The sequence below is a fragment of the Mesorhizobium sp. C120A genome, assembly GCF_030323105.1.
Taxonomy (GTDB): Bacteria; Pseudomonadota; Alphaproteobacteria; order Rhizobiales; family Rhizobiaceae; genus Mesorhizobium.
The window spans coordinates 1763315-1991259 of sequence record NZ_CP100476.1; the positions used below are offsets into that span (position 1 = coordinate 1763315).

General features: G+C 63.3%; 219 protein-coding genes, 3 tRNA genes and 3 pseudogenes (2 of these 225 running past the window's edge). 102 read left to right on the forward strand and 123 right to left on the reverse strand.

Features of this window, described 5'->3' with window-relative positions:
- Positions 1–54, reverse strand: partial view of an ABC transporter substrate-binding protein gene (locus NL532_RS08675; protein WP_023825524.1) — the beginning only. 1239 nt of this gene lie to the left of the window's left edge; the window shows 54 of its 1293 coding nt (coding positions 1–54); it begins with the start codon at positions 52–54; its stop codon lies beyond the left edge, outside the window.
- Positions 55–370: 316 nt separating this feature from the next.
- Here NL532_RS08675 and NL532_RS08680 point away from each other — a divergent pair, with 316 nt between their 5' ends.
- Genes NL532_RS08680 through NL532_RS08710 form a run of 7 tightly spaced genes read left to right on the forward strand, consistent with a single transcriptional unit; the run spans position 371 to position 6685 of the window.
- Positions 371–1645 carry an extracellular solute-binding protein gene (locus tag NL532_RS08680; protein ID WP_023733561.1) on the forward strand — a complete coding sequence of 425 codons (1275 nt, stop codon included), beginning with the start codon at positions 371–373 and terminating at the stop codon, positions 1643–1645.
- 48 nt (positions 1646–1693) lie between these two features.
- On the forward strand, positions 1694–2626 hold the full coding sequence (locus tag NL532_RS08685; RefSeq protein ID WP_027049764.1) for a carbohydrate ABC transporter permease: 933 nt from the start codon (positions 1694–1696) through the stop codon (positions 2624–2626).
- On the forward strand, positions 2623–3480 hold the full coding sequence (locus NL532_RS08690) for a carbohydrate ABC transporter permease (protein WP_023828351.1): 858 nt from the start codon (positions 2623–2625) through the stop codon (positions 3478–3480). Before NL532_RS08685 ends, NL532_RS08690 begins: the two co-directional genes overlap by 4 nt.
- Positions 3477–4217 carry a PIG-L deacetylase family protein gene (locus NL532_RS08695; protein ID WP_050590922.1) on the forward strand — a complete coding sequence of 247 codons (741 nt, stop codon included), beginning with the start codon at positions 3477–3479 and terminating at the stop codon, positions 4215–4217. Before NL532_RS08690 ends, NL532_RS08695 begins: the two co-directional genes overlap by 4 nt.
- Positions 4214–5089, forward strand: coding sequence for an ROK family protein (locus tag NL532_RS08700; RefSeq protein WP_023828352.1), 876 nt, complete (start codon positions 4214–4216; stop codon positions 5087–5089). Before NL532_RS08695 ends, NL532_RS08700 begins: the two co-directional genes overlap by 4 nt.
- Positions 5086–5856 carry a GntR family transcriptional regulator gene (locus NL532_RS08705; RefSeq protein ID WP_023683130.1) on the forward strand — a complete coding sequence of 257 codons (771 nt, stop codon included), beginning with the start codon at positions 5086–5088 and terminating at the stop codon, positions 5854–5856. Before NL532_RS08700 ends, NL532_RS08705 begins: the two co-directional genes overlap by 4 nt.
- 37 nt (positions 5857–5893) lie before the next feature.
- On the forward strand, positions 5894–6685 hold the full coding sequence (locus NL532_RS08710; RefSeq protein WP_023828353.1) for a sugar isomerase domain-containing protein: 792 nt from the start codon (positions 5894–5896) through the stop codon (positions 6683–6685).
- A gap of 60 nt (positions 6686–6745) precedes the next feature.
- Here the strand turns inward: NL532_RS08710 and rsgA are convergent, their stop codons facing one another.
- On the reverse strand, positions 6746–7759 hold the full coding sequence (gene rsgA / locus NL532_RS08715) for a ribosome small subunit-dependent GTPase A (protein WP_245260180.1): 1014 nt from the start codon (positions 7757–7759) through the stop codon (positions 6746–6748).
- 269 nt (positions 7760–8028) lie between these two features.
- Between rsgA and NL532_RS08720 the strand changes: the two genes are divergently transcribed.
- The gene (locus tag NL532_RS08720; protein WP_031202724.1) at positions 8029–8340 is read left to right on the forward strand and encodes an endonuclease/exonuclease/phosphatase family protein; all 312 of its coding nucleotides are present in this window, start codon (positions 8029–8031) and stop codon (positions 8338–8340) included.
- Between the two features lie 316 nt (positions 8341–8656).
- On the opposite strand, the gene NL532_RS08725 is transcribed toward NL532_RS08720, so the two are convergent.
- Positions 8657–10240, reverse strand: coding sequence for a GMC family oxidoreductase (locus tag NL532_RS08725; protein ID WP_023828356.1), 1584 nt, complete (start codon positions 10238–10240; stop codon positions 8657–8659).
- 304 nt (positions 10241–10544) lie between these two features.
- Between NL532_RS08725 and NL532_RS08730 the strand changes: the two genes are divergently transcribed.
- The 4 genes from NL532_RS08730 to NL532_RS08745 all read left to right on the forward strand — a co-directional run bounded on the left by NL532_RS08730 (position 10545) and on the right by NL532_RS08745 (position 15239).
- On the forward strand, positions 10545–11615 hold the full coding sequence (locus tag NL532_RS08730; protein ID WP_023828357.1) for a sugar ABC transporter substrate-binding protein: 1071 nt from the start codon (positions 10545–10547) through the stop codon (positions 11613–11615).
- A gap of 159 nt (positions 11616–11774) precedes the next feature.
- Positions 11775–12758 (forward strand): ABC transporter permease, encoded by a 984-nt coding sequence (locus NL532_RS08735; protein ID WP_023828358.1) that lies wholly within the window; start codon positions 11775–11777, stop codon positions 12756–12758.
- A gap of 5 nt (positions 12759–12763) precedes the next feature.
- Complete coding sequence (locus NL532_RS08740; protein ID WP_023671076.1) at positions 12764–14266, forward strand: sugar ABC transporter ATP-binding protein; 1503 nt, start codon at positions 12764–12766, stop codon at positions 14264–14266.
- A gap of 4 nt (positions 14267–14270) precedes the next feature.
- Positions 14271–15239 carry an ABC transporter permease gene (locus NL532_RS08745; RefSeq protein ID WP_023828359.1) on the forward strand — a complete coding sequence of 323 codons (969 nt, stop codon included), beginning with the start codon at positions 14271–14273 and terminating at the stop codon, positions 15237–15239.
- 74 nt (positions 15240–15313) lie between these two features.
- Here the strand turns inward: NL532_RS08745 and gloA are convergent, their stop codons facing one another.
- On the reverse strand, positions 15314–15724 hold the full coding sequence (gene gloA / locus NL532_RS08750) for a lactoylglutathione lyase (RefSeq protein ID WP_023691899.1): 411 nt from the start codon (positions 15722–15724) through the stop codon (positions 15314–15316).
- A 161-nt stretch (positions 15725–15885) separates the two neighbouring features.
- Here gloA and NL532_RS08755 point away from each other — a divergent pair, with 161 nt between their 5' ends.
- Both NL532_RS08755 and NL532_RS08760 read left to right on the forward strand, forming a co-directional pair.
- On the forward strand, positions 15886–17328 hold the full coding sequence (locus NL532_RS08755) for an FAD-binding oxidoreductase (protein WP_023828360.1): 1443 nt from the start codon (positions 15886–15888) through the stop codon (positions 17326–17328).
- A 3-nt stretch (positions 17329–17331) separates the two neighbouring features.
- The gene (locus tag NL532_RS08760; protein WP_023750112.1) at positions 17332–18126 is read left to right on the forward strand and encodes a FadR/GntR family transcriptional regulator; all 795 of its coding nucleotides are present in this window, start codon (positions 17332–17334) and stop codon (positions 18124–18126) included.
- A 321-nt stretch (positions 18127–18447) separates the two neighbouring features.
- Here NL532_RS08760 and NL532_RS08765 read toward each other — a convergent pair.
- A pseudogene (locus NL532_RS08765) lies at positions 18448–19334 on the reverse strand (AraC family transcriptional regulator).
- Between the two features lie 823 nt (positions 19335–20157).
- Between NL532_RS08765 and NL532_RS08770 the strand changes: the two are divergent.
- Positions 20158–20715, forward strand: a complete 558-nt coding sequence (locus NL532_RS08770) for an SOS response-associated peptidase family protein (protein ID WP_245270167.1) — start codon at positions 20158–20160, stop codon at positions 20713–20715.
- A gap of 12 nt (positions 20716–20727) precedes the next feature.
- On the opposite strand, the gene NL532_RS08775 is transcribed toward NL532_RS08770, so the two are convergent.
- Together NL532_RS08775 and NL532_RS08780 are read right to left on the reverse strand one after the other, a co-directional pair.
- Positions 20728–21282, reverse strand: coding sequence for a hypothetical protein (locus NL532_RS08775; RefSeq protein ID WP_023828278.1), 555 nt, complete (start codon positions 21280–21282; stop codon positions 20728–20730).
- Positions 21275–21838, reverse strand: a complete 564-nt coding sequence (locus tag NL532_RS08780) for a hypothetical protein (protein ID WP_023828277.1) — start codon at positions 21836–21838, stop codon at positions 21275–21277. Before NL532_RS08780 ends, NL532_RS08775 begins: the two co-directional genes overlap by 8 nt.
- Positions 21839–22336: 498 nt before the next feature.
- On the opposite strand from NL532_RS08780, the gene NL532_RS08785 reads away from it, so the two are divergent.
- Together NL532_RS08785 and NL532_RS08790 are read left to right on the forward strand one after the other, a co-directional pair.
- Complete coding sequence (locus NL532_RS08785) at positions 22337–22516, forward strand: hypothetical protein (protein WP_027042769.1); 180 nt, start codon at positions 22337–22339, stop codon at positions 22514–22516.
- A gap of 10 nt (positions 22517–22526) precedes the next feature.
- Positions 22527–22736, forward strand: coding sequence for a hypothetical protein (locus tag NL532_RS08790; RefSeq protein ID WP_023828275.1), 210 nt, complete (start codon positions 22527–22529; stop codon positions 22734–22736).
- A 35-nt stretch (positions 22737–22771) separates the two neighbouring features.
- Here the strand turns inward: NL532_RS08790 and NL532_RS08795 are convergent, their stop codons facing one another.
- Positions 22772–23740 carry an NAD(P)-dependent oxidoreductase gene (locus NL532_RS08795; protein WP_280799706.1) on the reverse strand — a complete coding sequence of 323 codons (969 nt, stop codon included), beginning with the start codon at positions 23738–23740 and terminating at the stop codon, positions 22772–22774.
- Between the two features lie 38 nt (positions 23741–23778).
- Between NL532_RS08795 and NL532_RS08800 the strand changes: the two genes are divergently transcribed.
- From NL532_RS08800 to NL532_RS08810, 3 genes are all read left to right on the forward strand, one after another.
- Complete coding sequence (locus tag NL532_RS08800; RefSeq protein WP_023828273.1) at positions 23779–24519, forward strand: FadR/GntR family transcriptional regulator; 741 nt, start codon at positions 23779–23781, stop codon at positions 24517–24519.
- A gap of 226 nt (positions 24520–24745) precedes the next feature.
- Positions 24746–25732 (forward strand): aldo/keto reductase, encoded by a 987-nt coding sequence (locus tag NL532_RS08805; protein WP_023828272.1) that lies wholly within the window; start codon positions 24746–24748, stop codon positions 25730–25732.
- A 208-nt stretch (positions 25733–25940) separates the two neighbouring features.
- A complete protein-coding gene (locus NL532_RS08810) occupies positions 25941–27089 on the forward strand; it encodes an extracellular catalytic domain type 1 short-chain-length polyhydroxyalkanoate depolymerase (protein WP_023828271.1) in 1149 nt (382 codons plus the stop codon).
- 53 nt (positions 27090–27142) lie between these two features.
- Here NL532_RS08810 and NL532_RS08815 read toward each other — a convergent pair whose 3' ends face one another.
- The 4 genes from NL532_RS08815 to NL532_RS08830 all read right to left on the reverse strand — a co-directional run bounded on the left by NL532_RS08815 (position 27143) and on the right by NL532_RS08830 (position 29783).
- The gene (locus NL532_RS08815) at positions 27143–27763 is read right to left on the reverse strand and encodes a hypothetical protein (RefSeq protein WP_023733544.1); all 621 of its coding nucleotides are present in this window, start codon (positions 27761–27763) and stop codon (positions 27143–27145) included.
- A 181-nt stretch (positions 27764–27944) separates the two neighbouring features.
- Positions 27945–28550, reverse strand: coding sequence for a general stress protein (locus NL532_RS08820; protein ID WP_023828269.1), 606 nt, complete (start codon positions 28548–28550; stop codon positions 27945–27947).
- Positions 28551–28581: 31 nt separating this feature from the next.
- Positions 28582–29334 carry a DUF4142 domain-containing protein gene (locus NL532_RS08825; protein ID WP_023671088.1) on the reverse strand — a complete coding sequence of 251 codons (753 nt, stop codon included), beginning with the start codon at positions 29332–29334 and terminating at the stop codon, positions 28582–28584.
- 260 nt (positions 29335–29594) lie between these two features.
- Complete coding sequence (locus NL532_RS08830; RefSeq protein ID WP_023671089.1) at positions 29595–29783, reverse strand: hypothetical protein; 189 nt, start codon at positions 29781–29783, stop codon at positions 29595–29597.
- A gap of 130 nt (positions 29784–29913) precedes the next feature.
- On the opposite strand from NL532_RS08830, the gene NL532_RS08835 reads away from it, so the two are divergent.
- The 7 genes from NL532_RS08835 (at position 29914) to NL532_RS08865 (ending at position 34219) form a co-directional block, all read left to right on the forward strand.
- On the forward strand, positions 29914–30288 hold the full coding sequence (locus tag NL532_RS08835; protein WP_023824589.1) for a hypothetical protein: 375 nt from the start codon (positions 29914–29916) through the stop codon (positions 30286–30288).
- Between the two features lie 144 nt (positions 30289–30432).
- Positions 30433–31020: a TetR/AcrR family transcriptional regulator gene (locus NL532_RS08840; protein WP_023828268.1), complete on the forward strand. Its 588-nt coding sequence runs from the start codon at positions 30433–30435 to the stop codon at positions 31018–31020.
- 104 nt (positions 31021–31124) lie between these two features.
- A complete protein-coding gene (locus NL532_RS08845) occupies positions 31125–31700 on the forward strand; it encodes a DUF308 domain-containing protein (protein WP_023700951.1) in 576 nt (191 codons plus the stop codon).
- A gap of 118 nt (positions 31701–31818) precedes the next feature.
- The gene (locus tag NL532_RS08850; RefSeq protein WP_023671091.1) at positions 31819–32028 is read left to right on the forward strand and encodes a hypothetical protein; all 210 of its coding nucleotides are present in this window, start codon (positions 31819–31821) and stop codon (positions 32026–32028) included.
- A gap of 59 nt (positions 32029–32087) precedes the next feature.
- Positions 32088–32357: a PilZ domain-containing protein gene (locus tag NL532_RS08855; protein WP_023726509.1), complete on the forward strand. Its 270-nt coding sequence runs from the start codon at positions 32088–32090 to the stop codon at positions 32355–32357.
- A 157-nt stretch (positions 32358–32514) separates the two neighbouring features.
- Positions 32515–33090 (forward strand): dihydrofolate reductase family protein, encoded by a 576-nt coding sequence (locus NL532_RS08860; protein WP_280799697.1) that lies wholly within the window; start codon positions 32515–32517, stop codon positions 33088–33090.
- A 694-nt stretch (positions 33091–33784) separates the two neighbouring features.
- Positions 33785–34219, forward strand: a complete 435-nt coding sequence (locus NL532_RS08865; protein ID WP_023671095.1) for a hypothetical protein — start codon at positions 33785–33787, stop codon at positions 34217–34219.
- Positions 34220–34577: 358 nt separating this feature from the next.
- Here the strand turns inward: NL532_RS08865 and NL532_RS08870 are convergent, their stop codons facing one another.
- The 7 genes from NL532_RS08870 to NL532_RS08900 form a co-directional block, all read right to left on the reverse strand.
- A complete protein-coding gene (locus NL532_RS08870) occupies positions 34578–35390 on the reverse strand; it encodes an SDR family NAD(P)-dependent oxidoreductase (RefSeq protein WP_023828266.1) in 813 nt (270 codons plus the stop codon).
- Positions 35390–36412, reverse strand: coding sequence for a sugar phosphate isomerase/epimerase family protein (locus tag NL532_RS08875; protein WP_245270166.1), 1023 nt, complete (start codon positions 36410–36412; stop codon positions 35390–35392). The genes NL532_RS08870 and NL532_RS08875 overlap by 1 nt, the downstream gene beginning before the upstream one ends.
- Positions 36409–37176: an SDR family NAD(P)-dependent oxidoreductase gene (locus NL532_RS08880; RefSeq protein WP_023828264.1), complete on the reverse strand. Its 768-nt coding sequence runs from the start codon at positions 37174–37176 to the stop codon at positions 36409–36411. The genes NL532_RS08875 and NL532_RS08880 overlap by 4 nt, the downstream gene beginning before the upstream one ends.
- Before the next feature lie 44 nt (positions 37177–37220).
- Positions 37221–38327: an ABC transporter ATP-binding protein gene (locus tag NL532_RS08885; RefSeq protein ID WP_023828263.1), complete on the reverse strand. Its 1107-nt coding sequence runs from the start codon at positions 38325–38327 to the stop codon at positions 37221–37223.
- 25 nt (positions 38328–38352) lie between these two features.
- Positions 38353–39258: a carbohydrate ABC transporter permease gene (locus NL532_RS08890; protein WP_023671100.1), complete on the reverse strand. Its 906-nt coding sequence runs from the start codon at positions 39256–39258 to the stop codon at positions 38353–38355.
- On the reverse strand, positions 39251–40186 hold the full coding sequence (locus tag NL532_RS08895) for a carbohydrate ABC transporter permease (protein ID WP_023828262.1): 936 nt from the start codon (positions 40184–40186) through the stop codon (positions 39251–39253). The genes NL532_RS08890 and NL532_RS08895 overlap by 8 nt, the downstream gene beginning before the upstream one ends.
- Before the next feature lie 93 nt (positions 40187–40279).
- Positions 40280–41545: an ABC transporter substrate-binding protein gene (locus tag NL532_RS08900; protein WP_023751364.1), complete on the reverse strand. Its 1266-nt coding sequence runs from the start codon at positions 41543–41545 to the stop codon at positions 40280–40282.
- A 145-nt stretch (positions 41546–41690) separates the two neighbouring features.
- Here NL532_RS08900 and NL532_RS08905 point away from each other — a divergent pair, with 145 nt between their 5' ends.
- Positions 41691–42896 (forward strand): ROK family transcriptional regulator, encoded by a 1206-nt coding sequence (locus tag NL532_RS08905; protein ID WP_023751363.1) that lies wholly within the window; start codon positions 41691–41693, stop codon positions 42894–42896.
- A gap of 29 nt (positions 42897–42925) precedes the next feature.
- Here NL532_RS08905 and NL532_RS08910 read toward each other — a convergent pair whose 3' ends face one another.
- Positions 42926–43966 carry an aminopeptidase gene (locus NL532_RS08910; protein ID WP_031202672.1) on the reverse strand — a complete coding sequence of 347 codons (1041 nt, stop codon included), beginning with the start codon at positions 43964–43966 and terminating at the stop codon, positions 42926–42928.
- Between the two features lie 238 nt (positions 43967–44204).
- A complete protein-coding gene (locus NL532_RS08915) occupies positions 44205–44438 on the reverse strand; it encodes a hypothetical protein (RefSeq protein WP_023686482.1) in 234 nt (77 codons plus the stop codon).
- Positions 44439–44623: 185 nt separating this feature from the next.
- Between NL532_RS08915 and NL532_RS08920 the strand changes: the two genes are divergently transcribed.
- Positions 44624–46624 (forward strand): AI-2E family transporter, encoded by a 2001-nt coding sequence (locus tag NL532_RS08920; RefSeq protein WP_023691875.1) that lies wholly within the window; start codon positions 44624–44626, stop codon positions 46622–46624.
- 130 nt (positions 46625–46754) lie between these two features.
- Positions 46755–46913 carry a hypothetical protein gene (locus NL532_RS08925; protein WP_023726519.1) on the forward strand — a complete coding sequence of 53 codons (159 nt, stop codon included), beginning with the start codon at positions 46755–46757 and terminating at the stop codon, positions 46911–46913.
- 428 nt (positions 46914–47341) lie between these two features.
- On the opposite strand, the gene NL532_RS08930 is transcribed toward NL532_RS08925, so the two are convergent.
- Positions 47342–47710 (reverse strand): response regulator, encoded by a 369-nt coding sequence (locus NL532_RS08930; protein WP_023828260.1) that lies wholly within the window; start codon positions 47708–47710, stop codon positions 47342–47344.
- A gap of 155 nt (positions 47711–47865) precedes the next feature.
- Here NL532_RS08930 and NL532_RS08935 point away from each other — a divergent pair, with 155 nt between their 5' ends.
- The 3 genes from NL532_RS08935 to NL532_RS08945 all read left to right on the forward strand — a co-directional run bounded on the left by NL532_RS08935 (position 47866) and on the right by NL532_RS08945 (position 55512).
- Positions 47866–49659 carry a PAS domain S-box protein gene (locus NL532_RS08935; protein ID WP_023828259.1) on the forward strand — a complete coding sequence of 598 codons (1794 nt, stop codon included), beginning with the start codon at positions 47866–47868 and terminating at the stop codon, positions 49657–49659.
- 192 nt (positions 49660–49851) lie between these two features.
- Positions 49852–50145, forward strand: a complete 294-nt coding sequence (locus NL532_RS08940) for a hypothetical protein (RefSeq protein ID WP_023704064.1) — start codon at positions 49852–49854, stop codon at positions 50143–50145.
- Between the two features lie 408 nt (positions 50146–50553).
- The gene (locus NL532_RS08945) at positions 50554–55512 is read left to right on the forward strand and encodes an autotransporter outer membrane beta-barrel domain-containing protein (RefSeq protein WP_196813818.1); all 4959 of its coding nucleotides are present in this window, start codon (positions 50554–50556) and stop codon (positions 55510–55512) included.
- A gap of 169 nt (positions 55513–55681) precedes the next feature.
- Here the strand turns inward: NL532_RS08945 and NL532_RS08950 are convergent, their stop codons facing one another.
- The 6 genes from NL532_RS08950 to NL532_RS08975 form a co-directional block, all read right to left on the reverse strand.
- On the reverse strand, positions 55682–56914 hold the full coding sequence (locus NL532_RS08950; protein ID WP_050586810.1) for a MalY/PatB family protein: 1233 nt from the start codon (positions 56912–56914) through the stop codon (positions 55682–55684).
- A gap of 49 nt (positions 56915–56963) precedes the next feature.
- On the reverse strand, positions 56964–58088 hold the full coding sequence (locus NL532_RS08955) for an amino acid ABC transporter permease (protein ID WP_031202666.1): 1125 nt from the start codon (positions 58086–58088) through the stop codon (positions 56964–56966).
- Positions 58089–58106: 18 nt separating this feature from the next.
- Complete coding sequence (locus NL532_RS08960; protein WP_023733528.1) at positions 58107–59294, reverse strand: amino acid ABC transporter permease; 1188 nt, start codon at positions 59292–59294, stop codon at positions 58107–58109.
- Positions 59295–59464: 170 nt separating this feature from the next.
- Complete coding sequence (locus NL532_RS08965; RefSeq protein WP_023686475.1) at positions 59465–60478, reverse strand: amino acid ABC transporter substrate-binding protein; 1014 nt, start codon at positions 60476–60478, stop codon at positions 59465–59467.
- A 152-nt stretch (positions 60479–60630) separates the two neighbouring features.
- Complete coding sequence (locus NL532_RS08970; RefSeq protein WP_023686474.1) at positions 60631–61590, reverse strand: LysR family transcriptional regulator; 960 nt, start codon at positions 61588–61590, stop codon at positions 60631–60633.
- Positions 61591–61871: 281 nt separating this feature from the next.
- Positions 61872–61961 (reverse strand) — tRNA-Ser (locus tag NL532_RS08975).
- Positions 61962–62320: 359 nt separating this feature from the next.
- Between NL532_RS08975 and NL532_RS08980 the strand changes: the two genes are divergently transcribed.
- The 4 genes from NL532_RS08980 to NL532_RS08995 all read left to right on the forward strand — a co-directional run bounded on the left by NL532_RS08980 (position 62321) and on the right by NL532_RS08995 (position 65323).
- A complete protein-coding gene (locus NL532_RS08980) occupies positions 62321–63067 on the forward strand; it encodes a hypothetical protein (protein WP_023751358.1) in 747 nt (248 codons plus the stop codon).
- A gap of 117 nt (positions 63068–63184) precedes the next feature.
- Positions 63185–63508, forward strand: a complete 324-nt coding sequence (locus NL532_RS08985; protein WP_023744152.1) for a hypothetical protein — start codon at positions 63185–63187, stop codon at positions 63506–63508.
- A gap of 252 nt (positions 63509–63760) precedes the next feature.
- Positions 63761–64750, forward strand: a complete 990-nt coding sequence (locus NL532_RS08990) for a BMP family lipoprotein (protein WP_023683177.1) — start codon at positions 63761–63763, stop codon at positions 64748–64750.
- A gap of 117 nt (positions 64751–64867) precedes the next feature.
- A complete protein-coding gene (locus tag NL532_RS08995) occupies positions 64868–65323 on the forward strand; it encodes a GNAT family N-acetyltransferase (RefSeq protein WP_023733525.1) in 456 nt (151 codons plus the stop codon).
- Here the strand turns inward: NL532_RS08995 and NL532_RS09000 are convergent.
- Together NL532_RS09000 and NL532_RS09005 are read right to left on the reverse strand one after the other, a co-directional pair.
- Entirely contained in the window at positions 65318–65707 is a 390-nt protein-coding gene (locus NL532_RS09000) for a hypothetical protein (RefSeq protein ID WP_023733524.1), read from the reverse strand. The two genes, NL532_RS08995 and NL532_RS09000, sit on opposite strands and share 6 nt — an antisense overlap.
- A 13-nt stretch (positions 65708–65720) precedes the next feature.
- Complete coding sequence (locus tag NL532_RS09005) at positions 65721–65927, reverse strand: SlyX family protein (RefSeq protein WP_196813821.1); 207 nt, start codon at positions 65925–65927, stop codon at positions 65721–65723.
- A 218-nt stretch (positions 65928–66145) separates the two neighbouring features.
- Between NL532_RS09005 and NL532_RS09010 the strand changes: the two genes are divergently transcribed.
- The 6 genes from NL532_RS09010 to deoA all read left to right on the forward strand — a co-directional run bounded on the left by NL532_RS09010 (position 66146) and on the right by deoA (position 72439).
- Positions 66146–67678, forward strand: coding sequence for an ABC transporter ATP-binding protein (locus NL532_RS09010; protein ID WP_023714064.1), 1533 nt, complete (start codon positions 66146–66148; stop codon positions 67676–67678).
- Positions 67675–68814: an ABC transporter permease gene (locus NL532_RS09015; protein ID WP_023686470.1), complete on the forward strand. Its 1140-nt coding sequence runs from the start codon at positions 67675–67677 to the stop codon at positions 68812–68814. Before NL532_RS09010 ends, NL532_RS09015 begins: the two co-directional genes overlap by 4 nt.
- A 1-nt stretch (position 68815) precedes the next feature.
- Entirely contained in the window at positions 68816–69787 is a 972-nt protein-coding gene (locus tag NL532_RS09020) for an ABC transporter permease (protein WP_023828256.1), read from the forward strand.
- 109 nt (positions 69788–69896) lie between these two features.
- Positions 69897–70289 carry a cytidine deaminase gene (cdd, locus tag NL532_RS09025; protein ID WP_023714063.1) on the forward strand — a complete coding sequence of 131 codons (393 nt, stop codon included), beginning with the start codon at positions 69897–69899 and terminating at the stop codon, positions 70287–70289.
- Between the two features lie 12 nt (positions 70290–70301).
- Positions 70302–71120 carry a purine-nucleoside phosphorylase gene (locus tag NL532_RS09030; RefSeq protein WP_023686468.1) on the forward strand — a complete coding sequence of 273 codons (819 nt, stop codon included), beginning with the start codon at positions 70302–70304 and terminating at the stop codon, positions 71118–71120.
- Positions 71120–72439, forward strand: coding sequence for a thymidine phosphorylase (gene deoA, locus NL532_RS09035; RefSeq protein ID WP_023740922.1), 1320 nt, complete (start codon positions 71120–71122; stop codon positions 72437–72439). The genes NL532_RS09030 and deoA overlap by 1 nt, the downstream gene beginning before the upstream one ends.
- A gap of 9 nt (positions 72440–72448) precedes the next feature.
- On the opposite strand, the gene NL532_RS09040 is transcribed toward deoA, so the two are convergent.
- The 3 genes from NL532_RS09040 to NL532_RS09050 all read right to left on the reverse strand — a co-directional run bounded on the left by NL532_RS09040 (position 72449) and on the right by NL532_RS09050 (position 74872).
- Positions 72449–73006: a TIGR02281 family clan AA aspartic protease gene (locus NL532_RS09040; RefSeq protein WP_023740923.1), complete on the reverse strand. Its 558-nt coding sequence runs from the start codon at positions 73004–73006 to the stop codon at positions 72449–72451.
- Between the two features lie 129 nt (positions 73007–73135).
- A complete protein-coding gene (gene upp, locus NL532_RS09045; protein ID WP_023671129.1) occupies positions 73136–73765 on the reverse strand; it encodes a uracil phosphoribosyltransferase in 630 nt (209 codons plus the stop codon).
- A gap of 135 nt (positions 73766–73900) precedes the next feature.
- On the reverse strand, positions 73901–74872 hold the full coding sequence (locus NL532_RS09050; protein ID WP_023740924.1) for an adenosine deaminase: 972 nt from the start codon (positions 74870–74872) through the stop codon (positions 73901–73903).
- Positions 74873–75006: 134 nt separating this feature from the next.
- Here NL532_RS09050 and ubiE point away from each other — a divergent pair, with 134 nt between their 5' ends.
- The 3 genes from ubiE to coaBC all read left to right on the forward strand — a co-directional run bounded on the left by ubiE (position 75007) and on the right by coaBC (position 78923).
- A complete protein-coding gene (gene ubiE / locus NL532_RS09055; RefSeq protein ID WP_023740925.1) occupies positions 75007–75783 on the forward strand; it encodes a bifunctional demethylmenaquinone methyltransferase/2-methoxy-6-polyprenyl-1,4-benzoquinol methylase UbiE in 777 nt (258 codons plus the stop codon).
- 31 nt (positions 75784–75814) lie between these two features.
- On the forward strand, positions 75815–77389 hold the full coding sequence (gene ubiB, locus NL532_RS09060) for a 2-polyprenylphenol 6-hydroxylase (RefSeq protein WP_023671132.1): 1575 nt from the start codon (positions 75815–75817) through the stop codon (positions 77387–77389).
- 67 nt (positions 77390–77456) lie between these two features.
- Complete coding sequence (gene coaBC / locus NL532_RS09065; RefSeq protein ID WP_023825478.1) at positions 77457–78923, forward strand: bifunctional phosphopantothenoylcysteine decarboxylase/phosphopantothenate--cysteine ligase CoaBC; 1467 nt, start codon at positions 77457–77459, stop codon at positions 78921–78923.
- 120 nt (positions 78924–79043) lie between these two features.
- Here coaBC and NL532_RS09070 read toward each other — a convergent pair whose 3' ends face one another.
- The 8 genes from NL532_RS09070 to NL532_RS09105 all read right to left on the reverse strand — a co-directional run bounded on the left by NL532_RS09070 (position 79044) and on the right by NL532_RS09105 (position 85240).
- Positions 79044–80480: an MFS transporter gene (locus NL532_RS09070; protein ID WP_023828255.1), complete on the reverse strand. Its 1437-nt coding sequence runs from the start codon at positions 80478–80480 to the stop codon at positions 79044–79046.
- 193 nt (positions 80481–80673) lie between these two features.
- Positions 80674–81153, reverse strand: coding sequence for a DUF992 domain-containing protein (locus NL532_RS09075; protein ID WP_023683192.1), 480 nt, complete (start codon positions 81151–81153; stop codon positions 80674–80676).
- A gap of 89 nt (positions 81154–81242) precedes the next feature.
- Positions 81243–81716, reverse strand: coding sequence for a DUF992 domain-containing protein (locus NL532_RS09080; RefSeq protein WP_023671136.1), 474 nt, complete (start codon positions 81714–81716; stop codon positions 81243–81245).
- A gap of 258 nt (positions 81717–81974) precedes the next feature.
- Positions 81975–82829 carry a tetratricopeptide repeat protein gene (locus NL532_RS09085; RefSeq protein WP_023825476.1) on the reverse strand — a complete coding sequence of 285 codons (855 nt, stop codon included), beginning with the start codon at positions 82827–82829 and terminating at the stop codon, positions 81975–81977.
- A 202-nt stretch (positions 82830–83031) separates the two neighbouring features.
- Positions 83032–83310, reverse strand: coding sequence for a 30S ribosomal protein S21 (gene rpsU / locus NL532_RS09090; RefSeq protein ID WP_023671138.1), 279 nt, complete (start codon positions 83308–83310; stop codon positions 83032–83034).
- A 176-nt stretch (positions 83311–83486) separates the two neighbouring features.
- On the reverse strand, positions 83487–83873 hold the full coding sequence (locus tag NL532_RS09095) for an SET domain-containing protein (protein ID WP_023671139.1): 387 nt from the start codon (positions 83871–83873) through the stop codon (positions 83487–83489).
- A gap of 105 nt (positions 83874–83978) precedes the next feature.
- Positions 83979–84737 carry an SDR family oxidoreductase gene (locus NL532_RS09100; RefSeq protein WP_023756309.1) on the reverse strand — a complete coding sequence of 253 codons (759 nt, stop codon included), beginning with the start codon at positions 84735–84737 and terminating at the stop codon, positions 83979–83981.
- Positions 84738–84871: 134 nt separating this feature from the next.
- Positions 84872–85240, reverse strand: a complete 369-nt coding sequence (locus NL532_RS09105) for a YrdB family protein (protein WP_023671141.1) — start codon at positions 85238–85240, stop codon at positions 84872–84874.
- Between the two features lie 202 nt (positions 85241–85442).
- Between NL532_RS09105 and NL532_RS09110 the strand changes: the two genes are divergently transcribed.
- The 6 genes from NL532_RS09110 to NL532_RS09135 are packed head-to-tail and all read left to right on the forward strand — an operon-like array spanning position 85443 to position 91289.
- Positions 85443–86696, forward strand: a complete 1254-nt coding sequence (locus NL532_RS09110; RefSeq protein ID WP_023683196.1) for a sarcosine oxidase subunit beta — start codon at positions 85443–85445, stop codon at positions 86694–86696.
- Entirely contained in the window at positions 86696–87118 is a 423-nt protein-coding gene (locus NL532_RS09115) for a hypothetical protein (RefSeq protein ID WP_023710913.1), read from the forward strand. Before NL532_RS09110 ends, NL532_RS09115 begins: the two co-directional genes overlap by 1 nt.
- A gap of 12 nt (positions 87119–87130) precedes the next feature.
- Positions 87131–87442, forward strand: a complete 312-nt coding sequence (locus tag NL532_RS09120; RefSeq protein ID WP_023671144.1) for a sarcosine oxidase subunit delta — start codon at positions 87131–87133, stop codon at positions 87440–87442.
- Complete coding sequence (locus NL532_RS09125) at positions 87439–90432, forward strand: sarcosine oxidase subunit alpha (RefSeq protein WP_023828254.1); 2994 nt, start codon at positions 87439–87441, stop codon at positions 90430–90432. The genes NL532_RS09120 and NL532_RS09125 overlap by 4 nt, the downstream gene beginning before the upstream one ends.
- A complete protein-coding gene (locus tag NL532_RS09130) occupies positions 90425–91009 on the forward strand; it encodes a sarcosine oxidase subunit gamma (protein WP_023683198.1) in 585 nt (194 codons plus the stop codon). The genes NL532_RS09125 and NL532_RS09130 overlap by 8 nt, the downstream gene beginning before the upstream one ends.
- Before the next feature lie 52 nt (positions 91010–91061).
- Positions 91062–91289: a hypothetical protein gene (locus NL532_RS09135; protein WP_023671147.1), complete on the forward strand. Its 228-nt coding sequence runs from the start codon at positions 91062–91064 to the stop codon at positions 91287–91289.
- A gap of 123 nt (positions 91290–91412) precedes the next feature.
- Here NL532_RS09135 and NL532_RS09140 read toward each other — a convergent pair whose 3' ends face one another.
- The gene (locus tag NL532_RS09140) at positions 91413–91646 is read right to left on the reverse strand and encodes a DUF680 domain-containing protein (protein WP_023671148.1); all 234 of its coding nucleotides are present in this window, start codon (positions 91644–91646) and stop codon (positions 91413–91415) included.
- A gap of 182 nt (positions 91647–91828) precedes the next feature.
- Complete coding sequence (locus NL532_RS09145; protein ID WP_023671149.1) at positions 91829–92473, reverse strand: TetR/AcrR family transcriptional regulator; 645 nt, start codon at positions 92471–92473, stop codon at positions 91829–91831.
- A gap of 153 nt (positions 92474–92626) precedes the next feature.
- On the opposite strand from NL532_RS09145, the gene NL532_RS09150 reads away from it, so the two are divergent.
- Complete coding sequence (locus tag NL532_RS09150) at positions 92627–93421, forward strand: hypothetical protein (RefSeq protein ID WP_155923735.1); 795 nt, start codon at positions 92627–92629, stop codon at positions 93419–93421.
- 248 nt (positions 93422–93669) lie between these two features.
- Here the strand turns inward: NL532_RS09150 and NL532_RS09155 are convergent, their stop codons facing one another.
- Genes NL532_RS09155 through NL532_RS09165 form a run of 3 tightly spaced genes read right to left on the reverse strand, consistent with a single transcriptional unit; the run spans position 93670 to position 96025 of the window.
- On the reverse strand, positions 93670–94701 hold the full coding sequence (locus NL532_RS09155) for a phosphotransferase (RefSeq protein ID WP_023828253.1): 1032 nt from the start codon (positions 94699–94701) through the stop codon (positions 93670–93672).
- Positions 94698–95213 carry a MaoC family dehydratase gene (locus tag NL532_RS09160; RefSeq protein WP_280799695.1) on the reverse strand — a complete coding sequence of 172 codons (516 nt, stop codon included), beginning with the start codon at positions 95211–95213 and terminating at the stop codon, positions 94698–94700. Before NL532_RS09160 ends, NL532_RS09155 begins: the two co-directional genes overlap by 4 nt.
- A complete protein-coding gene (locus NL532_RS09165; RefSeq protein ID WP_023828251.1) occupies positions 95210–96025 on the reverse strand; it encodes an SDR family oxidoreductase in 816 nt (271 codons plus the stop codon). Before NL532_RS09165 ends, NL532_RS09160 begins: the two co-directional genes overlap by 4 nt.
- A gap of 127 nt (positions 96026–96152) precedes the next feature.
- On the opposite strand from NL532_RS09165, the gene NL532_RS09170 reads away from it, so the two are divergent.
- The 3 genes from NL532_RS09170 to NL532_RS09180 are packed head-to-tail and all read left to right on the forward strand — an operon-like array spanning position 96153 to position 98648.
- The gene (locus tag NL532_RS09170) at positions 96153–97394 is read left to right on the forward strand and encodes an acyl-CoA dehydrogenase family protein (RefSeq protein WP_023828250.1); all 1242 of its coding nucleotides are present in this window, start codon (positions 96153–96155) and stop codon (positions 97392–97394) included.
- Positions 97297–97599, forward strand: a complete 303-nt coding sequence (locus NL532_RS09175) for a zinc-binding dehydrogenase (protein WP_081730910.1) — start codon at positions 97297–97299, stop codon at positions 97597–97599. Before NL532_RS09170 ends, NL532_RS09175 begins: the two co-directional genes overlap by 98 nt.
- 11 nt (positions 97600–97610) lie before the next feature.
- Positions 97611–98648, forward strand: a complete 1038-nt coding sequence (locus NL532_RS09180; RefSeq protein WP_023691846.1) for a zinc-binding dehydrogenase — start codon at positions 97611–97613, stop codon at positions 98646–98648.
- A 181-nt stretch (positions 98649–98829) separates the two neighbouring features.
- Here NL532_RS09180 and NL532_RS09185 read toward each other — a convergent pair whose 3' ends face one another.
- The 3 genes from NL532_RS09185 to NL532_RS09195 form a co-directional block, all read right to left on the reverse strand.
- Positions 98830–101961: an efflux RND transporter permease subunit gene (locus NL532_RS09185; RefSeq protein ID WP_023828249.1), complete on the reverse strand. Its 3132-nt coding sequence runs from the start codon at positions 101959–101961 to the stop codon at positions 98830–98832.
- The gene (locus NL532_RS09190; protein WP_023828248.1) at positions 101958–103121 is read right to left on the reverse strand and encodes an efflux RND transporter periplasmic adaptor subunit; all 1164 of its coding nucleotides are present in this window, start codon (positions 103119–103121) and stop codon (positions 101958–101960) included. Before NL532_RS09190 ends, NL532_RS09185 begins: the two co-directional genes overlap by 4 nt.
- Positions 103122–103292: 171 nt before the next feature.
- Positions 103293–104120: a MurR/RpiR family transcriptional regulator gene (locus NL532_RS09195; protein WP_023828247.1), complete on the reverse strand. Its 828-nt coding sequence runs from the start codon at positions 104118–104120 to the stop codon at positions 103293–103295.
- Between the two features lie 147 nt (positions 104121–104267).
- On the opposite strand from NL532_RS09195, the gene NL532_RS09200 reads away from it, so the two are divergent.
- The 15 genes from NL532_RS09200 to NL532_RS09270 all read left to right on the forward strand — a co-directional run bounded on the left by NL532_RS09200 (position 104268) and on the right by NL532_RS09270 (position 121040).
- Positions 104268–105086, forward strand: coding sequence for an N-formylglutamate amidohydrolase (locus NL532_RS09200; RefSeq protein WP_023828246.1), 819 nt, complete (start codon positions 104268–104270; stop codon positions 105084–105086).
- Between the two features lie 17 nt (positions 105087–105103).
- Positions 105104–106648 (forward strand): amino acid permease, encoded by a 1545-nt coding sequence (locus NL532_RS09205; RefSeq protein WP_023686444.1) that lies wholly within the window; start codon positions 105104–105106, stop codon positions 106646–106648.
- Between the two features lie 77 nt (positions 106649–106725).
- Positions 106726–108282 (forward strand): amino acid permease, encoded by a 1557-nt coding sequence (locus tag NL532_RS09210; protein WP_023671163.1) that lies wholly within the window; start codon positions 106726–106728, stop codon positions 108280–108282.
- A 79-nt stretch (positions 108283–108361) separates the two neighbouring features.
- A complete protein-coding gene (locus NL532_RS09215) occupies positions 108362–109732 on the forward strand; it encodes a glutamine synthetase family protein (RefSeq protein WP_023740939.1) in 1371 nt (456 codons plus the stop codon).
- Positions 109733–109821: 89 nt separating this feature from the next.
- On the forward strand, positions 109822–110277 hold the full coding sequence (locus NL532_RS09220; protein WP_023828245.1) for a DUF7662 domain-containing protein: 456 nt from the start codon (positions 109822–109824) through the stop codon (positions 110275–110277).
- Complete coding sequence (locus NL532_RS09225; RefSeq protein ID WP_023804693.1) at positions 110274–110693, forward strand: type II toxin-antitoxin system VapC family toxin; 420 nt, start codon at positions 110274–110276, stop codon at positions 110691–110693. The genes NL532_RS09220 and NL532_RS09225 overlap by 4 nt, the downstream gene beginning before the upstream one ends.
- Before the next feature lie 13 nt (positions 110694–110706).
- The gene (locus tag NL532_RS09230) at positions 110707–112089 is read left to right on the forward strand and encodes an aldehyde dehydrogenase family protein (protein WP_023828244.1); all 1383 of its coding nucleotides are present in this window, start codon (positions 110707–110709) and stop codon (positions 112087–112089) included.
- A gap of 18 nt (positions 112090–112107) precedes the next feature.
- A complete protein-coding gene (locus tag NL532_RS09235; protein WP_023828243.1) occupies positions 112108–113280 on the forward strand; it encodes an iron-containing alcohol dehydrogenase in 1173 nt (390 codons plus the stop codon).
- Positions 113281–113519: 239 nt separating this feature from the next.
- A complete protein-coding gene (locus NL532_RS09240; protein ID WP_023828242.1) occupies positions 113520–114626 on the forward strand; it encodes an ABC transporter substrate-binding protein in 1107 nt (368 codons plus the stop codon).
- 63 nt (positions 114627–114689) lie between these two features.
- Positions 114690–115604: an ABC transporter permease gene (locus tag NL532_RS09245; protein ID WP_023671170.1), complete on the forward strand. Its 915-nt coding sequence runs from the start codon at positions 114690–114692 to the stop codon at positions 115602–115604.
- Positions 115601–116392, forward strand: coding sequence for an ABC transporter permease (locus NL532_RS09250; RefSeq protein ID WP_023671171.1), 792 nt, complete (start codon positions 115601–115603; stop codon positions 116390–116392). The genes NL532_RS09245 and NL532_RS09250 overlap by 4 nt, the downstream gene beginning before the upstream one ends.
- Before the next feature lie 30 nt (positions 116393–116422).
- The gene (locus tag NL532_RS09255) at positions 116423–117487 is read left to right on the forward strand and encodes an ABC transporter ATP-binding protein (RefSeq protein ID WP_023686439.1); all 1065 of its coding nucleotides are present in this window, start codon (positions 116423–116425) and stop codon (positions 117485–117487) included.
- A 149-nt stretch (positions 117488–117636) separates the two neighbouring features.
- Complete coding sequence (locus tag NL532_RS09260) at positions 117637–119190, forward strand: cation:proton antiporter (RefSeq protein ID WP_023695635.1); 1554 nt, start codon at positions 117637–117639, stop codon at positions 119188–119190.
- Between the two features lie 88 nt (positions 119191–119278).
- On the forward strand, positions 119279–120187 hold the full coding sequence (locus tag NL532_RS09265) for an endonuclease/exonuclease/phosphatase family protein (RefSeq protein ID WP_023710922.1): 909 nt from the start codon (positions 119279–119281) through the stop codon (positions 120185–120187).
- Between the two features lie 7 nt (positions 120188–120194).
- Complete coding sequence (locus tag NL532_RS09270) at positions 120195–121040, forward strand: EamA family transporter (protein WP_023828241.1); 846 nt, start codon at positions 120195–120197, stop codon at positions 121038–121040.
- 12 nt (positions 121041–121052) lie between these two features.
- Here the strand turns inward: NL532_RS09270 and NL532_RS09275 are convergent, their stop codons facing one another.
- From NL532_RS09275 to NL532_RS09340, 14 genes are all read right to left on the reverse strand, one after another.
- Positions 121053–122270: an MFS transporter gene (locus NL532_RS09275; protein ID WP_023828240.1), complete on the reverse strand. Its 1218-nt coding sequence runs from the start codon at positions 122268–122270 to the stop codon at positions 121053–121055.
- 89 nt (positions 122271–122359) lie between these two features.
- A complete protein-coding gene (locus NL532_RS09280) occupies positions 122360–122677 on the reverse strand; it encodes a Dabb family protein (RefSeq protein WP_023683219.1) in 318 nt (105 codons plus the stop codon).
- A gap of 20 nt (positions 122678–122697) precedes the next feature.
- Positions 122698–124326 carry a GMC family oxidoreductase gene (locus NL532_RS09285; protein WP_023828239.1) on the reverse strand — a complete coding sequence of 543 codons (1629 nt, stop codon included), beginning with the start codon at positions 124324–124326 and terminating at the stop codon, positions 122698–122700.
- Between the two features lie 12 nt (positions 124327–124338).
- Entirely contained in the window at positions 124339–125100 is a 762-nt protein-coding gene (locus NL532_RS09290) for a 3-ketoacyl-ACP reductase (protein ID WP_023671178.1), read from the reverse strand.
- The gene (locus NL532_RS09295; protein WP_023828238.1) at positions 125097–126599 is read right to left on the reverse strand and encodes a GMC oxidoreductase; all 1503 of its coding nucleotides are present in this window, start codon (positions 126597–126599) and stop codon (positions 125097–125099) included. The genes NL532_RS09290 and NL532_RS09295 overlap by 4 nt, the downstream gene beginning before the upstream one ends.
- Before the next feature lie 5 nt (positions 126600–126604).
- Positions 126605–127720, reverse strand: coding sequence for an ABC transporter ATP-binding protein (locus NL532_RS09300; RefSeq protein WP_023671180.1), 1116 nt, complete (start codon positions 127718–127720; stop codon positions 126605–126607).
- 20 nt (positions 127721–127740) lie between these two features.
- Positions 127741–128700 carry a carbohydrate ABC transporter permease gene (locus NL532_RS09305; RefSeq protein ID WP_023671181.1) on the reverse strand — a complete coding sequence of 320 codons (960 nt, stop codon included), beginning with the start codon at positions 128698–128700 and terminating at the stop codon, positions 127741–127743.
- Complete coding sequence (locus NL532_RS09310) at positions 128697–129647, reverse strand: carbohydrate ABC transporter permease (RefSeq protein WP_023671182.1); 951 nt, start codon at positions 129645–129647, stop codon at positions 128697–128699. Before NL532_RS09310 ends, NL532_RS09305 begins: the two co-directional genes overlap by 4 nt.
- Positions 129648–129902: 255 nt before the next feature.
- The gene (locus tag NL532_RS09315) at positions 129903–131156 is read right to left on the reverse strand and encodes an ABC transporter substrate-binding protein (protein ID WP_032888198.1); all 1254 of its coding nucleotides are present in this window, start codon (positions 131154–131156) and stop codon (positions 129903–129905) included.
- 58 nt (positions 131157–131214) lie between these two features.
- The gene (locus NL532_RS09320) at positions 131215–132726 is read right to left on the reverse strand and encodes an aldehyde dehydrogenase family protein (RefSeq protein ID WP_023701022.1); all 1512 of its coding nucleotides are present in this window, start codon (positions 132724–132726) and stop codon (positions 131215–131217) included.
- A gap of 10 nt (positions 132727–132736) precedes the next feature.
- The gene (locus NL532_RS09325; RefSeq protein ID WP_023828237.1) at positions 132737–133513 is read right to left on the reverse strand and encodes an enoyl-CoA hydratase/isomerase family protein; all 777 of its coding nucleotides are present in this window, start codon (positions 133511–133513) and stop codon (positions 132737–132739) included.
- A complete protein-coding gene (locus NL532_RS09330) occupies positions 133506–135107 on the reverse strand; it encodes an acyl CoA:acetate/3-ketoacid CoA transferase (protein WP_023828236.1) in 1602 nt (533 codons plus the stop codon). The genes NL532_RS09325 and NL532_RS09330 overlap by 8 nt, the downstream gene beginning before the upstream one ends.
- On the reverse strand, positions 135104–136114 hold the full coding sequence (locus NL532_RS09335) for a Gfo/Idh/MocA family protein (protein WP_023828235.1): 1011 nt from the start codon (positions 136112–136114) through the stop codon (positions 135104–135106). The genes NL532_RS09330 and NL532_RS09335 overlap by 4 nt, the downstream gene beginning before the upstream one ends.
- Positions 136111–137169 carry a LacI family DNA-binding transcriptional regulator gene (locus tag NL532_RS09340; protein WP_023695643.1) on the reverse strand — a complete coding sequence of 353 codons (1059 nt, stop codon included), beginning with the start codon at positions 137167–137169 and terminating at the stop codon, positions 136111–136113. Before NL532_RS09340 ends, NL532_RS09335 begins: the two co-directional genes overlap by 4 nt.
- Before the next feature lie 229 nt (positions 137170–137398).
- Between NL532_RS09340 and NL532_RS09345 the strand changes: the two genes are divergently transcribed.
- The 7 genes from NL532_RS09345 (at position 137399) to NL532_RS09375 (ending at position 142751) form a co-directional block, all read left to right on the forward strand.
- The gene (locus NL532_RS09345; protein WP_023755031.1) at positions 137399–138553 is read left to right on the forward strand and encodes a dihydrodipicolinate synthase family protein; all 1155 of its coding nucleotides are present in this window, start codon (positions 137399–137401) and stop codon (positions 138551–138553) included.
- 104 nt (positions 138554–138657) lie between these two features.
- Positions 138658–139728 (forward strand): GDP-mannose 4,6-dehydratase, encoded by a 1071-nt coding sequence (gene gmd, locus NL532_RS09350; RefSeq protein WP_023755030.1) that lies wholly within the window; start codon positions 138658–138660, stop codon positions 139726–139728.
- A 9-nt stretch (positions 139729–139737) separates the two neighbouring features.
- Positions 139738–140706 (forward strand): GDP-L-fucose synthase, encoded by a 969-nt coding sequence (fcl, locus tag NL532_RS09355; protein ID WP_023755029.1) that lies wholly within the window; start codon positions 139738–139740, stop codon positions 140704–140706.
- Between the two features lie 81 nt (positions 140707–140787).
- Positions 140788–140994 (forward strand): hypothetical protein, encoded by a 207-nt coding sequence (locus NL532_RS09360; protein ID WP_023710933.1) that lies wholly within the window; start codon positions 140788–140790, stop codon positions 140992–140994.
- A 403-nt stretch (positions 140995–141397) separates the two neighbouring features.
- A complete protein-coding gene (locus NL532_RS09365; protein ID WP_023671192.1) occupies positions 141398–141862 on the forward strand; it encodes an Hsp20 family protein in 465 nt (154 codons plus the stop codon).
- 184 nt (positions 141863–142046) lie between these two features.
- Positions 142047–142349 carry a DUF982 domain-containing protein gene (locus NL532_RS09370; protein ID WP_023683230.1) on the forward strand — a complete coding sequence of 101 codons (303 nt, stop codon included), beginning with the start codon at positions 142047–142049 and terminating at the stop codon, positions 142347–142349.
- Between the two features lie 114 nt (positions 142350–142463).
- On the forward strand, positions 142464–142751 hold the full coding sequence (locus NL532_RS09375; RefSeq protein WP_031197745.1) for a DUF982 domain-containing protein: 288 nt from the start codon (positions 142464–142466) through the stop codon (positions 142749–142751).
- 207 nt (positions 142752–142958) lie between these two features.
- Here the strand turns inward: NL532_RS09375 and NL532_RS09380 are convergent.
- Together NL532_RS09380 and cpdR are read right to left on the reverse strand one after the other, a co-directional pair.
- Positions 142959–143033, reverse strand: a tRNA-Val gene (locus tag NL532_RS09380).
- 114 nt (positions 143034–143147) lie between these two features.
- Positions 143148–143510 carry a cell cycle two-component system response regulator CpdR gene (gene cpdR / locus NL532_RS09385; RefSeq protein ID WP_023671195.1) on the reverse strand — a complete coding sequence of 121 codons (363 nt, stop codon included), beginning with the start codon at positions 143508–143510 and terminating at the stop codon, positions 143148–143150.
- 164 nt (positions 143511–143674) lie between these two features.
- Here cpdR and NL532_RS09390 point away from each other — a divergent pair, with 164 nt between their 5' ends.
- Together NL532_RS09390 and hisN are read left to right on the forward strand one after the other, a co-directional pair.
- On the forward strand, positions 143675–144616 hold the full coding sequence (locus tag NL532_RS09390; RefSeq protein WP_023733490.1) for an N-formylglutamate amidohydrolase: 942 nt from the start codon (positions 143675–143677) through the stop codon (positions 144614–144616).
- 334 nt (positions 144617–144950) lie between these two features.
- Positions 144951–145724 carry a histidinol-phosphatase gene (hisN, locus tag NL532_RS09395; RefSeq protein WP_023733489.1) on the forward strand — a complete coding sequence of 258 codons (774 nt, stop codon included), beginning with the start codon at positions 144951–144953 and terminating at the stop codon, positions 145722–145724.
- Positions 145725–145736: 12 nt separating this feature from the next.
- Here hisN and NL532_RS09400 read toward each other — a convergent pair.
- The 4 genes and pseudogenes from NL532_RS09400 to NL532_RS09415 form a co-directional block, all read right to left on the reverse strand.
- Positions 145737–145934: pseudogene (locus NL532_RS09400) on the reverse strand (helix-turn-helix domain-containing protein); the annotation flags it as partial.
- A 182-nt stretch (positions 145935–146116) separates the two neighbouring features.
- Entirely contained in the window at positions 146117–146356 is a 240-nt protein-coding gene (locus tag NL532_RS09405; protein WP_023828233.1) for a DUF1127 domain-containing protein, read from the reverse strand.
- Between the two features lie 3 nt (positions 146357–146359).
- Complete coding sequence (locus tag NL532_RS09410; RefSeq protein WP_023683236.1) at positions 146360–146530, reverse strand: hypothetical protein; 171 nt, start codon at positions 146528–146530, stop codon at positions 146360–146362.
- Positions 146531–146692: 162 nt separating this feature from the next.
- A complete protein-coding gene (locus NL532_RS09415; RefSeq protein WP_023828232.1) occupies positions 146693–147652 on the reverse strand; it encodes an alpha/beta fold hydrolase in 960 nt (319 codons plus the stop codon).
- A gap of 459 nt (positions 147653–148111) precedes the next feature.
- Between NL532_RS09415 and NL532_RS09420 the strand changes: the two genes are divergently transcribed.
- Both NL532_RS09420 and NL532_RS09425 read left to right on the forward strand, forming a co-directional pair.
- Positions 148112–148579, forward strand: coding sequence for an Hsp20 family protein (locus NL532_RS09420; protein ID WP_023671202.1), 468 nt, complete (start codon positions 148112–148114; stop codon positions 148577–148579).
- A 156-nt stretch (positions 148580–148735) separates the two neighbouring features.
- Positions 148736–149500 (forward strand): sulfite exporter TauE/SafE family protein, encoded by a 765-nt coding sequence (locus NL532_RS09425; protein WP_023686418.1) that lies wholly within the window; start codon positions 148736–148738, stop codon positions 149498–149500.
- On the opposite strand, the gene NL532_RS09430 is transcribed toward NL532_RS09425, so the two are convergent.
- The gene (locus NL532_RS09430) at positions 149497–150393 is read right to left on the reverse strand and encodes an MBL fold metallo-hydrolase (RefSeq protein WP_023828231.1); all 897 of its coding nucleotides are present in this window, start codon (positions 150391–150393) and stop codon (positions 149497–149499) included. The two genes, NL532_RS09425 and NL532_RS09430, sit on opposite strands and share 4 nt — an antisense overlap.
- 18 nt (positions 150394–150411) lie before the next feature.
- Entirely contained in the window at positions 150412–151461 is a 1050-nt protein-coding gene (locus NL532_RS09435; protein WP_023686416.1) for a threonine aldolase family protein, read from the reverse strand.
- Between the two features lie 509 nt (positions 151462–151970).
- Between NL532_RS09435 and gltB the strand changes: the two genes are divergently transcribed.
- Both gltB and NL532_RS09445 read left to right on the forward strand, forming a co-directional pair.
- Positions 151971–156722, forward strand: coding sequence for a glutamate synthase large subunit (gene gltB, locus NL532_RS09440; RefSeq protein WP_023828230.1), 4752 nt, complete (start codon positions 151971–151973; stop codon positions 156720–156722).
- A 140-nt stretch (positions 156723–156862) separates the two neighbouring features.
- Positions 156863–158317 carry a glutamate synthase subunit beta gene (locus tag NL532_RS09445; protein ID WP_023671207.1) on the forward strand — a complete coding sequence of 485 codons (1455 nt, stop codon included), beginning with the start codon at positions 156863–156865 and terminating at the stop codon, positions 158315–158317.
- Here NL532_RS09445 and NL532_RS09450 read toward each other — a convergent pair.
- Positions 158314–159519 carry an SGNH/GDSL hydrolase family protein gene (locus tag NL532_RS09450; RefSeq protein WP_023828229.1) on the reverse strand — a complete coding sequence of 402 codons (1206 nt, stop codon included), beginning with the start codon at positions 159517–159519 and terminating at the stop codon, positions 158314–158316. The genes NL532_RS09445 and NL532_RS09450 overlap by 4 nt on opposite strands.
- A gap of 104 nt (positions 159520–159623) precedes the next feature.
- Positions 159624–160847: a lytic murein transglycosylase gene (locus tag NL532_RS09455; protein WP_023828228.1), complete on the reverse strand. Its 1224-nt coding sequence runs from the start codon at positions 160845–160847 to the stop codon at positions 159624–159626.
- A gap of 207 nt (positions 160848–161054) precedes the next feature.
- Here NL532_RS09455 and galU point away from each other — a divergent pair, with 207 nt between their 5' ends.
- Complete coding sequence (gene galU, locus NL532_RS09460; RefSeq protein WP_023828227.1) at positions 161055–161960, forward strand: UTP--glucose-1-phosphate uridylyltransferase GalU; 906 nt, start codon at positions 161055–161057, stop codon at positions 161958–161960.
- Here galU and NL532_RS09465 read toward each other — a convergent pair whose 3' ends face one another.
- Entirely contained in the window at positions 161961–163745 is a 1785-nt protein-coding gene (locus NL532_RS09465; RefSeq protein ID WP_031202662.1) for an outer membrane beta-barrel protein, read from the reverse strand.
- A gap of 150 nt (positions 163746–163895) precedes the next feature.
- Here NL532_RS09465 and NL532_RS09470 point away from each other — a divergent pair, with 150 nt between their 5' ends.
- Positions 163896–164891: a KpsF/GutQ family sugar-phosphate isomerase gene (locus tag NL532_RS09470; RefSeq protein WP_023828225.1), complete on the forward strand. Its 996-nt coding sequence runs from the start codon at positions 163896–163898 to the stop codon at positions 164889–164891.
- Positions 164892–164973: 82 nt separating this feature from the next.
- Here the strand turns inward: NL532_RS09470 and NL532_RS09475 are convergent, their stop codons facing one another.
- From NL532_RS09475 to NL532_RS09530, 12 genes and pseudogenes are all read right to left on the reverse strand, one after another.
- The gene (locus NL532_RS09475; RefSeq protein WP_023686409.1) at positions 164974–165438 is read right to left on the reverse strand and encodes an NfeD family protein; all 465 of its coding nucleotides are present in this window, start codon (positions 165436–165438) and stop codon (positions 164974–164976) included.
- Positions 165439–165534: 96 nt separating this feature from the next.
- Positions 165535–166485 carry an SPFH domain-containing protein gene (locus NL532_RS09480; protein WP_023686408.1) on the reverse strand — a complete coding sequence of 317 codons (951 nt, stop codon included), beginning with the start codon at positions 166483–166485 and terminating at the stop codon, positions 165535–165537.
- Between the two features lie 158 nt (positions 166486–166643).
- Positions 166644–167708 carry a ferrochelatase gene (gene hemH / locus NL532_RS09485; RefSeq protein ID WP_023828224.1) on the reverse strand — a complete coding sequence of 355 codons (1065 nt, stop codon included), beginning with the start codon at positions 167706–167708 and terminating at the stop codon, positions 166644–166646.
- A gap of 156 nt (positions 167709–167864) precedes the next feature.
- The gene (locus tag NL532_RS09490) at positions 167865–169892 is read right to left on the reverse strand and encodes a bifunctional metallophosphatase/5'-nucleotidase (protein ID WP_023828223.1); all 2028 of its coding nucleotides are present in this window, start codon (positions 169890–169892) and stop codon (positions 167865–167867) included.
- A 196-nt stretch (positions 169893–170088) separates the two neighbouring features.
- Positions 170089–170466: an Omp10 family outer membrane lipoprotein gene (locus NL532_RS09495; RefSeq protein WP_023683250.1), complete on the reverse strand. Its 378-nt coding sequence runs from the start codon at positions 170464–170466 to the stop codon at positions 170089–170091.
- Positions 170467–170654: 188 nt separating this feature from the next.
- A complete protein-coding gene (locus tag NL532_RS09500; protein WP_023828222.1) occupies positions 170655–172100 on the reverse strand; it encodes a homospermidine synthase in 1446 nt (481 codons plus the stop codon).
- A 127-nt stretch (positions 172101–172227) separates the two neighbouring features.
- A complete protein-coding gene (locus NL532_RS09505; RefSeq protein ID WP_023686403.1) occupies positions 172228–173466 on the reverse strand; it encodes a hypothetical protein in 1239 nt (412 codons plus the stop codon).
- 2 nt (positions 173467–173468) lie between these two features.
- Positions 173469–174392, reverse strand: a complete 924-nt coding sequence (locus tag NL532_RS09510) for a heme-dependent oxidative N-demethylase family protein (RefSeq protein WP_023686402.1) — start codon at positions 174390–174392, stop codon at positions 173469–173471.
- 52 nt (positions 174393–174444) lie between these two features.
- Complete coding sequence (locus NL532_RS09515) at positions 174445–175107, reverse strand: aminotransferase class IV family protein (protein WP_032899993.1); 663 nt, start codon at positions 175105–175107, stop codon at positions 174445–174447.
- Positions 175056–176201, reverse strand: coding sequence for an aminodeoxychorismate synthase component I (locus tag NL532_RS09520; RefSeq protein WP_023686400.1), 1146 nt, complete (start codon positions 176199–176201; stop codon positions 175056–175058). The genes NL532_RS09515 and NL532_RS09520 overlap by 52 nt, the downstream gene beginning before the upstream one ends.
- 163 nt (positions 176202–176364) lie before the next feature.
- Positions 176365–177080 (reverse strand): annotated as a pseudogene (locus tag NL532_RS09525) (helix-hairpin-helix domain-containing protein).
- A 413-nt stretch (positions 177081–177493) separates the two neighbouring features.
- Positions 177494–179332: a M3 family oligoendopeptidase gene (locus NL532_RS09530; protein ID WP_023828220.1), complete on the reverse strand. Its 1839-nt coding sequence runs from the start codon at positions 179330–179332 to the stop codon at positions 177494–177496.
- 145 nt (positions 179333–179477) lie between these two features.
- Between NL532_RS09530 and NL532_RS09535 the strand changes: the two genes are divergently transcribed.
- The 3 genes from NL532_RS09535 to NL532_RS09545 all read left to right on the forward strand — a co-directional run bounded on the left by NL532_RS09535 (position 179478) and on the right by NL532_RS09545 (position 183421).
- Positions 179478–181016: a sigma-54-dependent transcriptional regulator gene (locus tag NL532_RS09535; RefSeq protein WP_023686396.1), complete on the forward strand. Its 1539-nt coding sequence runs from the start codon at positions 179478–179480 to the stop codon at positions 181014–181016.
- A 389-nt stretch (positions 181017–181405) separates the two neighbouring features.
- Complete coding sequence (gene mepK / locus NL532_RS09540; RefSeq protein ID WP_023828219.1) at positions 181406–183232, forward strand: peptidoglycan L,D-endopeptidase MepK; 1827 nt, start codon at positions 181406–181408, stop codon at positions 183230–183232.
- 115 nt (positions 183233–183347) lie between these two features.
- A tRNA-Gln gene (locus tag NL532_RS09545) sits at positions 183348–183421 on the forward strand.
- 139 nt (positions 183422–183560) lie between these two features.
- Here the strand turns inward: NL532_RS09545 and NL532_RS09550 are convergent.
- Positions 183561–184199 (reverse strand): 2-dehydro-3-deoxy-phosphogluconate aldolase, encoded by a 639-nt coding sequence (locus NL532_RS09550; protein ID WP_023828218.1) that lies wholly within the window; start codon positions 184197–184199, stop codon positions 183561–183563.
- 174 nt (positions 184200–184373) lie between these two features.
- Here NL532_RS09550 and trhO point away from each other — a divergent pair, with 174 nt between their 5' ends.
- Positions 184374–185300 carry an oxygen-dependent tRNA uridine(34) hydroxylase TrhO gene (trhO, locus tag NL532_RS09555; protein WP_023828217.1) on the forward strand — a complete coding sequence of 309 codons (927 nt, stop codon included), beginning with the start codon at positions 184374–184376 and terminating at the stop codon, positions 185298–185300.
- 23 nt (positions 185301–185323) lie between these two features.
- Here trhO and NL532_RS09560 read toward each other — a convergent pair whose 3' ends face one another.
- The gene (locus NL532_RS09560; RefSeq protein WP_023701047.1) at positions 185324–185686 is read right to left on the reverse strand and encodes a YybH family protein; all 363 of its coding nucleotides are present in this window, start codon (positions 185684–185686) and stop codon (positions 185324–185326) included.
- 205 nt (positions 185687–185891) lie between these two features.
- Here NL532_RS09560 and NL532_RS09565 point away from each other — a divergent pair, with 205 nt between their 5' ends.
- On the forward strand, positions 185892–186629 hold the full coding sequence (locus NL532_RS09565; protein ID WP_023828216.1) for a tellurite resistance TerB family protein: 738 nt from the start codon (positions 185892–185894) through the stop codon (positions 186627–186629).
- 88 nt (positions 186630–186717) lie between these two features.
- Here NL532_RS09565 and NL532_RS09570 read toward each other — a convergent pair whose 3' ends face one another.
- Complete coding sequence (locus NL532_RS09570) at positions 186718–186840, reverse strand: hypothetical protein (protein WP_023710951.1); 123 nt, start codon at positions 186838–186840, stop codon at positions 186718–186720.
- 144 nt (positions 186841–186984) lie between these two features.
- On the opposite strand from NL532_RS09570, the gene NL532_RS09575 reads away from it, so the two are divergent.
- Positions 186985–187746 carry an SDR family oxidoreductase gene (locus NL532_RS09575; protein WP_023828215.1) on the forward strand — a complete coding sequence of 254 codons (762 nt, stop codon included), beginning with the start codon at positions 186985–186987 and terminating at the stop codon, positions 187744–187746.
- Positions 187747–187758: 12 nt separating this feature from the next.
- On the opposite strand, the gene NL532_RS09580 is transcribed toward NL532_RS09575, so the two are convergent.
- Complete coding sequence (locus NL532_RS09580; protein WP_023710953.1) at positions 187759–188943, reverse strand: pyridoxal phosphate-dependent aminotransferase; 1185 nt, start codon at positions 188941–188943, stop codon at positions 187759–187761.
- An 83-nt stretch (positions 188944–189026) separates the two neighbouring features.
- Between NL532_RS09580 and NL532_RS09585 the strand changes: the two genes are divergently transcribed.
- From NL532_RS09585 to denD, 4 genes are read left to right on the forward strand one after another with little or no spacing between them, the layout of a single operon-like run.
- On the forward strand, positions 189027–189713 hold the full coding sequence (locus NL532_RS09585) for a GNAT family N-acetyltransferase (protein ID WP_023710954.1): 687 nt from the start codon (positions 189027–189029) through the stop codon (positions 189711–189713).
- 15 nt (positions 189714–189728) lie between these two features.
- A complete protein-coding gene (locus NL532_RS09590; protein ID WP_023828214.1) occupies positions 189729–190700 on the forward strand; it encodes a cation diffusion facilitator family transporter in 972 nt (323 codons plus the stop codon).
- Between the two features lie 58 nt (positions 190701–190758).
- Positions 190759–190965, forward strand: a complete 207-nt coding sequence (locus NL532_RS09595; protein ID WP_023686390.1) for a hypothetical protein — start codon at positions 190759–190761, stop codon at positions 190963–190965.
- Between the two features lie 11 nt (positions 190966–190976).
- Positions 190977–191960, forward strand: coding sequence for a D-erythronate dehydrogenase (denD, locus tag NL532_RS09600; RefSeq protein WP_023828213.1), 984 nt, complete (start codon positions 190977–190979; stop codon positions 191958–191960).
- 10 nt (positions 191961–191970) lie between these two features.
- On the opposite strand, the gene NL532_RS09605 is transcribed toward denD, so the two are convergent.
- From NL532_RS09605 to NL532_RS09620, 4 genes are all read right to left on the reverse strand, one after another.
- Complete coding sequence (locus NL532_RS09605; protein ID WP_502882004.1) at positions 191971–193128, reverse strand: nickel/cobalt transporter; 1158 nt, start codon at positions 193126–193128, stop codon at positions 191971–191973.
- A gap of 8 nt (positions 193129–193136) precedes the next feature.
- On the reverse strand, positions 193137–193805 hold the full coding sequence (locus NL532_RS09610; RefSeq protein ID WP_023671926.1) for a DUF1007 family protein: 669 nt from the start codon (positions 193803–193805) through the stop codon (positions 193137–193139).
- Positions 193806–193894: 89 nt separating this feature from the next.
- Complete coding sequence (locus NL532_RS09615) at positions 193895–194794, reverse strand: LysR family transcriptional regulator (RefSeq protein ID WP_023671925.1); 900 nt, start codon at positions 194792–194794, stop codon at positions 193895–193897.
- 2 nt (positions 194795–194796) lie between these two features.
- The gene (locus NL532_RS09620) at positions 194797–195996 is read right to left on the reverse strand and encodes an amidase (protein ID WP_023820666.1); all 1200 of its coding nucleotides are present in this window, start codon (positions 195994–195996) and stop codon (positions 194797–194799) included.
- Between the two features lie 539 nt (positions 195997–196535).
- On the opposite strand from NL532_RS09620, the gene odc2 reads away from it, so the two are divergent.
- Positions 196536–197669 (forward strand): ornithine/lysine decarboxylase, encoded by a 1134-nt coding sequence (gene odc2 / locus NL532_RS09625; protein ID WP_023671923.1) that lies wholly within the window; start codon positions 196536–196538, stop codon positions 197667–197669.
- A gap of 144 nt (positions 197670–197813) precedes the next feature.
- Positions 197814–198356, forward strand: a complete 543-nt coding sequence (locus tag NL532_RS09630; protein ID WP_023804728.1) for a GNAT family N-acetyltransferase — start codon at positions 197814–197816, stop codon at positions 198354–198356.
- 72 nt (positions 198357–198428) lie between these two features.
- On the opposite strand, the gene NL532_RS09635 is transcribed toward NL532_RS09630, so the two are convergent.
- The 8 genes from NL532_RS09635 to flhA form a co-directional block, all read right to left on the reverse strand.
- Entirely contained in the window at positions 198429–198713 is a 285-nt protein-coding gene (locus NL532_RS09635) for an SCP2 sterol-binding domain-containing protein (protein WP_023825415.1), read from the reverse strand.
- A 195-nt stretch (positions 198714–198908) separates the two neighbouring features.
- Positions 198909–199457 carry a hypothetical protein gene (locus tag NL532_RS09640; protein ID WP_023683275.1) on the reverse strand — a complete coding sequence of 183 codons (549 nt, stop codon included), beginning with the start codon at positions 199455–199457 and terminating at the stop codon, positions 198909–198911.
- Positions 199458–199485: 28 nt separating this feature from the next.
- Positions 199486–199902: a hypothetical protein gene (locus NL532_RS09645; RefSeq protein WP_023671919.1), complete on the reverse strand. Its 417-nt coding sequence runs from the start codon at positions 199900–199902 to the stop codon at positions 199486–199488.
- Between the two features lie 13 nt (positions 199903–199915).
- Complete coding sequence (locus NL532_RS09650; protein WP_023671918.1) at positions 199916–200488, reverse strand: rod-binding protein; 573 nt, start codon at positions 200486–200488, stop codon at positions 199916–199918.
- Between the two features lie 89 nt (positions 200489–200577).
- Positions 200578–200712 carry a hypothetical protein gene (locus NL532_RS09655; protein WP_023691742.1) on the reverse strand — a complete coding sequence of 45 codons (135 nt, stop codon included), beginning with the start codon at positions 200710–200712 and terminating at the stop codon, positions 200578–200580.
- 67 nt (positions 200713–200779) lie between these two features.
- On the reverse strand, positions 200780–201163 hold the full coding sequence (locus NL532_RS09660) for a hypothetical protein (RefSeq protein ID WP_023755016.1): 384 nt from the start codon (positions 201161–201163) through the stop codon (positions 200780–200782).
- Between the two features lies 1 nt (position 201164).
- Positions 201165–201917 (reverse strand): flagellar biosynthetic protein FliR, encoded by a 753-nt coding sequence (fliR, locus tag NL532_RS09665; protein ID WP_023828211.1) that lies wholly within the window; start codon positions 201915–201917, stop codon positions 201165–201167.
- Positions 201914–204001, reverse strand: coding sequence for a flagellar biosynthesis protein FlhA (gene flhA / locus NL532_RS09670; RefSeq protein WP_023671908.1), 2088 nt, complete (start codon positions 203999–204001; stop codon positions 201914–201916). The genes fliR and flhA overlap by 4 nt, the downstream gene beginning before the upstream one ends.
- A gap of 123 nt (positions 204002–204124) precedes the next feature.
- Here flhA and NL532_RS09675 point away from each other — a divergent pair, with 123 nt between their 5' ends.
- Positions 204125–204424, forward strand: a complete 300-nt coding sequence (locus NL532_RS09675; RefSeq protein ID WP_023755015.1) for a putative quinol monooxygenase — start codon at positions 204125–204127, stop codon at positions 204422–204424.
- A 39-nt stretch (positions 204425–204463) separates the two neighbouring features.
- Here the strand turns inward: NL532_RS09675 and NL532_RS09680 are convergent, their stop codons facing one another.
- Positions 204464–204775, reverse strand: coding sequence for a hypothetical protein (locus NL532_RS09680; RefSeq protein WP_155922379.1), 312 nt, complete (start codon positions 204773–204775; stop codon positions 204464–204466).
- A gap of 162 nt (positions 204776–204937) precedes the next feature.
- Between NL532_RS09680 and NL532_RS09685 the strand changes: the two genes are divergently transcribed.
- The 3 genes from NL532_RS09685 to NL532_RS09695 all read left to right on the forward strand — a co-directional run bounded on the left by NL532_RS09685 (position 204938) and on the right by NL532_RS09695 (position 207191).
- The gene (locus tag NL532_RS09685) at positions 204938–205207 is read left to right on the forward strand and encodes a hypothetical protein (RefSeq protein WP_023755014.1); all 270 of its coding nucleotides are present in this window, start codon (positions 204938–204940) and stop codon (positions 205205–205207) included.
- 171 nt (positions 205208–205378) lie between these two features.
- On the forward strand, positions 205379–206764 hold the full coding sequence (locus NL532_RS09690) for an NAD(P)/FAD-dependent oxidoreductase (RefSeq protein WP_023755013.1): 1386 nt from the start codon (positions 205379–205381) through the stop codon (positions 206762–206764).
- Between the two features lie 58 nt (positions 206765–206822).
- Positions 206823–207191, forward strand: coding sequence for a cupin domain-containing protein (locus NL532_RS09695; RefSeq protein WP_081730900.1), 369 nt, complete (start codon positions 206823–206825; stop codon positions 207189–207191).
- A 23-nt stretch (positions 207192–207214) separates the two neighbouring features.
- On the opposite strand, the gene NL532_RS09700 is transcribed toward NL532_RS09695, so the two are convergent.
- From NL532_RS09700 to NL532_RS09795, 20 genes are all read right to left on the reverse strand, one after another.
- Positions 207215–208858 carry an MFS transporter gene (locus NL532_RS09700; RefSeq protein ID WP_023671898.1) on the reverse strand — a complete coding sequence of 548 codons (1644 nt, stop codon included), beginning with the start codon at positions 208856–208858 and terminating at the stop codon, positions 207215–207217.
- 223 nt (positions 208859–209081) lie between these two features.
- Positions 209082–210950, reverse strand: coding sequence for an asparagine synthase (glutamine-hydrolyzing) (asnB, locus tag NL532_RS09705; RefSeq protein ID WP_023828210.1), 1869 nt, complete (start codon positions 210948–210950; stop codon positions 209082–209084).
- A gap of 71 nt (positions 210951–211021) precedes the next feature.
- Complete coding sequence (gene fliQ / locus NL532_RS09710; protein ID WP_023671896.1) at positions 211022–211288, reverse strand: flagellar biosynthesis protein FliQ; 267 nt, start codon at positions 211286–211288, stop codon at positions 211022–211024.
- Between the two features lie 24 nt (positions 211289–211312).
- A complete protein-coding gene (gene flgD, locus NL532_RS09715; RefSeq protein ID WP_023671895.1) occupies positions 211313–211720 on the reverse strand; it encodes a flagellar hook assembly protein FlgD in 408 nt (135 codons plus the stop codon).
- On the reverse strand, positions 211720–212163 hold the full coding sequence (gene flbT, locus NL532_RS09720; RefSeq protein ID WP_023683290.1) for a flagellar biosynthesis repressor FlbT: 444 nt from the start codon (positions 212161–212163) through the stop codon (positions 211720–211722). The genes flgD and flbT overlap by 1 nt, the downstream gene beginning before the upstream one ends.
- Positions 212160–212507 carry a flagellar biosynthesis regulator FlaF gene (flaF, locus tag NL532_RS09725; protein ID WP_023671893.1) on the reverse strand — a complete coding sequence of 116 codons (348 nt, stop codon included), beginning with the start codon at positions 212505–212507 and terminating at the stop codon, positions 212160–212162. Before flaF ends, flbT begins: the two co-directional genes overlap by 4 nt.
- Positions 212508–212537: 30 nt before the next feature.
- On the reverse strand, positions 212538–213581 hold the full coding sequence (locus tag NL532_RS09730; protein WP_023828209.1) for a flagellar hook-associated family protein: 1044 nt from the start codon (positions 213579–213581) through the stop codon (positions 212538–212540).
- A 3-nt stretch (positions 213582–213584) separates the two neighbouring features.
- Positions 213585–215039, reverse strand: a complete 1455-nt coding sequence (gene flgK, locus NL532_RS09735) for a flagellar hook-associated protein FlgK (RefSeq protein ID WP_023828208.1) — start codon at positions 215037–215039, stop codon at positions 213585–213587.
- 176 nt (positions 215040–215215) lie between these two features.
- Entirely contained in the window at positions 215216–216469 is a 1254-nt protein-coding gene (locus NL532_RS09740) for a flagellar hook protein FlgE (protein ID WP_023671890.1), read from the reverse strand.
- 91 nt (positions 216470–216560) lie between these two features.
- Positions 216561–217229, reverse strand: a complete 669-nt coding sequence (locus NL532_RS09745) for a response regulator transcription factor (RefSeq protein WP_023683295.1) — start codon at positions 217227–217229, stop codon at positions 216561–216563.
- A 220-nt stretch (positions 217230–217449) separates the two neighbouring features.
- A complete protein-coding gene (locus tag NL532_RS09750) occupies positions 217450–218037 on the reverse strand; it encodes a transglycosylase SLT domain-containing protein (RefSeq protein WP_023817293.1) in 588 nt (195 codons plus the stop codon).
- Positions 217970–219355: a flagellar hook-length control protein FliK gene (fliK, locus tag NL532_RS09755; RefSeq protein WP_023828207.1), complete on the reverse strand. Its 1386-nt coding sequence runs from the start codon at positions 219353–219355 to the stop codon at positions 217970–217972. Before fliK ends, NL532_RS09750 begins: the two co-directional genes overlap by 68 nt.
- A complete protein-coding gene (locus NL532_RS09760; protein ID WP_023828206.1) occupies positions 219352–220782 on the reverse strand; it encodes a MotC family chemotaxis protein in 1431 nt (476 codons plus the stop codon). The genes fliK and NL532_RS09760 overlap by 4 nt, the downstream gene beginning before the upstream one ends.
- Positions 220779–222134 (reverse strand): MotB family protein, encoded by a 1356-nt coding sequence (locus NL532_RS09765; protein WP_023828205.1) that lies wholly within the window; start codon positions 222132–222134, stop codon positions 220779–220781. The genes NL532_RS09760 and NL532_RS09765 overlap by 4 nt, the downstream gene beginning before the upstream one ends.
- Positions 222135–222147: 13 nt before the next feature.
- Positions 222148–222774, reverse strand: a complete 627-nt coding sequence (locus NL532_RS09770) for a hypothetical protein (RefSeq protein WP_023828204.1) — start codon at positions 222772–222774, stop codon at positions 222148–222150.
- A gap of 3 nt (positions 222775–222777) precedes the next feature.
- Complete coding sequence (gene fliF / locus NL532_RS09775) at positions 222778–224418, reverse strand: flagellar basal-body MS-ring/collar protein FliF (RefSeq protein WP_023828203.1); 1641 nt, start codon at positions 224416–224418, stop codon at positions 222778–222780.
- Between the two features lie 133 nt (positions 224419–224551).
- Positions 224552–225436, reverse strand: a complete 885-nt coding sequence (locus NL532_RS09780; protein WP_023828202.1) for a flagellin N-terminal helical domain-containing protein — start codon at positions 225434–225436, stop codon at positions 224552–224554.
- Between the two features lie 281 nt (positions 225437–225717).
- Positions 225718–226602 (reverse strand): flagellin N-terminal helical domain-containing protein, encoded by an 885-nt coding sequence (locus NL532_RS09785; RefSeq protein ID WP_023828201.1) that lies wholly within the window; start codon positions 226600–226602, stop codon positions 225718–225720.
- A 214-nt stretch (positions 226603–226816) separates the two neighbouring features.
- Positions 226817–227548 carry a flagellar type III secretion system pore protein FliP gene (gene fliP, locus NL532_RS09790; RefSeq protein WP_023828200.1) on the reverse strand — a complete coding sequence of 244 codons (732 nt, stop codon included), beginning with the start codon at positions 227546–227548 and terminating at the stop codon, positions 226817–226819.
- Positions 227545–227945 carry the 3' portion of a flagellar basal body-associated FliL family protein gene (locus tag NL532_RS09795; protein WP_023686347.1) on the reverse strand. It continues 100 nt past the right edge of the window, so 401 of the gene's 501 nt are visible here — the last part of the coding sequence; the start codon falls outside the window, past its right edge; it ends in the stop codon at positions 227545–227547. The genes fliP and NL532_RS09795 overlap by 4 nt, the downstream gene beginning before the upstream one ends.

The following is a 227945-nucleotide window of genomic DNA, read 5'->3' on the forward strand; positions in this document are numbered from 1 at the left end:
CAGGATGGCGAGGCCTGCGGCCAGTGCCAGTTTCGACGTCCAGGCAAACGACATTCCTCATCCTCCTATCGGTTCACAATGACGTTATGACAAGTTAGCGCGGCGACGCAAGGGCTTGCTGGCGAAAAAGTCTCACATGGCACGGTCACAGATTTCTTTGCAGCGCTGGAATGTGGATATTTATCGTTAGATAACAAACGGATGCGGGTACTGCAATGTCGTGAGGCGGCCAACGCCGCCATTCCTGAGGCGCAGCAGACCTCTTGCGAATGCCGCTATGTCATTATAATGACTTTTCCCGAGCCAATGACTCTCTCACGGCAGGAAATGCCGCGGGACGCCAAGGACAGAGAACAATGGGAGACTGGCAATGAGCATGCTTTCACTTGACCGGCGCGCAGCACTTGGCCTGATCGGCGGCCTTGCCGCCGCCTGCGCCGGCGTCTTCGCCTCATTGCCGGCGCGAGCCGCCGACAGCACGGTGACGCTGTGGAGCTGGCGCACCGAGGACGAGGCAGCGATGCGCCGCATCTTCGATGCCTTCGAGGCGAAGAACCCCGGCATCAAGGTCGCCATCCAGTTCACGCCCGATGCCGACTACCAGAACCGGCTGAGCACGGCGCTGCGCGGCGGGCGCGGGCCCGACATCGCCCAGCTCAAGGCCTATGGCGAATTGCAGCCCTTCGTCGAGGCCGGCTATCTCGACGCGCTGGACGACAGCGTGCCGGAGCTGAAGAACATGGAGGACGCGGCGCTTGGCGGCGCGCGCGGCCGCAGCGACGGCAAGCTCTATGGCGTGCCCTATTCGGTGCCGATGATGGGCGTCTTCTACAACCAGGATATCTTCGCCGCCCAGGGCATCGAGATACCGAAGACCTACAAGGATTTCACCGCCGTCTGCGAGAAGCTGAAGGCGGCCGGCATCACGCCGATCGCCACCGGCGGCGCCAACGGCTCGGCCTGGGAACTGGAGATCGCCGTCGGCGTCGTCGGCCCGACCGTCTATGGTCCTGAATTCTACGACGAGATGATGAGCGGCAAGGCGACCTTCGAGGATCCGCGCTATGTCGCGGCGCTGAAGCGCTTCGCCGAGCTGAAGCCGTATTTCCCCGACGGCTTCGCCGGCATCGACTACACCACCGCCACGCAGCAGTTCATCGGCGGCAAGGCGGCGATGTTCCTCGGCGGTTCGTTCGAGAACGGCAGCTTCAAGGCGCAGAACCCGAAGCTGAAATTCTCGATCTTCCCGTTCCCCGCCGACGATGCCGGGGCAAAACTCTACACCTCGGCCTTCTCCGACGGCTCCTATGGCCTGGTCTCCGAGAGCCAGAACAAGGAAGCCGCGACCAAGGTGCTGGGCTTCATGGCTTCGGCAGAGTTCGCGCAGATGTTCGCCGACGAGCTCGGCTGGCCGCCGGCCCGCACGGATGTGACGGTGAAGGATCCAGTGCTGGCCTCGATGATGGAGATGGCGAAGAATTCGACGCCCTATCTGACGCTGGTCGGCTTCCGCTGGCAGTCGCCGACGGCGTCTTCGGTGCTGCAGTCGGAGATCATCGACATGGTCGAAGGCAACATCGCGCCGGAGAAGCTGGCGGCCGACATGCAGGCCGCAGTCGCCACCTGGTTCAAGCCGAAGCAGTAGGCGCGGACGGTCGCAAAGCGGCCGGCCTCTCACGGACCAGAAAAGCGCATGAGCACCCTTCGCCGCACCAGCAGCCTTCGCCGCACGCAGCAGCGCATGGCCGTGCTGTTCACCCTGCCGGCGCTGGCGGTCTATGCGCTGTTCGTCCTCTATCCCCTGGGGATGTCGCTCTGGGGCAGCTTCTTCGTCTGGAAGGGGCTGCGCATGGTCGAGTTCGCCGGCCTGTCGAATTTCTCAAGGCTGTTCGTTTTCCCCAGCGGCGCGCGGCTCTACGGCGCGCTGTGGCACAACACCGCCTGGTTCTTCGGCATCATGCTGTTCCAGAACGGAATCGGGCTTTTGTTCGCCTGGCTGCTGTTCCTGCGCGACAGGGGTGCTGCGTTCTTCCAGTCGGTGTTCTTCTTTCCGGCGGTGCTGAGCCCGGTCATCGTCGGCGCGCTGTGGCGGTTGCTTTTGGCACCGGGCGGCGTCGTCGAATGGGCGCTGAACGGGCTTGGCCTGCACCAGGGCAGCCTGACCGTGCTCGGCAACAGCCACACCGCGCTCGCCATGCTGATCGCCGTCGATGCGTGGAACTGGATGGGCCTGCCGGTGCTGATCTACACGGCAGGTCTGCGGCAGATTTCCGGCCAGATTTTCGAGGCGGCAAAACTTGACGGCGCCGGCAATGCGCGCATGCTGTTCTCGATCGCGCTGCCGCTGCTGATGCCGGCGCTGGGCACGCTGACGACGCTGTCGTTCATCAACACCTTCAACCAGTTCGACATCGTCTATGTCATGCAGGGCGTGCAGGGCAATCCGAGCTATTCGACCGACACGCTGGTGACCTACTTCTACCGGCTGGCCTTCGGCGCGGAAGGTGCTGTCGGGATCACCGATATCGGTCTGGCTTTGGCGCTCGGCACCGTGCTGTTCTTGATCCTCAGCATCGGCACGCTCATGATGCTGCGCTTCTTCGACCGCCGCACGGTGCAGCTATGAGCGCGCTGGCGATTTCGCAAAGACCGGCCATCTCTCGGCAGCTGGCGCGGCTGCCCGGCTGGACGGTGCTGATCGTATGGACGGCGGCTGTGCTGTTGCCGCTCTACATCCTCATCGTCTCCTGTTTCAAGACCACGGCCGAGATCTACGACAACAGGCTCGGCCTGCCGCAAAGCTTTGCCTTCGATAATTTCGTCAACGCCTGGACGCGCGCCGATCTCGGCCAGAATTTCATCAACAGCCTGATCGTCACGGGCGGCGCCGTCATCCTCACCATCGTCGTCTCGGCGATGGCCGCCTATCCGCTCAGCCGCTACAAGCTTGGCTGGAATGCCATCATGCTCGGCCTGTTCCTGTCCGGCATCATGCTGCCCATCCGGTTGGCCTCGGTCGAACTGTTCACGCTGATGCGCAATCTCGGCCTGCTGGATTCGCTGACCGGGCTGATCCTGGTCTATTCGGCGATCCGCATTCCCTTCGCCGTCTTCATCTTCGCCAATTTCATGCGCGTCTTGCCCTCCGAGTTGGACGAGGCGGCGCGCATGGACGGCGCCGGCGAGGTCCGCATCCTGTTCCAGATCATCCTGCCGATGGTCAAGCCGGCGGTGTCGATCGTGGCAATCTTCACCGCGATCGCGGTGTGGAACGATTTCTTCTTCCCGCTGATCTTCATCTTCGACGACCGCTACAAGACGGTGCCGCTGGCGATCAGCGTCTTCGTCGGCCAGTTCCGCACCGACTGGGGCCTGGTGTTCGCCTCGCTGGCGATATCCATGGCGCCCATCCTGATCATGTATTGTCTGCTGGCGCGGCAGATTCGCGAAGGCGTCGGCACCGGAGGGGGCATGAAATGATCGAAGACAGGATTTCTGCGGCGAAATCCATCCTGGTGGTCGGCGCACACGCCTTCGATGCCGAGGTGATGGCCGGGCCGCTGGCGGCCGCTGCCGTCAAGCGCGGCGCCACGGTGACCTTCCTGCATCTGACCATGGGTGAGCAGGGCCATCCGTACCTGGTTCCCGCGCATTATTGCGTGCAGAAGGAAGAGGAAGCGGGCAGCGCGGCGGAGCGGCTCGGCGTCGCCATGCGTAGCTTTGGCCTGCGCGACGGCTTCCTGCCCACAGACGATCAGACGGCGCTCGAAGTGGGCGACATCATTCGCGAGCTGAAACCCGAGATCGTCATCACCCATTGGCATGGCAGCTGGCACAAGGACCATCGCGCCGCCGCGCATTTGACGAAGACCGGTATCTTCTTCGCCGGACTGCCGACCGTTGCCAGCGACCATCCGGCGCACACGCCGCAACTGCTGCTGTTCGGCGAGAACTGGGAGGACGATGACGGCTTCCGGCCCGAGCATCTCGTCGATGTCAGCGACGGGTTCGAGGCCTGGCGCGACGCGGTCATGGAGTATGAGCTGGCGCGCGGCCTGAGCAGCTTCCCCTATGTCGACTATTACAGTTCGCTCTACCGGCTGCGCGGCTGCCTGCGTGGCACGCGCCATGCGCAGGCCTTCGCGGCGGCGTCGCATTCGTGGAATGCCGGCAGCGGCCTGTTCTCGCTCCCCTTCGGCAAAGGGTCCGGTCGATGAGGCGGGTACTCGCCATCGATCTCGGCGGCACCAATCTGCGCGCCGCCGTATCTACGGGCGATGTCGGTGCGTTGGAGGCGCTGGGCAGCGAGCCGGCGCCGGCAACCCTTGGTGCCTTCATTGCGCGCATCGACGCGCTGTGCGCTGAGGCCGGGTCGGTCTCAGCGCTTGGCATCGCGGTGCCGGGTCTGGTCGAGGGCTCAATCTGCCGCTGGATCCCCAACTTGCCGTTCCTCGACGGCGTCGATATCCAGCCGCTGTTTCCCAAACTGCGCGTAGCGCTCGGCAATGACGCGCAGATTGCGCTGCTGGCGGAGGCTGTCGAAGGCAGTGCGAAAAACATGTCGGATGCGATCCTGCTCGCCATCGGCACCGGCATCGGTTCGGCGGTGCTGGCCAATGGCCGCATCGTTGCCGGCGCGCATGGCGGCGCCTGCTCGTTCGGCTGGGCCTGCGCCGACGTGAGGGATCATGGTGAAGAGCGCAGCGGCTGGCTGGAGCGCGTCGCGTCGGGCCGGGCGCTTGATGCCCTTGCCGGACAGATCGGCCTTGCCGACGGCCGCCAGCTGATCGCCGCTGCCCAGGCCGGCGAACTGGCCGCACTCACCTTGCTTGAACTGCCGGCGCGACAGCTCGGCACCGCGCTTGCAGGCGCTGTCGCGCTGCTCGATCCGCAAGCGGTTCTGATTTCGGGTGGTTTGGCGGAGGCGCTGGATGTGATCCGGCCGCCGCTGCTTGCAGCGCTGCGACGCCAACTGCCGCCGCATCTGCGCGGCATCGACGTCAAGCCCGGAAAATTCGGTCCCCGCGCCGGCCTCGTCGGCGCGGCGCTGGCCGGCGCCGTTGGGCAAGGGTGGAGGCATGTGCGATGAGCGAAGCAAGCTTTCAGCAGCCGGACCGCAGACGGCCGGAGCCGCTCTGGTATCAGGTCGAAGAGGCGATCCGCGCCATCGTCAAGAGCGGCGAATGGGCAACGGGCGACCAGATCCCGGCGGAGGACAGGCTGTGCGCCCTGTTCGGCGTCAGCCGCATCACGCTGCGCCACGCCTTGCGCAACCTCGAGGAGGCAGGACTGCTCAGGCGCGAACATGGCCGCGGCACGTTCGTGCGCTCGACCACGCTGGTCGCCGGCACGCGCGAGCTGACCAGCTTCACCCAGGAGATGGGCAATATGGGCGTGGTCGCGGGCTCGCGCCTGCTCGACTGCAGCCTGACCACCGCCAATGCGGCGGCTGCCGGCGCGCTGGAGATCGAGGAGGGCGATCCGGTGGTGCGCATTCGCAGGCTGCGGCTCGGCAACAACGAGCCGATCGGCATCCAGACGGCGCAGCTGTCGGCGGTGCGCGTGCCGGGCTTCCTCGATGCCGGCCTGCTGCAGGGCTCGCTCTACGAGGCGCTGGAGCGCCATTACGGCATCGTGCCGGTGGCCGCGCGGGAGAACTACCGGGTCGGCGCGGTCGGCGCGGCGGACGCCGAACTGCTCGACCTCGCTGTCGGCAGCCCGGCCTTCGTCGTCGAACGCATCACCACCGACGAGCGCGGCCCGTTCGAATTCACCGTCTCGATCATGCGCGGCGACCGCTACGAAATCCGCTCGACGCTGCGCGCCGGACGCGTGCCGCTGAACCCGAGAAGCTGATCCATTCCAGACCGACACATCAAACAGGAGTACCCACGTGTCCGATCTCTACATCCACCGTCTCGCCGCCCTCATTGACCAGGCTGCGAAAGCCAATGAAGAGGCCTTTGACCAGGCCGCCAGCCACTTTGCCGACTCCCTCGAGGGCGGCGGGCTGGTGCATCTCTATGGCTCCGGCCATTCGGTGCTGCCGGTGCAGGAAGTGTTTCCGCGCTATGGCAGCTATGTCGGCTTCAACCCCCTGACCGACCCGCGCGTGATGTGGCACAATGTGCTCGGCGCCGGCGGCGTGCGCGAGCTTTTGTGGCTGGAGCGTACGGAGAAATACGCCGAAAAATTCCTCGACCACCAGCCGCTCAACAAGGGCGATTCCATCATCATCTTCGGCCATAGCGGCCGCAACTCGTCGGGCATCGACACCGCGCTCTACGCCAGGAAGCGCGGCATCTTCGTCGTCGCGGTCACCAGCAAGAACAATCTGGACAAGCCGGCGACGCACTCCTCCGGCAAGCGGCTGGCCGATGCCGCCGACCTCGTCATCGACACCTGTTCGCCGATCGAGGACGCCATCGTGCCGGTCGAGGGCTGGAGCCGGCCGGTGTCGGGCTCATCGACGGTGCTTGCCATGATCCTGGCGCATGAGCTGATCGCGCGCACCGCCGAGCAGCTCGCCAAGCGGGGCATCGAACTGCCGGTCTTCGCCTCGCCGACCATTGCCGGCGTGACGTTGCACGACACCGACGTCATCTATGGCGTCTACCGCGAGCGCATGCTTGACGCGCAGAAGAAGCACCTGCCGACCTTCCAGGCAACGATGCGCGGAGAGTGAAAAAAGGGAGGCCCGGCACATGCCGGGCCTCCGACGTCTCGTTCCGCAATTCCTATCCTCTCAACGCCGCTTCGGGCGCCCGGCAGGCGATTTGTTGCCGCGCGGCCCGCTCTGAACCGGCGTGTTGCCCTGGTTTTCCTCCGACAGCTTGCGCCAGCGGGCAAGGCGCTCGGGGTCGAGCGTACCCGCCTTCAACGCAGCCTGCACCGCGCAGCCCGGTTCGTGGACATGGGTGCAGTCGCGGAACTTGCACAGCGGTGCGAGCTCGGTGATTTCGGCAAACAGCGTGTCGATGCCGGAGGCGACGTCGCTGACATGCAGCGTGCGCATGCCCGGCGTGTCGATCACCCAGCCGCCGCCGGCAATGGCGTGCAGCGATCTGGCTGTGGTAGTGTGGCGACCCTTGGCATCGTGCTCGCGAATGCCCGCGGTCTGTTGCGGCGATTGCTGCGCCGATCCGGCCAGCGTGTTGACCAGCGTCGATTTGCCGACGCCGGAGGAGCCGACCAGCGCCACCGTCTGCCCTGCGCCACACCAGGGAGCAAGCGCCGCTGCGGCATCGGCGACGCGCGGGTTCAGCATCACCACGGCCAGTCCACGCTGCAGGGCGGCGGCCTGGCGTTGGTAAGCCTCGGCATCGTCAGCGGTGTCGGCCTTGGTCAGCAGGATCACCGGCGTCGTTCCGGCCTCGTTGGCCAGCGCGAGATAGCGCTCGAGCCGGGCGATGTTGAAATCGGCATTGCAGGACGTCACGATGAACAGCGTGTCGACATTGGCCGCGGCCAGCTGCGGCACCCTGCCTCCCTGTGTGCGGCGCTCCAGCACCGTCTTGCGGGTCAGGCGGCGGCGCAGCAGATGCGTATGCGGCTCGACCAGCACCCAGTCGCCGACGGCATAGTCGCCGGTGTTGGTATTGGCCGGCAGCGTCAGATCCACTGGCCCTGACAGAGACAGACCGGCCAGGCGGTCGCGGTGCACCGAGGCGATGCGCGTCGGCACTAGGTTTGCCTCATCGGCTTCAAGCTGGTCGCCGAAGAAATCCGTCCAGCCCAGGCTTGCGAGGGAAGCCGTCACGGTTTTGACCACGGGGACGGCGTCACAGACATCGGAGAGTATCCTTTGGCAAAATGGGCGCGGACCCTCGGGGCGGTTGTTCAAGCCGTGTATGGGCGGCATGGCGGCATTTGGCAAGCCGAACCGCGCCGATGGCCGAGCCGTTTCGCGCACCACGTTGGAACGCATCGAGGCGGCGGGTCGCTGAACGTCACCAGACACGGAACCCTATCGTGGCACCTATCCGCATCACGCGCGTTGAGGTCATTCAATCATCGAGGAAAAATCTCATGCGCGTGCGCGTCGTCACTATCAATGTCTGGAACACGGAAGGGGAGCCGGAACGTCTGACCGCCATCAACCGGGAGCTGAGGCGGCTCGACCCGGATCTGGTCGCCTTTCAGGAGGTCGTCCAGACAGCCGATGTGAAATTCCTCGATACGCTGCCCGATGGTTTGGATTTGCATGCAACGCATCAAGCCTCTTCGTCGACCTCGAAGTTGGCAGCGACGGCTGAGGATGGCAGGTCGAGAAGCCTGCCAAAAGGGGGAGGGGGATGGCCGGTACCGCAGGGGGCGGGGGGTTGGGATGGGGTTGCCTGAAGCACCGGCCAAAGCGGGACAAGTCCCACGCCCACAAGCTAGCAGAGCTTGGATCGGTTCATATGGTGTGATCGCGGAACTGGCGCAAAAGCGCTTTCACATCCCCGCGCAGGCGTCGGCAACGAGCCCGCAACCGGGGGTTTCCGGTCGGTTGGTGGGTTGCGCAAGCGTCGGTTGAAGGCGCTGCGGGAGGCTGTCGTTTTTAGTGCGGTTCGAGTGCTATGCGCTCAGCGACAGGTGCTCAAGGCAGGGCAATCGCGTGGCGCCACCACATGCGATTGTCCTGCTTACGCCACCGGCAGCCTTCGCCCCGCAATCAGATCCGCCCCGCAATCAGATCCGCCGCCTTCTCGGCGATCATGACCACTGCCGCATTGGTGTTGGACGACACGATGCTCGGCATGACCGAGCTGTCGCAGACACGCAGGCCTTGCAGACCGCGCACGCGCAGCTCGGGATCGACGACGCTGCCGGCATCGCCGCCCATTCGGCAGGTGCCGACTGGGTGATAGGCGCTGCGGCCATGTTCTCGGGCGAAGGCTTCGAGTGCTGAGCGCCCCTGCATCGCCTTGCCGGGCAGATGCTCGCGGCTGATGTATTTGGCGAAGGCTGGCTGCGACAGGATTTCGCGGCTGATCTCGATGCCGTCGATGGCGCGTTCGAGATCATAGCGCTCGGCGAACGGGTTGGGGTCGATGATGGGCGCATCGCGCAGGTCCGCGGACTTGAGCGTGACGCTGCCGCGCGAACGCGGGCGCACATGGTAGGAGTTCAGCGTGCAGCCATTGCCGCCGGGAACCGAGCCGATGCCTTCCTCAACGCCGGCGCCGGGCAGGAAATGGAACTGGATGTCCGGCGTCTTCTCCGCGCGGTCGCCCCACCAGAAGCCGCCGGACTCTACAATGTTGGAGGCCACCGGCCCCTTGCCGAACAGCGCATATTCAAGACCGGCGACCGCTTGCCAGCGCTTCTTCTTGTAACGGTCGATGCCGTGCGGTCCGTTGAGCTCGGCGACGACATCGACGTCCATGTGATCGTGCAGATTCTGGCCGACGTTTTTGGAATCGTGGACCACCTTGATGCCGTGCTGGCCGAGATGCACGGCCGGGCCGATGCCGGACAGCATCAGCAATTTCGGCGAGCCGATGGCGCCGGCGGCGACGATGACTTCGCGCTCGGCGCGGAGCAGTTCGGTGCGGCCATTGACGATGATCTCTACACCGATGGCGCGGCCGTTCTCGACCACGATGCGGCTGACCGAGGCGTCGGTGCGTAGCGTCAGATTCTTGCGGCCGAGCGCCGGCTTCAGATAGGCGACCGCCGTGCTCGAGCGTTTCCCCCGACGCGTCGTCGTCTGGTAGAAGCCGGCGCCCGCCTGCTCACCGGCGTTGAAGTCGGCGCGGAAAGGAAGGCCCGCCTGCTGCGCCGCCTTGACGAAGATGCGGGTCAGCGGATGCGGCGCGCCGCTGGAGACGCCGAGCGGGCCGTCAGTGCCGTGCTGCGCATCGGCAAAAGTGTCGTTGCCCTCGGAGCGGACGAAGTAGGGCAGCACGTCGGCATAGCTCCAGCCGGCACAGCCATCGTCGGTCGCCCAGCCATCGTAGTCCTGCGGGCAACCACGGGTGAACACCTGGGCGTTGATCGAGGAGCCGCCGCCGAGCACACGCGCCTGCGGATAGACCATGGTGCGGCCGTCGATCTCCTTGCCGGGCGCGGTGTCATAGCCCCAGATCAGAGGCCCCGACGTCATCTTGAAGAAGCCGACCGGCAAATGGATGTAGCGGTCGGTGTCGGGCGGACCGGCCTCGAGCAGCATGACGGACACGTCCGGGTCCTCGCTCAGCCGGGCGGCCAGAATGCAGCCAGCCGAACCGCCGCCGACAATGATGTAATCCGTCATTTCCACTCCCGGGTTCTCTTTGTTGGAGCATGATCTCCGGACAAAACGGTTTCTCGATTTGTCCGAGAAAACCGGTTCCCACTTCTAGGGATCATGCTCCGGCGGGCGATGAAATCACCGCCCCTTCCTCTTGCGCGCGACGATCTCAAGTCGCTTGTGCCACGTCAAGAGAAAGGATATGGTTATCGTGTTGAAGGGTTGTCGTACAAGTGGAGGAGCTTGACGATCCTCACCAGGAGGTCCCGGCCGCGCTCCCTGCGCAAGATGCCGGGCGGAACAGAATTCAATCGGGAGGTTTCGAGGTATGAACGACACGAAGAATTTTGCAGTCAACCGGCGCACGCTGATGATGGGCGCCACCGCCGGCGTGGCGGCACTCGCCATGCCGAGCGTGCTGCGCGCGCAGGACAAGCCGACGCTGGTGACATCGATCCGCTCGCTGTCCAACCCCTATCACGCGGTGTGGAAGACCGGCGCCGAAGCGTATGCCAAATGGGCCGGGCTGGAGCACGTCACGCTGGTTTCGGAAGGCAACAGCGAGAAGGGCATTGCCGACATCAAGGCGATGCTGGCCAAGACCGGCGGCAATATGGTGCTGAATTCCGATCCCAACGACACGCCCGATGCGCGCCCGATCGTCGAGGCCTGCGCCAAGGCCGGCGCCTATGTGGTGACGCAGTGGAACAAGCCTGGGGATCTGCACCCGAAGGATTTCAACCCGAACTATGTCTCGCATATCGAGTTCGACGGCATCGACAGCGGCAAGACCATCGCCGAGATCCTGTTCAAGACCATTGGCGGCAAGGGCGGCATCGTAGCGCTCGGCGGCCTGATCTCGACCACGGCGGCGATCGAACGCAAGAAGGGCCTCGACGCAGCGCTTGCCAACAACCCGGACATCAAGCTGCTCGATTTCCAGGTCGCCAACTGGAAGTCGACCGAAGCCTTCGACCTGATGGGCAATCTGCTCACCCGCTTCGGCGACGACATCAAGGGCATCTGGGCGGCCAATGACGATATGGGCTCGGGCGCTCTGGAAGCGCTGCGCGCCGAAAACCTCGCCGGCAAAGTGCCGATCGTCGGCGTCGACGGCATCAAGACGGCGGTCGATGCGGTGCGCACCGGCGAATTCGCCTGCACGGTCACTTCGGATCCGTTCTGGCAGGGCGGCATGGGTCTCGCCATCGGCTACAACGCCAAGATCGGCAAGTTCGACCCGACCAAGGAGCCGCCGGAGCACCGTGAGTTCTACGGCAAGGCGGTGCTGATCTCGCACGACAATGTCGAGGAGTATTACAAGACCAATGTCGATGCGAAGCCCGAGATCGACTGGAACGATCTGTGGGCCCGGGTCACCGGAGCAATCCGTACCTGATCCATCGGAGTGGGCTGCACCTCCCTGGCGGCCCGCTTCCTCCCGCAGCCGTCGCGATCCCCTTGTCGCGACGGCTGTCACCAGCAGACGGGAAGCGGTTTCTTGACAATCCATACAGAACCCCTGAAGTCCGTTTCGGACATCGAGCGGACGACGCCCATGACACCGTTCCCCGGCCGGATCGCGACATTCCTGGGCGGCAGGCGCTGGCGCAGCCTGGCGCCGCTGGCGGTGCTGATTGTACTCTGCGTACTCATCGCCATTGCCAACCCCAATTTCATCGAGCTGCGCAATCTGGTGCGGCTTGCGAATTCCGCCGCCGTGCCGCTGACGCTGGCGATGGGGCTGACCTTCATCATCCTGATGGGCAGCATCGACCTCGCAGTCGAAGGCACGCTTTCGGTGGCGGCGATGGTGCTTGTGCTGCTCGCCGCCAATGACGGCAACAGCAACGACTATGGCTGGTGGGCGGTGCTCGCTGCCATCGCCGCCGGCACCGCCATGGGCTTCGTCAGCGGTCTCGTCCAGGCCATGCTGCGCATCCCGTCCTTCATGGGCACGCTCGGCATGTGGTTCATCGGCCTCGGCCTGTCGGTCTATATGCTGGGCGGCACGGCGATCAAGCTGAACGACGCCTCGATCCGCGACCTGGCCTTGCACCGTTTCCTCGGCCTGCCGGTGGCGGTCTGGGTTGCGTTCGGCGCGTTCCTGCTCGCCACCGTCATCCAGTATCACACCAAGCTCGGCCGCCACATATTGGCGATCGGCGGCGACGAGGATGTCGCCAAGCTCTCGGGCGTCAATGTCGTGCGCGTGCGCATCACCGCTTTTGCGCTGGCCGGTTTCTTCTTCGGCATTGCCGGTGTGCTTGCCGCCGCACAGCTCGGCCAGTCGCACGCCGTCATCGGCGACGGCAGGCTGTTTGCAGCGGTCACCGCAGTGGTCGTCGGCGGCACCGCTTTGACCGGCGGCGAGGGCGGCGTCGTCAACACGCTGATCGGTGTGCTGATCGTCACCGTGCTTGCCAATGGCATGATCCTGCTCGGCATCTCGCCCTACATCCAGCAGACGGTGCAGGGTCTGATGATCATCGCCGCGGTGGCGCTGTCGCTCGACCGTGTCCGCCTGAAAATCGTCAAGTGAACGCCATGCTGCAGGCGTCCAACATCATCAAGAATTTCCCCGGCGTCCAGGCGCTGCGCGACGTCTCCATCGAGGTGCGGCCCAATGAAGTTGTCGGGCTGATCGGCGAGAACGGCGCCGGCAAGTCGACGCTGATGCGGGTGCTGGCCGGCGGCTACCGGCCGGATGGCGGCTCGCTCACGCTGGATGGCGAACAGCTGCGCATGCGCAACGCCCGTGATGCGGCCAGGCATGGCATCGGCATGGTGTTCCAGGAGCAGTCGCTGGTGCTGAACCTGACGGTTGCCGAAAACATCTATCTCGGCGAAGAGGACCGCTTCACCCGCTTCGGCCTCGTCAATTGGCGCGCCATGAACGCGGCGGCGCGGCGGCAACTGGCCAAGATCGGCATCGACATCGACGTCACCGCGCGCACCTCCGAACTCACCTTCGCCGCACGCCAGATGGTCGAGCTCGCCAAGGCGCTGACCTTGGAGGAAGTGGTCGAGCGGCAGTTGCTCATCCTGCTCGACGAGCCGACCTCGGTGCTCAACGCCGCTGATATCGAGGTGCTGTTCGCGCGGGTGCGCTCGCTTAAATCCCGCGCCAGTTTTGTGTTCGTCTCGCACCGCCTCGACGAGGTGCTCAACATCTCCGACCGTGTCTACACGATGAAGGACGGCGCGGTCGTCGCCGAGCACCGCGCAGCTGAAGTCACCGCGCCGGAGCTGCACGAGATCATGGTCGGGCGCGGCCTGCAGGCCGAATATTACCGCGAGGCCCGCCAGCTCGCGCCGCGCGATATCGTGATGGTCGAGGCCAAGGGGCTTGGCGCCAACGGTTACTATCACGGCGTCGATCTCTCGATCCGGGCCGGCGAGATTGTCGGCATTGCCGGCGTCGTCGGCTCCGGCCGCGAGGAGGTGACGCGCACCGTTGGCGGCTTCGTCCAGCATGATGCCGGCGAGATGAAAATCGCCGGCGATGCCGTGCGCTTCTCCTCGCCGGAGCCGGCTGTGCGCAAGGGCATCGGCTATGTCCCGCGCGAGCGCCGGCTCGAAGGGCTGGTGATGTTCCTGTCGATCGCGGAGAACATTTCGCTGGCCGATCTCTCCAGCGTCATGCGCCATGGCGCCATCGACTATGGCAAGGAGCGCCGGCTTGCCGCCGACTGGATCAAGCGGCTGCGCATCAAGGCGCCCGGTCCCGATGCCGCCTGCCGCAAGCTCAGCGGCGGCAACCAGCAGAAGGTGGTGCTGGCGCGCTGGATGACGGCGGGCTCGCGCATCCTGGTGCTCGACCATCCCACACGCGGCCTCGATGTCGGCGCCAAGGAGGAGGTCTACGAATTGGTGCGCGACCTCTCCGCGCAAGGCGTGGCGATCCTTTTGATTTCCGACACGCTGGAGGAAACGATCGGCCTGTCGCACCAGGTGCTGGTGATGCGCGATGGTGCAATCACCGCGCGCTTCGATGCCAGTCCGGGCAACAAGCCGAACCAGGTCGATCTTCTCAGGGCAATGGTGTGAGCCGATGAATGAAGCGTTCTCCATCAGGCGGGTTTTCGGAGGCAAGTGGACGCAAGGCGCTATTCCGCTGGTGCTGCTTGTCGGCCTGCTTTTGATCATCGAGATCGCCGCGCCCGGCTTCCTGACCGGCGAGACCGTGGCGCTTTTGTTTGCCAACACCGCCGTGCTGTTCATCCTGGCGACCGGCGTCACCTTCGCCATCCTACTTGGCGGCATCGATTTGTCGATCCAGGCGGTGGCATCGCTGGCCAGCGTCATCCTGGCGCAATTGCTGCCTTCGCTCGGCCTTGCCGCCTTTCCGGTGGCGATCCTGTCGGGGCTCGCCTTCGGCGTGTTGAGCGGCGTCGTTCACGTCAAGCTGCGCGTGCCGTCCTTCGTCGCGACGCTCGCCACCGGCGGCGTGGTCACCGGCCTGGCGCTGTGGGTCTCCAATGGCCGCGCCATCACCATCGAGGAGGCTGGTCGCGAAAACACCGCCTGGATCAACGCCACTGTCGCCGGCATTCCCGTGGTGGTGCTGATTTCGACGGTGATCGGCATCGCCGCCTTTCTGGCGCTGCGCTACACGCGCTTCGGCCGCCAGGCGATTGCGGTCGGCGCCGGCGAACCGGCGGCGTGGGCGGCGGGCATCAATGTCGACCGCACCAAGATCATCGCCTTTGCCGCGTCGGGTATGCTCGCGGCCATCGCCGGCATCGTGCTGGCAGCCAGGCTGTCGAGCGGTTCGCCGGTGCTGGCCAACCAGCTGCTGCTGCCGGCCATCGCCGCCGTCATCGTCGGCGGCACGGCGATCACCGGCGGGCTCGGCGGCGTTGCCCGCACGGCGGTCGGCGCGCTGATCATCTCGATCGTGCGCATCGGCATGACCTTTGTCGGCGTCAACATTTTCCTGGAAAACATGGTGTTCGGCGCGGTGCTGATCGCTGCCGTCGCCATTACCATCGACCGCAGCAAGATCGCGGTCATCAAGTGATCCCGCCTCCCAGGCAAGCGCGGACAGGACGGGACCGCATCGGCGCGAGGCCGATGCGGTCCGGCCCCATCGGATCACATTGTGTCGAGGCCGATCAGCTCGATCTTGTAGCCGTCGGGGTCTTCGACGAAAGCGATGTGGGTGGTGCCGTGCTGCATCGGGCCGGGCTTGCGCGGGATCTTGGCGCCGCGCTTTTCCAGTTCGGCGCAGACGGCGTAGATGTCGTTGACGCCGAGCGCCAGATGGCCGAAGCCGGTGCCGATCTCGTAGGGTTCGTCGCGGCCCCAGTTCAGCGTCAGCTCGACGACGGCTTCCTTGTCCTCGGGGCCATAGCCGACAAAGGCGTTGGTGAACTTGCCGCCGGGGTAGTCGTCGCGACGCAGCAGGGTCATGCCGAGCACCTCGGTGTAGAAGGCGATCGACTTGTCGAGGTCGAGCACCCTGATCATGGTGTGCATATAGCGAAAGCCCGGGGCGTCGCTCATTGGGGAAGTCCTCCGAATTCTGTGATTTGCGAGTCTGATCATCCACATCGAACGCTTGGCGGCAAGATGGCCTCGCTTGATGTTCTCAATCAGGGTTGTATGATAACACGACAACGCCGGTATTTGTCCAGTCGTTTTGCCGAGGGGCCCAGAGCCAATCCATGAATGCCGTGCCGCCAACCTCCGCATCGCAGATCGCAGCCCTGGCCGGCCTGCTGCCGAATGGCGGGCTGCTGACCGACGAAGAGGATCTGGCGCGCTACAGCCGCGATTGGTCGGGCGATCATTTCGGCCGGCCGCTGGCCGTGGCGCGGCCCTCTTCGGTGGAGGAAATGTCGGCGCTGATGCGGTTCTGCCATGCCGAGCGCATTCCGGTCGTGCCGCAAGGCGGGTTGACCGGGCTCGTCGGCGCCGCAGTGGCGGCGGATGGCGGCGAGATCGTCATCTCGCTGGAGCGCATGAACAAGATTCGCTCGATCAGCCCGACCGACTTCGCCATGGTGGTCGAGGCCGGCTGCATTCTCGAGGACGCCAAGCGCGCCGCCGAAGCGAGCGACTGCCTGCTGCCGATCACTTTCGGCGCGCAGGGCAGCTGCCGCATCGGCGGCAATGTCGCCACAAATGCCGGCGGCTTCAACGTGCTGCGCTACGGCATGACGCGCGACCTGGTGCTTGGCCTCGAAGTGGTGCTGGCCGACGGCCGCATCTGGAACGGGCTGAAAGTGCTGCGCAAGGACAATCGCGGCTATGATCTGAAGCAGATCTTCATCGGCTCGGAGGGCACGCTCGGCATCGTCACCGCGGCGGCGCTGAAACTATTCCCCAAGCCGACGCAGATCGAAACCGCGCTGGTTGGCCTGCGCTCCGTCGAGGACGCGATGGCACTCTATGCAAGGGCGCGGCGCGATTGCAGCGATTTGCTCACCGCCTTCGAACTGATCCTGCGCGGCGGCATCGAGATCACCATGCGCGAAGGCCAGGATTTTCCCGATCCGCTCAGCCAGCCCTATCCCGTCTATGTGCTGATCGAGGTGTCGTCGGGCGGGCTGATCGACCTCTCCGATATGCTGCTGGGGTTTCTCGGCAGCGTCGAGGACATCGTCGAGGACGGCGTCATCGCTTCGACCAGGGCTCAAGGTGAGCGGTTGTGGCTCTACCGCGAGATCATGGTCGAGCGGCAAGGCAGGGGCGGGCGCTACCTGCGCACCGATGTGTCGGTGCCGATCTCCAGGCTTGCCGATTTCGTCACCGATGCGCTGGCCGCCTTGGAGAAAGCCCGGCCCGACGCCCTGGCTGTCACCTACGGCCATGTCGGCGACGGCAACATCCACCTCAACGTCGTGCCGCCGGAAGGCATGGGCACCGAGGCGATGGAACATCTGTTCGAGCAGGCGGAAGCCGAGATCTTCACCGTCGTCGATCGCTATGGCGGCTCGATCAGCGCCGAGCACGGCATCGGCCGGGTCAAGCAGAAGGCGTTCCTCGAACGCATCGATCCGGTGACGCTCGACCTCGCCGCCGGCATCAAGGACGCATTCGACCCGCGCCACATTCTCAGCAACGGCCGCATTCTGGCGTCCGCACCCGCCGTCGACTATAGGTGAGCGATGACGCTGAAACTCGACAAGGTCAATCGCGGCCCACACCTCTCCACTCTGGTGGCCAGTTCCATCTCGCGCGAGATCGCGCAAGGCCGGCTGAAGCCGGGTGACCAACTGCCGACCGAACAGGCGCTGGCGACCACATTCGGCGTCAGCCGCAACGTCGTGCGCGAGGCGATCGCGCGGCTGCGCTCGGAAGGCCGCATCTGGTCGCAGCAGGGGCGCGGCGCCTTCGTGGTCGAGACCACCAACCCGACGGTGCTGACCATCGACCATGAGACGCTGCAGCGCGCCGATTCCTTCCGCAACCTGTTCGAACTGCGCGGCATCCTCGAAGTGCAGGCCGCAGCCCTTGCCGCGAAGCGGCGCAGCGACGCCGATCTCAAAGCCATGGGCGATGCGCTATCCGGCATGCGCGCCGCACCCTATGGCAGCGTCGCCTGGCTGCGCAGCGACCTCGAATTCCACCGCACCGTCGCCGAGGCGACGCGCAATTCCTACATGGGCCAGTTCCTGGTCTTCGTTTCCGAGCGCGTCCGCGAAAGCATTCTCGCCGCCGGCAACCAGCAGAAGTCGGACGACATGGCCCGCATTACGCTGGGCGAACACGAGCGCATCCTGAGAGCGATCCGTGCCGGCGACGCCGAAGGGGCGCAAGCCGCGATGCGCGACCATCTGGCGGGCGCGGCGCTGCGGGTGGGGTTGCATGAGGGGGAAGCTGCGGAGATAGCGCCGGGGCCCGAGGCAGCGTCTCCGGTACGGCATTCGCGGTTGCGGAAGGCTGTGCGCGGGCAGGCTTAGGGATAGCCTTGCCTTGTCCGCGCGCTGGGCCAATCGCCTATGGCGGCGCTGACCCCACTCCGTCTCGGCTTCGCCGAGCCACCTTGCCGGGGCGAGCCACGGGTCTCGCCCGTCCTTCGGACCCCCCATTTCATGGGGGATGAGGAAATGCCAATCTCCGAGATCGCAGCCCTTCAAAAGCTTGGGTTTCCTCTCCCCCACGAATGTGGGGGTAGAGGTGGCTCGGCGAAGCCGAGACGGAGTGGGGGAGCGCCATATCAGATTTCACTCGGTCGTCGGCTCACCAGCTCAGGGCCGGAGATAGGCCGCCACCCCAACGCGCTATTTCAGCGGCAAAAACAGCTCAAGCACCACCTCGCGCACCGGTCCGTTCGACGAAAAGTGTCGCTGGCAATAGATCGGAAAGTCGCGCGCCTCCTCGCCGCTGGCCGGAAGCCATTCGCGGTAGAGGTAGAGCGCTGCCGGCTCGAGATTGTTGGTGTTGCCGGGATATCGCAGCACCGCGCTGCGTCCGCCGGGGATCACGCCGGCCTTCATCTGCGCGTCCTCGATCGGCCCGCCTTCTACCGGCAGGTCGGTTCCGGCACAGATATCCATGCTGTAATCGGCCGGGTTCGCCGGCTCCCTTTCGGAACGGAAGATGTTGAAGGTCGGGCTTGTCTCGGGCGAGAGGCCGGCCGCCTTGCGCCAGGCGATGAAGCGTTGGATGGTGTCCTGGAGCGTCGCCCGGTCGCCGCGATGCTCCATGATCGCCACCGGCGTCGGCGGCACCTCGCGGATCATGACGTCGGCGGGTTCGAAGATTATCTGCATGAGCGTGGTCCTTGCTTTGTCGAGCGGCCCGAAGGCCATGAGCCATGCCCCCCAGTCGGGAGACTTCCGGACGACGAAGGCGATTGTCCGAACCGTTGCCGAAAGGCGCGGGCGAAGGCATCCGGTGCGTCGTAACCGGCATCCATCGCTATGTCGGTCACGCTTTGGGCGTCGCTTTCGGCAAGCCGGTACGAAGCGCGCTTCAGGCGGGCGAGTTGGACATAGCGATGCACGGACAACCCGAAGGTAGACGTGAACTGCCGGTGGAAATGGAATTTCGAAAACGCCGCGACGCCGCTCAACGCTTCCAGGCCCAGATCGCCGTCCAGATGCTGGTCGATGTGGTCCAGCACCCGCTGCATCCGGGCATGGTAGTTTTCAAGTGCCGTCTTCATCGTCTCGTCCTGCGTGGCGACACCAGATAGGCGCTCTTGGAGATGTCGCGCTCGACCGATCTTGCGGTTTGGCATGGATGGAGGGGTGCGGCCAGCGGTGGCGAGAGGCGCGCCCGATCTGCCGAGGGGGCCGGCGCCGCCGGTGCCATGAAGGAGTCGGTGTACGGTCTCATTGAGCCGTTTCGTCGGAATCCTTGGCCGGTTTTCCACCGATCAGGCCCGTTATCCCCAGAAAGCCTTGAAACGAATCGGTTTTTCGGCCGGGACTCTTGTCACCGAGTCATGAAATCAGGATCAATTGACATTCCAGCGCGATGGAGGGGTGAGTCGGCCCGCAAAAGCGCTCACACCCCGCCCCACCGGGCGTCGCTGGATGGCGCACCCCTGCTACGGGTGCCTTCTTCCCCGAGCCATCCGGGGAAGTCGTATCAAAGCGGAAGAATCCGCTCAGCCACTATGAATATGCGCAAACGCATAATTTTCCAGCGCCAAATAGGCGTTTTCGCATTTTTCCACTTCCATTGAGAAAACTAGCCTGCTGGCGCGTCAGACTATCGCATCTCACGCATGGGCGCCTCCGCCAGCGACACCCCGTTCAACTCGCGGCAAAAACCGAAAACGCCAGCACAATTTCTCCGCTAGTCGCCGGCATGCTCTCACGGCAGAGTGTGGCCATGTGCAATCTCACAATCTCACCACGTCTCAAGAGCCATCCGCCAGTGGACGCGGACGTTCGGGACATTCTGGGCAACCTTGAGCCATCAGTTGATATCCCAACATGCCTGGGCCCGTGGTCCGCAGTGCCTCGGACGGGCAGCGCGAGATGGCGAAGTTGCTCTGGGGTATGCCGACGCCGGCCGAGCGGGTGAACGGCAAGGCGGACTATGGCACCACCAACATCCGCAACCCGCAATATGGCCATTGGCAGCAGTATGTCGGTGTCGAGAACCGCTGCGTGGTGCCGGTTACGACCTTCGCAGAACCCAGCCCAACGCCCGGCGACAAAGACCCCGAGACAGGCGTCCAGCGGAACTATTGGTTCGCGCTCAATGAGGAGCGCCCGCTGTTCTTCTTCGCTGGCCTCTGGACGGCGTGGCATGGGGTGCGAAAGGTCAAGGACGGCCCCAGCGACTTCGAGCTCTACGGATTCATGACCACCGAGCCCAATGCTCTCATCAAGCCGATCCACGAAAAGGCGATGCCGGTGATCCTGAGGACGCAAGAGGAGACGGAGACGTGGCTGACCGCGCCATGGTCCGAGGCCAAGCGGCTGCAGCGCACTGCGCCGGACGATGCCCTTGTGATTGTCGAGAAGCCTGCCACGCAGATCAAGTTTCCCACTCAAGCGCCGCCGGCGCCGGCTCAAGGCTCGCTGTTTTAGGCCTAAGCGGGATCAGGACCGAAAGCCAAATTGGCGCAGGGTGTCGTCCGAACAGGGTTTCACCGCGTCAACCGAATCTGCGATGGTGTTCGTCCCTGTAAAGTGGCGTGCCTTCGCGCCGTCACACATGAAATTGGTGCCGCCCGGTAAGGCGCAAATGGCATCGCTCTTTCGCACCATAATCAAGCCGCCACTCTCCTTTCCCCGCCAGACTAGGCATCCCGGGAAGCGTCTCGACAGTTCGTACGGTAGGTTAGGGCGGACGGTCTGGAGAGAGTCGACATCGCAGATCGTGAGCATGTCAGCGCCGTTGGTAAGCGGTGTGTTGGGGTCTGCGAACATCTTGCGGAGGTCAACCATCCTGCCTTGTGAGCAGGCGCGGGTGGCATTGAAGTCTATTTTGACTTCCTGCGATGGCGGGAAAAAGAAGTTGCGTCCCAGTTCTTTAAGGTAGTTTCCAAACTCCCCCAGGGGGCCGCCTGCAATCCCGAGGACGATAGCCGCCAAGATCCCTGTCCCTGCAATCCACGTAATCCACGAGCGAGGCTTCTTCGATGAATCAGCCATGTGGAGCGATCATAAAGACGAATTGGACCTCGCCTACCATGTACGAAAGCCGCAACCAGCCAGTCTCCTTCCCAACGCGGCAGGCAAAGGCGCCATCGACAATCTCGGTGCGCTCCTCTTTGTTTTCTGAGGGTTTAAGGAACCCATCGATACAGGTTGCCGTCAGTTTGTCGAAGCTCTTGATGACAGCGGGGAGTTCTGCTTTCGCTTTGGCAACTTCGCTTTGGTCCGCGTCTGGCGTTGTCGAGCTCGCCGCCAAATTCTGAAGGACGGCCACTAAGCTTTCCGGATCGCCGGCCCGAATAAATTCCCTGATGATGGCGTCGTGCTTCAGATCGCCCTCTAGTGCCTGCACTGTAATTTGGCACCACTGTCGTTGCACATCTACAGTAGACCAGCAGGCGGTGGCATTGTTCACCACGGCTCCATGTTCTTGGACGGGACCACGTTCGAGATCACAGGTGCATTTCTCTCGGGACGCATCTTCCCCGTGGGCCGACAAAGTCCAGCCCGCTAGAGCCAACGCGAAAGCGGCAGCCACAATAGCTTTCAACATTGAGCCCCTTCCTCAAAATCATCCTGAAGTAATCACGCTGTGTCCAAAAACACAAAGCGAAAGTAGAACGGCCTTGGGGTCCATCACGTCTCGTCACGCCAAATCACTCTGCGCACCATTCGGATTTCAACAAGCCGTCTCACGCGTATTTTCATGCTCTCCGACGCGCTGGGCAGCAGGATGTCGACGTCAAGCTCGCGGCGTTTGCACCGCTCGCAACGCATGTGCCGGTCAACGTCCCAAAACGGAATGTCTCCAACCAGCTTGGCAAGGTCGCCAGGCAGATAGTGGCGCGTGATGTTGCAGTTGAAGCAGCGGACACGGATCAGCTGCCCAACCTCATGTGCTTTGCTCAGGGTCTGCACAAGGCGGCGGGGTTTTCTGGGCTGCTCGGGCATATTAGAAAATAGGAATGAGTTCCTCGCCGAGTCAATTCGTCCTTGACATTTATGTTCTCTTTTTGTTCACTGTGACCATGCATCGCTTGGAGTAATCGCTATGGACCGCATCGTGACACTAAACAGTCGGCAGGAAGCCGCTCTCCAAGCTCACGCCGAAGATTTCATTGCCGTCCACAAGGGCGATGTGATGAAGGCACTGAAGGAAATGATCGTGCTCAATGGGCATCTTCAGGAACGGCTTGATGCGCTTACCGCACCACGTCGCGCGGCACGATAGGAGGACGGCAATGGGTATGATGCACTTTGACGAGGAAGCGAAAGCCGAGTTGCACTCAGAAGCCGTGAAGTTGATTGCCCGCTATGACAGCCCGCTTGAGACCGTAAAGGCGCTGATGGCCTATAACTGCGAGCTTGAGACCCAGATACTCGCCATAGCCCACCGGCATCCGGGGATCGTTTCAATCGGCTACGATCCTACTCCGCCTGTGCTGGGGTGACCGCTTGTGATTGGCGGCGATAATCGAGCCGCTCTTCACTCCGCCGGCTCCACCAGCGACACCCCATTCAACCCCGCCACAATATCCGACAGCGCCGGCACGAACTTCTCGCCGTGGCCTGTCGTGACGGCAGTGGCAAAGCCATTGCGCACCGCCGCGCCGATGGGATTGGCGATGCCGGCTGCTTGCGCGAAGGAGGCGAGGTAGGTCATGTCCTTCAGCGCGTTGGCGATGGCGAAGCGCTGGGCGTTTTCGTTGCGGTTGAGGACGAAATCGAAGAAGGCCTGGTAGAAGCCGCAATCCATGCGGCTGCCGGAGATGACGCTGTTGAAGACCTGCGGCGTCAGCCCGGCTTTGGTGCCGAGGCTCAGCGCTTCCGAGTAGATCGCGGAATAGCCCATCGAGACGAAATTGTTGAGCAGCTTCATGGTGTGGCCGCTGCCGGTCGGGCCGGTGTGGACGATTCGCGCGGCGAAGGCTTCGAGCACCGGTCGCGCGCGGGCGACGATTTCGGCCGGGCCGCCGACCATGACGTCGAGCTTGCCCTCGGTGGCTTCCTTGGGCGTGCGCGCCAGCGGCGAGTCGATCAGCGTTATGTCTTGCTGGGCGAGGTCGGCGGCAAGCGCTGTCGTCGATGACGGGTTGGAGGTCGAGCAGTCGATGATCAGCAGCGGCGTCTTGGCCGCAGCAAGCCCGTCCGCGCCCTTGACCAGCGCTTCGACCTCGCGCGAACCGGTGACGCACAGGATCACGATGTCGCAGGCGGCGGCGAGTTCGCGCGGGCTTGGCGCTTCGGTGGCGCCGGCGGCGATCAGCCGGTCTGCGGCGGTGCGGCTGCGGTGGACATGGACCGTCAGCGGCCAGCCCTTGCGCAACAGATTGTCGGCCATGCCGGCGCCCATGCTGCCCAGGCCGATGAAGCCGATGCGTTCTTTCATGCAATCCTCCCATGGCTCGTGCCAGCGGGCCGAACTTTCGTCACCTTGCGGCGGGCACCCGTCGATGCAATCCTTTGAACAAGAATCGAACCGGAGTCGCGCTGATGGCGGAGCCCATGACTTTCGACGCCATACCGCAGGCGCCCAACCTGCGGACGGGTCTGGTCAACACGCTGATTGCGCAGATCGAATCCGGTGACCTTGCGCCGGGGCAGCGGCTGCCGACCGAGCAGGAGATTGTTGCTGCCACAGGCGTCAGCCGCACCGTGGTGCGCGAGGCGCTGGCGGCGCTGCGCGCGCGCGGGCTGATTACCACGCGCCAGGGGCTCGGCGCCTTCGTCGCCAAGGATCCGCCGCCGAAGACGTTTTCCGTGCTGCCCGACGATCTCGAATCGATCGACGAGGTGCTGCGCGTGCTCGAACTGCGCATGGGCATCGAGGTGGAGGCGACCGGCCTCGCTGCCCAACGGCGCAGCGAGGCGGCGCTTCAACAGATGAGCGCTCGGCTCGACGCGCTGGAGGCGGCGGTGCGTGCCGGCGGCTCCGGCTCGGAAGAGGATTTCGGCTTCCACCGCGCCATTCTCGCCGCGACGCAGAACCCGAATTTCACCCGGCTGTTCGACACGTTCGGCAGCGCCATGGTCCCGCGCCATTGGACGCGGCTCGACCGGATGACGGAGGCCGAGCGGGAAAAATATCTCGACCGCATGCAGCGCGAGCACCGCGCCATTCTCGGGGCCATCGAAGCCAGGGACGTCAACGCCGCGCGCCGCGCCATGCGCAGCCATCTGACCAAAAGTTATGCCAGGTTCGAGGATCTGCGCGACAAAGCTGTTCACGATTAGGGGGCTAACCACGGTTGACGGACTGCTCATCCGGCGACCCGCCGAGATAGAGTTCGCGCATCAGCGACATGTTCCTCCCGGCTCCCACTGTTGCAGTCTTACCCCGTTGTCATACAACCCTGTAATCTGGTAAATCCTAGGAAGAGGGATGTCAATCGCGTTGCCATGCGGTATGAGGCTCCCGAAATCAGAACCGTCATCCCAAAGCCGCAAGTCAGGAAGCAAAATGCAGTCACGGAAATTTGGCCGTACCGGCAGATCAGTCAGCGAGATCGGCTTCGGCGCCTGGGCGATCGGCGCCGCCTGGGGCGAGGTCAATGACGACGATGCGGTCGCCGCCCTGCATGCCGCGCTCGATGCCGGCGTCAGCTTCCTCGACACCGCCGACGTCTATGGCGACGGCCGTTCGGAAAAGCTGATCGCACGGGTGATGAAGGAACGCGGTGGCGCGCGCCCGTTCATCGCCACCAAGGCCGGACGGCGGCTGCCGAAGCAGACGGTCGAGGGCTACAGCGTCGAGAACCTCACCGGCTGGATCGACCGCAGCCTGAAATACCTCCAGACCGACACGCTCGACCTGGTGCAGCTGCATTGCCCGCCGACCGATCTCTACTATCATCCGGAGGTGTTCGAGCGTCTCGACAAGCTCACCGAGCAGGGCAAGATCCGCAATTACGGCGTCAGCGTCGAGCGTGTCGAAGAGGCGCTGAAGGCGATGCAATATCCCGGCGTCGTCAGCGTGCAGATCATCTTCAACGCCTTCCGCCAGCGCCCGGCCGAGCTGTTCTTCGACCAGGCGAAAAAGAACGATGTCGCCGTCATCGCCCGCGTGCCGCTGGCCAGCGGCCTGTTGTCCGGCAAGTTCAGGGCGGACACCAAGTTCGAGACCACCGACCATCGCCTGTTCAACAGGAAAGGCGAAGCCTTCGATGTCGGCGAGACGTTTTCGGGCGTGCCCTATGAGGTCGGCCTAGCGGCGGTCGAGAAGGTGCGGCCGCTGGTGTCAGGCGACACCACGATGGCGAAATTCGCTCTGCGCTGGATCCTGATGTTCGACGCTGTGACGGTTGTCATTCCCGGCGCCCGCAATCCGGCGCAGGCGGTTTCCAATGCGGAAGCGGCGGAGCTTGCGCCGTTGTCCTCCGAGTCGATGGCCAAGGTGAAGGCGGTCTACGACGAGAACATCAAGCCCTACGTGCATCAGCGCTGGTAACCCGGCGCCTGCCGGCCTCGATCGGCTGACTGACCAGAGGTCAGCCGGGCCAAATTGCGTTCGTCCGTCACAAGCCGTGCAGCGGATTCTATGATCCATCGGTCATTTAATCGGCCGCGCCGCTTGTTATTGTGCAGTGCAGCAACGATATTGCTGCGTGTGCGTTGTGTGCACGAGTCTGCCCATTCCGGCGCGCAAGGATACCGATTTGCGAGACATATCCGATACGATCGCCCGGCTGAGCGCGATGCGCGGCCGGCCAGCCGGTGCAGGACAGAGCAAGGACGATCACCTGTCCGAGATGACAGGGTTCGGGTCCAATCCCGGCGCCTTGCGCGCGCGGTTTTATCTCCCTGAAAACCTGCCGAAGCAGGCAGCGCTGGTCGTGGTGCTGCATGGCTGTACCCAGAATGCAGCCGCTTACGATCATGGTTCCGGCTGGACCGAACTTGCTGCCGAGCAGGGTTTTGCCGTGCTTCTCCCCGAGCAGCAGCGCGCCAACAACGCCAATCTTTGCTTCAACTGGTTCGTGCCGGGCGATGTAAGCCGCGACAGCGGCGAGGCACTGTCCATCCGCCAGATGATCGAGGCGGCGGTGGTCACCCACGGTCTCGACCGCAAGCGGATATTCGTCACCGGTCTTTCCGCCGGCGGCGCCATGGCGGCGGTGATGCTGGCGACCTACCCGGACGTGTTTGCCGGTGGCGCGATCATTGCCGGGCTTGCCTATGGCAGCGCCTCGACCATCCCCGAAGCCTTCGACCGCATGCGTGGCCATGGCGGACCGTCCAGAAGCGACCTGCAGCGTCTGTTGCGGGAAGCTTCGCCGCACAAGGGGCCGTGGCCGAGGATTTCGGTCTGGCAGGGCTCGGCCGATACGACCGTGGTGCCTTCCAATGCCGACGCGGTGCTGGCGCAATGGCAGGGCGTGCACGGCCTCGCTCAAGCGCCGACACGCACGGAAAAGGTCGACGGTCAGGGCCGAAAAGTCTGGTGCGATGGCAAAGGCCGCGACGTGGTCGAGGCATACAGCATTGCCGGCATGGGCCATGGCACGCCATTGCAGGCGAGCGGCGACAATGCTCTCGGCAAAGCAGGGCCGTTCATGCTGGATGTCGGGATTTCCTCGACGCGCCACATCGCCCGTTTCTGGGGGCTGACGAAGCCAGACGTACGACGCGCGGCGAAAGCCGAGGCCGCTTCAGGCACTGCATTGCAGCCTTTCTCGCCGAAGGAAAAACCGCGAGCTGTCCGTGTCGATCCGGCCCCGGAGCCTGTCAATCCGCCAGGCGGTCCGGCGGGCGGGATTACCAAGGTCATCGAGGACGCGCTCAGGGCAGCGGGATTGATGCGCTGAGGCTGAGGCTCGCCCCGCACACGCCCAAAATACAAGGGCAAGCGCCAGCATCATTATCGCAGCAGGCCTTCGTCCTCGAACGCATCCCAGCCCTTCAATCCGGGCGCCGGGCCGTCCGTGTTCCGGGCCTTCCTCGCAGTGCGAGCCCGGCCGGTGCCCTTTCCCGCGCGCGTCAGCGCGGCCTTGCCCGCACCGCGCCGCCTGTTCTCGGCGACCGCCTGGACATCCTGCTCTCTCCAGACGGTTGCCAGATCGCGGTCCAGGACGTCCTCGATGTGGCGCGGGTCGAAAACGTGGAAGGTGACAGACTTTGATCGCCCACGCATCTTGACGGTGCGTGTGCCGGTGCTTTGCAGCCGACCGTCCTTGAGCCATTTGTGGCGCTCGCGCGAAGAGATCGTAAGGATATCCTCGACCTCGCGCGGAAGCACAGGCAGCGCTTCCACTCCCTCCAGTGTTTTGGAGATATTGGCAGAGGCGGCCTTGAACGCTTCCGCTTCGGATCTCGACATTCGCAATGCGATGCGGCCCGTCTCGGCCTTGACGTGCTTCCTGACTGCCCATGGCAGCCGGGCTCTGACTTCACGTTCGATCCCCTTGGAGCGCACGGCGGACCCGAGTGTCGCTGACGGCGACAACGGCCATTCGGCAATCAGTTGCGGGGACGGGCACATGCTTTCCTGGGCTGGTTTCGTTGGTTCGATGCTAACACGGCAAGAGCCGGTCAAGCCAAGGCAACAGCGAAAAGGGGCAGGTCCGAATAGAACCCGCCCCTTATGGCCGAATCTGAACGCCGCTTGCAGTGCGCCGACAGCACCTTCGGCCCCGCCGCCGTACGGCGACGGGGCTCGATGATCAGAGTGGGCTGGCGTCGCGCGTTCTGTCGCGCTCGGCCTCGATGTCGGTGTAGGGGTCGGCATTGGCATCGAAGCCGGTCCAGCCACCGGCTTCATAGGCGCGTCGGCGGTCTTGCAGATCGACCGAGTTGGACTCGCCAAGAATACGCTCGGCCTCGTCGGCGAGTTCGTCACTGACCCTGGCGGTCACCATCGTGCCACCGCGGCGAACGCCCTCCGCATAGACATGCGCATCCCTTTCGGGGACGCCTGACTCGGTCAGCGCCCCGACGATGCCGCCGGCAGCGCCCCCGACGACCGCGCCGCCAACGGCGCCGACCGCGGTGGCGGCCAGCCATCCTGCGGCCACGACCGGACCGACGCCCGGAATGGCCATGATGCCGAGCCCTGTCAGAAGCCCGCCGGCGCCGCCAATGACGGCTCCGAGACCGGCGCCGCCGGCTGCATCCTCGGCGGCGTTGGAGGTGTCGCCATCGTCGTACCAGTCGTCCGAATTGTTGGCGACGATGCTGATGTCGGCCTGCGGCACGCCGATTGCCTCCAGTTCGCCGACGGCATCGGAGGCATCATCGTAGTTGTCGAAAAGTCCGGTTACGGTTTTCATGGTCTTGATCTCCTCGATCTGGTTCAGAGGTTCAGTTGGCGCCGGCAACGACGTTGCCCTGATAATCGAGCGCCACGGTCGTGGTCTTGCCATCCTTGGTGGCCTGACCGCGCCAGATGCCCTGGTCGTCTTTGGTCAGCTTGGACACGCCGGAGAAGCCGGCATCCTGAATGCGGCTCTTCGCCTGATCCTCGGTGAAGCTGTTGGCACCCGGGACCGGGGCGGCCGGATTGGTGGTGTCGGTCGTGCTCACGGCCGGGGTGGTGGAGCTGGTGGTCGAGGATGCATTGTCGGCGGAAGCGATCTTCTCGACCATTTCCTGATGCATTTTGAGCGTCGGCAAGGTCTCGGAGGCGAAGGTCTTCAACTGCGCGTTGTCGCCGTCCTTGGCATAGCTCTCGAACAGCGTGACCGCCTCCGAATGCGCATCGCGCTGCATCTGGACATAGGGCTTGTCGACGGCATCGTTGGCATTCTGCAGAGCCTCCAGATCGGCCTTGTGCTTGGCGTCCAGCTCCGTCGGCACTTTCAGCTTCTGTTCGCCGGCGATGGTCGCAAGCTTGGCGTTGGCGGCGCCGTGATCGTCGATCATCTTCTTGGCGAAATCCTTGACGCCTTGATCCTGGGCCTTGCCCTCGGCGATCTTGCTGGAATCCACTTCGAACAGGCCGCCGATGGCGGCCTTGTCGACAAAGTCCTGAGCGCTGTCGGCGGCGAAGGCGGGCAGGGCGAAGACCATGGCTGTGGCGGTGGCCAGCGAAGCTAGAAGAACACGTGTTTTCATGGACAGAGATCCTCGTTGGGGCACACATCGTGCTGTGAGCCTAACCAGTGCGGCCAAGCTTTGTTCCGCCGCCCAAGCGTTATAGCCGGGAGGGTCGATGCCGCGATGATGGCCCCTCATCCTCGGATTTTGCGCCTTTGCGATGTCGACGCGTGGCTCGGACGGCGACCCGCTCGATGGGCGCCTTGCAAGTCCATCGCAAAGGGAAACGAGGCCTTCGCCGCCCGCAATGAATAGCGCCCGCGGTGGCCTATCGAGGTTCAGCGATCGTTGCGTTCGAGGCGGCGCGCAACCTCTGTCTGGGCGACCTGCAGCAGCGTGTCTATTTCGAACATCGCCGCCGCATGGCCGCCGTCGCGAATGACACGGCGGGCGCGGTGTAGCAGATCGGAGACCGTCCGCAGCGTTTCAGCATGGCTCGATCGATTCGACAAATGCGTGCCCTCCATCAGCCACAACCGTTGGATCGGGAGAGTGTTCCCAAAGTTGGCGGCCGGCCGGGTGAATGACTGTGAGCGCAGGCAGCGGAACCATCCTTGTCCGTTGGCCGTTCCCCCTGCCTCAACGAAAGGAACAGCCATGGCCGAGAACGACACCCCGAAGGACACCGCGAAGGACACCCCCAAGGACACCCCGAAGATTTCCGCCCGAGAGGCCCAGGAGGCCCTGGAGAAGCAGGTCGCATCGCTGAGGCGCGAGATCAGCAAGATCAACCGGACGCTTGCCGAGCGCGCAGAAGATGCCGTCGGCGAAGCCGGCGGCTGGTACGGCAGCGCGACCGAGCGCGCGGCACGGGCAACGCAGCAGCTGAGATCGCAGGCGCAGACGGTGTCCGAAGCCGTCCAGCAAAATCCCGGCACCATCAGCAGCGCTTTCGTGCTTGGCGGCATTGCCGGGTTGTTGATCGGCATGCTGCTCGGGCAAAGCCAGGAACGCGACCGAAGCTGGTTCTAGTGGCGTATCTTATGACCTATGGCGCCCGCCGGTTTTGCCGGCGGGCCTTGTATTTATGGACGCCAGATCAGTATCGTTTGAGTGAAAAACTCCCCGCTCGGGTATTCGGTTGACAGCTGTCCTACTAGTAGGTAGGCAGATTCCATGAGCAACCTTGTGATGACCTCCGATCAGATTCTGGCGTCCGCGCGAAACTTCATCGTGGCCGGCGGCTACAACGGATTCAGCTATGCCGATATCGCCGGCGAGGTGGGGATCCGCAAGGCGAGCATCCACCATCATTTCCCCAGCAAGGTCGACCTTGTCCGCACGCTTGTGGCGCGCCATCGCGAGCGTACCGAGGCCGGCATGGCAGATCTGGAAAGTAAACTCTCGGACCCGCTTGCACTGCTTCAAACCTATGCCGACTACTGGGCAAAATGCATTGAAGATGCGAGCGTCCCGTTTTGCGTCTGCGCGCTGCTTGCCAGCGAACTCCCTGCGCTCCCGGCTGAAATTGCCGTCGAAGTGCGGGCTTACTTCAGGTTTCTGTCGTCCTGGTTGACCAGGGTCATGGAGCACGGCGCCGAGCAGGGGATTCTCGGATTTGCAGGCTCGGCGGAGCTGGAGGCCGAGACCTTCATGGCGACCGTTCATGGCGCCATGCTGTCCGCGCGCGCCTATGGCAACCCCGCCATGTTCGGCACCATTCTGACGCCAACCGTGCAGCGTCTGTCTCGGAAGGTTCACTAACAGGAATTTGCGCGACAGGGGCGGCGAGCCCCTTCACCGAATTCCCTCGACGCGTCCATCATGCCTACCTTCTAGTAGGTAAACACAAAAAGGGAAATCCGAAAATGCTTGCCAAGACGAATGAAGCCAACCAATCCTCATGGCTCAAGAGCTACTATTTCATACGCTTTGCCGTGGCGGCCGCCTGGGTGCTGCTGGCCTTTACCGTCGCCAGCACAATGCCGTCCCTGGCAGCCATCATGCTGGTCGCCTATCCCGCCTGGGATGCGCTGGCCAATTTCGTCGACGCCCAGCGCAGCGGTGGGCTAAGCCGCAACAAAACGCAGCTGCTGAACTTCGTCATCAGCATCATCACCACGGCGGCGGTCGCCATTGCTCTGGGCAAAAGCATGAATGCGGTGCTCGCGGTGTTCGGCGTCTGGGCGGTCCTGTCGGGCCTCTTTCAGCTGGCAACCGCGGTCCGGCGCTGGAAGTCCGGCGCGCAGTGGGCAATGGTGCTGAGCGGCGCCCAGTCGGCGCTCGCCGGCATCTTTTTCGTGAAGATGGCGGGCAGCGATGCGACGGTCGGGATCACCGATGTCGCGCCCTATGCCGCGTTCGGCGCCTTCTACTTCCTGGTCTCGGCAGTCTGGCTGACGGTCAGCGACGCGCGGCGCAAGGCGGCTGAGGCCGCCGGCTGAGGGCGTCGCGTTTCGAAAACGGGATTTGTGGTCGCCGCCGCCTGCGCGGCGCCCTCGACAGGTGAGTTGAGTTTCCCTGCCGCGGTCGTATGTTGTTGACCGTAGTGGAGGATCACAAATGCCCATTCGACGCAAAGCCACCGAGGCCGGCGTTTTGCAGCCATCCGAACTCGAGCTGTTGGGCCGTGTATTCGAGCAGCTTAAGCGCGACGGTCAGTCGCCCGAAGCACGCGACGCCATCGCATCCCGGATTATCGCGAACTATATGGCCGGCGTGGTCGACGAAGCCGAGCTCGTCAGTCTTTCGAGGCAACCGCTGGGCCGGTAGTGCGCTTTCCATTCCGGGTTCAGAAGAGTTTCAGGTCGTCAAATCAGAGGGATAAGGCAATGCCGGCTGACCCACCGATAGAGCGACGGTCGCATATCCGTGATCTTGTTCTGAAGGAAGCGACAATCCGCGTTGGCGACGCCAGTATCAATTGTCTGGTTTGCAACCAGCACGCTCACGGTGCGGAGCTGCGGGTGAAGGCCGATATCGCAATCCCCGACCGTTTCGTCCTTCACGTGCCTGTCGATCATACCAGCTATCGCGCCGTGGTGCGGTGGAGACGGAACGAGCGACTTGGGGTGCAGCTTGATTCGGGAAGGCAGGCGTAGAGGGCGGTAGCCGGGACGGATCACCCAGCTGTTCAAGTGCAGGGTTGATGGGACAAGGCAGGGCTCGTTTGCGGCACGAACGCTTCCTTCCATGCTGCTTGCGATTTGCAATCAGTTGCGATAGCCTCTGACCGCTTGCATTACAAGCGGTTGGTCCGTGGACCCACTAGGTGAAGGCGCTGCTTATGCCAAACTTATCTTGGGAATGAACGTTTCCATCGATGGCTATGTCGATGACCTTGCCGGAAATCTGGTCATGAGCGCACCAAGCCAGAAGCACTTCGAGTATTGGATCGAGACGATTCGCAACCATGCCGGCGCTGTGTATGGCCGCCGGATGTACGAGGTCATGCGCTATTGGGACGATGATCGCGCGGAATGGGATGCTTCGCTTCGCCAGTTCGCGACACTCTGGCGCAAGCTGCCCAAATGGGTCGTTTCGCGCACACTTTCACGGGTCGGCCCCAACGCCACCCTCATCTCCGGCGATATTGAAACGCAGATTCGCGAGATCGCGGCCCGCACGGAGGGTATCCTGAGCGTTTCCGGTCCGGAACTGGCCGGTCTTATGACCGGGCTGGGCCTGATCGAGGAATATCACCTGCACGTGAGGCCGTTCGTGCTCGGCAAGGGCAAGCCTTTCTTCCACGAGGCAAGGCCTCCGCTGCAACTGGTGTCGAGCACATTGATCGATGACGATACGGTTCATATGATCTATGTGCCGCGAGGCTGAACGATAAGGCGCTTCAGCGCCAACATGCGAACCAACACGTACGTTCGCAGTGGGCCTGGTCCCGGCCTTCGCACCGAGGTCTCACATGTCAGCTTGCGTGCTGGGTACCCAAGCAGCAGAGGGTCTGCTGTCGGCCGAAAATCTGCCGGTCAGCAATGCGCCCCATGCCGGTCCAAAGAGGCCTTGCCGCCGTTCCTCCATAAGCAGACATTGCAGACCTACAAGGACATCGCTTTTACGCCCGAAGCGCCGCTTCGGTTGGTCCTTCAGTGACCTGGCGGCCCAAGGGCGTCGTCCTCCACCGCCCGCCCTCGTCCGCAACTCACCGTTGCCAGCGGCTCTGCTCCTGGCCTTCCCGCGATGACCGAGCGGGTAGTGAAACATCATGGTCAAGCCTGAAAAGCAAGGTCCAACCTAGCCGCCTTTCCAGGCCTGCGTCATCATCGTCCAGCAGTTCAGGATCCTGCGTGCGCCAGCCGGGTCCGTCGGGTCGGCCGGCCGCACAGTTTTTTTCATCCCGCTGGAACATTGGCGAAGGAATGCAGTTGGGGTCGCTGCAGATGCCGCCGCGTGGTGCCTGTGGGCGATTGGTGGCAACACCTGATCGGCCGCCGGTCCTTTACGAGGCGGCTTAGCGTGTGAGCCAATCCTGCAGCAAAGGCCTTGGGATTGGAACGACCAACAGGAGGCAGTCATGAAGCACCAGACACTCGATCAACTCCAGTCAGTCGCGGACATCAGTCCACTATCGCCGGCTCTGCTGGCTACAAGGACGCAACGGATAGAGCGGTGGGCGGAACTGCTCTATCGAAATCCGACGCGCTCCCTTGTGGCTCTCACCGGGACTGAGCATCTGCATCCCTCTGTCCGCGGAGAAGCGCGCGCGGTCGGATCGGCGATCAGTGTCGCCTTTGACGATCCACTGCTGCGTGCATCGGGCATGCAATCGGATACCTACGGGGAAGCCAGACGCTTCTTCGAACTCTCCGATTGGCAGTTGCATGAGATCGTCTGCAGTTGCCACACCGGCGCCACCATGCAGGCTGGCTGGGCCGCCGGACGTGTCCGCAGGGTCCTCAATGGGAGCAAGATATTGGCTTGGCTGAGAAAAGGATTCATGCCGCACTGAGACACAGCGCTTGCGCCTGAAGAAGCATGCAGGCTCCAGCAGAGATTGCGTCGGCTCCGCGAAGGCATGGCTGACCTCAATGGAGTAGGGCGGCCGAGTTGCTTGCGACTTCAGAAATGACGTTCACCATTGCTTAGTGGACCTCGTCAGGGTGATCGGCAATTTCGTGAATAGCGAGTACGAGCGCAAGTTTCGACCAACCGGTCGGCAGCGCCCTCGTGACCGGTGCGTCACATGTGCGCCACAGCCGTTTTGACGCTGCGAAAAGCTCGAGGCGTGAGGGGCAATTTAACCCAGGAATCCCGAAAACGGCACTTCCGCTTTCGGCCCCGAAATTGAAATCCGAGGCACCCCGCCATCACCCCGGAAAGATCGTAAACCCGCCATCGACGCGGAGCACCTGCCCATTGATAAATCGTGCGCGGGGGCCGGCTAGAAAGGCCACCGCCTCGGCGATCTCCTCCGGCTCGGCATAGCGGTTCAGCGACTTCTTGCTCGAATCCATGCGCTCCGGATCGACCGTGCGGGTCGCCTGGAAGCGTGCCGTCTTCGTGGCGCCTGGGCTGACCGCGTTGATGCGCACGCCGTCGTCGATCAGTTCCTTGGCGAGACAGCGCGTGTAATGCACGACCGCGGCCTTCAAGGTGGAGTAAACGACCTCGGGCGAGCAGCCGAGATGTGCCGCCGCGGAGGCGATGTTGATGACGGAGCCGCCGCCGCGCTGCTTCATCGGCGGCACGAAGGCCTGGCAGACCAGCATCGTGCCGATCAGATTGTTCTCGGTGAGCACGCGGATGTCGTCCAGTTCGATGTCGAGGGCGTTGTTCGGGTTCGGCTTGCCGCCCTTGGCGCCGATGTCGCCGCCGGCACAATTGACCAGCACATGCACGTCACCGAGATCGGCCTCGATCCTGCGCTTCATCTCGGCCACCGCCTTCTGGTCGCCAATGTTGCCGGTCACCGACGTGACCTTCGTCCCATGCCGCTTCAGGCGCTCGACCACTTCGCCGAGATTGGCGAACTCGCCATATTTGGCCGGCGCTTCCTCGTTCATGTCGTGGATTGCGACATTGGCGCCGAGTTCGGCCAGGCGCTCGGCCATCACGCGGCCGAGGCCGCGGCCGGAGCCGGTGACGAAGGCGGTCAATCCATCGAGTTCACGTGCCGTCATCAGATCTTCTCCATCAAACCAAATTTGCGCATGTTGGCGGCGCTGCGCCGGATCATGTCGAGCTCATAGGAAACCAGTGAGACGTCGGCTTCGCGCTCCCAAGGCGTGCGGTAGTCGGCATCGTCGGGCAGCCGGTTGCGCTGCGCGGCCGCCAGGCAGGCGGCAAATTCGCGTGCCGTCTTCTGCGGATAGCCGCGCCACCAGTCGTCGCTGAGATAGCGGACATGCCGGGCCTCCAAGGCGCCCGGTTCGAGAACGGCGGTCATGCGATCGTGGTGCTGGCCAAGAATGGCGAACAGCTTGGCAAACGGCACCGCACCGTCGCCGATGGCGCAGCGGATCAGCCGGTAACCTTCGGTCGTGAACTGCACGCGGTAATCCTTGAGGTGGACATGGCGGACATAGGGGGCGATCACCTTCGTAAAATCGAGCGGCGCTTCGCCGACCGGGAACGTGTTGCCGGTGTCGAAGGTGACGCCCACACTGTCACCACCGAGGGCGCAGAAATCGACGAGTTCCCGGCTGGTGAAGTCCTGGTGGTTTTCGATCGCAAGGACATACCCTTCGGTATTCGCGCGGGGACCCCATTCCACCAATCGCCCCCGAATGATGCCGGCGTACTCGCTCCATTTTGCGCCGGCGGCGTTGCGGTCGCCGCAGAGAACCGGCGTCAGCGCCGTCCGGATGATTTTGGCCTTGAGCAGGCGCGCGGCCCGAAACGCATCGTCGAGCGGTTCGCCCACCAGCAGGCCGCCGCTGACGACCGGCGCGATGCGAAGGCCGGCGAGCCGTTCGCGCAGCGCGATCACCGCGTCGTCGGAAAGCTCGGTCAGCCATGGCACCCAGATCTCCAGCACGCGCGCGCCGAGATCGGTCGCGAGCGCGATGAAACCTTCGAGCCCCGCCGGCTGCGGATTGGCGCGTGGCGTGCCGCGGCCCTGGAGGCCGAGATGATAGGTCAGGCCGTAGGGGTTCAGGCCGACCTCGAGCATGAAGCGATCCTTTGAGTCAGGTGTGGTCATCTCAGGCCGGCATCCACGGTGATCGACTGCTTGGTGATCATGCGGCTGTCGTCGGCGGCGAGGAACAGCACCGTGCGCGCGATCTCCTCGCCGAGCAGAACCTTGCGGATCACCTGGCGCTGCACGACCTGGTCGACCGAACCTTGGGTCTTGTACCAAAGCTCCCGCTGCCGGTCGGTGATGACGGCGCCCGGCTCGATGGCGTTGACGCGGATGTTGTCGGGGCCAAACGCCCGCGCCAGCGCGAAGGTCAGCCCGACCACCGCAGCCTTGGCCGCCGCATAGGGCGCCATCTCTGAGGCGCCGAAACGCCAGGCGATCGAGGAAAAATTGACGATCGAACCAAAGCCCACTTCCTTCATGTGCGGATGCACGGCCTGGGCGGCAAAGAAGTGGTGCCTGAGGTTCACATCCTGGGCATGGTCCCATGTCGCCTGGGTCACGTCGGCGACCGGCTGGCGATTGTCATCGGCGGCGTTGTTGACCAGCACTGCGACAGGCCCGAGGCGGTCGCGCACCGTGCCGATCGCGGACTGGAGGGCGGGGATATCGGTCACATCGCAGCGCAGGAACAGGGGCGCGTGCGCTGCCGCGGCGGCGAGTTCCCGCGCGAGCGCCTCGCCGGCCTCCTGCTGCAGATCAAGAAACGCCACTCGTGCGCCATTGGCGGCGAAGGCGCGGACCGTGTCGGCGCCGATGCCCGACGCACCGCCGGTGATCAGCACGACACGCTCGGACAGGCTCGGATAGGTGGCGAAGGACAAGGCGGAACTCTTTTCAGATCAAGCTTCGGTCAGATCGGGTCAGATCAGATCAGGCGTTGGGTCGTCGGGTCGAACAGGCAGGCACGCGCCATGTCGATGCCGAGCGTCACCGTCTCGCCCATAAGCGGCGTGCCGTCGGGGTCGAAACGGCCGGTGATCTCCTTGCCGCCCAGGCGCAGGACGGCCATGGTCTCCGCGCCTGTCGGCTCGACCAGTTCGACCACTGCATTGATCTGCGCGATGCCCGGCTTGCGGCGCGCAAGGTCGGGATCGAAGCGGTAGATGTGCTCGGGACGGATGCCGAGCACGAGCTGTCGCGGCGTGTCGGATGGGAGCGCCTGGACCATCGGCAGGCTGGCCGTCTTGCCGTCGGCGGTCTGCAACACAACAGTGGCGCGACCGCCTTCCTGGCTCAGTTCGGCTGGCAGAAAATTCATCGCCGGCGACCCCATGAAGCCGGCGACGAACATGTTGGCCGGACGGTTGTAGATCGTGGCGGGATCGTCGAATTGCTGGACCTCGCCCTGGTGCATCACGGCGATGCGCGATGCCAGCGTCATCGCCTCGACCTGGTCGTGGGTGACGTAGACCGTGGTCTTGCCGACGCGGTGATGCAGCTTCTTGATTTCGGTGCGCATGTCGACGCGCAGCTTGGCATCGAGATTGGAGAGCGGCTCGTCGAACAGGAACAGTTTGGGATCGCGCACCAGCGCCCGGCCCATGGCGACGCGCTGGCGCTGGCCGCCCGAAAGCTGTCCGGGCTTGCGCCCTAGCAGCGGTTCGATCTGCAGGAAGGCGGCAACCCGCTTGACGGCCTCGTCCTGCTGCGGCTTCGGGACGCGGCGGCTTTCCATGCCGAAGGTGATGTTCTCGCGCACCGTCATCGTCGGGTACAGGGCATAGGACTGGAACACCATGGCGATGTCGCGGTCCTTCGGCGCCACCGAATTGACCAGCCGCCCGTCGATGCGGATCTCGCCGGAGGTAACGGATTCGAGCCCGGCGATCATCGCCAGCAGAGTGGACTTGCCGCAGCCGGACGGTCCGACCAGCGCGATGAACTCGCCGTTCCGCGCTTCGAGATCGATGCCCTTCAGCACCTCGACCGCGCCGAAGTTCTTGCGCAGCGATCGGATGATCAATGTCGACATGCAATGCCCTTCACTTGATCGCGCCTCATTTGATGGCACCTTGCGTCAGGCCGCGAACAAAATACTTGCCGCCGAAGAGATAGATCAGCAGCGGCGGCAGCGCGCCGATCAGCACGGCGGCGCTCATGACATCGTAGGCGCGCACATTGGTGCCGCTTGCCGTCAGCGCGACGAGCGCTGCCGTGATCGGCTGTTGCTGCCCGGAGGTGAAGACGACGCCGAACAGATATTCGTTCCAGATGCCGGTGAACTGCCAGATCACCGTGACGATCAGGATCGGTGAGGAGAGCGGCAGAATGATCTTGCGGAAGATGCGCCAGAAGCCGGCGCCGTCGATGCGCGCCGCCTTGATCAGGTCGTCGGGGATGCTGACGTAGTAGTTGCGGCAAAACAAAGTGGTGAACGAAATGCCCTGGATGACGTGGATGAGGACGAGCCCGTAGACCGAATTGCTGAGGCCGAGATTGCCGAGGATGAACGCCCACGGCATCAACGAAATCTGGCCCGGAATGAAGACGCCGAGCAGCATGCAGGTGAACAAAGCTTCCGAACCTCTGAAGCGCCATTTCGACAGGATGTAACCGTTCATCGCGCCGACCGCCGTCGAGATGATCGTGGCCGGGATCGTCATCTTCAGGGAGTTGTAGAAGTTGCGCTGCATGCCCTCGCAGGTGCCGCCGATGCAATAGGTGCTCCAGGCCTGGCCCCAGGCATCGAGGCGGAAGCTGCGCGGCAGCGAGATCAACCCGTTGCGCGCGATCTCCTGCTGGTCGCGGAATGAATTCAGCACCACCACCAGCAACGGGACCAGGTAGATCGCCGCGAAGACGACCAGCAGCCCATAGATGGCGAAGCGGGTGAGAAAATGCCGGCGCGACGCGACTGCGGCAGCGCGACGGTCGAGCGACTGGTCCAGGGAGACGTCAGCCATGGCCGGCTTCCTTGCGCCGGCGCCAGACCACCCAGAATGAATAGGGCACCAGCACCACGGCAACAGCGGCAAGCATCATGATGGCGGCGGCCGCACCTTCGCCGATCTGGCCGCGTTGGAACATCAGGTCATAGACGTAGATGGCGGGGAAGGTGGTCGAGATCCCCGGGCCGCCTTTGGTCAGGGCCGCCACGAGGTCGAAGGTCTTGATGGCGAACTGGATCTGGATGACGGCGACCGCCAGGAAGATCGGCGCAATGGTTGGCAGAAGCACCTTGCGATAGATGCGGAACGTCGATGCGCCGTCGATCTGCGCGGCCTTGACGAGGTCCTGATCCACCGAGCGCAGGCCGGCCAGGAACAGCGCCATGGCAAAGCCCGAGGCCTGCCAGACGCCGGTGATGATCACCGCGTAGATCGCATAGTGCCGGTCGCTGGCCAGTGCGAAACTGAAGCTCGTCCAGCCGAGACCGCGCACCATGGCCTGGATGCCGTCGCTCGGATTGTAGAGCCAGCTCCAGACCGTGCCGGTGACGATGAAGGAGACGGCCAGCGGATACAGGAAGATCGTGCGCCATGCCGCTTCGCCGCGCACGCGCTGGTCGATCAGGATCGCCAGCAGCAGTCCCACGGCCATCGAGCCGACGATGTAGAAAGCGCTGAAGAAAAACAGGTTGTTGTAGGCGATGTTCCAGCGCCGGTTCGCCCACAGCGACGCGTAGTTGTCCAGGCCGACGAAGCCGTAGGTCGGCAGCAGCGAGGAGTTGGACAGCGAGATATAGAGCGTCCAGCCGGTGAACACGAAGACGTAGACGAAGCTCGCCACGAGAGAGGGGCCGAGCACGAGCAAGGGCATCGCGGAGCCCAGCCGCTCGCGCCAGGGGCGGGCAGGCGTCGGTACCGACAGGATCAGGTCGTGATTTGACATTCAGAGCACGGAGATTGGCAGAGCACAGGACTGGCGGAGCGCGGGACCGGGATGGCGGACGGCCGGGTGCGGATGGCGCCCGGCCATTCCCGTCTATTTCTGTGCTTCCGCCGCGTCGGCCATCGCATTGGCGCCATCCTCGGGCGACATGTCCGGCGTCGCCACGAACTCGGTAATGGAGTCCATGATCGCGCCGCGCATCTTCTGCGGGATGGTCATGTTGTGCGCCATCGAGCGGACCAGCGTGCCCTCCTTGATCGAAGCCTGCAGATCCTTCTGCGAGAGCTGCTGGCACGGATTGAAGCCCTTCGACAGATCGATATCCAGGCGTGCGGGGATCGAGCCCTTGGCCTGGTTGAAGACCGTCTGGAAGTCGGGCGACAGGATCAGGCTGGCCAGCAGCTTCTGGCCGTCGATGTAATCCTGGTCCTTCTGCTTGAAGAACACGACCGAGTCCGAGTTGAGGATGAAGCCGGGTTTGCCCCAATCGGTCGGCGCCTGGGCGCAGACATAGTCGGTGCCTTCCTTGAAGCCGGCGGCGGTCAAAAGGCCGATCGTCCAGTCGCCCATGATGTGGAACGCCGCGTCGCCCTTGCCGACCAGCGCCGACATCGAATCCCAGTCGCGGCCGACCATGCCCGGATCCATGTATTTGCTCGTCATCAGGCGCATCTGCGTGAAGGCCTTGACCATCCCCGGGCTGCGCATGGACTCGACATCGCCTTCGACGAAGGCCTTGCGGTAGAGATCGATGTCCTGGCCGTAGAGCACGACCTCGAACACCGTCGAATCCGTCCAGTCGGCGGTCGAATGCGAGATGCAGATCTTGCCTGTGGCGACGATCTTGTCGCAGGCCGCATTGAACTCGGCCCAGGTCTTCGGCATTTCCGCCACGCCGGCCGCCTGCATGACCTTGGGCGAGGCCCAGAGCCAGTTGATGCGGTGGATGTTCATGGGCGCGGCGACCCATTTGCCGGTCGGCTTCATCACCGGAAGCAATTCCGGCGCCACCACTTTCTCCCACCCTTCCGAGGCCGCCAACTCGTCGAGATCGGCGGTCATGCCGGTCTCGTTCCATTCGGCGATCTCAGGGCCCTTGAGCTGCACGGCAGGCGGGGCATTGCCGGCGATCACGTCGGCGCGCAGCTTGGCCAGCGTATTGGCGGTGTGGCCGGCGATCGAGGTCTGTTCCCATTTGCCGCCCTTGGCGGTGAACATCTCGCCGAGCTTGGCGATCGCCTGGGCGTCCGATCCGGTCGCCCATTGGTGCAAAAGGTTGGTCTTGGGCTCGGCGAAGGCTGTTCCGGCGAAAAATGTGCACGCAGCAGCGGCCGCAAGCGCGGTCATGACGGACTTCATCGTTTCACTCCCATATCGTGTTGCACGGTTCGTCTCGACCGCTTATGGCCGCGGTTTGAAGCCGCCGCCAGCGAGATGCGTCAATCTCGAGTTCTTTCCAAGATGACATATTGGAGCTATCAGTCAACGATGTTTATGTTGAGCCATGACAAAACCTTCGCTTAGAACCTGGCTGATCGACAGACCCTCCGCGTCGCCGGAGAGCATGATCGTGCGCTGCCTGAGCGAGCGCGGCGCACTCTCCGCGTTGCAGATCGCACGCGCCACCGGTCTGGCGCGCTCGACGGTGTCAACCGCGCTTAACGGCTTGAAAAAGTCTGGAATGGTGATCGAAGCCCCGACCAGCCGCGACGGCATCAGAGGCATCGGCAGGCCAGCCGCGGCGGTGACGCTCAATCCGACAGCGGGCACCTGCGTCGGCATTCACCTGGCTCTTCAGCAGATACGGCTCATCGTCGCCGATGTCTCGCATTCCGTCATTGCCGAACAAAATATTCCAATGGCGCTGGACTACCAGCCGCAACAGGCGGCCCAGGCGGTCAAATCGGCAATTGCCCAATCTTACAGGGAAAACGGTCTGCCGGTGGCGGGGCTCCTGGGGGTTGGTGTCTCCGTCTCCGGTCCTGTCAGCCGCGATGGAGTGGTGCTGCGCGCCAGCATGGTTCCAACATGGGCCGGCGTCAACATACGAGATGTGTTCGGCCCCGTTCTGGAACAGCCGATCTTCGCCGACAACGAGAGCAACTGCGCGGCCATTGCCGAGCTGATGTGGGGTGCGGCCGTCGGCCAGGACGATTTCGTGCTGTTCAAGATCGATCTGGGTGTCGGCGGGGCCATTGTCCAGCATGGCCGGCTGGTGACGGGCGTCGCCGGCGGCGCCGGCGAATTCGGGCACATCAGCATCGATCCCGGCGGCGACCTTTGCCGCTGCGGCAATCGCGGCTGCCTGGAGCTCTACGCGAGTTTTACCCGGCCGCTGGAACAGATTTCGCGTGTCGTTGGGCGGCAAGTCACCATGGACGATGTCATCGCCATGGCCGAGCAGGGCGACGTCAGGGCGTTGCGGATGATCGAGGATACCGCCGAGATCGCCGGTCGGGGTCTCGGCCTCATCGGCTCAGTGCTCAACCCGCCGCTTATCATCATCGGCGGCCACATGGCCCTGGCAGGCGACATTCTGCTGACGCCGCTGATCGCGTCCTATGAACGCCACACGCTGATCAAGTCCCGGGATGTCGCTCCCGCGCTGCGCACGCGCATCATCGTTGGCAGGCACACCGAGAACGATGCCTTGCTGGGCGCGGTCGGCCTCGTTTTGAGACACCAGACGAAGGAACTGTCGCTGGGGTGATCGTCAGGACCTGCCTGTGCTTGTTCAAGTCAATTGCACGTGTCGGCAGCCTTGAGCGCTTCGGCGCGGGACGATTTGGGCAAATCCGCGATCCGCCGGACAGAAGCGTAAAACCTCGGATAGTCGCCGGAACACAGGTCGAACAAGCGAAGAAAGGCCGGAACCTGTTCACCGTAGACAGAAGTTGCGGCGAGCTTGGCGTTGTTGATCGGGGCAGCGAACCAGGCGTCGTATCCCCGGTATCCCGCCCAGTGCCTGTCGCGCATCCGCCGATAGCGCATCCGCAACCGGTCGATGGTTGCTGCCTTGGCGGCCGCCATCTTTTCCGGGGTGCGGGGACTACCATAGACCTGCCTTAACTCGTCGCGCGTCTTCGCCACCAGTCCAAGAAAATCGGCGCTGCGCTTGCGATCGGCTTCGTAGCGGCGCAATCCGGCCCGGTCGCCGGCGGCGCGGAGCCATTTCCTGACGCCGCTGGTTTCGACGGCAACGGCGAACGCCTCGTTGAATGCGGAATCGCCATCCACATAGAGGCGCTGATGCGCCAGCTCATGAAAAACAAGGCTGGCGAGATAGGTGTCGTCCTGACGCAGCATGGTGCTCAGTAGCGGGTCACTCGACCAGCCAAGCGTGGAATAGGCGGTGACGTCCGAGACATAGACGTCCAGCCCCTGTCTTTGAAGTTCGACTGCGTTCTCAGTCGCGGATTTCCGGGAGAAATAACCCCTGTATGGAACGCAGCCGAAGACCGGAAAGCACCATGTTCGTGGCGCAAGCGAGAATTGCGGCGCGGCAAAAACGGCCCAGGTCACGGCGTCGCGATGGATGTCGACATAGCTGCGATAGCTGTTGTTTTCGGGCAGTGCCAGTTCATCCGTCGCAAACCGTCTTATGGCGCTGGCCGACGTCAATTTGGCGCGCAATGCCTCAGGCGTCGAAGGATCACGGATGAGTTTTCCAATATTTTTGCGGGCGGCCATGATCTGCGCGTGACCCTGCAACGACTGCGCGTAGTAGGAAATGCTCGTGCAGCCGGTCGCCCCGGACGCGATGATCGCCGCGGCAAGCATCTGAAGAACGCGCTTCACTGTTTGCCCACCTTGCCCATCTCCCCATGCAGCAAACGTCCTGGTCCCCCCTCAAACAGGAGGCACCGGTTTCCGTCAAGAGCTGCAGGGGCAGGGGGCGACACCGACCTGGGCAGGGCAATGCGGGCATTCGCCTAGGATTGACGAAAGTCCACCGCAGGGCGGAGCGGGCGAGATACGGACCGTCCGTTGGGACGCCGTTCCCACAAGCTGCCGCGCGCTACTGGTCCGAAAACTTCACGCTCACGCCGCGCTGGCGAAAATAAGCCTGCATCAACTTACGGCCCGAGCGGTTGTTCTGGGCCAATTTGGCCGGATCGAACACCGCCTGTTTTGCGCCCTCTCGTGTCAGCGCAGCCTTGAGCGTCGCGATATGGGCGTCGATGTCGGCATTGTCCGCCCGCAGCGAGGCATAGATACTTTCGGTCGCTTCAGCCACAGTCGGTTCGCTCACAGATGTCGTCCTTTGGTTGGTTGGGCGGCGGCTTTACCACAGATTTGCGGCTCCGACGATATCGACTGAACCGTCAGAGCACAGCGCCCAGGGCGCAAAACCGCAAAACGTATGTATTCGGCCCTGCTAAACATTGCCCGGCAGGCGAATGGGTCTAACTATCGCTAGGAAACGGGGGGAATCACGTGGCTGCCAATCGTCGAAACGACATCTCATCGTCCGAGCGAGGGCTAGGACGGATTCTTGCGGCAGGCAATGCCCATCCGCGCACAGCTCTGCCTACCGTGGCAACCATCGTCACGACAGTAGCTGCGCTGTATTTCGGTCGTGAGGTGTTCCTTCCCATTGCCATCGCGCTGCTTTTGACCTTTGCGCTGGTGCCGATGGTCTCCGCACTGAAGCGTGTCGGCTTGCCTCGGCTGCCCGCAGTGCTTCTGAGCGTGATTGGCGCGTTCGCGGCCCTGGGCCTGTTCAGCTTCATTGTTGCGACCCAGGTAAGCGAGCTTGCTCAGAACATTTCCGTCTACCAGACAAACATTCTGACCAAGGTGCGTTCCCTCAAGGAGACGGGCGTTGGTGGCGGCATAATTGCCAGGCTGAGCGGGGTGATCGAGCGCGTCGGTCAGGAGATCGACAAGCAGGATGTGGCGCCGCCTGCGGCCGACAAGCCCCGGCGCGAGCCTGTTCCCGTCGAGATCGTCGCCCGCGAGAGACCTCTGGAGGTATTGCAGAACATCATCGGACCGTTGATCAGCCCGCTGGCATCAGCTGGCCTGATCATCATCGTCGTCATCTTCATGCTGCTTGAGCGCGAGGATCTGCGCGACCGGTTTATCCGCCTCGTCGGCTATGGCGACCTCCATCGCACAACGCAGGCATTGCAGGATGCCGGCAAACGGGTTGGCCGCTATCTGATCATGCAATTGGTGGTCAACATCGTCTACGCGATACCAATCGCGATTGGCCTTTGGGTGCTCGGCATTCCCAACGCGCTGCTGTGGGGGTTGCTGGCACTGGCGCTGCGCTTCGTTCCCTATATCGGCCCTGTTATCGGCATGCTGCTGCCCTTGTTTCTGGCCTTGGCGGTTGCGCCCGGCTGGTCGCTGGTGCTGTGGACCGCCGCACTGTTTGTCGTCATGGAATTGGTAACCGGCAACGTCATCGAACCGTGGCTCTATGGCTCGCGCACGGGACTTTCTCCTTTGGCAATCATCGTTGCGGCAATTTTCTGGACATGGTTGTGGGGGCCGCTCGGCCTGGTCCTTTCGACGCCGCTGACAGTTTGCCTCGTCGTCCTCGGGCGACATGTTCCGCAGTTCGAATTTCTCGACGTCCTGTTTGGCAACGAGCCCGTCCTTGAAGCTCACGCCCGGCTCTATCAACGGCTCCTGGCCGGCGATCCCGACGAGGCAACTGACCATGCCGAGGAGATCCTCGAGGAGAAGTACCTGATCGATTTCTACGACACTGTCGCCATTCCTGCTCTCCTGTTGGGCGAGCAGGACCGCATGCGTGGCGTGATGGGCGATCAACAGCGAAGGCAGGTGGCGGCGAGCGCCCAAATTCTTGTGGCAAATCTTGCCGACGATGCACAGGAAGAGGCAAGCGAGGAAGATGCGCCGACAACCACCGCGGAAGGGAGCGCGAGCAAGGAAACAGATGGCATCGAAGAGGAAGAGATCGAACTGCCCGACGGCAAGGACATGTCGGTGCTTTGTGCCGGCGGTCGCGGCGAACTCGACGACGCCGCTGCCGCCATGCTCGCTCAGGTGCTGGAGGTGCAAGGTGCTACGGTGGCGAAGGCCAGTTTTGTCGATATGGAGCCGGCAGGTATTCGTCGTCTCGAACTAGAGGCGATCGACACCGTCGTGGTCGGTTTCCTGAACCGGGATTCGCTCAAGCATGCCCGCTTTCTGGTCCGGAGACTGAAGCGCGCCAAGGCAGGTTTGAGAATTGGGATTGTGTTCTGGTCAGACGCGGAGCAGGGCGATGTCGGGCAAGAAAGGCAAGCTTTGGCCGCCGACATCAGCGCCGATTTCGTAGCGCACGGCATGGTCAACGCTGTGCTTGGCGCACTTTCTCCAGCGCCGGCCGTTCCCCTCAAAGTCGTTTCGAAACGCCGCGATCGACGCCGTCCGGCCCCTCGAAAACGGATCCCGGCCCAGGCAACGGCCGCAACAGCCTAGCCGCACCGCCATGTCACAGATTGCCGCGCCGGCGCTGGAATGCCTGGTGAGACGGCAAGATCGTCCCCCACTCGCAAGCCATGGAACAATCTCGCGGCCTTGCGGTTCCTAACGTCGAAGGAGACCCCCCATGCTTAGATTCCTTATCCGCCTTGGCGCGATCTATGCAGCGTTCCAGATCGGCAGAGAGTTCGGCCGCAAGGAGACCGAAGTCGTGCTCCTGCCGCCGCCCGTTGACTATGAGCGGCACCCGACGTCAAGAAACGAAACCGAGTTCGGAGAGACATAGGACTGCTCAATCTGCCTGGTCGATCTGGCCCATGCTGGCGCCGTCCCTGCGCGGGGCGCATTATCGTGCGAACGGACCGGCCTCTTGGCTGTGCCAGGATGGATCCGGGTAATGCAAATTGAGCCGCTATCTCCGCCGCTCAAACGCGGCACAAAGAGGTTGACCGTGCGTCGAGGAATGAGTCTCTCGCAGATCTTGGCGTTGAGCCGATGGAGAAGGCATGCCAGCACGGGCAAGGCACGACCCTAAGAAAGTGGAAGGGAAGAAGCACTGGTGCTGTCAATTGCCAGGGAGACCGGCATCACCGAGGATCACGGGCGCGACCTTGTTCGCCTGATCGGCACCGGCCGCAATTCGCTGCTCCGTGAGGCGCGGCAGCTGCTCCGGCAGCGCCTGGCTAATTTAGACCAAAGGTGCTCAGAGCACGGCTATCCCGTCGCCTTATGCTGCCCGGCGGTCATCGCTTTGAGAGCCCGGACCACCTCTGCAGGTCCGGCTGGTTTCATCACTCTTACGCCAGACGAGAACGCTTCGGGGGTTTCCTCGATCCCCAGGCCGGAATAGACGATGAAAGGAACCGCCCGCCCTGCCAAGGTTTTTGCCGCGTCAACAGCCTCGCCGTCCGACAGCCTGACGTCCAGGATCGCTGCGGCGGGGGTATGGTCCGCAAGAAAACGTTTCGCCTGGGAACATGTCGCCGCCAATACCACGGCAAAGCCCGCCTCCGAAAGAGTGGACTCCATATCCAGTGCTATCAAGGCTTCGTCGTCAACGACAAGGACCAAGGGTTTGCCCATGCGCGGATCATCGCACGTTTGTAGATGGAAGACGAGTCGAGGCTACGCCCCTTTTAGGATCGAGTTCCCGTACGCAGCGGGTCGAGATCGCGAGCAATGGGAACCAACTGATCCAAGCCGCATTATATTTGGTTGGACTGGACAAGGTGTTTGGGATGCATGAAGCAACACAGGCGACTGTTCTCGCCTTCGAAAACCCGGGAGTGTCCAGCAATGACGGTCTGGATTTCGATTACAAGGATTTCTTCGAAAACGGCGCCGTTGCCCTGCATCTGGTGAACGCAGACGGCTTGATCGTGCATGCCAATCAGGCTGAGCTCGACCTTCTCGGCTATCCTGCGGAGGACTACCTCGGTTGCCACATCGCCGAGTTCTATCCCGACCGGGACGTCATAGAGGACATTTTGGTTCGCCTTGCCAATGGCGAGAAGATCGTAAGATATCCGGCGCGATTGAGGGCCAGCGATGGATCGATCAAGCACGTCGAAGTCACGTCAAGCGGACATTTCCGGGACGGCAAGCTGATCAACACCCGGTGCTTCACGGTCGATGTAACCGACTTGGTACACACCCGCTCGGAGCTCAGGCAGCATGACAGTACCTATCACCAGATACTCGACGGCCTACCCGTCGCCATCTACACGACCGATCAGGATGGGACGATCACCTACTACAACCGCGCCGCGGCCGATCTGGCAGGCAGGGAGCCTGAAATCGGCAAGGATAAATGGTGTGTGACGTTCAAGCTGTTCACTGCCGACGGCAAGGAATTGCCGCACGATGAATGCCCGATGGCCATCGCGCTCAAGGAGAACAGGCCGGTCCGCAATCAGCAAGCTGTTGCGCAGCGTCCCGATGGATCGTTTTTTCCGTTCCTGCCCTACCCGACACCGCTGCGGGACGAGCACGGCGCTCTGATTGGCGCCGTCAACATGCTGCTGGACCTGACGGACCGCCAGCGTGCCGAAGAAACCAGGCAGCACCTGTCAGCGATCGTGGAATCCTCATTTGACGCTATCGTCAGCAAGGATCTCAACACCATCATAAAAAGCTGGAACCACGGCGCCGAACGGCTTTTCGGCTATACCGCCGACGAAGCGATTGGCCGGTCGGTGACCATGCTGATCCCCGAAGACCATCAGGACGAGGAACCCCGCATCCTCCAACGCATTCGCCGCGGCGAGCGCGTCGAACCATTCGAAACGACCCGCCTGCGCAAGGATGGCAGCCTGGTTCCGGTTTCGCTGACGATATCGCCCGTGCGTAACGCAACCGGGCAGATCACCGGCGCATCGAAGATAGCGCGAGACATCACGTCGGCGAAGGAGAATGAATACCGCATCCGCATGCTGATGCGCGAGGTCAACCACCGGGTGAAAAACCAGTATTCGGTCATCCTGTCGATGATCCGGGAGACCAACAAGCGATCGGAGACGCCAAAACACTTTGAAACCCAGGTGCGCGAGCGCATCATGGCGTTGTCGCGATCTCACGACCTGCTTGTTTCGGCGGATTGGAAGGGTGCCACGATCAGCGACCTCTTGGCGGCCCAGGTCGAGCCTTTCCCGCGGGGGGATGTGATCGAAATGTCGGGCCCATCATTGGTGCTCAGTCCCAACGCAGTTCAGTATCTCGGGATTGCCTTCCACGAACTGGCGACCAACTCGGCCAAATACGGCGTGCTCTCAGGGGACAAGGGCCGGATTTCGGTCACATGGGGCATCACCGGTTCCGGTGCTTCGAGGCTCTTTCACCTCACCTGGGCCGAATCCGATGGTCCGCAGGTCCAGACTGTCGGACAAGGTGGCTTTGGAACCGTTGTGCTGAAGCGGGTTGCGCCCGCAGCGGTCAGTGGGCAGGGAATTCTCGAACACGGTCCGCATGGCATAACATGGAGCCTGGAAGCGCCTTTGGTTTCCGTGGCAGCTTCTGCCGACCATGAAGCTTAGAAGCAGGAAGCAGCCCTGCAACGAGCATTCGTCAATTGGAAGCCCTTGATGCGGCCTTTGCCGAGCGAAAACCCCGTTTCCGCTAAAGATCGCCAGAGCCATTGCTAAAGTCGGCAGAGCAAATCACCGGCAGAGGGCGCATTTCGTTGCACGGAACGGGACAGGACCGGCGTAGCCAGAGGCGAGGTAACTATGGACATCGACGAGTTCCGTGCGACCCTTCAGGGTGTAGAGCCCCCGGCGAATCTTGGGATGGCGCTCCACGCTCTATGGTGGGATAGACAGGGCGATTGGGAGCGGGCGCATGAGTGTGTGCAGGCCAACGAATCTGATCCGGCCTCTGTATGGGTTCATGCCTATCTGCACCGCAAAGAAGGCGACCTTTCTAATGCAGCCTACTGGTACCGCCGCGCCGGGCAGCCTGTGGCAACTGGCAAGCTAGACGCAGAGTGGGAGTCGATTACAGAATCACTTCTTGCAGGATAGTGAGGGTCGCCCAAGGGGCAGCCTAGCGCCTCATCGCCCCGTAGAGGCGAAACTCACCTCCGCCCGATGGGATCGGCTGGGCCCAGGAGGTCCGAACGTTTCCGCATAAATTCATGCAGCGAGATTGTTCTCGCGATTCCGTAAGGTCTCTGTTTAATAAGCTATATCTAATATTGACTATTTTCTGTCGCTCAAAAGTCGCAGACTTCATTTTACTGATCACCGTTAGCTTCTTGGTAGCTCTCACGACTATAAACTTCTTGCGGGCGAATAGCTTTCATGCTGCCTTCGCGCACTCAGGAATCAGGGAGCTGAGGCATGGCGGAGCGGATTGCGCGTGATGGGTTTTGGGTTTTGCATCTCGCGCGCTTGCCGCAAGTCGTGTCGCTTCGCTCCGGCACTTCCGCCTTGACGATCCTAACTGTTGCCCTTGCGCTGAGCGCCGCGCCGGCTCGGGCCGATGGCGGCAATGGTAGCAGCGCAGGCGCTGGACAAGGTGGCGTTGACGGCGCGCTCGCGAGTGCCACGGGTCAGAATGCCGCCAATGGCGCGACCGCTGGTGGCGGTGGTGGCGGCATTGACCTCACGACGGGTGACGGGGCGCCAGGAGGATCGGGAGCGGTAAGTGGGACAGCCAACAACCCAAATGGCGTTGCCGGTGCCACTGGTGCTACGGGTCTGGTCATCTCGACAGACGGGACCATTGCAACCAGCATCAGCGGCGGGGCCGGCGCTTTGGGCTCCCCTGGCACGAATGGCGTCGTCAGGAGCGGCGGCGGTGGCGGTGGCGGTGTGGGCGTCAGTGCCACGGCCGACGTTACAGTCACTGGCACAGGATCGGTGAGTGGTGGCACTGGCGGCCGAGGTGGGACCAATGGCAACAGCGGCAGCGGTGGTGGCGGCGTCGGCATATTCTCGTCCGCAAACGTGTTTGTAGAGGCGGGCGGCAGCGTTACCGGCGGCACGAGTCTTTCCACAATTGGGGTCCAAGCAGGTGGTGGCGGCGGCGCAGCTGCCATCGTCCTGATGGGCGGCGGGACAATCCAGAACAGCGGGAATCTGCTCGGGGGTGCCGGTGGAAGAACAGTTCTCGGCGGCGGTGGGGACGGTGGCGCCGCTGTTCTGCTGCTTTCAGGTGGAACCGTCATCAACAAGCTAGGTGCGACGATCGTTGGCGGCAGTGGCGGTCAGGGCTCCTTGGCAGGCGGCGATGGCGCCGCAGGGATCAAGGGCGCCAACATCGCGGTCATCAATGCGGGTACGATCAGCGGCGGTGCCGTCGGCACCGGTGGCGGAACGCCGGCAGCCGGCAAAGCCATCCAGCTCACCGGCGGCGTCAATTCGCTGGAGATTCAGGCCGGCTCCACCATCATAGGCAATGTGGTCGCTTTCAGCGCCGCGGATACATTCAAGCTGGGTGGCGATATCAGCGCCAGTTTCGGTGTGTCGCAGATCGGCGCTGGCGCCAAATATGACGGGTTTGGGTTCTACGAGAAAACCGGAAACAGCACCTGGACCCTAACGGGGACGACAACTGCCGTCACGCCTTGGACCTTGTCCGGCGGGACCCTGCAAATTTCGAGTGACAACAATCTGGGCGCCCTCTCGGGCGGCTTGACCTTCGACGGCGGCACGTTGCGCACGACCACCAGCTTCGCCACCAATCGCAATGTCCTGATCAATTCGACCGGCGGGTTCGACACGGTGGCAGGCACGCAGTTGGACGTGTCAGGCCAGGTGACCGGCACCGGCACACTGGTCAAGAGCGGCGCCGGCACGCTCAACGTCACCAATTTGTCCAACAGCTATACGGGTGGCAACATCGTCAATGCAGGAACGCTTGCCGGCAACACCGTGGCGATCCGTGGCGACATCCTGGACAACGGCGCTGTCTCGTTTCTCGACCTCGGCCCCCACACCTTAGGCGGAAATATCTCCGGCTCGGGCAGCGTCGACATCGAAGGCTTCGGCACGCTGACGCTGACCGGTGCCAACACCCACAGCGGCGGCACCAAGGTCGGGACCGGCAAAAGCATCTCGGTCGCGTCGGACCAGAATCTGGGTGCCGCTACGGGCCTGCTGACACTCGACGGCGGCGAACTCGGCACGACAGCAAGCTTCGCCATGAGCCGCGATGTCAAGCTCACTTCCGCCTATGGCTACTTCCGCGCGGCGGCGGGTACGACGCTGACCGCGAATGGCGAGCTGACCGGCGTGGGCGGCGTCTACAAGGAGGGCGCCGGCACCCTGGTGCTCAAGGGCGACAGTACCTATTCCGGCCGCACCACCGTCGACAGCGGCAAGCTTATCGTCGAGGGCTCGCTCGGCAGCACCGAAACGACGGTCAACAGCGGCGGCACGCTGGGCGGCTCCGGCTCGATCGGCGGCGCGGTGATCGTCGCCGATGGCGGTGTGCTGGCGCCGGGGTCCAGCCCTGGCACGCTTACGGTCGGATCGCTCAGCCTGAGCTCCGGTTCTATGCTCGACTACGAGCTCGGCCAGGCGGGCATTGTCGGCGGCGGTGTCAACGACCTGATCGAGGTGACCGGCGCGCTGACGCTGGACGGCAGCCTCAACATCACCGATGTCGGCGGCTTCGGGCCTGGCGTCTACCGGCTAATCAATTATGGCGGCGCACTCACCGACAATGGTCTCGAGCTCGGCAATCTGCCGGCCGGTGTCACGGCCGCCGACCTGACGGTGCAGACCTCCGTCGCCAACCAGGTCAATCTCGTCAGCAGCGTCGGCACCGACTTGCTCTTCTGGGATGGTGACGCGGCCGGCAATGCCAACAATGATCTGGTCGACGGCGGCAACGGCACGTGGACGGCGACAAGCCTGAACTGGACGACGAGCACCGGCCTGGTAACTGGCGCGATGAAGCCGCAGCCCGGCTTCGCCATCTTCCAGACGCTCGGCGGCACCGTCATCGCCGACGGCAGCGCCGGCGCGCTTGCGATTACGGGCATGCAATTCGCCGCCGATGGCTACCGCATCGAAGGCGACGCCATCACGCTTGATGGCGCTGGCGGCGAGAGCATCATTCGGGTCGGCGACGGCACGGTGGCCGGAGCAGGTTACACCGCCACCATCGCCTCCGTGCTAACCGGGACCAGCAGCCTGACCAAGACCGATGCGGGCACGCTGGTGCTGTCCGGCGCCAACACCTACACGGGCGGCACCACCGTCCTGGGCGGCGTGCTATCTGTTTCAGCCGACAACAATCTCGGCGTTGCCGCTGGCGGCCTGACGCTCTCCGGCGGGACGCTGCGCAACACAGCGGCGTTCAGCTCGGCGCGCGACGTCACGCTTTCGTCGGCCGGCGGCACCTTCGACACTGTGGCCGACCTGACCTTGTCCGGTGCGATCTCTGGCGCTGGCAGCCTTGCCAAGACCGGCGCCGGCACGCTGACGCTTACGGGAACGAACAGCTATGGCGGCAACACGTTGGTCAGCGCTGGCACGCTGGTCGGCGATGCAACCTCGATTCGTGGCGACATCGGCAATTCCGGCACTGTCGTGTTCGACCAGGCGGCGGACGCCAGCTTCGCCGGCGATATCTCCGGCACCGGCGCAATGATGAAGGATGGCGCCGGCGTGCTGACGCTGTCAGGCACGTCGCTGCTGGACTGGACCGTCAATCAAGGCGGCCTCGTCTCGGCAGCCGAGCGCTTCGGTGGCGATGTCGCGATCGGCGCCGGCGCCTCCTTCACATTCGACCAAGTCGCCTCCGCCAGCTATGCCGGCGTGCTCTCGGGCGCCGGTACGTTCATCAAGGACGGCCAAGGCACGCTGCTGCTTGCGTTGGACAACTCAGGCTTTACCGGCGCCACTACGGTCAGCGGCGGCACGCTTGCCGCGGGCGCTGCGAACGCGTTCAGTTCCTCCTCGCAGTTTTCCGTCGCCTCGGGCGCCACGCTCGATCTTGCCGGCACGTCCCAGACGATTGCGGGGCTGAGCAACGCCGGAACGGTGCGCATCGCGGGTGGCGTCCCAGGCGACACACTTACCGTAAGCGGCGACTATGTCGGCAATAGCGGCGCCGTCGTTCTCAACGCTGCGCTCGGTGGTGACGGTTCGCCGACAGACATGCTGGTGATCGCCGGCAACACGTCAGGGACGGGTACCCTTCAGGTCGTCAATTTCGGCGGGTCGGGCGCCCAAACGGTCGGAGGCATCAAGATCGTCGACGTCGGCGGCGTCTCAAACGGCAGCTTCTCGCTCGACGGCAATTATACCTTCGAAGACGATGCAGCGGTCGTCGCGGGCGCCTACGCATACAGGCTCTACAAGAACGGCGTCAGCACACCGGCCGATGGCGATTGGTATCTGCGCTCGGCCCTGGTCAACGGCGATCCCGATCCGCAGCCGCTCTATTCGCCCGGCGTGCCTCTGTACGAGGCCTATGAAGGGGTGCTGCAGGCCTTCAATGAACTGGGCACCATGCAGCAACGCATTGGCAATCGGTCGTGGGGCGAGGGTGCTACGCCGCAAGGTGCGGACCTGCCAGGCCAGGGCTCGGTCGACGGCAAGGCGATATGGGCGCGCATCGAAGCTGCCCATGCCGAGATCAAGCCGGAGACGTCGACCTCCGGCACGAACTATGACGTGACCACCTGGAAGCTGCAGGCCGGCGTCGATGGCCTGCTGCACGAAAGCGACGCCGGTACCCTGATCGGAGGGATTACGGCCCACTACGGAACCGCGTCGTCGGACGTCTCCTCGATCTTCGGGGCAGGGTCGATCGCTGCCACCGGCTACGGCGTCGGCAGCACGCTCACCTGGTTCGGCAGCGGTGGCTTCTACGTCGACGCGCAGGCTGAGGCGACATGGTATGACAGTGACATCCGGTCGGCCACGCTAAGCACCACGCTTGCGGACGGCAACAACGGTTTCGGCTACGGGCTGAGCGTGGAGGCCGGACAGAAGATCGCCCTCAACGGCAACTGGTCGCTGACGCCGCAGGCCCAGCTTGCCTATTCCTCGGTCGACTTCGACGCGTTCACCGACCCGTTTGGCGCCGTCGTGTCGCCCGGCAGCAGCAACAGTCTCGTCGGCCGCCTCGGCCTCTCCGCGGACTATGAAGACCAGTGGGTGGACGATGCGGGGCAAGTCAGCCGCACGCACATTTACGGGCTCGGCAACCTTTACTACGACTTCCTCGACGGAAATGATGTCGATGTGTCTGGCACGAAACTGGTCAGCGAAAATCAGGCGCTGTGGGGCGGTGTCGGCCTTGGTGGCTCGCTGAGCTGGGCGGACGGTCGCTACGCCGTCTTCGGAGAAGGGACAGCGCGGACAAGCCTCAAGGATTTTGGCGACAGCCATGCCCTGGGCGCCAAACTCGGGTTCGCTGTGAAATGGTAGCGGCGATCGAGATGGACATGTCGACCTTGGCTTGAGGGTCGGGCCGGCAAGGCTGCCGAGGTCTATGGAATCCGGACTTGCGGTCATCCGGCTCGTCGGCCCTGGACGTTTCCTTACCGGCTGCCGGCATCAAGTACCAGGCTCGCATCCGAAGCACCCTGGCGGTCGATCACAGGGATGCCAGCGCGCTGGACATGCGCTCCAGTCCTTGGCGCAACAGAGGACGCGGGCAGCCGACATTCAGGCGAATGAAGCCTTCGCCGCCAGGCCCATAGACGCGGCCGTCATAGAGATTAACCCCGGCCCGATCGACAAAGAATTTCTGAATTCCACCCACTCGGCGATCGAGCGCGCACGCATCCAACCACACCAGAAACGATGCGTCGGGCCGCATGGGCGTGATGCCTGGAAGGTGTTCACCGGCGAACTCGCAAACCAGATCGATGTTGCCGGCGATGTAGCGCGTGAGTTGGTCGAGCCACGGCGCGCCGCTGCTGTAAGCAACCTCCAGGGCCAGGCGGCCGAAAAAGTTCGCATTCACCATGAATGACGCCTGCATTGCGGCAAGAAGCGCCTCGCGGCGCTTTTTGCTGGCTACCGAAATCGTTGCCGAAGGAACCCCGGCAAGATTGAAAGTCTTCGTTGGAGCGGTGCAGATGAACGATTTCTCCGCAGCATCTTCCGAGATGGAGGAGAAGACGATGTGAGGACGATCCGACAACCTTATGTCGCAGTGAATGTCGTCGGATATCACCAGGATTCCATGACGCTCGCAGATGTCGTTGAGCGCCGCCAATTCTTCGCGTGTCCAGGCCATTCCGGCAGGGTTGTGAGGATTGCACAGCAGGAATGCCTTGGCGCCGCCGGCCGCCAGTTTCTCGAAATCCTCGAGATCGAGCTCATATCTGTTGTTCTGCAGCCTCAGCCGGTTCGTAAGGAGAACGCGGCCGTTTCCCTGAACCACTTCGAAATAGGGCGAGTACACGGGCGACTGCACAATGACGCAGTCACCGGGCTTGGTGAAGGTTCGCAGTATCGCAGCCACGGACGGCATGATCGCCGGCGCGGGAAGCAAGTTCTCCAGTTTCGGCGACCAGTTGTGCCGGTGCGCGAACCACGATTGCACGATCTCATAGTGGCGCGGATCGCGGCGTGTGTAGCCGTAAATGCCATGCTCCGCGGCCTCGCGCAGTCGCGCGATGACGGTTTCCGGAGCGCGGAAGTCCATATCCGCCGTCCACAGCGACAGCAGGTCCTGGCCCTCGACCTGGGGAGAGAACTCGTCCCACTGGTTGGCCCATTTGACGGATCCGAACTGCTGACGGTCGTGGATCTGGTCGAAATCTATTCCCGCGATATGTCGTTGCCCAAGCGCCGATGCGGGCGTGTCTGCACAAGCCATTTGATAGTCACCTTGCCGCGGGCATTGCTTGCGGCATCATCAGCGCCTCCTAGGATTTGTGGCCACGCGCCAATTGGCGCTCCATAGATTGCGAGTAACGCGACATGCCGAAGCAAAAGCTCCAGTAGACCAGCCCCGCAAAGAGGTAGCCGGTTGATGAGATCGTCGGGCCTGCCCAGTTCGGATCGACGCGCGCCGTTTCGACGGCCTTCAGAAAATCCGCGATGCCGACGACGGCGACCAGAGTCGTGTCTTTGAACAGACCGATGAAGGTCGAGACGATACTCGGTATGACGATCGTCAACGCCTGAGGGAGGACGATCAGGCGCATCATGTCGAAGTAGCCGATCCCGAGCGCCTTGGCCGCTTCGTGTTGGCCCTTCGGGATCGCCTGAAGGCCGGCTCTCACGACCTCGGCCATATAGGCGGACGAGAACAACGCTATCGGGATGAGCGGGCGCAACAGACGATCAGGTGTCAGATAATCCGGGACGAAGAGCGGCATCATGAAGTTCGCCATGAACAACACTGTGATAAACGGCACGCCGCGGACGACTTCGATGAACGTGACGCAAACCGTCTTGACGAAAGGGAGTTCCGACCTGCGCCCAAGCGCCAGGATAACCCCGATCGGTAGCGAGAAGACGATACCCACGATCGACATCAGCAACGTGATCAAGAGACCGCCCCAGAGCGTCGTATCGATGACAGGCAAATGAAGCCAGGCAACGCCGCGCACGAGAACGAACGCGGCCACGGGGTAGACGAGGAAGAACAGCAACGCCGCCACTTTGCGCCGCGGAGCCTTCGTCCACAGGAGCCAAACGATGAGGATGGCGCCGATCGCCTGCGCAAGGTCCACGCGCCACCGCTCGGAAACCGGATACGCGCCGTATCGCAGGTAGTCGAACTTCTCGGCGATGAAAGGCCAGCAAGCCCCCTGGCTGTTCGCACGGCAAGCTTCATGGCCGCCGCTCCAGACCGCGTTGAAGATCGCAAAGCTCAGGAAGTGATGCAGCAGCCACGCGGCTAGGAGGACAAAGCATATTGTCAGCGCGCCTGAAGACGGCGTCGAAAACAGGTTCTTTTTCATCCAGCTCACTGGACCCGGTCGAACGTCCGCGGGAGGCGCCATGGCTGGTATGAGCGCGCTGACGTCAACTGGCGAACGCATGGACTGATCGCTCATCCGTCACCTTTCAACGATTGCAAAATGTCGGTTACACGCGTTCATGGCCAATGACGTGGCAAGGGAGATAACGAGATAGACCGACAGGGTAATCGCCATGACCTGGACGGCGGCTCCGGTCTGGTTGAGCACCGTGCCTGCAAAGATCTGAACGAGGTCGGGATAGCCGATGAACACGGCAAGCGACGAGTTCTTGATGAGATTGAGATACTGGCTTGTCAAAGGGGGAATGATGATGCGCAGCGCCTGGGGAACGACGACCAGACGAAGCGTCTTGCCCGGCGCCAGCCCCAGCGCATGCGCAGCCTCGGTCTGGCCCTTTGGCACTGCCTGGATTCCACCTCGCACGATCTCGGCGATGTATGAACCGGTGTAGACCGACAGACCGATCAGGAGAGCGGCAAACTCCGGATAGAGCTGATGCCCGCCTTGAAAATTGAAACCCCGTAGCTGCGGGGCGACGAACGAGACCGGCTCGCCAGCCGCCAGGAAAAGGACCAACGGAAATCCTATCAAGGTCGCCAGACTGACCAGAAGCACCGGCAGCTGCCTGCCCGTCCGTCTCTGGACGCTCCTGGCGCGAAACCAGAATGCAACGCAGCAGGAAATGGCCGCAACGAATGCCAAGCCCACCAGCCCCGCTCCCGGATGCAGATGAATCTCCGGAACGATGAGGCCGCGATTGTTGAGGTAGATGCCGCCGGGAATGGCGATGGACGCCTTCGGCGAGGGCAACGGCTTGAGGACGGCGTTGTACCAGAACAGCAGCTGCAGCAATAACGGAACATTGCGCACAAGCTCGACATAGGCGGTCGCCACCTTCGAAACGATCCAGTTCGGCGACAGGCGGGCAACGCCGATGACGAAGCCAAGCAAGGTCGCAAACAGGATTGCGAGGAGACTGACGTAGAGGGTGTTGGCCACTCCCACCCAGAACGCCTGACCGTAGCTGGACAATGCATCGTACGGTATCAGGGTTTGATTGATGTCGAAGCCGGCAGACTCATTCCAAAAGTCGAATGAGAGCGGAATCCCCCGGACCCGCATATTCGATGCAGTCTGCATGCCGATGCCCAGGGCCAAGGCCAGCAGGCAGCCGGCGAGCAAGAGCTGGTAGAAGATGCCCCGCACCTTCGTATCGTGCAGCGACAACCTCCTGCGCGACGGCGCGGGAAGCGACAAATGGGACATGGGCTGTTCCTATCGGGTCCGTGCAAGGCGCTGACGGTAACACGCCAGCGCCTTGCAACCATGCCTTTGCCTAAAGCGCGTCGCCATTGAACGGACTCAGGCGACGCGCTTTAGGGTCTTCGTTATGCATGTCGTGTCTCAAAACCGGGGCCATTTTTGAGCGACATGCGTTAGCGGATCGGCGGAGCGTATTGAACGCCGCCTTGGTTCCAGAGCGCGTTCATGCCGCGCTCCATTTTCAGCGGCGAATCCTTGCCGACATTGCGATCAAACACTTCGCCGTAATTGCCGACCTGCTTGATCACCTCGACCGGCCAGTTATCGCCGAGCCCGATGTCCTTGCCTATGCTGCCGTCCACGCCAAGCAAGCGGCGGATGCTGGGGTTGTCCGACGATTTCATGGCATCGACGTTCTTGGAGGTGACCCCGTATTCCTCCGCGGCCACCATGACGTAGAGCGTCCACTTCGCCACATTGAGCCACTGGTCGTCACCCTGCCGCACGGCCGGGCCAAGCGGCTCCTTGGAGATCAGCTCGGGAAGAACAATGCTGTCGTCCGGCTTGGCCATGCGAAGCCGCGACGCGTTCAAGGTGGAGGTGTCTGCGGACAAGACGTCGCAACGTCCCTCCTCATAAGCCTTCACTACAGCTTCCTCGTCTGCGAAACCAACCGTCGTGTACTTGATCGACTGCGAGCGAAAATAGTCGGCAAGGTTCAACTCGGTCGTGGTGCCCTGGGTGACGCATATCGATGCGCCGTCAAGTCCCTTGGCTGACGTGATATTGTCCGCCTTGCGCACCATGAACCCCTGGCCGTCATAGAAATACGTGCCGGCAAACAGTATGCCTAGCGACGTATCGCGGGACGATGTCCAGGTTGCGTTGTGGGCGAGAATGTCGATCTCTCCCGACTGCAAGGCGGTGAAGCGATCCTTTGGCGTCAATGGGATGAACTTGACCTTTTGCGCGTCCCCGAGCACGGCAGCGGCCACGGCGCGACAATAATCGACGACAAATCCGGTCCATTTGCCTTCATTGTCGGGAAGGCTGAAGCCAGCCGTGGCCGAATTCGTGCCACAGGTCAGCACGCCATTTTTCTTGACATTATCGAGGGTTGCGGACCACGCCGAGGAGGCGGTGCACGCGATGGCGAGGGCAAGTAGGCCCTTGAACGTTGATCTCATTTCGGCATTCCCCTGTTATTGTTGAAGGGAATGTGCTCTCCAGCCCAAGTATTCGTCAAATCGATTGTTCTCATGGTGAAAATGAGCGCTGCTCATAGTTGCGAAGCACTCCCAGCTGAAAAGCGGTTGAGTGGTGAAGCAGCGCGCGCGACCTATTTTACGGCCGACCCCGGTGCTCCGACGGTGCCTTGGTGTCTCTTGCTCCGCGATTCGTTGTAGATTCCCACGATGATTTCCCGGAGCCACCTGGTTCCCGGGTCATTCGCCATCTGGCGGTGAACAATAAGCCAGGCATTCACATTCGCTATCGGAAGGGGTGGCGGGACCAACGTCACCTCACTCCTCTCATCCAGCATTTGCAGGATGGCATCACCGCAATGGGTAATCAGTTCAGTGCCGCGAAGCGCCCAGGGCAGCACCGGATAGTTCGAGATGGTCGCAACGACATTGCGGCGAAGACCCATCTGTTTGAGGGCGGCATCCGCGAGGCCTTCCGCCAGGCCATCTGCGGAAATCTGGAGGTGGGAACTGGCCAGATAGGTTTCCAGCGTCATTGCGCTTCTGGCGATCTTGCTTCCGCTCCACACTGCGCAAAACAATCGGTCCTGGCCAAGCTCCACCTTCAAGAGACCTGGGTCGTCGCGTATCGCTGCTCCCGTCAGCGCGCAGTCAACTTGTCTCAGATAGACCGATGAACCGATTTCGGGTCCGTTTGCGGGAATGACGTTCAGCGTCGCGCCAGGAGCTTGCCTGGAAAATTCTCGAATGAGGCCCGGGATGAAAACCATGGCATGATAATCTGTAAGTCCAACGCGAAAGTTGCGCCGCGTCGTTGCTGGATTGAAGATCTGATGCCGGTCGATCGATGCGCGGATCGTTGCGAGTGCGGCGGAAATATTCGACAGCAGCTCAACTGCCCGGGGAGTCGGCCGCATCTCGCCGCCATCTCTGGTGAACAATTCATCCTGCAATAGATACCGAAGCTTCGACAGGGAGTGGCTTACAGCGGATTGTGTTCTGCCTAATTCGGTAGCCGCCCGCGTGACGCTCCTTTCCCGCATCATCACGTCAAAGACCCGCAATAGATTGAGGTCGATATCGTTATAATTCATGGAATTACCTCATCTGCGACCTGAGATCGCACCAGGCGGCACTACCGCGTTGGTTGCGACGGTGACAGATGGGGCACGAAGAGTGAAGACAGAGGTTCGGCGCTACGCCTTTGAAACTCTGGCGGACCAGGTGACGACGACCGCCGCATGGCTCCGCGGCATTTCTGCGCCTGGCTTCGCGAGCAAGCCGCAATCCGCCATGAACCCAGGGCGAGCATGTGAAATAAAGTCAGCCGCACCCGCTGGGTGGGAAATCGCAGGCGGTTTCATTGGCTTGATAATGGCGGAGAGAGCGGGATTCGAACCCGCGTTACGGTCTCCCGTAAACACACTTTCCAGGCGTGCGCCTTCAACCACTCGGCCACCTCTCCGTCCTTGCATTCGCGCCGGCCGGTTTTGCCACGCGGGTTGGGGAGATGCATCCCTTTGGGATTTGCGGGAAGACCCGCTTGATGGACACCGCCAACCAGCGGATGCCCTTCCCGGCGCCCGTCAATCAAACAGGCGCGGGGCTCATCTAGTCGATCCGGCGCCGAATGCCAAGCCATAACGGCAGTCTATTCGCTTTGCCGGCCATGCATCGTTTCGCGGGGCGTTGAACGGCTCCGCTTCTAAGGCGCTTCGGTTCTGAATGGTGTGCACGGGCAAGGCGGCAGGGCCGGCCGCGCTTGACTTCGCCCCTCGCCACCTGTCGAGTGCGGCGGAGGCTTTGCGGGGGGCATCGTCCGACATGACATCGAGCAATGAACAGCCGGCCAGCGGAACGCCGGCCGGAGGCATGCCAGGCGGGCTGACGCCCGCAGGGCGTCCGGACAGCGGGCTGTCCTTCGTGCCCGTGGTCTGGCTCCTCTTCGTGATGGCATGGTCGGTCTACTGGCTGGTCTCGGCGCGGTGGCTGTTCGAGAGTTCCGGCCTACCGGACAGGGTCTTCTATTTCGTGCTTGGCGGACTGGCCTTCGACATCGTCACCATCGTGTGGGGGCTTTATCTGCTCGGCCTCGCCTTAAGCCGTTCCGCGCGCTTTCCGCGTCATTTCACCATCTGGCAGATCACCACCATCGCCTGGCGGCTGGCCGAGCAGGTCTATGCGCTGACCGTGCCCGATTTCACCGTCTCCGCCAGGGAGCTTGCGATCGCCGCCACCGAAATCGTCATCGGCCTGTTTTGCATTTACCTGCTGCGCCGCCGCGACGAGGCCAAGGCCTTTTATGCAAGGCCGGAAGCGCAGGCACCGTCAGCCTTTAGTTCGATCGTCGCCGCGCTGGCCGGCATCACCCTCGGCGCCGTCGTCGGCGCCGTCGCCGGCTTCGCGCTCGGCGCGGGGATCGCCGAAGCCACCGACATCAGCTGTTTCGAAGGCGGCTGCGGCTACTTCGCGGTGTTCATCGGCCTTGCCGGGCTGGTGGTCGGGGCCATTGGCGGCGGCGTCCTTGGCGTCTGGCTCGTCCATCGGCGGAGCCGAAAGGTGGCCATATAGGCGGGCGATAGGCTTCAAATTCGTGTATGGTGATTGCACGCCGGGCGTGCGCATTCTATTCCTCGCCTTGACCGGAAGGTCCTCGGGAGGAACTTGAGGATCGGGGAAGATTTTTCGATGTTGCGTTTTTTGTTTCGCCTCGCGGCCATGATCGCACTCTCGGTCGCCGTCATCATGGCCGTGCTCGACGCGACGCGCTCGGTGGCGGCTTCCGCATTGGTCATGACGCCGCTGAATTCGAGCTGGCTGGCGGTTTCGCCCGACACCCGCGCGGCCTTCGAGACCTTCGTGCGCGCCAAGGTCAATCCGGTGATATGGGATGGCGGCATCGCCTGGGTGCTTGCCCAGCCGGGGTTTGCCGTGTTCGCGGTGCTTGCCTTCATCCTCTATGCGATCGGCTACCGGCGCCGGCGGCGCGGCGGAGAATTCGCGCCGGGCTGATGGGTTGTGCCGGCGGACTTGCGACGACAACGCGGCAATCGTCCACAGCTGTCACCGCATTGGGCATGTTTTTCCAACGGGGGGCATGCTTTTCCAAAAGGTCAAAATTCCGCGTGAATTTTGTTTCGGGCCGTGCCAGATTGCCTAGAGCGGGAGGGGAGTACACTCCTGGCTGATGCCGCATGCCTGCCGGAGAACCGGGCAGGCGGACGGCGCGTAACGGAAAAAAATAACCGACAGGGTGTGGATCACATGAAACGTATCGTTCTCGGCCTCCTGGCCGCAACCGCAATGGTTCTTCCGGCTTTCGCCGCGGATGTCCAGCCGGCCATCCTCTACGATCTCGGCGGCAAGTTCGACAAATCCTTCAACGAGGCTGCCTATCACGGCGCCGAAAAGTTCAAGACCGAGACCGGCACCGCCTATGTCGAGTTCGAAGTGTCGAACGCCTCGCAACGCGAGCAGGCGCTGCGCCGCTTCGCCGAGGACGGCCGCAACCCGATCGTCATGGCCGGCTTTGCCTGGGAAGATGCGCTGAAGGTGGTCGCGAAGGAATATCCCGATCTCAACTTCGCCATCATCGACGATGCCGTCGATATGCCCAATGTCCGCTCGCTGGTCTTCAAGGAAAACGAAGGCTCCTATCTCGTCGGCATCCTGGCGGCGATGGCCTCGAAGTCCAAGAAGGTCTCCTTCATCGGCGGCATGGACATTCCGCTGATCCGCAAGTTCGAATGCGGCTATGTCGGCGGCGCCAAGGCGGCCGGTGCGACCGATGTCATCCAGAACATGACCGGTGACACGCCCGCGGCGTGGAACGATCCGGCCAAGGGCGGCGAGATCGCCAAGACGCAGATCGACCAGGGCTCCGACGTCGTCTATGCCGCGGCCGGCGGCACCGGCGTCGGCGTGCTGCAGGCGGCGGCGGATGCCGGCAAGCTCGGCATCGGCGTCGATTCCAACCAGAACGGCCTGCAGCCCGGCAAGGTGCTGACCTCGATGCTGAAGCGCGTCGACGTGGCCGTCTACACCGCCTTCATGGACGGCAAGAACGGCACCTTCAAAGGCGGCCTGCAAAATCTCGGCCTCAAGGAAGGCGGTGTCGACTACGCCATGGACGACAACAACAAGGCGCTGGTCACCGACGAAATGAAGGCTGCCGTCGAAAAGGCCAAGGCCGACATCATCGCCGGCACGATCCAGGTGCACGACTACACCGCCGACAACGCCTGCCCTTATTGATTGGCAAGCTATCTCTTTGTTTTGCCGCAATTTCGGACGGAAAAGCGCTTTCACACTTTTCCTAGGTTTCGAACCGCCGGGTGAAAGCCCGGCGGTTTTGTTTTGAGGTATGCCGCGATGTCGACGACAATCGAAGCCATGGCGGAGCGCGATGTGGAGGCGATCGCAAGGCTGCGGCTCGCCGCATTCTTCGCTGGCACCGGACGAACATTGCCAGAGGACGCGGCCGGTCTTCGCGAACTGTTCGTCGGCGATGGGATGGAGGCGGCGTTCGTTGCGCGAGACCAGGGTCTGCCGATCGGCAGTTGCCTGCTGGTCCGCGACGAGATCGATCCAGCGCACGATTTGACGCCATGGCTTGCTGGGCTGATCGTCGACCAAGACCATCGAGGGCGCGGTATCGGCACGGCGCTGGTCAGAGCGGTCGAAGCCCATGCCGCATCAGCAGGCGTAGGCAAGCTCTATCTCTACACCTGGCAAGCGCGCCGCTTCTATGAAGCGCTCGGTTGGGTGGAGGTGCAGACCTTCGCGCAGGACGGCGGACCGATGGCTCTGATGTCGCGCGCGCTATAAAGTGCCCAAGAGATAACCCAGCGCAAACACCATCATCAGCGTAATGGCGATAGCGAAGCCGCGTCGGCCACCGAGCGAATGCACGCCGACGCCATAGGGCTTCCGCTCCAGTCTGCCGATCACCGGCTTCGCTTCGTCGTGGCCGACCACACGCATCTGCGGCAGTTCGGCGATGCGTTGCGAGATCAGCCGCCAGCGATCGCCGTCGCCCGAGGGCCGCCCCGTGCGGTCGAAGACATGCATGCGCTCGGCCAGCCGCATCACCGTGTCGCGGAAGGCCGGATCGATCTCCAGGTCGCGCTCGGCACGTTCGCGGTCGCGATCGTTCATCAGGCCAAGCACATAATCGCCCGCCCGCGCAACGCGATCGCTTTCACTGGCCATAGGCTTCTCCTTGCTACCAGTGCGGCGGTTTGGTTATCGGCACGTCGGGTGCCGATTGTTCCTCCAGCGCCATGAAGCGCCCGGTCAGGGCATCGAGCTTGCGCTGCATGCGTTCGATCGCCGTCCACTGCTCGGCGATCTGGCCCGACAGTTCCTCGATGGTCTTTTCCTGCTCGGCGGCGCGGATTTCCAGCGTCGTCAGCCGGTCGACAGGCATGATCATTCAAAACTCCTCAGGTCCTGGTGCACGCGGTTGCAGCATGATGCGACTGTTGAGCCTTGCATATTAGTGAATGTGAAGATCTGCGGCCACGTTCGAAATTGACAAGCGCACCGGGATTTGTCGAGAGTGGCCACTGCGCCGCCAATTGGCACGGGTGGGGCATCATGCTAGGCGTTTTGACCAAGCGATAAAAAAATAAGAGTGGGACAGGCTGCATGGCGCAAGCCGCAATCGAACTGATCGGCATCAACAAGAGTTTTGGCGCCGTTCGCGCCAATCGCGACATCAATCTGGAGATCGCACGCGGCACCATCCACGGCATCGTCGGCGAGAACGGCGCCGGCAAGTCGACGCTGATGTCGATCCTCTACGGCTTCTACCAGGCCGACAGCGGCGAGATCCGCGTCGGCGGCAAGCCGGCGTCTATCAAGACTTCCAACGACGCCATCGCGCTCGGCATTGGCATGGTGCACCAGCACTTCATGCTGGTCGACAATTTCACCGTGCTGGAAAACATCATCCTCGGCGCCGAAAGCGATGCGCTGTTGAAAAAGAGCATCGCCAAGGCGCGCTCCGAACTGGAGCGGCTCGAGCGCGAATACGGGCTGGAAGTCGATCCCGACGCCATCATCGAGGAATTGCCGGTCGGCCTGCAGCAGCGTGTCGAAATCCTGAAGGCGCTTTATCGCGGCGCCGAGATCCTGATTCTCGACGAGCCGACGGGCGTGTTGACGCCGGCCGAGGCCGACCATCTGTTTCGCATCCTCAGGCAATTGAAGGACCAGGGCAAAACGGTGGTGCTGATCACCCACAAGCTGCGCGAGATCATGGCCATCACCGACAATGTCTCGGTCATGCGCCAGGGCACGATGGTGGCGACGCGCGAGACCAGCAAGACGACAGTCGGCGAACTGGCCGAACTGATGGTCGGGCGGCGCGTGCTGCTGCGGGTCGAAAAGGGCGAGACGGAGGCCGGCGCGGTCAAGCTCGCCGTCAAGAACCTGACGGTGAAAGACCAGCGCGGCGTCACCATGGTCGACGACATCTCCTTCGATATCCGCGCCGGCGAGATCGTCGGCATTGCCGGTGTCGCCGGCAACGGCCAGTCCGAACTGCTCGAGGCGATTTCCGGCATCAGGCGCGCGGTTTCCGGCTCGGTGATGCTCGATGGCAAGCCGATCGACCTGACCGGGGCCGCCGATCCCGGCGAGTTGCGCGACCGTGGGCTCGCCCATGTGCCGGAGGACCGCCATCATGTCGGCCTGGTGCTGGCCTTCGAGGAGAACGAGAATTCGATCCTCGGCTACCATGACGACCCGCGCTACCTCAAAGGGCCGTTCCTCAACATCGACGCCATCATGACCGATGCCAAGGACAAGATCGAGAAATACGACATCCGTCCCGGCAATCCGCGTCTGAAGACGGCGAATTTCTCCGGCGGCAACCAGCAGAAGATCGTGCTGGCGCGAGAAATGGAGCAGGATCCCGGTGTTCTGATCGTCGGCCAGCCGACGCGCGGCGTCGATGTCGGCGCCATAGAATTCATCCACAAGCGGCTGATTGCCATGCGCGACCAGGGCAAGGCGGTGCTGGTGGTGTCGGTCGAGCTCGACGAGATCCGTTCGCTGTCCGACCGCATCCTGGTGATGTTTGCCGGGCGCATCGTCGGCGAACGTGGCCCCGAGGCGACCGAGGGCGAGCTTGGCCTGCTGATGGCAGGCATCGATCGCCAGGAGGCGGCAGAGTGAGCACGCCTTACGCCAAACTGCCGGCCTGGGCCGATTATGGGCTGATCCCGTTGATCAATCTGTCGGTGGCTTTCATCGTTGCCGGTTTCGTCGTCATGCTGGTCGGCGAAAACCCGTTTCGTGCCGCCGTCATCCTGGTCGAGGGCGCTTTCGGCAAGGGAACCGGCATTGCCTTCACGCTGTTCTATGCCACCACCTTCATCTTCACCGGCCTGTCGGTGGCGGTGGCCGCGCATTGCGGCCTGTTCAACATCGGGACCGAGGGCCAGGCCTATATTGCCGGCCTTGGCGTGGGCGTGGTCTGCCTCGCCTTCGACACTGTGCTGCCGTGGTGGCTGACCTTTCCGCTGGCGATCGTCGCCGGAGCCGCCGTCGGTGCGCTGTGGGCGCTGATCCCGGCCTATCTGCAGGCCAAGCGCGGGTCGCACATCGTCATCACCACCATCATGTTCAACTTCATCGCGGCCTCGATCATGGTCTACCTCCTGGTTGGGCCGTTGAAGCCGGCGGCGTCGCAGGCGCCGCAGACGCGCAACTTCCTCGCCGGCGCCGAACTGCCCAAACTCAACTGGATCATCGAACTGTTCGGCGCCAAGATCCGCTCGGCGCCGTTCAACATCTGCTTCCTGCTGGCGCTGCTCATGGCATTCCTGGTCTGGCTGCTGATCTGGCGCACCAAGCTCGGCTACGAGATGCGCACCTATGGCCACAGCCCGAAAGCGGCGCGCTATGCCGGCATTTCGGAGACCCGCATCATCATCATCGCGATGATGATTTCGGGCGCGCTGGCCGGCATGATGACGCTGAACCCGGTGATGGGCGACCAGCACAATGTGGCGATCGATTTCGTCTCCGGCGCCGGCTTCGTCGGCATCGCCGTGGCGCTGATGGGCCGACTGCATCCGGTCGGCATCGTGCTGGCGGCGATCCTGTTCGGCATGCTCTACCAGGGCGGCGCCGAACTTGCCTTCGAAATGCCGGCGATTTCCCGCGACATGATCGTCATCATCCAGGGCCTGGTCATCCTGTTTGCCGGTGCGCTGGAGCACATGTTCCGGCCCTACGTCCAGGCGCTGTTCGCCTCGTTCAGTCCAAGGTCGGTCGGCATCGAAGCGGTCAAAGGGAAGGGCGCCTGAGATGGACGTCTTCATCGCCATCGTGCAGATCCTGGACTCGACCATACGCCTGTCGGTGCCGCTGCTACTCGCTTGCCTCGCCGGCCTCTATTCGGAACGCGCAGGCGTTTTCGACATCGGGCTGGAAGGCAAGATGCTGGTCGGCGCCTTTGCAGGTGCGGCCGCCGCTTCGGTCTTCCATTCGGCCTTCCTCGGTCTCGGCATGGCGATCGTGATGTCGGTCGCGTTTGCCCTGGTGCACGGCTTCGCCTCGATCACCCATCGCGGCAACCAGATCGTCTCCGGTGTGGCCATCAACTTCGTCGCCGCCGGCTCGACCATCATTCTGGGCCAAGCCTGGTTCCAGCAGGGCGGGCGAACGCCGGCGCTGCAGCCGGGCGAGCGTTTCGAGGCCATCACTCTGCCTGGTGCTGCCGCGATCCACGACGTGCCGATCATAGGGCCGATCTATTCCGAGCTGCTCTCTGGCCATTCGATCCTGGTCTATCTCGCTTTCGCCATGGTGCCGTTCACCTGGTGGGTGTTGTTTCGCACCCGCTTCGGCCTGCGCCTACGCGCCGTCGGCGAGAACCCGGCCGCCGTCGACACCGCCGGCATCTCGGTCGCCTGGCTGCGCTACCGGGCCCTGATCTGCACCGGTGTGCTGACCGGCATTGCCGGCGCCTACCTCTCGATGGTGCAGAATGGCGGCTTCGTGAAGGACATGACCGCGGGCAAGGGCTACATCGCACTGGCGGCGCTGATCTTTGCCAAATGGCGACCGGTGAACGCCATGTTCGCCTGTCTTCTGTTCGGCTTCCTCGACGCGGCGGCGATCCGCCTGCAGGGTTCGCCGCTGCCGTTGATCGGCAAGGTGCCGGTGCAGTTCATGCAGGCGCTGCCCTATGTGCTGACCGTGATCCTGCTTGCCGGCTTCATCGGCAAGGCGATCCCGCCGCGCGCCGGCGGCGCGCCTTATGTCAAGGAACGTTGATCCGGGCGCGCCCAGGAGCACTGTGTCGAACATGCGGCTGGTGCTCGAAAGGCGCCAGGAAAACGCAAAGCGCCGGGTTTTGACCACGATCGTCGGAGAGAACGTCTAGATGTCGCATGATCTGTTCGAAGCCGCGCAGGAGGCCATGGCCAAGGCCTACGCGCCCTATTCGAAGTTTCCGGTGGGTGCGGCGTTGCGCACCGAAGACGGCCGTGTCTTCACCGGCGCCAACATCGAGGTCGCGTCCTATCCGGAAGGCTGGTGCGCCGAGACCACGGCGCTCGGCCATTACATCATGGGCGGCGGCGGCAAGATCGTCGAGGTCGCCGTCATTGCCTCGCGCATGGCCAAATGCTCGCCCTGTGGCGGCTGCCGGCAAAGGCTGGCGGAATTCTGCCGGCCGGACACAAAGCTCTATCTTTGCGACAACACCGGCGTGGTCGAGACCGTGACCATGGGCGACATGCTGCCCTACGGGTTTCGTGGCGACATTTTGAAGTGAGAGTTGGCTGATATGAAGGAAGCTCTGGACCACCTCGTTGAAAGGCTGGACGGGTTGGCGCCGACAACGGCGATGGTGCTGGGGTCGGGCCTTGGCGGGCTTGTCGACCAGGTCGAAAATGCCGTGCGCATCTCTTATGCCGACCTGCCGGGTTTCCCCCGCAGCGGGGTGACTGGCCATGCCGGCGAGGTGGTCGCGGGGCTTTTCGCCGGCACGCCGGTGCTGATGCTGTCCGGCCGCGCCCATTATTACGAGCACGGCGTTGCTGCGGCGATGCGGCCGGCGCTGGAGGTGCTTGCCGGCATCGGCATCACCAAGCTGATCCTTACCAATGCCGCCGGCTCGGTCGATCCCGACATGCTGCCTGGATCGGTGATGCTGATCACCGATCACATCAATTTCTCCGGCTCCAACCCGCTGATCGGCGAGCCGAGCGACCGCCGCTTCGTCGGCCTGACCGAAGCCTATGATGCCGGCTTGCGCGCGGCGATCGAACGGGCGGCGAAGGCGACAGGGACGGCGCTGCACAAGGGCGTCTATATGTGGTTTTCCGGTCCGTGTTTCGAAACCCCTGCTGAAATCCGCATGGCCCGCGTCATGGGCGCCAATGCGGTAGGGATGTCGACCGTGCCGGAGGTCATTCTCGCCCGCTTCCTTGGGCTTCGCGTAGCCGCCTGTTCGGTGATCACCAATCTCGCCGCCGGGATGACCGGGGCGGAACTGTCGCACCAGGAGACCAAGGACATGGCGCCGATCGGCGGCGCACGGCTGGCGACGATCCTTGCGCATGTGTTCCAGGATGGGTTGCCGGAGCCGAAGGGCGCTGCCTGATGCTTCCGCAGGAAATCATCCGCCGCAAGCGCGACGGCCAGAAACTGTCCCCGCAGGAGATTTCGGCCTTCGTCGCGGGCGTAACTTCGGGCAGCGTCTCGGACGGCCAGGTCGGCGCCTTTGCCATGGCGGTGTTCTTCAACGGCATGAACCGCGACGAGGCGGTGGCGCTGACGCTCGCCATGCGCGATTCCGGCGATGTGCTCGACTGGTCGGACCTGCCGGGTCCGGTCACCGACAAACATTCGACCGGCGGCGTCGGCGACAATGTCTCGCTAATGCTGGCGCCGATCGTCGCCGCTTGCGGCGCCTATGTGCCGATGATCTCCGGCAGGGGCCTTGGGCATACCGGCGGCACGCTGGACAAAATGGATGCCATCCCAGGCTATATCAGCCAGCCGGATATCGCGCGCTTCCGCAAGACCGTGCTCGAGACCGGCTGTGCCATCATCGGCCAGACCGCCGATCTCGCGCCCGCCGACCGTCGCCTCTATGCGATCCGCGATGTGACCGGAACGGTGGAATCGGTGCCGCTGATCACTGCCTCTATCCTGTCGAAGAAACTGGCGGCCGGCCTGCAGTCGCTGGTGCTCGACGTCAAGGTCGGCAATGGCGCCTTCATGGAGAAGTCGCGCGACGCGACAGCACTTGCCAACAGCCTGGTCGAGATCGCCAACGGCGCCGGCCTGAAGGCCTCGGCGCTGGTCACCGGCATGAACGAGCCGCTGGCGTCGGCGGCCGGCAACGCGGTCGAGGTGCGCAACGCCGTCGATTTCCTCACCGGGAGGCTCCGCGACAAGCGACTGGAGGATGTGACGCTGGCGCTGGCCGCCGAGATGCTGCAATCGGCAGGGCTGGCGTCGTCCAATCAGGACGGTCTCAGGCGCGCGGCCGAGACGCTGGCCGGCGGCCGCGCGGCGGCCGCCTTCGCACGTATGGTCGCAGCCCTTGGCGGTCCCGCCGATTTCGTCGAGAAGCCGGAAAAATACCTGCCGAAAGCGGCGGTGGAGTTTGCGGTCAAGGCGGCAGGCAACGGCTTTGCCACCGGCATTGCCACCCGCGATATCGGCCTTGCCGTGGTCGGGCTCGGTGGCGGGCGTACGCGGCCGGACGACAGGATCGACCATGCGGTCGGCATCACCAGGCTGCTGCCGCTCGGCGCCGAGGTGCGGACCGGCGAGCCGCTGGCGCTCGTCCACGCCCGCACGCAAGCGGAGGCCGAAGCGGCCGCAGCCGCCGTGCTTTCGGCCTATACGATCGGGGCGTCGAAACCAGCCGCCGACAAGACTGTCATCCGGCGCGTGCTGCCGCGCGGGTAGCGGAAGGCGCTACTGCACCAGCAACAGTGTGCCGTTTTCGACCTGGTATTTTGCCAGCCGCTGCAAAAAGCTCATGCCGATCAGGTTGGTGCGCAGCGCCTTGTCGTCGAGGACCACGGCCTGGATGTTGTCGACGCTGATCTTGCCGATCTGCAGGCGGTCGATGTTGACCACAGCGGCCCTGATCGCGCCATTGGCGGTGTTGACCTGATGGCTGAAATCCGACGGGTTGAGCGAGATGCCGATGCGGCGCGCCGTCGAGGTGTTGATGGCGACCAAAGTGGCGCCGGTGTCGATCATGCCGTCGACCTGGCGGCCGTTGAGCTTGAAGGCGGAGGTGAAATGGCCGCGCTCGTCGGCCGCCACCAGGACCTTGCGACCGGTGGGCAGCGGTGCGGCCGGCTTGTCGGGAACCGAGGCGAGGCTCAGCTCGGGCTGCGGTTGCGGCTTGCCGGCGACGGTCGACTTCAACAGGTTGTCGAGAATCTGCGGGTTCGACTGATAGACGATCGGGATCGATGCCGACGTTCCGGCGAACACGCCCAGAATGAGAAGCTTGCGCAGCATGAATGGACCTTCGTGAAGGCCCATTTTTGCCCACGTATGGTGTGTGCCGCTTTAACGCCAACCCGAAACCGCGGCTTTGCGTAAACGGGCGGTAAACGACTGGATGCCAGCTGGCCTTGCCAGCCGCCGTCATTTGGTTCCGTACATGCGGTCGCCGGCATCGCCGAGGCCGGGCATGATGTAGCCCTTCTCGTTGAGCTGGCGGTCGATGGAAGCGGTAAAGACCGGGACATCCGGATGCGCCTTGGTGAAGCGCTCGATGCCTTCTGGCGCCGCCAGCAGGCAAAGGAAACGGATGTTGGTGGCTCCGCGCTCCTTCAGCTTGTCGATGGCCGCGATGGCCGAGTTCGCGGTCGCCAGCATCGGATCGACGACGATCACCAGCCGGTCGGCGAGATCGCTCGGCGCCTTGAAGAAATATTCCACCGCCTCCAGCGTTTCGTGATCGCGGTAGAGGCCGACATGCGCGACGCGGGCCGCCGGGACCAGGTCGAGCAGGCCTTCGAGCAGGCCATTGCCGGCGCGCAGCACCGAGGCGAAGACCAGCTTCTTGCCCTCCAGCGTCGGCGCTTCCATGGTTTCCATCGGCGTTTCGATGGTCGTCGTCGTCAGTTCGAGGTTGCGGGTGACCTCGTAGCCGAGCAGGAGCGAGATCTCGCGGAGCAGTCGCCGGAAGCCGGCGGTCGACGTCTCCTTCTTGCGCATGATGGTCAGCTTGTGCTGGACAAGCGGGTGGTCGACGACGGTGACGCCCTGCATGGGTTGCTCCAGTGAATGGTGAATAGTGAATAGTGAATAGTGAATAGTGAGCAGGTTTGCGAGTCCCGATGGATCGATCATTGCCGTTGACAGGCCGAACCGCCGGCAAACCAATCACCAATCACCAATCACCAGTCACCTCTTCGCATCGAGCCGGGCAAGCAGCGCGCTTTTCGTCTTCCTGTCGACGAAAGCCGCTTCGATCGCCGTCCTGGTGACGGCGGTCAAAGCTTTTTCATTCATGGAGAAATGCTCGGCGGCGATGTCGTATTCGCGCTTCAGCGAGGTCCAGAAATAGGGTGGGTCGTCGGAGTTCAGCGTCACCTTGCAGCCGCCCGCCTGCAGGGCAGGCAAAGGGTGATCGGCGAAACTGTCGTAGACTTTGAGCGCGATGTTGGAGCCGGGGCAGCATTCGAGCACGATGCCCTCATCGGCGATGCGGCGCACCAGGTCGGGATTTTCGATGGCGCGCACGCCATGGCCGATGCGCGAGGGGCGGATGTGGTCGAGTGCGGCCTGCACCGTCTCCCACCCGGTCAACTCGCCGGCATGGATGGTGATGCCAAGGCCGGCTTCGCGGGCGATCTCGAAGGCCCTGACATAATCCTCCATCTCGCCCATGCGCTCGTCGCCGGCGACGCCGAAGCCGGTGACCAGCGGATTTCCGCAGCGCGCCGCAAAGCGCGCCGCCTGCTCGATCGACTCGACGCCGACATGGCGTACGCCGGTGACGATCATGCGCCCCTCGATGCCGGTCTTGGCTTTGGCGCGCAGCATGCCTTCGCCGAGCGCATCGGTATAGGCCTTGGGCGACAGGCCGGCCCTGACGGCATGGTCGGGCGAGGTGAAGACCTCGGAATAGATGGCGCCGTCGCGGGCAAGGCTGGTCAGATAGTGGTCGGCGAGGCGGGCATAATCCTCCTCGGTGCGGAACAGGTCGGCGGAAAAATCATAAGCCGCCAGGAACGAGGTGAAATCATGCCAGACGAAGGAGCCGTTCTGGATATAAAGCGAGGTGTCCTTGCCGTATTTCTGCGCCTGACGGATGACGAGTTCGGGCGCCGCTGCCCCCTCGATGTGGCAGTGCAGTTCTGCTTTCAAAGGCATGCAGTTATCCCGTCTCATCAGTCCAGGCCGTAAAGCCCACCACCTGGAAGCGCGGCCGAACACCGCGCCTTAAACAATAGCGCCCGCACCATCGATCGGCTATGGTCCCGCCGGTTTTATGACGGATCAAAATAATGTCAGTTGAGAGAACCACGGCCGCGGGCGGCATGGAAACCTCCTATGGTTTCAAGAAGGTAGGGCCAGGCGACAAGCAGCCTCTGGTCAACGATGTTTTCCACAAGGTGGCGAACCGCTACGACCTGATGAACGACCTGATGTCGGCCGGGCTGCACCGGCTGTGGAAGGATGCCATGGTGACATGGCTCAATCCGCCGAAACGTCCGGGCTGGAAAGTGCTTGACGTGGCGGGCGGCACCGGCGACATCGCCTTCCGCATTGTAGACGCCAGCCAAGGCAACGCGCATGCCACGGTGCTCGACATCAACGGCTCGATGCTCAGCGTCGGCCGTGACCGCGCGGAGAAAAAGGGCCTGTCCGGCAACACCGATTTCGTCGAGGCCAATGCCGAGGAACTGCCTTTCACCGATAGCACCTTTGACGCCTACACCATCGCATTCGGCATCCGCAACGTGCCGCGCATCGATGTCGCGCTGACGGAAGCCTTTCGCGTGCTGAAGCCCGGCGGACGGTTCCTGTGCCTGGAGTTTTCCGAGGTCGAGATGCCGCTGCTGGACAAGGTCTACGAAGCCTGGTCGTTCAACGCCATTCCGCAGATCGGCAAGATGGTGACGGGCGAGGGCGAACCCTATTCCTACCTGGTCGAATCGATCCGCAAATTTCCCAATCAGCAGAACTTTGCTGCAATGATCACCCGCGCGGGCTTCGAGCGCGTGTCGTTCCGCAACTATTCCGGCGGCATTGCCGCCCTGCATTCGGGCTGGAAGCTTTGAGGCACCACAGTTTGCAGCAGCAGGGTAGGCGATGAGCAGCGTCGGCGCCGCCTTTCGGCTCGCGCGGGCCGGCTGGGTGCTGGTCCGCGAGGGCGTGATCGCAGCACTGCCGGGCGACGAACTCGGCGGCCTGCCGAAATTCGGCTGGCGCATGGCCCGGCTCTTCACCCGCCGCCGCGCACTCGCTTATGAGCGCAGCGACCGGCTGGCCAAGGCGGTGGTCCGGCTCGGACCCTCCTACGTCAAGCTCGGCCAGTTCCTGGCGACGCGGCCTGATGTCGTCGGCAACGACATGGCGCTCGACCTCGCCATGCTGCAGGACAAGATGCACACTTTTTCGCAGGCGGAAGCGGTGGCGGCGATCGAGGGCTCGCTCGGGCGCAAGATCGGCGAACTCTATACGCAGTTCGGCGGGCCGGTCGCGGCGGCCTCCATCGCCCAGGTCCATCCCGCGCAGGCCATGCATGACGGTGTCGATACCAAGGTGGCGGTGAAGGTGATCCGGCCTGGCGTGCGCCGCCGCTTCTTCCAGGATCTCGAAAGCTATTTCCTCGCCGCCCGGCTGCAGGAGAAATACATCCCGTCGTCGCGCCGGCTGCGGCCGGTCGAGGTGACCGAGACGCTGGCGCAGACCACCAAGATCGAGATGGATCTTCGCCTCGAGGCGGCCGCACTTTCGGAACTGGGCGAAAACACCAAGGACGATCCGGGCTTCCGCGTGCCGTCGGTCGACTGGGAGCGCACCGGGCGCGATGTGCTGACCATGGAATGGGTCGACGGCGTCAAGATGAACGACATCGCCGGGCTCGCTGCGGCGGGGCACGATCTGAAGGCGATCGCCACCAACCTGATCCAGTCGTTCCTGCGTCACACGCTGCGGGACGGCTTCTTCCATGCCGACATGCATCCAGGCAATCTGTTCGTCGAGGCCAATGGCAATATCGTCGCCGTCGATCTCGGCATTGCCGGACGGCTCGGCAAGAAGGAGCGCCGGTTCCTCGCCGAAATCCTCTACGGCTTCATCACGCGCGACTATCTGCGCGTCGCCGAGGTGCATTTCGAGGCCGGCTACGTGCCGCGCCAGCACAATGTCGCGGCTTTCGCGCAGGCCATTCGCGCCATCGGCGAGCCGATCCATGGCCAGCCGGCTGAAACCATCTCGATGGCGAAGCTTCTCACGCTGCTGTTCGAGGTCACCGAACTGTTCGATATGGCCACGCGGTCGGAACTGATCCTGTTGCAGAAGACCATGGTGGTGGTCGAAGGCGTCGCACGCACGCTCGACCCGGCCTTCAACATGTGGAAGACGGCCGAGCCGGTGGTCGGCCAGTGGATCGCCGGCAATCTCGGGCCGAGCGGCCTGCTGATGGACGCGCGCGACGGCGCCAAGGCGCTGCTGGCGCTGGCCCGCCAGGCGCCCGATCTTGCCGCCCGCACCGAGCGGCTGTCACGCGAGATCGATTTTATGGCGGAGCACGGCCTCCGCTTCGACGAAGCGACATCGCGCGCCATCGGTAAGGCCGAAGCGCGCTACACCCGCTCGGGCCGGCTGGCGCTATGGGTGATCGCGCTGACGCTGGTGTATATCGCGTGGAAGCTGCTCTGATCGCTTGCATCGCTAGCAACTGTGGTGCTAGCGTTGCAGTCGCGCTATTGATGTCGCGGAGCAAGTCATGGGCACCATTACTGTCCGCAATCTAGCTGACGACGTGAAGCAGAAATTGCGTGAGCGCGCTGCGGCGCGCGGGGTGTCGATGGAGGAAGAGGCGCGTGATGCGCTTGCCAAAAGCGTGCTGTCGGCGGAAGCCGGCATGCCCGAGAGCGAAACCCTCTATGCAACAATCCGCCGCCTGGTTGAGCCTCATGGAGGTTTTGACATCGATCTGCCCGAGCGTGGTCAATCCACAAAAACGCACAAAACCCTCGACGGCAGGCGCATCCTGCTGATCATCGGCGGCGGCATCGCCGCCTACAAGGCGCTGGACCTGATCCGCCGGCTGCGCGAGCGCGGTGCGGCGGTGCGCGTCGTGATGACATCGGCGGCGCAGGAGTTCGTCACCACGCTTTCGGTCGGCGCGCTTTCGGCCGACCATGTCTTCAGCGAATTGTTCGACCGCAATGACGAGCACGATGTCGGCCATATCCGCCTGTCGCGCGAGGCCGACCTTCTGGTAGTGGCGCCGGCCACTGCCGATCTGATGGCCAAGCTCGCCAACGGCCATGCCAACGATCTGGCCTCGACGGTGCTGCTCGCCACCGACAAGAAGGTGCTGATGGCGCCGGCGATGAACCCGAAAATGTGGTCGCATGCCGCGACGAGCCGCAACCGGGCGACGCTCGCCAAGGATGGCATCGCCTTCGTCGGCCCGGCCAAGGGCGAGATGGCGGAAAGCAACGAGGCGGGCGAGGGCCGCATGGCCGAGCCGCTGGAGATCGTGGCAGTGATCGAGGCACTGCTCGACAGCAGGCCGAAGCCGCTGGCCGGCCGCAGGATCATCGTCACCTCGGGGCCGACGCATGAGCCGATCGACCCGGTGCGCTACATCGCCAACCGCTCTTCGGGCAAGCAGGGCCATGCGATTGCGGCAGCGCTGGCAAGACTGGGCGCGGATGTACGCCTGGTCTCCGGTCCGGTCGGCATTGCCGATCCGGCCGGCGTTGTGACGACGCATGTGGAGACCGCGGCCGAGATGAAAGCGGCCGTCGAACAGTTGTTGCCGGCGGACGCCGCGGTCTTCGTAGCTGCCGTCGCCGACTGGCGCACCGCTGGCACGGCCGGCGAGAAGATCAAGAAGGTGGCGGGCCAGGGCCCACCGGCGCTGCAAATGGTCGAAAACCCCGACATTCTCGCCAGTGTTGGTCATCACGGGCAACGGCCGGGGCTGGTTGTCGGCTTCGCCGCCGAGACGCAGGACCTGATTGCGAATGCCGAGGCCAAGCTGAAGAAGAAGGGCGCCGATTTCATTGTCGCCAACGATGTCTCGCATGAAAGCGGCGTCGGCCCCACCGGCGTCATGGGCGGCGACCGCAACAAGGTGCGCATCGTCTCGAAGGACGGTGTCGAGGAATGGCCTGAGATGGGCAAGGACGAGGTGGCGGCGCGGCTCGCCGCGTTCATCGCCGAGCGTTTGCAAGCCTGAGCGGCCGCCGGTTCCGCAATCGGGCAGGCCATGGTCTTGCAGGCAGCCTTGTGGCCGAGGGCATTTGACGCCGACAGCGCCGGCGGAATGCTGTCGCCAAATTCTCGATCGGCCGTGCCCTCAGCCTGGCGCCAGTTGCGGCCGGCGTGCCTCCAAAGCCATCTTCAACGCCGCCAGGCAACCGACAATGCCGAGTGGCACGAAGGCCAGGTACAGCCAGCCGGCGACGTGCGCTGCTGCCTCGCGGTTCAGTCCGTCCGAAAAGCCGCTGGCATTGGCGATGATGCCGGCCATGGCGGCGCCCACGGCGTAGCCGATGCGCTGCATGGTCGGCACGGCGGCCGAGGCGATCGTCTGCTCGCCGTCGCGGGCCGAGGCGACGATGATGCGGGTCAGGAAGGGCCATGACCCGCCGAAGCCACCGCCTTGCAACAAAGCGCAGAGCAGGATCATCGGGATCGAGCCGGCGGGGATGGCATAGGCGAAACCCCCGAGGCCGGCTGCAATCATCAGCGCGCCGATGACGAGGATCTGCCGTTCGCGGTGCAGCGGCGCATTGGCGACGGCGATCGACAGGATCGACCAGGCGATCGATTCGGCGGCGATGATGTAGCCTGTGGTCAGGATCGGGATGCCGTGCAGCGTGGTAAGCAGAAGCGGCCCGTAGATGGAAAAAGAGACTGTCGCCACCGAGAAGGCGGCAACCATGGTCATGCCGCTGCCGACCGGCGAGCGCCATGAGAACAGGCCCGACGGGAACAGTCGCGATTGCGGCTTCATGGCGTCGACGAAAACGAACAGCGCCAGGCCGGCGAGGCCGAGGGCCAGCAGCAGCGACGAGCGCAGCAAGGCGACGTCGACGCCTGCGGTGGCGATCAGCACGACGGCGATGGCGAGGCAGCCAAGTGCTGCATAGGGGAAGGGCGGCGATGTGCCGGCGGCGGCCTGCGGCTTCGCCGCTTCCGGCGTGTTCAGGACGATGAAGCTTGCCGATGCCATGGCAATGCCACCCAGCACGAAGACGCCGAAGGCCCAGCGCCAGGACAGGAGCTCGACCATGATCGCGCCGAGCATCGGGCCGCTGAACGCGGCGACGCCCCAGATCGCCGACATTATGCCGAACAGCTGTGGCCAGATGTTGCGGTTAAACAGCCGCTCGACCGAGACGAAGGCCAGCGACACCAGCGCACCGCCGCCGAGCCCCTCGACCAGACGGCCGGCAAGAAACACCGGCATGGACGGCGCGGTGGCGCAGATCAGGGCGCCCACGGCATAGAGCAGGGCGGCGACCGTGACGTTGGAGCGTAGAGCGACATAGCTGACCAGCCGCCCCGCCGCAGCGCCGGCGACAATGGCGCCGAGCTCGTAGACGGCCAGCGACCAGCCGACGAACTGCACACCGGCGAGGTCCCCGACCATGGCCGGCATGACCGTCGCCACCATCGTCTCGTTGGTGGCGTGCAGCAGGATGCCGAGGCTGATGAAGCAGAAGCGCGCGAGGTCGCCGCTTGCCCACAATGCCCGCCAGTCGACCTTGTTGCTGGTGATTTCAGTCATTCTTTTACCCTGCCTTTGCATATCTCGATGCCGGCGCATGGCGCCAGAAGCCAGTCGGGCTTTCCGGCGGGGCCATGCGCGCTGTTTCAGTCAGGCGAGTTGTAAAACCTCAAGCGCAGTTGAGCTCAAGTGGCTTTTTATCGAAGTGCAAACGGTCGAGATTGGCCGGAAGCCTCTCCGCTTGATGCGCCGGTCAGTTCTCAATGCTGCGCAGCTGAAACTGGCTGACGCCGATGGCAATGTTGATACCGGTCTGCGTCTGCAGGCTGAGCGGCTGCAGGGTGAAGGCCTGCGAGGAGCCGCCGACCAGGAGATTGGCGCCGGCGCCGACCGCCGCCGTCACTTCGGCGCTGGCCCCGATATAGTCGCCGGCCAACGCGCCGGGCGCATAGATGTTCCTCAGCGGCGTCAGCACCAGCCATTGCATGACGGTCTGCTTGGTGGTGCCGATGTCGAGCCCGTATTTGTTGACGGCGCCGAAATAGGCTTCCGGCGAAAAGCTCTTGTCGGCCGGCGTGAAGGTGCAGCTCAGATCCTTGCTGGAGCCGAAGATGAAGCCGGTGCCGCCGCCGATGGCGCAATCGAGCACACCGAGTTCGATGCCCTGGTCTTGCGCTTGGGCCTGGGCGGTACAGATGATGGTGATAGCGGCGGCGATGGCTGGTTTCAGCACGGCGGATCCCCCAAAAAGCATGCGGCGCGAAACAGTAACCTGTTCCGCGCCGCGCGTAGAGGGATCAGTCGATACTTATTTGCCGATGCTTATTTGAACGAGTGGATCAGCTCCAGGGAGGTCACGGCGACCGCTACATTGACGCCGGTCTGCGCCTGGACGCTGAGCGGCTCCAGCACAAAGGCGCCGTCGAGCCCGCCGACCAGCAGATTGGCGCCGCCGCCGGTCACCACGCTCGCCTCGGCGTTGACGCCGTAATAATGGCCGGCAAGGTCGCCCTCGTCATGGCCGCGGGTGGCGGCCAGAACCGCCCACACCAGCTGGCCCTGATGCGTCTGGCCGAGATCGACCCCGAGCTTGGAGATCATCCCCGTGTATTTCTCGGACGGCCCATGGTGATAAGGGCGGAACGTGCAGTCGACGCCCTTGTTCGACGTGATGACGTAACCGACGCCGCCGTCGATGGTGCAATCGAGCGTGCCGAGCTGAAGCTTGCCGGCGCTGGCGGGAACGGCAAGCAGCGTCGTGGCAAGTGCCGCGGCACAGATGATTTTCTTGATCATGGGTCAGTCCTTTCGAAAATGCCTTCAACAACGGTTGAATGGCCCGGAGCGTTCCGCTGAAAACTTGGCGCGATCAAGGCAAGGGTTAGCGCTTTGCCCCCGGTGGTTAAGATTGGGTGATAGTGGGGTTTTCTGGATACGCAATCCCTAGGGGAAGGGCTCTGCGCTTTCCCTTGGGAGAAACCGCTCACGCGGCGCACTGCATCAGGAATGGAACGTTGTATAAAAGGCCGCCGATGGCGGCGCGCCGGCCGCATCTCAGCCGGCCGTGGCGCCCGATGTGCGAGACAGGCCGTCCTTGGCCGGCTGGTAGGTCGGGTCGAGATGGACGGCTTCGCGGTAGGCCTTCGAGGCCTTGACCTTGTCGCCGCGGCGCTCGTAGATCAGCGCCTGGTTGGACCAGGCTTCGGCGTTCTTGCCGTCGAGCTTGATGGCCATGTTGAAGTCGGAGAAGGCGTTGTCCTCGTCATTCATGGCGAGATAGGAGAGGCCGCGGCCGTTGTAGGGTTCGGCGGCGTCCGGCGCCAGCGAGATGGCGGTCGAGAAATCCTCGATGGCAAACTTGTGCTGGCCTTGGCTCTGATAGATCAGGCCGCGATTGTGATAGGCGCGGGCATCCGTGGTGTCGAGCTGGATCGCCTTCTGGAAATCGTTGAAGGCCTGCTGGGTCTGGCCAGCCTTGCGATAGAGGTTGCCGCGGCCGATATAGGCGGCGTCATAATTTGCATTGATCTGGATCGAGCGGTTGTAGTCGGCAAGGGCGGCCGCCTGGTTGCCGAGGAAGCGCTGGATCAGTGCCCGGTTCGAATAGGCCTGGTAGAAATTCGGGTTGAGCTGGATGGCGGTGTCGAAATCCTTCAGCGCCGCCTGGTACTGGCCGCCACGGCCATAGGCCGAGCCGCGCACATTGTAGCCTTCCGGATCCTGCGGATTGCGCTGGATCACCGCCGACAGCGAGGAGATGTTCTCGGTTGAGCCTTGCGCCTTGTCGATGTTGTTGAATTCGCCGGTCGGAACGCTCTGGCAACTGGCAAGCACCAGGCCGGACATCAGGGCTGCCGCCAGGGCCAAACCGCGCATTGTGGTTTTGCGCTCTACGCCGATTGCGTTCATGTCTGCCCTGTCCTCACTTCAGCCGCGCCGTCCAGGTCCCCCTCCGGGCCGGGTCACAGATTGTCGTAACAAAATCTAGAACGCCGTTTGCGCGTTCAAGGAACGGCCTCCAACAGAATGGCGGCGCTCCAAACAAAAAGGTGGCGGCGATTCCGCATCGCGCCACCTCAGAGTATCCTTCGAAAAGGACGAAAAATTGGCGTCAGAACCGCGGCGGACGCGGAGCACCACCAGGACCACCGGCGGCGCCGGCAGCAACCGGGCGCGGCGTCATCGGCAGCAGGCCTTCGCGCTGGGCGCGCTTGCGGGCCAGCTTGCGGGCGCGGCGAACGGCTTCGGCCTTTTCACGGGCGCGCTTCTCGGAAGGCTTCTCGTAATGGCCGCGCATCTTCATTTCGCGGAAAATGCCTTCGCGCTGCATCTTCTTTTTGAGAGCGCGAAGCGCCTGATCAACGTTATTGTCGCGGACGAGTACCTGCACGGGCAATCCTGTCTTTCGGGTTTGATATCAACAGGCAAGTGACCATAGCCACATGCCTCCGCGGCGCTTTACACCACGAATTGTGGCGGCTGATAGCAGAATCAGGCCGCGCTGTCCACACTGGAAATGAAGGACAACCGCCAATTTGCCACGGCAGCCCCGAGATAGGGCGCCAACTAGGCGCTGGCCAGATGGAGCCGTGCGAAATCCTCGAAGAATTCGCCGTAATCGCAGGTAATTTCCTCGCCGGCTGATATATCTCGAGTGGCGGTGGCGCCGCCATATTGCGAAAAATCCGTGTTCGGCCGCTCGGCGTGGTTCATGAAGCGGCCATTATCGACTTCATAGACCATGAAGCCGGGACGGTCGGGGCTCGGATAGGCATAGCGGTCGAGCAATTCCTTGAGGTGCGGCGGCGCCGCCTCGTATTTGTCCATCGGGATCAGCCGGTCGAAATCCGGATCGAGCCGCCAGATCGAGGCGCCCTTCCTGATCGGCTCGGCGGCGAACACGCCGACGCCTTCGATTGCGCTCTGGGCGACATAGGTCCTGATCAGCAGCATGTCCGTCCTCCTCACCCGAAACCGAATCGCCAAATCGCGTGGAAAAAGCAAGTCCGGTTTCGGGTTCTATGGCTGATCGGCGCGGGCGATGACCCGCGAAATGCTTCACGTCCGGGTGATCGAGACGCCGCCATCGGCAAACAGCGCCGATCCTGTGGTGAAGCTCGACGCATCCGATGCCAGGAAGAGCGCAGCGCGGGCGATCTCTTCAGGCACAGCCACACGTTTCAAGGCATGCAGGTTTTCCACGAAAGCGCGTGATTCCGGCGTCTTGAATGTTGCCGACGGCGTGTCGGTGCCACCCGGCATCAGCGCGTTGACCCGCACGCCCCTGGGGCCGTATTCGGCGGCCAGCACCTGCGTCAGGCCGATCAGTCCGGCCTTGCTCGCGGCATAGCTGGTCATGCCCGGCATGCCGACTGTGTGACCGACGAAGGTCGAGGTGAAGATCAGCGATCCGCCGCCGCGTTCGACCATCGCCGGCACCTGGTATTTCGCGCCGAGAAAGGCGCTGGTCAGATTGGCGTCGAGCGTCTCGCGCCATCCGTCCAGCGACAGTTCCGAAATCGGACCCATCGCTCCGACCGAGCCGACATTGTTGAAGGCGATATCGAGCCCGCCGAATTTTTCGACGGCGAGATCGACGAGGGCTTTTGCATAGGCTTCGTCGCGGACATCGCCGGCAAGCGCGACTGCCGAGCCGTCGGCATCCTCGATTTCAGCGACCAGCGCATCGAGTTCGGCCTGGCGGCGGGCGGCGATGACGACCCTGGCACCTTCTTCGGCGAAGAGTTTTGCGGTGGCGCGCCCGATGCCGGAACTGGCGCCGGTGACGATCGCTATTTTATTGGTGAGTACGAACATTTTCTTACATCCTTTCATGGCACCCGCTGTGCCGGCAACCGGGATGTTGATCGCAGTTCGGGACGGTGCTAGCCACCCGATACGTGCTCGACTTGCTGAATGGCTTCGCAGCGGCACAAGCGCCGCGCGCCGGACTATTGCTTCAGCAGCCAGCCGAGGCGGTCGAGCGAAAATGCGTAGCTGATGGCGATGAGCAGCGTGATGACAACGCCCGTGGTCGTGTGACCGGCGGCATAGAATCCGGCTGCACCGCCAAACAGGATGGCCAGTTCAAGCACCAGCCTGACTGCGCCTGGTACAGGAACCGGCGCGCGTCCGGACCGGCTCGGATCGCCGCGCACCGCGAAGGTTCCCCACAGCGCAGCTGCAATGAACGGCAAGGCCAAGGCGAAGAGCCAGCGCCACCAGCCGCCGGAGAGGCTCCAGCCGGCAAAGCCGAGGCCAAGCAAGGCGGCAAGTTCCAGCAGGAAACGCAACGTCAGATTCCACCAGGCGTTGCCCATATTCGTCCTCCAGAGTCTCGCGATCGCCAGTGTGTCCGAACGCAGCCATGCCTGCCAGCCCGGGCAGGTCTTTTCCACCGCGGCGCAAAACGGCAAGCGCCGTCGCAAACAGCGCAAGGGTGGAAGCGCCGTTTCGCTAGTGATACACCTCGCGCGCCGGGGCTGCGTAAAAAACCCCACCGCCATTTGCGAGGCTGGAACGTTGAAAAAATATTCGGTATTCGCCATCGCCCGCGAGGCCATGCGCGGCCACAAGGGCTGGGAGGAACAATGGTCCTCGCCAGAGCCAAAGAAGGAATATGACGTCATCATCGTCGGCGCCGGCGGTCATGGCCTGGCCACCGCCTACTATCTCGCCACCGTACACGGCATCACCAATGTCGCGGTGCTGGAAAAGGGCTGGCTCGGCGGCGGCAACACCGGTCGCAACACCACCATCATCCGCTCCAACTACCTCTATGACGAGAGCGCCGGCATTTACGACCATGCGCTGAAGCTGTGGGATGGGCTCTCCCAGGAACTCAACTACAACGTCATGTATTCGGCGCGCGGCGTCATGATGCTGGCGCACAATGTGCACGACATCCAGGTGCTGAAGCGCCATGTCCATGCCAACCGTCTCAACGGCATCGACAATGAATGGCTGACGCCTGAGCAGGCGAAGGAATTCTGCCCGCCGCTCAACATTTCCAGGCAGGCGCGCTATCCCGTCGTCGGCGCCGCCTTGCAGCGGCGAGGCGGCACGGCGCGTCACGACGCGGTTGCCTGGGGTTATGCGCGCGGCGCTTCGGCGCGCGGCGTGCACATCATCCAGAATTGCGAGGTCACCGGCGTCAAGCGGGCGGCCAATGGCGCGGTCATGGGCGTCGACACGACGCGCGGCTTCATCGGCGCCAAGAAGGTCGGCGTGGTGGCTGCAGGCCACTCCTCGGTGATCATGAACATGGCCGGCGTGCGCATGCCGCTGGAAAGCTATCCCCTGCAGGCGCTGGTGTCGGAGCCGGTCAAGCCGGTGGTGCCTTGCGTGGTGATGTCGAACACGGTGCACGCCTACATCTCGCAGTCCGACAAGGGCGAGCTGGTGATCGGCGCCGGCACCGACCAGTATGTCTCCTATTCGCAGACCGGCGGCCTGCATATCCTGCAGCACACGCTCGACGCCATCTGCGAGATGTTCCCGATCTTCACCCGCATGAAGATGCTGCGCTCGTGGGGCGGCATCGTCGACGTGACGCCCGACCGTTCGCCGATCCTGGCCAAGACGCCGGTGCCCGGCCTCTACGTCAATTGCGGCTGGGGCACGGGCGGCTTCAAGGCAACGCCCGGCTCAGGCCATGTCTTTGCCCACACGATTGCCAAGGACGATCCGCATCCTATCAACGCGCCCTTCACCATCGAGCGCTTCCGTACCGGCCGCCTCATCGACGAGGCAGCGGCGGCGGCGGTGGCGCACTGATGATGGTGGAGTTGGCTGTAGCGGTGCCGCTGGTGCTGGCGGGGGAGCAGGACCTGTTCCATTTTCCGTCACCGGACGAGGTGCGGACGCAGCCGATCAGCCGCGCCGGCAACGAAGCCAATTGGCCGTTTTCGATCGACGCCGGCATTCTGGCATGCGTGTGGAGTGGTGGCCAGAAGGTGGTCATCTTCATGGAGAACAGGCCCTCCGATCTCGGCGAGGACGACACATTCGAGCCGCGCAGCGTCATCGTGACGACCGATCCGTTTCAGCTCACGATCGGCAACATGGCGTATCGCGAGCTGTTTCGCCCCGCCGCAAGCGTGGAGGAGCGCATTCGGCTCGTCGCGCCTTTTGCGGCGATGGGCCAGAGGCTTTGCAACCAACCGGCCGGCGCGCATGTCGGCCACGGCGAATTGTAGGAACGAACGATAATGCTTCTCATCCGCTGCCCCTATTGCGAGGAAGAGCGCCCGGAGCTCGAGTTCCGTAACGCCGGCGAGGCGCATATTGCGCGTTCGGCCAACATGGCGGGCGAGAGCGACGACGACTTCGAAAAGTTCTTCTTCATCCGCTCGAACCCCAAGGGCATCATCTATGAGCGCTGGCGCCACATCCATGGCTGCGCACGCTTCTTCAATGCGGTGCGCGACACCGTCACCGACAAGTTCGTCATGACTTACAAAGCCGTCGAGCCGAAACCGTCCAAGCTGCCCAAAAACTCCAACGAAATGGCTTCCAAATGAGCGGCGCGTTCCGCATTCCGAGCGCCGGCCGGCTCAGCCAGGCCAAGACCGCGCGCTTCAGCTTCGACGGCCAGGCCTACACCGGGATCGAAGGCGACACGCTGGCCTCGGCGCTGCTTGCCAATGGCGTGCATCTGGTGGGACGTTCGTTCAAGTATCACCGTCCGCGCGGCTTCCTGTCGGCCGGAGCGGAAGAGCCCAACGCGCTGGTCGAGGTCAAGCGCGACGCGGCACGCAAGGCGCCCAACATCCGCGCCACGGTGCAGGAGCTCTATGACGGGCTGGTCGCGCAGTCGCAGAACCGCTGGCCTTCGCTGGCCTTCGATGTCGGCGCGGTCAACGACATTGCATCGCCGCTGTTTTCGGCCGGCTTCTACTACAAGACCTTCATGTGGCCGAAGGCAGCCTGGAAGAGCCTCTACGAGCCGAAGATCCGCGCCGCGGCGGGTCTCGGCGTTTCGCCCGACAAGCCAGATCCCGACCATTATTCCTCGCGCTATGCGCATTGCGACGTGCTGGTGCTGGGCGGCGGTGCGGCCGGCATCGCGGCAGCGCTTGCCGCTGCCGAAACCGGCGCGCGTGTCATCCTCGCCGATGAACAGGCCAGCTTCGGCGGCAGCCTGCGCTTCGAGAGCGGGGCGAAGATCGACGGCCAGGACGGTTATGCCTGGGCGCAAGGCGCGGTGGCCAAGCTCACCGCCCTGGACAATGTCCGCGTTTTGTCGCGGACGACGGCGTTCGGCTACTACGCGCAGAACTTCGTCGGCCTGGTCGAGCGGGTCAGCGACCATCTGCAAAACCCCGGCCACGATTTGCCGCGCGAGCGCCTATGGCAGGTACGCGCCAAGCGCGTGGTGCTGGCGACCGGCGCCATCGAACGCCATATGGTGTTTGCCGACAATGACCGGCCCGGCATCATGCTGGCCTCGGCGGCGCGGACTTATCTCAACCAGTACGGTGTCGCGGTCGGCAAAAATGTCGGCGTCTACACCGCAAATGACTCGGCCTACTCCGCCGCGATCGACCTGAAGAAGGCCGGCGTCAACGTGGCGGCGATCGTCGACCTGCGCGACCATCCGACCGGACCTGTGATCGACGAGGCGAGGGCGCTCGGGATCGAGGTCAATTTCGGCCGCGCGGTGATCCGCGCCGGCGGCAAGTTGCGCGTGACCTCGATGACGGTGCAGCCGAAGAATGGGGGCGGCGAGCGCACCATTCCGGTCGACGCCATCCTGATGTCGGCCGGCTGGACGCCGTCGGTGCATCTGTTCTCGCAGTCGCGCGGCAAGGTCGCCTTCAATGACGAGACCAAGCGCTTCGTGCCGGGCATCTATGCGCAGGACTGCGTTTCGGTCGGCGCCTGCAACGGTACGGATGGGCTCTCGGCGTCGATCGATGAGGCCTATGCGGCCGGCGCAAAGGCGGCGAAGGATGCGGGCGGCAAAGTGGCCAAGGGCGTAAAGCCGAAGGTCGACGCGTCGGAAAGCTGGTCGCGCGGCATGCTGGGCGCGGCGCCCGGCGCCGGGCCGGACAAGACGGTCAAGGCCTTCGTCGATTTCCAGAACGACGTCACCGCCAAGGACATCCGCCAGGCGGTGCATGAAGGCATGCGCTCGATCGAGCACGTCAAGCGCTTCACCACCAACGGCATGGCGACCGACCAGGGCAAGACCTCCAACATGCACGGCCTGGCGATTGCCGCCGAGACGCTTGGCAAGCCGATCCCCGAGGTCGGGCTGACCACGTTCCGCGCACCCTATACGCCTGTTACTTTCGGCGCGATCGTCAGCCATTCGCGCGGTCCGCTGTTCGACCCGACACGCAAGACCGCGATCCATCCCTGGGCGGAAGCTCAAGGCGCGGTGTTCGAGGATGTCGGGCAGTGGAAGCGCGCCTGGTATTTCCCCAAACCCGGCGAGGACATGCACAAGGCGGTCGACCGCGAATGCGTCGTGGTGCGCAGCAATGCCGGCCTGTTCGACGCCTCGACGCTGGGCAAGATCGAAGTGGTCGGGCCGGATGCGGCCAGGTTCATGGAACTGCTCTACACCAATCCGTGGGAGAAGCTTGAGCCCGGCCGCTGCCGCTATGGCATCATGCTGCGCGAGGATGGTTTCATCTATGATGACGGCGTCGTCGGCAGGCTGGCGCCGGACCGTTTTCATGTGACGACCACGACGGGTGGCGCGCCGCGCGTCATGAACCATATGGAGGACTATCTCCAGACCGAGTTCTCGCATCTGAATGTCTGGCTGACCTCGATAACCGAGCAATGGGCGGTCATCGCCGTGCAGGGGCCGAAGTCGCGAGACATCATTGCACCGCTGGTCGAAGGCATCGACATGTCGGACGAGGCGCTGCCGCATATGTCGGTGCGCGAAGGCAAGATCTGCGGCGTGCCGACCAGGCTGTTTCGCATGTCGTTCACCGGCGAGCGCGGTTTTGAAGTCAACGTGCCGGCTGATCACGGCCAGGCGGTCTGGGAAGCGCTGTGGGCCGAAGGCCAGAAGCATGGCGCTACTGCCTACGGCACCGAGGCCATGCACGTGCTGCGCGCCGAAAAGGGCTACATCATCGTTGGCCAGGACACGGATGGTACGGTGACGCCGAACGATGCCGGGCTCGACTGGGCGGTCGGCAAGAAGAAGACCGATTTCGTCGGCATCCGCGGCCTGACGCGGCCCGACCTTGTCGCCAAGGGCCGCAAGCAGCTGGTCGGCTTGAAGACCAAGGACCCGAAAGTGGTGCTTGAGGAGGGCGCGCAGATCGTCGCTGACCCGAAGCAGGCGATCCCGATGAAGATGATCGGTCACGTCACATCCAGCTACTGGTCGGAAAATTGCGGTCGCTCGATCGCGCTGGCGCTGGTTGCCGGCGGCCGCGACCGGATGGGCGCCACGCTCTATGTGCCGATGCCGAACGGCGTGATCGAAGTGGAGGTTACCGGCATGGTGTTCTTCGACGAGACGGGAGGGCGCCTCAATGGCTAAGGCTGCTGCAAAGAAGACGGCCCCAGCTGCAGCGCCGTCCGTCGAGCGCCGCCCGGCCCTGGCTGGACGCGTCGTTTCCGCAACGGATGTCAAGGTCGAGGTGCTGCCGCCGGCGGAGCGCATGTCGCTGCGCGCGCCGGAGGCTTCCGTCGCGGCGCTGTCGAAGGCGCTCGGCCTGACCTTGCCGAAGCAGCCGAAAACTTCGGCGTCGAAGACAGGGCGCACGGCGCTGTGGCTTGGCCCTGACGAGTGGCTGGTCATCGATGAGGCTGGCAAGGATCCGCTGGCCGATCGTGCTGGGGTTGCCGCATTGCATTCGGCGGTCGGCATCTCGCACCGCAACGTCGCCTTCGCCGTCACCGGCCCGGCGGCTGCCGCCGCGATCAATGCAGGCTGCCCGCAGGATTTGTCGCTCGAGGCTTTTCCGGTGGGCGCGGCGTCGCGCACCATTCTCGGCAAGTGCGAAATCCTGCTGTTGCGCACGGCAGCCGACGCTTTCCGGGTCGAGTGCTGGCGTTCCTTCTCGGACTATGTCTTTACTTTCCTGTCGGAAGCAGCCAGCGACGCGGCGGCGTAGGAACGTTTGACGGGTCAAGCCGTTCTGCTTCCCCCATCAGGGAGAACATACGATGCCGTCGAAAGCGCCGCCGAAGTCAGCTGGCAAGACGTCCGCCGTGCGCTCACTCGAACATGAGCAGCATCACGAGGTGACTGCCGAAGAGGAACTCGAGGAAGGCCTCGAGGACACGTTTCCGGCCAGCGATCCGGTGTCGATCACCTCGACCGCCATCCCAGGCGCGCCGGCAAGACCCGGCAAGGCTAAGACGGTGCCGGGTCGCAAACCGCGCAAGAAATAACCCGTTCGGCTACGCCAGGTTTGAACTCAGGAAAAGCCGGCTTGCGCTGAGGAAAAAACGGGCGGCCGGGATTATCCTGCCGCCCTTAAATTAGTCGTTGTGCTGTGGTCGAGCCCGATCAACTTAGAACGTGCTCGGCACGATCCATGGGTTGATCTCGATGCCGAGACGCGGGCTCTTGGCCTTGACGTCGGACTTTTCGACCGAGCCGGTCACGGCGCAATCGAGCTTGGCATTGGTCGTGGTGTCGACGCAGGTGGCGGCGGGGGCCTGCTTGGTCGAGTGTGTGTTGTTGGCGGCGAAAGCCGAGCCGGAGAGAGCCAGCACGGTGGCGAGGGCGAGAAGGGTCTTGTTCATGTCAGTCTCCATCGGTTAAACTTTTTCGTACATGTACGATACAACGTACACATACGTCCACCGAGATGGGTTTTCAAGTCGAAAAACGTACGCGTACGACAAATTTTTTTTATGCCGAAAATTGCGGCGCACTGACACAGCCGAAGCTGTCAGGCCGGACGTTGATTGGAGGGCGGGGATGCTCAGCAGTCGACCGGGGTCTCGGTCAGCGGCGGCACATTCTGAGTGCTGAGCGTGGCGAGTGTGAAATCGCACATCCGCGTCACGAAAGCCTGTGGATCGCCGAAGGGGTAGAACGGGAACGTGATCAAAAGCGAGATGGTGCCGTGGCCGACTGCCCAAAGCATGGTGGCGATGGCGCGCGGATCGCCCTGCAGCTTGCCTGCGGCAACGCAGGCCTCGACCCTGGATATCAGCGCTTTCATCGCCGGGTTGGCCTCTTCCATGTCCTCATAGCTTCTGCCTTCCGGCAGCTTGGTCTTTTCGGTCATGAACACGGTGCGGTATTCGTTGGGATTGCCGAGCCCGAAGGCAGCATATTCGGTCATCACCGCACGCAAGGCCTCGATCGGATCGTCGGAAGGATGCTCCTCGATGCGGCGGGCAAGTGTTTCGAAGGCATCCTCGGCCAGCGCAAACAGGATGTCTTGCTTGTCGGCGAAGTAGGAATAGACCGACATCGGAGCATAGCCGACCCGCTTGGCCAACTTGCGGATGGTCAGGCCTTCATAGCCCTCTTCCTTGACGAGCTTGTGGGCTGCGTCGAGCAGTTCGGAACGCAGTTCGGCCTTTTGTTTCTCGCGGCGTTTCTGGACGCTCAGTGGCAAGATCCGGTGCCTTTGGTTGGTTGTGCATGACTAAATATATACGCTGTACGGAAACGGGCAAGGGCGCTTCAGGGACATCAAAAAGCGACCTCAAGCTTTCTCTCGAATAGTCGTGCCCGTTCTGGTCCATTTCGCCAGCATCTATGTCACAGCATGTGTAACCTGGGCGCACGCAGGCAACATCGGACTGTTACAAACAAAGCCTATTTGGCGGCTCTGCAAGAAATTTCGGTTTTGGGGGCCTCTATGGCTGCGATAGAGCTTTCGTCCGGGCTGCCGGGCGCACATCCACTTTCTCATGGCGCAAGGCTGGCGCTCAGGCGAGTCGTGATAGTCGCATGGCTGGCGATCGCAATCGGCTTCGCCATGGAAGCGCTTATTCTGACTGCCGGATTTGCGGCAGGTTCGCACCCGGCCCCGACCCAGGTTCTGATAGACTTGGCGCAAGGCGTGACCTGGTCATTCTTCGTCTGCGCCGGTGTCAGCCTCGGCACGGCGATCACCAAGGTGCGAGCCTCGCTTGGCGGCCTTATCGCCATGATCTCGGGGCCGCTGGCCATGGGCATCGCCAAAGGTACGCAAAAGGTGATGGTGAGCGCGCTTGATGTATCGGCAAAGCCCGTGATCCTGTCGCTCACCACGCTCGGTATGTTGCGGGCGATCGAGTATGGCTTGCTGGGCTGGATGCTGGCTTCGCTGGCATCCAAGGAAGAACCTCGCTCGCTGCATTTCATGCTGGCGGGTGCCTTGGCCGGCGCGGTGTTCGGCGGCGGGATCACGGCGCTGACGATCGAGACCGCCGCAGCCAAGGACATCGCGCTGGCATTGCCGCAGGCTGTCGCCACCGGCCTCATTGAGATCGTGTTTCCGATCGGATGCTCGCTGGTCGTCTACATCGCCCTGCAAGTCAGCCGGCACATGAAGTTCATTTCCAGCGATGCGCGCTAGAGCAGGATGATTTCAGGTCGAATTGACCTGAAATCTGAATCCGGGTCTAAACAAATTGATAGAGCATGATGTCGTCCGAAACCGCTTCACACTTTCGGCATCATGCTTTTTCTACAGACGGTGATCGGTTTGCGTCCTGTTTCCAGGCCGGTTGCCACCACCTCCGTATGGGCTTGCTCCCCGGTCGGGGAACGGAACTGATCCGATCTGTCATCAAATCGCGCCGACCACAATATCTCATTGTAGAGTCAGGTTCGGTCGATCAGCTTGGCGGCAAGGTGCGACAGCAGCTTCACCGCTTGACCATAGGTCTTGGCCTTTTCGGGATTGGAGGCGTTGCCGTCCAGCGCCCGCTTGTAGACGCCCTGACAGATGGCCGCCAAGCGGAAGAAGGAGAATGCGAGGAAGAAGCTCCAATTGTCGATGCCGGCCAGCCCGCGCCGACGGCAATACGCCGCGACATAGGCTTCCTCCAAGGGCAGGCCGAGGGCGGCGCGGTCGACGCCGCCAAGACCGCGAAAGCCCGAGGCGTGCGGCAGGCGCCATTGCATGCATTGATAGGCGATGTCGGCGAAGGGATCGCCGAGTGTCGACAGTTCCCAGTCGAGCACCGCCAGCACTTTCGGCTCGCTGGCTGCGAAGATCATGTTGTCCAGCCGGTAGTCGCCATGCACGAGGGATTTTCGGCCGTCATCGGCCGGCATATGCGTCTCCAGCCACGCGATCAGCAGGTCCATGTCGGCGACCGTGCCGGTCTCCGAGGCGCGGTACTGGCTGGTCCAGCGTGCCAGCTGGCGTTCGAAGTAATTGCCGGGTTTGCCGAAATCGCCGAGCCCGACCGCCTCGACATCGACATCGTGCAGGGCCGCCAGCGTGGCGTTCATAGCATCGTAGAGGGCGGCGCGCTCATCGTTGCCAGCGGCCTCCGGCACTGCCGGATCCCAGAAGATGCGGCCGTCGAGAAAATCCATGACGTAGAACATGCGGCCGATCGGCGTCGCCTCCGCCGACAGATGCAGCATCGCCGGCACCGGCACGGCGGTGCCGGCCAGCGCCTTCATGACCGTGAATTCGCGGTCGACCTGATGCGCCGATTTCAGCAACTGGCCCGGCGGCTTGGCGCGCAGGACATAGCGGCCGCTGGCCGCGGTCAGCAGATAGGTCGGGTTCGACTGGCCGGATTTGAATTTTTCGATTGCGGAAAGCCGTGCAAAACCAGGGATGTGCGCCTCGAGGTAAGGGGCTAGCGCTGTCTGGTCGAGCGTATTGGCGTCGCTCATGCGGTCTCCGGCTCACGCTCGATCAGCGTCAGCGTCAGCCAGCGCGCCGTCAGCGCCGGCTTCTTCGAGCCTTCGATCTCGATGGTCACGTCATGCGCCGTCTGCACCCAGCCCGACGGCCTGACCTTGACGTCGGCCAGCACGAAGCGGGTGCGGATGCGCGCGCCGGTCTTCACCGGCGCCAGGAAGCGCAGCGAATCGAAGCCGTGATTGACTCCCATCTTGCCCTTTTCCAGCGGCGGCATGGTCTCGAAGGTCATGGCCGACAGCAGCGACAGCGACAGAAAGCCATGCGCGATGGTGCCGCCGAACGGCGTCTCCAGCCTGGCGCGCTCGGGGTCGCAATGGATGAACTGGTGGTCGTCGGTGGCGTCGGCGAACTGGTCGATCATGGTCTGTGTGACCTCGCGCCATGGCGAGACGCCGACTTCCTTGCCGACGCTGGCCAGAAGCACATCGAGACTGATCGGTTCCACTGCGGTGTCCTCCCCTTGCCGCCGACCGCGGCTCATTCCTTGAACAATGTCAGCCCATGCTGCACCGACTGCCCGCCGTCGATCGGCAGGATGGCGCCGGTGACATAGGAACCGGCACGGCTGCACAAATAGAGCGTTGCGCCGCCGATGTCATCCGCCACGCCGATACGTCCGATCGGCACATGGCTGCCGACATGTCTGGCCTTTTCGTCGGTGCCGGTGGCAAAGGCGGTCATCCGGCTCTGGAAGGGACCGGGCGCGAAGGCGTTGACGGTGATGCGCCGCGCCGCGAGTTCGATCGCCAGCGTGCGCGTCAGGTGGTGAACGGCGCCCTTGGACGCGGTGTAGGAATAGGCGTCGTCGGCCAGCGGCTGCGTGCCCATCACCGAGCCCAGATTGACGACGCGAGCCGGATCGGCATCGCTGGCCGCGGCTTCCAGCAGCGGCAGCAATTCGCGCGTCAGATGAAAGACGGCGGTGACGTTGACGGCGAACACCTTGGCCCAGCCGCTATAGGGAAAATCCTCCAGCGAGGCGCCCCAGGATATGCCGGCATTGTTGACGAGGATGTGCAGCTTCTCGGTGCGCGCCTTGACCTCGCTGACCAGCGCGGCAATGCCTGCTTCGCTCGAGACGTCACCGGCGAAACCTTCGGCACTGCCGGAGCCGCCGAGCCCGTTCAACTCAGCGGCGACCTTGATGCAATCCTCGCCCTTGCGCGAGGCGATCATCACGGTAGCGCCGGCTTGGACCAAAGCGGTCGCCACCATGCGGCCGATGCCGGTCGCGGCTCCCGTCACCAGCGCTGTCTTGCCGGCGACTGAGAACAGTTCTTCCAGATAGCTCATCGCAATTCCTCCGCGCCTCTCTGCTCACGGTCTGGGGCGAAAGGGCTCGCGTTGACAAGGCTACCCGAAGTACGGTCATCCTTGCCACGGGTAAAGTGCCCCAGATGCGTGAAAGGGTTGGAGACCGATGGCGGACATGAATCTCGGCATGACCGAGCGGCTGAAGCCGATCCACGCCCGCGTCGCCACCATGGTGCGCGATGAGATCATGCCGCTCGATCATGAGTTTTTGAGCGAGGTCGGCAAGGGCGGCGACCGCTGGGTCTACACCGCGCGGCAGACCGAGATCCTCGAAGGGTTGAAGAAGACGGCCAAGGAGCGCGGTCTGTGGAATTTCTGGCTGACCGGGTCCGAGCGCGGCTACGGGCTCTCGACCGTTGAATATGCCTATCTCGCCGAGGAGATGGGCAAGGCGCATCTCGGCGCCGAGACCTTCAACTGCTCGGCGCCCGACACCGGCAATATGGAGGTGCTGGAGCGCTATGGCTCGGAGGATCACAAGCAGGCATGGCTGGCGCCGCTGCTCGAGGGGAAAATGCGCTCGGCCTATCTGATGACCGAGCCGGACGTCGCTTCCTCCGACGCCACCAACATCGCCATGCGCTGCGAACGGCGAGGCGACGACTATGCACTCAACGGCGAGAAATGGTGGGCGTCGGGGGCCGGGGACCCGCGCTGCGCCATCTACATTGTCATGGTTCGGACCGGCGGCGAAGCCGAGCCGCAGCACCGCCGCCATTCGATGATCCTGGTGCCGTCCGGTACCAAGGGCGTGACCAAGCTGCGGCCGATGCAGGTTTATGGCGACGACGACGCGCCGCATGGCCACATGCATCTTCGCTTCGACAATGTGCGGGTGACGGCCGGAAACCTGATCCTCGGCGAGGGCAGGGGGTTCGAGATCGCCCAGGGGCGGCTTGGCCCCGGCCGCATCCACCATTGCATGCGCGCCATCGGCCAGGCCGAAATGGCGCTGGAGCTGCTGTGCCAGCGCTCGGTGCGCCGCGAGGCCTTCGGCCAGCCATTGGCCAAGCTCGGCGCCAATTTCGACATCATCGCGGAGTGCCGCATGGAGATCGAGATGGCGCGGCTGCTCTGCCTCAAGGCGGCGTGGATGATCGACCAGGGCGATGCGCGCGCAGCCGCGCCCTGGATCAGCCAGATCAAGGTCATCGCACCGCGCGTCGCGCTCAAGGTCACCGACGAGGCAGTGCAGATGTTCGGCGCGCAAGGCATCAGCCAGGACACGCCGCTGGCACGCTCATGGACGCATCTGCGAACCCTGCGCCTCGCCGACGGGCCGGACGCCGTGCACCGCCGGCAGGTGGCGCGCACGGAGCTCAGGAAATACACGCAGGAAAGGGTCTGAGTGGATGAAAACCCTCATCGCCCGCGATTTCGCGCCGCTCGACCAGCTCGTCCATGCCGACAATCTGAAGGAGCTGGTCGGCTGGCATCTCGCCGGCAAGGTTCGGCCGGCCATCGAAGGCACTTATCCGCTGGCCGATGCCGCCGCCGTGGTGACGCGCGTGCTTGGCCGTGGCGCATCCGGCAAGCTCATCCTCAAACTGTAAGGAGCCCCGCCATGGCGATCCCCTCAGACATGAAAGCACTGCTGCTGACCGGCGACGGCTACACCAGGACGCCCTCCGGCAGTGCGCTGGAGGCGATGGAGCCGTATCTCAAGCTTGGCAGCATCGGCGTGCCGACGCCCGGACCGAGCCAGGTTCTGATCAAGGTCAGCCTCGCCTCGATCAACCCGTCCGACGTCATGTTCATCAAGGGCCAGTACGGTCAGCCGCGCGCCAAGGGCCAGCCGGCCGGCTTCGAGGGTGTCGGCACGGTCGTTGCCAGCGGCGACGAGCCCTATGCGAAAAGCCTGATCGGCAAGCGCATCGCCTTCACCACAGGCGTCACCAATTGGGGTGCGTGGGCGGACTATGCAGTTGCCGAAGCTGCCGGCTGCATTCCGCTGCTCGACACGGTCCGCGACGAGGATGGCGCGGCGATGATCGTCAACCCGCTCACGGCGCTCGCCATGTTCGACATCGTCAAGGAGACGGGCGAAAAAGCCTTCATCATGACCGCCGGCGCTAGCCAGCTTTGCAAGCTGATCGCGGGTCTCGCCAAGGAGGCTGGGTTCCGGCCGATCGTCACCGTGCGCCGCGACGAGCAGATTCCGCTGTTGAAGGAGATCGGGGCTGCCCATGTGCTCAACGAGAAGGCGCCGGATTTCAAGGCAGCACTACGCGATGTGGTCAAGGCCGAGCAGCCGCGCATCTTCCTCGATGCCGTGACCGGGCCGCTGGCCTCGGCGATCTTCGACGCCATGCCGAAGCGCTCGCGCTGGATCATCTATGGACGGCTCGATCCGGACACCACTGTCATCCGTGAGCCCGGCCAGATGATCTTCCAACACAAGCACATTGAAGGCTTCTGGCTGGTCGAATGGATGCGCCAGTTCCGCGACAAGCGCGGCCCGGCGATCATGGAAGCACAGAAGCGCTTTTCGGATGGGCGCTGGTCAACCGACGTGACGGCGGTGCTACCGCTGGATGAGGCGATGGCGAAGGCCCCGGCGGAGCTGGCCAAGCCGAACGGGAAGGTGTTTATTAGGCCGTGACTTTCTACCCTCCCCCTTGTGGGGAGGGTCGACGAAAGAGCAATTTTGCTCTTTCGTCGGGGTGGGGGTCTTGGCTCCTACCTCTGTTATTCGCGGGAGCGCTGCACCGACGTTAGTTGGCGCTGCACCCCACCCCGGACCTGCGGTCCGACCCTCCCCACAAGGGGGAGGGTAAGCGGAGCTACTCCGCCGGCTCGACATTGGCGTACGCCGCTTCCTCAAGCTCCCGCTTCAGCCTCGCTTCCTCATGCGCCTTCGGCGTGACGAAGCGGCCGAGCAGGAGGTAGGCGACCGGGGTCAGGAACAGCGTCGAGACGGTGGCGAGACCCAGCCCGCCGACGATGACCCAGCCGAGCGCGATGCGCGCTTCGGCACCGGCGCCGGCGGCCAGCACCAGCGGGACCCCGCCGAGGATGGTGCAGATCATCGTCATCATCACCGGCCGCAGGCGGATGATCGAGGCCTGCTCGATCGCCTGGCGCACGCCGAGGCCGCGGTCGCGCAGTTGGTTGGCGAATTCGACGATGAGGATGCCGTTCTTGGCCATGACGCCGACCAGAAGCACGAGGCCAATCTGGCTGTAGGCATTGAGGCTGGTGCCTGACAAAAGCAGCGCAAAGATTGCGCAGGCAAGGCCGAGGGGGACCGTCGCCATGATGATGACGGCGCTGACGAAGCTTTCGAACTGGGCGGCGAGCACCAGGAGGATGATGACCAGCGCGAAGCCGAAAATGGTGATCATGGCGCTGTTGGTCTCGCCGAGCGTCGCGGCTTCGGCCAGCGGCAGGACGCGGCTGCCCGGCGGCAGCAGCGGGGCGGCGATCTGCTCGGCAACGCCGAGCGCGTCACCCAGTGCGAAATTGCCGTTCAGGTTCGAGGTGATCGCCACCGAAGGCTGCTGCTGTTCGCGGGTCAGCGACGGCGGCACGGCGCGCTCGGTCAGCGTGGCGATGGTCGACATTGGCACGAAGCGGCCGTCGGCGGTCTTCAGGAAGATGTTTTCCAGATCGGTCGGATCATTGATCGGGTTGGTGGTCGAGACCAGCTTCACGCCATAGCTGCGGTCGGCGATGTAGACATCGACGACATCGTTGCCGTCGAGCATCGCCTGCAAGGTGTTGGCGAGACCCGATATGTCGATGCCGAGATCGGAGGCGCGCTCGCGGTCGATGGCCACCGCCAGCTGCGGCTGCGTCGGGTCGATGGAAAGCCGCGGCGTCTGGAAGCGCGGATCGGCCTGCATCCGGGCGATGATCTTCACCGCCGCGTCGCCGAGCGCCTTGCGGTCGTTGCCGACCAGCGCGAATTGCAGGCCGTTGCCGGCGCCGCGAATGCCGAGGCTATTGGCCTGCACCGGGAAGATGCGCACGGATGGCACCTGCCGGGTCAGCTGGCTTATCTGCGCCATGATCTCCTGCTGGCTGCGCGTGCGCTCGTCCCACGGCGCCAGCGTCATCACCATGAAGCCGGAATTGTAGGCGCCGTTCTGGCCGGCGTTTTCGAAGGTCGAGACGATCTCGCCGGAATCGCGCAGCGGCTGGATCAGCCGCTCGATCTTCTGCATCTGCTGCGTGGTGTAATCGAGGCTGACGCCTTGCGGCGCGTTGATGCGCAACAGCACGACGGCGCGGTCCTCGCTCGGCGTCAGTTCCTGGCGGATGGTGCCGAACAGGCTGAAGGCGACGCCCGCAAACAGCACCGCAACCAGCAGCACGATCCACGGCGCGCCGAGGCAGGCATGCAGGGCGCGCTTGTAGGCCGCGTTCAGCGCGCCACCGACGCGCGCGCCAATGCCGTGACCGCCTTCATGGTGGAGCGATGCGCCGGTCAACATGCGCGAGGCCAGCATCGGGCACAGCGTCAGCGCCACCACGCAGGAGAGCAGCACCGACATGGCGAGGACGAAGCCGAATTCGCGAAACAGGCCGCCGGTCTGTCCCGGCAGGAAGGAGATCGGCACGAAAACGGCAACGAGCGTCAGCGTCGTGGCGATGACGGCGAAGAACACTTCCTGGGCGCCGAGCACGGCGGCGGCACGAGGCCCCATGCCTTCGTTGCGCCGTCGCACGATGTTTTCCAGAACGACTATGGCGTCGTCGACGACAAGGCCGGTCGCCAGCACCAGCGCCAGAAGCGTCAGGATGTTGATGGAGAAGCCGGCGAGATAGATGGCGGCGATGGTGCCAATCATGGCGACCGGCATTGAGAGACCGGGGATCAGCGTCGCGCGCCAGTCGAGCAGGAAGATGTAGATGACGATCAGCACCATGGAGATCGACAGGCCGAGCGCGATCTCGACCTCGTGCACGGCGCCGTTGACGAAGACGGCGTCGTCGCTGGTGATCTTGATCGACATGCCCTTGGGCAGGTTTTCCTGCAGCTTGGCGACGGCTGCCTTCACTCCGGTGGAAATATCCAGCGTGTTCGATTCCGCCTGGCGGATGATGCCAAGGCCAATGCCGGTCTTGCCGTCGGAGCGCAACGAGGTCTGGCCGATGTCGGGACCGAGCGTGACGGTGGCGACGTCGCGGATGCGCGTCGTGCCGCCGATGATGATGTTTTCGAATTCTTCCGGCGTCGTCACATCGGCCGTGGTGCGGACGATGAGATCCTGGTTGGTGGTGGTGATCGAACCGGCTGGTGAATCGAAAGCGACCGAGGCAAGCGCTGCCCTCAGATCGGCCACAGTGAAGCCGAGGCTGGCGAGCTTGTTCTGGTCGACATCGATGCGGAAGATCTTGTCGCGGTCGCCATAGACCTGAACGTCGGCGACGCCAGGCACGGCAGCCAGTTCGTCCTCGATCTGGTCCTGGACAATCACCGTCATGTCCTGCACCGACATGGTGTCGGAGGTGACGGCCAGTCGCATCACGGCATCGGAATTGGCATCGGCCTTGACGATGCGCGGCGGATCGGCGGTCTCCGGTATCATGTTGGCGACACGGCCGACCGCGTCGCGCACGTCGGAAGCGGCGACGTTCAAATCGACGCCGTCGTTGAACTCGATGGTGACGCGGCTCTGGCCGAAGGACGAGGTCGACGAGATCGACTTGACGCCGGATACGCGCGCGACCGCACCCTCGATGGTGTCGGTCAGTTCACGGTCCACGGTTTCGGCGGCGGCGCCCTCGAAGGCCGTCGACACGGTGACCACGGCGCGATCGACGTCGGGCAGTTCGCGGATTTCGACGCCGTAGAAAGCGGCAAGGCCGGCCACTGCGATCAGCGTGTTCAGCACGAAGGCCATGACCGGCCTGCGGATGAAGAGGGCGGTGAAGCCGGTTTCGCTGGCGGTGCTGACAGGCGCGGTCATGAGCCTTCGGCGGCGTCCGCGGCGCGCTGATCCTGGCCGGCGATGCGGACCGCGCCGCCTTCGCTGACGCTCTGGGTGCCCTCGGTCACAACCATGTCGCCATCCTCGATCTCGGCGTCGATCAGCACCGTCTCGGTGTTGCGCTGGATGATGCGCACGGGAACGCGCCTGGCCTTGCCGTCCTCGACCTGCCAGACATAGGCGCCGTCGGAACCCCACAGGATCGCCAGCGGGCTGACGGCCGGATAGGTGTCGCCGGGGAAGCGCATGGTGATGCCGAATGACATGCCGGCGCGCAGCGAATCCGCCGGATTGGCGATTGCAGCCTTGACCAGCAGGGTGCGGCTCTTTTCGTCGATGTGGTTGTCGATGGCCGACACGGTGCCGGTATAGGCCTTGCTCGGATTGGCGATCGGCGTCGCCGACAGTTGCGCGCCGACCTTGACGGCGGCGGCGAAGCGCTCGGGCACCAGGAAATCGACCAGGATGGAGGAGCGGTCGTCAAGCGTGGCGATCGCCGACTGGCTGGTGACGTAATTGCCGGCCGATATCGGCAGGATGCCGACCGTGCCGGCGATAGGGGCGACGATCGAACGACGCTGCAAGGCGAGTTCGGCATCCTGCAGCGCCAGTTTGGCGCCGGCTAGCACCACTTGGGCATCGGCGACGGCGACCGGAGTCGCGGCGTTGGAGGCCCTCAATGATTTCACCCGCTCGAGCTTGTCATGGGCATCCTGCAAGGCGAGCTTGGCACGATCTTGCGAGATCACCTCGGTCTCGGAATCGAGAACAGCGATGATCTGCCCCTTGTCGACGCGGGTGCCGGACTGGACGAGGAATTCAACCAGCCGGCCGGAGCTGTACGGGTTGACCGTCACCGTGGCGTTGGCGCGGCCGGTGCCGATCGCCTGCAGGCGATCGTTGATGGTGGCGGTGGCCGCAGGCAAGGCGACGACATTTGCCGGGCGGCCGGCAGCGTTGCGGCCGCCTGCCTGTTTTGTCGTGTCGACCGCACCGGTTGTGGCGGGCGCCGAAGCATAGGTCCAGTCGATGCCCCAGCGTGCCAGAACCTCCGGCGCGCCCGGGAAGAATCTCGCCCAGGCGAGGACAGCCGCGACCAGGATCACAAGCGCAAAAACGATCTGTTTCCAGGCGACCATCGACACTCCGGTTGGCAAAACGTCTACCGGTTTCACCAAGCAAAAAAACGCGCAGCGACGCACCCGGTATGTGCGAAGCCGCCGCAATATCATGGCTTTATGGCAATTCTGCCGCTTCCATGCACATTAAATCTGCGTAATTTTGCGCACCTGCGGCCGGGATTGAGCGTGTCAGCGCAGGCTTTCCAGGTCGCGGATGCGCCTGGCGCTGTCGGCCTCGAGCTGCCTGGTGACGGCGCCGATCAGGGTCTCGGCGACAACGAACAGAGCGGCGGAAGAGTCCCACGCCGAAGGCACGGCGGTGCGTCCGGCAATGACATGGCGGGCGAAGCGGGCGATCGGCGATAGCCACTGGTCGGTGAACAGCACGATCTGCACGCCGCGCTGATGCGCGGTCTGGGCAAAGCGGACCAGACTGTCCTGGTAGCGCCTGATGTCGAAGATCACCAGCACGTCGCGCTTGCCCATGTCGATCAGCCGGTCGCGCCAGATGCTCTCCTGGCCGGCGAGGTGATAAACGTCGGGCTGGATGATGGCGAGGTGGGCGGCCATGTAGCGCGCCAACGGATCGGTGAAGCGGCCGCCGATCAGGAATGTCTTGCCGCGGCGTTCGGCGAGCCTTGCGGCGATGTCGGCAAGCTGCCTGTCGGAGAGATGCCTGAAGGTCTCGCGCATATTGTCCAGCGTCGCCTCCAGCATTGGCGACACGGCACTGCTGCCTGGCGAGGCCGGATTGAGCGTGCGCGATGCCGGCGACTGCAATTGCGCCGCCAGTTCGTCCTGCAGCGCCGACTGGAACTCGGGATAGTTCTGGAACCCTAGCCTCGAGACAAAGCGCAGGATTGTCGGCGACGATACGCCGGCGGCGGTCGAGAACTCGGCGACCGTCTTCAGCCCGATCAGCGGATAGTTGGCAATCAGTGTCTGCGCGGCGCGGCGCTCGCCGGCCGGCATCGTGCCGATGCGGTCCGAAATCAGTTCGGCAATGCTGGAAATCATCGTTTTCCCCACCCCTGAGCCCGTCCAGACCGCTTCCCCGAAATCGCGTTTGACAAAGCGGGACAAACTGTATGAAATCATCCACAGGGACGCAATGAGGCAAAATACGTAACATAAGATACAGCGCTCCCCAGGGGACGGCAGACTATGGAGAGAGCACGGCCCGCCAGCCTTGCATCGTCTGATACCGTAGGGGTGACGAACCCCGGCGGGTCCAGCCCTTTCGTGCTGACCTGCGACCACGCTTCCAACTTCCTGCCGTCCGAATTCGGCACGCTTGGCCTGCCGGCCGAGGACCTCTCCCGCCACATCGCCTGGGACCCCGGCGCGCTGCCGGTGGCGCGCCGCATCGCGACCGCCCTCGATGCGACGCTCATCGAAACCCGCATCTCGCGCCTGATAATCGACTGCAACCGTCCGCTCGAGGCACCGGACCTGGTGCCGCCGGTCAGCGAGACGACGGCCATTCCGGGCAATGCCGGCCTGTCGGACAGTGAGCGCGCCGAGCGCATCGCTTTGTCGTGGCGGCCGTTCCACGACACGATCGCATCGATCATCGACGACCGGCAGGCGCGTGGGCAGGACACCCGGCTGGTGTCGGTGCATTCCTTCACGCCGGTCTACAAGGGCAAGAACCGGCCCTGGCATATCGGCATCATCCATGATGACGACCGCCGGCTGGCGTCGCCGCTGATAGCGGCGCTGCAGCGGCTCTCCGGCGTCACTGTCGGCATCAACGAGCCCTATTCGCCGGCCGACCGCGTCTATTTCACTTTGGAGCGCCATGCACGCTCGCGCGGCCTTTCCTGCGCAATGATCGAAATCCGCAACGACGAGATTTCCGGCGAGACCGGGCAGCGGAAATGGGCGGATCTGCTCACAGGCATTTTTTCTGACCTGGAACCCGAGGAGGCCAAGGGTTCCCGGCGACACGCAGTGGGAAAGTCAGTTCAATCGGCCAGCTAGAAAAACAGGGGACGAAAATGGCAGGACCGGACAAATCAGACGCTGAAAGATCGGAGGATGTAAAAACCCTCCATAGCATGGGCTATGCCCAGGAGTTGGCTCGCCGCATGAGCGGCTTCTCGAACTTCGCTATTTCCTTTTCGATCATTTGCATTCTGGCGGGCGGCATCACGTCCTTCCCGCTGGCCATGGCGACCGGCAGCGGCTTCGAGGCGACTGTCGGCTGGGTCATCGGCGGCGTCTTTGCACTTGTCGTTGCCGCGTCCCTTGGCCAGATCGGCTCGGCCTACCCAACGGCCGGCGGTCTCTACCACTGGTCGTCAATTCTCGGCGGGCGCGGCTGGGGCTGGGCCACGGCCTGGATCAACCTGCTCGGCCTGGTCTTCGTCGTCGCCTCGGTCAATGTCGGCGTTTATGCGCTGTTCAAGGACCTTGTCTGGTCCGGCGTGTTCGGTCACGACGTATCCGCGTGGGGCTATCAGGAGCAGGTGATCGGCGTTGTGATCATCACGGTCGCGCAGGCGCTGATCAACCATTTCGGTATCAGGCTCACCACCATGCTGACGGATTTCTCGGGCTACCTCATTCTGGTCGTCGCCGTCGTGTTGACCGCGATGTTCCTGATCTGGGGCGCAAGCTGGGATTTCTCGCGGCTCACCACCTTCGTCAACAACACCGGTGATCCAGGCGCAGGCTACGTTCCGACCGCACGGACGGCACTCGTCGCCTTCCTGATCGGCCTGCTCTACCCACTCTACACCATCACTGGCTTCGACGCTTCGGCCCACACGTCCGAAGAGACCCACAATGCCCGCGTGGCGGTGCCGCGCGGCATGATCCATTCGGTCCTGTGGTCGCTGGTGTTCGGCTTCGTCATGGCCGTTTCGTTCGTACTGGCCAGCCCCGATCTGGCAGCGACGGCCAAGGATGGCGCCAATGCTTGGTTCAATCTCTTCAACAACCTGCCGGCACCATTCCTGCTGAAGAGCATCATTGCCATCGCGATCGTGCTGGCGAACTTCATCTGCGCTCTTGCCGGACTGACGTCGACCTCGCGCATGATCTTTGCCTTCGCGCGTGACGGCGGCCTGCCCGGTTCGTCGGTGTGGAAAACCGTCAGCCCGACATGGCGCACGCCGGTGGCGGCGATCTGGCTCGGAGCGGTGCTCGCGGTCGCAGCGACATTGTACTCGCCGGCTTTTGCCGCACTGGCGGCCGGCTGTGCATTGTTCCTCTACGTGTCCTACGCCATGCCCGTGGCCGCCGGCCTGCTTGCCGAGGGCAAGAGCTGGACCGAATTCGGCCCGTTCCGCCTCGGCATCTGGTCCAAGCCGTTCGCCGTCATCACGGTGCTTGGCGTTCTGGTGCTGATGTATGCCGGCATCCAGCCGCCCTTCGACATCCTGATCAACTATGCCATCGGCCTGATCGTTCTGCTCGTGGTGCTGTGGTTCGGCATCGAATCGCGCCGCTTCAAGGGCCCGCCGATCGGCGCCGACATTGCTCGCCGCGCTTCCGAGATCGCGGCCGCGGAAGCAGCCGTCGGCCAGACGGCAGGCTAACAGCAAAGACTAGATGCTCCGGCCGGCGCAAGCCGACCGGGGCAGGGCCGGCCAGCAAGAACGCAAAGGGGACTACAATGGCAGCACCGGGTTATTCAGACACAGACAAGGCGGAAGACGTAAAGCACCTCCATTCCATGGGCTACGCCCAGGAACTTGAGCGGCGGCTAAGCCGCTTCTCCAACTTCGCCGTTTCCTTCTCCATCATCTGCATCCTGTCGGGCGGCATCAATTCGCTGGCGCAGGCAACGTCGGGCGCCGGTGGCATCGGCATCGGCATCGGCTGGCTGGTCGGCTGCTTCGTCTCGCTGACCTTCGCGGTCGCCATGTCGCAGATCAGCTCGGCCTATCCGACGGCCGGCGGCCTCTATCACTGGGGTTCGATCCTCGGCAATCGCGGCACCGGCTGGGTGACGGCCTGGCTCAACCTGCTCGGCCTGATCACCGTGCTCGGCGCCATCAATGTCGGCACCTGGACGTTCTTCATCGGCGCCTTCGGGCCGACGCTCGGCATCGAGGGTACGCTGACCAATCAGATGATCTTCCTGGTCATCATCACCGGCGCCCAAGCGCTGATCAACCATCTCGGCATCAAGCTGACTGCGAAGTTGACCGACTTTTCGGGTTACCTGATCTTCTTCGGCTCGATCCTGATTGCTGTCGTCTGCCTGTTCTCCGCCGAGACCTGGGATTTCAGCCGGCTCTTCACCTTCCACAACTACTCGGGTGAGGCCGGCGCCAGCGTCTGGCCGTCCGTCTCGAACGCCTGGGTGTTCGCTCTCGGCCTTCTGCTGCCGATCTACACCATCACCGGCTACGATGCTTCGGCACACACTTCCGAGGAAACCATCAAGGCGGCCTCATCGGTGCCGCGTGCGATGGTGATGTCGGTTATCTGGTCGGCGGTCTTCGGCTATTTGTTCCTGGCCGCCTTCGTGCTGATGATCCCCAACATGGACGACGCCGCCAAGCAGGGTTGGAACGTGTTCTTCTGGGCCTTCGACCAGCGCGTCAGTCCCGGCCTCAAGGAGTTCGTCTACCTCGTCGTGTTCATCGCCCAGCTGTTGTGCGGCCTCGCAACCGTCACCTCGGCTTCGCGCATGATCTTTGCCTTCTCGCGTGACGGCGGCTTGCCGGGCTCGTCGGCACTGGCCAAGGTCAGCCCGACCTATCGCACGCCGGTGGCGGCGATCTGGACGGCGTCGGTCCTGTCGGTGCTGTTCGTCTGGGGTTCGACGCTGGTTTCGGTCGCCGGTACTTCGGCCTACACCATCGTCGTGTCCTGCACCGTCATCTTCCTGTTCCTGTCCTTCACCGTGCCGATCGTGCTCGGCATGCTGGCCTGGGGCACGCCGAAGTGGGACAAGATGGGACCGTGGAACCTGGGCCGTGGCATCTTCATGCTGTTCGGGGTCCTTTCCATAGTGTCGATGATCCTGATCTTCATCATCGGCATCCAGCCGCCGAACGACTGGGCGCTGTACATCACCGTCGGCTTCTTCATCCTGACGGCGATTGTCTGGTTCGCCTTCGAGCGTAATCGCTTCCAGGGTCCGCCGCTGGGCGATATCATCGCGGCGCGTCAGGCAGCGATCAAGGCTGCCGAACAGGCTGTCGGCGAAACCGGCCACTGACGTCACCATCATGGCCATGGCCGGCGTGCAGCCGGCTATGGTTTCGTCCTCAACGACCAAGCACTGGAGTGCCAAAGGAATGGCCGGAAATTTCTCGTTCGATCAGTTGAAGAAAGCGGTCTCCAATGGCGAGATCGACACGGTGCTGGCCTGCATCGTCGACATGCAGGGGCGGCTCGCGGGAAAGCGTTTCCTGGCGCAGTACTTTGTGGATTCTGCTCACGACGAGACGCATGGCTGCAACTATCTGCTCGCCGCCGACATCGATATGGAGCCGGTGCCGGGCTACAAGGCGGCAAGCTGGTCGAAGGGCTATGGCGACTTCGTCATGAAGCCGGACCTTGCCACGCTGCGGCGGATTCCGTGGCTGGAAAAGACCGCGCTGGTGATCTGCGACGTGCTCGACCACCACACCCATGACGACCTTCCGCATTCGCCGCGCGCGATGCTGAAAAAGCAGGTCAAGCGGCTCACCGAACGCGGCTATATCGGCTACTTCGCCTCCGAGCTCGAATTCTACCTGTTCAACGAGACCTACGATTCCGCCCGCAAGAAGCACTGGCAGGGGCTCGACACCGCGTCGCCCTATATCGGCGACTACCAGATCGGCATCACCACCAAGGAAGAAGGCGTCATGCGCCGGCTTCGCAACGAGATGGAAGCGGCGGGCATTCCGATCGAAAACTCCAAGGGCGAATGGGGCCCGGGCCAGGAAGAGATCAATGTGCGCTATGCCGAGGCGCTCGACATGGCGGACCGCCACGTCATCCTGAAGAACGGCGCCAAGGAGATTGCCGAGTCCGAAGGCAAGTCGATTTCCTTCATGTCGAAATACAATTACGGGCTCGCCGGTAATTCCAGCCACATCCACAATTCGCTGTGGAGCGCCGATGGCAACACGCCATTGTTCTTCGACAAGAAGGCGGACTGGACTTTGTCCACGCTTGGCCAGCAATGGGCGGCTGGGCAACTGAAATATGCCAGGGAGTTTACCTGGTTCCTGGCGCCCTACATCAACTCCTACAAGCGCTTCCAGGCCGGCACCTTCGCACCGACCAAGATCATGTGGAGCGAGGACAACCGCACCGCCGGCTTCCGCCTGTGCGGTGAGGGCACCAAGGGCATCCGCATGGAATGCCGCATCGGCGGCGCCGACCTGAACCCCTATCTCGCTTTCGCGGCGCTGATCGCCGCCGGCCTTGCCGGCATCGACGAGAAGCTCGAACTGCAGAAGCCGTTCGTCGGCGATGCCTACCAGGCCTCGCGCCTGCCGGAGATCCCGAAGACGCTGCGCGACGCCACCGAGACGCTGGCCAAGTCGAAGATGCTGAAGCAGGCGCTCGGCGACGATGTGCTCGAACATTATGTCCACACCGCAAAGTGGGAGCAATTCGAATACGACCGCCGCATTACGGATTGGGAACTGCACAGGGGGTTCGAGCGGTATTAAACTTTATACAGCTTTAATGTTGACACTGTAGTGAAGTTAGTACCATATGGTACCTGTAAACTGCAGTGCGCTACATTGAGGAGTTTGCAATGTCCAAATATGCGCCGCTCAAGGACTTTCTCATTGCCCAAAATGTCGATCGCGTTCCGATGTCATTCGCCGAAATCGAGAGAGTGCTCAATCTGCCGCTGCCCGCATCGAAGCGATACCCTGCATGGTGGAGCAACAATCCGAGCAACAATCCCATGACAAGGGAGTGGCTTGAGGCTGGGTTCGAGACCGAATCCGTCAATATAGGGAGTGGGAAACTGGTATTTCGCCGCGTTCGCAAAGTGCCCATTTCGACGCCGCCCAGTGGTAGCGTGCCTGCCGCGCCAAAGGAGGCGCGCGCGGATCGCCACCCCGGTTTTGGTTTCATGAAGGGCCTGATAACAATCGAAGCCGGATTTGATATCACCAAACCTTTCGATGACGAGCCATGGGACCGGGGCTATCTGGGCGGTGAGGCTGACGCGCGCGACGGCAAACTTGCGGTGCGTAAATGAGCGAAGGGCCAAACCTGCTTCTGGATACATGTGCGATGATCTTTGTCGCCAACGATAGTCTGATCGATCCGCACGCAAGCCGGGAGATTTCGGAGGCGGCCTATGACGGCCGTCTGTATCTTTCGCCGATGTCGGCATGGGAGATCGGAATTGGCGTAGCCAAGGGCCGGCTCAATCTGCCATTGGCGCCACTCGACTTCGTGGAGAGATTCATCGAGCGAATGTCGGCAAAGCTCAGCGCTATCTCACCAGCCATTCTGATTGCGTCATCCAACCTGCCCGGTCCGCCCCATGGTGATCCCATGGATCGGATACTGATGGCAAGTGCGAGAGCGTTGGACATGGTTTTGGTGACGCGTGACGAGCCCATCCTTCGCTATGGCCGCAACGGCCATCTGCGCACCCTAGCCTGCTAACTTGGAGTATCCTTTGGAAACCGTAAAACTGAAATCGCCCATCGATGGTTCGATTTACGCCGAGCGGCCGATCGCGACCGACCAGGCGATCAATGCCGCGGTCGAGCGCGCCAAGGCGGCGCAGGAGAAGTGGGCGCTGACGCCGATCGTCGAGCGCGGCAAATTTATGCTGGCGATGCTCGAAGCGCTGGTCGCGATGACCGACGAGATCGTGCCGGAGATCGCCTGGCAGATGGGGCGACCGGTGCGCTATGGCGGCGAGTTCGGCGGCGTCAGGGAACGCACCAATTACATGGTCGAGATCGCTGAAGCCGCGCTGAAATCCGTGCCGGCATCCAACCCGAAGGACGGCTTCCGACGCTATGTGAAGAAGGATCCGCTCGGCGTCGTCATGGTGATCGCGCCGTGGAACTATCCCTATCTGACCGCCGTCAACACCATCGTGCCGGCACTGACGGCCGGCAATACTGTTATCCTCAAACATGCGGCGCAGACGCTGCTGGTCGGCGAACGGTTCCAGCAGGCGTTCGACAAGGTTGGGCTGCCCAAGGGCGTGTTCCAGAATGTCGTGCTGAACCATGCCCAGACCGAGAAGCTGCTCGGCTCGGGCAAGATCGACCATGTCAATTTCACCGGTTCGGTCGGCGGCGGCCGCGCCATCGAGAGGGCGGCGGCCGGCACCTTCATGACGCTCGGGCTCGAACTCGGCGGCAAGGATCCGGCCTATGTGCTGCCCGACGCCAAGCTCGACCATGCGGTGGCCAATCTGGTCGACGGCGCCTTCTACAATTCCGGCCAGTGCTGCTGCGGCATCGAGCGCGTCTATGTGCATGAGAAGGTCTACGACCAGTTCGTCGAAGGTTTCATCGCCGAGACGAAGAATTATGTCGTCGGCAATCCGCTGGAACAGGCGACGACAATGGGGCCGATGGCGCAGGCGCGCTTTGCCGACCTGATCCGCGAGCAGAAGGCCGAGGCGCTGCGCAAGGGTGCAATCGCACACATCAATATGAAGGTGGCTAACGACAAGGCCGGCTCGCCCTATCTGGCGCCGGAGCTGACCGGCGTCGACCACCAGATGAGCGTCATGCGCGAGGAAAGTTTTGGCCCGATCGTCGGCATCATGAAGGTGCGCAACGACGAGGAGGCGATCGCGCTGATGAACGACAGCCCCTACGGGCTGACCGCTTCGATCTGGACCGACGATATCGAGCATGCGGTGGCGATCGGCGACCGCGTCGAGACCGGCACCGTGTTCATGAACCGCTGCGACTACCTCGATCCGGCGCTGGTCTGGACCGGCGTCAAGGACACCGGCAAAGGCGTCGCCCTTTCGGCGCTCGGCTACGACAATCTGACCCGGCCGAAATCCTTCCATCTGCGCGAAGCCATCTGATTTTTTGAAAGACAAGACATGTCCAAGCTGATCTCCAAATGGAACTACCCGACCACCGTCCGCTTCGGTGCCGGGCGCATCAAGGAACTGCCTGAGGTGCTCGCGGCCACCGGCATTAAGCGGCCGCTTTTCGTCACCGATCCGGGGTTGGCGAAACTGCCGGTCGTCGCTTCGACGCTGAAAATCCTCGACGACGCCAAGGTATCCTATGGCGTGTTCTCCGAGGTGAAGCCGAACCCGGTCGATTCCAACCTCACCGCCGGGATCGCCGTGTTCAAGAAGGGCAAGCATGACGGCGTCATCGCCTTCGGCGGCGGTTCAGCGCTCGATCTCGGCAAGCTGATCGCGTTCCAGGCTGGCCAGACGCGGCCGATCTGGGACTTTGAGGATGTCGGCGACTGGTGGACGCGCGCCAATTCGGATGCCATCGCGCCGATCATAGCCGTGCCGACCACTGCCGGCACAGGCTCGGAAGTCGGGCGTGCCGGCGTCATCACCAATGAGGCGACGCACACTAAGAAGGTGATCTTCCATCCGAAGCTTTTGCCGGCAATCGTCATTGCCGATCCGGAACTGTCGGTCGGCATGCCCGGCTTCATCACCGCCGGCACCGGTATGGATGCGCTGGCACATTGCCTCGAAGCCTATTGCGCGCCGGGCTATCACCCGATGGCCGACGGCATTGCGGTGGAAGGTGTGCGCCTGGTGTTCGAGAACCTGCCCAAGGCCTACGCCAACGGCAAGGACCTTGTCGCGCGCGCCCACATGATGAGTGCGGCCGCCATGGGTGCTGCCGCCTTCCAGAAGGGTCTTGGCGCCATCCACTCGCTGTCGCATCCGATCGGCGCGCTCTACGACACCCATCACGGCATGACGAATGCGGTGTTCATGCCCTATGTCTTGGCCTTCAATCGCGACTCCATCGAGGAGCGGATTGCCCGGCTCGCTGCCTATTGCGGCATCAAGGGTGGCTTCGACGGCTTTGCCAAAGCGATCATCAAGCTGCGCAAGGAATTGAAGGTGCCGCATGCGCTGCCCGATCTGATCAAGGGGCTCGACATGAACAAGAAGCGCAAAGGGCTGATCGCCGACATGGCGGTGGTCGATCCGACCGCCGGCGGCAACCCGGTCAGGCTGACCAAAAAGGCGGCGCTGACGCTGCTCGAGAACACTATCGCCGGCACTGTCTGAGGCGGTTTCTGCGCCGGACGTGATCTAAAAACGAAGGGAAAGGAAGGGCAAGGGGGCAAAAAGCAAGGCAATAAACCATTAGCCGGGAAATTAAGTAGAGGCTAATTGCTACAGCCGGTTAAAAAGAGTTAACTTTTCGTACCGCCGGGGGCCAGTTTCAAAAAGCTTTCATCTGGCTGTCATATGAAACCGATACCGCATCGCAGGCGTCCAGGACGCCAGTTCAACGGAGAGAACACATGTTCAAGTTCACAGGGAAAGTGCTTTCCCTTTCGGCCGTCGCCCTCATGGCGACCTCTGCTATCTCGTCGGCCCAGCCCATGGATGAACTGGTTGCCGCTGCGAAGAAGGAAGGCCAGCTCACGACCATCGCGCTGCCGCATGACTGGTGCGGCTACGGCGCCGTCATCGACGGCTTCAAGGCAAAGTATCCTGAGATCACCATCAACGAACTCAACCCCGATGCCGGCTCCGGCGACGAGGTCGAGGCGATCAAGGCCAACAAGGACAACAAGGGCCCGCAGGCGCCCGACGTCATCGACGTTGGCCTGTCCTTCGGCCCGACCGCCAAGGCTGACGGCCTGATCCAGCCCTACAAAGTGTCGACCTGGGACTCGATCCCCGACAGCGCCAAGGATGCCGATGGTTACTGGACCGGCGACTACTATGGCGTGCTATCCTTCCTGGTGAACAAGGACCTCGTCAAGGAAGCGCCTGCTGACTGGGCTGACCTGCTGAAGCCGGAATTCGCCAACACCGTGGCGCTTGCCGGCGACCCGCGCGCCTCGAACCAGGCCATCCAGGCCGTCTACGCGGCCGGCATTTCCGGTGGTGCGGCTGCCGGCGAAGCTGCTGGCACTGCTGGTCTCGACTTCTTCAAGAAGCTTAACGCCGCCGGCAATTTCGTGCCGGTCATCGGCAAACCGGCGACCCTGGCACAAGGCCAGACGCCGATCCTGGTGACCTGGGATTACAATGCACTTGCCGGTCGCGACACGCTGAAGGGCAATCCGCCCGTCGACGTCGTCGTGCCCAAGACCGGTGTCGTTGCCGGCGTCTATGTGCAGGCGATCAGTGCTTTCGCACCGCATCCGAACGCTGCCAAGCTCTGGCTGGAGTATCTCTACTCCGACGAAGGCCAGATCGGCTGGCTGAAGGGCTATTGCCACCCGATCCGCTTCAACGATCTTGCCAAGAACGGCAAGCTCCCGGCGGACGTGATGGCCAAGCTGCCGCCGGCCGAGGCTTACGCTGCCGCGGTGTTCCCGACGCTGGACGAGCAGGGCAAGGCAAAGGAAGCCGTCACCAAGAACTGGGATGCCGTCGTCGGCGCCAACGTCAAGTAAGGCTTGAAACCAACCGGGCGGCCTCGCGGCCGCCCGGTGTTCCTCGGAGACGGTAGCCGGCGCATGACAGATATCTCGCTTTCCGATCACGCAGTTGCCGGGAAGACCGCGCCCCCCAGCGAGGCGCGTGCAATGCGACTGCCGACGCAATGGCTCGGCGTTGCGCCATTCTTCATCTTCGCCATCATGTTCCTGATCCTACCCACGCTCTATCTGATGCTGGGTGCATTCCAGAACGATGCCGGCGAATTCACGTTCGAAAACATAGCAGCACTGGCGCAGCCATCGATTGTCGCCGCCTACTGGATCTCGCTCAAGGTCAGCCTTTCCTCGTCGCTGATCGGCGCCTTCGCAGGTCTCGGCATCGCCATCGCCATCGTGCGCGGCGGCCTGCCGGAGTGGATACGTTCGGCGACGCTGACATTCTCCGGCGTGGCTTCCAATTTCGCCGGCGTACCGCTGGCCTTCGCCTTCATCGCCACGCTCGGACGCCTCGGTCTCGCCACGGTGCTGCTCAACACCGTGTTCGGCCTCAACATTTATGCGCACGGCTTCAACATCCTATCGTTCTGGGGCCTGACGCTGACCTATGTCTATTTCCAGATTCCCCTAATGGTGGTCATCATCACGCCGGCGATCGACGGCTTGAAGAAGGAGTGGGGCGAGGCTGCGGCGACGCTTGGCGCCACCCAGACGCAATACTGGCGCATGGTGGTCATCCCGGTGATCTGGCCGAGTTTCCTCGGCACGGTCATCCTGCTCTTCGCCAATGCCTTCGGCGCCATCGCCACCGCCTATGCGCTGACCGGCTCTTCACTCAACATCGTACCGATCCTGCTCTATGCGCAGATACGCGGTGACGTGCTGCACAATGCCCATCTCGGCTATGCGATCGCCTTCGGCATGATCGTCATCACCGGGCTGGCCAATGTCTTCTACATTTGGTTCCGGACGCGCTCGGAGAGGTGGCTGAAATGAAGTCCGGAAAATTCTGGGCCTGGGTCGTCTTCGGGCTGGGCGCGGCCTATTTCTTCATTCCGCTGATCGCGACGGTGGAATTTTCCTTGCGCATGCGGCGCGGCGCTTATTCCTTCGACGCCTATCAGATCGTGCTTGGCGACCCTCGTTTTCAGGCGACCTTTGGCTACTCAGTGCTTGCCGCCATCTTCACCATCATTCTGGGCGTGTTGATCGTGGTGCCCGCCGCCTACTGGATTCGACTGCGCCTGCCGCAACTGCGGCCGATCGTAGAGTTCATCACGCTGCTGCCGCTGGTCATTCCCGCCATCGTCATCGTCTTCGGCTATATCAGGATGTACGGTTCGAATTCGCCGCTGCCGTTCCTGGCGACCGACATGGGCACAAATGCCTTGCTGGTCATCGGCTATGCAATGCTGGCGCTGCCCTACATGTATCGCGCGGTCGATACCGGACTGCGCACCATCGACGTCAGGACGCTGACCGAAGCGGCGCAGATCCTTGGCGCCGGTTGGGGCACGATCATTGGTCGTGTGATCCTGCCCAATGTGCTGATCGCCGTGCTGTCGGGCGCCTTCCTTACCTTCGCCATCGTCATTGGCGAATTCACCATGGCCAGCTTGCTCAACCGGCCCGCCTTCGGCCCCTATCTGCAAAACGTTGGCGCCAACCGCGCCTATGAGCCGGCGGCGCTTGCCATCATCGCCTTCGCCATCACCTGGGGCTGTATGTCGCTGATCCAGATCCTGTCCCGTTTCGCGCCGAGATCGGCGAACCGCCCGAACTGATCGACAAAGTACTGATCGAAAGAAAAAGCCATGGCCGAACCATTCCTCTCCATCCAGCATGTGCGAAAATCCTTCGGCGCCACCACCGTGGTCGAAGATTTCAATCTTGATGTCGAGCCGGGCGAGTTCGTATCCTTCCTTGGGCCATCGGGTTGCGGCAAGACCACCGTGCTGCGCATGGTCGCCGGTTTCGAAGAGCCGTCGGCGGGCAAGATCGTCGTCGCAGGCAAGGACATCACGAGGCTAAAGCCCAACCAGCGCAATGTCGGCATGGTGTTCCAAGCGTATGCGCTGTTCCCCAACCTGACGGTGGCGCAAAACATCGGCTTTGGCCTGAAGGTCGCCGGCATGCCCAAGGCGGACATCGACAGACGCGTGGCCGAGATGCTCGACATCATCAAGCTGCCGCAGATGGCCGACCGCTATCCCTACCAGCTCTCCGGCGGCCAGCAGCAGCGCATCGCGCTGGCGCGTGCCATCGCGCCGAAGCCGAAGCTGCTTTTGCTCGACGAGCCGCTGTCGGCGCTCGACGCCAAGGTACGTGTGTCGTTGCGCGAGGAAATCCGCTCGATCCAGAAGAAGCTCGGCATCACCACCATCTTCGTCACCCATGACCAGGAAGAGGCGCTGTCGATCTCCGACCGCATCGCGGTGATGTATGGCGGCAAGGCCGAGCAGGTCGGCACGCCGTTCGAGATCTACAACCGGCCGGCGACCAAGTTCGTCGCCAACTTCGTCGGCACGCTGAACGTGCTCGAAGGCAAGGTCACTGACGCCGCGGCCGGCACGGTGCAAGTCAACACGCAGGAAGTCTCGCTCAAGGGCAAGCTCAACGGCTCGAAGTCGGGCGACACGCTGTCGCTGGCGCTGCGTCCCGAGGCGATCTCGCTCGGACGCCAGCCCGGTCGCGATTCAAGCCTGTCGGGCGAAATCTCCGAAGTGCACTTCCTCGGCTCGGTCATTCGCGTTCGCGTCGGCATCGGCGGCAACACGGTGTCGCTCGACACCTTCAACAGCCCGGCAACGCCACCGCCGGCTGTCGGCGAGAAGGCCGACATATCGTTCTCATCGAGCGATATGCTGGTGCTGCACTAGCAAAGCAGCATCCTGGGGCGACCGAGGCGGTCGATTCAAGCTGGCGCGATGAACGGCCGTATCATTGCCGGACCCCGAGTGCTGGATAATCAACAGCATCTTGCCATCCAGCCACTGCCCATGATGCCGCTTCGCCGCTACGATGGGCCATGGCGCTATTCGAACTTACCCTCATCCTGCTTCTGGCTGCCGTCGCGCTGACGGCGCTGTCGCGGCGGCTGGAAATTCCCTATCCGTCCCTGCTGGCTCTGGCCGGCGTCGCGATTGCCTTCGTACCCGGTGCGCCGACGATCGAGATCGATCCGGAGCTGGCGCTTGCCCTGTTCATCGCGCCGGTGCTTCTCGACGCCGCCTATGACACGTCGCTGCGCGACCTCAAGCGCTACCGGCTGTCGCTCGCGCTGCTGGCGCTAGGCGCCGTGGTCTTCACCACCGTGGTGGTTGCCTTGGTCGGCTGGAAGATGGCCGGCCTGCCGATCGCGGCGGCAATCGCGCTCGGCGCCATCGTCGCGCCACCGGATGCGGTGGCCGCATCCGCCGTGCTCAGCCAGTTCAAGGTACCGCACCGCATTACCGCCATCCTGCAGGGCGAGAGCCTGCTCAACGATGCCACGGCGCTGCTGATCTACCGGCTGGCGGTTTCGGCGGCGCTTGGCACGATCATGCTCAGCAACGCCGTTCCGGTGATCCTGCTGGCAACGATCGGCAGTGTGATCGCGGGCTATCTGTTTGGCCGCGTCTCGCTGCTGTCGCTCGGCCGCATCGAGGATGCGGCGAGCAGCACGGTGGTGCAGTTTGCCGGAACCTTCGCCGTGTGGATCATCGCCGACAGGCTGGGCCTTTCCGCCATCATCACCATCGTCGTCTATGCCATGACCATTGCGCGCAGGGCGCCGCGCCAGTCGTCGGCGAGACGCCGCGTCAGCACCTATTCGGTCTGGGAGTCGGCCGTGTTCGTGCTCAACGTGCTGGCTTTCGTGCTGATGGGCCTGCAGGCACGCACGATCGTTGGCAGGCTGGCCGGCGACGGGCAAGGCGAAGCATTCCTTTTCGCCGCAACGGTGCTGGTCGTCGTTATCGTCGCGCGCCTTGTCTGGGTGGCGAGTTACGTCGCGATCATCCGGTGGCTTGCCCGCTTCGGCAGCCAAGAGGCAAGGCGGGAATTGCCGACATTCGGCGGCGCCGTCATTGTCGGCTGGTGCGGCATGCGTGGGTTGGTGACGCTGGTGGTCGCCATTGCGCTGCCGGCCGATTTTCCCGGCCGAGACCCGATCGTGCTTGCCGCCTTCGCGGTGGTGCTGGGCACGCTGGTGCTGCAAGGCATGACGCTGAAGCCGCTGCTGCGCTGGATCAACTTCGACCCCGATAGAACCGTCGACAATGAGGTGGCGCAAGCGCGCGTCGCCATCATGCAGGCAGCACTGGACGTGCTGAGCCGCAAGACATCTGCGGCCGCCGCCGTCGTGCGCGAACAGTATGAAGCGCAGCGCCTGATTGCGGAAAACCCGGAGGACGCTCAGGCCGCGACCGAATACGACCGGCTGCGCCTCTATGCCATCAACCGCCAGCGCGACACGCTCGAGGAGTTGCGCAGCAACGGCACGATCGGCGACGAAGCCTACCACCGGCTGGAGGAAGAGATCGACTGGGCCGAACTGGCGGCATCGCCGGCGGGCCGGTTCCAGCCGCTGACCACATCATAGACGCTGGCCCAGTTCCGCCGTCGTGCCGGTACATTGCAACCCATCTGCCGAACCGCTACTGCCAAAGCGAAATTGAGCCGGATAAGCAATGAAGCTGGTCAGCTACAACATCCAGTACGGGTTCGGCGGCGATGGCCGTTACGATCTTTCGCGCTGCACCAAGCTGGTCGACGGCGCCGATATCATCGCGCTGCAGGAGGTCGAGCGGCATTGGCAGCGCACCAATGAGGACGACCAGCCGGAGGTCCTGTCCAAGCTGCTGCCTAGCTATTACTGGGTCTATGGCCCGGCCTTCGACATGGACGCCAGTGAGCGGCGCGACGGCCGGGTCGTCAACCGCCGCCGCCAGTTCGGCACCATGCTGCTGTCGAAGCTGCCGATCGCCTGGTCGCGGCTGCACGCGCTGCCCATGCGCCGCACGCTCAAGCCGCTCAACACCCGCAATGCGGCGCTCGAATGCATGATCCGCACACCCGCCGGACCGGTAAGGGTCCTGTCGCTGCACCTCGCCCATGTCGCGGCGGAGGAGCGGCTGGAGCAGATCGACTATCTCTTGGCCGAGCATCGCCGCGCGCCGTCCGAGGGCGGCCCGTGGAGCGGCGCGGACGATGAGCCTTCGCGCAACTGGACCAGCGGCGAGGCCGAGCCGGAGAACCCGACAGCTGCGATCTGGATGGGCGATTTCAACATGGAGCCTGGCAGCGCCGAATACAGCCGCATCGTCGGCAGCACGCCCTATCATCGCGGGGCAGCTTATCTCGACGGCTTTGTTGATGCCGCTGCCGTCGCTAGCGAGCCGGCTGCCGATTTCCACACCCATGTGAAAACGATCGACGGGAAAGTGGCAAAACGCCGGCTCGACCATTGCTTCGTCGGCGGTATGTTCGCGGACCGTGTGCGCTCGGTCAGTGCCGATATAGGCGAGATCGCTTCAGACCATTTTCCGGTCCGGATCGATATCGATCTCGAAACGCCTTTGAGCTCAGGAGATCGGTGAGCCCTCGATGACGCTTTTCGTCTTCTTCGCGGTGCTAGCCGCCGCCGCCATGCACGCGATCTGGAACGCGCTGGTCAAGGTCCATCTCGATCGCTTCCTGTCGATCACGCTGATGACACTGGGCATGGGGTTTGCCGCGCTTTTCGTGCTGCCCTTCGTCGAGTTTCCGAAGGCCGAAGTGTGGCCTTTCATCATCGCCTCGGTGATTTTCCACATGGGCTACCGGACTTTCCTGATCGGCGCCTACAAGGCCGGCGATTTCGCCCAGACCTATCCGCTGGCGCGCGGCACGGCGCCGCTTTTGACCGCCCTCGGCGGCGTTGCCGTGGTGCAGGAGATGCCGGCGCCTTTCGCCATCCTCGGCATCCTGCTGCTGTCGGCCGGCACGCTGGTGATGTCGTTTCGCGGCGGCGCGCATCTGGAGCGGATCAATGTGCGGGCGGTCGGCTTTGCGCTCGGCACTTCGATCTTCATATCCAGCTACACGCTCTCCGACGGCAGCGGCGCGCGGCTGGCCGCAACGGCAACGAGCTATGCCGCATGGCTGTTCATCTGCGATGCCACGTGGGCGCTGGTGCTGTGCCTCATCTTTCGCGGGCCCAAGGCGCTGCCCGTGCTGGCGCGCGACTGGAAGGCAGGCCTGTTCACCGGCGTGCTCAGCGGCGCGGCATACTGGATCGTCATGTGGGCGATGACCAAGGCGCCGATCGCCTCGGTGGCGTCGTTGCGCGAGACGTCGATCCTGTTTGCCATGATGATCTCGGTTTTCGCGCTCGGCGAGAAGATGACAGGCTGGCGCGTCGCCGCCGCGCTCGGCATCGTCGCCGGTGTCGTGGCCCTCAGACTGGGCTGAGAGCCTGATACTTCAGCCGAGCACCGTCATCACCTGTCCGCGCCGTTCCGTACTGAAGCGGATGACGACGATGATGCAGACGGCGACCACGCCGGCAAACAGCGCCAGCGCGTAGCCATAGCTGCCTCCAGACGTCTCGGCGATGCCGGCCTGGTAGGGACCGCCATAGGACGCCGCGAGATTGCCGGCCTGGTAGATGAAGCCGGGCAAGGTTGCCCGCACGGCGCCGGGCGACAGCTCGTTAAGATGCACCGGGATGACGCCCCAGGCGCCCTGCACCGCGACCTGCATGACGAAGGCGCCGATGGCCAGCATGAACGGTGTCGAGCTGAAGGCCCAGAGCGGAATCGAGGGCAAGGCAATCAGGCAGGCGAGCGTTATCGCGTTGACGCGGCCGATCTTCTCCGACAGTGCGCCGAACGCCAACCCGCCGACGATGGCGCCGATATTGGCGACGATGGTGATCCAGCTCACCGTGTGCGGGTCGAAGCCATGCTGCTTCTTGAGGAAGGTCGGGTAGAGGTCCTGCGTGCCGTGGCTGAAGAAATTGAAGAACATCATCAGCACGACCGCATAGACGGCGACGCCCCAGTGCTTCCGCAGCGTTTCAAGAAGGCCAGGTCTGACGGATTTCTGCGCCTCGACGAAGGCCGGCGATTCCGGCACATGCGAGCGGATGAAGAGCACGATAAGTGCCGGCAGGAAGGAGAGCAGGAACATGGCGCGCCAGCCGATCGTGTAACCGCCGATCGTCTGCTCGTAAAGCACGCCGTAAACCACGGCCGCCAGAAGGTAGCCGGTGGGATAGCCGCATTGCAGGATGCCCGAGACCATGCCGCGGGCACTGGGCGGAATGGACTCCATGGCGAGCGAACTGCCCAGCCCCCATTCGCCGCCCATGGCGATGCCGAACAGAGCGCGCAGCGCCAGGAAAATGCCGAGATTGGGCGAGAAGGCAGCCAGCGCGCCGATCACCGAATAGCTGACGATGTTGAGCATCAGAATGGGCTTGCGGCCATATTTGTCGGCCAGCCTGCCGAAGAAGAAGGCGCCGATGAAGCGTGTCGCCAGCGTCAGGAACAACGCTTTGGAGACTGCCGGCACGTCAGTGTTGAATTCGGTTGCGATATCGGTGAGCAGGAACGTCAGAAGGAAGAAATCAAAAGCGTCGAGCGTCCAGCCGAGGAAGGAGGCAAGGACGGTTTTCTTCTGCTGCGCGGTGAGAGCCACGACGTTCCTCCTAAACGCCCCCGGGGAACGATATGTTCCTTGGGGCGCAAAAGAGAACAGGCGTCAGCCGGCTTTCGAAAGAAGCGCGGTCACTTTTTCGTAATGTCGAGATCGAACACCATCAGCCCGTCGGTGCCGCCTTCGAGCGCTGCGACCAATCGGGCGCCGGCGCGCTGATGCGCTTCATGCACGAGATAGGCGTCGCGGGCGGCGGCATCGCGGAAGTCGATGGTGAAGGCATGGCTGAAGCCGCGCGCGAACGGCTCCGGGCTGACATTGGTGCTGAAATGGACCGTGTCCATGCCGTCGACGACGGAGCGCAGTGCTTCGAGATCGGCGTGGATTGCCGTGCGCTCGGTGGCGGGCACATCGCTGCGGAAGCGTACGAAGACGCAGTGTCTGATCATTGGTTCGTTCTCCTAAGTGGCTATGCGGCCCGATTGCCGGAGAACACCGCCGGCGGAAGCGGCTCGCGGCCGAGGATGATGTCCGCGCCTTTTTCGCCGACCATGATGGTCGGCGCATTGGTGTTGGAGGAAGGCACGCGCGGCATCACCGAGGCATCGCAGACGCGCAGGCCCTCGATGCCGCGCAGGCGCAGGTCCGGTGTGACCACCGCCATATCGTCATGGCCCATGCGGCAGGTGCCCACAGGGTGATGGTCGGTCTTGGCGGTGCGGCAGGCATAGTCGATCAGCTCGTCATCGCTGGCGAGCGATGGTCCGGGCAGCACCTCGCGCAACACGTAAGGTGCAAGCGCCTTCTGCCGCATGATCTCGCGCGCAAGCCTGAGGCCCTTGATCGACATGGCGCGGTCATAAGGGTCCGACCAATAGTTGGGATCGATCAGCGGGTGGTCGGCCGGGTCGGCGCTGCTCAGCCGCACCGTGCCGCGCGAGCGCGGGCGCAGGAAGGCCGAGTTCAAGGTCACGCCGGGGTTCTTCAACCTCTCGACGCCGGCCTCGATGCCGGAGCCGAGTCCCAGATGAAACTGGATGTCGGGCGAGGCGGCGGTCGGATCGGCGTACCAGAAGCCGCCGGTCTCGAACAGGCTGGAGGCGACCGGCCCTTTCTTCAGCAGCAGATACTGCAAGCCGGCCCACGCGGTGCGGTGCAGCTTGGCGTAGTTGTCATAGGTGTGGTCGCCGGTGCATTCGGCGATGACGAACAAATCGAGATGGTCCTGCATGTTGGAGCCGACACCGGGCAGATCATGCACCGGCGTCACGCCGACCGATTTCAGGTGATCAGCCGGGCCGATGCCCGACTGCATCAACAGCTTCGGCGAACCGATGGCGCCGGACGAGACGATCACTTCGCGCTCGGCGCGCATGATGGTCTTCTCGCCGCCGGGTTTGTCGACGATCTCGACGCCGGTGGCGCGGCCTTTCTCGACGACGATGCGGGTGACCAGCACATCGGTTCGGACGGTCAGGTTCTTGCGGGTGCGGATGGGCTTCAAATAGGCGACCGAAGCGGATGAGCGCCGGGCGTCCTTCTGGGTCAGCTGGTAGTAGCCGACGCCTTCCTGGCTAGCGCCGTTGAAATCCGGGTTGAAGGGGATGCCCATCTCTTGGCCGGCGCGGAAATAGGCCTCGCAAATCGGCAGCGGCGAAATCGGGTTCGACACGCCGAGCGGCCCCTGGTCGCCGTGAAAATCGTTGGCGAAGCGCTGGTTGTTCTCGGCGCGCTTGAAATAGGGCAGCACGTCGCGATAGCCCCAGCCCGCGAGGCCCTCTTCCTTCTCCCATGCGTCGTAGTCGCGGGCGTTGCCGCGCGTGTATATCTGGGCATTGATGGACGAGCCGCCGCCGACCACCTTCGCCTGCGTATACCAGAAGACGCGGTCCTGCATGTGCCTCTGCGGCACAGTCGACCAGCCCCAGGAAGCGATGCCCTTGGTCATCTTGGCAAAGCCCGCCGGCATGTGGATGTAGGGGTGCCAGTCCTTGCCGCCGGCCTCGAGCAGCAGCACGGAGTTCGCTGGATCCTCGCTCAGCCGGTTGGCCAGAACGCAGCCGGCCGGGCCGGCACCTACGATGATGTAGTCGGTCATAACCCTATCCACCTACAGTCGAGGCACGGAGAGCGCGCCGTCGACATTGATAATCGAGCCTGTGGAAAAGCCGAGCTTGCCGGCGGCAAGCGTCGCCACCACGGCGCCGATGTCCGATGCTTCGCCCCAGCGTTTTGCCGGCACCAGGCCGCTGTCGATAAGCGCGTCGTATTTGGCTGATACGCTCGCGGTCATGTCGGTGCGAATGATGCCCGGCCGCAGTTCGAACACGCCGATGTTTTCCGGCGCAAGCCGTAGCGCCAGGTTCTTCACCCACATCGAAAGGCCGGCTTTCGAGATGCAGTAGTCGGCGCGTTCCGGCGAGGCCATATCGGCGCTGACCGAGGTGATGGTGATGATCGAGCGCGGATGATTGCTGGGAGCCGCCAGCATCGCCTTGGCGACGGCCTGGCTAAGGAAGACTGTGCCGCGCAAATTGACGTCCAGCGCACGGTCGAAATTCTCGGGCTTCAGCTCCAGCAGATCGCCGCGCACCACGGCGCCGATGCCGGCATTGTTGACGAGGCAGTCGATGCGGCTGAAGGCACGTATGGCGGCGTCGACGAGGGCCGTGTGATCCTCGAGGTTGGCGATATCACAACGGACATAGGCGAACTCCGCACCCCGTGCGGTGATGTTGGCGGCCAGTTCGTCCGGCGCTTGTTCGGCAAGGTCGGCGATCAAAATGTCGAAGCCGTCCCCGGCCAGCGCCTCGGCGCAGGCGAGCCCAATGCCGCGCGCACCGCCGGTGACGATTGCTGCGGGGCGGGTCATGCCGCGAGGTCCGTTCGGCGAATATGCTCGGCCACGCGCAGCGCCTGTGCCGCAATCGACAGCGCCGGATTCACGGCGGCCGAGTTCGGCAAAAAACTGGCGTCGACAACGAACAGGTTCGGGTGGTCGAAGGCGCGGCAGAAAGGGTCGAGCGGCGACGTCGCCGGTTGGTCGCCCATTTTCACCGTGCCGCACTGGTGCGAGGGCGTGCGCTTGTCGAAGGGACGCGACAGCACGATGGGATAACCGCAGGCGCGGAAGTTCTCACGCATCACCCTGGTCAGCCCGTCCAGCGACTGCATGTTGGAGCGCCGCCATTGCATGACGATGTCCTTGCCGTCGACCATGATGCGGCTTTCCGGATCGGGTAGATCCTCGCACATCAGATACCAGTCGACGGCGTGACCGGCCATGTAATCGAGCGCGAATTTCGGCACGCGTTTGACGTTGGCCTTCAACATGTTGCCGTCGATCTTGCCGAGCAGCTGGACGTTGCCGAGCGGCTTGCCGCCTTTGCCGTCGGAGAGATAGTAGTCATTCAGCATCAGCGTCTTCTGGTAGACGCTGTCGTTCCTGCGGCGCGGATCGATCGCCAGCATGGCGCTCGAATTATGGTTCATGAAATTGCGGCCGACCTGGTCGGAGCGGTTGGCGAGGCCTTTGCCATCTGGTGAAGGCGAGCGCAGCAGGATGACGGCGGAATTGACCGCGCCGGCGGACAGGATGACAAGCTTCGGCGCGACTTTCTTCATCTCGCCATTCTGACGGTAGTGAACGGCAGCGATGCTTTTGCCGTCGGACGACGCTTCGAGATATTCGACATGGCAGCCGGTTTCGAGTCGGATATTGCTGTCCTTGAGTGCAGCCGTCAGCGGTCCGGTCTGCGCATCAACCTTGCCCTGGGCGGTGTTGGGGAATGCGTCCCAGCCGGTCTTGCCCCCTTTCAGCCAGGTGTCGATGTCGACGCCGAGCGGCAGCGAGGCGGGGTGCAGGCCCAGTCCCTTCAGCTCGGCGCGGGCGCGCGCAATCGGCGCCTCGTCGGGCACCGGCTTGAAGGCATAGGGGATGGAGTGGAACGGTTCGGTCGGGTCCTCGCCGAGTGAACCGCGGACGCGAAACAGCTGCTCGGCTTTCGAATACCAAGGCTCGAATTCATTGTAGGAAAACGGCCATGCCGGCGAGACGCCACCGAAGTGCTCCATGGCGGCGAAATCCTCTTTGCGGTAGCGGATCAGCACCGCGCCATAGAATTTCGAATTGCCGCCGACATAGTAGTAATTGCCGGGGTTGAAGGCCGCACCGCCGGCCTCGCGCCACATCTCCTTCGGACGGTAGTGGCCGTCGACGAAAATGGAGCGCGTGTCGCGGGCATGCGGCGTTGCCGTCAAGGGCTCACCGCGCTCCAGCATCAGGATCGAGGCACCGCTGCCCGCCAGACCGGAGGCGATCGTAGCGCCGCCGATACCGGAGCCGATGATGACGATATCGGGGCTGACCATCTCGATCAGCGGATGCGGTGTTCGGTCGCCGGATCGAAGAACACGGCCTTGGTCAGGTTGAAGGCGAGCGGCGTGCTGGTGCCCGGCTGGATGTTGGCGTCGGCCCGCAACCGCGCCACCACGCCCTTGCCGCCGAGGTTGGTCACCGCGAACGTGTCGGACCCTGCCGGCTCGACCACTTCGATGTGCAGGTCGGCAGTGGCAATGTTGGAGGCGTTGCGTTCCGCACCTTCCGGATCGGTCAGCGCTTCCGGGCGCACGCCGAAGATGATCGGCTTGCCCTGGAATGCCGAAAGACCCGCCGGCGCGTTGGCCATCGGCAGCGTGATCGGCTCGCGCGCCTCGCGCTCCAACACGACGGACAGCGCATTGCCCGACGTGGCAATGGTCGCCGGGATCAGGTTCATCGCTGGCGAACCCATGAAGTCGGCGACGAACAAATTGGTCGGGTTGTTGTAGATCTCGGCCGGGGTGCCGAACTGCTGCACCTCGCCGTCGCGCATGACGGCGATCTTGGTAGCCAGCGTCATCGCCTCGATCTGGTCGTGGGTGACGTAGACGATGGTTGTGCCGGTGGTGGCATGCAGGCGCTTGATCTCGATGCGCATGTCGACGCGCAATTTGGCGTCGAGGTTGGACAAAGGCTCGTCGAACAGGAACAGCTTGGGGTCGCGCACCAGCGCCCGGCCCATGGCGACGCGCTGGCGCTGGCCGCCGGAAAGCTGGCTCGGCTTGCGCTGCAGGAGGTGGCCGATCTGCAGGACCTTGGCCACCTTGTCGATCGCCTTTTGGCGTTCGTCGGCCGGCACGCCGCGCATCTCCATGCCGAAGGAGATGTTTCCGGCCACCGTCATGTTCGGATAGAGCGCATAGCTCTGGAACACCATGGCGATGTCGCGCTTGGATGGGTGCAGATCGTTGATGGCGCGGCCGTCGACGCGGATTTCGCCCTCGGTGATCTGCTCCAGGCCGGCAATCGTGTTGAGCAAGGTGGACTTGCCGCAGCCGGACGGGCCGACCAGCACCAGGAAGCCGCCCTTTTCGAGCTCGACATCGATGCCCTTCAGGATCTCGACATTCCCGAAGCGCTTCTTCAGCCCATCAATTTCCAGAAAAGCCATGGTCGTTCCTTCCGAATTGATCAGCCCTTGACCGCGCCAGCCATCAGCCCGCGCACGAAATAGCGGCCGGCGACGACATAGACGATCAGAGTGGGCAGAGCCGCGATCATCGCGGCCGCCATGTTGACGTTGTATTCGACGACGCCGGTCGAGGTGTTGACGACGTTGTTGAGCGCCACCGTCATCGGCATGGAGTCGCCTGTGCCGGCGTAAGCCGAAGCGAACAGGAAGTCGTTCCAGATGTTGGTGAACTGGTAGATGACGGTGACGACGAAGATCGGCATCGAGTTCGGCAGCATGATGCGGCGGAAGATCTGGAAGAAGGAGGCGCCGTCGACCTGTGCGGCCTTGATCAGCTCGTTCGGGAATGCCTCGTAATAGTTGCGGAAAAACAGTGTAGTGAAGCCGATGCCGTAGACGACATGGACGAAGACCAGGTTGACCGTCGGATTGCCGAGACCGAAACTCGTACCCGTCGCATTCTGCAGCTTCACGCCGAAACGTCCCAGGCTGCCCAGGATGGTCGCCATCGGCAGCAGCACCGACTGGAACGGAATGAAGCAGGCAAACAGCATCAGCCCGAACACCAGCGTGGCGCCGCGAAAACGCCATTTGGTCAAGACGTAGCCGTTGAGCGCGCCGAGCATGGTCGAGATCAGTACGGCTGGAACCACCATCTTGATCGAGTTCCAGAAATAGCCCTTGATGCCGGCGCAGGTGAGGCCGACGCAGGTCTCGCCCCAGGCCTTCAGCCACGGGTCGAAGGTCGGCGCCGTGGGCAACGCCAGCATGTTGCCGTTCTGGATCTCGTCCATGGTCTTGAACGAGGTCACCAGCATGACGAACAGCGGCATCAGATAAAACAGCGCAAACAGCGCTAGAAGCCCGTAGATGACGATGCGGTTGAGGGTCTTGGTGCTCATGCCGCCGGAGGCCTTTTGGGAAGCAGCGGGGCGGGCAGGGGTGGCGACAGCGCTCATCGCGGCTTCTCCCTGAGTTCCGAATAGAGATAAGGCACGATGATGGCAACGATGGTCATCAGCATGATCACGGCACTGGCCGAGCCGACAGCCATTTCGTTGCGCTTGAACGTGTACTCATACATGAAGTTGGACGGCAGCCAGGCCGAGCCACCGGGGCCGCCGCTGGTCAGCGCCACCACCAGATCGTACGACTTGATGGCGAGGTGGGCGAGCACGATGAAGGCCGACAGGAAGATTGGCCGCAGCAGCGGAATGACGATGCGGCGATAGAGCTGGAAGGTGGTGGCACCGTCGATCTGCGCCGCCTTCATGATCTCGCCGTCGATGCCGCGCAGGCCGGCCAGGAACATCGCCATGATGAAGCCGGAGGCCTGCCAGACGCCGGCAATGACCACCGTGTAGATGACGAAATCCTTGTTCTTGATCCAGTCGAAATGGAAGCTCGTCCAGCCCCACTGATGCAAGGTCTGCTCAAGACCGAGGCCCGGGTCGAGGAACCATTTCCAGGCAACGCCGGTGACGATGAAGGACAGCGCCATCGGGTAGAGATAGATCGGCCGCAGCACGCCTTCGCCGCGGATCTTCTGGTCGAGCAGGATGGCCAGGAACAGGCCGAGCGCCAGGCAGATGGCGATGTAGAGAAAACCGAAAATGCCCATATTGACGATCGACGTGTACCAGCTCGATGGCGGGTCGGAGTCGAACGTCCAGCCCCATAGCCGTAGATACGCGCGTGGTCCGGTAATGACATAGGACGGGAAGGTCTTGGAATTGGTGAAGGACAGATAGACCGTCCACAGGATAAAGCCATAGACGAAGACGATGGTGATGGCGAAGCTCGGCGCCAGCACGATCTTCGGCAGCGCGTCCTGCAGTCGCGCGCGCACGGAGGGGCGAGACCGCTCGGGTGTCAGCTTGATCTGGGTTGTCGCTACACTGCTCATGAGGCTCCTCCCGTTAGGGTCGTCCGTGCTCTGCCGTCAGGAGGCAAGGCGGCCCCGTGCATACGGGTCTCTGGTCGGCATGGTGTTCAAGAGCGCTTTCACCATTTCACGGAAACGGCGAACCTCTCTAACTCTTTCTTTTACGCAATTCCGGCCGGAAAACCGCTCACACTTTTCCTGGAATTGCGCCAGCTGGCCAATCCTTAGGTGACACCTTCCCCGCCGAAGCGGGGAAGGTGTGTTTCTGGCCAGCGCTTACTTGGCGTCGTCGATTGCCTTGACCAGTTCGGTCACGGCTTCGTCCGAGGTCTTGATCTGACCATGGACGAACTTCGAAACGACGTCCTTGTAGGCATTGGCGACCGCCGGAGGCGCGCCATAGCCCTGGGCAAGCGAGCCGAACAGTGTGCCGCCTTCGTTGGCAGCCTTCAGGTCGGCGATGCCCTTCTTGCCGCACGCGTCGAAGTCGGTGTCCGGAACGTCGGTACGGGCGGGAACCGAACCCTTGACGACGTTGAAGGCCGACTGGAAGCTCTTCGACAGGGTGGCGGTGGCCAACGCGACCTGGGCGGCCTTGCGGTCGTCCGGAACGTTGAACATGCCGAACATGTCGGAGTTGTAGACCACCGAGCCTTCCGTGCCCGGGAAGCGATAGCACAGGAAGTCGGTGCCCGGCGTTTTCTTGGCGGCGTTGAACTCGCCCTTGGCCCAGTCACCCATCACCTGCACCAGGGCATCGCCCTTGATGACCATGGCGGTGGCAAGGTTCCAGTCGCGGCCCGAAAAGTTCGGGTCGACATAGGTGACGAGCTTGGCGAGGTTATCGAACGACTTCTTCATCGTGTCCGACTTGAGGGACTCGTCGTCGAGGTCGTTGAAGGCCTTCTTGTAGAACTCAGGTCCGCCGGTCGACAGCACGACCGAGTCGAACATGGTGGCCTCCTGCCAGTTCTGGCCGCCAAGGGCGAGCGGGATGACGCCAGCCGCCTTGGCTTTGTCGAGCAGGGCGACGAAGTCGTCGAAGGTCTTTGGCTCGGTGCCGCCGATCTTGTCCATCACCGCCTTGTTGATCCACAGCCAGTTGACGGAGTGGACGTTGACTGGAGCAGCGACCCACTTGCCGTCGTAGACGGAGAACTTCTGCAGGGCTGCCGGAACCGACTTGTCCCAGCCTTCCTTCTTCGCCGTCTCGGTCAGGTCGCCCATGACGCCGGCCGCCGCATAGTCGAGCACGGTGTAGCCGAGCATCTGCGACGCGGTCGGGTAATTGCCGGCCGCGACCATCGCCTTCAGCGCAGTCATGGCGGCGTCGCCGCCACCACCGGCCACCGGCACGTCCTTCCAGGCATAGCCTTCCTTGGCAAGGTCGCCCTTGAGGACGTTGAGAGCAGCCGCTTCGCCGCCCGACGTCCACCAATGCAGCATCTGCACTTCCTTGACGTCCTCGGCATGGGCCGAGAAAGCAAAGGCCGTCGCCAGAGCCGTTCCGATAAGCATTTTGCGCAACATGTTCTACCTCCCTTGTTGCATTACACGACCGGTGGAAGCCCACCGGGTTCTTCCAAACTCAGCCGACCCACCAACCGGTGCGCTGGCCGCGATGAAACTGGATTGTCTTTTCCTCGGTATAATCCTCGACAGCGCGTTTGCCGAGTTCGCGTCCGATGCCGGACTGCTTGTAGCCCCCGAATGGCAGCTCGGGAAAGCCTTCCATGAATGTGTTCACCCAAACGGTCCCCGAACGCACACCACGCGCCACCGACATACAAGTGTCGATGCTGGCGCTCCACACCCCTGCCGACAGACCATAGGGCGTGTTGTTGGCGATGTGCAACGCCTTTTCAATCGATCCAAAAGTCAGCACGGAGAGCACCGGGCCAAACACTTCCTCGCGCGCAATAGCCATGTCTTCGGTAACGCCGCGAATGATGGTCGGATCGAGGTACTGGCCGGCATTGGACGCCAATTGGCCGCCACCGCTATAGACATTGCTGCCGTCTTTTGCTGCTGCCGCAACGTAATCTGCGACCTTGGTCAGATGGTCGGCGGAAATCATCGCGCCAACCTTGGTTCGGTCGTCGAGTGGGTCGCCGACCGTTACCTTGGCGGTCAGGGCCTTGACAGTGGCGAGGAAATCGTCGGCGATGGCTTCATGCACGATCAGCCGGCTGCCGGCATTGCAGCATTCGCCGGCGTTGAAGAAGCCGCCGAACACTGCTGCGTCAGCGGCCGCCTCGAGATCGGCATCGGGGAAGACGATCTGGCCGTTCTTGCCGCCGAGCTCCATCGAGACTTTCTTCAGCGACTGCGCGGCGGAAGCCATGGTCATCTTGCCGACGCGGGTAGAGCCGGTGAACGACACCATCTCGACCAGCGGATGGCTGACCATCGGCCCCCCGACATCGGCGCCGAGGCCGGCCAGGATGTTGACGACGCCCGCGGGCAGGCCGGCCTGCATCAGGATGTCGCCGAGCACGAAGGTCGAGGCCGAGGTCATTTCGCTCGGCTTGACCACCGCGGTGCAGCCGGCGGCGAGCGCGAAGGGCAGTTTCTGGCTGACGATCAGGAACGGGAAATTCCACGGGGTGATGATCGAGACGACGCCGATCGGCTCGCGCAGGACCACGCCCAGCATGGCGTCGCCGAGATTGGCGTAGCTTTCGCCGTGCAGCGTGCGGGCGAGCGAGGCGGCATAGCGCCAGATGTCGATGGCGCCGCCGATCTCGCCGCGCGCCTGGGCGATCGGCTTGCCGGATTCCAGCGCATCGAGTCGGGCGATGTCTTCGAGCTGGGCCTCGATCAGGTCGGCCGTCTTGAGCAGGATGGCGGCGCGCTCGGCCGCCTTCGTGCGCGGCCACGGGCCGGTCTCGAATGCCTTGTGCGCGGCCTGCATGGCCGCCTCCACCTCGGCCTCGCCGGCCTGCGCATAGCGCGAAACGGTGAAGCCATGGCCGGGGCTGTTGCGCGCAATCGTGCGGCCGTCACGGGCATCGACATGCTTGCCGTCGATCAGGAGCTTGTAAGCCTTCGGCGCCTTGGACGCCTCGGCCGGCATGGAAATGTTGAGCGGTGCGTTCATCATGCTTTCTCTAGGATCTTGAAAAGGCCGGCTTCTGCTTGGCCTTGAAGGCGCTCACGCCGGCTTTGAGGTCGCCGGTCAGCGCAACGAAGCCGCTGGCGAGCGCCTCGGTGGCGGCCGCACTTTCCTCGCCTTCGGCGACTGCGATCATCAGCTTGGCGGCTTCGGTTGCGAGCGGCCCGCGCCCGGCGATTTTTTCGGCCCAAGTCCTGGCCTCTGCCAGCGCCTGGCCGGTCTCGACCACGCGGTCAACGACGCCGAGTGCAAGCGCGTCGGAGGCGGCAAAGAGCTCGCCGCCGAGCGCCATGCGGCGCACGATCTGGGCCCCAAAGCGGCGCACGGCGCGCTGCGTGCCGGACCAACCGGGGACGACGCCGATCGATGTCTCGGGAAAGCCGAGCTTCACCTGCGTTTCGGCGACACGGAAGTCGCAGGCGACTGCCAGCTCCAGCCCGCCACCCAACGCATGGCCGGAAAGCACCGCGATGGTCGGCTGCCGCAGCCGCGCCAGTCGGTCGAAGACGCGGTGGCCGTAGCGCACCCATTGCACCTGAAAGTCGGCAGCGCTCATCTCGCCCCAGGCCTCGACATCGCCGCCGGCGCAAAAGCCCTTGCCTTCGCCGCGGATCAGCGCGACGCGCACGCCTTCAGCCATTTCGGCTTCGTCGAGCGCTGTCTCGAGCGCGCGCAGCATTGGAATGTCCAGCGCGTTGAACTTCTCCGGCCGGCGCAGCGTGACGATACCGATGGCGCCGTCCTGCTCGAAGGTGACGAGGCGCTCAGCCATGCGCGCCTCCGAGAGAAGCGCCGCCATTCAGCGACAGGCCGATCGGCCGATCCTGGTACAGCGCCGCCGGTGTCACCTTGAGGTCGTTGGCGACGCCGAGCGGTGTTTCGGACTGAGCCAACACATCGCGCTCGAGGTCGACGCCCGGCGCAAGTTCCGTCACCATCAGGCCGTCCGGCGTCAGCTTCATCACGCAACGCTCGGTGACGTAGGTGATGTCCTGGCCTTGAGCGACGGCGCGCTTGCCGGAGAAAGAGATGTGTTCGACCTCGTTGACGACCTTCTTGACCTTGCCTTCCGCGTCGATGCGGATGCCGCCATCGGCGAGCGAAAGCTTGGCGCCGGCATTGAAGAAGCCGGAGAAGACGATCTTTTTCGCCCGTGCCGTGATGTCGACAAAGCCGCCGGCCCCGGCGGTGACATGTGGCAGGGCCGAGAGTTTCGACACGTTGACGGAGCCATGGCGGTCGATCTGCAAGAAGGAGAGCAGCGAGGCATCGAAGCCGCCGGCCTGGAAATAGATGAACTGGTGCGGCGAGGGCATGATCGCCTCGGCGTTCGAGGCACAGCCGAACTTGAAGTCGAGCAGCGGCACGCCGCCGACGGCGCCCTGCTCGATCACCCAGGTGACCTTGCCGTGCTGGCCTTCCTCGAGAAGGATACGCGGCACGTTTGCCGAGATGCCGAAGCCGATATTGACCGCCATCCCGTCGCGCAATTCCATGGCGACGCGGCGCGCGATTACTTTCTGGACGTTCATCTCAGCGTTGCGGAAGCTGGACAACGGCCGGAAGATCTCGCCCGAAACCGCCGGGTCGTAAGGCGTCAACGTCGTCTGCAACTGGTCCGGCGCCACCACGATGTGGTCGACCAGGACGCCGGGCACGCGCACGTCATGCGGCTTCAGCGTGCCGTTCTCGACGACGCGCTTGACCTGCGCAATGACGATGCCGCCATTGTTGCGGGCGGCGAGCGCCTGTTCAAGGCCGCCGAGATAGGCGCCTTCATGTTCATAGGTCAGGTTGCCGCGCTCGTCGGCGGTGGTGGCGCGGATGATCGAAATGTCAGGCACGATCGAGCGGAAATAGAGCCATTCCTCGCCGTCGAACTGCTGCACCGAGACGATCGGCTCGCTTGCCGCCGCGTTCATGGCGCAGCCCTGGTGGCGCGGGTCGGCAAAAGTGTCGAGGCCGACCTTGGTCAGCACGCCCGGCCGCTTGGCGGCGGCCTCGCGGTGCATGTCGAACAGGATGCCGGAGGGCACGTTGTAGGCGGCGACCGAATTGTCGCCGATCATCTTCCATATCTGCGGCGGCTCGGACGAGGAGGGGCCTGAGGGATAGGAGCCGCAGAGCGTGCGCTTCAACAAGCCGGGCTTGGCCAGATGGTCGATGCCCTTGATGCCATACATGTCGCCGGCGGCGATCGGATGCAGCGTGGTGATGTCTTTCGGATGGCCTTCGGCGTCGAAGCGCTCGCCGATGGCGGCGAGCACGGCGTCCGGGCAGCCGAGCCCGCTCGATGACGAGACGGAGACGGTCATGCCGTCCTTGATGAGGCTTGCTGCTTCAGCGGCGGAGACGAGCTTGCTCACACGACACCTTTCGGATCGATAGTGACGGCCTTGCCGGACTTTGCCGACTGCAACGCTGCTTCGGCTGAGGCCAGCGACCAGACGCCGTCCTCGCCGGTGGCGGAGGGCTGGCCTTCTCCACGCATGGCGGCATGGAACTGGCGCAGCGACCTGGCGTAGAGGTCTTCTCGGTCGAAGCTCAGTTCCTCCTCGCCTTTGGCGGTGCGTAGCAGCACCGAGCCGACTGGCTTCTGCGTCATCACATTTTTTGCGATCAGCGAACCTTCGGAACCATGCACCTCAAAGCCGGTATCGGCGAACTTGGTTGTGAAGCCTTCATGCGACTGGGCGATGATGCCTGACCCGAAGCGCCAGATGCACATGGCGCCGTCTTCCAGCCCGCTGCTGGCCATGCCGGCCAACTGGGTGAAGGCGGAGACCTCGACCGGGTCGTCGCCGAGCACGAAGCGCAGCGTGTCGGCATCATGCACGGTGATGTCGAGCACCACGCCGCCGCCGGCCTCAGGCTTGGTAATGCGCCAGCCCTGCAGGTTTTCCGGCAAATAGACGGAATGGAAGACGCGCGCGGCAATCGGCTTGCCGATGCGGCCGGCTGATATGGCGTCGCGCATGGCGCGGTGGGCGCCGGCATTGCGCAGATGATGGTTGGTGCCAAGCACCACGCCGGCTTCCTTGGCGGCGGCGACCATGGTGCGCGCGTCAGTGCTGGTCAGCGCCAGCGGCTTTTCGCATAGGACATGCTTTCCCGCCTTGATCGCGGCCAGCGCCTGTTCGAGATGCAGTTCATTGGTGGTCGAGATGTAGACGGCGTCGATTTCGGCGCCGAGCAGGTCGTCCAGCGTCGAGACGGCAAGCGGAATATTCTGTTCCGCGGCATAAGTCTTGGCGCGCTGCGGACTGGAGCTCATCACCGCCGCGATCTCGCCACCCTCTTGCGCGCGGATGGCGTTGATCATGAACTGTTTGGCGATCGTGCTGGCGCCGATCAGTCCCCATTTGACGCTCATGCCGCGTCTCCCATTCCTGCTGATGTGTCCTGGGCGCCGCGATCGGGACCGCAGCTGTCCCTGACGACCAGATTGACGGCGCCGATATGGTCCTCGGCATGCGTGATGCGCGACTGGATCATCTTCAGCATGACGTGGGCGGCGCGTTCGCCGAGGCCGGGTGTGTCCACCGAGACGCTGGTCAGCGCCGGCATATAATGCTCGGCCTCGACCACGTCGTCGAAGCCGACGACGGCGAAATCCGCGCCGGGCTCCAGCCCGCGCTTGCGCAGCGCCAGCATGACGCCGAAGGCGACGGCGTCGTTGAAGCACAGTGCCGCCGTCGGCGGCTCGGCCATGGCAAGGGCGGTTTCCAGGCACGCGATGCCGCCCCTGCGGCTGGTCTCGCCTTCGACGACAAGCACGTCGCGCCTGGCAATGCCCAATGTTTCGCAAGCTTCACGAAAACCGCCCAGGCGCTCCTGATAGACGACCAGGTCGGAGGTGCCGCCGAAGAAGGCCAGCCGGCGATGGCCCTTGCCGATCAGATGGGCGGCGGCGAGATACGCGCCGCGATGGTTGTCAGGAGCGATCACCGGGATGCGGCTGTCCGGCAGGCGGCGCATGGCGAAGACGACCGGCACGCCCGCCATCTCGAGGCGACGGAAGGCGCCCGGCGTGGTGCCGCGTGCCGGTGACACGATCAGGCCTGCGACGCCCTGTTCCATCAGCGACTTCAGCACTTCTTCCTGGCGCACCGGGTTCTCCGCCGTGTTGGCGATGAAGGGCACGATGCCGGCCGACTGGAAGACGCGCTCCATGCCGACCGCCAGCTCGGCGAAAAAGGGGTTGGTGAGATCGTTGATGACCATGCCGATGACGTTGGAATGGGCTTTGCGCAGATTGGCGGCGCCGCGGTTGTAGACATATCCGACATCCTCGATCGCCTTGCGAACCTTGACCGCGGTTTCAGGCCGGATCAGCCCTGAGCCTTGCAGCACAAGCGACACCGTCGATTTGGACACACCAGCCTCGCGGGCGATGTCCAGGATCGTTGCCTTGGCCCGGCTGGCCATGTCGGTGGTTTCCTCCGCCTGAATGAGAAAATCTATTGGAACGTTCTAATCACTCTGCCAAACGAGAGTCAATCGGGATTCTTGCGGAGATCGAAAAGGTGATGAATGTGGTTCCTAGCAAGGACTCTTAGCCTTCTTCAACGTTTGGCCCAGTTCAATCGCCGGAATCATAAAGTTCCTTGATTTATTGGAACGTTCCATTTATAGGGTGCCGAAAACGGAGGTTGCCATGGATATCACCCTGCCTACGCAGAATGGCGGCCGCGTCAGCTACAAGCTCGCGGGCAGTCCGGTCGAGCCCGTAATCGGTGCAGTTTTCCCGCGCATCGCCTATGCCGCGGCCCATGTCGTCGCCGACCCTTTCGCGATGACCGACCCCTGGTCGAAGCCTGCGGTCGACTGGGACAAGACGATGGCGTTTCGGCATCATTTGTGGCGGCTTGGCTTCCGCATCGCCGAGGCGATGGACACCTCGCAGCGCGGCATGGGTTTCGACTGGGCGAATGCGCAGGAATTGATCCGGCGCTCGATCGCCGAGGCGCGCAGCGTCGAAGGCGCAGACCTCGCCTCGGGCGCCGGCACCGATCATCTGGCGCCGGCCAATTCGAGATCACTCGAAGATGTGATCGCCGCCTATGAGGAGCAGTTCGCTTTCATTGAAGGCGAGGGCGGCAAGGCGATCATGATGGCCAGCCGGGCGCTGGCAGCGGTCGCAAAGGGTCCGGACGACTATATCAGGGTCTACGATCGCATCCTCAGCCAGGCATCCGGCAAGGTCATCCTGCACTGGCTGGGCGACATGTTCGATCCTGCACTGAAAGGTTATTGGGGCAGCGGCAATTTCGAGGCCGCGCTCGACACCGTCGTCGCCATCATCGAGCGTCATGCCGGCAAGGTCGAGGGGATAAAGATTTCCCTGCTCCATGCCGGCAAGGAAGTTGCCTTGCGCAACCGGTTGCCGGAAGGCGTCGTCATGTTCACCGGCGACGATTTCAACTATCCCGAACTGATTGCCGGCGACGGGAAGCGGCACTCGCACGCCTTGCTCGGCATATTCGACGCCATCGCGCCGGTCGCCAGTGCGGCGCTCGCGAAACTGGCTGACGGCGACCGCGCCGGCTTTGACGCGCTGATGGCGCCGACAGTGCCGTTGTCGCGCAAGATCTTCGAGGCGCCGACGGAGTATTACAAGGCCGGCATCGTCTTCATTGCCTGGCTCAACGGCCATCAGGACCATTTCGCCATGGTCGGCGGCATGCAGTCGGCGCGCGGCATCCTGCACTATGCCGACATCTTCCGCCTTGCCGACCAGGCAGGGTTGCTCGCCGATCCCGAGCTTGCGCTGGCCAGGATGAAGCATTTCTGCGCGGTTGCAGGTGCCTGAGAACGACACAATCGCTGGCTGAAACCTGTCCCCCGTATGGGGGATTTGCGTTCTCGCGCCAAATCTGTATTCGGTTGCCGGGATTGGATGCGGACGGAGCGGCAATGACGGAAAAAGTGGCGCTCATCACCGGGGTTACCGGGCAGGACGGGGCCTATCTCGCAGAATTGCTTCTGCAGAAGGGCTATATTGTCCATGGCGTCAAACGCCGCTCGTCCTCGTTCAACACCGAGCGCGTTGACGACATCTATGTCGATCCGCACGAGCGCGGTGCGCGTTTCTTCCTGCATTATGGCGACCTGACCGACGCGACCAACCTTATTCGCCTGGTGCAGGAGACACAGCCCGGTGAGATCTACAATCTCGGCGCCCAGAGTCATGTCCAGGTGAGTTTCGAGACGCCGGAATACACCGGCAATGCCGATGCGCTGGGAACACTCAGGCTGCTCGAGGCGATCCGCATCCTGCGCCTGGAGAAGTCGGTGCGCTTCTATCAGGCATCGACGTCGGAGCTTTACGGCAAGGCGCGCGAGGTCCCGCAAAGCGAGGCGACGCCCTTCCATCCGCGCTCGCCCTATGCCGCGGCCAAGCTTTACGCCTACTGGATCACGGTCAACTACCGCGAGGCTTACGGCATGTTCGCCGCCAACGGAATCCTGTTCAACCACGAAAGCCCGACACGCGGCGAAACCTTCGTCACCCGCAAGATCACGCGGGCCGTCGCCTCGATCCATCACGGCCTTCAGGCCACGCTCTATCTCGGCAATCTCGACGCCAGGCGTGACTGGGGCCATGCGCGCGACTATGTGGAGGGCATGTGGCGCATTCTGCAGCACAGCGAAGCCGACGATTTCGTGCTGGCGACCGGTGAGGCGCATTCGGTGCGCGAATTCGTCGAACTGGCTTTTGCCGAGACCGGGCGCACCATCCGCTGGCAAGGCGAGGGTGTCGATGAAGTCGGTGTCGATGCCGGTTCGGGCACTGTCCTGGTGCGCATCGATCCGCGCTATTTCCGGCCGACCGAGGTCGACCTGCTGCTCGGCGACTCCGCCAAGGCCAAAGCCAGGCTGGGGTGGTCGCACACGACCGGCTTCAGGGATCTGGTGGCGGAAATGGTGCAGGCCGATCTGGCGCGCACCGCCGGCGGCACGCGGCAGAACAGCCGTTCTGCGTGAGGCAGGCCGATGGACGCGACATTTGAACTGAAGGGCAAGCGTGTCTTCGTCGCCGGGCATCGTGGCATGGTCGGTTCGGCCGTCGTGCGCCGGCTGGCGAGCGAGGACTGCGAGATACTCACCGTATCGCGCGACAGGCTCGACCTGCTCGACCAGGCAGGGGTGCGGCGCTGGATGGCCGAGCACAGGCCGGATGCGGTGGTGATGGCGGCCGCCAAAGTCGGCGGTATCCTGGCCAATGACCGGTTCCCTGTCGATTTCCTGCAGCAAAACCTGGTTATGCAGGGCAATGTCATTGACGGCGCCTTTCGCAGCGAGGTCGGCAAGCTTTTGTTTCTCGGCTCGTCCTGCATCTATCCAAAGCTCGCGCCGCAGCCGATCAGGGAAGACGCGCTGCTGACCGGTCCGCTCGAACCCACCAATGAATGGTATGCGATCGCCAAGATCGCCGGGCTCAAACTGTGCCAGGCCTATCGGCGCCAGCATGGCGTCGACTACATCTCGGCGATGCCGGCCAACCTTTACGGTCCTGGCGACAATTTCGATCTCCAGTCCAGCCATGTCGTGCCGGCCCTGATGCGAAAGGCGCATGCACTGGCGCTGAGCGGCGGCAACAGCCTCGAGGTCTGGGGCTCGGGCACGCCACGGCGTGAATTCCTGCATGTCGACGACGCCGCCGATGCCTTGGTCTGGCTGTTGAAGAATTATGCCGGCGACAGCCACGTCAATGTCGGTTCGGGCGAGGATGTCACCATTGCCGAGCTTGCCCAGACCGTCGCATCGGTCGCCGGCGTCGAGGCTGATATCGCCTTCGATACGACCAAGCCAGATGGCACGCCGCGCAAGTTGATGGATGTTTCGCGGCTGTTTGCGACGGGATGGCGCCCGCGCTACGCGCTTCGCGATGGATTGGAACAGACATATGCGTGGTTTCTCACCCATATTGAGAAGGGTGATGTCCGCCTCGGCGCGGCCTGATTCCAATTTTCCTTGAACCATTTCGCTGCCGCCCGCGACCAAGCGGTGTGTAGCAAACACGGTCCATCAAGGAGAACGTCAATGTTTATCACTTCAAGAAACGCATTTCTCGCCGCCATCGCGGTTTCGGTGCTGGCAGGGTGTCAGACGGCACCGCCGAGGGAATGCGAGAAGACCAAGCCCGGTGTCACCTACAACGGCAAATGCTGCGGCATCGGCACACCGTGCCGTGAAGGCAACAACACCCCTCATGACAAGCCCGACAGGCCCGATCCGCGGCCACAGTGATCCGCGAGCCAGAAACGTCCCGGCACGTGCCGGGACGTTTCGCCCCGACAGGGTGGATTTACGGATCGGAAGGCCGCTACCCGGTTCCTTGCTGGCCGGCATTTGAATACGAAACGGGACGGCGGGGCAGTAGACGATGCGGTCGCGCAGATCGCGCGAAAACTTCCCGCCGGATCTGTACTTCAAGGGGCTGTTCGACTGTTCGAAGGGAAGGTCCCGTAGAAACTCAGATTTCGCTTTCCGTCGATGCGAAGGATGCTACTAAAAAAATTCGAGATGCTCTTGAACTCATTTGGGGCGCCTCCTAATTCGATTTCCGCCAAGGCCATAAGGCTCGGCAAAAAATGGCGGCGCCGCTGGGGCGGCGCCCTTGTACCCATGTTGCTTCAAGGAGGATGTGGCTATGAGAACCTTTGATACCCTCTATCGGACCACCGTCGGTTTCGACCGGCTTTTCGACATGCTCGACAGCGGCACGCGTCCAGACTGGCCGCCCTATAACATCGAGAAGGTCGACGAGAACGATTACCGTATCTCGATGGCCATCGCAGGCTTCAGCCAGGATGAGGTTGAGCTGACCCAGCATGGACCCGAACTGGTCGTGGTAGGCCAGAAAGCTGATGATCAGAGCGGACGCCAGCTGCTGCACCAGGGCATCGCCTATCGCAGTTTCAGGCAGACGTTCAAGCTTGCCGACCACATGAAGATCAAGGCAGCCAAACTGGAGAATGGCCTCCTCTCGATCGACATCGTCCGTGAGATTCCCGAAGAGCTGAAACCGCGCCGCATCAGCATCGGCGTCGGCGACACGCCGACGGCCGCCACTCAGATCACGCAAGACACGGACCGCGCGCGTAAAGCCGCGTAATCCTGTCGATCTGTCACACTTTGAACTGCGGGTCCGCCTCCCGGTTCCGGCCGGGAGGCTGTGATTGCGGAGAAACGAAGATGATCACTGCAGGACGTACTGGCGCGCCTCTGTCGCGCGCCTGCAGTTGGCCTGGACCGCGCAAACCATGAAACTCAATGGTTCGTTCAATTTGGAGGATCATATGAACGATCGGATGTTTGACAGCGCCGTTTTCGTGAAAAGCGGCGACAACCTTGTTCAGGAAATCACGTGTCTCGAGGACGCTCTGGAGTTCCTCTATGAATGGCCGAAGGACAGGCGCGGCCCCATTCACCAAACCGCATTGCGGGCCTGCCAGCGAGCTTTCGATAGCGATTATCCGCTTTCCGCAGCCAGAGAAGCGTTCAGCGGTTTTGCGAAAGCAGCCAGAATCCTTGAAGAAGTATCCACGACAATGCCGTGGATGATGGGCAGAGGTGGCGAAGGCGGAGGAGTGACTGCCTAAGCGCGTCGCGCTGAAACGGATTCATGCGACACGCTTTAAGTCTTTGTTTTGATGCATGTCGTTGTCCCAGACCCGTGGCACACTTCTGGGTGACATGCATTAGGAAAGGAGGTCATGATGCTATCGAAACCTTTTGAAAAGCCGGTCCGGGTGTGGGTGGGATTGGGCTTTCCCCGCCAACTCAACACGGTCGCGGATGCCTATCAATTCGCATCCGAATGGTGTGGCAACAGCCCGGAGCAGAGAGCTGCTATTCGCGCTTGCAAAGCCGCTCTGATTGGCGATGTGGAACCCGAGACAGCACGAGGCGTCTTCGTCGCGTTCGCTCGCAAGAAGGATATTCTTATGGAGGACGGCATCGAGCCTGCGCCTTCAAGGACGCTAAGCCCGCACCACGTCTAAAGCGCGTCCCGTTTGAACGGACTCAGGCGACGCGCTTTAGGTCTTTGTTTTTAGGCATGTCGTTGTCTCAAAACCGGGGCCACTTTTGAGCGCCATGCATTAGAATGTCCACAAACACGAGGCGGCTGCCACAAGCGGTGGCCGCCTTACCGACTAAGTTGTCGAAGGGGTGCGCCAAAAACGGGCTTGGCCAAGTTATCGAAAGGATGGTGGGCGTGACAGGGATTGAACCTGTGACCCCTGCAATGTCAATGCAGTGCTCTCCCGCTGAGCTACACGCCCATCCGAAGCCGCGCATACACCATTTTTGGTCCAGCGCGTCAATAGCCGGAAAGGGAAAGAAAGGCTCGTTTTGTCGCGCCGCCGACGAAGCGGCGAGATCACACTGTGCGTGCTTCAGGCGGCCTGCAGCATTTTTTCGACCTCGTTGACGAGATCGCGCAGGTGGAAGGGCTTGGACAGCACCTTGGCGTCTTTCGGCGCCTTGGAATCGGGGTTGAGCGCGACGGCCGCGAAACCGGTGATGAACATCACCTTCAGGTCGGGATCGATCTCGGTGGCGCGGCGGGCGAGTTCGATGCCGTCCATCTCCGGCATGACGATATCGGTCAGCAGCAGGGAGAAAGGTTCTTCGCGCAGCCGCTCGTAGGCGCTGGCGCCATTGTCGAAATCGCTGACGTGGTAGCCGGCCCGCTCCAGTGCCTTGACCAGGAACCGGCGCATGTCGTCGTCGTCTTCCGCCAGCAGAATGCGTGCCATCTTGTCCCGTCCGAATCACCCCAGCCAAGCCTGCCGTCCGGCAAGCCCGTTAACCATCCTGTATATGAGGAGCTGACGGTAAACATCAAGTGAACGTTGGCGGCATTAATCCTGATTTGACGGGGTTCCTGACATGCCGAAATGCTGGACATGCGGCCGATGAGGTGGCAGTTTCCCATCATGATGCATTGCTGTTTCCGGGTTCGTTCAAATTGACGACGGCAGCCGAAGATTTTTCGGTCGTTCCACCCTTCGAAATCCGATCGGGCGCCGAGCAGCGCGTTCCCTTCGTCTTCAACTCACCGCATAGCGGCCGCTATTATCCAGACCGCTTCCTGGCCATGGCGCGGCTCGACCGGAGCGCCATCCGCCGCTCCGAGGATTGCTATGTCGACGAACTGTTCGGCGGCGCGGTGGCGCTGGGCGCGCCGATGCTGGCGGCGAATTTTCCGCGCGCCTATCTCGACGTCAATCGCGAACCCTGGGAGCTCGACCCGCGCATGTTCGCCGAGCCGGTGCCGTCCTTCTGCAACATCCGCTCGGCGCGCGTTGCCGGCGGGCTCGGCACCGTGCCCAAGCTGGTGGGTGAGGGGCTCGACATCTATTCCGGCCGTCTGCCGCTGGCGGAGGCCGTCCAGCGCATAGAGGCGGTCTACAAACCCTATCACGAGACGCTGAAGCGGCTATTGACCAGAACCCATGCCAGGTTCGGCTATGCCGTGCTGATCGACTGCCATTCGATGCCGGCGAGCATCAGGGTGGGCGACAGCGGCCTGCGGCCGGATTTCATCGTCGGCGACCGTTTCGGCATCTCGGCCACGGCAGCCCTGACCGAGACGGCGATCGGCCTGCTCATCGGCATGGGCTACACCGTCGCCCACAACAAACCCTATGCAGGCGGCTTCATCACCGAGCATTACGGCCGGCCGGCGCGCCATCTGCATGCGCTGCAGATCGAGGTCAATCGCGGCCTCTACATGAATGAGCGGACGTTCCAGAAATCGGCCGGCTTCGATGCGCTGGCCGACGATATGGCGCGCTTTTCGGCCGACCTGATGGCGATGCCCGACCACCACTTCATAGACCTGCCGCTGGCCGCCGAATGACACCGAGCGGCGGCTGTTCATGAGATCCCGCGCTGGCCATCCCGCAGCGTAAAAAAGACCGCATCGTTTGCACGACACGGTCGAAGTCTAGGGAGGAAACGCCCAAGGAGGGCATGGACAGGAAACCTGTCCGAGAACAAATTTATTGTGCGATGCACAAATGTCAATCGATCCCACGCTTTTTTAATTCACTCTGATGTGAAAATGCGTTTCGGTGGCGCCGATGTGTGACATTTCGGCAACGCTGATGTCTCTAATAAATCGATAAACCGGCTTGTTTTGGCGGGAAAGTGCCTGCAGACCGGGTTGGCACTCTGCAATGCGGGAGAATCACGTGGACATCAGCATCGATTTCATGCGCCGGATCGCGCAAGCGGCGGCGGCTGAAACCTTGCCGCGTTTCCGCGCACAGGGCGCGGTGGCCAACAAGGAAAAAGGCAGTTTCGACCCGGTCACCGAGGCCGACCGCGAGGCCGAGCGAGCCATCCGGGCGCTGATCTCGGCTGAGTATCCCGATCACGGTATCCTTGGCGAAGAACATGGCAGCGAAAACATCTCCTCAAGGCATGTCTGGGTGATCGATCCGATCGATGGTACCCGCGCCTTCATCTCAGGCCTGCCGGTGTGGGGAACGCTGGTCGGATTGACGGTCGACGGTGACGCCGTCGCCGGTATGATGGCGCAGCCGTTCACCGGCGAGCTGTTCTACGCCAACGCTTCCGGCTCCCACTACGAAGGCCCCGGTGGGCCGCGGAAGCTGTCGACCCGCAAGAGGACGAAGCTTGACGAGGCGACCTTGTTCACCACCACGCCGGCGCTTTTCAAGGGCGAGGCGCGCACCCGCTACGACGCGTTCGAGAAACAGATCCAGCTCGCCCGCTACGGAGCCGATTGCTACGCCTTTGCCATGATCGCGTCCGGCAGCGTCGACATCGTCGCCGATCCCGGATTGAAACCCTACGACATCGTGGCGCTGATCCCGATCATCGAAAAGGCCGGCGGCGTCATCACCACATTCGAGGGCGGTCCGGCGGAAAAGGGCGGCGACATCCTGGCCGCCGCAACGCCGGAGCTTCACGCGGCTGCAATGGCAGCCCTGCGCGGCTGATAGTCGACCCGATCAGCGCGGCTTGATCGAGCGCTGGAATTCCGCCGGCGTTCGCCCGTAGACCTGCCTGAACGCTGAGCTGAAATGGCTGTGGCTGGAGAAGCCGAGGTCCAGGCCGAGCGTGGTCAGATTGTCGTAGCGGCCAAGCAGGTCGAGCGCGCGCGCCAGCCGCAGGCGCAGATGGTAGCGATAGAGCGGCATCGCCTCGACACCCTCACCCTGACGGTGCCGGTGTCCAGAAGCGTCTGTACCGTGAACTGCGACATGGTGAGCTGAGACATGGCCGTGGCATTCTACCCTTGCACCGAAAGCTGCTCCGGCACATTAGGCGATTGGCCTGTCCAAACCTGTCAGGAGACTTCACCTGTCGGGCCCTTCGTAACGGCCATGGCTCAGGCCCACAAACGGCGCATGTATTCGCAGTGAGCTTGGCTGCGCGACACGCCGATGTCCTTGAGCTGTTCGTCGGTCATTTCGAGCAAGGCAAGGCGGCTTCGGCGCCTTTCCAGTTGACGGCCGATCCAGTTGGCCGCCGCGATGCCTTGTGTCCGCAAGGACCGCCGGAACGTCGCGGTTTGAGTTGTCGGCTGATGTGCGAGGCATTGCGCCGCCGCTGCATGATCGGGGCGCATCGCTCAGGCTTCCCCGTTGCCGGCCACTGAAGCGCCGGCCACTGAGGCGCCGGCTTCGTTCAGCGCAATCGCGCATTCCTCGCAGCAGACCTCGACGGTCTTGCCGCCGACCTTGACGCGGATCGGGTTGGCGTCCAGCTGGCAATCGCAGGCAGCGCAGGTTTTCTCGGTCATGACGTCATCTCCTTGGCGTTCAGTACGCGGAGAGATGAGCATTCCGGGGCGGCACCGGCTGTCAGAATCTTTAGCTCTTTGTGTGCTGCGGGCGCTGCTCCTGACAGAAGGCTGTCAGCAGGCGCAAGCTCAAGGCGCCGCAACATGCAGCGCCGGGCGGCATCAGGCTGTCGGGTCGTCGTTGCCGGGTATGAAGGCGTCGAAGGCGGCGAGCAACTGCTCGCGATAGACATCGGCCTCCTGCAGGATCTCGTGTTTCGAGCCATCGATCATCAGCAGCGAGCCGAGGCGCAGACGCCTGGCGTAGGCTTCCACGGCCTTGGTCGAGACGACCTGATCGGCGCCGGCGGCGATCATCAGCAGCGGCACCTGGATCCTGGCCATGAAGTCGGGCTCGCTGATGGCTTCGCCTGCCTTGATTGCCGCCTGCAGCCAGCGGATCGTCGGCCCGCCGAGCGCCAGTTGCGGATAGTGCTCGTAGATTTTCGTGTTGCGCTGATAGCGCCCGGGGTCCGATGTCACCTTGTTGAGGGCGAAGGGCAGGGTTTCCCTGGGACGCGGACCCCAGGCGGCGTAGAGCCGACCGAGGCCGAGAAAGCACAATACCGAGCAGACGCGGCGCGCCGTTTTTGCCGACACGGGCGAGTCGGGCACCGTCAGGAAAGGCGCAATCAGCACCATTCGACGCACCCGGTTGACCATCGACGGCGCCGCGAGCAGCGCGATCACGGCGCCCATGGAATGGGCGAGGATGTAATACGGGCCGCGGCAGTCGGGCAGCACGATATCCTCGAAGAACTGTTCGAGGTCGCCGGTGTAATCGTAGAAGGAGCGGACATAGCCGCGTTGCGGGTCGGCGATCAGCCGGTCGGAATCGCCTTGGCCGCGCCAGTCGAGCGTGGCGACGCCGAGGCCGCGGTCGGTCAGGTTGCGGATGGTTTCGAAATATTTCTCGATGCACTCGTTGCGGCCGGGCAGCAGCACGACGGTGCCTTTCAGCGGCCGGGTGACCGCGGCAAACAGGCCGTAGCGGATCTTCTTGCCGTCGCGCGTGGTGAAAAAGCCGCCGCCGACATTTTGCGGCGGCGGATTGCCTGGCGTGGGATGGAAGAGATCCGTCATTAGGCGCTTGCGTGTTCGTGGTGTCTCACCCGGCAGGGGCGTCGGCATGGTGATAGACGCCAATGGATGAAAAGCAAAGGGAGGGCGCCAAGGGGGCGGACGAACAACAAGCAAGGCCGGAAGCAGCCTGCGGCGGCGTGCTTCCGGCCTCTGTCGATCCGGGAGGAAGGGACGTTACACCCGGTCGGCCTCGTCGCGGCGCTTTCATCCGGCGCCGCCTGGTTCTTTATCCTGGGGGCACTCTAGCGCCGGCCGGCTGAACGGGCGCCGAAGCAGCGGTTCATCTGCCGTTCATCGACGCCTCGATTGGCGCTCTTCAAAAATCCTTGAAATGCGCTTTTGCGCTCCCCAAATGTCGGATGCAGCCGCCGATGTCGGGGCTGCTGGTCCACCCGAAACGCCTTTCCAGGGTTTCGCACCGGCCACACGCAAACATGTTGCTCAACAGGAGAACACCTCATGCGTCACGTTGATTTTTCCCCGCTCTATCGCTCGACCGTCGGCTTCGACCGCCTGTTCACCATGCTCGACTCGCTGGCCCAGCCCGATGGCGCGCAGACCTATCCGCCCTACAACATCGAGCGCACCGGCGAGGACGCCTATCGCATCTCGATGGCGGTTGCCGGCTTCTCGGACGAAGAGATTTCGATCGAAGCCCACCGCAACGTGCTGACCGTCAAGGGTGAGCGCAAGGAAGAGGGCAATGGCGAAGGCTCCGAGCTGCTCTACCGCGGCATTGCCTCGCGTTCGTTCGAGCGCCGCTTCCAGCTTGCCGACCATGTCGAGGTCGTCGGCGCCACCCTGAAGAACGGCCTGCTTTTCGTCGACCTTAAGCGCAACATCCCCGAGGAGCTGAAGCCGCGCAAGATCGCGATTACCGCCTCTTCGGCCAACGCCAAGCAGATCGAGGCCAAGAACGCCGCGTGATCAAGACGGCGGCGTCACAACGCCCAAGGTTGAAAGCGTCTCCTCCCGAGACGAAAGCGGCGCCGCGAGGCGCCGCTTTTTTCGCCGCAGCCTCTGTCACCCCAACCGAAGAGTTCTGGCTCTTTTGCGGCGGGCGCCGTCTTCCCATGAAGGGCGATGTCTGATCTTTCGGCTGATTTTTCCCTGGCCCTAACGGCAACCATTGCGGTGACCTTCCTGCTGGCCGGCATCGTCAAGGGCGTTACCGGTATGGGACTGCCGACGTTGGCGATGGGGCTGCTGGGCACAATCATGCCGCCGGTCGCCGCGGCTTCGCTGCTGATCGTGCCGTCCTTCGTCACCAATATCTGGCAGCTGTTTGCCGGCCCGAGCTTCGGATGGATCCTCAGGCGGCTGTGGCTGATGATGGTCGGCATCGTCGCCGGCACGCTGGCCGGCTCATGGCTGCTGGCCAGCGACAATGTCAAATGGACGACGGCCGGCCTCGGGGCGGCGCTGATCGTCTATGCCGTCTATACGCTGCTGGCGCGGCAGTTGACGGTTCCCGCGTCAGCCGAGCGCTGGTCGTCGCCCATCGTCGGTTTCCTTACCGGCATCGTCACCGGCGGCACCGGCGTGTTCGTCGTGCCCGCTGTACCTTACATTCAGGCGCTGGGCTTGAGCCGTGACGATCTGATCCAGGCGCTCGGCCTGTCCTTCACCGTGTCGACGATCGCGCTCGCTGCCGGCCTTGCCTCGCACGGCGCGTTCCAGGTCGGGCATGTCGCCATGTCGTCGCTGGCGGTTGCGCCGGCCTTGCTCGGCATGTGGCTCGGACAGTTGCTCCGGCAGCGGATCAGCCCGGCGACCTTCCGGCGCTGGTTTCTTGTTTTCCTGATCTTGCTTGGCCTCGAGCTTTTGGCGCGGCCTTTCCTTGCTTAGCGATCGGTGCCGGTTGCGAGAACGGCCTCGATGTTTTGCCGGTGGACGGGCTCGTACAGCGCGAAGTACTCGACCGCGCCCGTGGCGAATATGTCGGCGCCGAAGGTTTTCAGATCCTGCTTCGCAAGATCAGGCTCACGCCGGCAGCGAAGCAGTTTTTGAACGTAGGCTTGCGTGGCGGCGATGAGGCCTTTGTCGTAGCCGCCTCGCTCAATCGCTTCGAGCGAGCCGTGATTGGGCAAGATGCGGTCTATCGGCCACCCGCTCATGCGTTCGAGATCGACCAGATGTTGCGCCAGCCGATCCGCCTCGCTGACATAGGTGATTGGATCCTCGAGCGTGTCGCCCGCCAGGAGCAGGCCGGTTTCGGGCATGAACAGCACCGTGCCGTCATGGCTGTGGATTTCGACCTGACGCAGCTCGATGGCTATCGATCCAACGGTGAGGTCAAGACTGCCTTCGAAGGTCCTGTTCGGCAGCACGAGAGGCTTGATCGGTGGAACACCGCTTTCGATCTCAGCCCGGTTGTTCGCGAGCGCCGAGGCGGTGAGCGTGTTGGCGATAATCTCGCAATCCTGAAACACCTCATTGCCGGCAATATGATCGTCATGCCAGTGGCTGAGCACGACCCGGATCGATGTTGCGCCCATGTCTTCGAGCGTCTGCCTGATGAAGCGCGCGTGAGGCAGCGAAATATGCGTGTCGTAGACAAGCGCCTGCGAACCATCGACGATCGCATAGGTGCAGATGCCGAGGGCATAGGCGCCGTCGTCCAGCCAGTTCGGCTCGTCCGACCAGGCGCGAACGCCGTCAACGCGGCCATCGTAGAAGCCGAGCACGTTTGGCGCCGGGCGAACCAGCCGCATGGTTGAGCCGAGAGGTGGCTTTGTCATTGGCGCGGTCTCGCGGGTTCAGGCGATCATCTGGCCGAAGCGATCGACCTCATCTGAAGTCGTGGCAAAGCTGGTGACGAAGCGATAGAGCAACTCGTCCTCGCCGACATGGCCGTCGAAGCCGTGCGGCCTGTGCCAGTCGTAAAAGGCTGCGCCGACGGATTGCAGCCTTTCGGCTTCCGCCTTTTTCATCACCGCGAACACCTCGTTGGCCTGCGGCAACCAGGCGAGCTTCGCCGTTGCCGAATCCTCGATCGCAGCCGCCAGGCGCGCGGCCATGGCATTGGCATGACGGGCCGTGTCCAGCCACAGGCCGTCTGTGAAGTAGGCGTCGAACTGCGCTGCGATGAAGCGCGACTTGGAGAACAGCTGTGCGGCGCGCTTGCGCAGGAAGGACAACTCCTTGGCGCGGTCTAGATCGAACAGCACCACCGCTTCGGCGCACCAGCAGCCGTTCTTGGTGCCGCCGAACGAGACGATGTCGACGCCGCGCTTCCAGGTCATTTCGGCCGGCGTCGTCTCAAGCGCGACCAATGCGTTGGCAAAACGGGCGCCGTCCATATGCAGCGGCAGGGAAAAGCGTTTGGCGATCTCCGAAATGGTGGAAATGTCGTCGAGCCCGTACACTGTGCCGACTTCGGTCGATTGGGTGATCGAGACGGCCGTCGGGCGTCCCCAATGGACGATTTCGGGTGCGAAACGGGCGACGGCGCGTTCAAGATTGTGCGGATCGATCTTGCCCAGGGCGCCGTCGACAGCATGGAGACGCGAGCCGCCGCTGAAATATTCCGGCGCGCCGCATTCGTCCTCGATGATGTGCGATTCGCGGTGCGCAAAGGAAATGCCGCCGGGCTTGTTGTAAGCGGCCAGGGACAGCGAGTTGGCCGCCGTGCCGGTAGCGACGAAGAACACCGCGACCTCGCGTTCGAAGATCTCGCTGAAACGCTGGTAGACGGCCCGGTCGAGATCGCCATCGCCATAGGCGGTCGAAAAGCCGCCAGCATTGGCTGACAGCCCGGCGGCAATGTTGGAATGGACGCCCGCCCAGTTGTCGGATGCAAAGAACATCAGGAAAGTCCCTGCCTGGTTGAGAAAGTCTGGTTGCGACAAGAGCGCGACCATGGCCGTTTCGGGGTTTGACGCGCAAGGGCCAAGGGCTGAAAAAGCGGTAAAGCCAAAGGCGATCACGAAGGAGTGCCGGGACCGAAATTTCGTTTCAACAGCGCCCGACGAAATTTGCTGTCGCCAAACGTCCAAGAATTTGGTGAATCGGTCTTGTGTGCGCCCAGGATTTCTGCCATAAAAATTTAGGACAGTAGTGCTGTCTTATATTGTCGCACAAGTCAGGCTGGATTGGCGTATCATTTGGGCCACTCCGGCCGTTGCCGCGAGCGACGGGTAGACGGCTCGGCTGTGGCCTGTACGATACCGGATACGAACCGGCGGTGCACCGCACGGTCCGCCAAGGATTTCGAAAAGACGTGCCGCAAGAATGAGAGCGGAAGCCAGTCGCTTCCCAAGGTAGACCAGCGCCCCAAATGCTAGACGTGCAAGGGGCCGGATCGGAGGACAGGACGATGACGGAACTGACGCCATCTGCGATTATCGGCCAGGCCGCGCAGACGAAAGCGGCAGCCGTTAAAAATACCGTTCTGACCAAAGAAGGCCGAACCACCAACGGCCTGACCGGCAACGGTATGGCCGCGCAGGGTCTCTACGATCCGCGCAACGAGCATGACGCGTGCGGCGTCGGCTTCATCGTCAACATGAAGAACGTGAAGTCGCACCAGATCGTCAAGGACGGGCTCTTCGTGCTCGAAAACCTGACGCATCGCGGCGCTGTCGGCGCCGATCCGCTGATGGGCGACGGCGCCGGCGTGCTGGTGCAAATCCCCGATCATTTCTTCCGCGAAGAGATGGCGGCCCAGGGCGTCGAACTGCCGGCGGCAGGCCAATACGGCGTCGGCCACTGGTTCATGCCGCAGGATGCGGCACTGCGCGCCCATATCGAAGAGATCATCGCCGAATCGGCGCAGTCAGAAGGGCTGCCGCTGCTCGGCTTTCGCGACGTGCCGGTCGACAATTCATCGCTGTCGAAGGCGCCCGATATTGCGGCCTCCGAACCGTTCCATCGCCAGGTCTTCATCGGCCGCACATCAGACATTCCAGATGACGAGGAATATGAGGCCAGGCTGTACCTGCTGCGCAAGGTGATTTCCGGCCGCATCTACGCCGAGAACAACAACAAGGATATCGGCGCCTACTGTGTGTCGCTATCGGCGCGCACCATTGTCTACAAGGGCATGTTCCTGGCCTACCAGGTCGGCGCCTATTACAAGGATTTGTCGGATCCGCGTTTCGAGACCGCGCTGATCCTCGTCCACCAGCGCTTCTCGACCAACACCTTCCCGTCATGGAAGCTCGCGCACCCGTACCGCATGGTCGCGCATAATGGCGAGATCAACACGGTGCGCGGCAACAACAACTGGATGGCGGCGCGCCAGGCCTCGGTCGATTCCGAACTGTTCGGCAACAACATCTCGAAGCTGTGGCCGATCTCCTATGACGGCCAGTCCGACACGGCGTGCTTCGACAATGCGCTCGAATTCCTGTTCCAGGGCGGCTACAGCCTCAGCCACGCCATGATGATGCTGATCCCGGAAGCCTGGGCCGGCAACAAGCTGATGGATGCCGACCGCAAGGCTTTCTACGAATACCACGCAGCCCTTATGGAGCCGTGGGACGGGCCGGCCGCGGTCGCCTTCACCGACGGTCGCCAGATCGGCGCCACGCTCGACCGCAACGGTCTGCGCCCGGCGCGCTACATCGTCACCGACGACGACCGCGTCATCATGGCGTCAGAGGCCGGCGTGCTGCCGGTGCCGGAGGAGAGGATCGTCAAGAAGTGGCGGCTGCAGCCCGGCCGCATGCTTCTGATCGACCTCGCCAAAGGCCGCATCATTTCCGACGAGGAGATCAAGTCGGAGATCGCCACCAGGCATCCCTACAAGACCTGGCTCAACAACACGCAGCTGATCCTGGAGGATCTGAAGCCGGTCGAGCCGCGCGCGCTGCGCAAGGATGTCAGCCTGCTCGATCGCCAGCAGGCGTTCGGCTACAGCCAGGAAGACACCAAGCTGCTGATGTCGCCGATGGCGACCACCGGCCAGGAAGCGGTGGGTTCGATGGGCACGGACACGCCGATCTCGGCGATGTCGGACAAGTCGAAGCTGCTCTACACCTACTTCAAGCAGAATTTCGCCCAGGTCACCAACCCGCCGATCGACCCGATCCGCGAGGAACTGGTGATGAGCCTGGTGTCCTTCATCGGGCCGCGGCCGAACATCTTCGACCTGGTTGGCAATTCGCGCCGCAAGCGGCTCGAAGTGCGCCAGCCGATCCTGACCAATGGCGATCTGGAAAAGATCCGCTCGATCGGCCACACGGAAGACCGTTTCGACACCAAGACCATCGATATCACCTACGGGTCGAGCGAGGGCGCGTCCGGCATGCAGGGCGCGGTCGAACGTCTGTGCGAGCGGGCGGAAGCCGCTGTCGCCGGCGGCTACAACATCATCATCCTGTCCGACCGCCAGGTCGGTCCCGACCGTATCGCCATTCCGGCACTGCTGGCGACGGCTGCGGTGCACCACCATCTGATCCGCAAGGGTCTGCGCACCGCGGTCGGCCTGGTCGTGGAATCCGGCGAGCCGCGCGAAGTGCATCATTTCTGCTGTCTCGCCGGCTACGGCGCCGAGGCGATCAACCCCTACCTTGCCTTCGATACGCTGCTCGACATGCACAAGCGTGGCGAACTGCCGGCTGAGGTCGACGCCTACGAGGTGGTCTCGCGCTACATCAAGTCGATCGGCAAGGGCATCCTCAAGGTGATGTCGAAGATGGGCATCTCCACCTACCAGTCCTATTGCGGCGCGCAGATATTCGACGCCATCGGGCTGAAGTCGGATTTCGTCGAGAAGTACTTCACCGGCACAGCGACGCTGATCGAAGGTGTCGGCCTGGACGAGGTCGCGGCTGAGACGCTCAGCCGCCACACCGACGGTTTCGGCAACGATCCGGTGCTGCGCAACAGCCTCGAGGTCGGCGGCGAGTACATGTACCGCATGCGCGGCGAAGCCCATATGTGGTCGCCCGACGCCGTCGCCACCTTGCAGCACGCCGTGCGCCAGGGCTCGTGGGAGACGTTCAAGGAGTATTCCGCGCAGATCGACAGCGAGACGGCCCGTGCTCAGACCATACGCGGCCTGTTCAGGATCAAGCTTGCGGAAGAGACCGGCCGCAAGAAGGTGGCGATAGAGGACGTGATGTCGGCGGCCGATATCGTCAAGCGCTTCTCGACCGGGGCGATGTCGTTCGGCTCGATCTCGCGCGAGGCACACACGACGCTGGCGCGCGCCATGAACCAGATCGGCGGCAAGTCGAACACCGGCGAGGGCGGCGAAGAGGCAGACCGCTATCTGCCGCTGCCGGGCGGCGGCAAGAACCCCGAACGTTCGGCGATCAAGCAGGTCGCCTCGGGACGGTTTGGCGTCACCGCCGAGTATCTCGTCAATTCCGATGTCATGCAGATCAAGGTCGCGCAGGGCGCCAAGCCCGGTGAGGGCGGCCAGCTGCCCGGCCACAAGGTCGACGCGACCATTGCCAAGGTCCGGCACTCGACGCCCGGCGTCGGCCTGATCTCGCCGCCGCCGCATCACGACATTTATTCGATCGAGGATCTGGCGCAGCTGATCTACGATCTGAAGAACGTCAACCCGGCGGCCGACGTTTCGGTCAAGCTGGTGTCGGAAGTCGGTGTCGGTACGGTTGCGGCCGGCGTCGCCAAGGCACGCGCCGACCACATCACCATATCGGGCTATGATGGCGGCACCGGCGCGTCGCCGCTGACCTCGCTCAAACATGCCGGCAGCCCGTGGGAAATGGGCCTAGCCGAGACGCACCAGACGCTGGTGCTGAACGGGCTGCGCTCGCGCGTTGCGCTGCAGGTCGATGGTGGCTTGCGCACGGGGCGCGACGTCATCATCGGTGCGCTGCTCGGTGCCGACGAGTTCGGCTTCTCGACCGCGCCGCTGATCGCGGCCGGCTGCATCATGATGCGCAAGTGCCACTTGAACACCTGCCCGGTCGGCGTCGCGACGCAGGACCCGGTTCTGCGCAAGCGTTTCAAGGGCACGCCCGAGCATGTCATCAACTTCTTCTTCTATGTTGCGGAAGAGGTGAGAGGGCTGCTGGCCGAGATGGGCTACACCCATATCGACCAGATCATCGGCGACAGCGACCTGCTGGAAAAGCGCGAGATGATCCAGCATTGGAAGGCGCGTGGGCTCGATTTCGGCAAGATGTTCTTCAAGCCGGACGCGCCGCATGAGGCGGTGCACTGGACCGAACGGCAGAAACACCCGATCAACGATGTACTCGATCGCAAGCTAATCGAACTGGCGAAGCCCGCGCTCGAAAGCAAGCAGCCGGTCAAGATCGAGGTCGACATCCGCAATGTCGATCGCTCCACGGGCGCCATGCTGTCGGGCGAAGTCGCCAAGCGCTTCAGGCACAAGGGCCTGCGCGAGGACACGATCCAGGTGAAGCTGACCGGCACCGCCGGCCAGTCGTTCGGCGCCTTCCTGGCGCGCGGCATCTCGTTCGATCTCGTCGGTGCGGCCAACGACTATGTCGGCAAGGGCCTGTCGGGCGGACGCATCGTCATCCGGCCGCCGGAGGAGTCCAGGATCGTCGCGGCGGAATCGATCATCGTCGGCAACACCGTCCTCTATGGCGCGACCGAGGGCGAGGCCTATTTCGCAGGTGTCGCCGGCGAGCGCTTCGCGGTGCGCAATTCGGGCGTCGCCGCCGTCGTTGAAGGCGTCGGCGATCATGGCTGCGAATACATGACCGGCGGCATCGTCGTCGTCATCGGCCAGACCGGTCGCAACTTCGCCGCCGGCATGTCGGGCGGCGTGGCCTATGTTCTGGATGAGGCCGGCGATTTCGCCGCGCGCTGCAACATGGCGATGGTCGAGCTGGAGCCGGTTCCGGAAGAAGACGATCTGATGGAAAGGCTGCTGCATCATGGCGGTGACCTCGACCACAAGGGTCGCGTCGACGTCTCGGGCGACATGACCACCCATGACGAGGAACGGCTTTACCAGCTTATCTCGAACCACGTCCATTTCACCGGTTCGGTACGCGGCCGCGAGATACTCGACGACTGGACGACCTTCCGGCCGAAATTCCGCAAGATCATGCCGGTCGAATACCGCCGCGCGCTGATCGAGATGGAACGCATGCGCATGGGCGTGGCGGCGGAATAGGTTTTTCGACTTGCCGGGAGGCGCAGGCTTCCCGGCGGAACTTTCAGCGACAGTTTGACCTCGGATGCAAGGTTGCCACGGCTGCCTCAAGGGGTTAACGGGTGCGAAAACCGCACCATCTGGACAGCAGGAACTGGACTATGGGCAAGGTAACAGGCTTTCTCGAAATCGACCGGCAGGTGCACAAGTACCAGCCGGCCTCCGACCGCATCCGGCATTTTCGTGAATTCACGCTGCCGATGTCGGACAAGGAGGTCGAGAAACAGGCCGCGCGCTGCATGGATTGCGGCATCCCGTTCTGCCACGGGCCGACCGGTTGCCCGATCCACAACCAGATCCCGGACTGGAACGACCTCGTCTACAATGGCGACTGGGACAATGCGATCCGCAACCTGCATTCGACCAACAATTTCCCCGAGTTCACCGGCCGCATCTGCCCCGCGCCCTGCGAGGAAGCCTGCACGCTGAACCTCGAGGACATTCCGGTTGCCATCAAGACTGTCGAACAGGCAATCGCCGACAAGGCTTATGAAACCGGCCATATCCGGCCTTATCCGCCAGAGAAGAAGACGGGCAAGCGGGTCGCTGTCATCGGCTCCGGCCCGGCAGGGATGGCGGCGGCGCAGCAGCTTGGCCGCGCCGGCCACGAGGTCAGCGTCTATGAGCGTGAGAGCCGTCCCGGCGGGCTGATGCGCTACGGCATTCCCGACTTCAAGATCGAGAAGCACTATATCGACCGCCGCATCGAGCAGATGCAGGGCGAGGGCGTGACCTTCCATTGCGGCGTCAATGTCGGTGTCGACAAGCCGGTGGCAGAGTTGCTCGCCGGATACGATGCGGTGCTCTATTGCGGCGGTTCGGAATCGCCGCGTCCGGCCAACATTCCGGGCGACGATCTCGGCGGCGTCTATGACGCCATGCCCTATCTGGTGCAGCAGAACCGTCGCGTCGGCGGCGAGCCGATCCAGTCGGTGGCCTGGCCGTCGCATCCGATCATCGCCGGCGGCCAGCATGTCGTCGTCGTCGGCGGCGGCGATACCGCGTCCGACTGCGTCGGCACCGCCTTCCGCCAGGGCGCGGTGCGCGTCACCCAGCTCGACATCCGCCCGCAGCCGCCGGAGAAGGAAGACAAGCTTTCGGTCTGGCCTTACTGGGCGACCAAGATGCGCACCTCGTCCTCACAGGCCGAAGGTGCGGAGCGCGAATTCCAGGTGGCGACGCTCGAATTCATCGGCGAGGACGGCCAACTGACCGGCGTCAAATGCTGCGAAGTCGACGAGAAGCGCAAGCCGATCGCCGGCACCGAATTCGTCATCCGTGCAGACCTCGCCTTCATCGCCATCGGCTTTGCCGGACCGGCTGCCGCCGGCGTCGCGAAAGAGCTGGACGGTGAGATGAAAATCACCACCGACAGCCGCCGTTCCCGCAATGTCGAAGCCAATGATCGCGACTACAAGACCAGCGTCGACAAGCTCTACGCCGCAGGTGATGTGCGCCGCGGCCAGTCGCTGGTTGTGTGGGCGATCCGCGAAGGCCGCCAGGCCGCGCGCTCGATCGATGAAGCGCTGATGGGGTCGACGGTACTCCCCCGTTAACGGTTGATCGCCGTCGTCGTATCCGTCGCGGCAGCGGCCTTGGGCGGCCAGGAGAAGTCGTCGGCGCGGCCGGGCGAGGCCTCGGGCGCCTTGCCTTCGAGGATTAGTTTTTCGCCGGGCAGATCCGGATTGGCTTTCGGCGCCGCCGCCGCACCGAGAAGCTCGGTCCCGCCGTCGAGCGCCGGATCGTTGAGCAGCATTGGAACGGTGCGGTCGACCACGATCGGGGCGGCGGGCAGCGACCGCGCCTCGACCGGGGCGCCGGCCGGCGCGGCAGCCGTCACCACGCTTCCCGGCGCTGCCAGGCCGAGGATCTTGGCCAGCGGCTTTTCGGTGTAGAAGGCGAGCTTTCGCTTGCCGGCTTTCGAGACGTTGATGCCGTCGTCGGAGCGCAGCCGCACGGCCTGGCCGTTAATGTCGGGGCCGGTCGAGACAAAGGCGCCGTTCTCGTCGACGAACCCATCCCAGACATCGACGAATTCGCCGCCGTTCTTCTCGGCTGCCGAGTGGTAGATGTCGTTGAATGCCAGCATGTCGGAGGTCATCTTCGGCGTCTTGAAGGCTGGCATGCCGACCCACAGATAAGGCACCTTGGTCGCCGCCAGTGCCTTTCCCAAGGCTTCGGTCCGGCGTTCGTATTCCTTGGTCCAGTTCTCGGAGCGCGGCTGCTCGCGCACATCGTTGACGCGCATCTGCTGGCGGTCGTTGGAGCCGAGCATGACGACGACCACGGAGGGTTTTTCGGTCTCGACCAGCGATTTGACCTGTTCGGGCCAGTTGTAGACATCATCGCGCACGAAACCCGAAGAACCGTTGGCGCGCTCGACGATCCTGACGTTGGCATTGTCGGCAAAGGCTGTTTCGAGGCCTTCGGCCAGGCCGTTGGCCATGAAATCGCCGATCACCAGAATGACGCGGGCATCCGGTGTCTTCTCGACAATCGGAGCGGAAGGTTCAACGGGTGCACGGGGCTTCTTCTTGACCTTCGGCTTTGCCTTGCGGACGTCGAGCGGCGGCTCGATGCGTTCGCTGCGGCGCGGGAACAGAAGGTCGCGCAGCGACCAGCCGCGGTTCTGCGGTTGCTCCTGCGCCAAAGCCGGTGTGTGGAAACTGCCGGCGACCCCCGTCGCCAGGACGACGATGGCCAGAATGAGGATCGGCAAGCGGAAAGCGATCACACGGATACGCGCTGCCGGAACCAAGCACCCTCTCCATCACTTGGTGCATGGCCCTCGCAGGGGATCATGCACAGACCGATGCTACGGCATCCCTTGCGCGTCGCAGATGCGCGCTGCCGTCGCCGGCTCTATTTCTTTCTGAGCCATTTGAGCACTTCCATGCTCGGATACCCGTCTTGGGTCAAGCCGACCGTTGCCTGATAGGTCATGATGGCGGTTTTCGTACCGTCACCGATCTTGCCGTCGAACTTGCCGTCGTAAAGTCCGTGCTGCGAAAGCCGCTTCTGCAACTCCTGCCTTTCCTCGAAGGACAGTTTGGTGAAAGGCCGCTTCCAGTCCTGCACCAGACCATTAGAGCCGGCGATTTCGTCGGCAAGAAGGCCGACGGCCAGGGCATATTTGTCGGCGTTGTTGTAGGCCTTGATGACGGAGAAGTTCTTGATCATCAGGAATGCCGGTCCGCCGCGGCCGTCCGGCACTTTCAGCGTCGCCGTGTCGGTTGCGTTCTTGAACGGCTTGCCATTGGCCCTGGCGACGCCGAGCGCCTGCCACTGCGCCAATGTCTTCGAGCCGGCAGGCAGTTTGCCGGCTGGAATGGTGACCTCGTAGCCCCAGGTCTTGCCGCCCTGCCAGCCATTCTTCTTCAGCAGATTGGCTGATGTCGCCAACGCATCGGGGATCGAATTCCAGATGTCGCGCTTGCCGTTGCCGTCCATGTCGACGGCATAATGCTGGTAGCTGGTCGGGATGAACTGGGTCTGGCCCATGGCGCCGGCCCAGGAGCCCATCAGGTGGCTTTCGTCGATGTCGCCGGTCTGCAGGATTTTCAGCGCGGCGACCAATTGGGTGCGGGCGAATTTCGAACGCTTGGCGTCGCCATAGGCGAGGGTTGCCAGCGAGCGGATGACATTGCGCATGATGTCGTCGCGCTTGAGGATCTCGCCATAATTCGATTCCATCGACCAGATGGCGAGCAGGATGTAGCGGTCGACGCCGAACCTGGCTTCGATCCGGTCCAGCCACGGCTTCCATTTCCTGGCCATCTGCTGGCCGACGGCAACGGACTGGTCATGGACGCGGTTGTCGAAATAGTCCCAGGCGGGCGCGGTGAACTCGGGCTGGGTGCGTGCCTTTTCCAGCACCACCGGGTCGGGCTCATTGATGCCCCGGAACGCTCGGTCGTAGACCGCGCCGGAAACGCCGCCCGCCACGGCCGTGGCGCGGAAGCCGGCGACCCATTGCCGAAACCCGGCATCGGCGAAGGCCGGTCCGGCCGGCATCAGCAAGGCGAGCGAGAGGCTGGCCGCCGTCAGCACGCTGGTAAAGAGTTTTGCGGCACTGCGAACGGACATATTTTCCCCTTTCTCTATCTCAGGAAAGACCATTCATCGCCGAACCGGGTTAGCAATTGGTTTACCATAGGCGGCGCCTGGAACGAAAAGACACCTGGATGCTTTACCGGTTGATGTTTCCCTCAATGGCCCGATAATCCCCAATTCCGGCGCGAAAATGTCGCGAGGCGGGATTGCCGGGCACGCCCTCAAACGGATAATTGACGCATGAAGCGAGTTCGCAAGGCAGTTTTCCCGGTCGCCGGTCTCGGCACACGGTTTCTCCCGGCCACCAAGGCCATTCCCAAGGAGATGTTGACCGTCGTCGACCGGCCGGTCATCCAGTATGTCGTCGATGAGGCGCGCGAGGCCGGCATCGAACATTTCATCTTCGTCACCGGCCGCAACAAGGCGGTCATAGAAGACCATTTCGATATCCAGTTCGAGCTCTATGATACGCTGGCACAGCGCGGCAAGGACGATCAGCTGGCCCGCTTGCAGCGGCTGCAGCCGGGCCCGGGGCAGACCTCGTTCACCCGCCAGCAGGTGCCGATGGGTCTCGGCCACGCCGTCTGGTGCGCCCGGGAACTGGTCGGCGACGAACCCTTCGCGCTGTTGCTGCCCGACATGATCATGCAGTCCGAAAAGAGCTGCATGAAGGCCATGGTCGAGCTCTACGAGGAGACCGGCAACAACATCATCGCGGTGCAGGAATGCGATCCGGCCGAAACCCACAAATACGGCATTGTCGGCCGCGGCGAGGACACGCATCACGGCTTCCGCATCACCGAGATGGTCGAAAAGCCGAAGACCGGCACCGCGCCGTCCAATCTCTACATCAACGGCCGCTACATCCTGCAGCCCGAGATTTTCAAGATCCTGGAAAGCCAGGAAAAGGGCGCCGGCAACGAGATCCAGCTCACCGACGCGATGCTGAAGCTGGAAAAGCAGCAGCCCTTCTTTGGCTACCACTTTCAGGGCCGCACCTTCGATTGCGGCTCGCCGGAAGGGTTCGTCGAGGCCAATGTCGCCTTCGCGCTGTGGCGCAGCGACATGAACGAGAACATGGCCGGCGTCATCCGCACGCTGCTCGATGAGATGAAGCCGTCCGAGCGTCGCGGCGCTGCTTTTTAGCTACCGCTGCAGCTTCAGCCCCAAATAGATGCTGTTGGCGGTGTAGTTGCGCCCGGGCAGATTGCTGGTCAGCTTTTCGGTGCGGGCGCGGCTGGTGAGACCGACGTAACGGTTCAGCCACCAGGTCAGCCCGGCCTCTGCACTCAGCGTCATGTCATGGCCGTCGGAGCCGGTGTAATTGCGCCAGTCGAGCCCAAGGGCTGCGTTGCCGGTCAGGTCGGCGCGGATCTGCCGCTCGCCGGTGAGGCGGCCGGAATAGAGGATGTCGCCGCTCTCACCGGCATTCGTCGTGCCTTCGACCGTGGTTCGCCCGGTGAGGCCGATGATGGTACCGCGCTCGGGCGACCATTTGAGGTCGGCATTGATGGTGGCTCCCGAAATCGCCTCCAGGTTCTTGTCGTCGATCGCTTCCCGCAGCCAGCCGGCCGAGAACTCACCTTTGAGCTTCTCGCCCATGTCGACTTCGACACCGGCGCGTGCGCCAAGCCGGGTCGAAGAGCGCTCGAAGCCCTTGTTGTCGATCCGTTGGTCATATACCCGGCGGCCGAGCTCAATCTCGGCAAAGGGCGTCAGAGCCGGGGAAATTTCATAGCCGGTCCGCAACGTTGCGGTGTAGAGCGTGTTGTCCTGATCCTTCTGCGACAACACGGTGCCGTCCGTTAGCTTGGCGTCGCCATAGATGTCGTGGGAGACCGCACCGGTCAGCGCAAAGCGCAGCTTGCCGACATCCTTCTCGACGGCGAGGCTGCCGTCGACAGTCTGGCGGATCGGCTGCGAGGTGACGCCGGCAATGGCGTCGGGCGCGGAGGCCGATTCCGGCGCAATCTCGTAGCCGAGCTTGGCGATGGCGCGCAGTTCATTGTCGAGGTCGACATTGTACGTGCCTTGGATACGGCCGCGTGCCTCATTGATCTTCTGGCCCGAAATGGTGTTGCGGAAATTGCCGTAGCCGTCGATGACCGCCGAATTCTCGCGCCAATCGGAGGCGGCGGAGAAACGCAGCGCCGTTTCGGACAGCACCGCCGACTTGCCGCCAGCGCTGGAATCGGCGTTCGACGTGACGGCAACGCCCTGCTCGAGCGTCGGCCGCAGCAGGAACGAGCCGACCTTGATGCCGGTTGCCGCGTACGGGTCGTCCTCGAGCTTCTTCTTCTGGCCCTCGATGGCGTCGGCGCGCTCGGCGCCAGGGTCGAGCTTTCGTCGGTCGACGCCGTCGACGGTGAGGACACGGCGGTTGGCTGTGTCCTGATCGGCGTCGTCTGCCGCAGTGCCGTCCGGAGTCGTTCCGGTGGTGGTCTGGTCCGTGGCTTTGCCAGGCTTCTTCTTGTCGGCAGCCTTGGTTTTGTCCTTGGCCTTGTCTGCATCCGCGGCGGCGCGTTGCTTTGCCGTCGACGGACGGCGTGGCTGGACGGTTGCCGGCTTGTCGGCGAACGAATCGTCGATGGTCGCCGGCGGGTCGAAAATGCTGTTCGCGCCGGCCTGTGACGGGTCGGTGTCGTCAGGCAAGGCGCCATCGCTGGCCGGCACATAGGCCGTTGGCGTGTTTCCCGTGGGGGCGGTGTCGGCAGGGGCGGGCTTGACCTGCGTGTTGGCCTTGCTCAATTGCCTGGCCCGGCGCTGCTGGTCGGACAGGATCGCCGATTCCGAAACCTCGCCGCGCAGCTCGGTCTCCTGGGCATGAAGCGCAGTTGGCCGCAGCAAAGCGAGCACGCTCGTCGCCAGAAGCAGAGCGCAAAAGGCTCTGCCCGTTCGACCTTTTTTCTCTTGAGGCTGGGCCCGCGACATCGTCACCACTGCTTGCGCGGCGCAAGCGCGCCATACTTACCGAACCGTAAACGGGGATGGTTAACGGAGGGTTGAAGGGCGGCCCGTCGGACATGGCTGGACGGCAATTCTGTTGGACAGGCGAACGGCAAAGCGCTAATCGCATCAGCCATGCATGCGGGATCCCAAGAAAAGAAGCCTTTGGAGGCTTCGATCGCCTCGGCGCTGAGAACGGTAGCCACGGAACAGGCCGGCGTGGCGGCATTGGCCGCCGCGCTGGAGAACGAACTGGCCGAACCTTTCGCCCGCGCCGTCGACATGGTGTCGCGCATCAATGGCCGCGTCATAGTCACCGGCGTCGGCAAAAGCGGCCATATCGGCACTAAGATCGCGGCCAGTCTGGCTTCGACCGGCACGCCTGCCTTCTTCGTCCATCCGGCGGAGGCCAATCATGGCGACCTTGGCATGATCGCCAGAGACGATGCCATCATCGCCATGTCATGGTCCGGCGAGAGCAAAGAATTGATGGGCATCGTCGCCTATTCCAGGCGCTTCTCGATCCCGCTGATTGCGATTACCGCGGGCGCGGCCTCGGCGCTGGCGCGCGCGGCCGACGTGGTGCTGCTCCTGCCGTCCGCGCCGGAAGCCTGCCCGCACGGTTTGGCGCCGACGACATCGACCCTGCTGCAACTGGTGGTCGGCGATGCGCTGGCCATAGCGCTGCTCGAAGCGCGCGGCTTCACGCCCGACCATTTCCGCACATTCCACCCCGGCGGCCAGCTCGGCGCCAATCTGACTCTCGTCTCCGAGATCATGCGGGTCGGCGATCAGATTCCGCTAGCGGCGCTCGGTACCAAGATGCCGGAAGCGGTCATGACGTTGTCGAACAAGAAAGTCGGTTGTGTCTGTGTCGTCGACGGGAAGGGCGAGCTGGTCGGGATCATCACTGACGGTGATGTCGCGCGCAATCTGCATCGAAACCTGGCCGATATCGCCGTGGACGACATCATGACCCGCACGCCGAAGACGGTCGATCCGCAGACGCTGGCCGGAACGGCGATCGCGCTTCTCAACGAATACAATATCGGTGCGCTGGTAGTGACGGAAAACAGGATGCCCGTTGGGGTGGTTCACTTCCACGATTTGCTGCGTATCGGCGCAGCCTGAGGAAACTAAAACCGCATTGCGTTGGGGTGACCTACGCGGCGCGCTTCGATTGCTGCCAAATGCGCTGCGGGCCTTCGGGCGCTCAGACGGCCTCGACGGTCAGTTCCAGATCGGTGTCGGCCGAACTGACGACGCGCACCTGCGTGCCGGCCGGCAGGTCGGGACCGGAGACGCGCCACAGTGTGTCGCCGAGTTTGATGCGGCCGCGACCGTCCTTGATCGGCTCGGCCAGCGTTGCCATCCTGCCGACCAACTGCGCGCCGCGCCGGTTGAGCAGCGGCTGGTCGCTAGGGGTATTACGCCCACCAACCAGCTTCTTTCCGGCAAGGGCCGAGACCAGCGACAGGGCCAGGAAGGCGAGGACCTGGACTTCCCAGGCCCAGAAGCTTGCGTCCCAGACGAGCAGGGAAATCACACCGATCACCAATGCGGCGATGCCGATCCACAGCATGAATATTCCTGGCGCGATGACCTCCATCACCAGGAGGACGAAGCCCAGAACCATCCAGTTCCACGGACCAAGTTCGGAAATGATGCGGTCGAACATGGGAGTGCGCTCCTACTTCCTGTGGAGCATGATCTTTTCCGAAAACCGGTTCCCACTTTTCGGGATCATGCTCGCGACCTCAGTTCTCGTCAGGTCTCAGTTCTCATTCGGGCGAACCACCGGAGGGCGGGCGGCCTGCCTGGCGGCGCCGGCGGTGCCTTCGCTGCGGAACACCTCCCTGGCGATCTCGCTTATGCCGCCGAGCGTGCCGATCAGTGCCGACGCTTCCATCGGCATCAGCACGACCTTGCTGTTGTTGGCGGTACCGATCTTGCCCATCGCTTCGGTGTATTTGAGCGCCACGAAGTAGTTGAGTGCCTGCACGTCGCCCTTGGAGATGGCTTCCGATACAACCTGGGTGGCTCGCGCTTCGGCTTCGGCCGAGCGTTCGCGCGCCTCGGCGTCGCGGAAGGCGGCTTCCTTGCGGCCTTCGGCCTCGAGGATCTGCGACTGCTTGAGGCCTTCGGCGGCGAGGATCTGCGCACGCTTGTTACGTTCAGCCGTCATCTGACGACCCATCGATTCGATGAGGTTGGCCGGCGGATTGATATCCTTGATCTCGACGCGGGTGATCTTGATGCCCCACGGATGGGCCGCTTCGTCGACCACGCGCAGCAGCCGTTCGTTGATGGCGTCGCGGTTCGACAGCAATTCGTCGAGGTCCATCGAGCCCATGACGGTACGGATGTTGGTCATCGTCAAATTGAGGATGGCGTTCTCCAGGCCGGCGACCTGGTAGGCGGCCTGCGCCGCATTGAGGATCTGGTAGAAGGCGATGCCGTCGACGCCGACAATGGCGTTGTCGCGCGTTATGATTTCCTGGCTCGGAACGTCGAGCACCTGCTCCATCATGTTCATCTTGGCGCCGATGCGGTCGACGAACGGCACGATGAGGTTGAGGCCGGGGCTTAGTGTTTTGGTGTAACGACCAAAGCGCTCCACCGTATAATTATAGCCTTGCGGGATTGTCCGGATGCCTTTGATAAGAAGCACCAATACCAGAAAGGCAAGCGCACCAATCGCAATACCGAAACCACTGAAGTCCATTTGAATCTCCCTCAGATGCCGGCCATGGCGTTGATTCCATGCAACCGACTTCACCAAACACTTAGGTGTGTTTCAATAATGTTACAATCAGGTGATCGTTGATTATTAGTGCATGGAATAGCGCAACTGCGGCGGTCGATCGCCGCAACGTGGCGGCCTCAGACCCAGCCCGACAGCTCGCGCCGCACCATCGCCTCGATCACCGCCATGCCTTCTGCACTGTCGTTGAGGCACGGGATGTGGGCGAATTTCTCGCCGCCGGCGTGATGGAAGGTCTCGGCCGCCTCGCGGCCGATTTCGTCCAACGTCTCGATGCAGTCGACGGAAAAGCCTGGATTGACGATGGCGATCGATTTGACGCCGTCCTTCGCCAGTTTCTCGATCGTCTTGTCGGTGTAGGGCTGCAGCCATTCCTGGACGCCGAAGCGCGACTGGAAGGTGATGATCAGCTTCTTTTCATCCCACCCCAGTCGTTCACGCAACAGTCGTGTCGTCTTCTGGCAGTGGCAGTGATAGGGATCACCCTTTTCGAAATAGGGCTTCGGGATGCCGTGATAGGAGGTGATGACCACCTCCGGCTCGAAGTCGAGCGTTGCCAGATGCCGTTCGATCGAATGGGCGAGCGCCTCGATGTAGACCGGCTCGTCATAGTAGGGCGGCACGCTGCGGACCGCCGGTGCGCGACGCATTTTCATCAGCGCGCGAAAAAGCTGGTCATTGGCGGTGGCGGTCGTGGTCGCCGAATATTGCGGGTAGAGTGGGAACGACAGGATGCGGTCGCAGCCTTGCTCGACCAGCCTTTGAGCGACGCTCGCGGTCGAGGGGTTGCCGTAGCGCATCGCCCAGTCGACCACGACATCGGGTAGGTCGATGAGCGCTGCGGCCAGCTTTTCGCCCTGCGCCCGGGTGTAGGTGCGCAGCGGCGACTCGTTCCTCTCGCGGTTCCATATCCTGGCGTAATTGGCGCCGGACTTCTTCGGTCTGGTGGTCAGCACCAAGCCGTAGAGGATCGGATACCAGATCGCCTTGTTGAGTTCGATGACGCGCGGATCGGACAGGAATTCGCGGAGATAGCGCCACATCGGCTTGAAATCGGTACCGTCGGGCGTGCCGAGATTGACCAACATGACGCCGATCTTGCCTGCCTTTACCGGCGGATGTCCGGCCGGTAGCGGGTCGAGCGCTTTCGCGGCTTTGGGGTCGACAGGCGTGGAAAGCGTCATGAAGGTCTCCCGACACCGCGAAAACCGACGATGTCGGGCGAAACTAGCGATGCGGAGCAAGTTTTCAATGCTGCGTCTGGCCGCACCTTACCTTGAAAGCCAAAAACCCGTCCGGTTACCCGGACGGGTTTTGCTGGTCGCAAGTGCGAAGCGAGGTTACTTCGCCGGAATGGTCAAGGTCGCGCCGACAGGAAGCCGGCGTGGTTCGTAGCCTTTGTTGGCCTCGGAGATCACCTTCCACTTGGCGCCGTCGCCGTAGGCCTTCTTGGCGAGATCCCAATAGGTATCGCCGGCGACGATGACATGGCTGGCTTCGGCCGGGGCGGCGTCAGCCGGCTTTGCCGGAGCAGGTGCGGCTTCGGCCGGTTTTGCCGGTTCGGCCGGAGCCGGCGTTGCCGGGGCGGTTTCCGCCGGGACAGTCGGCGGCGTGGTGGTGATGTCGCCGGAGCCTGCCGGCAATGCGGGCATCGCCGGCTCCGCCGGTGCAGCCTCGGCCGGTTTTGCCGGTTCCGCTGGAGCAGGTGCCGGTTCGGCTGGTTTTGCCGGCTCGGCGGCCGGGGCAGCCGCTACGGTTGCGGCAACCTCGGTGATGCGGCCGTCGAGCTTGGGCGTGTAGGGCCGGTGCGCGGCGAGATAGTCGGCGACCACCTGTTCGAGGCCCGGGCCGTAATCATAGGCGTTCTTGGCCTTCTCGGCGAAGACCTTGTAGCCGTCGCCGCCCTGGCGGACGTAATTGTTGGTGGCGACCAGATAGTCCTTGTCCGGATTGATCGGCGCCCAGGCACCGTTCTGCATCACCTCGACCGACTTGACTCGGCCGGCATTGGGCGCGACCGACTTGTCGAAGGAGTATTTGAGACCTGCCACCTGCGGGAAGCGGCCGCCGCCGTCCTCGACCTGGCTGACGCCGTTTTCCAGCCCGGCAACCAGATCCTTGCCGGAAATCTGGAAGGTCGCCAGCGTGTTCTGGAACGGCAGCACGGTCAGCACCTCGCCCATGGTGACGGTGCCCTTGTCGATCGAAGCACGCAGGCCGCCGCCATTCGAGACGACGATCTCGACGCCCTGTCCCTTGACGCGGTCGAGGATGGCGTCGGAGACGAGGTTGCCCATCGCGCATTCCTTGGTGCGGCAGCTTTCGCGGCTGCCGTCGATGGCCTCGGTGGTCTCGGCCACTTCCTTGTTCTTCAGCGCCTCGATCGGCGCACCGAGTTCCTTGATGCGGGCAAGAACGGCCGGATCGGGAGTGATCGACTTGTCGAGGAAGATCGGGTCGCCGCTGGATTCCTTGACGTTGCCATTGTCGTCGAACACGACCTTGAATTCGCCGAGATATTTCGAATAGGACGCGGCCTGCACGACAGGCACCTTGGAGCCGTCGGGGTTGTCGACCATCGTCGGATAGGGGCCTTCCGCCTTCGGGTCGGTGTTGGACAGAAGCGAATGGCTGTGGCCGCCGACCACCACATCGATGCCCGGGATCTTGGCGATGACATCGCGCTCGCGCCTGTAGCCGATATGGGTGACGGCAATGATCTTGTTGACGCCTTGCGCCTTCAGCTTCTCGACCTCGGCGGTGATCGACTTCACGTCGTCCTCTATGGTAATGTTGGGGCCGGGAGAGGCGAGTTCCGGCGTGTCGTTGGTCACGGCGCCGACAATGCCGATCTTCTGGCCGCCGACCTCAAGCACAATCGACGGCTTGATCTTGCCTGCGGCGCCGGACTTGTCGTTGGGCACGACATTGGCGCTGACGATCGGGAACTTCGCCTTGTCGAGATAAGGCACCAGCGCGCTCTCGCCATCGTCGAATTCGTGGTTGCCGAGCGTCACCGCGTCGGGCTTGATCTGATTGAGGAATTCCTCCTCCGCCGTGCCCTTGTAGGTGATGTAGAACAGCGATCCCTGAAAGCTGTCGCCGGCATTGAGCAGCAGCACGTTCTGGCCTTCGAGCTTCTTGCGCTCCTGTGCGATCGCGGTGACCAGCCGGCCGGCGCCGCCGATGCACTCACCCTTGGTCTCTTCCTCGGCCGAGCAGGTCGACTCGTATTTGTTGTTGCCTTCGATGCGGCTGTGCCAATCGTTGAAATGCAGGATGTTCAACGTGTAGTCGGCAAAGGATGGTGCGGCCGACAGGCCGAGTGTCGAGGCAGAGAGGGCGGCAATGGCGGCGAGCTTCTTCATCTTCGTCTCCCGGATATGATCAAAGGCGTTTAACGCTCTTGCCCGACTGCAGGATAACAGCCAGCATTTCGGGTATGTTCACATCGCGGTTGTGGCGATGCAAGAAGAATCAGGGCGGATAACCGGCATCGGTTTGCCGGCATAAAAAGGCGGCGGCATCGCGCCGCCGCCATCCGCAAAGCCGCATGGGAAAGGTTCAGCCGCGCCTGGTCAGCACGAAGTTCTGCCCGGCGGAGCTGGTGCAATTCAGCTGGTTTATGGACACCAGCAGGCAGTTGAAAGCGATTGGCTGCTGCCGGATAAGCGAGGTTCCGTTGATCTCGACCGAGGTGGCGCCGGTCTTGGTGTAGCTGCCGTCAGCGAATTTCTCACCGGTCTCCGCCGAAACGGTGGTGAAGACGCCGCCGTTCAATGTCGAGACCGCCTTGCCTTCGGCGTTCAGCCATGAGCCTTCGACGCCTCGCGCCTGCGATGAGATCGGTGGCCCGTCGGAGCCGCCGGTGGTGCAGGCGGCAAGCATCGTCGCAAGAGCGCCCGCCGCGCCCGCAGAAAGAATTTTGCGCGCAATCGTCATATCAAATCCTCTCCTGACGCATCGGCCCAATCGTCAAACGACGTTTTGGAGAACACGATGTGCGTGGCCTCAAGTTTCCAGAGCCGTCCCTCGTGCGTCCAAATGGATGCACACTGCTCTCGTCCGCATCCCTTCAATCGCCCGATTTCCGGGCGATTGCAAGGCAGTGAGGCAGGGGTATGGAACCGCTATCGAACGAGGATGTTGCGGAATTGCCACGGGTCGCTTTTGTCGAGGTCCTCGGGAAACAGGCCCGGACGGTTATCGAGCGGCGTCCAGTCGGTGTAGTAGCCCTTGACTGGTCCGAGATACTGGGACTGCACTTCCAGGCAGCGCTTGTAGTCCATCTCGTCGGCCTCGACGATGCCGGCTTCCGGGTTTTCCAGCGCCCAGACCATGCCGGCGAGCACGGCCGAGGTGACCTGCATGCCGGTAGCGTTCTGGTAGGGCGCCAGCTTGCGGGCTTCGGCCAGCGACAGCTGCGAACCGTACCAGTAGGCGTTCTTGGCATGGCCGTAGAGCAGCACGCCAAGCTCGTCCACGCCATCGACCAGCTCGTTTTCGTCAAGCACATGGTGGACCGGCTGCGGCTTGCCGGCAGCGCCGAACATTTCGTGGAGTGACAACACGGCGTCGTTGCAGGGGTGATAGGCATAGTGGCAGGTCGGGCGGTATTGCACCTTGCCCTTCTTACCGCGCACGGTGAAGAAGTCGGCGATCGAGATCGCCTCATTGTGCGTCACCAGGAAACCGTATTGCGCGCCCGGCGTCGGGCACCAGGAGCGCACGCGGGTGTTGGCGCCGGGCTGTTCGAGATAAATCGCAGCCTTGGAGCCATGCTTGTGCTCCTTGCCGTTCTTCGGCATCCATTTCTCATGCGTGCCCCAGCCGAGCTCGGCCGGCTGCAGCCCTTCCGAGATGAAACCCTCGACCGACCAGGTGTTCCAAAACACGTTCATCGGCTTCGGCTTCTTGGTGCGCTGGGTGTCGCGCTCGGCGATGTGGATGCCCTTGACGCCGGCCTTCTTCATCAGCTTCGCCCAGCCGTCACGGTCGTCCTGCGCGGGTTCGGAAAACTCGAGGCCGAGGTCGCCGGCAAGGTTCAGCAGCGCCTGCTTGACGAACCACGAGACCATGCCCGGATTGGCGCCACAGGTCGAAACCGCGGTAGCGCCGCCGGGCTTGTCGTGCTTCTCCTTGATCAAGGCTTCGCGCAGCGCGTAGTTGGTGCGGCTGGCATTGTCGGCCTTGGCGTCGAAATAGAAGCCGAGCCACGGCTCGACGACGGTGTCGATGTAGAGCACGCCGAGCTTGCGGCAGAGCCGCATCAGGTCGACCGAGCCGGTATCGACCGACAGATTGATGCAAAAGCCCTGGCCGCCACCATTGGTCAAAAGCGGCGTCAGCAGTTTCTTGTAGTTCTTCTCGGTCACGTGCTCCTGCACGAAGGCGATGCCGCGCTCGTCGAGCAGCTTGCGGTCGGTGTCGAGCGGGTCGATGACCGTCATGCGAGACTTGTCGAATTTGAAATGGCGCTCGATCAGAGGCAGCGTTCCCCGTCCGATCGAACCAAAGCCGATCATCACGACAGGGCCGGTGATTTCACCGTAAACGGGCCAGTTTTCATTCGCCATTTTATCGAGCACTCCTTCAAGCAACGCGCCAAAACGGCCGTTCGACCGCCGCGCGACAAACCATAGATCATTGTCACAATAAAGCGAAAAGCAGGGATAAGGTTAGTTCCCGACGGCGCAGATGCGCCTACGGTTCGAGCAGTTTCGCGAATTCCGGTGTGAACAGCGCTTGTGCTTCGGAGACCGGCATTTCAACGAGATCGTCGCCGCAAGCCTGGATGACGTTGGGCAAACCTTGCAGCCCGAAGACCAGAACCTGCCTGTCGCCATCGCGCTTCAGGCTGGCGCCGAGATAGTCGCTGATCAAATCGTCGATGCCGCATTCGGCCTCGTAATCCACCTCGGTCTGGTCGCTTGGCTTCTTGCGGTTTTCCCTGACGAAGGCGGCCAGCGAGGGGCCTGGCTTGCCGTCGCCCGTATCGGAAAACATGTCCTGAAGGGTAAGCAAGGCGCCACGGCGCACGTCCATGACATAGGCGTCGGAATAGTTGTTCGGATGCGCACCGCCGCAATAGAGGCTGCCGGATTCCGACCAGCTCATCAGCTTCGGCGTCAATGACGTCACTTTGGACGTCGTGTCTTCGTAGCCGCCAAGCGAATCGTCATCCATGCCCTCCATCGGTGGTCCATCGTGGAAGCCGGCGTATTGCAGCGCCGCGCACGTCAAGGCGCTGAGGCTGTCATGCCAATGGCGGTTCTGCAGCAAGGCATTGGCGGCTTCGATCGGCGCGCCGCCGGCGAGATCGACGATGCGCGGCCTGGCGAATTTGGTGCGTGGATCGGTGACATAGTTGTAGGCTGCATCCGGCCAACCTTCCTTGGCGTCTGCCTCGGGCGCGAAATCCAGCTTGAGATAGTCGTAGGGCGATGCCGCCATGGTGATCGGCGCCTCGTCACCCGAGAATGTCATGTCGGTGAAATCATAGAGATTGCGTGGCGTCGTCGCCGGCGTCTCCGTCTGGGCACGGCTGGCGATCCTTGTCAGCTTCAGCGGCAGGGTCTTCTTGGCCGTCCAGGTGCCTTCCAGCGTCTTGCCCTTGTCGGCGGAACTCAACCGCCAGACGGCGCCGATGGGTGGAGACTGGCCGTCGCCGCACTTCTTGGCATCGCAGGCTTCTTCCTCGGCCAATTGAAAGGTGGCGCCCTTGCTCGACTTCGCCTGCAGAGGAATATCGACGCCCTTGGAGCGGTAAAAATAGCGGCCCGCCAGTGCCTCTCCAACCGTCGCCGGATCACCGGTAAACTCGACGACGATGTCGATGTTGCCGAGCTTCCCCGCATAGGTCACCGGTTCCGCATGCGCTGTTGCCGGCAACGCCAGCAATGCACCGAGCAGGACGGCTAGCTTCAGAACATGTCGGATCATCGTCACTCCTGAGCCATGGTTTGCAGGCGTTGCACCAGCCGGTCACGGTCTGATGTAATCCCCTTATAGTCGAGTTGAGCCTCATCCAGCGCCTGCAATTGCGCCGCGAAAGAGGCGGCAAGCGTTGCACGGTCGGGATGCCGCGCCAGCACTTTCAGCGGGTCGAGATGGATGCGGATGGTGAACAGGATGTCGCGCGACAGAGGCAGTTTGCGCAACGTCTGGCGCTCCACGCGGATGAAGGCGTGGGCGTTGACGTCGCCGTCGGGAAATCGCGAGGGGCGGTTGGTGGCACGGTCGATGCGCTCGACATTGGAGAGCGGATGATAGAGCGCGTCGCCGGCCTGGATCGACCAGTTGAAGCGTTCGACGGCCTGGCCCTGCAGGCCGTCGAACATGCGGTTGATGAGCTCGGCCGGCCTGGTGCCCGGACCGAAGCCCGGCACCGGTGCGTGGATCTGCTGCAGCGGCCGGCCGAATTTCTCGACCAGCGACCAGGATGACGGGAAACACAGCGAGCCGGCGGCGAGCCGCCAGCCGGTGTCGTCACGACGCATCAGGATCAGGTCTTCCTGGACGAGCAGCGACGCTGCGACCAGCGGGGCATCGGGGAAGGTGGCGTCAGAGTCGGCTTTGGCGCCAATGACCTCAACCCCGGCATTGGTGCGCCGGTACATCCCGGGAAATGTCGACAGCAGATGTGCTTCGATGAGGCCGCGCACTTCGCGCTGGGTGTCGCGCGTGCCGTCTTCCTCGACAAACACCTTGTCGGGAATTTCGGCATAGAGCCGGCGCTTTTCGGCGAGATGGTCGAAGAGATACCGGTCGACCTCGATCCACTTGTCGAGCTCGAGCGGCTTCAGCCCGATGGTGAAGAGCTTTGAGGAGCCATCATAGGGCGTGTGCGTGGGCTGACGAGAATTCATGCTTCGCTAGAAAGTGTCCAATGCCGGCGGTTATTCTCGCAGCCGCTTCGTATCAGGCCAATGTTGCCGGGATCAAGCCGCGCAGAGAATTGCCGACGAACAGTATTTTGGCGGATTTCAACTCGTCATAGCTGTAGATCGCCTCCTGGGCGCGGCCTTCGTCCAACAGCTCGGCGCGCAATACGCCAGGCAGCAGGCCGCAGTCGAGCCTGGGTGTCATCAGCATGCCATCACCGAAATCGGCGAAGACGTTGGTGATGGTGCCTTCGCAGATTTCACTGCGCTCATTTGCGAGCAACACTTCGTCGGCCTGGGTGATCAGATATTCGGAGCGGGCGTGAGTGTAGACTTGCCGCCGGCCGGTCTTGTGGCGCAGCAGCGTGTCGGTGGAGGAGAGCCGCACCCGTGCCAGCTGCAGCCGCCAGACCTTGTCGGCGGCGAACGGCTCATAGGGCTGGACCGAGGCGGTCACTTCGCCATTGCGCTGCAGGACGAGCCGGGTGCGCAGCGCCGTCTGCTGCGCCCCGATAGTATTCGCCAGCACCTCGCCGATCCGCCGCGGATCGCAGGCAAAGCCGAGTTCTTCCGCCGAGCCGTAAAGGCGCGCGAGATGGCGTTCGAAGCGCAGAAAGCCCTGGCCGGGCTCCCAGCGCATGGTCTCGATCAGCTCGAAATCGGCGGTGTCCCCGTCGCGAAGCGCGCCTTCAGCAGACACTCCTGATACTCCTCTTGCGCCGTCGAATCGAAGACGACGCCGCCGCCGACATTGTAAACGGCCTCGCCACTGGAAAAGAGCGATATGGTGCGGATCGCCACCGAAAAGCGCATCATGCCGCCAGGCGCGATCCAGCCGATGGCGCCGCAATAGACGTCGCGCGGTGTCTCTTCCAGCTCGTGCAGGATTTCCATGGCTCGGATTTTCGGCGCGCCGGTGATCGAGCCACAGGGAAACAGCGCGCCAAAGATTTGGCGGATGCCGAGATCAGGCAGAAGCTTCGCTCGCACACGGCTCACCATCTGGTGGACGGTCGGGTAGCTCTCGATGCGGAACAGTTCCGGGACCTCCAGCGTGCCGACCTCGCTGATCAGTGAGATGTCATTGCGCAGGAGATCGACGATCATTCGGTTCTCGGCCTGGTTCTTTTCGTCGCTGCGCAAGAAGGACTTCAACCGCGCGTCCTCGGCCTTGGTCGCGCCGCGCGGTGCGGTGCCCTTCATCGGGTGGGTTTCGATCATGCCTAAGGCATTGATCTCGAAGAACAGCTCGGGCGAACGCGATAAGATGATGGGATCGCCGAGCGAAATCAGTGCGCCATACTTGACCGGCTGGCGTCCTGTCAGTGCGTCGAAGGCAGCAACCGGATCGCCCGACCATTGGGCACGGACCGGAAAGGTCAGGTTGCCTTGGTAGCAATCGCCCTTGCGGATGTGGTCGTGGAGGCGCGCGAAGCCTTTGGCGTAGTCCTGAGCGGACCAACTGGCCCGGGCGTCGAAGATGGGGCCATTGGTGGCAGGCGCATCGTTGCGCGGCACCGCCTCTTCGACCGGAGCATCGAAGACACCCAGACAAACCAGTGGCGCGCGCCGGCCTTCAGGCAGCAGCGGCACTAGTTTCGGTTCGAGCAGATAGCCCGCTTCGTAGGAGAAATAGCCGGCCAGCCATTTGCCGGCATCGCTCGCCGCCTGCGCGGCCGCCAGCGCCGGCAGAAAATCCTTGGCATCATAGGCAATGATGATGTCGGCCGGGTGGTCGAAGACCAACTGACGGCCGCTTTCATCGTTGCGGAAAATGGCAGAGGGCAGGGGCATGGGGCTCGGGTACTGCGGTCGACAACGCCAGAACCGCTCTATATGGGGGCCGGGCGGCGTGCAATCGAGGGAGCGGCGTCGCAGGGCGCAAAGACAGTGGCGAATGCAAAAACAAAGACAGCGCCCGAGAGCGCCGCCTTCTGGTTATGTTGCCGATGACGGATCAGCTGTTGTTGGCGGTCCCGGCGCTCGGGAATTGGCGTGCGAACTCCTTTTCGTCGCCGGTGGCAAGCAGCTTGGCCTGCTCGACCCAGTTTTCGCGGGCGATGCGGCCGTCGAAATTCAGCGTGTCCTCGATGCGCTTGACATCGGCCGCGGTCCAGCCGGCGATCTGCGCGTAGGTCGTGACGCCAAGGCCCTTGAGCAGTTTGTCGTTGACCGGGCCGATACCGATCAGGCGGCGCAGATTGTCGGCCTTCCCAGCTGCCGGGGCGGCCTTCTTCGGGACGGCAGCGGGTTTGAAGCAGCGGCTTTGGGCGCGGCCTTGGCGGCGGCAGGTTTGCTGGCCGCTGGTTTTGCGGCCGCGGATTTGGCCGCAGCTGGTTTGGCCGCGGCGGGTTTGGCGGGGGCCGGTTTCGCGGCCGGGGCGGACTTGGCCTTTGCCGCTGTCGATACCAGCGCAGCCGGCGCCGAACTTGAAGGCTTGGCGGATGGAGCTGATGTTTCACGCAGCCGGCGTTCGAGATCGGCGCGGGTCTTGCCGCAGGCGTCGAGTTCGCCAGTCAGGCGATCGGCGTCGGCGCGCAGTCTGTCACGCTCGCTGCGGGTGCGGTCGAGATCGCCGCGCAAGCTGTCAAGCTCACCGCGCAGCCGGCCCCAGATAAACCAGCCAACCAACAAACCTACAAGGAACGCCAGGACAATGTAGAAGAAGGTCATCGTCTCTCTCCAGTCGGATCCGTCCGCCGCCGTCTCAAGTCATGACCTTGGCAGATCGGATCATCCAATGTGGTTCGGCGGTTCATGGAACAGCCGGTCTGTCGTCGAGTGTCGGCGTTCGGCTTTCCGCCCATTGCCAACCGTCGCTGTCGCATTCGTCAGACCGCTGCCATGGGCCGGGATACTGTCCGGCCTTAACCCGCGCGCCCGGCTGAGCTTCGGTCGAAAAGCTATCATACGGCTTCGGGAAAGCTAACGGAAAATTTCGCCGGAGAGTTATTCAAGAACAGATATTTAGAACAAGAACAGCGCTGCCGTCACATGCATTCCGGCTAAACTGTTCTGCGATTCCGCAAAGTCGAGACCGCTGCTGAACCTGTCACTCTGCGCCATCGGTCCAATGGGTGCGCGCATTAACTGTCGAGCGCTTCCAGCTCGTCGATCAGGCCGCCGATCACGCCAAGCCCGATCTGCCAGAAGGCGGGGTCGGTGGCGTCGAGGCCGAAGGGCGCGAGAAGCTCCGAGTGATGCTTGGTGCCGCCGGCGCGCAACATCTCGAAATACTTGTCCTGGAAGCCATGCTCGGCGTTCTGGTAGACCGCGTACAGCGAGTTCACCAGGCAGTCGCCAAAGGCATAGGCGTAGACGTAGAAGGGGGAGTGGACGAAGTGCGGGATGTAGGTCCAGAAGACCTCATAGCCCTCGCGCAGCTTGATCGCCGGCCCCAGGCTTTCTGCCTGCACCTCGAGCCAGAACTGGCCGAGCTTGTCGGAGGTCAGTTCGCCGTTCTTGCGCTCTGCATGCACCTTGCGCTCGAACTCGTAGAAGGCGATCTGGCGCACGACCGTGTTGATCATGTCCTCGACCTTCTGGGCGAGCATCGCCTTGCGCTCGCGCTTGTCGGTGGTCTGGTCGAGCAGCGAACGGAAGGTCAGCATCTCGCCGAATACCGAGGCCGTCTCGGCCAAAGTCAGCGGCGTCGAAGCCATCAGGGCGCCCTGGCCGCCGGCCAGCACCTGATGCACGCCGTGGCCGAGTTCATGCGCCAGCGTCATCACATCGCGCGGCTTGCCCATGTAGTTGAGCAGCACGTAAGGGTGCGCCGAAGGCACGGTCGGATGGGCGAAGGCGCCGGGCGATTTGCCGGGCCTGACCGGCGCGTCGATCCAGTTGCGGTCGAAGAAGACGCGGGCGATCTCCGCCATATCGGGGGAAAAGCGCTGATAGGCCGACAGCACGGTGTTCCTGGCGTCGTCCCAAGGGATCACGGCCTGCGGCGTCTCGGGCAAGGGGGCGTTGCGGTCCCAGTGGTTCATCACCTCCATGCCGAGCCAGCGCGCCTTCATCGCGTAGTAGCGATGCGACAGGCGCGGATAGGCTTCGCGCACGGCCGACGCCAGCGCATCGACCACGCTGCGCTCGACGCGGTTGGCGAGATGGCGTGAATCGGCGATGTCCTCGAAGCCGCGCCAGCGGTCGGAAATCTCCTTGTCCTTGGCCAGCGTGTTGGTGATCAGCGTGAAGGTGCGCAGGCTCTTGCGGAAGGTTGCGGCCAGCGCTTCGGAGGCGCGGCGGCGGACCTCCCCATCGGCGTCCTGCAGGCGGTTCAGCGCCGGCTCCAGCGTCAGTTCCTCGCCGTCTATGTCGAAGCGCAGATCGGTCATCGTCTCGTCGAACAGCCGGTTCCAGGCACCGCGTCCGGTGATCGATTTCTCATGGAACAGCTGCTCGACCCGGTCCTCGAGCTGGTAGGGCTTGTCCATTCTGAGGTCGAGCACCCAGGGGCGGTAATGGGCAAAGCCGGCGTCGGCGGCGAGGGCTGCTTCGAGCGCCTTGTCATTGATCAGGTTCAGCTCCAGCGCGAAGAACAAAAGATGCGCGCTGGCGTCGGTCATCTTCTCCTGGATGTCGCCATAGAGCTTTGCGCGCTGCGGATCGGCGGTGTTGCCGGCATAGATCAGGCCGGCATAGGAGACGATGCGGCCGATCAGTTCCTCCAGCGCCTCATAGGCTGTCAGCGCCTCGCCAAGCCTGCCGGCGCTGCCGCGCTCGGCCTCCGCAGCCAGCGTGCCCTTCCAGCGGTTCTCGAAGGCGACGGCATCGGCCGCCGCCTTGGCAAGGTCGCGCTTCAGTTCGGGTGCTTCCATGCCGGAATAGAGGTCGGCGAGATTCCATTCCGGCAGGTCGCCGAGTTCCGCCGCGCCCTGACCGGACGCTACCGCCGTAAGCTGCCGACCGAGAATCCTGCTCATCAACAATTACCTTCTGGAATCAAGGGGAAAGGACAAGCCGGTCAAATCCTAAGGAATTCGTTCACCGGGTTTTTTGAAACATTGTTTAGAACCCTGTGCCAAGATGATCCATGGGAATTTCCCAGGCGGGCAACTCAAATCAGTCATGACAGGTTCCATTCTTATAGTCGATGACGATCCCGTGCAGCGCCGGCTGCTCGAAGCGGCGGTGACGAAATTCGGCCACAGCGCCATCGTTGCCGATGGCGGCGAGGCCGGTCTGAGCGCGCTTGACGGACCCAATGCGAGGGATATTTCGGCAGTCATCCTCGACCTTGTCATGCCGGGCCTCGACGGCATCGGCGTGCTGAAGGCGATGCGCGAGCGCGGCATCACTGTTCCCGTCATTGTGCAGACTGCGCAGGGCGGCATCGAAACGGTGGTTTCGGCGATGCGCCACGGCGCTTTCGATTTTGTCGTCAAGCCGGCGTCTCCCGACCGGCTGCAGACCGCGATCGGCAACGCGCTCAAGGTCGAGGCCGTCGAGGACGAGGTCAAGCGCACGTCGCGGCGTCGCGGCGGCCACCTGACATTCAAGGACATGATTACGCACAGCCCGGCGATGGACCGGGTGATCCGCCTCGGCCAGAAGGCTGCGGCCTCCAACATCCCGATCCTGATCGAGGGCGAATCGGGCGTCGGCAAGGAACTGGTGGCGCGCGCCATCCAGGGCAGCGGCGAACGCCGCACAAAGCCGTTCGTCACCGTCAATTGCGGCGCCATCCCCGACAATCTGGTCGAATCGATCCTGTTCGGTCACGAAAAGGGTTCGTTCACCGGCGCCACCGAAAAGCACACCGGCAAGTTCGTCGAGGCGCATTCGGGCACGCTGTTCCTGGATGAGATCGGCGACCTGCCGCTCGACGTGCAGGTCAAGCTGCTGCGCGCCGTTCAGGATGGCGAGGTCGATCCGGTCGGCGGCCGTTCCACCGTCAGGGTCGACATCAGGCTGATCTCGGCCACGCACCGCAACCTTCTGCAGCAGGTCAAGGACGGCAAGTTTCGCGAGGACCTGTTCTACCGGCTCAACGTTTACCCGATCGTCGTGCCGCCGCTGCGCGACCGCCGCGACGACATCCCCTATCTGGTCAAGCATTTCATGGACAAGGTGGCGCCGGCGGGCAATCGCCTGCACGGCATCTCGGATGCCGCACTGGCCATGCTGCAGGCCTATGATTGGCCGGGAAACATCAGGCAGCTGGAAAACGCCGTGTTCAGGGCCTCGGTGCTTGCCGAAGGCGATGTGCTCACGACTGACGAATTTCCGCAGATCCGGGCGCAGGTCGACGGCACCGTCAATCTCGACGCCGATGCGTCCTTGTCGGACCCCGGCATGGCCTTGAGCACCGGATCGCAAGGCGATGGCGCGCAGACTGATGACGCCGGTACTGCAGCTGCCGAGCTCGCCCCTCCGGCCAGGTTGCTTCAGCGTTTCGGCACATTGAGGGCGCTGGACGAGCGTGGCAATGTGCGTGCGCTGGCCGATGTCGAACTCGAAATGATCAAGCTCGCCATCGACCATTACAACGGCCAGATGAGCGAGGTCGCACGGCGTCTCGGCATCGGCCGCTCGACGCTCTATCGCAAGCTCAAGGAATACGGCATCGACCCGGAAACCGGGCGCCTCGACCGCCTTGCCTCCTGAACGCCGAATTCCACAGCTTGCCAACGCAAGGCCGGGACCAGCTTGCCATGCCACATCCGGCGCTGCATAAGGGGTTGGGGCGGGAATATGGCTGATGCGACGCCGTTGTTCACGCATTAAGGCCAGCGGTAACAGATCGTGTAGCGGGAAAAGGCTGAATCTTGATCTAAACCAGCAGTTTACCAAGAAATCCTGTGTATTATTTTTGACGGGATATCGCCACGGTGTTACCGCATTTCGGCTTCAATAAGCGATGATTAACCATTAGGATCGATATTCGGATGTGAGAACCACGCATCCGTTTGGACAAATCCGGGGACAAACGGCAGCCTGCAAGGCCTTTTGATTTGAACAAAGTCGAACGACACAGAAACGGGCGGCGCGATCACATGGGCGTCTGGCCGAGATGGCTGGCAGCGTTGATCGTTGCGTTCGCTTTCCTCGCCGCAACTGCTGCCGGCGCTAGCGCTGAAACGCGCTCGCTCAAGCTCTATCACCTCCACACGCACGAAAAGGCCGAGATCGTCTACAAGCGCAATGGCCGCTACGATCCGGCAGGCCTCAGGAAGATCAACATCATCCTGCGCGACTGGCGTCGCAACGAACCGACCAAGATGGATCCGCGCCTGCTCGATCTGGTGTGGGAAGCTTACCGGCAGGCCGGCGCCACCGACTATATCCAGGTCGTCTGCGGCTATCGCTCGCCGTCGACCAATTCGATGCTGCGCAGCCGCAGCCGCGGTGTCGCCAAGGAAAGCCAGCATATGCTGGGCAAGGCGATGGACTTCTACATTCCGGGTGTGCCGCTGAAAAAGCTGCGCAACATCGGCCTGAAGATGCAGGGCGGCGGCGTCGGCTACTATCCGTCGTCGGGTTCGCCCTTCGTCCACATGGACGTCGGAAATGTGCGGCATTGGCCAGGCATCAGCCGCCAGGAACTGGTCAGCCTGTTCCCCAATGGCAAGACGCTGCATGTGCCGAGCGACGGCAGGCCGTTGCCGGGTTATGACCAGGCGCTCGCCTCCTACAAGGCGCGCAAGGGCGCCGGTTCTCCTGCCATCATGATGGCCAGCGCAGGCGGCAGCACCAAGAAATCCGGTGGCTTCCTGTCCGCGTTCTTTGGCGGTGGCGGTGAAGACGAAGCCGACGACAGCGCCGATGTCGCTACCGCCGCGCCGCCGCCGAGAAGCGTGAAGCCGGTGCTGGCTGCCACGAGCAACAACAACAGCAATCTGCCTGGCATCGCGATCGTGTCGCCGCAGAACGCCAAGCGCGCCAACATTCCGCAGCTTGCCGACGACAGCGCTGACGATTCGGAGCCGCAGGACACGCCGGAGACGATCATCGCCGCGCTGCCCGCCAAGGAAGTGCCGCTGCCCGCTTTCGCACCGCGGCCGAAGGCCGATGTCGGCGCGCAACAACCTGAGACCGTGCCGTTCGGCGTGGCCGATGCCACCACCGAACAGACGGTGGCGACGGCGCAGGCGCCGGCCAATGTGCCGTTCGGCACGGCCGATGCGAGCAATGCCGACCAGGGGGCCGATCAAGCTGCCGCTCCGGCGCAGGTCGCGGTCAACGTCCCGTTGCCGACCTGGCGTCCCGACCGCTCTTCGCCGCCGGCTGAGCTTGCGCCGCAGGACAAGGGCGTTCTGCTGGCGCTGGCCGATACGGCTGCCCACAAGCAGACCGCAACCGACGCGTTCTCGGTGCTGCCGTCGCAGCGTCCGGACGAGGTCAAGGCGGTTCTCGAACAGGCCAGCGCCGCCGATACAGCCGGTGATACCGACGACTATCAGGTTGCGTCGCTCGAGCCTCGCTCGGCGTTCAACGATCCGTCAGGTGTCGATGCCGCATCGCCGCGCGGTGCTATTGCTGCCCGTCCCGCCGGTACCGATCCAGCCTCGGTGATCGGCGCCGGCGTCAAGACGACACGCAAGGAAGCAAGGGCTTCGGCTCGCGACCTGAAGCCAGGACCGAAGGCAGTGGTGGTGGCGGCCGAACCGCAGGCGGCGCGCTGGGCGCTGAGCAGCGGCGACAACATCGCCACCGTTTCCAGCCCGACGACTGCGCCGCGCTATGCCTACAACATCGTGCATACGCCGCCGAGCGAGGTCTACACCGCAGGCTTCCAGGCGGACAACCAGATGGCCGATGCCAACCGCTTCACCGGCAATGCCGTAAAATTCCTTTCGGTCGCCCGCTTCCAGACGAAGTAAGAGCTCGACGGGGTAAACATCGAAGCCGCGCTGGGCAACCCGCGCGGCTTTTTGCTGTTGGCGAATCTCCAGCACTGGCTTCTAGCGTCCCGGAATGCTAACCACCAGCCTGCATTCCCGCTTCGTCTAATGGTAGGACAGCGCCCTTTGAAGGCGTGAATCGTGGTTCGAGCCCATGAGCGGGAACCAAAATCTCAACGCGTAGCAAACCCGGTCGGCGCAGCTGGCGGGTTTTTGTGCCGAGTGCAATTCCGGGAACACTGTGATTTTCCCGGGAAAGCGCGGAGCGCTTCCCTTGGGAATTGCGCAAAGACAAAGTAGCGGAGGGTTATTTTCCGAGCTTGCTCGCGGTCTGTGCGAGCGCCTCGATCTCATCCCACTTGCCGGCCTTGACCAACTCGTCCGGCGCCACCCACGAGCCGCCGACGCAGATAACGTTGGACAGGCTGAGATAGCCGGCCGCGTTCTTGGCCGAGATGCCGCCGGTCGGGCAGAATTTCACGTCGGCCAGCGGCGAGGCAAAGGCCTTCAGCGAGGCGATGCCGCCGGATTGTTCGGCCGGGAAGAATTTCAGGAACCGCAGGCCGGCCTCGCGGGCAGCCATGATCTCGCCGGGCGTGATGGCGCCGGGCAGCAAGGGAACGTCGCTGTCCTTGGCCGCCGCCAGCAACTCTCGCGTGATGCCGGGGCTGACGATGAATTTCGAGCCAGCGGCCGCTGCCTCGTCGAACTGCTTGGCATCGAGAATTGTGCCGGCGCCGACAATGGCGCCCTCGACCTCACCGGCGACGCGGCGGATCGCTTCCAGCGCATCGGCGGTTCTCAGCGTGATCTCGATCGCCGGCAGGCCGCCGGCGGCCAGCGCCCGGGCGAGCGGGACGGCGTCCGCGACATTGGCGATCTTCAGCACCGGAATGACCGGCTGGCCATTGAGCAGCGACAGGAGCGTTTCGGTCTTGCTGAGCATTGGCTTGTCTCTCCCTAGGTGATTTCAACCGATTAGCAGAAGGCCGATTCCGAGTCCACGAAACCCGGCCTGCCGCGATGTCACATGTCGGCCAACGAGCCTGCGGGCGAATACCGACGAAGTGTCTTTAGCTCTGCCTTGAATCCGCTTTGACCACGGTTTAGTGGCTTGGCGATGACCAACCGTGAACCCGTGCGCGTTGCCGCACTCTACAAATTTGCGAGGCTGGGCGACTTCGAGGCGCTGCGGGTCTTGCGCACGCCACTTGCCGCCTTCTGCTGCGGGCGCGGCATCAAGGGCACATTGCTTCTGGCGCAGGAAGGTATTAACGGCACGGTCGCCGGCAGCGAAACCGACATAGCCGACCTGATCGCTTATCTCGAGGCCATCGAGGGTCTTGCCGATCTCGAGGTCAAATACAGCACTGCCGCCGAAATGCCGTTCCATCGCATGAAGGTGCGGCTGAAGCGCGAGATCGTCACCATGGGCGTCGAAGACCTCGACCCGGCGACGGGTGCGGGGACCTATGTCGCGCCGGCCGACTGGAACGCGCTGATCTCGGACCCCGGCACCATCGTCATCGACACTCGCAACGCGTACGAAGTGTCGATCGGCACGTTCGAGGGCGCGGTGGACCCGCGCACGTCGAGCTTTCGCGAATTCCCGGCCTGGGTGGAAAAACACCGCGACCAACTCGACGGCCGCAAGGTTGCGATGTTCTGCACCGGCGGCATCCGCTGCGAAAAGGCGACGGCCTACGTGAAGTCGCTCGGCTTCGAGGATGTGTTCCATCTCAAGGGCGGCATCCTCAGATATCTTGAAGAGGTGCCGGCCGAAGACAGCCTGTGGCAGGGCGAGTGTTTCGTCTTCGACGAGCGGGTCTCGGTGTCGCATGGGTTGACCGAAGGCGAGGCCGAACTCTGCCGCGCCTGCCGGCATCCGCTGACGCCGGAGGACCGGCTGTCGCCGCATTTTTCCACCGGCGTGTCATGCCCGCATTGCTACGAGGCACGCTCGGATGAGGATCGCACCCGCTATGCCGAGCGCCAGCGCCAGGTCGAACTTGCGCAGGCGCGGGGCAGGGGACATATCGGCAGTTAAGTGCCGCCGACGCCCTGACTGGATCACCACACGACAGAATAGCGGTCGATCACCCACAGCCATGTGCCGTCGGCCTGCCGGCGCGCGACCTCTGAGGTTATCGAGCCGTCGGCAAGCCTGGTCGACGTCAACGCGAGGTCGCCGTTGATGGCCGCCGGGCGCTGCTCGCCGCGCTGGAACTTTCGTCCGCTCGCGGCAAAGGCTTCGAACAAAGCGCGGATCGCCTCGTGGCCACGCGTCAATTCGGCTGCTCCGGTGTCGATGACGGCATCGGGTTGGAACAACGCCACCATGCCGTCAATGTCTCCGGCCCACTGCCGGTCGATCAACAAACGTTCCAGATCCTGCGGATCGCGAGCCGGTTCCCGGCCAGGTTGATCGGTCACGGCAAGGTTCCTCCCTCGGCAATGCGGCGGCGACATTAGCGCAAGCCGGGGCCGGTATTGACACACCGATCACCGATTTGCGGCATTGCCGGCGCCGATAGCAAAGCGCGTCTCCGTCATTGTAATGTCAGTGTGCGGGACCTACCTCTGCAACGTCCAAAACCTGCCCGTTCACGTTTGGCGCGGGCCCTTTTCTGGAGGCACCATGTTCGACCCCAAGAAGCTTCTCGACGATCTGCTCGGCTCGCAAGTTCCCGGCACAACCGGCACCGTTCGCGACAAGGCCGGGCAGGCTGTGCAGATGGCCAAGGACAATCCGCTGGCCGCCGGTGCGCTGGCTGCGGTGCTGCTTGGAACCGGCACGGGACGGCAGGTCACCGGCACGGCCGTGAAGCTCGGCGGACTGGCTGCGATCGGCGGTCTCGCCTACAAGGCCTACCAGAATTACAAGGCCGGCAATGCACCCGAGCAGGCGCCGGCGGCCGGCCAGCCGGAATTGCTGCCGCCGCCCGCCGACACCGGCTTTCATCCTTCACAGGCGCCACAGGGCGAGGACGAGTTCACGCTGACCCTGGTGCGGGCGATGATCTCGGCGGCCAAGGCCGATGGCCATGTCGATGACGCGGAACGCCAAAAGATCGCCGGCAAGCTCAGTCTGGCCGGCATCGGCACGGAAGCGGAAAAGTTTCTGATGGCCGAGCTGGACAGCCCGCTCGACCTCGATACGCTGGTCGCCGGCGCCAAGACCGATGAGCAGAGGCTCGAGCTCTACACGGCGTCGCGACTGACGATCGACCCCGATACGCGCGCCGAACGCGGCTATCTCGACCTGCTCGCCGGCCGGCTCGGCCTGCCGGATGCGCTGGTCGATCATGTCGAGGCGACGGTGTCGGCGGCCAAGGTGCCGGTCCCGTCAGGCACGACGCCGAACCCGCGCTGGTAGACAACGCAGCCGCGCGCCTGGGGCAGGGGGGCCGAGGCCGGAAAAAATGCGTTAACGTCTCGTTTACCGAGGAAGCGCATGATTTTAGTCAGTCGGATCGGCTTTCCTCCTCCCAAGCCCGGTTCAGATCAGGGCGGTCGCCAATGACCGCCCTTTTTGTTGGACCGATCACATAAAGTGCGTCGCGCTTCATGTTTTTGTCCTGATGCATGTCGTTCTCTCAGAACCGGGGCCACTTTTGAGCGACATGCATTAGTGTCCGGCTTGCCATGATCGCCTTCATTTGCGATGGGTCGGTGCATTCGGATGCACCCCGATCTGTGCCGGGGATGCGCGGCGCGCAGGAGCAAAATCCATGACAGCCCTTACAGAGAAAACCGCCATCGTCACCGGTGCCGGCACCGGCATCGGCAAGAGCGTCGCCACGGCGCTGCTCAAGGCGGGTTGGAACACGGTGTTTTGCGGCCGCCGCAAAGCGGTGCTCGATGCCGCCATTACCGAGGCCGGGAAAACGGACGCCAAGGCGCTGGCGGTTGCCTGCGACATCAGCAAGGCCGGCGAAGTCGATGATCTGTTCGAGACGGTGGCCGCAGCCTTCGGCCGTGTCGATCTGCTCTTCAACAATGCCGGCATGAGCTACAAGTCGACGCCCATCGACGAGATCCCGGTCGAGGTCTGGAACGATATTGTCGGCGTCAATCTCACCGGATCGTTCCTATGCGCTCGCGCCGCCTTCAGCGTCATGCGCAAGCAAAAGCCAATGGGCGGCCGCATCATCAACAATGGCTCTGTGTCGGCCTATGCGCCACGGCCGGGCTCGGTGCCCTACACCGCGACCAAGCACGCCATATCGGGGCTGACCAAGACGCTGGCGCTCGACGGCCGGCCCTATGACATCGCCTGCGGCCAGATCGACATAGGCAACGCGCTGACCGATATGGCGCACGCAATGACGGTCGGCGTGCCGCAGGCCAATGGCACCATCGCCGCCGAGGCGGTGATGGACGTCCAACGCGTCGCCGACGCCGTCGTCCACATGGCCAGCCTGCCGCTCGACGCCAACGTGCTGTTCATGACCGTGATGGCGACCAAGATGCCGTTCGTGGGGCGTGGGTGAGCAGCCGAAGGCCTACTTCTTCAAAAACGCCTCGATCCGCTCCAGCGCTCGCAAGATGTTCTCTTCGGAATTGGCGTAGGAAAGCCTGATGTAGCCTTCGCCGAGAATGCCGAAATCGGGACCGCCGATCAGCGCCACGCCGGCCTCCTCGAGCAGTGCCGAGGCGAGCTTCTTGGCCTTCCAGCCGGTCTTCGAGACATTCGGAAAGGCATAGAAGGCGCCCTTCGGCGTTATGCAGGAGACGCCGGGCAGCGCGTTCAGCCCCTCGACCACGATCTTCCTGCGGTTGTCGAAGGCGCGCATCATCTTGTCGACATCGTCCTGCGGGCCGTCGATCGCGGCGATGCCGGCGAACTGGCTCGGCGCGTTGACGCAGGACCAGCAATTGACCGCCAGCTTGCGGACCTTGTCGTAGAGATGCCCGCCCTTGTCGCCATTCGGCCAGATCGACCAGCCCATGCGCCAGCCGGTCATCGCCCATGTCTTCGACCAGCCGTTGAGCACGATCAGCCGGTCGCGAATTTCCGGAAAATTGAGCAGCGAAAAATGCGTCTCGCCGTCATAGGTCATGACGTCGTAGATTTCGTCGGAGAGGATGGCGACCTGCGGATGCGCTTGCAGTCCCTTCACCAGCTTCTCGATCTCGGCGCGCGGCGTGACGCCGCCGGTCGGGTTGGCCGGTGAGTTGAGGATTAGCAGTCTGGTCTTCGACGTGATCAGCGCCAGCGTCTCTTCTGCCGAGAAGGCAAAGCCGTTCTCCTCGCGGATCGGCACCGGAATGGGCGCGGCGCCGGTGAACTCGATCATCGAGCGGTAGATCGGAAAGCCTGGGTCTGGATAGAGGATCTCGGCGCCGGGTTCGCCGAACATCAAGATGGCCGCGAACATGGTCGGCTTGCCGCCGGGCAGGATCATTACATTCTCGGGCGAGACTTCGACGCCGGTAGTGGTCAGCGTGCGCCGCACCACCGCTTCGCGCGTCGCCAGCAGGCCATTGGCGGGGGTGTAGCCATGGTGGCCGTCGCGCAGCGCCTTGATCGCGGCCTCGACAATGTGCTGCGGCGTTTTGAAGTCGGGCTGGCCGATGCCGAGATTGACGATGTCGCGGCCCTGTTGAGCCAGTGCAGTCGCGCGCGCCAGCACGGCAAAGGCGTTTTCCTCGCCGAGACGGTCGAAGGCCGAAATCGTGTGGAGCATTTTTCCCGTCCGTGTGGTTCTTGCTGTTAGGTCGCGTTTTTGTGAGCGTCTGCTCACAAAAGTCAAACGGATTGGAGTTTTGCGTGTCGGAAAATCTCAAAGATTGGCAAGCGCGTCCGCGGCCCGAGCGCAAGCCCATTGACGGCCGCTATGTCCGGCTCGAACCGCTGAGCGCCGAAAAGCACGGCGATGGGTTGTACGAGGCGTCGTCCGTGCCCGACATCGATGGACGCTTTGCCTGGCTGCCCGACTACCCGCCGCAAACCCGCGCCGATTTCCAGCCATGGCTGGACAAGGTCGAGGCGAGCGAGGATCCGCTGTTCTTCACCGTCATCGACAAGGCCAGCGGCAAGGTCGCCGGGCGACAGACGCTGATGCGCATCGATCCCGCCTATGGCGTCATCGAGATCGGCAACATCTATTGGGGGCCACTGATCTCGCGCAAGCCGGCAGCGACCGAGGCGCAGTTCCTGTTCATGAAGTACATTTTCGACGGGCTCGGCTATCGCCGCTACGAGTGGAAATGCAACAACCGCAACGACCCTTCGAAGCGCGCTGCGGAGCGGTTCGGCTTCAAGTTCGAGGGCATTTTCCGCCAGCATCTTGTGGTCAAGGGTGAAAACCGCGATACGGCATGGTACTCGATCATCGACAAGGAATGGCCGGCGCTGCGCAAAGCCTATGAGGCATGGCTCGATCCTGCCAATTTCGATGGCGAAGGCCGGCAGAAGCGGCGGCTCGAGGATTTCCGCGCCGAGTTCGGCGCGTAACAGGAGTTTTTTCCGATGGCGCACAGCCATGATCATGGTTTGCATGCTGGGCATGGCGCCGGCCACGTGCATGGCTCGACCGACAAGAAGCGTGTGCTGATCGCAGCCTGCCTGACCGCCGGCTTCATGGTGGCCGAAGGGCTTGGCGGCCTTTTGACGGGATCGCTGGCGCTGCTGGCCGACGCCGGCCACATGCTCGCCGACTCGATCGCGCTTGGCCTTGCCTGGTACGCCTTCCATCTTGGCGGGCGGCCGGCGACGGTGCGCCTCACCTACGGCTTCGGCCGAGTCAAGACGCTGGTTGCCTACACCAACGGCATTGCCATCTTCGCGATTGCGCTGTGGATCGTCTACGAAGCCTGGGGCCGGCTGATGACGCCGGCGCCGGTGCTGGGCGGGCCGATGCTGGTGGTGGCGATCGCCGGCCTTCTGGTAAACTTCGCCTCGTTCTTCGTGCTGCATGGCGGCGACCGCGACAGCCTCAACATGCGCGGCGCCATCCTGCATGTGCTGGGCGACCTGCTCGGCTCGGCGGCGGCGATCGTGGCGGCGCTGGTCATCCTGGCGACCGGCTGGACGCCGATCGACCCGATTCTGTCGGTGCTGGTCTCCCTGCTGATCCTGTCCACCGCGTGGTCGCTGATGCGCGAAGCCGCCCACGTCCTGCTCGAAGGCGTACCGGCAAGCCTCGACCGCGACCTCATCGCCAAGGACATTGCCGGCACCGTCAACGGCGTGCGCGAAGTGCATCACATGCATGTCTGGTCGCTCGACGGGTCCAGCAACATGGCGACGCTGCATGCCTGCCTCAACGATGGCGTCGATCCGCACCAGGCGGTCAGCGCCATCAAGAAGCGGCTCGCCGCCGAACACGGCATCAGCCACGCCACGGTTGAACCGGAATTCGGCCAGTGCGCCGACAGCCGTGACGAGCACGATCATGACCACGACCATGGTGCGCCACCGCATCACGGCCATTATCACTGACAGGGAATTTCATGGCATTGGCACCCGAGTTGACGAGTTCCCGCTGTGGCGGGACGGCATGATGGATCGCGACACGCGAAACGCGCTGATTGCCGCAGCCTGGATCATGCTGCTGTTCGGCATCGCGGCGTTCTATCTGCCGACCGTGATGCTGGCCGTCGGCAATGTCTCGACCGTACTTGCCGGCATCGTCGGCATCGCCTTCGTGCTGGCATTCTTTCTGGTGTTCTGGTTGCGGGGTCGCAGCCAGAACAAGGGCAAATAAGAGGCTTTGAAATGCGCATCCTGATTACTGGCGCCGCCGGCATGGTCGGCCGCAAACTTGTCGACCGGCTGGCCAAGGACGGCACGCTCAACGGCCGCAAGATCACCGGGCTCGACCTGCACGACATCGTGCCGCCGCAGGCGCCGGCGATGGACGGCGTCAGCATCGCCACGCATACCGGCGACCTTGCCGACGCCGGTGCTGCCGAGAGCCTGGTCGCCTCACGCCCCGACGTCATGTTCCATCTCGCCGGCATCGTGTCTGGCGAGGCGGAGGCGAATTTCGATCTCGGCTACCGCGTCAATCTCGACGGCACACGGGCACTGTTCGATGCGGTCCGGCTGGCGGGCTTTTCGCCGCGTCTGGTCTTCACCTCGTCGATCGCGGTGTTCGGCGCGCCGTTCCCCGATGTCATCCCGGACGACTTTCATCCGACGCCGCTGACCTCCTACGGCACGCAGAAGCAGATGAGCGAAGCGCTGCTGGCCGACTATTCCAGGCGCGGCTTCTTCGACGGCATCGGCATAAGGCTGCCGACCATCTGCGTGCGGCCCGGCAAGCCGAACAAGGCGGCGTCAGGTTTCTTCTCCGGTATCATCCGCGAGCCGCTGAGCGGCCACGAGGCGATCCTGCCGGTGCCGCGCTCGGTGCTGCATACCCATGCCAGCCCGCGCTCTGCGGTCGGTTTCCTGATCCATGCCGCTGGGCTCGACGGTGCCGCTGTCGGGCCGCGCCGCAACCTCACAATGCCCGGCGTTGCCGTCACCGTCGGCGAGCAGATCGAGGCGCTGGAGCGCACTGCAGGCGCCGAGGTGGCGAGCCTGATCCGTGAGGAGCCCGACGAAACGATCTGGGCGATCGTCAAGGGTTGGCCGACGCGCTTCGAGGCGCGCCGTGCAAGGGACCTCGGCTTCAGCGCCGAAAACAGTTTCGATGAAATCATCCGCGCTCATATCGAGGATGAGCTGGGCGGAGATATCGCGGGTCAGGCCTGACCCGCCGAGGTCACACAGCTCCGGACAGGCTCGCCGACAACAGCAACAGCCCGAACAGGAAGACGAAGGCGGCGCCGCCGATTTCGACGACTGTGTGGATGCGGTTGCCCATGCGGCCGTCGCCGGCGAAATAGACCGCCCAGTTCTTGGCTGTCACCGCGATCGTCGCCAGCGCCGAGACTGTGATGGCGGTGCCGATCGACATCGCCAGCACCGAGAGCAGGCCGCCGAGCCACAGGCCGTTGAGCAGCGCGAAGCTGAGCACAATCAGCGCGCCGGAGCAGGGACGGATGCCGACGGCGGCTACTGCCGACCAGGCCGTGCGCCAGTCGAAGCGATCGCCCGACAGCAGCGCCGGATCGGGCGCATGCGAATGGCCGCATGTGTCGCAGACCTCGCCGGCTGGGTGATCGTGATGAGCGTGGTCGTGATGGGAATGATCGTGCGTGTCGTGGTCGTGCGCAGCGTGATCGTGATGATCATGCGAATGGTCGTGATGCACATGCAAGGCATGCGAATGCGCATGCGCCGCGTGGCTGTGAGCGGCATGCGAATGGCCGCCATGGGAATGACCGGCGTGGGCTGCCGACAGGCTGTAGGCGGGCGCCTTGCCGAACCAGCGCAGGACCGTAGGCCCGAGCTTGCGCCACAGCAGCCAGGCGCCGAACAAAGTGACGAAGACATAGCTCATGATCTCCATGAACCAGGCTGCGTCGGTCATCGAGATGGCGGTGCCGCGCAGGACGAAATAGGCAAGCAGCATCACCAGGATCGCGGTCAGGCCCTGCAGCAGCGCCGAGACGAAGGACAGCAGGATACCGCGCCTGAGCGCCACTTCATTGGCCACCATGTAGGACGAGATCACCGCCTTGCCGTGGCCGGGGCCGGCGGCGTGGAAAATGCCGTAGGCGAAGGACAGGCCGATCAGCAGCCACATCTTGCTGCCGTCCTCGCGCATTGCTTTCATCGCCATGGCCAATGCGCGGTAGAATTCCTGCTGGCGCAGATTGATCCACATCAGGATGTGGGCGAACGGGCCGGTGGTGGGCGCCATGCCGTCATTGACACCGATGCCGAGTGAGCTCTGGGCATGGGCCTGCCCGAGAAAGTGCGTCATCAGCAGGGCAGCGGCCACGAGGCCGAATGCCAAACGCAGGGACGGTTTCATCACCGGATCTATCCTTCTGGCGGGCAATTCAGTTCGAGCTTGGTGGCGAAGATCTTGCTCATGTCGGTGCCTGTCGGGTCGTTGAAGAACGCGTCCGTCAGGGTCTTCTGGTTTTCCTTGATCGCCTCGTCTGGATCAGGCCGGATGACGCTCTTGGTGCAGTTCGAGGGCAGGCCTTCCACCGTGATGTTGCTATCCTCGGTGAAGTCGATCGCTGTGTAGAAGGTTGGATCGTAGACGCCGAAATCGATCTTGCCGGCGAGCTTGATCGGCACCTTGGGTTCGGATTCGAACAGGATGATCAACTGGTCGTTGTCGAAATTGGCCATCAGATGCGGTGGCGGCGTCATAGGCACGTCCTTGCCGTCGACGGTGACGAGCTGGAAATAGTTGAATTCGGCCAGCGAGGCATGAACTGTGTCGGCGACATCCTTCAGCTCCTTGTCGTCAAGCTTCAGGTCGGAGTTCTTGTCGAACTCCATCATCACCGTACTCGAAAACAGATCATCGAAACGCCAGAGGTGACGCAGCGCTTTCACACTTTGGTGATCCGGCGAGAGGATCACGTCGAGGCGGGCCTCGGCGAAGACATGAGGATGCGCTCCAGCCGCTCCGACGGAGGCAAAAGTCGTCGCCAGGGCCGAAGCCAGCATGATTGCGTGCCGTTTCAGATGCATTCTCGGTCGCTGTTCCATCGGCCTCGGAGAGATTTCGAGAGGTTACCAGAAACGGGGCGAGATTGGGACCGCGGCACGGCAGGACCGGCTCAAGCGCTCTCGCGGTTCTTGAACCATTGCACCAGGAAATCGACGAAGACACGGACCTTGGCCGGCAGATAGCGACGGTGCGGGTAGACGGCGAAAATGCCGCTGCCCGACTGGATGCGGTCGTCGAGCAAGGACACCAGCAGCCCGGATGCGAGGTCGGGCGCGGCGATGAAATCCGGCAGGATGGTGAAGCCCAGACCGGACACGGCGGCGGCTCGCGCGGCCATCGGGCTGTTGACCTCGATCGGACCCGATACGTTGACACTGACTGACTCCTCGCCATCGCCCCTGAAGCGCCAGTTGGCGAGCGAGCGGCCATTGGTGTCGACGATGCAGGGCAAGTTGGCGAGATCCTGCGGGCGCGTCGGCTTGCCGTGCTTGGCGATCAGCTCCGGCGAGGCGCAAAGCTTGATCGAAAACGGCCCCAGGCGGCGGGCGATCAGCGATGAGTTCTCCAGGCGCGAGATGCGCACGGCAAGATCGAAACCTTCCTCGACCAGATCGACAAAACGGTCGTCGAGATGGATGTCGAGCACGATGTCGGGATGCTGTTTGGCGAAGTCGATGAGCGACTGGCCTATCGGCGCGTCGGCGAAGGTGCGCGCCGCGGAGAGCTTGATCCTGCCGCGCACGTCGCCGGAGGATTCGCGCACGGCGTCGGCCAGGCTGTCGACCTCGCGCACGATTTCCGAAGCGCGGCTGTAATAGGTATGGCCAGCCTCAGTCAACGAGAACTGCCGCGTGGTGCGGTTGAGCAGCAGCGCGCCGAGTTCGTCCTCGAGTTCGCGCACATATTTCGACAGCAGCGCCTTGGAGCGACCGATCTTGCGCGCGGCCGCCGAAAAGCCTTCGGCCTCGACGACGTCGATGAAGGCGCGCATGCGGGTCAGTGTATCCATCATCAGGCCTTTCGTGCCGCATCGAGAATTCGCCGGCCGAGCCGTATCAGGGCAATGTCGCTGCCGGGAGGGCCGAGCAGCGAGAGGCCGAAAGGGGCACCGTCAACCGAGCCCAGCGGCAGGGTGATTTGCGGAAAGCCTGACAGACCCGAAAGGCACAAAAGATGCAAGGCCCTTTCGCGGTAGGCCTGGAGCTGCTGCGGCTCGCTTTTGACCAGAGGTGCGGGGCCTGGAACGGTGGGCAGGACAAGAAACCCGTCCTGGCCGAGCAGCGCGGCTAGCTCGGAGCGGAACGTCAGGCGGCGCACCGCCTCGGCCCGCGCGGTCTTTTCGTCGATCGTGCGGCCAAAACCAAAGCGCTCCTCGACGCCCGGCCCGAGATCGCGCTCGCCAGAAATGATCCAGGCGCCATGCTGCTGCCAGGCCTCGGCGGCCTGGAGGCGGCGAAAGCACCAGTAGAGCTCGTCGGGGAAGGAGGCGAAGCTGTACTCTACCGGCGCCGGCTCACCGACAAGACTGGCGGCCAGCGCTCTCATCCTGGCATATTCGGCTGCCTCAGCGGGGCCGGCCACGAAAGCGTCCAGCCAGCGGATCGAAAGCGGCCGGGTGAGCGGATATGGATGCGGGTCGCGGCCGAGCAGCAATTTGCCGATCGTCTCATAGGTCTCGATGTCGTCGGCGAACCAGCCGAATGTGTCGAAGCTCGGCGCCAGCTTCATCGTGCCTTCGAGCGAAATGCGGCCATGCGTGGTGCGCAGCCCGATCAATCCGCAAAAGCTCGCCGGGGCGCGGATCGAGCCGCCGGTGTCCGAGCCGGTAGCGATATCGGCAAGCTTGCCGGCCACCGCCGCCGCCGAGCCTGACGAGGAACCGCCGGTGACGCGATCGGGAGCGGCCGGGTTCACCGGAAACGGAAAATGCGCGTTCTGGCCCATCAGCGAGAAAGCGAACTCGTCGGTCTGCGTCTTGCCGATGAAGCGCGCGCCGGCGTCGAGAATCATCTGCACGGCCGGTGCCGTGCTGGACGCGGCATGCGCCTCGTCGAACTTCACCGGATTGCCGCAACCGGTGCGGTAGCCGGCGACGTCGTAAATGTCCTTTACCGCCAGCCTGAGCCCGGCCAGCGGCCCCAGTTCCGCATTGGCGACCGGCATGCGGCGCAGGTCAAGAAAGGCGTTGAGCGGGCCGTGCGTGCCTGGCATCGTTCGATATCCGTATACAGTAGGCCCAGCATTGTTCGATGCCGGAAATTTTACAACCTGGGATACGATTTTTATTGATTGTGAAATCTTTCGATCTTATATCGCGCTTGCCCAAAGTCGCACGTGCCTGTGGGTGTCCGCCGATCCTCGAATGGTGAGGGAAATCGGTGAGGTAACTGGAGCTAACCCCTCCAGTCGGTCTAGCGGCCAACCGCCAGCCCGAGGACACCTTGAAGCAACGACGGTGCGGGCCTTTCTGGTGTTCTGCCGGTCGTCCAAAGACCGGGGTTACTGAAGAGGCACACCTTCATTGCCGGCAGTGCGGACGGGTCTCCCATCCAAGCCAAGGCAGACAAAGCGAACCGAGGCCGGGCAAGGCCAAGGTTCACCGCCGCGAGATGGCGTTTCATGGTTCCGGGGTCTCCACCGGCTGGTTCCATGGATTTCCGTCCCGCCTTTGTTTGACCGCGTGTTCGCGAGGCCGAGGGCCCGCGTCCGCAGCCTTATTGCGCGCCGCAAGGCGTTTATGGAGAGACCCCATGGCCACCCAGCGCATCCTTGACTTCCTCGCCACCCGACGTCCGTCCGGCCCCTGCCTCGTCGTCGACCTCGATGTCGTGCGCGACAATTTTCGCGCCTTCGAAAAGGCGCTGCCCGATTCCCGGATCTACTATGCGGTGAAAGCAAATCCGGCGCCGGAAATCCTGCGCCTGCTTGCTGCGATGGGCTCGTCCTTCGACACCGCTTCCGTTGCCGAGGTCGAGATGGCGATGGACGCCGGTGCGCCGGCGGACCGTATCTCCTTCGGCAACACCATCAAGAAGGAGCGTGACATTGCACGCGCCTACCAGCTCGGCATTCGGCTGTTTGCCGTCGATTGCGTCGAGGAGGTCGACAAGATCGCCCGCGTCGCTCCCGGCGCCCGCGTGTTCTGCCGCGTTTTGACCGACGGCGAAGGCGCCGAGTGGCCGCTGTCGCGCAAGTTCGGCTGCGTGCCGGCGATGGCCGTCGATGTGCTGCGCCACGCCAGGACGCTCGGCCTCGACGCCTATGGCGTGTCGTTCCATGTCGGCTCGCAGCAGACCGACCTGACGGCGTGGGACCGTGCGCTGGCCGACGCCAAGAAGGTGTTCGCCACGCTCGCCGACGAAGGCATCGTCCTCAAGATGGTCAATATGGGCGGCGGTTTCCCGACGCGCTATCTGCGTGACGTGCCGGCGGCCCAGGCCTATGGCCAGGCCATCTTCTCGGCGCTGCGCAAGCATTTCGGCAATGCGATCCCTGAGACCATCATCGAGCCGGGCCGCGGCATGGTCGGCAATGCCGGCGTCATCAAGTCGGAAGTCGTGCTGATCTCGAAGAAGGCCGAAAACGACAATGTGCGCTGGGTGTTCCTCGACATCGGCAAGTTCGGCGGTCTGGCCGAGACGATGGACGAGGCGATCCGCTATCCGATCGTCACCCGCCATGACGGTTCGGAGACCGCACCTTGCGTGCTCGCCGGCCCGACCTGCGATTCGGCCGACGTGATGTACGAGAAGACGCCGTATCCGCTGCCTCTGTCGCTGACCATCGGCGACGATGTGCTGATCGAAGGCACCGGCGCCTACACGACCACCTACTCGGCGGTCGCCTTCAACGGCTTCGAGCCTCTCCGATCCTACGTGATCTGACGGCTTCGGCCTTCAGATCACCCCAGGCGGACGTTTGCGTCCGCCCGGGTTCGCCTGTGGAACAAGCTCCGCTCGTGAAGGATCGCGGAAATGGACATTGTAAATTACATTGACGGCATTGGATTCTCCCCGCTCGAGGGGGAGATGGCCGGCGCCATTCCCATCGTCGCCGAAACTGCGGCAGACATTGCATCGCGTGAAGCGTTGCTCGATCGCGCCATGGGGCCGATGCGGCGCAAGAAATCGTCGGAGAAGCTGCGGCGTGGCCGCCGGCCTTCCGAAGGCCTCGCTTTTATCGTGCGCGATGCAGCCGGCGCGGTTGCTGGTACGGTGCGGCTGTGGGACGTGCGTCTGGGCGAGGGTGGCCCGGGAGCACTTCTGCTCGGACCGCTCGCCGTCGATCCGGCGCTGAAGAACGCCGGCATCGGCTCGGCGCTGATGCGCCATGCTTTGGCCGAGGCCGCGCGTCTCGGCCATGCCGCGGTGCTGCTGGTCGGCGATGTGCCTTACTATGGCCGCTTCGGCTTCTCGGCGGAGAAGACCGGCGCGCTCGCCATGCCTGGTCCGTACGAGCGGCACCGCCTGCTGGCGCTGGAACTGATCGATGGTGCGCTCGACGGCGCGCATGGCACGCTGAAGGCTGCAGGTCGCAAGCTCAAGGCACAGAGGCTGTCGCTGGCCGCCTGATTGTCCAAAAACAAACGCCGCCGCCGGTCCCTTGCATTTCAGCGAGGGCGGCATTTTGTTTTTGCGAAGGGCTCAGCCGATCAGTTGGCTGAGCGCCATGGCGACCGACATATCGCCTTCGACCTTTATCTTGCCGGACATGAACGCCATGGTCGGGTTGAGGTCGCCGGCGATCAGCGAATCCAGATCGTCGAGCGACAGCTTTATGGTGCAGTCGGTCGGCGCATCGGTGTTTGAGACGGTCGCGCCGTCGATGACGATGACGCCGTTGCTGCCGGTATCGAACTTCACGGAATGTTCGAACCCGGCGCTCGCCACGCGCGACCTCATCTTCTCGGCAATGTCCTGAACGTTCATGACTGTTCTCCTGGTCTCGTTGCGTTTTGCCGCGCTTCAGTGACCGGCCTCCGCCGAAGTCACTGTCTCGCGCGTACCGCGATCCTGGTCGCTTGGCGCATATAGCTTCGAGTTGACGTAAACGTCAACGCGCGATGCGTCATCTCGTTTCAGTCGGAAGGAATGCGGCAGAGAACATTCGCCCTGCGACGAAGGTTAGTGTTCAGCAGCGGGCTTCGCCGCCTCGGCCTGGGCCGATTCCGCCGGGGCCGGTTCGGTCGGCGTGGCCGGATCCTTGCGGCGGCGCATGGCGTTGTCGCGGATTTCGTCCTTGGTCAGGAAGTTGACCTGGTCGATCAGCACTTCATGCACCAGGTCGGCGCCGACGCGGGCGTTGACGGTGTCGCGTATGGCCTTGCGGAAGGCATCGAGATCGATGGTTTCCTTCTTGGTGAAGTCGATCTGAGGATTGGAGTAGAGATAGGAATAGACCTGATCGGTCATCAGCGCTTCGGCCGGGATCGACATCTTCTTTATCTCGGCCGGCTCGACCGTGTAGACGAGCTTGGTGAGGAAATAGCCGTCGATCTTGGAATCGCGGATCAGCGGCACCGAGATGATGTCGGTCTTGACGTAGTCGAGGCCACCCAGCATCGGTTTCGGCGTCTCGCCGACACCGCGCTCACCGGCCGCCTGGAACGAATAGAACACCGCGCCAAGCGTGGCGGCGCAGATCCAGATCGCGGCGGCGATGAATTTGATCACCGGTTGTTCCCGCCTGTTGCCGAGATCATCAGCTCGCCCAACCGAATTCACCGGCCGAATAGGTGCCGTCGGCTTCGGCGCGCTGAATGGCGTTCTTCAACAGCGTGGCGACTTCGTTGACCGCGTTGAGGTGGGCGAGGATTGCAGCCTCGTTTTTCGCGAGCTTCTGGCGCAGCCGCGCCAGACTGTCGCGATGCTGTTCCAGGAATTCGATCTCGTTGGCGCCCTTCATGGCGCGGGTCAGCTCATAGAGGTAGCGGCTCTTGCGGGCGTTGGAGGCCTTGAGGTCATAGCTGGTGTCGTTCTTCAAACCGGCCGTCTCTTCCTCGACCGCTTCCTCGATGCGGCCGATGATGGCGGCAAGGTTGCCCGGCCGTGCAAACGGGATCGGCGCTTCGGACGTACGCGCCGGCAGGTTGGAAGAGTATTTTGAAAAATCGGCCATTGAAAATCCTGGTCTAGATCTTGATTTCGGTTTTGATGGTCGTCTCGTCGCCGGTCATCGACCGTGCGGCCTTGCGCTGCAATTCCTCGACCAGCGAGGTGGACAGCCGGGTCTGCTGGTCGATCTCGGTCTTGTGCGGCCCGGTTGACACCGGACCGATCGGCACGGTGCGCTTGCCGTCCTTGTAGTGGTCGGCGAGCAGCGATTTGGCGATGCCGATCCCGCCGCGCTCGGCCATGACGTCGGCGACACGCTCGGCAAGCTGCGATTTCCACATGTCGCCGGCCAGCCCCTTGCCGTAGACGCCCTCGGTGTCCTTGGGCAGCATGTTTTGGATGAAGGTCTGCAAGACCATCGCCTCGAACTTCTTGAACTTGCTGGCGGGATCGGCATTTGCGGCGGCCTTGTCGGCGGTAGCGCGCGACAGGATCGAGCCGGCATCGACCGAAGCAGCCATGTCGACAGAAAAATTACCGCCAACGCCGTTGGCCCGCTTGGCCAGCGCGGCACGGGCAGCCTCGATATCCGCCGGATCGACGGCTCGGGCAACATCGAGAACGATGTCACTGGGTGGAGAAATCGCCAAGAAAGTCCGCCTCTTTGCCGGGTTTCCTGAGCGACCATGCCGCAACAAGCTTGTGGCAGGCTTGCCGGCTCGAAATCCTTCGCCGGATGCTAGGCCATTGCTATCAGCAGCGGCAACTCCGGCTGGGTCGATGCGATCTGGTCGTTTGCGGTGGGCGCTGCCGGCGTCGCCATGGTCAGATCGTAGGTGGCGTAGGCGCAGAGGCCGAACACGGCGCCGTACACCCAACACAGCCCGCCGCACGGAACGAAACCGAACGCCGTCCGCAGGTGACCCGGCTCTAACTTCCGATTATTCCTGCCCTCGCCTCTGCGCGATCAGATCGAGCCGGTCGCGGTCGGAGCGTTCGCGTTCGTCCTGTCGGCGCACGTCCTTGTAGGCACGTTCGACCATGTTGGTGCGCGCCGTCGCAGTGGCGATGAGCGTGATCTCCTGCCTGGCGCTTTCCAGGCTCGCTTCCTGCCGGACCAGCGCATTGGCGATGCGGCGATGGTAGAGGTCAGGGAACAGCACCGCCATCGACTGGTCGGCGTCGAAATGCTGGACAAGTTCCCTGGCCTCGGTTTCGGCGGTTGCCGCTGCCGCCAGGAAGGCCGCATGGCGCGTCTCGTGCAGGGCCTTCAGCTGCTCCTGCACCTTGACCAGTTTCTTCAGCCGTTCCTTGCGCGTGCTCATCTCACCTCGCCAGCGTCAGATCGACAAAGCCGTCGACGAACAGCGACAGCATGGTGCCGATGGCGAAGTAGAAGATGATCATGCCGCCGGCGATGACGAAAGGCAGTGAGATGAAGTAGACCGGAATCTGCGGCGTCAGCTTGTTGACGAAGCCGATCGTCAAATTGACCAGGATGGCATAGGCGATGAACGGGCTGCCGAGCCGGATGACCAGGAAGAAGGCGTCCGACACCGCGTCGGTGAGATCGACCAGGGCGGCCTGCGGATTGAAGAAGACGTTGACCGGCGCCACCGTGTAGGAGGCGACCAGAGCGCGGATGATCTCGTGGTCGAAATCGAAGACGAAGAGCAGCAGCAACGCTGAAAACGAGATGATGGCGGCGAGGGCCGCCTGCGGCTCTGGCTCCTCGATGGCGGGGCCGCCGGTGCCGCCATAGCCGATCAGCATGGCGATGGCCGAACCCATGAAGCGCAGCGCCTCCATGTAGAGCCTCGTCATCGCGCCGATCAGCCCGCCGACCAAAAGTTCGGAGATGATCATCGGCGCCAGCACCTGCGGACGCGCATCGACGAAGGGAAAGATCTTGTCCCACAGGAAGGCGAGCAGGCCACCGGTGGCGGCGATCGACACGAACAGCCGGACCTGGACCGGCACGCGGGCGCTGGACAGGCCCGGCATCAGCATGAAGCAGGCGCCGATGCGACAGAAGGCGAGGAAGGCGGCGATGACGACGCCTTGCGACAGTATGTTCACGAGATCGTCCCGAGCACCTTGATCTCGACGCCCTTGGCGATTTCGACATGGGAGAGAACGGGAAGCGTCGTGAACAGGCGCTCGATGATCATGCGCACATAGGGGCGAGCATCGGGCGCGGTGACGAGGACAAAACGCTCGCCGGCCTCGAGATGCTTGCGGATCGCCTTGGTCGCGTCCTGGCCGAATTCCTCCAGCTGGCGCGGGTCGATGTCGAATTCGCGCACCTCGCCCTTGGCGTCGCGCTTGAGGCTCTGGTGGAAGGCGAGGTCCCAGCGGTTGCCGAGGCGCAGCACCTTGAGCATGCCGCCCTCGGAGAGATCGCCGCAGATCTGCTGGGCCATGCGGATGCGGACATGCTCGACGATCTGCTCGGTGCGGCGCACATGCGGCGCGATCTCGGCGATAGCCTCGATGATCAAATGCAGGTTGCGGATCGATACGCGTTCGGCCAGCAGCAATTTCAGCACCGCCTGCAGGCCGGGATAGGAGATGTGCGAGGTGCAGATCTCGTCGGCGAGCTTGCGGTATTCCGGATCCTGGCGCTCGAGCAGCGCCTTCATGTCCTTGTAGGACAGAAGCTGCGGCAGGTTGTTGCGGATCACCTCGGACAAATGGGTGAGCAGCACCGACATGTTGTCGGCAAAGGTATAGTTCTCGCGCTTCAGATCCTCGGCGAAGGTTTCGAGCACCGAGAAGGCGCGCATGCCGAAGGCCGGCTCGCGGATTTCCTCGCCGGGAACGTCGGGCAAATCCCGGTTGCCGAGCAGCACCATGATCTCGCCGACGCGCATCTGGTATTCGGCGACGACGGTGCCGTGGACCTTGATCTGATAGCTTTTCGGCGGGATGCCGAAATCGTCAGCGACGCGCACTTCCGGCACGACGAAGCCATATTGCGTGGCAAATTTCTTGCGCATCTTGGCCATGCGGAACACCAGTTCCTGATGCGACACCAGCAGCCGCGTCGACAGCTGTTTGCCAATCAGAAGCTCGATCTCGGCGGTGGTCAGCGAAGCCTTGACCGAGTTCTTCTCTTCCTCGACCTTGTTCGCCTTCTCCAGATCCTTGATCGCTTCGGCGGCGGCAGCCTCTCGGTTGGCGCGCATCGGGATGACGTAGCCAAGGCCGGCCATGCCGGCGGCCAGCGTGAAGAACGGGAAGAACGGCAGGCCGGGCATCAGGCCGAGCAGGACGAGCAGCGAGGCCGCGACATAGAGCGCGCGCGGATGCGCACCGAGCTGGCCGAACACCGCCTGGTTGGTCGAGCCGCGCGTGCCGCCCTTGGACACAAGCAGGCCGGCGGCGAGCGAAACGATAAGCGCCGGGATCTGGGTGACGAGGCCGTCGCCGACCGACAGTTTGATGAAGACATCGGCGGCTTCGCCCATGCCCATGCCGTGCCTGATGTAACCGATGGCGATGCCGCCGACGATGTTGATGGCGGTGATGATAAGGCCGGCAATGGCGTCGCCGCGGACGAATTTCGAGGCGCCGTCCATCGAGCCGAAGAAGGAGGATTCCTCTTCCAGCTCGCGGCGGCGCAGTTGCGCTGTCTTGTCGTCGATCATGCCGGCGGACAGGTCGGCGTCGATCGACATCTGCTTGCCGGGGATGGCGTCGAGGGTGAAGCGGGCGCCGACTTCGGCAATACGGGTGGCGCCTTTGGTGATGACGATGAAGTTGACCACAATCAGGATCATGAAGACGATCAGGCCGATGACGAAATCGCTGGCCATCACAAGTTTGGAGAAGCCGGCGATGACATAGCCGGCGGCGTGCGTGCCCTCATTGCCGTGCGACAGGATCATGCGCGTGGTGGCGATGTTGAGCGATAGCCGTAGCATGGTGGCGATCAGCAGCACGGTCGGGAAGGACGAGAAATCGAGCGGCCGCTGGATCCACAGCGCCACCATCAGGATCAGCACCGACAGTGCGATCGAGAAGGCGAGGCCGATGTCGATGAGGAAGGCCGGGATCGGCAGGAACAGCACGGCCAGGATGATGACGATGCCGATGGCGAAGAAGACATCGCGGCCGTTCTTGGCCACTGTTCCTGTCGCTAAGCTTTCGCTGACGGCCATATCGTCCCCAATCACAAGCCTGCCGAGCACGCGACAGCCCTTCGAGCCTAACCGGTCAAGCTTGCGCGAGGGTGGGAGGACTGGTTACTTGCCAGGACGACAGAGGCCTTGAGGAGAGAGATCATGCTGGTGATCATCGGCACCATTCGCCTGCCTGCGCAACGGCTCGACGAGGCAAGGCCGGCCATGCGGCGCATGATACTGGGCAGCCGTGCGGAGCCCGGCTGCATCGAATACTCCTACGCGCAGGACGTGCTCGACGCCGGGCTCATCCATGTAACCGAGGTGTGGAGCGACAGGGCCGCGCTCGACGCGCATTTCCGCTCGCCTCACATCGCCGATTGGCGGGCGAGCTGGGCATCGCTCGGCATAGGCGAGCGCAACCTCATGCTCTATGAGGCCGGCGAGCCGAAGCCGATCTGAGGACCGGGCACAGTCAAGAAGGCGTGGGCCCAAGAAAGTCTAGCAGGCGTTGACCTGTCTGCAGGACCATCCGCCGCCATCGGTATCGTGGCAGTCTTCATAGCTGCCGTAGCAGGTGTTCGTCGAATTGCGATACCAAGGGTAGCCGCCAGGACAGCAAACATCTTGTTGTGCAGTCTGGATAAATTCCTTTGCCGGCCGGCTTTGGTTTTCCGGATTGCCTCCCGCCAAAAGAGACATCGGGTGCGACACAACAGACCCAAACGGCATATCCATGCTTGAATTGCTCACCGCAGACGAGCTCAAAAAAATCATGCCAACAGCTAATGAAAAAAGTCCCCGCGCACTCATCTTCTCCTCCTTGAGGGACGGGCAAAAATAACACAGCTGCGTCGATTGCGTAAGCGACCGCTCATATACCTCGACACGCTCGCGGGGAATTGAAGCGGGGCGGGAAGCCTGACTGCGCCTCAGCGCCAGAATGGCGCCGCAAGCAGCCGGCATTATGTCGGCGTGCTGATCGTCGCCGAACTGCACAGCGATCCGTCCGATGGTGAGACGCCGGTGCTGGCGCCGGCCAAATTCCGGCATGCGGTGCTGGTGCCGACCATGAACGTCCAGTCCACCGGCGAAACCATCCAGCGCGCCGTCGCCGAGGAACTGGCGGTGGTCGAGAATTTCGACAACCGGGCCGTTGTCGGGCTTTTGACCGAGGGCCATCTGATACGGCGCTACGCCGAGGAACTCGACAAGGCGCGGCGCGACCTGTCGGGCGAAGACTAGGCCTCGGCCCGCATCTTAAATGTCCCTACTCGGCGCTTGCCACGTCGACGGCAGCGATGCCAAGCTGCTGGCGGACGACGCAAGCGCCGACACCACACTCACCTGATTCCATCTGGCCTGATCCCATCTGGCCTGATCCCATCTGGCCTGATCCCATCTGAAAGTCATTCCATGCAAGCCAAGCGCAATGGCGACAAATCGTTCTGGTATGCGGATCTGGGGGCGGTTCCCGTTCCGCGCCCGCCCTTGCCTGGAAACATCGAGGCCGATGTCGCCATTGTCGGCGCCGGCTATACCGGCCTGTGGACCGCCTACTATCTGAAAAAGGCGAAGCCATCGCTGCGCGTCGTGATCGTCGAGCGCGAATTTGCCGGCTTCGGCGCTTCGGGGCGCAATGGCGGCTGGCTGTCGGGCGGCTTCAGCTGGTCGCGCGAAAAATATGTCAAGACATCGAGCCGGCAAGGCGTGATGGCGATGCAGGCTGCGATGGCAGGCTGCGTCGACGAAGTGATCCGGGTCGCGACCGAGGAAGGCATCGACGCCGACATTCGCCGCGTCGACAATCTGACGGTGGCCACCAACGCAGCGCAGTTGGAGCGTGTGCGCGAAGAATGCGAGACGATCCGTTCCTGGGATGTCGACCCGAACCGCGTCGAGATGCTGGACGCCGCCTCAACGCGCACGCGCATCAACATCCGTAACGTCATGGGCGGCTTCGTCGTGCATGGCCAGGCGCGGGTGCAGCCGGCCAAGCTGGTGCGTGGGCTTGCCGATGCCGCCGAGCGGCTGGGCGTGCCGATCTATGAGAAGACGACGGTGACAAGCATCGCCAAGGGCAGCGTGACGACAGACCGCGGTACGGTGCAGGCGGAGACGATCATCCGCGCGACCGAGGGTTTTACATCAGGCATCCCCGGCGAGGAGCGGACCTGGCTGGCGCTCAACAGCGCGCAGATCGTGACCGAGCCGCTGCCGCCCGACCTGTGGCGCGACATCGGTTGGGAAGGGCACGAACTGCTCGGCAATGCGGCGCATGCCTATTGCTATGCCCAGCGCACGCGTGAGGGACGCATCACGATGGGCGGACGCGGCGTGCCTTATCGCTACGGCTCGCGCACCGACGTCAACGGCCAGACGCAGCAGGCCACGATCGACCAGCTGCACACGATCCTGACGACGCTCTTGCCGCAGACCAAGGGATGCCGCATCGATCACGCCTGGTGCGGCGTGCTCGGCGTGCCGCGCGACTGGTGCACCACGGTCGGCCTCGACCCCGCGACCCGCATGGGCTGGGCCGGCGGCTATGTCGGCCTCGGCGTGTCCAGCTCCAACCTTTCGGGGCGCACGCTGGCTGACCTTGTTCTCGGGGCAAACACCGAGCTGACGAAGCTGCCCTGGGTCAACCGCAAGGTCAGGCCATGGGAACCGGAGCCCTTCCGCTGGCTGGGCGTGCATTCGATGTACCAGCTTTATCGCATTGCCGATGGCCGCGAGGCGGCAGGGCTTGCGCACACCTCGAAGCTGGCCGCGTTGGCCGACAGCATCACCGGCCACTAAAGCCATTTGTTCTCACGCAATTCCGGGGCAGACCGCTTTCCTGGAATTGCTCTTATCCATGGAGCTAGACTTGATCGATCTTTCGACCTTCCGCGATCTCGCCAAGGCCGAGATCGGCGCGTTCTCTCCTAAGCCAACCTCGATTGAAGGGGATCAGGTCGAGGCCGTGCGCTCGTTCTTTCAATCGCCGGACGGGACTGTCGATGTCGGCATCTGGGAATGCACGCCCGGCCGCTTCACCGCCGATCGTTCGGACTCGTCGGAGATCTGCCACATCATTTCGGGGCGCGTGGAACTGAGCCGCATCGATGGCGAGGTGCGGGAACTCGGTCCGGGCGATCTCCTCGTCCTGCCGCAGGGTTGGAAGGGCGAGTGGCTGATACGCGAGACCACGCGCAAGCTCTACATGATCCAGAGCGCCGGCTGACCGGCGCTACGGCTATGGCGAGCTCAGTGATCGATCGGCCCCTTCGGCGAGACCAGCGCGGTGCCGGCGGTCGTCGGGCGCTCGATCAGGCGGCGCACGCGCGGCGGTTCGTCGCCGCTGTGCAGCGCCCGCACCCGCTCGCCGACGACGGCGTCGGCATGGGTGGCGCGCCGGTTGTGGCGGATGTATTCCAGCCAGGTTGGCGTGTGGTAGTGTTCGATCCAGACTGCGGGATTTTCTAGGTCCCGAGCCAGCGTCCAGTTGCGGGCGCCGTCGCGGCGGCGGATGCGCCCGCGCTCGGCCATGGTGGCGAGGAATTCGGGCACATCTTCGTCGCGGATAATGTACTCTATCATGATGGCGATGGGGCCGCTGCGCGGCTTCAGGTCGAGGCCGAGATGCGGCTCCTTGAAGCGGTTGAGCGGGTCGAGGTTGAGAGTCGTCTGCTGCGGCAGCGGCAGGAACAGGCCGATGGCGCCGCCAACAAGCATCGCGATGGCCGCCGCAATCAGCGCGGTTTCGGCGCCATGCGCATCGGCAACGACGCCCCAGATCCAGCTGCCCAGCGCAATGCCGCCGAAGGTCGCCGTCTGGTAGACCGACAGCACCCGGCCGACGACCCAGCGCGGCGTCGACATCTGCACCGTGACGTTGAAATGCGACAGCGCGATCACCCAGCAGGCGCCGCCGATGAGCAAACCCGCCGCAGTCTGCCAGGCATTGAGGCTGATGGCGGCATTGAAGGCGCAGACGGCAAAGCCGGCGAAGGCCATCCGCACCATCGTCTCGCTGGACAGCAATTGTCTGAGACGCACGCTTATCAGCGCGCCGCCGACGGCGCCGATGCCGAAGGCGCCGAGCATGATGCCGTAGGTCAAGGCATCGCCCTTGACGACGTCGCGCGCCACCAGCGGCAGCAGCGCCAAAACCGCGCCGGCGCTGAAGCCGAAGGCGGAGCCCCTGACCAGCACCTTGCCGATGTTGGGCGACATGGCGACATAGCGCAGGCCGGCGCCCATGGCGGCGCCCAGCGTCTCGCGCGGCAGCGTCGAGACCGGCAGCTCCGGCTTCCAGCGGAAGAGCACGATGATAAGACCTATATAGCTCAGCGCATTGGCGGCGAACGCAGCAGCCGCACCAGCGGCGGCAACGATGATGCCGCCGATCGCCGGGCCGACGCTGCGTGTCAGGTTGAAGCCCAGTGAATTGAGTGCAACCGCGGCCGGCAGCTTGTTGCGCGGCACCATGTCGCCGACCGATGCCTGCCAGGACGGGTTGTTGAGCGCCGTGCCGCTGTCGATTAGGAAGGTGAAGGCAAGCAGCGTCCACGGCGTCATCCAGCCGTTCCAGGTGAACAGCGTTAGAAGTGCAGAGACGACCAGCATGAAGATTTGGGCGATCAGCATCACCTTGCGCCGGTTGAAGCTGTCGGCGATGGCGCCGGCGACGAGTGCAAACAGCATGATCGGCAGAGTGGCCGAGGCCTGGACCAGCGCCACCTGATAGGGCGACGTGGCGATGGTGGTCATCATCCAGGCGGCGCCGACGCCCTGGATCAGGCCACCGAAATTCGACACCAGGCTGGCCGACCAGACGGCGCGGAAGATGCCGTGCCGGAACGGCGCCAGCGCCGAAACGCGTTCGCTGTCCGGCTCGTCATCGATCATCAGACCTGTCCCACCTTAACGTGCTGGTTTCGTCCGCCGGGACGACAATCATGGCATCCGTTTGAGATAGAGCACGACATCCAAAAGGGCGAACGCGTCTTCGAAAAAGATCATGGTCCAACAACAGGATAGCAAGGCGAAAATACGTCAGCCGGGAAGGGTTCGCTACCCAGAGCGATGTTCTCATTGGTCCACTGCTCGGGGCTGTCGGCCGCGCGCGAAGTCAGCTTCTGTCCCGGGCAGCGGTATGCAAGGCTTCGGTCAGCGTGCCTGTCGTCTCGCCGCCGGCGTGAAGGCGCAGGAAAAGCTCCATGCCGACAAGCCGCAGCCTGGACGGTTGCTCGCGCCGCGCGAGCTGGACCATGTCCTCCACATTCGCGGCGGGCCATTTCATGGCATCGCGCAGGAAACCGCCGCGCAGCAAAGTCTCCGTGCCGGCAGAGAATTGCGACGACATTTCGAAGCCGATCTTGCGCGCCTGGACGTTCTGGCGCGGAATGTGCTTTTCAGCGATCTTTCGCAAAAGCCATTTTCCTGTTTTGTCGCGGTATTTCTGCCGCCTCGGCAAATGGATGGCGAAGTCGATCAGGCGGTTTTCCAGGAACGGGACCCGCAGTTCCACGGACGCCGCCATGCTCAGCCGGTCGTGCCGGTGCAGTATGTCCTGCAGATGCGAATAGAGGTCGTAGAGGCAACTACCGAGAAAGGCGCGATCCGCGGGCGGCATAACCGGCTCCAGGCGGTCGAAGATCTCGGTTTGCAGGAAATTCAGCTCCGGCGACAAAGCACGCAGGACCATGCTGCGATCCATTTGTGAGTGGCTTCCAGCCGAGACCTTGTAGGGGGCATGACGCTGTTGCTCGAATCTCCGGTCGAGCGAGCGCTTCGAATGGACCAGGCGCCGGGGCCACGACCAGGAACGCCACTTCTTCATGCTCAAGGCCTGCAAGGGGTAGCCGCCAAACAATTCGTCTGCGCCTTCGCCGGTGAGCAGCACCTTGACGCCGTCGGCCCGGCATCGTTCGGCAAGCGCCAGCAGTGCGACATGGCTGGCGTGCCAGCCATCGCTTTCAAGATGCCAGATTACCCTTGGCCAAAGTTCGAAAAACCGGTTCCTGTCGACCGGCACCCGGCGCAAGGGCACGCCGACATGGCGGCCGGTGCGTTCGGCGTCTTCGGCCTCGCTGTTGCCGAGCTGCGGGTCGACGACATAACCGTGGACTTCCGGCCTGAACCGCTTTGCCAGCGCCGTTATCAGGCCGGAATCGACACCGCTGCTGCAGGCGGTGGCAACGCTGGTATCGGCGATGCAGTGAAGTCCGACGCTGTCCTTGAGCAACGCCTCGAGCGTCGCCATGTGTTCAGCATCAGCGGATGCATCGCCGGTAATGCGCGCGGTCTCCAGCACGTCCAGCACATGCCAGAAGCGGCGCTTCTCGATAACGCCATCGGTGATCTTCCACAGGCCGGCGGGCGGCAGGCGCTCGATGCGGTCGAACAGGCTGTAGCTGGAATCGCGGCTCTGCCAGGCAAGCCGCAAGGTGATCTCGCGGCTGTCGATGTCGCGCGGAAAACCGTCGCAGGCGAGGATCGCCTTGTCCTCCGAGGCGAACAGGATTCGCTCCGGCGTGTCGGCCACCGACATCGGCTTGATTCCAAGACGGTCACGCGCAAGCCACAGCGCACTGCTGCGAGCGTCGAAATAGGCGAAGGAAAACATCCCGTCGAACAGCGGCACGGCTTTTTCGGGACCCCAGTGATGCAAGGCTTCGAGAACCACTTCGGCATCGCAGATGGTTCGAAAGACGACGCCTTGCGCCTGCAGCGTTTCGCGCAGCGAGCGGTAATTGTAGACCTCGCCATTGTAGACGAGAACGCCATCGCCGGAAGAAGTCAGCATCGGCTCACGGGCGGCGGGCGAGGGATCGATGATGGTAAGTCGGCGGTGACCGAGCGCCAGCCGATTGTTGTGCCAGCTGTCATGATCGTCGGGGCCGCGATGTACCAGCGCCTGCATCATGCTGGCGACATCCGACAGGTCGTTGGCGTCGATCGGGTTTCGTTTGCGCCAGACGCCGGCTATTCCGCACATGGCCTGCCGGTGAGTTCTGCCTGAGTCATGGCCTGCAATCTAGCCGGAACACAGCCGCCTGCAAGCGCTGCCTAGAACCCGTTTTCGATGCGCTCGAAGATGACGTTGGTGAAGGCCGATATCTGGCTGCCGATGAACGGACCGGTCAGCGCCACGACCAGCATGATGGCTACGATCTTGGGTACGAAGGTCAGGGTGATTTCCTGGATTTGGGTCAGGGCCTGGATCAGCGCGATGCCGATGCCGACCACCATGGCAACCAGCACCACCGGCGCGGACGCGACGAGCACCGTCCACACCGCATACTGGACGATGTCTAGGGCGTCGGCCTCGTTCATGTGAGCGCGCCTCTATGGAACTGTCTAGCTGGCCGGCTTTATCGAAACGCCCGCGCCGACCGGCACTTCGGTGCCGTTCTGCAGCACGGCGATCACGCCGTTGCTTGCAAGCTTGACCGAGGCCACGACGCCGGTCGTCTTGCCGTCGGCCGAGGTGATCGAACGGCCGATCAGGGCATCGGCCTGCGACAGCGCCGACGACTGCATGATCTGGTCGAGCTTGGTGTTGGTCTGCACCGATTGCTCGACCTGCGAGAAGGTGGCGAGTTGGGCGACGTACTGCGTCGAATCCATCGGTTTCGTCGGATCCTGGTTCTTCATCTCGGCGATCAACAGTTTCAGGAACGACTGGTAGTCGACCGCTGTCTTCGACGTCTGCTGAGTACCCTGGTTGGCGCCCGTGGGGATCGTCGTCGTCATGTCCACATTCATCAGTATTGTGCTCCCACGGCCAGCGGGCGCTTCGCACCCTGAACATCGTCATTGCCGCCAAGTGCGCGGCGTTCGAGCGGATAAAGCGCGCGGATAGCCTTCAGCGCTTCATAGATATGGTCTTCGCCGACCATGCGGTCGATCTGCTTCAGCGCGCCACTGATCTGCTCATCCTCGAAGCTTGCCAAAAGCAAGGGCAGCGAGCGGCGGAACATGGCGCGCGCCTCGATGGCGCCGGCCGGGTTCATCAGCATCACCTGCAGGATGAAATAGAGCTGCTTGAGCGGCGTCGAGGCATCGTCGGCCTGGATGACATGGTTCTCGAGCAGGAACTGTACGTCGTTCATTAGCTCGACGGTGACCTTGCGGTCGACGCGGATGACGGCGCCGTTGATGTAGATCTTCTCGTTCGGCTTCAGCGATATCTTCAGCGTGTTGGTCATTGAATGCCGTCCCGGATGATCTGGGACACTTCGATCAGCCCTTCGAAATTGTCGGTGCGGCCCTGGCGGATGTCCTCGGCCTCGCGCAGCAGCCACAGGCCGATGGAGATGAGGTTGGCGCGCAGTTCCTTGGGCAGGACATTGTCGCTGGAACCGAGATCCTCGACGAAGGTGGTCCAGACCCGGTTGGTGAAGTGCAGCGCTTCGACCGCCTCCATCGAGGTGTGGCCTACCGCCGCCGCCGCCGCCAGCATTTCGATCGAGCGGGTCAAAAGCTGCCGCTCGCGATCTTTCGCATCGGCAACGGAGTCGGTCTGGATGTCGGCGTAGGAGAATTGATACATCGTTTGGCTCTACCGTTGCGGTTGAGATTGTCAGGTCAGGTAGTTCAGCAGGCTCATCTGCTGCAGGCGCGCGGTCAGCGCGAAGGACGTCTCGATATGCTGCGTCAGATCCGCGACGCGGGTGGCGGCCTCGGCCGGATTGACGCCCTCCAGATCGAGGATATGGCGCTCGAACAGGTCGACCTGCGTCTTCATGCGGTCGCTCGCGTCGGAAACACGCTTCTCGGCAAGGCCGGTCTCGGCCTGCAACTGGCCGAGTCCGCCCAGCGCCTCGCCGACCATCGCCTGGGCGCGACCGACGACGGTGGTCTTCGCCGCCTGGCTGATGTTGCCGGAGAGCAGGCCGGTGACCAGGGCGGAAGCCATGGCGAGCTTGCGGATGCTGTCTTCATTGGCGCTGGCCGAGGTCTGGGTGGTTTCGCCCAGCGAAATGCGGCTGACGATCTGCTGGTCGGTGGCATTCGACCAGTTGGCCTGCCAGCCGGCGCCCATGAACTGCGGCACGACATTGCTGGTGATGAAGCCGTCCATCTGGGCGGCGGTGATGTTGGCGGCGAGCGGATCGGTCTGCGTGAAGCCGAAATACGACGAGAAGGAAGCGTCGAACGCCGCCTTGGCCGGCGAGCCGGCGGCGGTGAAATCGTCGATCGGCTTGACGTCGGTGTTGGTGCCGGCAAACAGATATTCGCCGTTGACGCTGGCATTGAGGATAGAGGTCATCTGCTGCACGGCGGCCTTGCCGGCTTGCTGCGTGATGGTGCTCGAGGAATTGCCGGCGGCGGTCAGTGCGGTCAGCAAATTCTGCGCAGTGTCGGAAAGCTGGCCAAGCGCAGCCTGCGTCGAGGACAGCCGAGCGTTGACCAGCGAATTGGAATCGATGATGAAGTTCAACCGGTCGAGGTCGCGCGAGAAGGTGACCGCCTGCGAGGTGCGCGCGCCGAGCGCCAGACCGACATCGGCGAGGGTGCCGGTCGTCGATTCCTTGGTGGCTTTGACCAGTTCGCCCTGCATGCGCATCTGCTGATAGCGCGCGGCGTTGGAGAGAGCGGCTGAGGAGACGGATGTGGCTTTCATGGCTTATCCCACGGCATCGAGCAGGGCCGACAGCATGTCGTCGACGGTTTTCATCATGCGCGCCGAGGCCTGATAGGTGTGTTCGAGGTCGAGCAGCAGCGACATCTCCTGGTCGACATTGACGCCGGTGTCGTTGGACAGCGCCTCGGCAGTGCGCGATGCCAGCGCTTCCTTGGCGTCTGCATTGCTCGAGGCCTGCTGGCGCTGGCCTTCGAACCAGCCAATGGCATTGGCGGCGTAGTCGGAGACGCTGGACGTCACGGTGATGCCGGCCGCAGCGTCGAAAGGCATCGGCTTGTCGAGCTTGTCGCCATAGCCGATCAAGAGCTGCGAATAGGAGGCGTCGCCGGCGGTGTTGGCGACATAGGCCGCACCATTGGCGCCGCCGTCGCGCAGCAGCACCGGATTGCCGCCGACGCTCGGGTCCATTGCGGCGTTGACCTTGATCGAGCCGGCAAGGCCGTCGATCAGCGTGCCGGCGGCCGGAATGGCGGGCGCACCCGACCAGGTGAACAGGCCGGTTCGGTCGGGCTGCGAAGGTGCTGTTTCGGCAAAGGCGGTGATGAGGCCGCGCGCGACTTCGTCGAGCTGGCTTTGCATCGTCGCCGCGACGCCGTCGCGCAAGGTGATGAGCCCGGCGAGCTTGCCGTCGGCGCTGGTGTTGCCGCCAGCCCCGGCGCTGACCGGCACATTGTCGATGTAGATGGTGTTGCCTGGTGTGCCGGCCGTGTAGCCCGCCGACGGGGTGAAACTTACCGAGCGCGGAATGGTCTCGAACAGCGTCGTGCCGTCCTTGGTGGTTATGACCATGTCGTTGTCGCCGCGCGTGAAAGTCGACACAGGCACATAGTCCGCGATCTTCTTCAGCAATGCGTCGCGCTGGTCGAGCGCGTCGGATGCATCCGTGCCCGATCGGGTTGCGGAAATGACGGCCTTGTTGGCGGCCTGGAACTGGCTGAGCAACGAGTTGAGATCGTTGACGGCCGTCGATATCTCGCCATCGGCCTGGGTGCGGAAATCCTGGATCGCGTTGGTGCCGTCGTTCAGAGCGCGCACCACCTGCTGGGCCGCGTCGATGACGCTGGAGCCGAGGTTCCGGTTGGATGGCGTAGCGGCGTAAAGCTGCAGCGCGTTCTGCAGCTTGCCGATCGCGGTCGAGGCAGAGGAGGCGTTGTCGACGCCGTTGAGGGCAACGGCGAGGCGGTCAATTCCGCTGTAAAGCGTGCTCTGGCCGCTCCATGCCGATTGCGCGCTAAGGTTCTGGCGAAACAGCAGGGCGTTGGTGGCGCGCTGGATCTCGACCGAGCGCGCCCCGGGCGCGCTGCTGACGACGACCGCCGTGCGGCGGGCATAGTCGGGGTTGCTGGCGTCGGCAATGTTGCGGGAAAGGACGCTGGTCTGCTTCGATGTGGTCTGAAGCGACTGTTGGGCTATGGTCAATGCGGAAGTCAGCGACATGCGGGTCTTTCATGAGGCCAGTGGGGAGGGGATGACGTCTCTGCCCTGTCGGCGGCGTCGGCGCTCGGAAACCTGCAATCCCGGACCACCCCGGCCGGTTTGCCGGTGTGGCCTCGAATTCGAAATCCGCGCACCGCGCTGCTCTGGTTTGGGTTCATTCCCTTGGCGCCCGTCGTTTATCTCTTCAGGTTGACAAGGACATCCATGAGGTCGGAACCGGTCTGGAACACTTTCGAGTTAGCGGTGTAGCTGCGCTGCGCCGCGATCATGTTGGTCAATTCCTCGGCGATATCGACGTTGGAATTTTCCAACGCGCCGGAGATGATGCTGCCGAGCTTGCCTTCATTGGCGAAGCCGATGCGCACGGTGCCGGAGTCGGTGGACTGCGCATAGACATTGCCAGGCAGTGCGGTGAGGTTGTCGGCGCTCTGGACGTCGGCCAGTGGGATCTTGAACAGCGGCTTGGTCGAGCCGTCCTGATACTGGGCGTAAATGACTCCGTCCTCGCCGATCTGGATCTTTTCGATCGTGCTGGGCGCGTTGCCGTTGACCTTGGCTTCGGAGACTGTGAAGCCGGTGCCGAGCTGAGTCAGCTTGGACAAATCGAGGTCGAGCGACGCACCGCCCGGTACGGGGATCGTTATGCTGTCGACCGCGCCGGTTAGCTTGCCGGTGGTGGTGTCGAAGGTCAGGTTGGCCGTGGCCAGCGCGCCGCCCGTATAGGGGAAGGATGTGCCCGGCGTCGCCTGGGACTGGTCGAACACAGAGACCGACCAGGCGCCGGTGCCGGTGTTGGTGAAATAGACGTCGAGCAGCTTCTTGTTGCCGAGATTGTCGTAGGTGACCATCGAGGACTTCGACGTGTATTCGGCGGTCGGGCTGTTGGTGGAAGGCAGCGGACCGGCGGGCGGCGTGGCGCCAGCCGGCAGATTGGCGTTGAAATTGCCTGTGGTGCTGGGCGTCGCCGTCATTTCCTGGTCGGAGATCTGGACCGGAACCAGCCCTTCGAAGCCGTTGGCGGTGGCTGCCGGCGTGCCGTTGGCGTAGCTGTATGCCATCAACTGGTAGCCGGCGGCGTTGACCAGCCTGCCCTGAGCGTCGGGAACGAATGCGCCGGCGCGGGTGAGGAAAGGCGTTCCGCTGGGGTCCTGGACGACGAAGAAACCGTTGCCGTTGACCGCAAGGTCGGAAACCGAGGTCGTGTACTGCAGCACGCCCTGGGCGCTGATGGCCGAGCGGATGGTGGTGTTGACGCCGCCGGAATTATAGGCGCCGCCGACCTGCGGCATGATCAGCGTCGAAAACTCGGCCGAGGATCGCTTGTAGCCGGTGGTGTCGGAATTGGCGATGTTGTCGGCTGTCGCCGAAAGGCGGTTGGCCTGCGCGTTCATGCCGGAAACGCCGGTCCGCATCATTCCGTAAAGGCTCATCGAACGTCTCCTCAATGCCCAACATCGTTGGGCCCATCTGTGGTCGCGAGGATATAATTTCTGTCTTGCGCGAGGCTGGCGCAGACCGCCATCAGAACACCAGCCGGTAGCCAAGGAAGCGCTTGGAATCTATCGGGTCCTGGCCGAGCTTTTCGCGCAGCTTCTTGCGCAATTTGGAGATGTGGCTCTCGACCACGTTCTCCTCGACCTCTTCGTCGAAGATGCCGTAGATGGCGTTGAAGACCTGGGTCTTGGTGACCCGGCGTCCGCGGTTGCTCGCCAGATATTCGAGGATGCGGCGTTCGCGACGCGGCAGAGGCAGCGGCTGGCCATCGATCTCGGGATCGCGGCCATCCATGAAGATGCGCATGGCGCCGATCTCGGTGTAGCTGACGTCCTCATGGGCGCGGCGGCGGATGGCGGTGATGCGGGCCAGGATCTCCCGAATATGGACCGGCTTGCGGATGACGTCGTCGACACCGCTCTCGAACAGCCGCAGCGTATTCTCGAGCGAGTGCTGTTCGCTCAGCGCAATGACCGGAGCGCCGGTGCGGTCGCGGATCTGGCGTGGCGAGATGGCGCCTTCGCGGCAGTCGCCGATGAGGAAGGCTCGGACCGATCGCAAATCCGTGTCGGCGGCCGATGTCACCCACTCGCCGAATTCGCCGGACGCGAAGCCTGCACAGGCGACGCCCTCACGATCGAAAAGTGAATTATAGCCTTCAGTTACGAGCTCACGCTCGTCAACGATTACAATCATCGGCCCCGCCTCCGAATCAGATCATCTGCCCCGTGGGAAGAGCCGTAACCGGTGCCGGGAATCCTGAACAACCATCATTTCTTGTAGCTATTTTCTTGGGAGTTATTTCGAGTTTCGAAATAACCGCAATCAGGAGGTTGTATCGTTGGTTGCCGAACGGGTGACGTGGCACGTCAACCGCCGGGCGTGGATTTGCAGCCGTTCGCAAGAGATGATTCACCTAAGGGTTGCAAAAGTTGCGGGCGTTCGGGGTCCATTTGCCGAAGCCGGTGGCGACCATATTGGCGATGACGCGGCAGACATAGAATTTCTGCGCGGGATCATTGTCGGGCCCGGCGTGGTAGCGGGCGACGGCCATCGACCAACTGACATGACGCGCATGCAGGCTGGCCAGGAAGCGTGCGGCATAGTCGACATTCTGGCGCGGGTCGAGCATGTCGTCGACGCTGCGGAAATGCGCGGCGTGATAGTGATGGTTGATCTGCATGCAGCCGAGGTCGATCAGCGTCTTGCCCTCACGTCGGGCTGCTTCGAAGGCGGCCAGGGCCTCAGTGCGGCTCCTTGGAAATACCGCTTTTCCCTCTATATTCAATGCGTTAGGTTGCAAGCTACCCTTCTTGCCGGTCTCGGTCAGCCCGACCGCATAGAGGATGCCGGCGGGCACGCCATAGCGGTCGGCGGCACGCAAGATCTCGGGCTCGCAAGGGTTGGTGGCGGCGGTGGCCGGCTTGGTGGCGAGGCTAGATAAACATATCGTCGCCAGCGCGCTCGCGAGCAGGCGCGCCAGCGCGGCCGAATTCCTGGGCATCGTCATTGCGGTTTCTTCCCGACTGCTGGCCGCCCGAACCCGTATTGTTGCCGCTCGAGTTTCCGGGCTGAAAAGCGGACTGGTCGCGGCCTTGCGGCATTGGATGCGAGTTCGCTGCATCGCTGCGGGCCGCTGCGTGGATCGCTATCGAGGGTTGCAGGATGGTGACCTTGTCGACATCGAAGCCGAGCCCGCGCAACGACTTCACGATGGCGTCGCTGTCGGTGGCGAGACGGCGGTAAGCCTCATGGGTTTCGGGCTTCAATTCTATCGAAAGTTGTTCTCCGGAAAGCCTGAGACTGGCGGTGACCATGCCGAGCTCTGCCGGGTGAAGCTCGATCTTCAATATATGTGTCGGAACGGCAACAGAACCGGCCGTCTGGGCGGTCGTCGACGGCGTCGAAACCGCTTGCCGCAGGCCGTTATCCGAAGCCAGCGCGTCGATAAGCGCCGAAGTCGTTTGGTTTATCGGACTATGTGCCGGCGCGGGGAAGCTCTGTTCGGCGACAATGTCGACGCGCGCAGCGAATGGCGGCGGTTTTCCCTGTGTGGACGATGCCGCGGAATGGGCTCCATCGACGGACTTCGCCGACGGCGCGGACCGTTTTGCCTCGGGTGCCCAAACGTCGCTTGCCGTCTGGTTCGCCGGTAGAGGAGGCGTCGGACCATCCTGGTGCGGCAGTTTGCCGGACTGGAGCCCGATAGCGGGCAGCTTTTGCCCCTGATCCTGTGCGGAAACGCTGGTACCGGGCTTGGCCCGTTCCGATCGCGTCGTCGTGTCGAGTCTGTTGTCAATGCCGGAAGCTGCGCGGTGTCTCTTCAGAGGCGACGTCTGTGCAGAAATGGCCTCGCCAGCGGGCGCCGGTTGCCCAGTCTGTCCATTCGTCGCGATGCCGTTCCCGCTTGTCCGGACCGTTGAGAAATGCCTGATATCGTGCAGCGCCAGCACCAATGGCAAAAGATCCTGCAGCGGTCCTGCATCCGCGTCTCGTCCGGCCACTTCAGCGTCGTTGGATGGTTTGTCCGGGCCACTGTCGGCATGTTCTTTTGCGGCCTTGCCGGCAGCGGACTTCGCCACCGTCTTGCCAGACTGGGTGTGTGGGATTTCGCTTTTGCCGGGACCGGCAGGGCTGCGTTTGGCCCAATGCGGCTCGTGCGACGCGGCCTCAATTGCTCCCTGGCCTATCGGTGTCGGCGCATCGTCGTCGCCGCGCACCATGTCACCGAAGCTTTTGTCGCCACCTTTGGCGTTTGAGGCCGACTGCTTCGATCCGGCGTGCGCGGGAGCCGGCAGGGCCTGGCCAACATTGGTGGTCATTTCGGGGCTGCTCCAAGCATCTGGTCGATCAAATCGAGCTGGCGACGCGTCCTCGCCATGGCGGCGTCGGTGGGATCGGCTGGCTCTACGGCGGCGGGGGCCGGCGCCGATGCCGGCACGACCGGAGCCGCATCGCTGGCCGGGGCGACTGCAGGCGTTTCCGCCGCCTTTGCCTCTGGCGTGCTTGGTGCCTGCGCGGCCGGTTCACTTGCCGCCTTCAGTCGGTCGGTTGCTGCCGGTTCACTCGATGTTGTGGCGGCTGGCTGTTCCGGCATTGCGCCTTCGACCGGCGGCAGCTCGGGCTCATCGGGGTTTGCCACAGCCGCTGTCTTGACCGGCTCCTGTTTGGCCGCGGCAGGCGCGGGCTTGTCGGCAGGCAGCGGCGCCGGCGGCGCGATCACTTCGCCGGCCACGGCCTGCGCGGCATCGAGCAAGTCGCGGTCGCTTTGCGAAAGCTGGCTGCGATCGATCTTGTCGAGCTTGGCGCGGACCTCGTCGATGGTGCCCGACGTCACCGTGGACAGGCTGGAATAGAGCTGGGCGCGCGGGTCGTCTTGATTGTGGATGCCATCGCGGCCCTGTTCGGCCCTGGCCGAGGCAAACGCTGAGAGATCGGCAAGGCCGTCAATGGCGGCGCGGCGGGCAATGCGCAGATAGATCACCTTCTCGCGCTCGGGATCCATCATCGCGGTTATGTCGGCGAGCTTGTCCTGGCTGATCGCCATGTGCAGCGTGATGACGCCGGAGACGAAGGCGTCGGCGAACTGGCTGGCATAGGGCGAATAGAGGTAATCCTCGACATATTGGGTCGAGGCAAGCGCGAAGCGCGCGCCATCGCCTTGCGCGGCGGCGATGCCGACCGAGCGGCGCAGCGCTGCTTCCTCGACCAGCGTGCCGGGGCTGAGCAGGCGAGCATCGTCGAGCAGGGCAAGCGCGGCGACCGGTTCTTCGGTGGCGAGCAGTGAGCCTTTGACCAGCGCCAGAAAAGCACCGAGATCGGAGGGCAGTGTCATCGGATCGATCGGCTTCAGCGCCTCGATCGCGGCCGCTGGGCGGCCATTCAGATAATCGACAATGCCCTTGGCGATGGCCAGGCTTTGCGCGTCGGTCTTGGCGCGCGACACCGCCACCTCGACGGTGACGGGATTGCCGCCGCTCATGCCATAGACCAGCAACGCGCGAAAATTCTTAGGGTCGCTGAAGTCCTGCGCGTCCGCCGCGCGCAGCCTCGTGTCGGTCATTTCGAGCAGCTTGGCTTGCATCGGCAGCGCGGCATGGTCGCCGGCGGCGATGCGGTCCTGTACCAGCTGCAGCGAGCGCACCAGCTGATAGGGCTGCAAGCCATCCTCGGCAAAAGCTGCCGGCGAATGGACAGCGCTCAGCAGCAGCAGGCCGACAGCGCGGCCGATGATAGCGGAGCGCCTCATCCGTCGGTCGCCATCAGGATCTCGATGCGGCGGTTCGCGGCCGCCATCGGGTCGGCCGCAATTTTCGGTTCGCGGTCGGCGAAACCGGCGACTTCGGTGATGCGGCGCTCGTCGACGCCGCCGCGCACCAGCATGTAATAGGCGGAATGGGCGCGCGCCGTGGACAGCCGCCAGTTGTCGTAGGTATCGCTGCGGAACGGCCGCGCATCGGTATGGCCGTTGATGCTGATCGTGCCTTTCTGCTCATTGACGATGCGACCAATCTTCTCCATCGCCAGCACCAGTTCACGCCGCGGCACCGCCGATCCGATCTCGAACATGCCGAAATCGAACTGGTCGGTGATCGAGATGACGACGCCCTTGTCGGTGGCCTCGACGGAGACGCCGTCGTGCAATTTGTCGCCTGGCTTGAAGGCCTCGGCCAGTTCCTGCTTGACCTGTTCCGCGGCCTTAACGGCAGCGGCACTCGGCGCCTTTTCCGCGGCTTCGGGCTTGGGTGCCGCTTCCGCCTGCGCTGCCTTTGCCTCCTCCGCCTTTTTCGTTTCGGCCTTTGCGGCTTCAGCCTTGGCCTCTGCCTTGGCTTCAGCCTTGGTCGGCGGCTTGTCGGATGCGGATTTCGCCAACGGTTCGAGCGGCGCATCCACCACTGGCGGCGCCGGCGGCACGGCCTTCACTTCAGTCACTTGCGTCTGTGCCGCCTTGTCGCCGGGTTTGAGCGGATCGCCTTCGATCTTGCTGCGTTCGGCGGTGGCTTCGGCGCCGGGTGCTGCCACCTGCTGCGACCAGAAATCCGGCGCGAACGGGTCGCGGTAGGATTGGCCGCCCGATGCGCCGGTGGCCGGGCCGGACGCCTGCGCGCCACCATCGCCCTTCTCGCTGACGTTCTGCATGACGCCGGTATCGGTGGCGATTTCCGACAGCACCGCATAGGGATCGGCAAACAGATGCTCGTCGGAAAGATCCGTCTTCGGCGCCGATTCCTTCGGCTGCTTCTTGTCGGAAGTGCCAGCGCCGCCGATGCCGTCCTGTCCGGCCTTGCGGGTCTTGTCCTTCGGGTCGTCAGCCGTCAGCCCGACCTTGCTCGGCCCATCGCCGAGGTCTTCGAGGCCCTTGCGGCTGGCGTTGCGGTCGACCAGTTTGACCGGGTTGAAATAGCTGGCGACGGCGGCCTTGGTCTGCTCGTTGGCAGCATTGATCAGCCACATGACGAGGAAGAAGCACATCATGGCGGTCATGAAATCGGCAAAGGCGATCTTCCAGACGCCGCCATGATGGGCGTCGTCGTGGTCGTCGTGGTTGCGCTTGACGATGATGATCTCGTGCGGATGGCCCGCTGCGTCGGCAACGCTCATGACAATTCCCCGTTCATGAGAGGGCCTCGGACAAGGCAGAAGACCATTCGGCAATTCGGGTTTCGAACACCGCCTCGTCAATGGCGACGGTGAGGTCGAAGCCGGGCGCCTCGACGAAATCGAGATTGGCCGCGCGCGAACCGAGCGAAGCCTTCAGCGTCTCGAACAAAGAGAGCGGTCCGCGCACGGCGATGCGCACCGCCTCGCTGTCGCCGACGGCTTCGCGGATCGTGCCGGCAAGGGCTTCCAGCGAGCGCTTCTGCAGATCGTCGCTGACGATGCCGCCAATGATGCGGGCAACGGTGGCGCCGACGAGTTCGCTGACCTTGGCCTCCATGGCGTCGATACGGGCAGTGACGGCGACGCCGACATCGCCGCCGAAGCTTTCCAGAAAGGCCTTTGCTTCATCGGCGTTGGCCTGACGCTCCGCCTCGAGCTCGGCTTGGTGGGCGATGACAAGGCGGGCTTCAAGGGCGGCTTCGGCGTCGATGACCGCTTCGGCGATCAGCACGCCGATGTCGGCCTGCGCCACCGGCGTCTCCGGCCTTGGCTCGGCCTTGGTCGGGAGCGGTGGCTGGCCGGCGCGCTGGGTGCGTGCGCCGAAATCCGGCAAAAGATCGAAGAGCGCTGCCGAGGCCATGGTCTACACCGCTGCTTCCTGGGCCGCCCATTTGCGCAGGATCTGCGCGGTGCGCTCCTCGTTGAGATCGACCATGCGGGCAAGACGTTCCTGTGGCGCCGGCCTGATCTTCTGGCGAAGATCGTCGAGCGGAGTCGGGCCGGGGCGGCTGCCGGGCAAGGCAGCCGGCGCGGGTTCGGCACTAGCGGTTTCGGGTGTCGGCAGCGAGCGCTGGACATCGTCGAAGGTCGGACCGGCAAGTGCGGGCGTCGGCCGCGCGGTCAGCGCGGTGGCCATCGGCCTCAGGCCGAAGAAAGCGACCAGGAACACCACGACGATGAAGGCGCCGGCATTGATCATCGTGCCGGCATGGGTTCCGATCGACGCCATCATGCCCGGCTGTTCGATCGGTTCGCCGTCCAGCCCGTCGATGAACTCGACCGCCGAGACATCGATGACATCGCCGCGCTTGTCGTCGAAGCCGGTGGCGGATGCCACCATCTTCTGGATGTCGGCGACGCGCTTGGCGATCTGCTCTGATGTGGCGTCCTTGCCGAGGATGGTCATCAGCCGCTGCTGGTTGACGACGACGGCGATCGACATCTTGGTGACGGAATAGCCGTTGGAGACGGTGGCGATCTTCTTGGAGTTGATCTCGTAATTGGTGATCTCCTCCTTGCGGTCGTTCGCCGATGTCGTCTGCGGGCCGTCGGTGCTGGTCGCCTGGGTCTCGGGCAGGTTCTGCTCGACGCTGGCCGGGGTCGAGGCCTGCCTCTGGTTGCTGTTCTCGTTGGCGCGCACCGACTGCACCGAACGCTCGACGCGCGACTCCGGATCGAAGATCGTCTCTTCGGTCTGGCGGGTGTCGGTGTTGACATCGGCCTTGACGCTGGCGCGGAAATTGTCGGGTCCGAGATAAGGCGTCAGCGCGCGGCGGATGTTGTCGCCGATCTGCGCCTCGACGGTCTGCTCGACGCCGAGCGTGCGCGCGGCACTGGTGTTGGAGGGGTCGTCACCGGCGGCGAGAAGGTTGCCATTGGAATCGAGCACGGTCACCTTGTCGGCCGACAGGCCGGGGACTGCGGCGGCGACGAGATGGCGGATCGACATGGCGCTCTTTTCGGCGTCGATGCCGGAATAACGGATGACCACCGAGGCGGAGGGCTGCTGTTCGTCGCGGCGGAAATTGGCGCGCTCGGACATGACGATGTGGACGCGTGCCGCCTTGATGCCGGAGATCGACTGGATGGTGCGGGCGATCTCGCCCTCCAGCGCGCGCACGCGGGTAATCTGCTGCATGAAGGATGTCAGGCCGAGCGAGCCGACATTGTCGAACAGTTCGTAACCGGCATTGGCGCTGGTCGGCAGGCCCTTTTCGGCAAGCAGCATGCGCGCCTGCGCGGTGGTGCCGGCCGGCACCAGCACGGAGGTACCGTCGGAGCCGACGTCGAAGCCGATGCCGGCTTCGCCGAGCACCAGGCCGATCTGGTTCACGTCGGAACGATCGAGCCCGACATAGAGCGTCTCATAGGCCGGGCGGTTGAGATAGACCGAGCCGATGCCGATGACGGCCATCACCAGCGCGGCAATGCCGGCCAGCATGGCCAGGCGCCTGACGCCAAATGCCCTGAGATTCGAGATGATGCTCTGGATCTGTTGCGGCACGATTCAAGCGCTCCCGGCATGATATTCCGTGGGAACACTAGACCGCGAAGCTTGTGCGAAGATGATAGATACAAAGCGAAAGGGCCGCGCTGTTGGCGCGGCCCTTCAATTCAAGGGAAGAGCAGGGTTCGGCTTACTGTTTGAACAGCGCCAGGATCGACTGCGAGTTGCCGTTGGCGATCGACAGCGACTGGATGCCGAGCTGCTGCTGGACCTGAAGGGCCTGCAGACGGGTCGATTCCTTGTTCATGTCGGCGTCGACCAGGGCGCCGACGCCCTTGTCGATGGAGTCCGACAGGTTCGACAGGAAGCTCTTCTGGGTGTCGATGCGCGACTTGGCGGCGCCGAGATAGGCCGCGCCCGTGGACAGTTTGGCAAGTGCCGTTTCGACGGCGCCCAATGCGGTGTCGATGGCGCTGTCGGTCACGGCCGTGACGCTCGGATCGAAGAAAGTCGTAGCAAGCAGACCGCCGGCAATGCCGCCCGTGCCGGCAATATCTAGCACCTGGGTATCAGCTGCCTTGACGTCGATCGTGTCGATGGCGACCGTCGTGCCGGTCCGGTTGTAGGAAGCGACGATCTTCAAATCTGAGGTCGCGGCGGCGTCGTTCTGCAGCAGGTTCGAGCCGGCATAGGAGGCGTTGGTGACCGACGACTTGATCTGATCCTGGATGGCCTTGATTTCGGTCGCGATCTTTTGCTGGTTGTCCTGGCTCGCACCGCGGGCGGTCACCAGCTTGGCCTTGATCTGGTCGACCTGGTCCTTGATATCGGTGATGGCAGTGTAGGCGGTGTCGACCTTGCCGGCGCCGAGGCCGAGCGCGTCCTGGACAGCCGAAAGCGCCTTGTTGTCGGATTTCATCGTGGTGGCGATCGACCAGTAGGCGGCGTTGTCGGAAGCAGTCGCGACGCGGTAGCCGGTCGAAATGCGCGACTGGGTGGTTTCGAGCTGCTTGTTGGTGTTGTTCAGGCTCTGCAGCGCGGTCAGCGCCGAGGCGTTCGTCATGATACTAGCCAAGATATTACCCCTTCTCAAAAACTGGCGTGTCCCGCACACGCCGGATCAACTTCATCAGGGGGTAGGCATAAGCCCATCGACCGTCTGGTCTGCCCGCCATGGTATGGTTAACCATGACTAGCGAGATATGGTTAATGGCCTGTTAAAACAGGCCATTCCGGGCGCTGGCCAAGAGCAAAAATCGGCCGCCATTTAAAAAAGAAAATCAACAGCCACAAAAGAAATCGGGCCGCGCTGTTGGCGCGGCCCGACCGGATCTTGTCAGTCGTAAAGTCGAGAGATCAGCCGCGGAAGAGCGACAGGATCGACTGCGAGTTGCCGTTGGCGATCGACAGCGCCTGGATGCCGAGCTGCTGCTGGACCTGGAGGGCCTGCAGACGGGTCGATTCCTTGTTCATGTCGGCGTCGACCAGAGCGCCGACGCCCTTGTCGATCGAGTCGGACAGGTTCGACAGGAAGCTCTTCTGAGTGTCGATGCGCGACTTGGCGGCGCCGAGCGAGGCAGCGCCGGTGGACAGCTTGGCAAGCGCCGTTTCAACGCTGCCGAGCGCGGTGTCGATGGCGGTGTCGGCAACAGCGGCGCTGCTCGGATCGAAGAAGGCCGCAGCCAGCAGGCCGCCGACGATGCCGCCCGTGCCGGCGACATCGAGAACCTGCGTGTCGGCAGCCGTGACGTCGATCGTGTCGATGGTGACGGCCGCGCCGACGCGGTTGTAGGAAGCGACAATCTTCAGGTCGGAGGTTGCGGCGGCGTCATTCTGCAGCAGGTTCGAGCCGGCGAAGTTGGCGTTGGTGACCGACGACTTGATCTGCGCCTGGATGGCGGTGATTTCGGTCGCGATCTTCTGCTGGTCTTCCTGGCTGGCGCCGCGGGCGGTGACGAGCTTGGACTTGATCAGGTCGACCTGGTCCTTGATGTCGTTGATGGCGGTGTAGGCGGTGTCGACCTTGCCGGCGCCGAGGCCGAGCGCGTCCTGAACGGCCGAGTTGGCCTTGTTGTCGGACTTCATCGAGGTCGCGATCGACCAGTAGGCGGCGTTGTCGCTGGCGGTGGCGACACGGTAACCGGTCGAAATGCGGGCCTGCGTCGTTTCAAGCTGCTTGTTGGTGTTGTTCAGGCTCTGCAGCGCGGTCAGCGCCGAGGCGTTCGTCATGATACTGGACATGGCTACTCGTACCTTGATTTTTACAGGGTGTTTTTTTGCATACCGGCTTTTCCGGTATGACGGAGCGGCATCATGCCAATGATCGTGAGACCCGATCACCCGCCATCTGCGAGCAATATGCGGGCGAGTCCCTACCAAAGGGCTAAACGGGACGGTTAACCGGAAATATATTGCATAGAATTTTAGCTAGGTGCCGCGCGCAGGTCGCGGGCGGTCAGGTGAACGATCGCACCAGGCTGCCGACGAGCAGGTTCCAGCCGTCGATGAGGACGAAGAACAGGATCTTGAAGGGCAGCGACACGACGGTCGGCGGCAGCATCATCATGCCCATGGCCATGGTGATGGTGGCAACGATCAGGTCGATGACGAGGAACGGCAGCACGATCAGGAAACCGATTTCGAAGCCGCGGCGGATTTCCGAGATCATGAAGGCCGGCACCAGGATGCGCAGGTCGACGGTTTCCTTGGCAACCACCTGGCCGCGTTCGCGGGCGAGATCGGCGAACAGGTCGAAATCCTTGTCGCGGACATTGTGCAGCATGAAGGTGCGGAACGGGTCCGAAATCTTCTCGAACGCCTCGGTCTGGCTGATCTGGTTGTCCATCAGCGGCTTGACGCCGGTGTTCCAGGCCTGGTCGAAGGTCGGCGCCATGACGTAGAAGGTCATGAACAGCGACAATGAGATCAAGATGAGATTGGCCGGCGTCGACTGCAGGCCGATGCCGGCGCGCAGGATCGAGAATGCGATGACGAAGCGGGTGAAGCTCGTCACCATGATCAACAGACCCGGCGCCACCGACAACACGGTGAGCAGGCCGAACATCTGGATGATGTAGCCGACGGTGGCACCGTCGGCCTTGCCGATGCCGCCGAGATCCAGCTGCTGGGCAGCGGCGACAGAAGTGGCGGCGACGACGATCGCTGCGGCGAGAAGCAGTTTTCTCATTCGAGCAGCAATGTCCTGATCAGAACCTGTTTGGCATGGCCGCCGCTGCGGATCGCGGCGCGCTCCTCGAGGTCGGCTTTCAAATGCTGGTAGCCGCTGGCGCCTTCGATCTGATGCATCTTCAGGGTGCGGACCATGGCCAGCAGGTCCTGGTGAATGCTTTCGGTGAGCTCCGGCGGCTGCGGCGCATCGTAGACCACCGACGCTTCCAGCCTTATCCAGGTGTCGGCAGGCGAAGCCAGATTGGTGGTGATCGGCGCCAGCTGGACAAGCGTCGGCCCGGTGCCGGGCGCATGTTCGGCCGCCTTGCTCGGTTGCTCGGCGTTGGACTGGTTCTCGGGCGCGGCGGGCACCGGCACCGGTCCCCCGACGCCCTTCAGATAGCCGCCGGACATCC

Coding starts and splice junctions, on each gene's coding strand:
- NL532_RS08680 (WP_023733561.1), top strand. CDS start 371: ATGAGCATGCTTTCACTTGACCGGCGCGCAGCACTTGGCCTGATCGGC.
- NL532_RS08685 (WP_027049764.1), top strand. CDS start 1,694: ATGAGCACCCTTCGCCGCACCAGCAGCCTTCGCCGCACGCAGCAGCGC.
- NL532_RS08690 (WP_023828351.1), top strand. CDS start 2,623: ATGAGCGCGCTGGCGATTTCGCAAAGACCGGCCATCTCTCGGCAGCTG.
- NL532_RS08695 (WP_050590922.1), top strand. CDS start 3,477: ATGATCGAAGACAGGATTTCTGCGGCGAAATCCATCCTGGTGGTCGGC.
- NL532_RS08700 (WP_023828352.1), top strand. CDS start 4,214: ATGAGGCGGGTACTCGCCATCGATCTCGGCGGCACCAATCTGCGCGCC.
- NL532_RS08705 (WP_023683130.1), top strand. CDS start 5,086: ATGAGCGAAGCAAGCTTTCAGCAGCCGGACCGCAGACGGCCGGAGCCG.
- NL532_RS08720 (WP_031202724.1), top strand. CDS start 8,029: ATGCGCGTGCGCGTCGTCACTATCAATGTCTGGAACACGGAAGGGGAG.
- NL532_RS08725 (WP_023828356.1), bottom strand. CDS start 10,240: ATGACGGATTACATCATTGTCGGCGGCGGTTCGGCTGGCTGCATTCTG.
- NL532_RS08730 (WP_023828357.1), top strand. CDS start 10,545: ATGAACGACACGAAGAATTTTGCAGTCAACCGGCGCACGCTGATGATG.
- NL532_RS08735 (WP_023828358.1), top strand. CDS start 11,775: ATGACACCGTTCCCCGGCCGGATCGCGACATTCCTGGGCGGCAGGCGC.
- NL532_RS08740 (WP_023671076.1), top strand. CDS start 12,764: ATGCTGCAGGCGTCCAACATCATCAAGAATTTCCCCGGCGTCCAGGCG.
- NL532_RS08745 (WP_023828359.1), top strand. CDS start 14,271: ATGAATGAAGCGTTCTCCATCAGGCGGGTTTTCGGAGGCAAGTGGACG.
- gloA (WP_023691899.1), bottom strand. CDS start 15,724: ATGAGCGACGCCCCGGGCTTTCGCTATATGCACACCATGATCAGGGTG.
- NL532_RS08755 (WP_023828360.1), top strand. CDS start 15,886: ATGAATGCCGTGCCGCCAACCTCCGCATCGCAGATCGCAGCCCTGGCC.
- NL532_RS08760 (WP_023750112.1), top strand. CDS start 17,332: ATGACGCTGAAACTCGACAAGGTCAATCGCGGCCCACACCTCTCCACT.
- NL532_RS08770 (WP_245270167.1), top strand. CDS start 20,158: ATGGCGAAGTTGCTCTGGGGTATGCCGACGCCGGCCGAGCGGGTGAAC.
- NL532_RS08775 (WP_023828278.1), bottom strand. CDS start 21,282: ATGGCTGATTCATCGAAGAAGCCTCGCTCGTGGATTACGTGGATTGCA.
- NL532_RS08780 (WP_023828277.1), bottom strand. CDS start 21,838: ATGTTGAAAGCTATTGTGGCTGCCGCTTTCGCGTTGGCTCTAGCGGGC.
- NL532_RS08785 (WP_027042769.1), top strand. CDS start 22,337: ATGGACCGCATCGTGACACTAAACAGTCGGCAGGAAGCCGCTCTCCAA.
- NL532_RS08790 (WP_023828275.1), top strand. CDS start 22,527: ATGGGTATGATGCACTTTGACGAGGAAGCGAAAGCCGAGTTGCACTCA.
- NL532_RS08800 (WP_023828273.1), top strand. CDS start 23,779: ATGGCGGAGCCCATGACTTTCGACGCCATACCGCAGGCGCCCAACCTG.
- NL532_RS08805 (WP_023828272.1), top strand. CDS start 24,746: ATGCAGTCACGGAAATTTGGCCGTACCGGCAGATCAGTCAGCGAGATC.
- NL532_RS08815 (WP_023733544.1), bottom strand. CDS start 27,763: ATGTGCCCGTCCCCGCAACTGATTGCCGAATGGCCGTTGTCGCCGTCA.
- NL532_RS08820 (WP_023828269.1), bottom strand. CDS start 28,550: ATGAAAACCGTAACCGGACTTTTCGACAACTACGATGATGCCTCCGAT.
- NL532_RS08825 (WP_023671088.1), bottom strand. CDS start 29,334: ATGAAAACACGTGTTCTTCTAGCTTCGCTGGCCACCGCCACAGCCATG.
- NL532_RS08830 (WP_023671089.1), bottom strand. CDS start 29,783: ATGGAGGGCACGCATTTGTCGAATCGATCGAGCCATGCTGAAACGCTG.
- NL532_RS08835 (WP_023824589.1), top strand. CDS start 29,914: ATGGCCGAGAACGACACCCCGAAGGACACCGCGAAGGACACCCCCAAG.
- NL532_RS08840 (WP_023828268.1), top strand. CDS start 30,433: ATGAGCAACCTTGTGATGACCTCCGATCAGATTCTGGCGTCCGCGCGA.
- NL532_RS08845 (WP_023700951.1), top strand. CDS start 31,125: ATGCTTGCCAAGACGAATGAAGCCAACCAATCCTCATGGCTCAAGAGC.
- NL532_RS08850 (WP_023671091.1), top strand. CDS start 31,819: ATGCCCATTCGACGCAAAGCCACCGAGGCCGGCGTTTTGCAGCCATCC.
- NL532_RS08855 (WP_023726509.1), top strand. CDS start 32,088: ATGCCGGCTGACCCACCGATAGAGCGACGGTCGCATATCCGTGATCTT.
- NL532_RS08865 (WP_023671095.1), top strand. CDS start 33,785: ATGAAGCACCAGACACTCGATCAACTCCAGTCAGTCGCGGACATCAGT.
- NL532_RS08870 (WP_023828266.1), bottom strand. CDS start 35,390: ATGACGGCACGTGAACTCGATGGATTGACCGCCTTCGTCACCGGCTCC.
- NL532_RS08875 (WP_245270166.1), bottom strand. CDS start 36,412: ATGACCACACCTGACTCAAAGGATCGCTTCATGCTCGAGGTCGGCCTG.
- NL532_RS08885 (WP_023828263.1), bottom strand. CDS start 38,327: ATGTCGACATTGATCATCCGATCGCTGCGCAAGAACTTCGGCGCGGTC.
- NL532_RS08890 (WP_023671100.1), bottom strand. CDS start 39,258: ATGGCTGACGTCTCCCTGGACCAGTCGCTCGACCGTCGCGCTGCCGCA.
- NL532_RS08895 (WP_023828262.1), bottom strand. CDS start 40,186: ATGTCAAATCACGACCTGATCCTGTCGGTACCGACGCCTGCCCGCCCC.
- NL532_RS08900 (WP_023751364.1), bottom strand. CDS start 41,545: ATGAAGTCCGTCATGACCGCGCTTGCGGCCGCTGCTGCGTGCACATTT.
- NL532_RS08905 (WP_023751363.1), top strand. CDS start 41,691: ATGACAAAACCTTCGCTTAGAACCTGGCTGATCGACAGACCCTCCGCG.
- NL532_RS08910 (WP_031202672.1), bottom strand. CDS start 43,966: ATGCTTGCCGCGGCGATCATCGCGTCCGGGGCGACCGGCTGCACGAGC.
- NL532_RS08925 (WP_023726519.1), top strand. CDS start 46,755: ATGCTTAGATTCCTTATCCGCCTTGGCGCGATCTATGCAGCGTTCCAG.
- NL532_RS08930 (WP_023828260.1), bottom strand. CDS start 47,710: ATGGGCAAACCCTTGGTCCTTGTCGTTGACGACGAAGCCTTGATAGCA.
- NL532_RS08935 (WP_023828259.1), top strand. CDS start 47,866: ATGCATGAAGCAACACAGGCGACTGTTCTCGCCTTCGAAAACCCGGGA.
- NL532_RS08940 (WP_023704064.1), top strand. CDS start 49,852: ATGGACATCGACGAGTTCCGTGCGACCCTTCAGGGTGTAGAGCCCCCG.
- NL532_RS08950 (WP_050586810.1), bottom strand. CDS start 56,914: ATGGCTTGTGCAGACACGCCCGCATCGGCGCTTGGGCAACGACATATC.
- NL532_RS08955 (WP_031202666.1), bottom strand. CDS start 58,088: ATGCGTTCGCCAGTTGACGTCAGCGCGCTCATACCAGCCATGGCGCCT.
- NL532_RS08960 (WP_023733528.1), bottom strand. CDS start 59,294: ATGTCCCATTTGTCGCTTCCCGCGCCGTCGCGCAGGAGGTTGTCGCTG.
- NL532_RS08965 (WP_023686475.1), bottom strand. CDS start 60,478: ATGAGATCAACGTTCAAGGGCCTACTTGCCCTCGCCATCGCGTGCACC.
- NL532_RS08970 (WP_023686474.1), bottom strand. CDS start 61,590: ATGAATTATAACGATATCGACCTCAATCTATTGCGGGTCTTTGACGTG.
- NL532_RS08980 (WP_023751358.1), top strand. CDS start 62,321: ATGACATCGAGCAATGAACAGCCGGCCAGCGGAACGCCGGCCGGAGGC.
- NL532_RS08985 (WP_023744152.1), top strand. CDS start 63,185: ATGTTGCGTTTTTTGTTTCGCCTCGCGGCCATGATCGCACTCTCGGTC.
- NL532_RS08990 (WP_023683177.1), top strand. CDS start 63,761: ATGAAACGTATCGTTCTCGGCCTCCTGGCCGCAACCGCAATGGTTCTT.
- NL532_RS08995 (WP_023733525.1), top strand. CDS start 64,868: ATGTCGACGACAATCGAAGCCATGGCGGAGCGCGATGTGGAGGCGATC.
- NL532_RS09000 (WP_023733524.1), bottom strand. CDS start 65,707: ATGGCCAGTGAAAGCGATCGCGTTGCGCGGGCGGGCGATTATGTGCTT.
- NL532_RS09010 (WP_023714064.1), top strand. CDS start 66,146: ATGGCGCAAGCCGCAATCGAACTGATCGGCATCAACAAGAGTTTTGGC.
- NL532_RS09020 (WP_023828256.1), top strand. CDS start 68,816: ATGGACGTCTTCATCGCCATCGTGCAGATCCTGGACTCGACCATACGC.
- cdd (WP_023714063.1), top strand. CDS start 69,897: ATGTCGCATGATCTGTTCGAAGCCGCGCAGGAGGCCATGGCCAAGGCC.
- NL532_RS09030 (WP_023686468.1), top strand. CDS start 70,302: ATGAAGGAAGCTCTGGACCACCTCGTTGAAAGGCTGGACGGGTTGGCG.
- deoA (WP_023740922.1), top strand. CDS start 71,120: ATGCTTCCGCAGGAAATCATCCGCCGCAAGCGCGACGGCCAGAAACTG.
- NL532_RS09040 (WP_023740923.1), bottom strand. CDS start 73,006: ATGCTGCGCAAGCTTCTCATTCTGGGCGTGTTCGCCGGAACGTCGGCA.
- upp (WP_023671129.1), bottom strand. CDS start 73,765: ATGCAGGGCGTCACCGTCGTCGACCACCCGCTTGTCCAGCACAAGCTG.
- NL532_RS09050 (WP_023740924.1), bottom strand. CDS start 74,872: ATGCCTTTGAAAGCAGAACTGCACTGCCACATCGAGGGGGCAGCGGCG.
- ubiE (WP_023740925.1), top strand. CDS start 75,007: ATGTCAGTTGAGAGAACCACGGCCGCGGGCGGCATGGAAACCTCCTAT.
- ubiB (WP_023671132.1), top strand. CDS start 75,815: ATGAGCAGCGTCGGCGCCGCCTTTCGGCTCGCGCGGGCCGGCTGGGTG.
- coaBC (WP_023825478.1), top strand. CDS start 77,457: ATGGGCACCATTACTGTCCGCAATCTAGCTGACGACGTGAAGCAGAAA.
- NL532_RS09070 (WP_023828255.1), bottom strand. CDS start 80,480: ATGACTGAAATCACCAGCAACAAGGTCGACTGGCGGGCATTGTGGGCA.
- NL532_RS09080 (WP_023671136.1), bottom strand. CDS start 81,716: ATGATCAAGAAAATCATCTGTGCCGCGGCACTTGCCACGACGCTGCTT.
- NL532_RS09085 (WP_023825476.1), bottom strand. CDS start 82,829: ATGAACGCAATCGGCGTAGAGCGCAAAACCACAATGCGCGGTTTGGCC.
- NL532_RS09095 (WP_023671139.1), bottom strand. CDS start 83,873: ATGCTGCTGATCAGGACCTATGTCGCCCAGAGCGCAATCGAAGGCGTC.
- NL532_RS09100 (WP_023756309.1), bottom strand. CDS start 84,737: ATGTTCGTACTCACCAATAAAATAGCGATCGTCACCGGCGCCAGTTCC.
- NL532_RS09105 (WP_023671141.1), bottom strand. CDS start 85,240: ATGGGCAACGCCTGGTGGAATCTGACGTTGCGTTTCCTGCTGGAACTT.
- NL532_RS09115 (WP_023710913.1), top strand. CDS start 86,696: ATGATGGTGGAGTTGGCTGTAGCGGTGCCGCTGGTGCTGGCGGGGGAG.
- NL532_RS09120 (WP_023671144.1), top strand. CDS start 87,131: ATGCTTCTCATCCGCTGCCCCTATTGCGAGGAAGAGCGCCCGGAGCTC.
- NL532_RS09125 (WP_023828254.1), top strand. CDS start 87,439: ATGAGCGGCGCGTTCCGCATTCCGAGCGCCGGCCGGCTCAGCCAGGCC.
- NL532_RS09130 (WP_023683198.1), top strand. CDS start 90,425: ATGGCTAAGGCTGCTGCAAAGAAGACGGCCCCAGCTGCAGCGCCGTCC.
- NL532_RS09135 (WP_023671147.1), top strand. CDS start 91,062: ATGCCGTCGAAAGCGCCGCCGAAGTCAGCTGGCAAGACGTCCGCCGTG.
- NL532_RS09140 (WP_023671148.1), bottom strand. CDS start 91,646: ATGAACAAGACCCTTCTCGCCCTCGCCACCGTGCTGGCTCTCTCCGGC.
- NL532_RS09150 (WP_155923735.1), top strand. CDS start 92,627: ATGTGTAACCTGGGCGCACGCAGGCAACATCGGACTGTTACAAACAAA.
- NL532_RS09155 (WP_023828253.1), bottom strand. CDS start 94,701: ATGAGCGACGCCAATACGCTCGACCAGACAGCGCTAGCCCCTTACCTC.
- NL532_RS09160 (WP_280799695.1), bottom strand. CDS start 95,213: ATGAGCCGCGGTCGGCGGCAAGGGGAGGACACCGCAGTGGAACCGATC.
- NL532_RS09165 (WP_023828251.1), bottom strand. CDS start 96,025: ATGAGCTATCTGGAAGAACTGTTCTCAGTCGCCGGCAAGACAGCGCTG.
- NL532_RS09170 (WP_023828250.1), top strand. CDS start 96,153: ATGGCGGACATGAATCTCGGCATGACCGAGCGGCTGAAGCCGATCCAC.
- NL532_RS09180 (WP_023691846.1), top strand. CDS start 97,611: ATGGCGATCCCCTCAGACATGAAAGCACTGCTGCTGACCGGCGACGGC.
- NL532_RS09185 (WP_023828249.1), bottom strand. CDS start 101,961: ATGACCGCGCCTGTCAGCACCGCCAGCGAAACCGGCTTCACCGCCCTC.
- NL532_RS09190 (WP_023828248.1), bottom strand. CDS start 103,121: ATGGTCGCCTGGAAACAGATCGTTTTTGCGCTTGTGATCCTGGTCGCG.
- NL532_RS09195 (WP_023828247.1), bottom strand. CDS start 104,120: ATGATTTCCAGCATTGCCGAACTGATTTCGGACCGCATCGGCACGATG.
- NL532_RS09200 (WP_023828246.1), top strand. CDS start 104,268: ATGGAGAGAGCACGGCCCGCCAGCCTTGCATCGTCTGATACCGTAGGG.
- NL532_RS09205 (WP_023686444.1), top strand. CDS start 105,104: ATGGCAGGACCGGACAAATCAGACGCTGAAAGATCGGAGGATGTAAAA.
- NL532_RS09210 (WP_023671163.1), top strand. CDS start 106,726: ATGGCAGCACCGGGTTATTCAGACACAGACAAGGCGGAAGACGTAAAG.
- NL532_RS09215 (WP_023740939.1), top strand. CDS start 108,362: ATGGCCGGAAATTTCTCGTTCGATCAGTTGAAGAAAGCGGTCTCCAAT.
- NL532_RS09220 (WP_023828245.1), top strand. CDS start 109,822: ATGTCCAAATATGCGCCGCTCAAGGACTTTCTCATTGCCCAAAATGTC.
- NL532_RS09225 (WP_023804693.1), top strand. CDS start 110,274: ATGAGCGAAGGGCCAAACCTGCTTCTGGATACATGTGCGATGATCTTT.
- NL532_RS09235 (WP_023828243.1), top strand. CDS start 112,108: ATGTCCAAGCTGATCTCCAAATGGAACTACCCGACCACCGTCCGCTTC.
- NL532_RS09240 (WP_023828242.1), top strand. CDS start 113,520: ATGTTCAAGTTCACAGGGAAAGTGCTTTCCCTTTCGGCCGTCGCCCTC.
- NL532_RS09245 (WP_023671170.1), top strand. CDS start 114,690: ATGACAGATATCTCGCTTTCCGATCACGCAGTTGCCGGGAAGACCGCG.
- NL532_RS09250 (WP_023671171.1), top strand. CDS start 115,601: ATGAAGTCCGGAAAATTCTGGGCCTGGGTCGTCTTCGGGCTGGGCGCG.
- NL532_RS09255 (WP_023686439.1), top strand. CDS start 116,423: ATGGCCGAACCATTCCTCTCCATCCAGCATGTGCGAAAATCCTTCGGC.
- NL532_RS09260 (WP_023695635.1), top strand. CDS start 117,637: ATGGCGCTATTCGAACTTACCCTCATCCTGCTTCTGGCTGCCGTCGCG.
- NL532_RS09265 (WP_023710922.1), top strand. CDS start 119,279: ATGAAGCTGGTCAGCTACAACATCCAGTACGGGTTCGGCGGCGATGGC.
- NL532_RS09270 (WP_023828241.1), top strand. CDS start 120,195: ATGACGCTTTTCGTCTTCTTCGCGGTGCTAGCCGCCGCCGCCATGCAC.
- NL532_RS09280 (WP_023683219.1), bottom strand. CDS start 122,677: ATGATCAGACACTGCGTCTTCGTACGCTTCCGCAGCGATGTGCCCGCC.
- NL532_RS09285 (WP_023828239.1), bottom strand. CDS start 124,326: ATGACCGACTACATCATCGTAGGTGCCGGCCCGGCCGGCTGCGTTCTG.
- NL532_RS09290 (WP_023671178.1), bottom strand. CDS start 125,100: ATGACCCGCCCCGCAGCAATCGTCACCGGCGGTGCGCGCGGCATTGGG.
- NL532_RS09295 (WP_023828238.1), bottom strand. CDS start 126,599: ATGGTCAGCCCCGATATCGTCATCATCGGCTCCGGTATCGGCGGCGCT.
- NL532_RS09300 (WP_023671180.1), bottom strand. CDS start 127,720: ATGGCTTTTCTGGAAATTGATGGGCTGAAGAAGCGCTTCGGGAATGTC.
- NL532_RS09305 (WP_023671181.1), bottom strand. CDS start 128,700: ATGAGCGCTGTCGCCACCCCTGCCCGCCCCGCTGCTTCCCAAAAGGCC.
- NL532_RS09310 (WP_023671182.1), bottom strand. CDS start 129,647: ATGAGCAGTGTAGCGACAACCCAGATCAAGCTGACACCCGAGCGGTCT.
- NL532_RS09315 (WP_032888198.1), bottom strand. CDS start 131,156: ATGTTGCGCAAAATGCTTATCGGAACGGCTCTGGCGACGGCCTTTGCT.
- NL532_RS09320 (WP_023701022.1), bottom strand. CDS start 132,726: ATGAACGCACCGCTCAACATTTCCATGCCGGCCGAGGCGTCCAAGGCG.
- NL532_RS09325 (WP_023828237.1), bottom strand. CDS start 133,513: ATGGCTGAGCGCCTCGTCACCTTCGAGCAGGACGGCGCCATCGGTATC.
- NL532_RS09335 (WP_023828235.1), bottom strand. CDS start 136,114: ATGAGCGTCAAATGGGGACTGATCGGCGCCAGCACGATCGCCAAACAG.
- NL532_RS09340 (WP_023695643.1), bottom strand. CDS start 137,169: ATGGCCAGCCGGGCCAAGGCAACGATCCTGGACATCGCCCGCGAGGCT.
- NL532_RS09345 (WP_023755031.1), top strand. CDS start 137,399: ATGGATATCACCCTGCCTACGCAGAATGGCGGCCGCGTCAGCTACAAG.
- gmd (WP_023755030.1), top strand. CDS start 138,658: ATGACGGAAAAAGTGGCGCTCATCACCGGGGTTACCGGGCAGGACGGG.
- fcl (WP_023755029.1), top strand. CDS start 139,738: ATGGACGCGACATTTGAACTGAAGGGCAAGCGTGTCTTCGTCGCCGGG.
- NL532_RS09360 (WP_023710933.1), top strand. CDS start 140,788: ATGTTTATCACTTCAAGAAACGCATTTCTCGCCGCCATCGCGGTTTCG.
- NL532_RS09365 (WP_023671192.1), top strand. CDS start 141,398: ATGAGAACCTTTGATACCCTCTATCGGACCACCGTCGGTTTCGACCGG.
- NL532_RS09370 (WP_023683230.1), top strand. CDS start 142,047: ATGAACGATCGGATGTTTGACAGCGCCGTTTTCGTGAAAAGCGGCGAC.
- NL532_RS09375 (WP_031197745.1), top strand. CDS start 142,464: ATGATGCTATCGAAACCTTTTGAAAAGCCGGTCCGGGTGTGGGTGGGA.
- cpdR (WP_023671195.1), bottom strand. CDS start 143,510: ATGGCACGCATTCTGCTGGCGGAAGACGACGACGACATGCGCCGGTTC.
- NL532_RS09405 (WP_023828233.1), bottom strand. CDS start 146,356: ATGCGCCCCGATCATGCAGCGGCGGCGCAATGCCTCGCACATCAGCCG.
- NL532_RS09410 (WP_023683236.1), bottom strand. CDS start 146,530: ATGACCGAGAAAACCTGCGCTGCCTGCGATTGCCAGCTGGACGCCAAC.
- NL532_RS09415 (WP_023828232.1), bottom strand. CDS start 147,652: ATGACGGATCTCTTCCATCCCACGCCAGGCAATCCGCCGCCGCAAAAT.
- NL532_RS09420 (WP_023671202.1), top strand. CDS start 148,112: ATGCGTCACGTTGATTTTTCCCCGCTCTATCGCTCGACCGTCGGCTTC.
- NL532_RS09425 (WP_023686418.1), top strand. CDS start 148,736: ATGTCTGATCTTTCGGCTGATTTTTCCCTGGCCCTAACGGCAACCATT.
- NL532_RS09430 (WP_023828231.1), bottom strand. CDS start 150,393: ATGACAAAGCCACCTCTCGGCTCAACCATGCGGCTGGTTCGCCCGGCG.
- NL532_RS09435 (WP_023686416.1), bottom strand. CDS start 151,461: ATGTTCTTTGCATCCGACAACTGGGCGGGCGTCCATTCCAACATTGCC.
- gltB (WP_023828230.1), top strand. CDS start 151,971: ATGACGGAACTGACGCCATCTGCGATTATCGGCCAGGCCGCGCAGACG.
- NL532_RS09445 (WP_023671207.1), top strand. CDS start 156,863: ATGGGCAAGGTAACAGGCTTTCTCGAAATCGACCGGCAGGTGCACAAG.
- NL532_RS09455 (WP_023828228.1), bottom strand. CDS start 160,847: ATGTCCGTTCGCAGTGCCGCAAAACTCTTTACCAGCGTGCTGACGGCG.
- galU (WP_023828227.1), top strand. CDS start 161,055: ATGAAGCGAGTTCGCAAGGCAGTTTTCCCGGTCGCCGGTCTCGGCACA.
- NL532_RS09465 (WP_031202662.1), bottom strand. CDS start 163,745: ATGTCGCGGGCCCAGCCTCAAGAGAAAAAAGGTCGAACGGGCAGAGCC.
- NL532_RS09470 (WP_023828225.1), top strand. CDS start 163,896: ATGCATGCGGGATCCCAAGAAAAGAAGCCTTTGGAGGCTTCGATCGCC.
- NL532_RS09475 (WP_023686409.1), bottom strand. CDS start 165,438: ATGTTCGACCGCATCATTTCCGAACTTGGTCCGTGGAACTGGATGGTT.
- NL532_RS09480 (WP_023686408.1), bottom strand. CDS start 166,485: ATGGACTTCAGTGGTTTCGGTATTGCGATTGGTGCGCTTGCCTTTCTG.
- hemH (WP_023828224.1), bottom strand. CDS start 167,708: ATGACGCTTTCCACGCCTGTCGACCCCAAAGCCGCGAAAGCGCTCGAC.
- NL532_RS09490 (WP_023828223.1), bottom strand. CDS start 169,892: ATGAAGAAGCTCGCCGCCATTGCCGCCCTCTCTGCCTCGACACTCGGC.
- NL532_RS09495 (WP_023683250.1), bottom strand. CDS start 170,466: ATGACGATTGCGCGCAAAATTCTTTCTGCGGGCGCGGCGGGCGCTCTT.
- NL532_RS09500 (WP_023828222.1), bottom strand. CDS start 172,100: ATGGCGAATGAAAACTGGCCCGTTTACGGTGAAATCACCGGCCCTGTC.
- NL532_RS09505 (WP_023686403.1), bottom strand. CDS start 173,466: ATGATCCGACATGTTCTGAAGCTAGCCGTCCTGCTCGGTGCATTGCTG.
- NL532_RS09510 (WP_023686402.1), bottom strand. CDS start 174,392: ATGAATTCTCGTCAGCCCACGCACACGCCCTATGATGGCTCCTCAAAG.
- NL532_RS09520 (WP_023686400.1), bottom strand. CDS start 176,201: ATGCCCCTGCCCTCTGCCATTTTCCGCAACGATGAAAGCGGCCGTCAG.
- NL532_RS09530 (WP_023828220.1), bottom strand. CDS start 179,332: ATGAGCAGGATTCTCGGTCGGCAGCTTACGGCGGTAGCGTCCGGTCAG.
- NL532_RS09535 (WP_023686396.1), top strand. CDS start 179,478: ATGACAGGTTCCATTCTTATAGTCGATGACGATCCCGTGCAGCGCCGG.
- mepK (WP_023828219.1), top strand. CDS start 181,406: ATGGGCGTCTGGCCGAGATGGCTGGCAGCGTTGATCGTTGCGTTCGCT.
- NL532_RS09550 (WP_023828218.1), bottom strand. CDS start 184,199: ATGCTCAGCAAGACCGAAACGCTCCTGTCGCTGCTCAATGGCCAGCCG.
- trhO (WP_023828217.1), top strand. CDS start 184,374: ATGACCAACCGTGAACCCGTGCGCGTTGCCGCACTCTACAAATTTGCG.
- NL532_RS09565 (WP_023828216.1), top strand. CDS start 185,892: ATGTTCGACCCCAAGAAGCTTCTCGACGATCTGCTCGGCTCGCAAGTT.
- NL532_RS09570 (WP_023710951.1), bottom strand. CDS start 186,840: ATGCATCAGGACAAAAACATGAAGCGCGACGCACTTTATGTGATCGGT.
- NL532_RS09575 (WP_023828215.1), top strand. CDS start 186,985: ATGACAGCCCTTACAGAGAAAACCGCCATCGTCACCGGTGCCGGCACC.
- NL532_RS09580 (WP_023710953.1), bottom strand. CDS start 188,943: ATGCTCCACACGATTTCGGCCTTCGACCGTCTCGGCGAGGAAAACGCC.
- NL532_RS09590 (WP_023828214.1), top strand. CDS start 189,729: ATGGCGCACAGCCATGATCATGGTTTGCATGCTGGGCATGGCGCCGGC.
- NL532_RS09595 (WP_023686390.1), top strand. CDS start 190,759: ATGATGGATCGCGACACGCGAAACGCGCTGATTGCCGCAGCCTGGATC.
- denD (WP_023828213.1), top strand. CDS start 190,977: ATGCGCATCCTGATTACTGGCGCCGCCGGCATGGTCGGCCGCAAACTT.
- NL532_RS09605 (WP_502882004.1), bottom strand. CDS start 193,128: ATGAAACCGTCCCTGCGTTTGGCATTCGGCCTCGTGGCCGCTGCCCTG.
- NL532_RS09610 (WP_023671926.1), bottom strand. CDS start 193,805: ATGCATCTGAAACGGCACGCAATCATGCTGGCTTCGGCCCTGGCGACG.
- NL532_RS09615 (WP_023671925.1), bottom strand. CDS start 194,794: ATGGATACACTGACCCGCATGCGCGCCTTCATCGACGTCGTCGAGGCC.
- NL532_RS09620 (WP_023820666.1), bottom strand. CDS start 195,996: ATGCCAGGCACGCACGGCCCGCTCAACGCCTTTCTTGACCTGCGCCGC.
- odc2 (WP_023671923.1), top strand. CDS start 196,536: ATGGCCACCCAGCGCATCCTTGACTTCCTCGCCACCCGACGTCCGTCC.
- NL532_RS09630 (WP_023804728.1), top strand. CDS start 197,814: ATGGCCGGCGCCATTCCCATCGTCGCCGAAACTGCGGCAGACATTGCA.
- NL532_RS09635 (WP_023825415.1), bottom strand. CDS start 198,713: ATGAACGTTCAGGACATTGCCGAGAAGATGAGGTCGCGCGTGGCGAGC.
- NL532_RS09645 (WP_023671919.1), bottom strand. CDS start 199,902: ATGGCCGATTTTTCAAAATACTCTTCCAACCTGCCGGCGCGTACGTCC.
- NL532_RS09660 (WP_023755016.1), bottom strand. CDS start 201,163: ATGAGCACGCGCAAGGAACGGCTGAAGAAACTGGTCAAGGTGCAGGAG.
- flhA (WP_023671908.1), bottom strand. CDS start 204,001: ATGGCCGTCAGCGAAAGCTTAGCGACAGGAACAGTGGCCAAGAACGGC.
- NL532_RS09675 (WP_023755015.1), top strand. CDS start 204,125: ATGCTGGTGATCATCGGCACCATTCGCCTGCCTGCGCAACGGCTCGAC.
- NL532_RS09680 (WP_155922379.1), bottom strand. CDS start 204,775: ATGAGTGCGCGGGGACTTTTTTCATTAGCTGTTGGCATGATTTTTTTG.
- NL532_RS09690 (WP_023755013.1), top strand. CDS start 205,379: ATGCAAGCCAAGCGCAATGGCGACAAATCGTTCTGGTATGCGGATCTG.
- NL532_RS09695 (WP_081730900.1), top strand. CDS start 206,823: ATGGAGCTAGACTTGATCGATCTTTCGACCTTCCGCGATCTCGCCAAG.
- NL532_RS09700 (WP_023671898.1), bottom strand. CDS start 208,858: ATGATCGATGACGAGCCGGACAGCGAACGCGTTTCGGCGCTGGCGCCG.
- asnB (WP_023828210.1), bottom strand. CDS start 210,950: ATGTGCGGAATAGCCGGCGTCTGGCGCAAACGAAACCCGATCGACGCC.
- fliQ (WP_023671896.1), bottom strand. CDS start 211,288: ATGAACGAGGCCGACGCCCTAGACATCGTCCAGTATGCGGTGTGGACG.
- flgD (WP_023671895.1), bottom strand. CDS start 211,720: ATGAATGTGGACATGACGACGACGATCCCCACGGGCGCCAACCAGGGT.
- flbT (WP_023683290.1), bottom strand. CDS start 212,163: ATGACCAACACGCTGAAGATATCGCTGAAGCCGAACGAGAAGATCTAC.
- flaF (WP_023671893.1), bottom strand. CDS start 212,507: ATGTATCAATTCTCCTACGCCGACATCCAGACCGACTCCGTTGCCGAT.
- NL532_RS09730 (WP_023828209.1), bottom strand. CDS start 213,581: ATGAAAGCCACATCCGTCTCCTCAGCCGCTCTCTCCAACGCCGCGCGC.
- flgK (WP_023828208.1), bottom strand. CDS start 215,039: ATGTCGCTGACTTCCGCATTGACCATAGCCCAACAGTCGCTTCAGACC.
- NL532_RS09740 (WP_023671890.1), bottom strand. CDS start 216,469: ATGAGCCTTTACGGAATGATGCGGACCGGCGTTTCCGGCATGAACGCG.
- NL532_RS09745 (WP_023683295.1), bottom strand. CDS start 217,229: ATGATTGTAATCGTTGACGAGCGTGAGCTCGTAACTGAAGGCTATAAT.
- NL532_RS09750 (WP_023817293.1), bottom strand. CDS start 218,037: ATGCCCAGGAATTCGGCCGCGCTGGCGCGCCTGCTCGCGAGCGCGCTG.
- fliK (WP_023828207.1), bottom strand. CDS start 219,355: ATGACCACCAATGTTGGCCAGGCCCTGCCGGCTCCCGCGCACGCCGGA.
- NL532_RS09760 (WP_023828206.1), bottom strand. CDS start 220,782: ATGAGGCGCTCCGCTATCATCGGCCGCGCTGTCGGCCTGCTGCTGCTG.
- NL532_RS09765 (WP_023828205.1), bottom strand. CDS start 222,134: ATGAGCGTTGCCGACGCAGCGGGCCATCCGCACGAGATCATCATCGTC.
- NL532_RS09770 (WP_023828204.1), bottom strand. CDS start 222,774: ATGGCCTCGGCAGCGCTCTTCGATCTTTTGCCGGATTTCGGCGCACGC.
- NL532_RS09785 (WP_023828201.1), bottom strand. CDS start 226,602: ATGTCCAGTATCATGACGAACGCCTCGGCGCTGACCGCGCTGCAGAGC.
- fliP (WP_023828200.1), bottom strand. CDS start 227,548: ATGAGAAAACTGCTTCTCGCCGCAGCGATCGTCGTCGCCGCCACTTCT.